The 230,686-nt window shown below is 37.1% G+C and carries 193 protein-coding genes, 7 tRNA genes and 1 pseudogene (2 of these 201 only partly in view); 72 read left to right on the forward strand and 129 right to left on the reverse strand.

The genetic code is table 11. From position 1 onward, the window contains the following. A protein-coding gene (fadE, locus tag AC27G3_RS08160) for an acyl-CoA dehydrogenase FadE (RefSeq protein ID WP_487120516.1) crosses the window boundary here: on the forward strand, nucleotides 1-1,599 show its 3' portion. 831 nt of this gene lie to the left of the window's left edge; the window shows 1,599 of its 2,430 coding nt (coding positions 832-2,430); its start codon lies off the left edge, out of view; the stop codon is at nucleotides 1,597-1,599. Nucleotides 1,600-1,730: 131 nt separating this feature from the next. After that, nucleotides 1,731-2,399 (forward strand): TetR/AcrR family transcriptional regulator, encoded by a 669-nt coding sequence (locus AC27G3_RS08165; protein WP_487120518.1) that lies wholly within the window; start codon nucleotides 1,731-1,733, stop codon nucleotides 2,397-2,399. A gap of 169 nt (nucleotides 2,400-2,568) precedes the next feature. Here AC27G3_RS08165 and AC27G3_RS08170 read toward each other — a convergent pair whose 3' ends face one another. Next, entirely contained in the window at nucleotides 2,569-3,918 is a 1,350-nt protein-coding gene (locus AC27G3_RS08170; protein ID WP_487120520.1) for a DEAD/DEAH box helicase, read from the reverse strand. A 188-nt stretch (nucleotides 3,919-4,106) separates the two neighbouring features. Continuing rightward, nucleotides 4,107-5,519: a glutamate--tRNA ligase gene (gltX, locus tag AC27G3_RS08175; protein WP_487120522.1), complete on the reverse strand. Its 1,413-nt coding sequence runs from the start codon at nucleotides 5,517-5,519 to the stop codon at nucleotides 4,107-4,109. A gap of 300 nt (nucleotides 5,520-5,819) precedes the next feature. Here gltX and AC27G3_RS08180 point away from each other — a divergent pair. The 3 genes from AC27G3_RS08180 to AC27G3_RS08190 all read left to right on the forward strand — a co-directional run bounded on the left by AC27G3_RS08180 (nucleotide 5,820) and on the right by AC27G3_RS08190 (nucleotide 6,110). Next, nucleotides 5,820-5,895 (forward strand) — tRNA-Val (locus AC27G3_RS08180). A 23-nt stretch (nucleotides 5,896-5,918) separates the two neighbouring features. Further along, a tRNA-Val gene (locus tag AC27G3_RS08185) sits at nucleotides 5,919-5,994 on the forward strand. A 40-nt stretch (nucleotides 5,995-6,034) separates the two neighbouring features. After that, nucleotides 6,035-6,110 (forward strand) — tRNA-Val (locus AC27G3_RS08190). 828 nt (nucleotides 6,111-6,938) lie between these two features. Here the strand turns inward: AC27G3_RS08190 and AC27G3_RS08195 are convergent. Genes AC27G3_RS08195 through AC27G3_RS08205 form a run of 3 tightly spaced genes read right to left on the reverse strand, consistent with a single transcriptional unit; the run spans nucleotide 6,939 to nucleotide 9,741 of the window. Continuing rightward, a complete protein-coding gene (locus AC27G3_RS08195; protein WP_487120524.1) occupies nucleotides 6,939-8,219 on the reverse strand; it encodes a TRAP transporter large permease in 1,281 nt (426 codons plus the stop codon). Nucleotides 8,220-8,228: 9 nt separating this feature from the next. Next, complete coding sequence (locus tag AC27G3_RS08200; protein WP_487120526.1) at nucleotides 8,229-8,780, reverse strand: TRAP transporter small permease; 552 nt, start codon at nucleotides 8,778-8,780, stop codon at nucleotides 8,229-8,231. After that, a complete protein-coding gene (locus AC27G3_RS08205) occupies nucleotides 8,755-9,741 on the reverse strand; it encodes a sialic acid TRAP transporter substrate-binding protein SiaP (protein ID WP_487120528.1) in 987 nt (328 codons plus the stop codon). The genes AC27G3_RS08200 and AC27G3_RS08205 overlap by 26 nt, the downstream gene beginning before the upstream one ends. A 254-nt stretch (nucleotides 9,742-9,995) precedes the next feature. Here AC27G3_RS08205 and AC27G3_RS08210 point away from each other — a divergent pair, with 254 nt between their 5' ends. The 3 genes from AC27G3_RS08210 to AC27G3_RS08220 are packed head-to-tail and all read left to right on the forward strand — an operon-like array spanning nucleotide 9,996 to nucleotide 14,306. Continuing rightward, the gene (locus AC27G3_RS08210; RefSeq protein WP_487120876.1) at nucleotides 9,996-10,472 is read left to right on the forward strand and encodes a (2Fe-2S)-binding protein; all 477 of its coding nucleotides are present in this window, start codon (nucleotides 9,996-9,998) and stop codon (nucleotides 10,470-10,472) included. Further along, nucleotides 10,469-12,724, forward strand: a complete 2,256-nt coding sequence (locus tag AC27G3_RS08215) for a xanthine dehydrogenase family protein molybdopterin-binding subunit (RefSeq protein ID WP_487120529.1) — start codon at nucleotides 10,469-10,471, stop codon at nucleotides 12,722-12,724. Before AC27G3_RS08210 ends, AC27G3_RS08215 begins: the two co-directional genes overlap by 4 nt. A gap of 22 nt (nucleotides 12,725-12,746) precedes the next feature. Further along, on the forward strand, nucleotides 12,747-14,306 hold the full coding sequence (locus tag AC27G3_RS08220; RefSeq protein ID WP_487120531.1) for a sodium/sugar symporter: 1,560 nt from the start codon (nucleotides 12,747-12,749) through the stop codon (nucleotides 14,304-14,306). A gap of 202 nt (nucleotides 14,307-14,508) precedes the next feature. Here AC27G3_RS08220 and AC27G3_RS08225 read toward each other — a convergent pair whose 3' ends face one another. Continuing rightward, nucleotides 14,509-16,458: a CRTAC1 family protein gene (locus AC27G3_RS08225; RefSeq protein ID WP_487120532.1), complete on the reverse strand. Its 1,950-nt coding sequence runs from the start codon at nucleotides 16,456-16,458 to the stop codon at nucleotides 14,509-14,511. Between the two features lie 418 nt (nucleotides 16,459-16,876). On the opposite strand from AC27G3_RS08225, the gene AC27G3_RS08230 reads away from it, so the two are divergent. Next, nucleotides 16,877-17,296 (forward strand): hypothetical protein, encoded by a 420-nt coding sequence (locus tag AC27G3_RS08230; RefSeq protein WP_487120534.1) that lies wholly within the window; start codon nucleotides 16,877-16,879, stop codon nucleotides 17,294-17,296. A gap of 4 nt (nucleotides 17,297-17,300) precedes the next feature. Then, complete coding sequence (locus tag AC27G3_RS08235) at nucleotides 17,301-17,903, forward strand: DUF938 domain-containing protein (protein ID WP_487120536.1); 603 nt, start codon at nucleotides 17,301-17,303, stop codon at nucleotides 17,901-17,903. 103 nt (nucleotides 17,904-18,006) lie between these two features. Here the strand turns inward: AC27G3_RS08235 and AC27G3_RS08240 are convergent. The 8 genes from AC27G3_RS08240 to AC27G3_RS08275 all read right to left on the reverse strand — a co-directional run bounded on the left by AC27G3_RS08240 (nucleotide 18,007) and on the right by AC27G3_RS08275 (nucleotide 22,015). Beyond that, nucleotides 18,007-18,083 (reverse strand) — tRNA-Asp (locus AC27G3_RS08240). A 57-nt stretch (nucleotides 18,084-18,140) separates the two neighbouring features. Next, nucleotides 18,141-18,217 (reverse strand) — tRNA-Asp (locus AC27G3_RS08245). A 60-nt stretch (nucleotides 18,218-18,277) separates the two neighbouring features. Further along, nucleotides 18,278-18,354: transfer RNA gene (locus AC27G3_RS08250), tRNA-Asp, on the reverse strand. Nucleotides 18,355-18,415: 61 nt separating this feature from the next. Continuing rightward, nucleotides 18,416-18,492, reverse strand: a tRNA-Asp gene (locus AC27G3_RS08255). A 168-nt stretch (nucleotides 18,493-18,660) separates the two neighbouring features. Further along, nucleotides 18,661-19,992 (reverse strand): TIGR03503 family protein, encoded by a 1,332-nt coding sequence (locus AC27G3_RS08260; protein WP_487120538.1) that lies wholly within the window; start codon nucleotides 19,990-19,992, stop codon nucleotides 18,661-18,663. After that, a complete protein-coding gene (gene dnaQ / locus AC27G3_RS08265; protein ID WP_487120540.1) occupies nucleotides 19,980-20,720 on the reverse strand; it encodes a DNA polymerase III subunit epsilon in 741 nt (246 codons plus the stop codon). Before dnaQ ends, AC27G3_RS08260 begins: the two co-directional genes overlap by 13 nt. Further along, nucleotides 20,713-21,300, reverse strand: coding sequence for a DUF2919 family protein (locus AC27G3_RS08270; RefSeq protein WP_487120542.1), 588 nt, complete (start codon nucleotides 21,298-21,300; stop codon nucleotides 20,713-20,715). Before AC27G3_RS08270 ends, dnaQ begins: the two co-directional genes overlap by 8 nt. Further along, complete coding sequence (locus AC27G3_RS08275; RefSeq protein WP_487120544.1) at nucleotides 21,290-22,015, reverse strand: DUF599 domain-containing protein; 726 nt, start codon at nucleotides 22,013-22,015, stop codon at nucleotides 21,290-21,292. The genes AC27G3_RS08270 and AC27G3_RS08275 overlap by 11 nt, the downstream gene beginning before the upstream one ends. Nucleotides 22,016-22,250: 235 nt before the next feature. Between AC27G3_RS08275 and AC27G3_RS08280 the strand changes: the two genes are divergently transcribed. Next, nucleotides 22,251-24,518, forward strand: coding sequence for a carbohydrate binding family 9 domain-containing protein (locus AC27G3_RS08280; protein WP_487120545.1), 2,268 nt, complete (start codon nucleotides 22,251-22,253; stop codon nucleotides 24,516-24,518). Nucleotides 24,519-24,575: 57 nt separating this feature from the next. On the opposite strand, the gene AC27G3_RS08285 is transcribed toward AC27G3_RS08280, so the two are convergent. Continuing rightward, a complete protein-coding gene (locus tag AC27G3_RS08285) occupies nucleotides 24,576-25,109 on the reverse strand; it encodes a hypothetical protein (RefSeq protein WP_487120547.1) in 534 nt (177 codons plus the stop codon). 275 nt (nucleotides 25,110-25,384) lie between these two features. Between AC27G3_RS08285 and ccoN the strand changes: the two genes are divergently transcribed. From ccoN to ccoP, 4 genes are read left to right on the forward strand one after another with little or no spacing between them, the layout of a single operon-like run. Next, on the forward strand, nucleotides 25,385-26,809 hold the full coding sequence (gene ccoN / locus AC27G3_RS08290) for a cytochrome-c oxidase, cbb3-type subunit I (protein ID WP_487120549.1): 1,425 nt from the start codon (nucleotides 25,385-25,387) through the stop codon (nucleotides 26,807-26,809). Nucleotides 26,810-26,819: 10 nt separating this feature from the next. Then, entirely contained in the window at nucleotides 26,820-27,464 is a 645-nt protein-coding gene (ccoO, locus tag AC27G3_RS08295) for a cytochrome-c oxidase, cbb3-type subunit II (RefSeq protein ID WP_487120551.1), read from the forward strand. Nucleotides 27,465-27,469: 5 nt separating this feature from the next. Further along, nucleotides 27,470-27,661 carry a cbb3-type cytochrome oxidase subunit 3 gene (locus AC27G3_RS08300; protein WP_487120553.1) on the forward strand — a complete coding sequence of 64 codons (192 nt, stop codon included), beginning with the start codon at nucleotides 27,470-27,472 and terminating at the stop codon, nucleotides 27,659-27,661. Then, the gene (gene ccoP / locus AC27G3_RS08305) at nucleotides 27,654-28,628 is read left to right on the forward strand and encodes a cytochrome-c oxidase, cbb3-type subunit III (protein WP_487120555.1); all 975 of its coding nucleotides are present in this window, start codon (nucleotides 27,654-27,656) and stop codon (nucleotides 28,626-28,628) included. Before AC27G3_RS08300 ends, ccoP begins: the two co-directional genes overlap by 8 nt. A gap of 120 nt (nucleotides 28,629-28,748) precedes the next feature. Here the strand turns inward: ccoP and ydiJ are convergent, their stop codons facing one another. Next, nucleotides 28,749-31,847 (reverse strand): D-2-hydroxyglutarate dehydrogenase YdiJ, encoded by a 3,099-nt coding sequence (gene ydiJ / locus AC27G3_RS08310; protein WP_487120557.1) that lies wholly within the window; start codon nucleotides 31,845-31,847, stop codon nucleotides 28,749-28,751. 197 nt (nucleotides 31,848-32,044) lie between these two features. Beyond that, nucleotides 32,045-34,417, reverse strand: coding sequence for a phosphoenolpyruvate synthase (ppsA, locus tag AC27G3_RS08315; RefSeq protein ID WP_487120559.1), 2,373 nt, complete (start codon nucleotides 34,415-34,417; stop codon nucleotides 32,045-32,047). Between the two features lie 218 nt (nucleotides 34,418-34,635). Between ppsA and ppsR the strand changes: the two genes are divergently transcribed. Continuing rightward, the gene (ppsR, locus tag AC27G3_RS08320; RefSeq protein ID WP_487120561.1) at nucleotides 34,636-35,445 is read left to right on the forward strand and encodes a posphoenolpyruvate synthetase regulatory kinase/phosphorylase PpsR; all 810 of its coding nucleotides are present in this window, start codon (nucleotides 34,636-34,638) and stop codon (nucleotides 35,443-35,445) included. 177 nt (nucleotides 35,446-35,622) lie between these two features. Continuing rightward, a complete protein-coding gene (locus AC27G3_RS08325; RefSeq protein ID WP_487120563.1) occupies nucleotides 35,623-36,675 on the forward strand; it encodes a 3-deoxy-7-phosphoheptulonate synthase in 1,053 nt (350 codons plus the stop codon). Between the two features lie 303 nt (nucleotides 36,676-36,978). Here AC27G3_RS08325 and AC27G3_RS08330 read toward each other — a convergent pair whose 3' ends face one another. Further along, a complete protein-coding gene (locus tag AC27G3_RS08330; RefSeq protein ID WP_487120565.1) occupies nucleotides 36,979-37,449 on the reverse strand; it encodes a low molecular weight protein-tyrosine-phosphatase in 471 nt (156 codons plus the stop codon). Between the two features lie 311 nt (nucleotides 37,450-37,760). Between AC27G3_RS08330 and AC27G3_RS08335 the strand changes: the two genes are divergently transcribed. Further along, on the forward strand, nucleotides 37,761-40,361 hold the full coding sequence (locus AC27G3_RS08335; protein WP_487120567.1) for a bifunctional diguanylate cyclase/phosphodiesterase: 2,601 nt from the start codon (nucleotides 37,761-37,763) through the stop codon (nucleotides 40,359-40,361). Nucleotides 40,362-40,464: 103 nt separating this feature from the next. On the opposite strand, the gene AC27G3_RS08340 is transcribed toward AC27G3_RS08335, so the two are convergent. The 3 genes from AC27G3_RS08340 to AC27G3_RS08350 form a co-directional block, all read right to left on the reverse strand. Further along, nucleotides 40,465-44,592, reverse strand: a complete 4,128-nt coding sequence (locus AC27G3_RS08340) for a thrombospondin type 3 repeat-containing protein (protein WP_487120569.1) — start codon at nucleotides 44,590-44,592, stop codon at nucleotides 40,465-40,467. Nucleotides 44,593-44,739: 147 nt separating this feature from the next. Beyond that, complete coding sequence (locus tag AC27G3_RS08345) at nucleotides 44,740-45,375, reverse strand: hypothetical protein (protein ID WP_487120571.1); 636 nt, start codon at nucleotides 45,373-45,375, stop codon at nucleotides 44,740-44,742. A gap of 122 nt (nucleotides 45,376-45,497) precedes the next feature. Beyond that, entirely contained in the window at nucleotides 45,498-47,270 is a 1,773-nt protein-coding gene (locus AC27G3_RS08350; protein WP_487120572.1) for an endonuclease/exonuclease/phosphatase family protein, read from the reverse strand. A 654-nt stretch (nucleotides 47,271-47,924) separates the two neighbouring features. On the opposite strand from AC27G3_RS08350, the gene AC27G3_RS08355 reads away from it, so the two are divergent. Next, the gene (locus AC27G3_RS08355; protein WP_487120574.1) at nucleotides 47,925-51,125 is read left to right on the forward strand and encodes a TonB-dependent receptor; all 3,201 of its coding nucleotides are present in this window, start codon (nucleotides 47,925-47,927) and stop codon (nucleotides 51,123-51,125) included. Nucleotides 51,126-51,594: 469 nt separating this feature from the next. Here AC27G3_RS08355 and AC27G3_RS08360 read toward each other — a convergent pair whose 3' ends face one another. From AC27G3_RS08360 to add, 3 genes are all read right to left on the reverse strand, one after another. Further along, entirely contained in the window at nucleotides 51,595-53,973 is a 2,379-nt protein-coding gene (locus tag AC27G3_RS08360) for an aldehyde dehydrogenase family protein (protein ID WP_487120576.1), read from the reverse strand. Between the two features lie 26 nt (nucleotides 53,974-53,999). After that, nucleotides 54,000-54,998 carry a deoxyribose-phosphate aldolase gene (deoC, locus tag AC27G3_RS08365; protein ID WP_487120578.1) on the reverse strand — a complete coding sequence of 333 codons (999 nt, stop codon included), beginning with the start codon at nucleotides 54,996-54,998 and terminating at the stop codon, nucleotides 54,000-54,002. 182 nt (nucleotides 54,999-55,180) lie between these two features. Then, nucleotides 55,181-56,179 (reverse strand): adenosine deaminase, encoded by a 999-nt coding sequence (add, locus tag AC27G3_RS08370; protein ID WP_487120580.1) that lies wholly within the window; start codon nucleotides 56,177-56,179, stop codon nucleotides 55,181-55,183. Nucleotides 56,180-56,482: 303 nt separating this feature from the next. On the opposite strand from add, the gene AC27G3_RS08375 reads away from it, so the two are divergent. Together AC27G3_RS08375 and AC27G3_RS08380 are read left to right on the forward strand one after the other, a co-directional pair. Then, the gene (locus tag AC27G3_RS08375) at nucleotides 56,483-57,772 is read left to right on the forward strand and encodes an endonuclease/exonuclease/phosphatase family protein (protein ID WP_487120582.1); all 1,290 of its coding nucleotides are present in this window, start codon (nucleotides 56,483-56,485) and stop codon (nucleotides 57,770-57,772) included. Between the two features lie 92 nt (nucleotides 57,773-57,864). After that, entirely contained in the window at nucleotides 57,865-59,202 is a 1,338-nt protein-coding gene (locus tag AC27G3_RS08380) for an alkaline phosphatase (RefSeq protein ID WP_487120583.1), read from the forward strand. 152 nt (nucleotides 59,203-59,354) lie between these two features. Here AC27G3_RS08380 and AC27G3_RS08385 read toward each other — a convergent pair whose 3' ends face one another. The 4 genes from AC27G3_RS08385 to AC27G3_RS08400 all read right to left on the reverse strand — a co-directional run bounded on the left by AC27G3_RS08385 (nucleotide 59,355) and on the right by AC27G3_RS08400 (nucleotide 61,801). After that, complete coding sequence (locus AC27G3_RS08385) at nucleotides 59,355-60,194, reverse strand: outer membrane protein OmpK (RefSeq protein WP_487120585.1); 840 nt, start codon at nucleotides 60,192-60,194, stop codon at nucleotides 59,355-59,357. 138 nt (nucleotides 60,195-60,332) lie between these two features. Continuing rightward, the gene (sugE, locus tag AC27G3_RS08390; protein WP_487120587.1) at nucleotides 60,333-60,650 is read right to left on the reverse strand and encodes a quaternary ammonium compound efflux SMR transporter SugE; all 318 of its coding nucleotides are present in this window, start codon (nucleotides 60,648-60,650) and stop codon (nucleotides 60,333-60,335) included. 93 nt (nucleotides 60,651-60,743) lie between these two features. Next, a complete protein-coding gene (locus AC27G3_RS08395; protein WP_487120588.1) occupies nucleotides 60,744-61,106 on the reverse strand; it encodes an MGMT family protein in 363 nt (120 codons plus the stop codon). A 29-nt stretch (nucleotides 61,107-61,135) separates the two neighbouring features. Further along, nucleotides 61,136-61,801, reverse strand: a complete 666-nt coding sequence (locus AC27G3_RS08400) for an SDR family oxidoreductase (protein WP_487120590.1) — start codon at nucleotides 61,799-61,801, stop codon at nucleotides 61,136-61,138. Between the two features lie 124 nt (nucleotides 61,802-61,925). On the opposite strand from AC27G3_RS08400, the gene AC27G3_RS08405 reads away from it, so the two are divergent. Then, entirely contained in the window at nucleotides 61,926-62,534 is a 609-nt protein-coding gene (locus AC27G3_RS08405) for an SMI1/KNR4 family protein (protein WP_487120591.1), read from the forward strand. A 128-nt stretch (nucleotides 62,535-62,662) separates the two neighbouring features. Further along, nucleotides 62,663-63,046, forward strand: coding sequence for a hypothetical protein (locus AC27G3_RS08410; RefSeq protein ID WP_487120593.1), 384 nt, complete (start codon nucleotides 62,663-62,665; stop codon nucleotides 63,044-63,046). A gap of 74 nt (nucleotides 63,047-63,120) precedes the next feature. Here AC27G3_RS08410 and AC27G3_RS08415 read toward each other — a convergent pair whose 3' ends face one another. Then, entirely contained in the window at nucleotides 63,121-65,910 is a 2,790-nt protein-coding gene (locus AC27G3_RS08415; RefSeq protein WP_487120595.1) for a M16 family metallopeptidase, read from the reverse strand. Nucleotides 65,911-66,089: 179 nt separating this feature from the next. On the opposite strand from AC27G3_RS08415, the gene AC27G3_RS08420 reads away from it, so the two are divergent. After that, a complete protein-coding gene (locus tag AC27G3_RS08420) occupies nucleotides 66,090-66,707 on the forward strand; it encodes a dienelactone hydrolase family protein (RefSeq protein ID WP_487120597.1) in 618 nt (205 codons plus the stop codon). Next, nucleotides 66,700-67,131: a GNAT family N-acetyltransferase gene (locus AC27G3_RS08425; protein ID WP_487120599.1), complete on the forward strand. Its 432-nt coding sequence runs from the start codon at nucleotides 66,700-66,702 to the stop codon at nucleotides 67,129-67,131. The genes AC27G3_RS08420 and AC27G3_RS08425 overlap by 8 nt, the downstream gene beginning before the upstream one ends. A 174-nt stretch (nucleotides 67,132-67,305) precedes the next feature. Here the strand turns inward: AC27G3_RS08425 and AC27G3_RS08430 are convergent, their stop codons facing one another. Continuing rightward, nucleotides 67,306-68,202 carry a hypothetical protein gene (locus AC27G3_RS08430; RefSeq protein ID WP_487120601.1) on the reverse strand — a complete coding sequence of 299 codons (897 nt, stop codon included), beginning with the start codon at nucleotides 68,200-68,202 and terminating at the stop codon, nucleotides 67,306-67,308. A gap of 143 nt (nucleotides 68,203-68,345) precedes the next feature. Between AC27G3_RS08430 and AC27G3_RS08435 the strand changes: the two genes are divergently transcribed. Further along, nucleotides 68,346-68,801: a YaiI/YqxD family protein gene (locus tag AC27G3_RS08435; RefSeq protein ID WP_487120603.1), complete on the forward strand. Its 456-nt coding sequence runs from the start codon at nucleotides 68,346-68,348 to the stop codon at nucleotides 68,799-68,801. 13 nt (nucleotides 68,802-68,814) lie between these two features. On the opposite strand, the gene kdsB is transcribed toward AC27G3_RS08435, so the two are convergent. The 5 genes from kdsB to AC27G3_RS08460 form a co-directional block, all read right to left on the reverse strand. Further along, nucleotides 68,815-69,591 (reverse strand): 3-deoxy-manno-octulosonate cytidylyltransferase, encoded by a 777-nt coding sequence (gene kdsB, locus AC27G3_RS08440; RefSeq protein WP_487120604.1) that lies wholly within the window; start codon nucleotides 69,589-69,591, stop codon nucleotides 68,815-68,817. 19 nt (nucleotides 69,592-69,610) lie between these two features. After that, complete coding sequence (locus AC27G3_RS08445; protein ID WP_487120606.1) at nucleotides 69,611-69,802, reverse strand: Trm112 family protein; 192 nt, start codon at nucleotides 69,800-69,802, stop codon at nucleotides 69,611-69,613. 72 nt (nucleotides 69,803-69,874) lie between these two features. Continuing rightward, on the reverse strand, nucleotides 69,875-70,882 hold the full coding sequence (lpxK, locus tag AC27G3_RS08450; RefSeq protein WP_487120608.1) for a tetraacyldisaccharide 4'-kinase: 1,008 nt from the start codon (nucleotides 70,880-70,882) through the stop codon (nucleotides 69,875-69,877). Nucleotides 70,883-70,902: 20 nt separating this feature from the next. Then, entirely contained in the window at nucleotides 70,903-72,699 is a 1,797-nt protein-coding gene (gene msbA, locus AC27G3_RS08455; protein WP_487120610.1) for a lipid A export permease/ATP-binding protein MsbA, read from the reverse strand. 84 nt (nucleotides 72,700-72,783) lie between these two features. Next, the gene (locus AC27G3_RS08460) at nucleotides 72,784-75,309 is read right to left on the reverse strand and encodes a ComEC/Rec2 family competence protein (RefSeq protein ID WP_487120612.1); all 2,526 of its coding nucleotides are present in this window, start codon (nucleotides 75,307-75,309) and stop codon (nucleotides 72,784-72,786) included. A 70-nt stretch (nucleotides 75,310-75,379) separates the two neighbouring features. On the opposite strand from AC27G3_RS08460, the gene AC27G3_RS08465 reads away from it, so the two are divergent. Then, nucleotides 75,380-75,895, forward strand: coding sequence for a DUF2062 domain-containing protein (locus AC27G3_RS08465; RefSeq protein ID WP_487120614.1), 516 nt, complete (start codon nucleotides 75,380-75,382; stop codon nucleotides 75,893-75,895). A gap of 7 nt (nucleotides 75,896-75,902) precedes the next feature. Here the strand turns inward: AC27G3_RS08465 and lolE are convergent, their stop codons facing one another. The 3 genes from lolE to AC27G3_RS08480 are packed head-to-tail and all read right to left on the reverse strand — an operon-like array spanning nucleotide 75,903 to nucleotide 79,176. After that, the gene (gene lolE / locus AC27G3_RS08470; RefSeq protein ID WP_487120616.1) at nucleotides 75,903-77,174 is read right to left on the reverse strand and encodes a lipoprotein-releasing ABC transporter permease subunit LolE; all 1,272 of its coding nucleotides are present in this window, start codon (nucleotides 77,172-77,174) and stop codon (nucleotides 75,903-75,905) included. Beyond that, a complete protein-coding gene (gene lolD, locus AC27G3_RS08475; protein ID WP_487120618.1) occupies nucleotides 77,167-77,892 on the reverse strand; it encodes a lipoprotein-releasing ABC transporter ATP-binding protein LolD in 726 nt (241 codons plus the stop codon). The genes lolE and lolD overlap by 8 nt, the downstream gene beginning before the upstream one ends. A 39-nt stretch (nucleotides 77,893-77,931) precedes the next feature. Then, nucleotides 77,932-79,176 carry a lipoprotein-releasing ABC transporter permease subunit gene (locus AC27G3_RS08480; RefSeq protein ID WP_487120620.1) on the reverse strand — a complete coding sequence of 415 codons (1,245 nt, stop codon included), beginning with the start codon at nucleotides 79,174-79,176 and terminating at the stop codon, nucleotides 77,932-77,934. Between the two features lie 196 nt (nucleotides 79,177-79,372). Here AC27G3_RS08480 and AC27G3_RS08485 point away from each other — a divergent pair, with 196 nt between their 5' ends. After that, nucleotides 79,373-79,984, forward strand: coding sequence for a PilZ domain-containing protein (locus AC27G3_RS08485; RefSeq protein ID WP_487120622.1), 612 nt, complete (start codon nucleotides 79,373-79,375; stop codon nucleotides 79,982-79,984). Between the two features lie 71 nt (nucleotides 79,985-80,055). On the opposite strand, the gene AC27G3_RS08490 is transcribed toward AC27G3_RS08485, so the two are convergent. Then, nucleotides 80,056-81,225: a methyl-accepting chemotaxis protein gene (locus AC27G3_RS08490; protein WP_487120624.1), complete on the reverse strand. Its 1,170-nt coding sequence runs from the start codon at nucleotides 81,223-81,225 to the stop codon at nucleotides 80,056-80,058. A gap of 277 nt (nucleotides 81,226-81,502) precedes the next feature. On the opposite strand from AC27G3_RS08490, the gene AC27G3_RS08495 reads away from it, so the two are divergent. After that, on the forward strand, nucleotides 81,503-81,670 hold the full coding sequence (locus AC27G3_RS08495; RefSeq protein WP_487120626.1) for a DUF2897 family protein: 168 nt from the start codon (nucleotides 81,503-81,505) through the stop codon (nucleotides 81,668-81,670). 38 nt (nucleotides 81,671-81,708) lie between these two features. Here AC27G3_RS08495 and ppiC read toward each other — a convergent pair whose 3' ends face one another. Next, nucleotides 81,709-81,987, reverse strand: coding sequence for a peptidylprolyl isomerase PpiC (ppiC, locus tag AC27G3_RS08500; protein WP_487120628.1), 279 nt, complete (start codon nucleotides 81,985-81,987; stop codon nucleotides 81,709-81,711). A 133-nt stretch (nucleotides 81,988-82,120) separates the two neighbouring features. Here ppiC and can point away from each other — a divergent pair, with 133 nt between their 5' ends. Continuing rightward, nucleotides 82,121-82,720, forward strand: a complete 600-nt coding sequence (gene can / locus AC27G3_RS08505) for a carbonate dehydratase (RefSeq protein ID WP_487120630.1) — start codon at nucleotides 82,121-82,123, stop codon at nucleotides 82,718-82,720. Nucleotides 82,721-82,840: 120 nt separating this feature from the next. On the opposite strand, the gene hppD is transcribed toward can, so the two are convergent. Continuing rightward, nucleotides 82,841-83,896, reverse strand: coding sequence for a 4-hydroxyphenylpyruvate dioxygenase (gene hppD, locus AC27G3_RS08510; protein WP_487120632.1), 1,056 nt, complete (start codon nucleotides 83,894-83,896; stop codon nucleotides 82,841-82,843). Between the two features lie 358 nt (nucleotides 83,897-84,254). On the opposite strand from hppD, the pseudogene AC27G3_RS08515 reads away from it, so the two are divergent. Further along, nucleotides 84,255-84,437 (forward strand): annotated as a pseudogene (locus AC27G3_RS08515) (SMP-30/gluconolactonase/LRE family protein); the annotation flags it as partial. Between the two features lie 184 nt (nucleotides 84,438-84,621). On the opposite strand, the gene AC27G3_RS08520 reads toward AC27G3_RS08515, so the two are convergent. After that, the gene (locus AC27G3_RS08520; protein ID WP_487120634.1) at nucleotides 84,622-86,406 is read right to left on the reverse strand and encodes a DEAD/DEAH box helicase; all 1,785 of its coding nucleotides are present in this window, start codon (nucleotides 86,404-86,406) and stop codon (nucleotides 84,622-84,624) included. Nucleotides 86,407-86,808: 402 nt separating this feature from the next. Next, a complete protein-coding gene (locus AC27G3_RS08525) occupies nucleotides 86,809-87,636 on the reverse strand; it encodes a DUF4097 family beta strand repeat-containing protein (protein ID WP_487120636.1) in 828 nt (275 codons plus the stop codon). 336 nt (nucleotides 87,637-87,972) lie between these two features. Here AC27G3_RS08525 and AC27G3_RS08530 point away from each other — a divergent pair, with 336 nt between their 5' ends. Next, complete coding sequence (locus AC27G3_RS08530; RefSeq protein WP_487120637.1) at nucleotides 87,973-88,560, forward strand: type II secretion system protein; 588 nt, start codon at nucleotides 87,973-87,975, stop codon at nucleotides 88,558-88,560. Between the two features lie 36 nt (nucleotides 88,561-88,596). Here AC27G3_RS08530 and AC27G3_RS08535 read toward each other — a convergent pair whose 3' ends face one another. Continuing rightward, nucleotides 88,597-90,981 carry a Lon protease family protein gene (locus tag AC27G3_RS08535; RefSeq protein WP_487120638.1) on the reverse strand — a complete coding sequence of 795 codons (2,385 nt, stop codon included), beginning with the start codon at nucleotides 90,979-90,981 and terminating at the stop codon, nucleotides 88,597-88,599. 113 nt (nucleotides 90,982-91,094) lie between these two features. Beyond that, the gene (locus tag AC27G3_RS08540) at nucleotides 91,095-91,577 is read right to left on the reverse strand and encodes a zinc ribbon-containing protein (RefSeq protein WP_487120640.1); all 483 of its coding nucleotides are present in this window, start codon (nucleotides 91,575-91,577) and stop codon (nucleotides 91,095-91,097) included. A gap of 227 nt (nucleotides 91,578-91,804) precedes the next feature. Here AC27G3_RS08540 and leuS point away from each other — a divergent pair, with 227 nt between their 5' ends. The 13 genes from leuS (at nucleotide 91,805) to lipA (ending at nucleotide 105,231) form a co-directional block, all read left to right on the forward strand. Beyond that, nucleotides 91,805-94,396 carry a leucine--tRNA ligase gene (gene leuS, locus AC27G3_RS08545; protein ID WP_487120642.1) on the forward strand — a complete coding sequence of 864 codons (2,592 nt, stop codon included), beginning with the start codon at nucleotides 91,805-91,807 and terminating at the stop codon, nucleotides 94,394-94,396. A gap of 92 nt (nucleotides 94,397-94,488) precedes the next feature. Beyond that, entirely contained in the window at nucleotides 94,489-95,049 is a 561-nt protein-coding gene (locus tag AC27G3_RS08550; RefSeq protein WP_487120644.1) for an LPS-assembly lipoprotein LptE, read from the forward strand. Nucleotides 95,050-95,082: 33 nt separating this feature from the next. Then, nucleotides 95,083-96,126 carry a DNA polymerase III subunit delta gene (gene holA / locus AC27G3_RS08555; RefSeq protein ID WP_487120646.1) on the forward strand — a complete coding sequence of 348 codons (1,044 nt, stop codon included), beginning with the start codon at nucleotides 95,083-95,085 and terminating at the stop codon, nucleotides 96,124-96,126. Beyond that, complete coding sequence (gene nadD, locus AC27G3_RS08560) at nucleotides 96,113-96,772, forward strand: nicotinate-nucleotide adenylyltransferase (RefSeq protein WP_487120648.1); 660 nt, start codon at nucleotides 96,113-96,115, stop codon at nucleotides 96,770-96,772. Before holA ends, nadD begins: the two co-directional genes overlap by 14 nt. 82 nt (nucleotides 96,773-96,854) lie before the next feature. Further along, a complete protein-coding gene (gene rsfS, locus AC27G3_RS08565; protein WP_487120650.1) occupies nucleotides 96,855-97,172 on the forward strand; it encodes a ribosome silencing factor in 318 nt (105 codons plus the stop codon). 30 nt (nucleotides 97,173-97,202) lie between these two features. Further along, nucleotides 97,203-97,673, forward strand: a complete 471-nt coding sequence (rlmH, locus tag AC27G3_RS08570; protein ID WP_487120652.1) for a 23S rRNA (pseudouridine(1915)-N(3))-methyltransferase RlmH — start codon at nucleotides 97,203-97,205, stop codon at nucleotides 97,671-97,673. A gap of 2 nt (nucleotides 97,674-97,675) precedes the next feature. Next, nucleotides 97,676-99,646, forward strand: a complete 1,971-nt coding sequence (gene mrdA / locus AC27G3_RS08575) for a penicillin-binding protein 2 (protein ID WP_487120654.1) — start codon at nucleotides 97,676-97,678, stop codon at nucleotides 99,644-99,646. Between the two features lie 32 nt (nucleotides 99,647-99,678). After that, a complete protein-coding gene (gene rodA, locus AC27G3_RS08580; protein WP_487120656.1) occupies nucleotides 99,679-100,791 on the forward strand; it encodes a rod shape-determining protein RodA in 1,113 nt (370 codons plus the stop codon). A gap of 72 nt (nucleotides 100,792-100,863) precedes the next feature. Then, entirely contained in the window at nucleotides 100,864-101,652 is a 789-nt protein-coding gene (locus AC27G3_RS08585) for a septal ring lytic transglycosylase RlpA family protein (protein ID WP_487120658.1), read from the forward strand. A 132-nt stretch (nucleotides 101,653-101,784) separates the two neighbouring features. After that, on the forward strand, nucleotides 101,785-102,960 hold the full coding sequence (locus tag AC27G3_RS08590; RefSeq protein WP_487120660.1) for a serine hydrolase: 1,176 nt from the start codon (nucleotides 101,785-101,787) through the stop codon (nucleotides 102,958-102,960). A 294-nt stretch (nucleotides 102,961-103,254) separates the two neighbouring features. After that, nucleotides 103,255-103,518 (forward strand): DUF493 family protein YbeD, encoded by a 264-nt coding sequence (ybeD, locus tag AC27G3_RS08595; protein ID WP_487120662.1) that lies wholly within the window; start codon nucleotides 103,255-103,257, stop codon nucleotides 103,516-103,518. Nucleotides 103,519-103,615: 97 nt separating this feature from the next. Continuing rightward, nucleotides 103,616-104,263: a lipoyl(octanoyl) transferase LipB gene (gene lipB, locus AC27G3_RS08600; RefSeq protein ID WP_487120664.1), complete on the forward strand. Its 648-nt coding sequence runs from the start codon at nucleotides 103,616-103,618 to the stop codon at nucleotides 104,261-104,263. Then, nucleotides 104,263-105,231, forward strand: coding sequence for a lipoyl synthase (gene lipA, locus AC27G3_RS08605; RefSeq protein ID WP_487120666.1), 969 nt, complete (start codon nucleotides 104,263-104,265; stop codon nucleotides 105,229-105,231). Before lipB ends, lipA begins: the two co-directional genes overlap by 1 nt. A 94-nt stretch (nucleotides 105,232-105,325) precedes the next feature. On the opposite strand, the gene putP is transcribed toward lipA, so the two are convergent. Next, complete coding sequence (gene putP / locus AC27G3_RS08610) at nucleotides 105,326-106,813, reverse strand: sodium/proline symporter PutP (RefSeq protein ID WP_487120668.1); 1,488 nt, start codon at nucleotides 106,811-106,813, stop codon at nucleotides 105,326-105,328. A gap of 293 nt (nucleotides 106,814-107,106) precedes the next feature. Here putP and AC27G3_RS08615 point away from each other — a divergent pair, with 293 nt between their 5' ends. Continuing rightward, a complete protein-coding gene (locus AC27G3_RS08615; protein ID WP_487120670.1) occupies nucleotides 107,107-108,333 on the forward strand; it encodes an EAL and HDOD domain-containing protein in 1,227 nt (408 codons plus the stop codon). A 329-nt stretch (nucleotides 108,334-108,662) separates the two neighbouring features. On the opposite strand, the gene AC27G3_RS08620 is transcribed toward AC27G3_RS08615, so the two are convergent. The 6 genes from AC27G3_RS08620 to AC27G3_RS08645 form a co-directional block, all read right to left on the reverse strand. Next, the gene (locus tag AC27G3_RS08620; RefSeq protein ID WP_487120672.1) at nucleotides 108,663-110,303 is read right to left on the reverse strand and encodes a diacylglycerol kinase family protein; all 1,641 of its coding nucleotides are present in this window, start codon (nucleotides 110,301-110,303) and stop codon (nucleotides 108,663-108,665) included. Between the two features lie 192 nt (nucleotides 110,304-110,495). Beyond that, nucleotides 110,496-111,815, reverse strand: a complete 1,320-nt coding sequence (locus AC27G3_RS08625; RefSeq protein ID WP_487120673.1) for a GAF domain-containing sensor histidine kinase — start codon at nucleotides 111,813-111,815, stop codon at nucleotides 110,496-110,498. Nucleotides 111,816-111,828: 13 nt separating this feature from the next. Further along, the gene (locus tag AC27G3_RS08630; protein WP_487120675.1) at nucleotides 111,829-113,370 is read right to left on the reverse strand and encodes an HD domain-containing phosphohydrolase; all 1,542 of its coding nucleotides are present in this window, start codon (nucleotides 113,368-113,370) and stop codon (nucleotides 111,829-111,831) included. 173 nt (nucleotides 113,371-113,543) lie between these two features. Beyond that, on the reverse strand, nucleotides 113,544-114,947 hold the full coding sequence (locus tag AC27G3_RS08635; RefSeq protein ID WP_487120677.1) for a DUF1254 domain-containing protein: 1,404 nt from the start codon (nucleotides 114,945-114,947) through the stop codon (nucleotides 113,544-113,546). Between the two features lie 176 nt (nucleotides 114,948-115,123). Continuing rightward, a complete protein-coding gene (locus AC27G3_RS08640; RefSeq protein ID WP_487120679.1) occupies nucleotides 115,124-116,716 on the reverse strand; it encodes a DUF1254 domain-containing protein in 1,593 nt (530 codons plus the stop codon). A 332-nt stretch (nucleotides 116,717-117,048) separates the two neighbouring features. Further along, nucleotides 117,049-117,633, reverse strand: a complete 585-nt coding sequence (locus tag AC27G3_RS08645; protein ID WP_487120681.1) for a DUF4136 domain-containing protein — start codon at nucleotides 117,631-117,633, stop codon at nucleotides 117,049-117,051. A 495-nt stretch (nucleotides 117,634-118,128) separates the two neighbouring features. Between AC27G3_RS08645 and AC27G3_RS08650 the strand changes: the two genes are divergently transcribed. The 3 genes from AC27G3_RS08650 (at nucleotide 118,129) to AC27G3_RS08660 (ending at nucleotide 120,941) form a co-directional block, all read left to right on the forward strand. Next, nucleotides 118,129-119,853: an acetolactate synthase 3 large subunit gene (locus AC27G3_RS08650; protein WP_487120683.1), complete on the forward strand. Its 1,725-nt coding sequence runs from the start codon at nucleotides 118,129-118,131 to the stop codon at nucleotides 119,851-119,853. Beyond that, the gene (gene ilvN / locus AC27G3_RS08655) at nucleotides 119,853-120,350 is read left to right on the forward strand and encodes an acetolactate synthase small subunit (RefSeq protein WP_487120685.1); all 498 of its coding nucleotides are present in this window, start codon (nucleotides 119,853-119,855) and stop codon (nucleotides 120,348-120,350) included. The genes AC27G3_RS08650 and ilvN overlap by 1 nt, the downstream gene beginning before the upstream one ends. Before the next feature lie 153 nt (nucleotides 120,351-120,503). Further along, nucleotides 120,504-120,941, forward strand: coding sequence for a GNAT family N-acetyltransferase (locus AC27G3_RS08660; RefSeq protein ID WP_487120686.1), 438 nt, complete (start codon nucleotides 120,504-120,506; stop codon nucleotides 120,939-120,941). 23 nt (nucleotides 120,942-120,964) lie between these two features. On the opposite strand, the gene AC27G3_RS08665 is transcribed toward AC27G3_RS08660, so the two are convergent. The 20 genes from AC27G3_RS08665 to rpsB all read right to left on the reverse strand — a co-directional run bounded on the left by AC27G3_RS08665 (nucleotide 120,965) and on the right by rpsB (nucleotide 145,687). Continuing rightward, nucleotides 120,965-122,533 carry an FG-GAP-like repeat-containing protein gene (locus AC27G3_RS08665; protein WP_487120688.1) on the reverse strand — a complete coding sequence of 523 codons (1,569 nt, stop codon included), beginning with the start codon at nucleotides 122,531-122,533 and terminating at the stop codon, nucleotides 120,965-120,967. Between the two features lie 167 nt (nucleotides 122,534-122,700). Then, on the reverse strand, nucleotides 122,701-123,921 hold the full coding sequence (gene sstT / locus AC27G3_RS08670; protein WP_487120690.1) for a serine/threonine transporter SstT: 1,221 nt from the start codon (nucleotides 123,919-123,921) through the stop codon (nucleotides 122,701-122,703). A gap of 68 nt (nucleotides 123,922-123,989) precedes the next feature. Continuing rightward, nucleotides 123,990-125,474: a tRNA lysidine(34) synthetase TilS gene (tilS, locus tag AC27G3_RS08675; RefSeq protein WP_487120692.1), complete on the reverse strand. Its 1,485-nt coding sequence runs from the start codon at nucleotides 125,472-125,474 to the stop codon at nucleotides 123,990-123,992. Between the two features lie 59 nt (nucleotides 125,475-125,533). After that, the gene (gene accA / locus AC27G3_RS08680; RefSeq protein ID WP_487120694.1) at nucleotides 125,534-126,490 is read right to left on the reverse strand and encodes an acetyl-CoA carboxylase carboxyl transferase subunit alpha; all 957 of its coding nucleotides are present in this window, start codon (nucleotides 126,488-126,490) and stop codon (nucleotides 125,534-125,536) included. Between the two features lie 156 nt (nucleotides 126,491-126,646). Then, nucleotides 126,647-130,144: a DNA polymerase III subunit alpha gene (gene dnaE, locus AC27G3_RS08685; RefSeq protein ID WP_487120878.1), complete on the reverse strand. Its 3,498-nt coding sequence runs from the start codon at nucleotides 130,142-130,144 to the stop codon at nucleotides 126,647-126,649. Between the two features lie 53 nt (nucleotides 130,145-130,197). Then, entirely contained in the window at nucleotides 130,198-130,908 is a 711-nt protein-coding gene (gene rnhB, locus AC27G3_RS08690) for a ribonuclease HII (RefSeq protein ID WP_487120696.1), read from the reverse strand. Then, complete coding sequence (gene lpxB / locus AC27G3_RS08695) at nucleotides 130,905-132,077, reverse strand: lipid-A-disaccharide synthase (protein ID WP_487120698.1); 1,173 nt, start codon at nucleotides 132,075-132,077, stop codon at nucleotides 130,905-130,907. The genes rnhB and lpxB overlap by 4 nt, the downstream gene beginning before the upstream one ends. A gap of 96 nt (nucleotides 132,078-132,173) precedes the next feature. Continuing rightward, a complete protein-coding gene (gene lpxA / locus AC27G3_RS08700; RefSeq protein ID WP_487120700.1) occupies nucleotides 132,174-132,944 on the reverse strand; it encodes an acyl-ACP--UDP-N-acetylglucosamine O-acyltransferase in 771 nt (256 codons plus the stop codon). A gap of 47 nt (nucleotides 132,945-132,991) precedes the next feature. After that, nucleotides 132,992-133,444, reverse strand: coding sequence for a 3-hydroxyacyl-ACP dehydratase FabZ (gene fabZ, locus AC27G3_RS08705; protein WP_487120701.1), 453 nt, complete (start codon nucleotides 133,442-133,444; stop codon nucleotides 132,992-132,994). 64 nt (nucleotides 133,445-133,508) lie between these two features. After that, complete coding sequence (gene lpxD / locus AC27G3_RS08710) at nucleotides 133,509-134,552, reverse strand: UDP-3-O-(3-hydroxymyristoyl)glucosamine N-acyltransferase (RefSeq protein WP_487120880.1); 1,044 nt, start codon at nucleotides 134,550-134,552, stop codon at nucleotides 133,509-133,511. Between the two features lie 174 nt (nucleotides 134,553-134,726). Next, a complete protein-coding gene (locus AC27G3_RS08715) occupies nucleotides 134,727-135,245 on the reverse strand; it encodes an OmpH/Skp family outer membrane protein (RefSeq protein ID WP_487120703.1) in 519 nt (172 codons plus the stop codon). An 86-nt stretch (nucleotides 135,246-135,331) separates the two neighbouring features. Continuing rightward, complete coding sequence (gene bamA / locus AC27G3_RS08720) at nucleotides 135,332-137,803, reverse strand: outer membrane protein assembly factor BamA (RefSeq protein ID WP_487120704.1); 2,472 nt, start codon at nucleotides 137,801-137,803, stop codon at nucleotides 135,332-135,334. 143 nt (nucleotides 137,804-137,946) lie between these two features. Then, nucleotides 137,947-139,302, reverse strand: a complete 1,356-nt coding sequence (gene rseP / locus AC27G3_RS08725; RefSeq protein WP_487120706.1) for a sigma E protease regulator RseP — start codon at nucleotides 139,300-139,302, stop codon at nucleotides 137,947-137,949. A gap of 1 nt (nucleotide 139,303) precedes the next feature. After that, on the reverse strand, nucleotides 139,304-140,545 hold the full coding sequence (gene ispC / locus AC27G3_RS08730; protein WP_487120708.1) for a 1-deoxy-D-xylulose-5-phosphate reductoisomerase: 1,242 nt from the start codon (nucleotides 140,543-140,545) through the stop codon (nucleotides 139,304-139,306). Between the two features lie 16 nt (nucleotides 140,546-140,561). Then, nucleotides 140,562-141,452, reverse strand: coding sequence for a phosphatidate cytidylyltransferase (locus AC27G3_RS08735; RefSeq protein ID WP_487120710.1), 891 nt, complete (start codon nucleotides 141,450-141,452; stop codon nucleotides 140,562-140,564). Between the two features lie 35 nt (nucleotides 141,453-141,487). Then, entirely contained in the window at nucleotides 141,488-142,240 is a 753-nt protein-coding gene (uppS, locus tag AC27G3_RS08740; RefSeq protein WP_487120712.1) for a polyprenyl diphosphate synthase, read from the reverse strand. Between the two features lie 148 nt (nucleotides 142,241-142,388). Further along, the gene (gene frr, locus AC27G3_RS08745) at nucleotides 142,389-142,946 is read right to left on the reverse strand and encodes a ribosome recycling factor (protein WP_487120714.1); all 558 of its coding nucleotides are present in this window, start codon (nucleotides 142,944-142,946) and stop codon (nucleotides 142,389-142,391) included. Nucleotides 142,947-143,065: 119 nt separating this feature from the next. Next, nucleotides 143,066-143,806 carry a UMP kinase gene (gene pyrH / locus AC27G3_RS08750; RefSeq protein WP_487120716.1) on the reverse strand — a complete coding sequence of 247 codons (741 nt, stop codon included), beginning with the start codon at nucleotides 143,804-143,806 and terminating at the stop codon, nucleotides 143,066-143,068. Between the two features lie 186 nt (nucleotides 143,807-143,992). Then, nucleotides 143,993-144,841, reverse strand: coding sequence for a translation elongation factor Ts (gene tsf / locus AC27G3_RS08755; protein ID WP_487120718.1), 849 nt, complete (start codon nucleotides 144,839-144,841; stop codon nucleotides 143,993-143,995). A 117-nt stretch (nucleotides 144,842-144,958) separates the two neighbouring features. Further along, nucleotides 144,959-145,687 (reverse strand): 30S ribosomal protein S2, encoded by a 729-nt coding sequence (rpsB, locus tag AC27G3_RS08760; RefSeq protein ID WP_487120720.1) that lies wholly within the window; start codon nucleotides 145,685-145,687, stop codon nucleotides 144,959-144,961. A 429-nt stretch (nucleotides 145,688-146,116) separates the two neighbouring features. On the opposite strand from rpsB, the gene AC27G3_RS08765 reads away from it, so the two are divergent. The 5 genes from AC27G3_RS08765 to AC27G3_RS08785 all read left to right on the forward strand — a co-directional run bounded on the left by AC27G3_RS08765 (nucleotide 146,117) and on the right by AC27G3_RS08785 (nucleotide 151,924). Then, entirely contained in the window at nucleotides 146,117-146,722 is a 606-nt protein-coding gene (locus tag AC27G3_RS08765; protein ID WP_487120721.1) for a hypothetical protein, read from the forward strand. Between the two features lie 72 nt (nucleotides 146,723-146,794). Next, nucleotides 146,795-147,619: a type I methionyl aminopeptidase gene (gene map, locus AC27G3_RS08770; RefSeq protein ID WP_487120882.1), complete on the forward strand. Its 825-nt coding sequence runs from the start codon at nucleotides 146,795-146,797 to the stop codon at nucleotides 147,617-147,619. Nucleotides 147,620-147,699: 80 nt separating this feature from the next. Beyond that, on the forward strand, nucleotides 147,700-150,324 hold the full coding sequence (glnD, locus tag AC27G3_RS08775) for a [protein-PII] uridylyltransferase (protein WP_487120722.1): 2,625 nt from the start codon (nucleotides 147,700-147,702) through the stop codon (nucleotides 150,322-150,324). Nucleotides 150,325-150,370: 46 nt separating this feature from the next. Continuing rightward, nucleotides 150,371-151,201: a 2,3,4,5-tetrahydropyridine-2,6-dicarboxylate N-succinyltransferase gene (gene dapD, locus AC27G3_RS08780; RefSeq protein WP_487120724.1), complete on the forward strand. Its 831-nt coding sequence runs from the start codon at nucleotides 150,371-150,373 to the stop codon at nucleotides 151,199-151,201. Between the two features lie 324 nt (nucleotides 151,202-151,525). After that, nucleotides 151,526-151,924: a hypothetical protein gene (locus tag AC27G3_RS08785; protein WP_487120725.1), complete on the forward strand. Its 399-nt coding sequence runs from the start codon at nucleotides 151,526-151,528 to the stop codon at nucleotides 151,922-151,924. Between the two features lie 225 nt (nucleotides 151,925-152,149). Here AC27G3_RS08785 and truC read toward each other — a convergent pair whose 3' ends face one another. After that, complete coding sequence (truC, locus tag AC27G3_RS08790) at nucleotides 152,150-152,956, reverse strand: tRNA pseudouridine(65) synthase TruC (protein ID WP_487120726.1); 807 nt, start codon at nucleotides 152,954-152,956, stop codon at nucleotides 152,150-152,152. A gap of 16 nt (nucleotides 152,957-152,972) precedes the next feature. Here truC and AC27G3_RS08795 point away from each other — a divergent pair, with 16 nt between their 5' ends. Next, nucleotides 152,973-154,148 (forward strand): DUF3549 family protein, encoded by a 1,176-nt coding sequence (locus AC27G3_RS08795; RefSeq protein ID WP_487120727.1) that lies wholly within the window; start codon nucleotides 152,973-152,975, stop codon nucleotides 154,146-154,148. Between the two features lie 43 nt (nucleotides 154,149-154,191). After that, nucleotides 154,192-154,494, forward strand: a complete 303-nt coding sequence (locus AC27G3_RS08800; RefSeq protein ID WP_487120729.1) for a DUF3301 domain-containing protein — start codon at nucleotides 154,192-154,194, stop codon at nucleotides 154,492-154,494. 44 nt (nucleotides 154,495-154,538) lie between these two features. Here the strand turns inward: AC27G3_RS08800 and AC27G3_RS08805 are convergent, their stop codons facing one another. From AC27G3_RS08805 to AC27G3_RS08930, 26 genes are all read right to left on the reverse strand, one after another. Further along, nucleotides 154,539-154,763: a DUF3955 domain-containing protein gene (locus tag AC27G3_RS08805; RefSeq protein ID WP_487120731.1), complete on the reverse strand. Its 225-nt coding sequence runs from the start codon at nucleotides 154,761-154,763 to the stop codon at nucleotides 154,539-154,541. 88 nt (nucleotides 154,764-154,851) lie between these two features. Then, on the reverse strand, nucleotides 154,852-155,205 hold the full coding sequence (locus AC27G3_RS08810; protein WP_487120733.1) for a DUF1428 domain-containing protein: 354 nt from the start codon (nucleotides 155,203-155,205) through the stop codon (nucleotides 154,852-154,854). 146 nt (nucleotides 155,206-155,351) lie between these two features. Further along, complete coding sequence (locus tag AC27G3_RS08815; protein WP_487120735.1) at nucleotides 155,352-155,840, reverse strand: P-loop NTPase family protein; 489 nt, start codon at nucleotides 155,838-155,840, stop codon at nucleotides 155,352-155,354. Nucleotides 155,841-155,853: 13 nt separating this feature from the next. After that, on the reverse strand, nucleotides 155,854-156,501 hold the full coding sequence (locus AC27G3_RS08820; protein ID WP_487120737.1) for a hypothetical protein: 648 nt from the start codon (nucleotides 156,499-156,501) through the stop codon (nucleotides 155,854-155,856). Nucleotides 156,502-156,566: 65 nt separating this feature from the next. Beyond that, nucleotides 156,567-156,902 (reverse strand): hypothetical protein, encoded by a 336-nt coding sequence (locus AC27G3_RS08825; RefSeq protein WP_487120738.1) that lies wholly within the window; start codon nucleotides 156,900-156,902, stop codon nucleotides 156,567-156,569. A gap of 68 nt (nucleotides 156,903-156,970) precedes the next feature. Next, a complete protein-coding gene (galE, locus tag AC27G3_RS08830; protein WP_487120740.1) occupies nucleotides 156,971-157,987 on the reverse strand; it encodes a UDP-glucose 4-epimerase GalE in 1,017 nt (338 codons plus the stop codon). A gap of 36 nt (nucleotides 157,988-158,023) precedes the next feature. Continuing rightward, entirely contained in the window at nucleotides 158,024-159,001 is a 978-nt protein-coding gene (locus AC27G3_RS08835) for a DHH family phosphoesterase (RefSeq protein ID WP_487120741.1), read from the reverse strand. Between the two features lie 47 nt (nucleotides 159,002-159,048). Then, nucleotides 159,049-159,675 carry an adenylyl-sulfate kinase gene (cysC, locus tag AC27G3_RS08840; RefSeq protein WP_487120743.1) on the reverse strand — a complete coding sequence of 209 codons (627 nt, stop codon included), beginning with the start codon at nucleotides 159,673-159,675 and terminating at the stop codon, nucleotides 159,049-159,051. A 53-nt stretch (nucleotides 159,676-159,728) separates the two neighbouring features. Then, nucleotides 159,729-161,456: an SLC13 family permease gene (locus AC27G3_RS08845; RefSeq protein WP_487120745.1), complete on the reverse strand. Its 1,728-nt coding sequence runs from the start codon at nucleotides 161,454-161,456 to the stop codon at nucleotides 159,729-159,731. A gap of 69 nt (nucleotides 161,457-161,525) precedes the next feature. Then, a complete protein-coding gene (gene cysN / locus AC27G3_RS08850) occupies nucleotides 161,526-162,929 on the reverse strand; it encodes a sulfate adenylyltransferase subunit CysN (RefSeq protein WP_487120747.1) in 1,404 nt (467 codons plus the stop codon). Between the two features lie 120 nt (nucleotides 162,930-163,049). Then, nucleotides 163,050-163,949, reverse strand: coding sequence for a sulfate adenylyltransferase subunit CysD (gene cysD, locus AC27G3_RS08855; protein ID WP_487120749.1), 900 nt, complete (start codon nucleotides 163,947-163,949; stop codon nucleotides 163,050-163,052). A gap of 146 nt (nucleotides 163,950-164,095) precedes the next feature. Further along, the gene (locus AC27G3_RS08860; RefSeq protein ID WP_487120751.1) at nucleotides 164,096-165,091 is read right to left on the reverse strand and encodes an AgmX/PglI C-terminal domain-containing protein; all 996 of its coding nucleotides are present in this window, start codon (nucleotides 165,089-165,091) and stop codon (nucleotides 164,096-164,098) included. 2 nt (nucleotides 165,092-165,093) lie between these two features. Beyond that, nucleotides 165,094-165,651, reverse strand: a complete 558-nt coding sequence (locus AC27G3_RS08865; RefSeq protein WP_487120753.1) for an ExbD/TolR family protein — start codon at nucleotides 165,649-165,651, stop codon at nucleotides 165,094-165,096. Then, nucleotides 165,648-166,190: an ExbD/TolR family protein gene (locus AC27G3_RS08870; RefSeq protein WP_487120755.1), complete on the reverse strand. Its 543-nt coding sequence runs from the start codon at nucleotides 166,188-166,190 to the stop codon at nucleotides 165,648-165,650. The genes AC27G3_RS08865 and AC27G3_RS08870 overlap by 4 nt, the downstream gene beginning before the upstream one ends. 2 nt (nucleotides 166,191-166,192) lie before the next feature. Beyond that, entirely contained in the window at nucleotides 166,193-166,846 is a 654-nt protein-coding gene (locus AC27G3_RS08875; protein ID WP_487120757.1) for a MotA/TolQ/ExbB proton channel family protein, read from the reverse strand. Nucleotides 166,847-166,870: 24 nt separating this feature from the next. After that, nucleotides 166,871-167,257 carry a hypothetical protein gene (locus AC27G3_RS08880; protein WP_487120759.1) on the reverse strand — a complete coding sequence of 129 codons (387 nt, stop codon included), beginning with the start codon at nucleotides 167,255-167,257 and terminating at the stop codon, nucleotides 166,871-166,873. A 3-nt stretch (nucleotides 167,258-167,260) separates the two neighbouring features. After that, complete coding sequence (locus AC27G3_RS08885; protein ID WP_487120761.1) at nucleotides 167,261-168,067, reverse strand: tetratricopeptide repeat protein; 807 nt, start codon at nucleotides 168,065-168,067, stop codon at nucleotides 167,261-167,263. Continuing rightward, complete coding sequence (locus AC27G3_RS08890) at nucleotides 168,045-171,347, reverse strand: tetratricopeptide repeat protein (protein ID WP_487120763.1); 3,303 nt, start codon at nucleotides 171,345-171,347, stop codon at nucleotides 168,045-168,047. The genes AC27G3_RS08885 and AC27G3_RS08890 overlap by 23 nt, the downstream gene beginning before the upstream one ends. Continuing rightward, a complete protein-coding gene (locus AC27G3_RS08895) occupies nucleotides 171,344-173,572 on the reverse strand; it encodes a tetratricopeptide repeat protein (RefSeq protein ID WP_487120765.1) in 2,229 nt (742 codons plus the stop codon). Before AC27G3_RS08895 ends, AC27G3_RS08890 begins: the two co-directional genes overlap by 4 nt. A gap of 6 nt (nucleotides 173,573-173,578) precedes the next feature. Beyond that, on the reverse strand, nucleotides 173,579-174,148 hold the full coding sequence (locus AC27G3_RS08900) for an AraC family transcriptional regulator (protein WP_487120767.1): 570 nt from the start codon (nucleotides 174,146-174,148) through the stop codon (nucleotides 173,579-173,581). Between the two features lie 46 nt (nucleotides 174,149-174,194). Beyond that, nucleotides 174,195-175,352, reverse strand: coding sequence for a DUF3570 domain-containing protein (locus AC27G3_RS08905; RefSeq protein WP_487120769.1), 1,158 nt, complete (start codon nucleotides 175,350-175,352; stop codon nucleotides 174,195-174,197). Nucleotide 175,353: 1 nt separating this feature from the next. Next, entirely contained in the window at nucleotides 175,354-175,599 is a 246-nt protein-coding gene (locus AC27G3_RS08910; protein WP_487120771.1) for a DUF4266 domain-containing protein, read from the reverse strand. Between the two features lie 3 nt (nucleotides 175,600-175,602). Further along, nucleotides 175,603-176,181: a TlpA family protein disulfide reductase gene (locus AC27G3_RS08915; protein WP_487120773.1), complete on the reverse strand. Its 579-nt coding sequence runs from the start codon at nucleotides 176,179-176,181 to the stop codon at nucleotides 175,603-175,605. A 43-nt stretch (nucleotides 176,182-176,224) separates the two neighbouring features. Next, complete coding sequence (locus tag AC27G3_RS08920) at nucleotides 176,225-176,893, reverse strand: outer membrane beta-barrel domain-containing protein (protein ID WP_487120775.1); 669 nt, start codon at nucleotides 176,891-176,893, stop codon at nucleotides 176,225-176,227. Further along, complete coding sequence (locus AC27G3_RS08925; protein ID WP_487120777.1) at nucleotides 176,863-177,672, reverse strand: SH3 domain-containing protein; 810 nt, start codon at nucleotides 177,670-177,672, stop codon at nucleotides 176,863-176,865. Before AC27G3_RS08925 ends, AC27G3_RS08920 begins: the two co-directional genes overlap by 31 nt. A gap of 47 nt (nucleotides 177,673-177,719) precedes the next feature. Beyond that, entirely contained in the window at nucleotides 177,720-180,413 is a 2,694-nt protein-coding gene (locus AC27G3_RS08930) for an HzsA-related protein (RefSeq protein ID WP_487120779.1), read from the reverse strand. Between the two features lie 264 nt (nucleotides 180,414-180,677). On the opposite strand from AC27G3_RS08930, the gene AC27G3_RS08935 reads away from it, so the two are divergent. The 3 genes from AC27G3_RS08935 to AC27G3_RS08945 are packed head-to-tail and all read left to right on the forward strand — an operon-like array spanning nucleotide 180,678 to nucleotide 186,043. Next, complete coding sequence (locus AC27G3_RS08935) at nucleotides 180,678-181,949, forward strand: hypothetical protein (RefSeq protein WP_487120781.1); 1,272 nt, start codon at nucleotides 180,678-180,680, stop codon at nucleotides 181,947-181,949. Continuing rightward, nucleotides 181,949-184,450 carry a LamG domain-containing protein gene (locus AC27G3_RS08940; RefSeq protein WP_487120783.1) on the forward strand — a complete coding sequence of 834 codons (2,502 nt, stop codon included), beginning with the start codon at nucleotides 181,949-181,951 and terminating at the stop codon, nucleotides 184,448-184,450. Before AC27G3_RS08935 ends, AC27G3_RS08940 begins: the two co-directional genes overlap by 1 nt. Before the next feature lie 15 nt (nucleotides 184,451-184,465). Next, nucleotides 184,466-186,043, forward strand: coding sequence for a hypothetical protein (locus AC27G3_RS08945; RefSeq protein ID WP_487120785.1), 1,578 nt, complete (start codon nucleotides 184,466-184,468; stop codon nucleotides 186,041-186,043). A gap of 74 nt (nucleotides 186,044-186,117) precedes the next feature. On the opposite strand, the gene AC27G3_RS08950 is transcribed toward AC27G3_RS08945, so the two are convergent. From AC27G3_RS08950 to AC27G3_RS09035, 18 genes are all read right to left on the reverse strand, one after another. After that, complete coding sequence (locus tag AC27G3_RS08950) at nucleotides 186,118-187,140, reverse strand: FAD:protein FMN transferase (RefSeq protein ID WP_487120787.1); 1,023 nt, start codon at nucleotides 187,138-187,140, stop codon at nucleotides 186,118-186,120. Between the two features lie 55 nt (nucleotides 187,141-187,195). After that, nucleotides 187,196-187,627, reverse strand: coding sequence for a hypothetical protein (locus AC27G3_RS08955; RefSeq protein WP_487120789.1), 432 nt, complete (start codon nucleotides 187,625-187,627; stop codon nucleotides 187,196-187,198). 78 nt (nucleotides 187,628-187,705) lie between these two features. Beyond that, entirely contained in the window at nucleotides 187,706-188,362 is a 657-nt protein-coding gene (locus AC27G3_RS08960; protein WP_487120791.1) for a YehS family protein, read from the reverse strand. Between the two features lie 183 nt (nucleotides 188,363-188,545). After that, nucleotides 188,546-189,094: a DUF2780 domain-containing protein gene (locus AC27G3_RS08965; protein ID WP_487120793.1), complete on the reverse strand. Its 549-nt coding sequence runs from the start codon at nucleotides 189,092-189,094 to the stop codon at nucleotides 188,546-188,548. A 160-nt stretch (nucleotides 189,095-189,254) separates the two neighbouring features. Beyond that, nucleotides 189,255-190,751 (reverse strand): glycerol kinase GlpK, encoded by a 1,497-nt coding sequence (gene glpK, locus AC27G3_RS08970; RefSeq protein ID WP_487120795.1) that lies wholly within the window; start codon nucleotides 190,749-190,751, stop codon nucleotides 189,255-189,257. Nucleotides 190,752-190,870: 119 nt separating this feature from the next. Then, nucleotides 190,871-191,482, reverse strand: a complete 612-nt coding sequence (locus tag AC27G3_RS08975; protein ID WP_487120797.1) for an HvfX family Cu-binding RiPP maturation protein — start codon at nucleotides 191,480-191,482, stop codon at nucleotides 190,871-190,873. 249 nt (nucleotides 191,483-191,731) lie between these two features. Beyond that, entirely contained in the window at nucleotides 191,732-192,184 is a 453-nt protein-coding gene (locus tag AC27G3_RS08980; RefSeq protein ID WP_487120799.1) for a hypothetical protein, read from the reverse strand. A gap of 101 nt (nucleotides 192,185-192,285) precedes the next feature. Then, a complete protein-coding gene (locus AC27G3_RS08985) occupies nucleotides 192,286-192,465 on the reverse strand; it encodes a transposase (RefSeq protein WP_487120801.1) in 180 nt (59 codons plus the stop codon). 494 nt (nucleotides 192,466-192,959) lie between these two features. Further along, a complete protein-coding gene (locus AC27G3_RS08990; protein ID WP_487120803.1) occupies nucleotides 192,960-193,274 on the reverse strand; it encodes a hypothetical protein in 315 nt (104 codons plus the stop codon). Nucleotides 193,275-193,341: 67 nt separating this feature from the next. Next, nucleotides 193,342-194,262: a hypothetical protein gene (locus AC27G3_RS08995; RefSeq protein ID WP_487120805.1), complete on the reverse strand. Its 921-nt coding sequence runs from the start codon at nucleotides 194,260-194,262 to the stop codon at nucleotides 193,342-193,344. Then, entirely contained in the window at nucleotides 194,262-194,573 is a 312-nt protein-coding gene (locus AC27G3_RS09000) for a hypothetical protein (RefSeq protein ID WP_487120807.1), read from the reverse strand. Before AC27G3_RS09000 ends, AC27G3_RS08995 begins: the two co-directional genes overlap by 1 nt. A gap of 310 nt (nucleotides 194,574-194,883) precedes the next feature. Further along, entirely contained in the window at nucleotides 194,884-195,063 is a 180-nt protein-coding gene (locus AC27G3_RS09005) for a transposase (RefSeq protein ID WP_487120809.1), read from the reverse strand. Between the two features lie 68 nt (nucleotides 195,064-195,131). Next, nucleotides 195,132-195,641, reverse strand: coding sequence for a hypothetical protein (locus tag AC27G3_RS09010; RefSeq protein WP_487120811.1), 510 nt, complete (start codon nucleotides 195,639-195,641; stop codon nucleotides 195,132-195,134). 226 nt (nucleotides 195,642-195,867) lie between these two features. Continuing rightward, on the reverse strand, nucleotides 195,868-196,113 hold the full coding sequence (locus tag AC27G3_RS09015; RefSeq protein WP_487120884.1) for a beta-barrel domain-containing protein: 246 nt from the start codon (nucleotides 196,111-196,113) through the stop codon (nucleotides 195,868-195,870). A 9-nt stretch (nucleotides 196,114-196,122) separates the two neighbouring features. Then, the gene (locus AC27G3_RS09020) at nucleotides 196,123-196,611 is read right to left on the reverse strand and encodes a cysteine peptidase family C39 domain-containing protein (RefSeq protein ID WP_487120813.1); all 489 of its coding nucleotides are present in this window, start codon (nucleotides 196,609-196,611) and stop codon (nucleotides 196,123-196,125) included. A 298-nt stretch (nucleotides 196,612-196,909) separates the two neighbouring features. Continuing rightward, entirely contained in the window at nucleotides 196,910-197,503 is a 594-nt protein-coding gene (locus AC27G3_RS09025) for a hypothetical protein (protein WP_487120815.1), read from the reverse strand. 92 nt (nucleotides 197,504-197,595) lie between these two features. Then, nucleotides 197,596-198,435, reverse strand: coding sequence for a sterol desaturase family protein (locus tag AC27G3_RS09030; RefSeq protein ID WP_487120816.1), 840 nt, complete (start codon nucleotides 198,433-198,435; stop codon nucleotides 197,596-197,598). Beyond that, nucleotides 198,432-198,863: an SRPBCC family protein gene (locus AC27G3_RS09035; protein WP_487120818.1), complete on the reverse strand. Its 432-nt coding sequence runs from the start codon at nucleotides 198,861-198,863 to the stop codon at nucleotides 198,432-198,434. The genes AC27G3_RS09030 and AC27G3_RS09035 overlap by 4 nt, the downstream gene beginning before the upstream one ends. 186 nt (nucleotides 198,864-199,049) lie before the next feature. Here AC27G3_RS09035 and mfd point away from each other — a divergent pair, with 186 nt between their 5' ends. The 3 genes from mfd to AC27G3_RS09050 all read left to right on the forward strand — a co-directional run bounded on the left by mfd (nucleotide 199,050) and on the right by AC27G3_RS09050 (nucleotide 204,624). After that, nucleotides 199,050-202,607: a transcription-repair coupling factor gene (gene mfd / locus AC27G3_RS09040; protein ID WP_487120820.1), complete on the forward strand. Its 3,558-nt coding sequence runs from the start codon at nucleotides 199,050-199,052 to the stop codon at nucleotides 202,605-202,607. 160 nt (nucleotides 202,608-202,767) lie between these two features. Beyond that, nucleotides 202,768-204,255 carry a CsiV family protein gene (locus AC27G3_RS09045; RefSeq protein ID WP_487120822.1) on the forward strand — a complete coding sequence of 496 codons (1,488 nt, stop codon included), beginning with the start codon at nucleotides 202,768-202,770 and terminating at the stop codon, nucleotides 204,253-204,255. A gap of 63 nt (nucleotides 204,256-204,318) precedes the next feature. Then, a complete protein-coding gene (locus AC27G3_RS09050; RefSeq protein WP_487120824.1) occupies nucleotides 204,319-204,624 on the forward strand; it encodes a DUF1244 domain-containing protein in 306 nt (101 codons plus the stop codon). Between the two features lie 37 nt (nucleotides 204,625-204,661). On the opposite strand, the gene recQ is transcribed toward AC27G3_RS09050, so the two are convergent. The 5 genes from recQ to ubiU form a co-directional block, all read right to left on the reverse strand. Continuing rightward, a complete protein-coding gene (gene recQ, locus AC27G3_RS09055; RefSeq protein WP_487120825.1) occupies nucleotides 204,662-206,488 on the reverse strand; it encodes a DNA helicase RecQ in 1,827 nt (608 codons plus the stop codon). A 35-nt stretch (nucleotides 206,489-206,523) separates the two neighbouring features. Then, nucleotides 206,524-207,225, reverse strand: a complete 702-nt coding sequence (rsuA, locus tag AC27G3_RS09060) for a 16S rRNA pseudouridine(516) synthase RsuA (protein ID WP_487120827.1) — start codon at nucleotides 207,223-207,225, stop codon at nucleotides 206,524-206,526. Nucleotides 207,226-207,424: 199 nt separating this feature from the next. Beyond that, nucleotides 207,425-208,027, reverse strand: a complete 603-nt coding sequence (locus tag AC27G3_RS09065; RefSeq protein WP_487120829.1) for a CCXG family PEP-CTERM protein — start codon at nucleotides 208,025-208,027, stop codon at nucleotides 207,425-207,427. A gap of 179 nt (nucleotides 208,028-208,206) precedes the next feature. After that, on the reverse strand, nucleotides 208,207-209,109 hold the full coding sequence (locus tag AC27G3_RS09070; RefSeq protein ID WP_487120831.1) for a U32 family peptidase: 903 nt from the start codon (nucleotides 209,107-209,109) through the stop codon (nucleotides 208,207-208,209). 27 nt (nucleotides 209,110-209,136) lie between these two features. Next, nucleotides 209,137-210,132 carry a ubiquinone anaerobic biosynthesis protein UbiU gene (gene ubiU, locus AC27G3_RS09075; protein WP_487120833.1) on the reverse strand — a complete coding sequence of 332 codons (996 nt, stop codon included), beginning with the start codon at nucleotides 210,130-210,132 and terminating at the stop codon, nucleotides 209,137-209,139. Nucleotides 210,133-210,369: 237 nt separating this feature from the next. Here ubiU and ubiT point away from each other — a divergent pair, with 237 nt between their 5' ends. From ubiT to AC27G3_RS09090, 3 genes are all read left to right on the forward strand, one after another. After that, nucleotides 210,370-210,921: a ubiquinone anaerobic biosynthesis accessory factor UbiT gene (gene ubiT, locus AC27G3_RS09080; RefSeq protein WP_487120835.1), complete on the forward strand. Its 552-nt coding sequence runs from the start codon at nucleotides 210,370-210,372 to the stop codon at nucleotides 210,919-210,921. Nucleotides 210,922-211,220: 299 nt separating this feature from the next. Continuing rightward, complete coding sequence (locus AC27G3_RS09085; protein WP_487120837.1) at nucleotides 211,221-211,679, forward strand: hypothetical protein; 459 nt, start codon at nucleotides 211,221-211,223, stop codon at nucleotides 211,677-211,679. Between the two features lies 1 nt (nucleotide 211,680). Then, entirely contained in the window at nucleotides 211,681-211,905 is a 225-nt protein-coding gene (locus tag AC27G3_RS09090) for a helix-turn-helix transcriptional regulator (protein ID WP_487120839.1), read from the forward strand. A gap of 102 nt (nucleotides 211,906-212,007) precedes the next feature. Here AC27G3_RS09090 and AC27G3_RS09095 read toward each other — a convergent pair whose 3' ends face one another. Together AC27G3_RS09095 and AC27G3_RS09100 are read right to left on the reverse strand one after the other, a co-directional pair. After that, nucleotides 212,008-212,859, reverse strand: a complete 852-nt coding sequence (locus tag AC27G3_RS09095; protein WP_487120841.1) for an ion transporter — start codon at nucleotides 212,857-212,859, stop codon at nucleotides 212,008-212,010. A gap of 2 nt (nucleotides 212,860-212,861) precedes the next feature. Further along, entirely contained in the window at nucleotides 212,862-213,503 is a 642-nt protein-coding gene (locus AC27G3_RS09100; RefSeq protein ID WP_487120886.1) for an MBL fold metallo-hydrolase, read from the reverse strand. A gap of 231 nt (nucleotides 213,504-213,734) precedes the next feature. Between AC27G3_RS09100 and AC27G3_RS09105 the strand changes: the two genes are divergently transcribed. Together AC27G3_RS09105 and AC27G3_RS09110 are read left to right on the forward strand one after the other, a co-directional pair. After that, nucleotides 213,735-215,072 carry a sodium-dependent transporter gene (locus tag AC27G3_RS09105; RefSeq protein ID WP_487120842.1) on the forward strand — a complete coding sequence of 446 codons (1,338 nt, stop codon included), beginning with the start codon at nucleotides 213,735-213,737 and terminating at the stop codon, nucleotides 215,070-215,072. 309 nt (nucleotides 215,073-215,381) lie between these two features. Continuing rightward, nucleotides 215,382-216,464 (forward strand): GGDEF domain-containing protein, encoded by a 1,083-nt coding sequence (locus AC27G3_RS09110; protein WP_487120844.1) that lies wholly within the window; start codon nucleotides 215,382-215,384, stop codon nucleotides 216,462-216,464. A 170-nt stretch (nucleotides 216,465-216,634) separates the two neighbouring features. Here AC27G3_RS09110 and AC27G3_RS09115 read toward each other — a convergent pair whose 3' ends face one another. The 3 genes from AC27G3_RS09115 to AC27G3_RS09125 form a co-directional block, all read right to left on the reverse strand. Then, nucleotides 216,635-218,029: a DNA recombination protein RmuC gene (locus tag AC27G3_RS09115; protein WP_487120846.1), complete on the reverse strand. Its 1,395-nt coding sequence runs from the start codon at nucleotides 218,027-218,029 to the stop codon at nucleotides 216,635-216,637. A gap of 237 nt (nucleotides 218,030-218,266) precedes the next feature. Further along, entirely contained in the window at nucleotides 218,267-220,321 is a 2,055-nt protein-coding gene (locus AC27G3_RS09120) for a dipeptidyl-peptidase 5 (protein ID WP_487120848.1), read from the reverse strand. A 100-nt stretch (nucleotides 220,322-220,421) separates the two neighbouring features. Beyond that, the gene (locus AC27G3_RS09125) at nucleotides 220,422-221,951 is read right to left on the reverse strand and encodes a fumarate hydratase (protein WP_487120850.1); all 1,530 of its coding nucleotides are present in this window, start codon (nucleotides 221,949-221,951) and stop codon (nucleotides 220,422-220,424) included. Nucleotides 221,952-222,176: 225 nt separating this feature from the next. On the opposite strand from AC27G3_RS09125, the gene pabB reads away from it, so the two are divergent. The 3 genes from pabB to AC27G3_RS09140 all read left to right on the forward strand — a co-directional run bounded on the left by pabB (nucleotide 222,177) and on the right by AC27G3_RS09140 (nucleotide 225,902). Continuing rightward, nucleotides 222,177-223,616: an aminodeoxychorismate synthase component I gene (gene pabB / locus AC27G3_RS09130; RefSeq protein ID WP_487120851.1), complete on the forward strand. Its 1,440-nt coding sequence runs from the start codon at nucleotides 222,177-222,179 to the stop codon at nucleotides 223,614-223,616. Between the two features lie 13 nt (nucleotides 223,617-223,629). Next, nucleotides 223,630-224,214 (forward strand): CoA pyrophosphatase, encoded by a 585-nt coding sequence (locus tag AC27G3_RS09135; protein ID WP_487120853.1) that lies wholly within the window; start codon nucleotides 223,630-223,632, stop codon nucleotides 224,212-224,214. A 311-nt stretch (nucleotides 224,215-224,525) separates the two neighbouring features. Continuing rightward, nucleotides 224,526-225,902 carry an L-serine ammonia-lyase gene (locus AC27G3_RS09140; protein WP_487120854.1) on the forward strand — a complete coding sequence of 459 codons (1,377 nt, stop codon included), beginning with the start codon at nucleotides 224,526-224,528 and terminating at the stop codon, nucleotides 225,900-225,902. Nucleotides 225,903-225,988: 86 nt separating this feature from the next. On the opposite strand, the gene cysB is transcribed toward AC27G3_RS09140, so the two are convergent. Continuing rightward, nucleotides 225,989-226,966 carry an HTH-type transcriptional regulator CysB gene (gene cysB, locus AC27G3_RS09145; protein WP_487120856.1) on the reverse strand — a complete coding sequence of 326 codons (978 nt, stop codon included), beginning with the start codon at nucleotides 226,964-226,966 and terminating at the stop codon, nucleotides 225,989-225,991. Between the two features lie 274 nt (nucleotides 226,967-227,240). On the opposite strand from cysB, the gene AC27G3_RS09150 reads away from it, so the two are divergent. Together AC27G3_RS09150 and AC27G3_RS09155 are read left to right on the forward strand one after the other, a co-directional pair. Next, on the forward strand, nucleotides 227,241-228,011 hold the full coding sequence (locus tag AC27G3_RS09150; RefSeq protein ID WP_487120858.1) for a hypothetical protein: 771 nt from the start codon (nucleotides 227,241-227,243) through the stop codon (nucleotides 228,009-228,011). Nucleotides 228,012-228,085: 74 nt separating this feature from the next. Further along, on the forward strand, nucleotides 228,086-228,451 hold the full coding sequence (locus tag AC27G3_RS09155; RefSeq protein WP_487120859.1) for a ribosome recycling factor family protein: 366 nt from the start codon (nucleotides 228,086-228,088) through the stop codon (nucleotides 228,449-228,451). Nucleotides 228,452-228,531: 80 nt separating this feature from the next. Here the strand turns inward: AC27G3_RS09155 and topA are convergent, their stop codons facing one another. Then, on the reverse strand, nucleotides 228,532-230,686 hold the 3' portion of the coding sequence (gene topA / locus AC27G3_RS09160; RefSeq protein WP_487120860.1) for a type I DNA topoisomerase. 539 nt of this gene lie beyond the right edge of the window; only the last 2,155 of its 2,694 coding nucleotides appear in the window; its start codon lies off the right edge, out of view; it ends in the stop codon at nucleotides 228,532-228,534.

Below are 230,686 nucleotides of genomic sequence, written 5' to 3' on the forward strand. Positions count from 1 at the left end.
AAACGCTATATCACATTAGCGCCCATCGCTACGGTGCTAGGGTTAGCGTTTAAACTACATGATCCTGATAAATTATTAGGTGATAAAAGTGATTTAGGCATTACTTGTGCCCTTATACCTACTACCCTCGAAGGTATTGCCATAGGTCGACGCCATTTTCCGTTAAACATAGCTTTTCAAAATGGTCCAACCCAAGGTAAAGATGTATTCGTTCCACTATCGTTCATTATTGGCGGCGCTGAAATGGCAGGCCAAGGCTGGCGTATGTTGGTTGAGTGCTTGTCTGTCGGTCGTGCTATAACACTTCCTTCAAACAGTGCAGGAGGTGTTAAATCACTTGCATTAGCGACAGGTGCATACAGTAGAATTCGTAGGCAGTTTAAGTTGCCCATTGGTAAAATGGAAGGTATTGAAGAGCCTTTAGCGCGAATCGGCGGTAATGCCTACTTAATGGATGCCGTGACAACCATGTCTACAGGTGCAATCGATTTAGGCGAAAAACCATCTGTCATTTCTGCAATAGCTAAATACCATTTAACCGAAAAAATGCGCTCATCTGTAATAGATGCTATGGATATTCATGGCGGAAAAGGGGTTTGCATGGGGCCGAGTAATTATTTAGCCCGGTCCTATCAAGGGGCGCCTATTGCGATTACCGTTGAAGGCGCTAATATTTTAACCCGCAGTATGATTATTTATGGTCAAGGTGCGATAAGATGCCACCCTTATGTGCTAGCTGAATTACAAGCAGGAAACAATGAAGATGAAAAAAAAGGGCTTATTGACTTTGATCATGCACTTTTTGGCCATATTGGATTTGCTACCAGTAATATTATGCGTTCATTATGGTTTTCTTTAACTGGTGCTAAATTATTATCAACTCCTTTTAATGATGCTAGTCGTAAATACTATCAACAATTAACACGTTTTAGCTCTAATTTAGCCATGTTGTCCGATGTTGCAATGTTGACCCTAGGTGGTGATTTAAAACGTAAAGAGCGCTTGTCAGCCCGGTTAGGTGATGTGCTCAGCTATTTGTATTTAAGCGCCGCAACCTTAAAGCGATACAATGACGATGGCAGACCCGTTGAAGATTTGCCATTAATGCAATGGGCGCTTGAGGACTCTTTATACAAAGCACAACAAGCAATAGATGAGCTAATTAGTAACTTCCCTAATAAGTTTGTTGCCGCTAGTCTCAGGTTAATTATTTTACCTTTTGGCTGCCAATTGAATAAACCTGCAGACTCACTTGATCAACAAGTCGCTAAACTATTACAAAAGCCTAATAATGCGCGTACTCGTTTAGGTGAAGGTCAATATTTAACCGCTAATAAAAATAATCCGCTAGGCATATTAGAGCAAACGTTACTTGATGTAATTGCTAGCGAGCCCATCTATGAAAAAGTCTGCCGCGCTGTTGGTACTAAACTGCCATTTTATCATTTAGATAAAGTGGCAGAAGCTGGCTTAGTCGCAGGCGCTATCACCGATGATGAAGCTGATTTATTAAGAAAAGCAGAAGTTGGTCGCAAAGCCGCTATTGATGTTGATGACTTTGACCCAAGTGCACTACCGACTAAGGCAGTCGCCAAATAGTCATTAACTTTTCGATATTTGCCCTTATTGCTAAAGGGCAAATATCCTCAAGGTATTTGCTTTAAATTATTGAAAATATGTTATAAAAAAGTTAAATTGCACTGAATAATTTAAAGGATTAAACAATTCTAATGTCTACCTCTGAGAAAAAAAGTACAATCAAACATGGCTCTAAGGGCGAAAAAACAAAGCAGCATATCTTAAACTCCGCCATTAGTGTTTTAGCAACACATGGTATCAAAGGTACAACTCACCGCTCTATTGCAAAAGAAGCCAATATTCAGCTGTCGTTAACTACTTATTACTTTAAAGATATTCAAGCACTTATTCATCAAGCATTTCAATTAAACTCTGAAAAAACAATCGCACTTGCTTCAGTAACTTGGCAAAACGCGTTTAATATTTTAGATAAGTTTAGTGCCGCCGATTTAAAAAAATCGACGATTAAACAACAGTTATGTGATGACTTCTCAGCAATGGCAAGTGAATATATTTTCCAAAAAATAACTACTCAAGCTCATTCTTTGGCTGTTGAACAATTACTTTTTACTGAAATTCAAATCGCGCCAGAGCTTAGAGAGCTAGCTAAGCAACACAAAGCTGCATTGATGGCTCCCTTTTTACGTTTAAGCCAGCACTTTAATAAAAATAGTCCCCATATTGATGCAGATATCATGTTAACTATTTTAACTCAGTTAGAATACCGTCATTTATCAACACCCGTTGATCTAATTGATAAAGAAGAACTCGCATTAATGACTCATCGTATAATTGCTTGGGTGATAGGAGTAAAAACCTAGCTTATTAATATCTGGTAAGTGGTATAAATTCTAGTTAGCACTCGTTAAGCTTTATAACTATAACCATACAAGATGCGCCCAAAACTAAAAAAGGAGATGTTTACCATCTCCTTTCTTGTTTTCTTTTTCTTTTTAAATAAGACAACCTATATTATCTAAATACAGATCGTTACCCCTCTTCGCCATCATCTCGTTCAATTTCAGATGCTGACATTGGCTTTTTCTTACGTAAGATAGGTAAATCACCAGCATCTGCAGCCAAATGAAACGTTTTGTTTTTAACTTTTTTACTTGCAGGCACCCTGCTTTTACTATTGCTATTATCGGCTTTAGTCACAACTTTTGTCTTTTTCACTTTTTTAGGTTTTAAGCCTTTAAACTTAGCTTTTAAACCTTCAACAAAATCAAATTGAATAGTTTGTTGTAATAAACCTTCGACATTTTTAAAACTTAACCAATCTTTAGGCCCAACAAAAGACAAGGCATCTCCTTTACTTCCTGCTCTACCAGTTCGACCAATGCGATGAACAAATTCTTCAGTATGTTTAGGCATGTCAAAATTAATAACATGAGAAACATTCACTAGATCTAATCCTCGAGAAGCTAAATCGGTTGTCACTAATATTTTATTTTGGCCTTTACTAAAACTGTCCATAATTTGGTTACGTTGACTTTGTATTAACTCGCCACTTAATGCTGTGGCAGATAAACCTTGTTCAATTAATTTATTAGCCAATCGTTCGGTATCACTGCGTGTTGCAGTAAAAATTATTACTTGTTGATAGTTCTCGGTAGATAAAAAGTGTTCGAGTAATGACTCTTTGTGATCTAAGTTATCGCATAAATAAAAGCGCTTGGTGATATCTTGATGTTCAGTATAAGCACTGCCAATTGCAACTCGTTTTGGTTTTTTCAGTAAAGCTAGCGCAAAATCATTTACCTGCGCATGATCAAGCGTAGCAGAGAACATTAAGGTTTGACGTTTACGATGATCAGCAGCGGCATTAATTTGTGTTAATTGTTTGGCAAAACCTAAATCTAACATGCGATCGGCTTCATCAAGAATAAGTAACTCTAGGCCATTTAAATAAAAGTGTCCTTGAGTTAAGTGATCTGCCAAACGACCAGGGGTCGCAACAATAAAATGCGGATCTTTTTCTAAGACTTTAACTTGGTCATTAAAGTTCTCGCCTCCTAAAATCAAAACAGCTTTAAACTGTGAAGCAGAAGTAAACATTCTTAGCTGACTAAAGACTTGTTTAGCTAACTCGCGAGTTGGCATTAAAATAAGTACTCGTGGGTCTTTTTTGCTAAGCGCTCTGTTTTTCATTAAGCGTTGCATGGCAGGAATAATAAAAGCTAAGGTTTTTCCTGAGCCTGTTTTAGAAGAAGCAATAAGATCGTGACCAGCCATAGCCGCAGGTATAGCTTGTTGTTGGATCTGTGTTGGCTCAGTAAAACCTAAATGCTCAACAGTTGCCATTAAACTATTATCTAACCCAAAATCACTAAACTGCAAACTCTTCTCCTAATTAAAAACATAATAAATATTAGCGCTATTATACCTTGTAAAAATAAATTTTCGTCTAAACAATTTACTCTCAGTGAAAATAACTCACAAAAGGTAACGAATAGTCATAAAAAAAGGTTTCGACAATATCAAAACCTTTAATCAACAAACAATTAGCTCTACTTAAAACTATAAAGTTAACTGTTCGCTATTCTTTCTTCCACAACCTGTAAAGCAAAATCGATACGGGATAACACTTTATCTTTATCTAGTAATGCTAAAGTTACATCTAAAGAAGGCGAGTTACCATCACCTGTAGCTGCAACACGTAGCGGCATACCAACTTTTCCCATACCAACTTCTAACTCTTGCGCTGTGTCGTTTATAGCTGCATGAATAAGCCCAGCTTCCCATTTAGGTAATGCAGCAAGTTTAGCTTTCACTAAAATTAATGGCTCTTTCACAACAGGACGTAAATGTTTTTTCACCGCTTTCGCATCTAACTCATCAAAGTCTTCATAGAAGTAACGACTAATTTCAGCCATTTCTTTTAATGTTTTAACGCGATCAGCTTGAATTTTGACTAACTCTGCAAGTGCAGGGCCATTTTCAACATTAATTCCCTGCTCTTTCATATGCCATGCAAGATGTGTTGCGACATATTCAGGGTCTAAGGTTTTCATGTAGTGCTGGTTAACCCAAATAAGTTTATCGGTATTAAATCCTGATGGTGCACGATTACAGTCTTTTAAATCGAATAACTCAATCATTTCTTCACGAGAAAATATCTCTTTATCGCCATGTGACCAACCTAAACGCACTAAATAATTTAATAGCGCCTCTGGTAAGTAACCATCATCGCGGTATTGCATAACCCCAACCGCGCCATGACGTTTAGATAAACGTTTACCATCATCTCCTAAAATCATCGGAATATGTGCGTAGATAGGTAATTCTGCGCCAAGCGCTTTAAGAATATTAATTTGTTTAGGCGTATTACTTACATGATCATCGCCACGAACAACATGGGTAACTTTCATGTCCCAATCATCAACAACAACCGTTAAGTTATATGTAGGTGTACCATCGGTACGCGCAATAATTAAATCATCAAGCTGTTGGTTACTAATAGTGATATCACCTTTAACCATATCATTGATAACTACGTCACCTTCTAACGGGTTCTTAAAGCGAATAACATAAGGCTTGTCTGCAGGATAATCTGTGCGATCACGCCATAAACCATTATATTTCTCTATTTCACCTTTTAATTTAGCTTCTTCACGCATTGCTTCCACTTCGTCGCTCGTACTATAACAACGATAGGCATGACCACTCTCAAGTAACTGGGCAATAACTTCTTTATAACGGTCAAATCGTTTAGTTTGATAAAAAGGTCCTTGTGTCCACTCTAGGTTCAACCAATTCATACCATCCATAATAGCGTCGACAGATTCTTGTGTAGAACGCTCTAAGTCAGTATCTTCGATACGAAGAATAAATTCACCACCATTTTTTTGGGCATATAACCAACTATATAAAGCAGTACGAGCACCGCCAACGTGCAAATAACCAGTTGGGCTTGGAGCAAAACGAGTTGTTAAAGTCATAAAAGTCTCATTATTGAATAATAAATTTAATCGTAGATAAGCTAAAAGCGCGATTAAGAATTTATTAAATTGAATCACTAAAAAATTGACGTTATTTTATCAGGCATATTCGATTGATACACCCCTTGATTTGATAGTTATCAGAAAATCTTTATGGGGATGAAGTGAAAAAAGATGATAAAACCATCAAGATGTAGAAATTTAAAGCAGTTAAACACTTAAGATAACTTTTTTATCAAAAAGTGCTTAGTTTTGGTTGACAGGTTTTTCGATCTCCCTATAATACGCCCCCATAGAGACGGACGATTAGCTCAGTTGGGAGAGCACCGCCCTTACAAGGCGGGGGTCACTGGTTCAAGCCCAGTATCGTCCACCATCTATCTCTATAATAAAATGACTGGACGATTAGCTCAGTTGGGAGAGCACCGCCCTTACAAGGCGGGGGTCACTGGTTCAAGCCCAGTATCGTCCACCAATCATTTTACCTTAGATTCATATTATATCTTACTATATATGGACGATTAGCTCAGTTGGGAGAGCACCGCCCTTACAAGGCGGGGGTCACTGGTTCAAGCCCAGTATCGTCCACCATCTACTCTTGTTAAAACTAAAATCTAAGAACATATAAAGTTAAAGCACCTACTGCTCTTTACAACCCTCGCCGAATCACTGATTCAAGCCCAGTATCGTCCACCATCTACTCTTGTTAAATCTAAAAACTAAAATCTAAGAACATATTAAGTTAAAGCACCTACTGCTCTTTACAACCCGCGCCGAATCACTGATTCAAGCCCAGTATCGTCCACCATCTACTCTTGTTAAATCTAAAAACTAAAATCTAAGAACATATAAAGTTAAAGCACCTACTGCTCTTTACAACCCTCGCCGAATCACTGATTCAAGCCCAGTATCGTCCACCATCTACTCTTGTAAAATCTAAAAACTAAAAACTAAATACTAAATACTAAGAACATATAAAGTTAAAGCACCTACTGCTCTTTATAACCCGCGCCGAATCACTGGTTCAAGCCCAGTATCGTCCACCATCTACTTTTGTTAAATCTAAAAACTAAGAACTAAGAACTAAGAACATATAAAGTTAAAGCACCTACTGCTCTTTACAACCCGCGCCGAATCACTGGTTCAAGCCCAGTATCGTCCACCATCTACTTTTGTTAAATCTAAAAACTAAGAACTAAGAACTAAGAACATATAAAGTTAAAGTACCTACAGCTCTTTACAACCCACGCCGAATCACTGGTTCAAGCCCAGTATCGTCCACCATCTACTTTTGTTAAATCTAAAAACTAAATACTAAGAACATATAAAGTTAAAGCTCCGTCCTTCTTTATATCACCAATTAAACGAGCTCAAAAATAATACCCTCCCAATTATTCAACTAAACATTTCAAACAAAAATCATCGGTAAAGTAAGGTAGGTAACCACATCGATAATTGCGGAATAAAAATAACTAGCATCAACACGACAACTAAAGGGATTAAAAAAGGAAAGGTGGCCTTGGCACACTCTTCAAAAGGCACGTTAGTGACTCTGGATAAAACATAAAGCACCATACCTACAGGAGGCGTTAATAAACCAATCATTAAGTTAAGCACCATCACTACACCAAAATGTACTGGGTCAATCCCTAAACCGACAGCAATAGGTAATAAAACTGGTGTTAATATAGTGATTGCGGCAATGGTTTCCATAAAACATCCCACTACAAATAATATTAAGGTCATTAACAACAAAATCACTATTTTATTATCCGTTACTGTTAACATCCATGTCGTAAAGTCTTCAGTAACTCGCTGACTTGTTAATACCCATGAAAATATAGCCGCGCCAGCAATAATCATTAAAATGATACTACTGGTTTCAATTGTTTCCATCGTTACTTTAACCAGTTTTTGCCAATTAAGTGTGCGATATACAACCGCCCCAAGAATTAAGGCGTATACGGTGGCTGCTATTGCAGCTTCAGTTGCAGTAAATACACCGAATAAGATCCCTCCAATAATAATGACAGGAGTCATTAATGATAAAAATGCCTTTTGAAAACTTGTCCCTAAACGGATAATACAAAAGCCAGCATCTTTAGGGTAATTTCGTTTTTTCGAGTAATAAGCCACCATCACCATTAAAGCAATAGCCATCAATAAGCCTGGAATAAAACCTGCTGCAAATAACTGCCCAATAGAAGCGGAAGCCATAACACCATAAATAATCATAGGTAAGCTAGGCGGAATTATCGGACCAATTGTTGAAGAAGCAGCGGTAACTCCCACAGAAAACCCTGCATCGTAACCCCTTTTTCTCATTGCTTTCACTTCAATTGCTCCTAAGCCACCGGCGTCAGCAACCGCAGCACCCGACATACCCGAGAACATAATAGAAGCGCAAACGTTAACATGGCCTAAGCCTCCACGCATCCAGCCAACTAAAGCGTTAGCAAAATCAAAAATACGATGCGTGATCCCAGAAGAATTCATTAATGCACCAGCCAAAACAAAAAATGGTATTGATAACAAAGGAAAACTATCCATTCCTCCTACCATTCGATGCAGAACCACTAATTCAGGAACTTGACCACCTACCATAATTGCGAGTAATGACGCTCCAGCTAGTGAGAATGCCACGGGAAAACCTAAAATAATAAATAACAACAAGGAGACAAACAGTACTGTAATAACCATAAATTTTTCCTAGATATTTGTCGACGATGTTGTCGAGGGTTGCTGCCAATAAGTGACAAGGTATTGGTAACTACGTAATAACATAATCAGTAAACTACCTAAAACCATACCGTACAAAAAGCTGATTGACAGAGGCAATGAAGCCATTTGATGGATGTGTAACAGCGGAATAGTTTGGTAGCAAAAAAAGACTAAACAAGCGATAAAAATTACATTAACGCACGCAATTATTTTAAAAATCGTATTTGAAATTTTTTCACAAAACCAACGGTGAAATAAGCTAACAAAAATGTGACTATTTCTACGAATACCAATACAACTGCCTAAAAAACCTAAGGTAACCAGTTGATAACGAGCAACCTCCTCAGTCCAACCTAATGGCGCAGAAAAAACATAACGACTGGTAAATTGTGAGAAAACGGTTAAGGCTAATAACCAAAATAAAATAAAGCTTAACCAGTCTTCAAATTTATAATCTGCATAACTAAAAGTGTCTTCATCTTCAAAGTTGAAATCTTCCTCACAGAACACGTCGTTATTGGATGTTTTGCAGTCGCTCATAAAATTCAGCTCCTATTGTTGCCTTTACTTGTTGATGAGAATCGAGCACTTTCGCTCTAAATTCCCGTCGGTCAACCGAAAGAACAGTGACTCCTTGTGCTTCAAACCATTGCTGTAGATCTAATTCTGCTTGTCGGGTATCTCGGGAAACACCTAATGCGGCTTGTTTAAAAACGTCAGTAAAAATAATGCGATCAGCAGGCGTTAAAGAGGACCATAAGTTGTTATTGGTTACCGTTAATACAGAACCTTGCAAGTGCCCTGTTAAGCTAATATATTTTTGAACTTCAAAAAACTTTTTCGCCTTTATCGTTGGTAATGGATTCTCTTGTGCGTCAACGACTCCTTGTTGCAACGCAAGATACACTTCAGAGAAAGCTATCGGGCTAGGGTTAGCACCAACAGCTAATGGAAACATTTTATAAATAGAGGCATTGGGTACACGAAGTTTTAAATCAATCATGTCATCTGGGGTATAAATTGGTTTATTGGCAGTAACATGTCGTTGACCATAATAATTATTGCCAACGATTTGATTGCCCTTTGAAGCTGCTTTGTAACCTAAGATTAAATCGTTAAAGAGTGAACTGTCATTGAAATGTTGCCAATGTTGATAATCTCGAAACATATAGGGCAATTCAGATAATGCCATTGGCGGATAGGTTTGCCCTGCAAAACTTGTCCCAGTGTAAATGATATCAACTATACCTAAACTTAAACTCTGATTTATTTCTGCTTCTTTCCCCATAACTGAAGAAGGAAACACATTAATAACGTACCGACCATCTGTTTTTACTTCTATTTCTTTTGCTGCCCACACAGCCCATAAGTGAAGCGGCTCAGAATTCTCATAAACATGTGCCCAAGTTAGTTGCGTGACATTATTATCGTTAGCTAAAGGTTGACGGGCATAAATCAGTAATGAAAGTAAAAGCACAAGTTTAATAAACAAGTCAATCATACCTTTGCTACCTACCTTTGAAAGTGTACGTTTTGTTAAAAAGACCATATTAAGATAATGAAATTAAATTGATTATTTATGTTTATATATTGTTACCTACAAACAAATAAATCAACAATTAATAATTAATAGTTAACAATTGTTCGAATTTGATGCAGTATTGTAATATGTTTTTTGACTATTTCGAGAGGCTGTTAGAGCCAATTTATTTTCTATCAGTACTTAATTAATACTTACAAAAGAGTGAGTCGATGATGCTAAATTTAAATATTAACAACGAGAGACATCAAGTTGATGCGCCTGAAGGTATGCCGTTACTGTGGGTACTTCGTGATATTTTAAAAAAAACAGGGACAAAATACGGTTGCGGTATAGGGCAATGCGGAGCATGTACTGTTCACATTAATGGTCAAGCCATGCGTGCCTGTATTACGCCAGCTGCATTGGCAAACAATGCATTAGTGACCACAATTGAAGGTATTGATAAAAGTGGTCAACACCCTATTCAAGTTGCTTGGAAAGAAAATAACGTTCCCCAATGTGGTTATTGCCAGTCAGGACAAATAATGAGTGCGCTCACCTTGTTATCAACCAATACCACTCCAACAGATGATGAGATAAATGTACACATGGCAGGAAATATTTGTCGCTGTGGTACCTACCCTAGAATTAAGCAAGCCATAAAGCAAGCTGGTGTGGTGTTGGCTAAAGAAAAAGGGAATAAATCATGAAGACCTATAAACTCTCCCGCCGTGAATTTTTAACTTATGCAGGCGTTTCGAGCAGTGGTTTATTGCTTGGTTGTAGCGCTTCTTCATCAAAATCATCAGCCATTAAATTTTCTCCTCAACAAAACATTGAGAGTCAAAAGCTTAATATATTTGTAGCAATAAAAACCGATAACACCGTTGAAATAGTAAGCCATCGCGTTGAAATGGGACAAGGTTCTAAAACGGGGATTCCGCAAATTATTGCCGATGAACTAGAAGCTAGCTGGTCTAATGTTCAAGTCATACAAGGTGAAGGAAATAAAGAGTATGGTAATCAAAATACAGATGGCTCTAGCAGTATTCGAAAGTTCTACGATAAATTAAGAGAAATGGGAGCCTCTGCACGCACCATGCTCGAACAAGCAGCCGCCGATTATTGGAAAATTCCAGTTAACGATGTTTATGCAAAAGAAAATAAAATAATTAATAAGAAAACAGGTAATTCCTTTACTTACGGTGAGTTAGCAGAGCTAGCTAGTCATCAAAATATTCCTGATATTAATGCTCTACAATATAAAACAGCCAAACATTTTAACTACATTGGTAAGTCCGTACCCATTGTCGACTTAAACGATATTATTACAGGTAACACAGTTTATGGGATTGATGTCGACTTACCGCAAATGTTAATCGCATCAATCGAACGCTGCCCTGTACTGCATGGACAAGTTAAAAGTTTTAATGCAACTGCCGCGCTCAAAATTCCGGGAGTGGTTGATGTAATTCAAATGCCACCTACACCAACAACTGTTGTATATAATCCTTTAGCGGGTGTTGCTGTTTTAGCAAAAAATACTTGGGCAGCTCAACAAGGCAGAAAAGCTTTGATTATCGAATGGGAACTTGGTGAAAATAAAAGCCATGACTCTGCTATCGCATTTGATACATTTAAAGATAATTTAGTGAACTCTACACATCATGTTGCAGGGCGTGGCAATGTAGTCAATGGATTTTCACAGGCAAATAAGATTATTGAAGCGCAATACAAAACCCCTTATTTAGTACATCTACCAATGGAGCCTCCTATGGCTACAGCGTGGTTTCATGATGGCATTTGCGATGTTTGGGCATGCGTACAAGATCCACAAGCTGTAATGGCTAACGCAGCGGCATTAACTCAATTGCCAGAAGCTACGTTTATTGTGCAACCGACATTACTCGGTGGTGGTTTTGGCCGTAAATCTAAAACCGACTTCACAAATGAAGCGATATATCTGGCTAATATCACTAAAAAACCCGTAAAAGTGGTGTGGTCAAGAGAAGATGATATACGTTCAGGATATTACCATGCAGGAGCAATACAACACTTTAAAGCGGGATTAGATAATAACAACACGCTTACCACTTGGGCTCAAAAAGCGGTTTACCCCTCTATTGCTTCAACCTTTGATCACAAAGCTAATACCCCACAAGATTTTGAATTAAGCTTAGGGTTTGGTGATTTACCTTACAATATTGAAAATATATTAATGGAAAAGGGTCAAGCAAAAGCACCGGTAAGAATTGGTTGGATGCGATCTGTTTGTAATATTCAACATGCCTTTGCTTTAAACTGCTTTATTGATGAAGTCGCACATGCCGCCAATATGTCCACCGTTCAAATGATAGTGAAGTCACTTGGTAAAACGAACAAACTTGATCCTAAAGAAGCGTTTGATTTTAACTTTACAAACTATGACGAAAGCCTAGATAAACACCCCTATTCAGTGACTCGATATCGTGAGGTATTAGAAGCATTAGTCGCTAAAACACCTATTCATGAACCATTACCTTCTGGCCAAGGATGGGGAGTTGCTGTACACCGCAGCTTTGTCAGCTATGTTGCTGTGGCATCAAAGGTAGCGGTTATTAATAAAAAGCTAACGGTTAAAGAAATTCACGTTTGCATAGATTGTGGGTTAGCAATTAACCCAGACCGTATTAAGTCACAAATGGAAGGAGCAATGATTTTTGGTATGTCGATAGCCTTAATGGGCAAAATAGATATTAAAGAAGGTGCTGTGGTCCAATCGAATTTTCACGATTACCCGGTAACTCGAATGAGCCAAGCACCTGAAATATTTGTGCACTTGGTTAACCCAGAGGAAAATGCCCCCGGCGGTGTGGGTGAACCTGGCGTTCCACCAGTAGCACCGAGTATTGTAAATGCGGTGTTTGCAGCCACAGGTATTCGTTACCGAGAACTGCCCTTAAATCAATTTTTGACTATTTAATCATCACAAAGGGACTTTCTAAATGTTAGATAATTTAGACTTCACTGTATTTATCGCTTACGTTATATGCTTACTGGGTATAGCTTTATGGATTTCACGTAACGATCACAAAGGGGAAAGAAATACCGAGGATTATTTCCTCGCCGGAAAGTCACTTCCATGGTGGGCAATTGGGACTTCATTGATTGCCGCAAACATTTCTGCTGAGCAAATAATCGGCATGTCTGGTTCTGGTTATGCCATCGGACTCGCCATCGCTTCATATGAATGGATGGCAGCAATTACTTTGGTATTAGTAGGTAAGTACCTTTTACCTATATTTTTAGAAAACAAAATATTTACCATGCCACAATACCTTGAACAGCGCTTTGATAGTCGAGTTAAAACAACCTTGGCATTATTTTGGTTAGTGGTATTTATCTTCGTCAACCTAACCTCTGTTTTATGGTTAGGTGGTTTAGCAATACAAACAGTTGCCGGGGTAGACTGGCTATTTGGCATGATTTTCCTTGCTGTTTTTTCTATTGCTTACTCACTTTATGGTGGTTTAAAAGCCGTGGCTTTTACCGATATTATTCAAGTGGTTCTATTAGTTTTTGGCGGATTATTTTTAAGCTACCTTGCTCTTATACAAGTCTCAGATGGTCAAGGTGTTATGGCAGGCTTTAATATATTAACGGACAAAGCACCAAATCATTTTGATATGATTTTAAGCGCCGAAAGTCCTAATTATATGAGTTTACCCGGTATATCGGTGTTAATTGGTGGTTTATGGATAATGAATATTGGGTATTGGGGCTTTAATCAATATATTATTCAACGTGCCTTAGCCGCTAAAAATATACAAGAAGCACAAAAAGGTATTGTATTTGCTGCTTATTTAAAGTTACTTATGCCTTTTATTGTGGTGCTGCCAGGAATAGCCGCGTTTGTACTTTTTCCAACACTTACCTCACCAGATCAAGCTTATCCATCCATGATGGGGTTGATGCCATCAGGAATTAAGGGATTAGTTTTTGCTGCTTTAGTTGCTGCAATCGTATCTTCTCTTGCCTCTATGACCAATAGTATATCGACTATTTTTACTATGGATATTTATAAAAATATCAAGCCGAATAAAAGCCAGCAACACTATGTTTATATCGGAAGGTTAACAACCTTGATCTCATTGATATTAGCACTTATTACTGCGGAACCACTTTTAGGTAAGTTTGATCAAGCTTTTCAATATATTCAAGAGTTTACTGGTTTATTCTCTCCAGGTATTACCGCAATATTCATCATGGGCATGTTTTGGAAAAGAACCACATCAAGCGGTGCACTATCAGCAGCTATTGGATCTGCGGTATTTTCTATCGCATTTAAATTTTTATGGCCTGAACTGCCCTTTATGGACCGTATCGGTATTGTCTTTCTTTTATGTATTGTAATGTCGTCACTTGTGTCACTCATTGATAAACCTAGCTCACATGACACCTCCGTTAATATCGATACTATTAACTTTTCTACCACGCGAACATTCAACATTGCTTCTATGGGATGCGTAATAATTTTGGTCATTATTTATTGTACTTGGTGGTAAAACGTTACGAATTATAATTTGCGCAGATCCATTTTATTTTTTTGGCCATTGAAAGTTATTTTTTCACATGCCGATCTGTTTTATTTTCAATTTTTACTATTACGCTTATTTAAACCAAGCAAATGAAAACGACAACAATGACTTAGTTAATCAACGAAATGCGTAACTAAGTCATTAACAAAAAAAGTGAGTTTAAAGATAACTACTTATTGGGTTTAACCATACCAACAAGTTGAATACTATCGCTTTTAACATTTTTAAGCGTAGCCTCACTACCATCACGCCAACGTACTTTTATTTCGTTAACTTGCTTGTCTTTAGCTAAACCAAAGTGGGCAATATTTAGTACACTTTGTGAGTGCGATGCACTTGTAGAGCCAATGAGTTTGGTTTGGCTGCCAGAGTCTGTAGTAATAGTAACTCTTGCGTTAATAGCATCAACGCCTGTTGAGGAATAGCCAATACGTGTCAGTAAATAATGATTTCCTACCATATCGGTATTATTTTGATACATATGCCACAAACCGTTATCGTCGTCGCCATTTAACAAGTCAATTTTTCCATCTAAATTATAGTCAAATGCCGTTCCCATATCGCCATGAGAGTCTTGACCTATTTCGGTTGTAGCACTTGGCATGACTTTAGTTGTAAAGGTTTGATCACCATTATTAATCAACATAACATCTGCAATACGCTCTTTAAGCTCACCAAACCGATAAACAAAAAAGTCGTTAAACCCATCATTATTAAAATCGCCAGGCGTTACCCCCCAATTATTGTGATCTGTTTCTTGAGGTAATGTATATGAAATATCGGTGAACTTATTACCATCATTACGTAACAATACATCTTGTACGTTTCTATTTTGTGGAACCCAATCAGGCGTATATCCAGAAATGCCTTTAATAGATGCCCGAACATCCCATGCAAGGTTATCAGATAGCATCCACTCTAAACGCCAAGTACCTTTTCCTAAATACCCTAAATACCACCCCGTCTCATTAATTTTTTCAGGAAAACCAATCGCTTGCTCTTGACTAACCTCCACAGAAGACACTGGTGTCGTGATTGCCTTTTTTTTCGCTCCTAAAAAAACCGGCATGTTATCTAATAGTTTTGCTCGTGGAAAATGATAAAAGTCAGACAATTCAATACTGTTTTTGGCCTGTAACGTTATGCCATCATGGCTTTTATTGCCTTCGTCTCGAATATCTAACCGCCCTGCTTTTTCATTAAAAGAAACACTATTATTAGCAATCGTGTAGTGCAACTTGCCCCGAGCAAAGTAATAATCTAAATCGCCATCGTTATCTATGTCTGCATGTGCAACCGAAACAACACTTTTGTAGTTATCAGAGCCTGCTGGAAAGTATGTTTGGCTAACATCTGTAAAGGTAAAGTCGTTATTTCCCAACCAAACACCCGCCTGAGAGTAAGTGTTAAAGGCGATCATATCTACAATATGATCATTATTAATATCTGTTATTAATACCCGTTCGGCATCAATGTTTTCAAAATCTGGACTTTTACGATAGGTAAATGTGCTATCTCCGTTATTCTCAAAAAGAATGTTACGAGGCGCGTCTTCATTGACCATTTTTTCAGCATTAATTTGCAAAAAATCTAGTTCGCCATCATTGTCTAAGTCAACCCAACGTACAGAACGCCCCCTCGCTCCCATTTCTGAGATACCTGCTTCTTGGGTAATATCAACAAAGTGTCCGTTATCATTTCGCAACAAACGCTGAGGCTGCGGTTTTTTCCCGTTGCCGCCACCAAGGGAAAGTAGAATGTCGTTATCACCGTCTAAATCAAAGTCTCCTGCGGATATACCGTGTAAATCAGCCTTTTTAAAAATATCTTGGCTGCGTGAATAAGTGTTATCACCATTTGCCATAAATAAACGTATCGGTGTGGAATCATGATTAGTTAATAAGAAATCATAATGTCCGTCATTATTAATATCTGAAACAGAAGGTCCACCATACTTCCATGCAGGTTGTGAAATAAGGCCAATTTGCTCAGATACATCGGTAAAAACAATAGCAGTATTAATATGCCCCGTTGAATTTTTTTGTGGAATATTAGACTGACAACCTGCCAACATAGACAGAGTAACTGCAGAGAAAATAAGATTTACTTTTGCTTTCATTATTTAGACCTTTAACCAGTAAGTAGAGACATTAACTCGATTCTCATCATGATATTCAACATAACACAAAACAAAATTGTTAACAATTAACCATTTAAATTAATGGAATATAGCAAAACAATATCAACAACAATATTAAAAGTGATTAACTAAGAAAAATAGAAACCTTGGGACGAGGCTTATCTAAATATTAACGGGCAAACAGTAATCTGGTGATGTACAGTGTATTAAACTCATCATTAAAAAAGCGCATGAATGACTTAATTATCTCTATCTACCTCCTTGAGATCCATTTTATTTTAAAGTTAAAAAAGAATGATTAATCTTTCTTAAGTCATATCAAAAAAAAGGAATTTATGCGATATTACGCAAAAATTGATTCGATATTTATATATACCAATTAAAGGCAGAATAACTAATGAAAGCTCCCTTATTTAATGACATTCTTGCGATTTCACAAAGTATAGCCAGCGCATCTGCAGCAGATAATGAAGTGTTAAGAACCGAAGCATGTAAAGAATTACAAAAGCTTTGTGCAACCAATCAAAATTCATCTAAAGATCACCCTTTACAATGGGAAGCCTTAGCTGACTTTACTGAAGATGGCGATCAAGCGTTAGATATTTACCAGGTGGGTTTGGCAATAGCTGAAAAACTCAACCTTAACGAGTACCGTGCATCGATTTATTTAGCAATTGCACAACGTTATGAAGAGTTTGAAGAAATAAATAAAAGTTTAGAATACGCCGAACAAGCATGTCTTTGCGCGCAAGACATAAAAAGTGAAGAGCTAAAAATTGAAATCGAAGACTTTTTATCTCACCTAAAAAGCCTCTAACATAATGAATAAACCTTTTTCTCAAGCCTGTGAAAATAACAAAGCACCTATTTTATCTATTTTAAAAGAGGTGCTTGTGCATAAACGTCATTTATTAGAAATTGGCTCAGGTACAGGGCAGCATGCGAGTTTTTTCGCGCCTCACCTTCCTTTTATAAAATGGCAAACTAGTGATTTACCCATTAATCATGCAGGTATCAATCAATGGATTGATACCTGCCCTGCTAACAACCTTCTTAAACCTCTAACCGTCGATTTAAATCTTGAATGGCCAACAGCCTCTATAGGAGCAATAGATAGTATATTTACTGCGAATACCTTACATATCGTCAGTTGGGATTTAGTTGAAAAGTTTTTCGAAGCGACTCGATTAAATTTAGCTGCCAAAGGCATTCTCTGTATTTATGGACCTTTTAAATATAATCATCAGTTTACCAGTGAGAGTAATGCGCGCTTTGATCTTTGGTTGAAAGATAGAGATAGTCAAAGTGGTGTGCGAGACATTGAAGCCATTTTGGCATTAGCAGAAGCTGCAGGTTTATCGTTAAGAAGTGATGTTGAAATGCCAGCGAATAATCGTTTACTTGTTTTTGACAAAGCCAGCTAGCCTGAGCTCGGCTTAACAAATATTTCTCTAGGAGCTATTTTTCTTAATTATTCGTAAAATTTAATTGGATATGCATTTACATGTGATGGGGTTTAGAAAAATGTGGCGGAGTGGACGGGACTCGAACCCGCGACCCCCGGCGTGACAGGCCGGTATTCTAACCAACTGAACTACCACTCCGCGATATTTTTCTGAACTTTACTCTGTGAGTACGGTGTTCAAACCGTTGAAAATAAGTGGCGGAGTGGACGGGACTCGAACCCGCGACCCCCGGCGTGACAGGCCGGTATTCTAACCAACTGAACTACCACTCCGCGATATTATTTCCTTGAACTTCACTCGATGAGTACGGCGTTCAAACCGTTGAAAATAAGTGGCGGAGTGGACGGGACTCGAACCCGCGACCCCCGGCGTGACAGGCCGGTATTCTAACCAACTGAACTACCACTCCGCGATATTATTTTCTTGAACTTCACTCGATGAGTACGGTGTTCAAACCGTTGAAAGTAAATTGGCGGAGTGGACGGGACTCGAACCCGCGACCCCCGGCGTGACAGGCCGGTATTCTAACCAACTGAACTACCACTCCGCACTTCACTTTCTTGCTTTCAACAACAACTCGTTGAATGCGGCGGAGATAATACGGTTATGTAGTTGTTCAGTCAACCACTTTTTTAATATAATTTTCTGTCTGCACATTTGATGTACAATGCGCTGCAAATCCAAGCATATTCTTTGAATAAAACCGTGTAGCTGGCTATTTATTCACCTTGGACTTACGCCATCGAATAAAAACAAAGCCTAAAAATACAAAGCCGATAATACTAATGTTAGCCACAACAATCGCAATGATGGTCTCTTTTTGCTTTAATGCTTCTTGCTCTTTGAGCTCTTGTAGTGATTCTGCTAACTCTAAGGCAAACAGCTCCCCTTCTTTTTCTTCATTTATTTCGTCATTAACTAGTTCACCTTCTTTGAGAACTTCACCACTTTCATCAAGAAGAACAATCACATCATTTGCGCTAACATTAAAGCTAAAATCATCAACAACTAATCTAAACTCTCTACCATTTGTTGTTTGTCCAAAAGCCCTAACACTTACTCGGTATATACCCGGCTCAGTATATTCAACCTCAATAGTTCGCGAGTCCCCTTTTTCCTCCATAATTGAGAAAGGTTTCGATTGTTTATCTGGATATCGTATATTTCCTTGAAATATAAGGCTGTCAACATCCACAAATTCACCATCAATATGAAAATGAACTTGATGAAACTCTCCTTCTATATTAGCTAAGTCGACAGACAGAGAAACGGGCGTTGGATGTAAGACGATGGTTTTTTGTTTAACCTCACGGGTAGCCATTGGCAATTTGATAATATAAACCGGTTGCCACTCTCCAGCAGCAAAATCTAAATTAAACTCCCCCGTGAAGATATTATCACCAGAATGTTCGTCGAGCTCGTGTCCATCATCTCTAAAAGAGCTAATTTTAATCGCATCAGCCCCAAAGTTTACAAAAGAAGAGTTATTCGTACTGTAAAAATCAATATCAAGCTGGATAACATCACGAAACATTGGGTTATCAATCGCTTTTTCACCATTAAAGAGTTGACCAGTAACTTTGATTGTTTCTCCCGATAATACAATTTCAGGCAACGGCTCTACTTCAAGACGTACATCTGACATAACCATAATTTTACTATTTGGTTGAATATCTCCTACCGCTTGCCAAGGACCTGGCATAGGCTTTTTAATGCGGATCATGTCAAACGTAGCATCATCAAACCACTCAACACGTTCTTTATCGACATTATCAATTCTTAATTTACTGCCATCAGGACGAATAAGAATGACAGGTTTAGAACCCGATTTTCGGTAAAAAAGTAAAGTAAGTTCGTCTATGAGAGCATCAATGCGAAAACGATTGTCAAAATAAGGAATTTGGTTAGTTACGTTATCATCTTTATAATATTCAACGTTGGGTACTTTTTTTGTTATCGCCTGCTGAGCGCTTGCGTTAAAAGACAAAACAATCAAACCAAGAACACTCTTGATAAATAACAACCGAAAATAACTTATTTTAACCATAAAGGTGCTGCTCCTTTTTGTTCGACAACCGATAACCTTTCTTTGTGGGCTATTAGTTCATCGGCCGAAGCATGAATAACCTTTAATTTTGTTCGTTCACTTGAAACTCTTCTTATTGCAGTCGCACTTTCAGAATCATCGCTATCACCAGCCGTTAAATTTAAAGCGGCTTGTTTTCGAGTCATCTCTATATAAACGTAGGCAAGCAATTGGGCATCAATTAATGCACCATGATAAGTACGATCTACCAAACCATCTACTTTATAAAACCGTGCTAAGTAATCGAGGGTTTTCGGGGAGCCAAATTCATCTTTCGATACTTTCAATGTATCGGTAACCGTACAGATATCATAGGTCATTGGAATGTTTTTTCTCAACATCGCAAACTCGTGATCCATAAAACCAACATCAAATTTAGCATTATGAATAACAAGCTCAGCACCTGATATAAACTCGATAAATTCGTCAACCACTTGAGAAAATACCGGCTTGTCCATTAAAAATTCATTCGACAAACCATGAATATCAATAACTTCTTGGTCCATGTGCATAAGCGGATTTATATAAACGTGATATGTTCGCCCTGTTAATTGACGGTTAATCATCTCAACACAACCAATTTCAACGATACGATGACCTTCTTTAGGGTTAATCCCCGTCGTTTCAGTATCTAAAATGATAAGCCGTTTGTTTTTATCTGAATTATCAATGTTATTTGCTTCATTCATCTGGTTGACTCTTTAAGTTTTTGGTTTTGTCTATTTTTTTTTGTCTGTCTTTCTTTCGCTTTTCGTCATCTTCGAGTATTTCAGGAAACTCTTGAAGATTGATCGTTAACGACTTACTTCGAACACATAATACGATAAGTGCTACAACAATAGTGGTTTGTATTAATAACCATTGCATACTCATTAATTGCCAGTAGGCAAACGCAACAATATTAATCAATAAGTCAAACAATAAAGCTGTAATTAAAATAAGTCGACAATAAGGCCATAGCGATTTAACCCAATCGTTTGCGTTAGGCCGCCGTAAACTGATTAATATCACGACAATAAGTCCTAATGAGCCTGAAATTAAACTCAGAAAGAACATCGAGGTATCAGGGTAAACAAATTGAATAATAGAGACACGATCACGCATATTAGTGACCGACATAATCCATGTCAGATAACCGCGTAATACAAATAATAGTATAAGGTAAACACTTACCGATAGTTTTAAGCAATTGTATTTATCAAAATCATTAAAACTGTAATTTTTATAATCGTTGTTCTTATTGTTCAGGTTTTTATTATTATTCTTCACCGAAACGACTCTTTCTTTCTTCTACAAGTAGCGCTTGCCCTGCCGTTATTGCTTTCACTGTTTTGGAATTAAATTCACGAGTATGTAGAGTATAAACAACCCAAATACTCATTAAAATTAAGAGTATAGGGTGAAAAAACCAACACATAGCAGCAAGTGCAAAATAGTATGAGCGCAAACCATAATTGTACGAGTGTGCTGCTTGGTCTTGAACAACAGCCATTTGCAAAGCGTAGCTGCGTAAACGCTTATTGAGTCCAGATAAATCAATCGGCGAGGCGCCTACCATAACATTTAAAAAACCGTATTGACGCATAGACCAAGTAAATTGAAAAAATGAAACGACAAAAATAAACGCTAACAAACTTAACTTAATTTGTATTAAAAAATGGTCGGGGGCCGAGGTATAAGGCAATGATGCAATGACACTCTCAAGTGTTTCAACTTTCGCGAATAAAGCAAGTATACCTGCAATAATCAGCAAGGTACTTGATGCAAAGAATGCAATATTTCTTTCAAGATTAGCCATAAGAGCGGCCTCTCCAACTCTAATATCCCGTGTCATTACTTCATACATCCAATTAATTCTAAATTGATGCATGCTTCGTGCAATGCAGTCGGTTGTTTTCGCTTTTTTACGGGCAAACCAAGTATAACCAGTCCAAGAAAGGAAAAACACAGCGACTGCTATCATATCAATAAGAGAAAATGGCATAATTTAAAAAGCTTATTGCAGACCTAAAAGTTATGACTATTATGCATAACTTCATCGCGATATTCTTCCTTTTATTGCTCAATTTTTCGAATAATTTATGTCTACTCATTTTGACTATTCTAGAAAAAAATACTTGTAGATATTGTGTTAAGTGATTAATTTTGTAACAATTTGTTTAATAAAGAGTCTAGAGAGGTCATCCCCCTTTAGCTAATAATAAATAAATGGACATTTTATGCGAAAGCTAAGCCGTTGCAATTTTTTAACGATTGCACTAGTTTTCTCCCTCAATCTTAGTTCGGTTTCTGCCGAAGAAAGCTTGAAGCTCAACTCTCTTGATATTCCTTACACCTCGTTATCAGCTGATATTGATGGCGATTTAACTGATGCGCTTTGGCAAGAGTCTTTAACCATTGATCTGAATATTGTTAACTCCCCTTGGAATAATTTACCTAGCCCAATTGAAACCAAAGCAAAAATAATTGAAAACGGTGAATATATTTATATTGCTTTTATTGCTTCGGATCCTGAGCCTGAGAATATTAAAGGCTTTTTAGCCGACCGAGACAGTAGATGGGGTGATGATTTAGTTGGAATAAAATTAGATACCCAGAATAACCGTCGCTTAAATTACGAATTTATCGTTAACCCATTAGGCGTTCAACATGACGGTATTTATAACGAAATGACGGGTGAGGCTAACGATTTATGGGACGCAATTTGGCAATCGTTTGGTAAAATGACCGATGACGGGTATCAAGTTGAAATAGCCATTCCTTACCGCGTGTTAAATTTTGAAGAAGATCACAAAAGTAAAACCTGGGCAATGGAATTATTTAGAATTTACCCTAGAAATACTAGTTTGCGAATTTCACATGTCGCGTTAGATAGAGATAACGCTTGTTGGTTGTGTCAATACCCTGAAATTACAGGCTTTAAAAATGCAACAACAGGCAAGAACCTTCAACTAACACCCGCTATTGTTGCAACGAGTGATCAACATAAAGATATTTACAACGATCAGGCTGACTGGCAAACCGAAAATGACATTGAAGCCGGACTTGATTTACGCTGGGGAATTAACCCAAACACGTCTTTAAACTTAACAGTAAACCCTGATTTTTCGACTGTTGAAGCAGACGCAGGACAATTAAATATTAATAAAACTTTCTCACTTTTTTATGATGAAAAGCGGGCATTTTTTCTTGATAACGCAGAGTATTTCTCAAGTAATTATAATCTTGTTTATACCCGAAATATTGCAGATCCTGATTACGGCGCAAAGTTAACCGGCAAAGAAGGCAAACACAGTTATGGTTTCTTTAGTGCAAATGATACACAAACCACTTTTATCAACCCTGGAAATTTAGGTTCAGACCTAGTGAGCTTAGATGAAAAGAGTTTATCAACTGCTTTAAGATATCGTTACGATTACAATGATGATTTATCAGTTGCAGCTATATCCACATTACGAAATGCTGATAGTTATCATAACTATGTGTACGGGGTCGATACTAAATACCGAATAGATGATTCTAATTCAATGTTATTTCAAGCACTTGGTAGTGACTCTTCTTACCAAGAAAATAACTTGATTTCCCCGGAAACCTTATCAGATCAAGCCTACAAATTTGATTTTTCTCATCAATCTGAGTATTGGGAGTTAGCTGCCGAGCAGCAATATATAGGTAAAGATTTCAGAGCTGATTTAGGTTATATGCCAAAAGCTGATTTTACTCAAAGCGATATAACAGCTGATAGATTATTTTATGGGGATGATAGTAGTTTTTGGTCTCAAGCCACTATTTCTGGCCAATGGCAAATACAACACAATACCAATAATGAATTAATTGCTAGAAGCCTAAGTTCCAGCTTTAGCATTGATGGTCCTTTATTGTCAGCGTTTACTTTACAATTAACACATGCCGAAAAAGTAGGCTTGCGACATAATAAAACGATTGACGCTATTGATGGCAACACGACTCGTTTTACAGAGAATCAATTGAATTTCTTTGGTGAGTTTGATCCCCTCATTAGCACTTATGCTTCAATTGAGGTTATTTTAGGTGATGAAATTGATTATCAAAATGACCGTTTAGGTAATATTACAGAAATTATAGGTAATATCACATGGAATGCCTCTAAGCATTTAGAAATAGATTTGTATCACACATTTAGCCAACTAGATGCCGATGGCAGTTATGTTTATAAAGCGAATTTAACAGACCTTCGCGTTTCTTATCAGTTTAACGTCAATAGTTATTTAAAATTAACGTTAGTGTATAGCGATGTTGATGAGAATGTTAACAATAACCCAATGGTTAATGTTTCAAATATAGAAAAACACTTATCTTCACAGCTGATTTACGCCTACAAGCTTAATCCTCAAACGGTATTTTTCTTAGGTTATTCTGACAGTAATTATCGTGATGACTTCCTGACACAACTAGAGAAAGAACAAAAAACATTTTTCACAAAAATTAGTTATGCTTGGATGCCATAACTTGTGGGTAAATATTAATCAACTAAAATCCCCCATAAGTACTCGGTTTTTCATACATTAAAACCGAGTACTGGTAAAATCAATAAAAAACGTTTCTTGTACTGTTTCACTGCTGGTGCCCGTTGATTTTTTTATTGTTAATTTTAACCATAGGCGCCACACCATTTGCTCTTGAGAGCAACTTCCTAACATAGTTTCAGCAACCATGTCAGTCTGAGTTAATTGATTGTTATTCTCTTTATTAACGGGTGAAAAAAACACTGGGACTTTCCCCATAAACATTTCTTTACCTTCCATATAGGCATCTACCTTGGCAATTTCAGTTAATGTCTTTTCTTCATTATCTAAACTGGTATTGTTTATTGAGTCAGAAGTAGCTTTAAGCGTTAAAAAAATAGAAAAAGGGACTTCTGTTAAAATTTTTCCTTGATCAAAAGCGACTGCAACTCTGCCAAACTGAGTATCAATAAAGCAATTACTCTGACTTTCTAAGCACTGGGCAGTTTTCAAAGTGGGTACATTATTGGTATCTGGTTTACAGGCAATAAGGAAGAAGAAAGTAAATAATAATGTCGTATAAAATTTAGGCATAATGATAACAGTAAGTACTTAAATTAAGTAAAAAAAATAATTTAGTTGATGTAAAGCAAGTTTCAGTCATTTTTTTATTGTAATACATCAAGTTTTCACTAATTGACTAATGACTTTATCGCATTAAGCCCTTATTATACGCATGGTTTATTATCAAGCTAGGTAATTAAGACAATTATGGTCTATAAATATTACTGTTCTTTAATATTTTATATTAAAGATTGGCTTTAATTTAAACCAACCACGTTAATAATTATAATTGCGGAATCCATAACATGACTCAAAGTAATACGTCAGCAGTAGAGTACAACTATAAAGTTGTACGTCAATTTACTGTTATGACGGTAATCTGGGGATTCGTTGGTACACTTATAGGTGTTATTATTGCTGCTCAACTCGTTTGGCCAGCATTAAACTTTGAAACACCTTGGTTAACCTACTCCCGTCTAAGACCTCTTCATACTAATGCAGTAATTTTTGCATTTGGTACTAGCGCTTTATTTGCAACTTCTTATTATGTAGTGCAGCGAACATGTAAAACAGCACTGTATGGTGGCAAGCTCGTCGCATTCACTTTTTGGGGATGGCAAGCTATTATTCTTGCTGCTATTATCTCGCTACCGCTTGGATACACTAGCACAAAAGAATACGCAGAATTAGAATGGCCAATTGATATTTTAATTGCTGTTGTTTGGGTATCTTATGCAACAGTATTTTTTGGCACATTGTTCAAGCGTAAAACGTCTCACATATACGTGGCTAACTGGTTCTTCGGTGGTTTTATTTTAACCGTTGCTGTTTTACATATTGGTAACAGCATGGCTGTGCCTGTTTCTATGATGAAATCTTACTCTATTTACTCTGGTGCTGTAGATGCCATGATGCAATGGTGGTACGGACATAATGCCGTAGGTTTCTTATTAACAGCAGGTTTCTTAGGTATGATGTACTACTTCGTCCCTAAACAAGCGGAACGTCCTGTATACTCTTACCGCTTATCTATCGTGCATTTTTGGGCTTTAATCTCTTTATATATTTGGGCGGGTCCTCATCACCTTCATTACTCTGCTTTGCCTGATTGGGCACAGACTGTTGGTATGGTAATGTCTATTGTATTATTCCTTCCTTCTTGGGGTGGTATGATCAACGGTATTATGACCTTATCTGGTGCTTGGCATAAACTTCGTCACGATCCTATTTTACGCTTCTTAATTGTTTCTTTGTCTTTCTATGGTATGTCGACATTTGAAGGCCCAATGATGGCAATTAAATCGGTAAACGCGCTTTCTCATTATACAGATTGGACGGTAGGTCATGTTCATTCAGGTGCTCTTGGTTGGGTTGCTATGGTATCAATTGGTGCGATGTACCATTTAATTCCTGTTTTGTTTAATCAAGGTCGTATGTACAGTATTCGTTTAATTAACATTCATTTTTGGATGCACACTGCTGGTATCGTTTTATATATCGTAGCTATGTGGATTTCAGGTGTTATGCAAGGATTAATGTGGCGTGCTGTAAATACTGATGGTACGTTAACTTATAGCTTTGTGGAAAGTTTAACGGCTTCGTACCCATTCTACATTATCCGTTTCTTAGGTGGTGTTTTAGTAGTTGCTGGCTTCGGTATCATGATTTACAACATGATGAAAACAATCAATGCGAAAGACGGAAGTCTTGAAGCAGTTGAAGCAACTTAAGGAGCAAACTATGAAAAATAATCATGAAAAAGTCGAAAAAAATATTGGTTTGTTTGTTATTTTTTCCATTATGGCGATCAGTATTGGTGGCTTAGTAGAAATTACTCCTTTGTTTTTCCAAAAAGAAACACAAACCCCTGTCGATAACTTAAAACCTTATACGGCACTGCAGATGGAAGGACGCGATATTTATATTCGTGAAGGTTGTCACGTATGTCACAGCCAGATGATTCGTCCATTTAGAGCTGAAACTGAACGCTATGGTCATTATAGTGTTGCGGGTGAACATGTATGGGAGCATCCATTTTTATGGGGTTCTAAACGTACAGGCCCAGACTTAGCTCGTGTTGGTGGTCGTTATAGTGACGATTGGCATCGTGTACATTTAATTGACCCTCGTGCAGTTGTACCAGAGTCAAATATGCCTTCGTTTAAATGGCTTGAAGATACCATGCTTGATGGCGAGATTACCGGTAAGAAATTGGAAACATTTAATTTTCTTACTAGAAACCGCGGTCATAAAGATGAAAATGGTGAAAATATTCCACTATATTCTGCTGAAGAAATAGCGGGTGCCAAAGATGCGGTTGCAGGCAAATCAGAAATGGATGCTCTTATCGCTTATTTACAATCTCTTGGCCACGCACTTAAGTAATGGCTATGGATTACGGTACGCTTCGAGGGGTTTTTGCCCTACTAATATTGGCACTTTTTATTATTATTGTTGCTTGGTCATATAATAAGAAACGCAAATCAGATTTTGATGATGCTGCGAACTCTATTTTTGATGAAAGTGATGTAAAAAATAATAAAAAAGAAATTAACAAGCAGGAGACTAATAACAATGTCTAGCTTCTGGAATATATGGATTTGGGTTCTTACCCTTGGCACATTAGTGGGTTGTTTTTTACTACTACGCATGTGTTTAAAGAATTTTGCTGGTGTTGAAGAAGGTGAGTCTATGGGCCACACCTTTGACGGCATTGAAGAGTTAAACAACCCACTACCAAAATGGTGGAGTACGTTTTTCTTGTTAACCATCATTTGGGCATTCGGTTATTTAGCACTATACGGTTTAGGCAGTTGGGATGGCTTACTAGGTTGGAAAAGCTCTAACCAAGGCATCTTAAATCTTGAAGAGTCAAAAGCTAAAACAGCTGAGAATTTGAAAGAAGGTTCTCATATCTTAGTACAATATGACCGTGAAGTAAGAGATGCAGATGAAAAGTATGCACCTATTTTTAACGCTTACGCTGCTCGTAGTATTGAAGACTTAGCAGCAGACGAAGAAGCAATAAAAGTAGGTCAACGCTTATTTTTACATAACTGTTCACAGTGTCACGGCTCTGATGCTCGAGGCACAACTGGCTTCCCTAACCTAGCAGATAAAGATTGGTTATATGGCGGTTCACCTGAAGCGATTAAAGAAACCATCTTAAATGGTCGTAAGGCCACAGGCATGATGGCTTGGGGCCCTTCAATTGGCGGTGAACAAGGCATTAAGGAAGTAGCCGCATATGTAATTAGTTTAAGTGGTCGCTCTGTAAACCCAGATCTTGCCGAAGCTGGTAAAGCTAAGTTTGCCATTTGTGCTGGTTGTCATGGTCCTGACGGACAAGGTAGCCTAGCAATGGGAACACCTATGGGTGCACCAAACTTAACCGATAACATTTGGTTATATGGTGGTTCACAAAAAGCAATTGAAGCTTCTATTCGCAATGGTCGAGCTGGTGTAATGCCACCATGGAAAGACATTCTTGGCGAAGAAAAAGTGCATGTTATTAGCGCTTATGTTTATAGTCTTTCTCAAGATAAATAATGCTTCATCATTAGCGTTAAGTTAACGTAAAAATAAAGGGCTTGTTAATTACTTAACAAGCCCTTTTTCTTTCTTAGTTTTTAATTTAAGTGCTTTGATAGATAAGCGTTTATACAATCCCTAGCCCAGTACTTCAAGTAAGGCTTCTACAGGGTGGCGTGGCTTCATACCTGCTAATCGTTTTACTTGGCTTCGACATGAAAAACCTGTAGCCAACACTTGTTCATCTGCTAAATCGTTAAGCTTACCCTGCCAACTCATGGTAAATAAGTCTTTAGAGTTTTCTAGATTAGATTTTTCATGACCATAAGTCCCCGCCATGCCGCAACAACCTAGAGGAACTTTGTCTAATGATAAACCAAAAGCGGTAAAAATATTCAGCCATTGATCTTCACTTTTAACTAGCGCTGTTTTCTCAGTGCAATGGGCAAATAATTTGTATCGAATATCATTAGCTTTCAGCTTTTGCTCTGTGACACGCTCATTTTGTTGAATTTCATTGATTAACCATTCATGAGCAAGAATAACCTCAAAATCGCCACGTTCACTGCCCAAAATTTGTTTATATTCATCTCGATAACAAAGTACTAAAGAAGCGTCCATGCCAATCATAGGGATACCTAATTGTTGCAGTTGATTTAAAAACTGCGCTGACGATTTGGCTGTTTTAGCAAAACGCGATAAAAAGCCTTTTACGTGTTGTGCTTTACCATTAGGTTTGAAGGGCAATAAAATAGGAATTAAACCAAGCTTATCTACTAACTTCATCATAGCTTGTACGGTTTTCGCATCATAAAAAGAGGTAAACGGATCTTGTACAATAAGTACATAATCTTTACGCTGTTTTTCAGTCAACGCTTGTAATTTAGCTAAATCAAATGAGCAAAAGCCCGCTGTTTTAACTCGTTCTTTTAATGTAGGAACAGAAAGCAAAGGGGTATCAACATAACCAATAGTTGCGCTAGAAAACTTATCGTAGAGTTTAGTCTTTAAGACGCTATTCACTACTGTGGGCGCTTTGGCTAATATAGGCGCTAACACTTCAACATTAGCAACTAAATGATCTTTTAGAGGTCTAGAGTAACGAGAATGATATAAGTTAATAAAGCGCGCTCTAAAGTCAGGCACATCAACTTTAATAGGACATTGGCTAGCGCAAGCTTTACATGCTAAACATCCCGACATCGCTTCCATAACTTCATGAGAGAAATCATCTTGATTAGTTTTATCAAATTTATGTTTAACTTTATTGATACTACGTTCTAATAACGCTTTTACTGACCAACCATTAATATTCTCTTCTAATGCTAAAACATCAACGCCCTGCTTTTCTAACAACCTTAACCATTCGCGCATCAGACCGGCTCTGCCTTTCGGTGAATGCCTTCTATCTCGTGTTACCTTACTCGATGGACACATTGGACTGTCAGCATCATAGTTAAAGCACAAACCGTTACCGTTACAGTCTAGTGCTGAGCTAAAAGAGTCTTTAACAACGACAGAAATTTGTTTGTCGAAATGTCCGCGTTTTTGATCATCAACAGACACTAAAGACTCTGTCGATTCGATCGGCGTGCAAATTTTTCCGGGATTCATCTTATTAAGCGGATCAAAGACACTCTTAATTTTTCTTAGTTCGGTAAAAAGCTGTTGACCAAAAAACTCAGGACCGTATTCAGAGCGATATCCTTTGCCGTGTTCACCCCACATTAAACCACCATATTTAGCGGTTAATGCAACAACCTGATCGGATATTTCTCTTAGTAGTTTCTCTTGGTTTTCATCACACATATCCAGTGCCGGACGTACATGTAACACACCAGCATCAACGTGACCGAACATGCCATAATGTAAACCGTGACTATCGAGTAATTGGCGAAACTCTGCAATAAAGTCCGCTAATTTTTCAGGAGGAACCGCGGTGTCTTCAGCAAATGCTAACGGTTTAGGGTTGCCATTTTTTTCACCTTCAAAGCCTGCACCTAATAAACCAACCGCCTTTTTACGCATACCATACAGTTTACCAATACTGGTAAGGTCTGAGGTTACTTGATAACCAATGACACCTTTATCGCTAGTTTCACTGTCGATAATATCCTGGTCAAGTTGTTGAGTCAGTTGAGCGACCTGCTCAGCCAAAGCTTCTACGCTTTCACCGTTGTATTCAACAATATTAATGCCATCCATCACTTTATTGGGTACATCTGTTATTAAATCACTCACAGAGTGCCAAACAATATCTTGTTTCGCGAGTGATAATACTTTTGAATCAATCGTTTCTACAGATGTGGCTTTCGCTTTAACTAACGCAGGAGAGTGACGCAGCGCTGAATCAAAACTATTATACTTAATATTAATTAATGTTTTTGCTGTAGCTATTTTGGTTAGGTTTAACTTTGCTTCACAGACAAAAGCTAATGAGCCTTCAGAGCCAGTGATTAATCGGCTTAAATCAAAAGTGGTTAGCTCGTCATTAAAAACATTTTCTAAATCATAGCCCGTTAAAAATCGATTTAAACGAGGAAATTTGTCTAAAATAAGTGCACGATTGTCTCGACAAGCATTAAGAGCTTGTTTAACAATTTTTCCATGGCTACTGTCGGTTTTTGCTAATTGTTCAGCTTCTTCAATAGAAAGTGGAGACGTTGATAGGTAATCACCATTAATCAATACCGACTCTAACCCTAAAACATGATCAGATGTTTTACCATACACTAATGACCCTTGACCTGAAGCATCGGTGTTGATCATGCCCCCAATAGTTGCTCGGTTACTAGTTGATAAATCTGGTGAAAAGAAAAAACCATACGGGCGTAAATAGTCATTGAGTTGATCCTTTACCACACCTGCTTCAACCCTTACCCAGTTTTCTTCAACGTTAATTTCTAAAATACGATTCATGTATTTTGATAAATCAACAACAACGCCTGGAGTTAAGCTTTGACCATTAGTTCCCGTGCCTCCGCCTCTAGCACTAAACTTAATGTCATTAAACTTAGCACTTGAAGCGAGTAAGCAAATAATTTGAATATCTTTTTGTGTTCTAGGGTGCAAGACCAACTGAGGTAGCTGCTGGTAAATACTGTTATCGGTTGCCACACTTAACCGCGCACCATAACTGGTATTAATATCGCCAGAAAATTGTTGAGAGATTAGCGATTGAGAAAATTCTTGATATAACTCAGAAACAAGGCTTTGAGGGTCTAACCGAGGTAGCATAATGATTAATTTTTAACAGCTTTTTGATGGCTAGCAGTATATCAGAGCTTTTCTTAAAAGTGAGTAAAATAATAAGGGCCAATAAAAAAGCCTAAGAACATTTGCATATAGTTAATGCATTACTCTTAGACTTAATTAGTAAGCTTTACCGCTGTATTAGTTAAAATTGCATTTAAAATGCAAAATTTAAATAGTGGCTATTTATGCTGTTCAGCTAAATATAACCAAGTTGGCAAAACTGTATCAGGGTTTAATGACACACTATCAATGCCTTTTTCAACCAACCATGCAGCGAAGTCTGCATGATCTGATGGACCCTGACCACAAATACCAACATATTTACCGCGCGCTTTACAGGCTTTTATCGCCATTTCTAATAGCACTTTAATGGCAGGATCTCGCTCATCAAATAAATGCGCGATTAAACCAGAATCTCTATCTAAACCTAAGGTTAACTGTGTTAAATCGTTAGAACCAATAGAGAATCCATCAAAATAATCTAAAAATTGATCGGCTAGTAAAGCATTAGACGGCAGTTCACACATCATAATAATGCGTAAACCGTTTTCACCACGCTTCAAGCCATGCTCAGCTAAAATATTAATAACAGCTTCTGCTTCGCCTAATGTACGAACGAATGGGATCATGACTTCTACATTGGTTAATCCCATGTCATTACGCACGCGTTTTATTGCTTCGCATTCTAAAGCAAAACACTCTCTGAAATCTTTTGAGATATAACGTGCAGCACCACGATAACCAATCATAGGATTTTCTTCTTCAGGCTCAAATTCTTCTCCGCCCACAAGGTTGGCATATTCATTAGATTTGAAATCAGACATACGCACAATCACTTTTTCAGGAGCAAATGCAGCAGCAAGTGTTGAAATACCTTCGGTAAGTTTGGCAATATAAAACTCTACAGGACTGTCGTAACCCGCAATTATATCATTAATTTCTTCTTTCAAATCGGCAGGTTGCTCATCAAAATTAAGTAATGCTTTGGGATGAACACCAATCATTTTATTAATAATAAATTCAAGTCGCGCTAAACCAATACCAGAATGAGGCAAACGAGCAAAAGAGAAAGCACGATCAGGGTTACCGACATTCATCATTATTTTAAGCGGCAGTTCAGGCATGGCATCAATTTCAGATTTAGTGACAGTAAAATCAAGCTCTCCGTCATAAATAAAACCGGTATCACCTTCTGCACACGAAACTGTTATTTTATCGCCTGTTTTAATTTTACTGGTGGCATCACCACAACCAACAACAGCAGGGATCCCCATTTCACGTGCAATAATTGCTGCATGACATGTGCGTCCGCCACGATTAGTAACGATAGCAGAAGCACGTTTCATGATTGGTTCCCAGTCAGGATCGGTCATATCGGTCACCAGTACATCGCCCGGTTGAATTTTATCCATTTCATCTAGTGAGGCTAAAACTTTTGCTTCACCAGAGCCTATTTTTTGCCCAATAGAGCGTCCTTCACAAACAATATTCGCACTGCTTTGTAGTTGATATTGTTCCATTACATTACCGGTTTCACGACTTTTTACTGTTTCAGGGCGTGCTTGAACAATGTAAAGTTTACCGTCTAAGCCATCTTTTGCCCACTCAATATCCATTGGACATTTGTAATGCTCAGCAATAATAACCGCTTGTTTAGCAAGCTCTTGCACTTCAGCATCGGTCAATGAAAATCGGTTTGAATCCTTCTCATCAATATCAACAATTTCAACTTGTTTACCGTGTTCGCCACTATCTGAATAAACCATTTTAATGGCTTTGCTACCAATATTACGGCGAACAACAGCAGGTTTACCTTTGGCTAATGTTGGTTTGTGTACATAAAACTCATCTGGGTTAACCGCCCCTTGTACAACCATTTCGCCAAGACCAAATGAAGAAGTAATAAAGACCACATCTTCAAAGCCAGACTCTGTATCAATTGAGAACATAACACCAGAAGCTGCAATATCGCTGCGCACCATGCGCTGAATGCCTGCAGAAAGTGCAACACCACGATGATCGTAACCTTGGTGAACACGATAAGAAATAGCCCTATCGTTAAAGAGAGATGCAAAAACATGTTTAATGGCTAAAAATACCGCGTCCATGCCTCGCACATTTAAAAAGGTTTCTTGTTGACCAGCAAACGAGGCATCAGGCATATCTTCCGCTGTTGCTGATGAGCGAACGGCAAAAGAAGCATCATCAACAAAACCCGCTGCAAGTTGCTGATACGCTTGTTCAATGGCTTTTTGCATGTCAGGTAAAAATGGTGTGTCGATAATCCATTGACGAATCGACTCTCCAGCTTTTGCCAGCGCAGATAAATCGTCCACATTTAAATCATCAAGCAATTTATAAATTTTATCGTTAAGACCGCTTTGCTCAAGAAACTCATTAAAGGCAAAAGAAGTAGTCGCAAAGCCACCAGGAACTTGTACCCCCACGTTTGCTAAATTTGAAATCATCTCACCAAGTGATGCATTTTTACCGCCTACACGATCCACATCACCCATGCCTAAGTTTTCATACCAAAGTACATAATCTTGCACAACAAAATCTCCAAAAAAGATAAAAAAGTGTGAGTCTTACTCTTTTAGTTCACTAAAAATAGAGTAAGCTAATACCAATAAAATTATTTGTATTAACTGATATTCTACACTGGCAAATAGTGAAACAAAAATAGTTATTCGGTATAAATGTGACATTAATTAGTGCCTAGCTATAACAAAAAGATCTTATCCGTTAAACTTTTCATATAGGACAACACATGCGCGCTGCTTTTTATATATCTGACGGTACAGCAATAACCTCTGAAGTTTTTGGTCACGCCTTACTTTCTTTATTTCCTACTGAATTTGAACACTTCACTATTCCTTTTGTTGAAAGTGTTGAAAAAGCAAAAGAAGTAAAAGATAAAATTAATAAAAAAACAAAACACACTGGTGAACCGGCTTTAGTCTTTCATACCTTCGTTAACCCTGAAATTCGTGAAGTTATTGATAGCTGTGATGGCGTCATTTATAATTTTTTAGAACAGTTCGTTTCTCCACTTGAAGAAAAACTTGGTATTAAAGCAAAACCAAAAGCCCATCGTACCCATAGTATTCATGAAAATAGTTATGACTATCGAATAGATGCAGTTAATTTTGCTTTGGCTAACGATGATGGTTCAAATATTACAAACTTTGAACATGCCGATGTAATTTTAGTAGGAGTTTCTCGTTCTGGCAAAACGCCAAGCGCATTATATCTTGCCTTACAATATGGCATAAAAGCAGCAAACTACCCCTTTACTGACGACGACATGGATGAACTAAAACTGCCAAGTTTTTTGAAAAAACATAAAAAGAAACTCTTTGGTTTAACTATAGATGCTCAACGGTTAATGGACATTAGAGATGGTAGAATGGCAAACAGTAAGTATGCCTCTGCACGGCAGTGTCGAATGGAAGTTCGAGAAGTAGAAAAACTTTACAAACAAGAAAAAATCCCTTATTTAAATACAACTAAATTTTCGGTTGAAGAAATAACCGCAAAAATCCTTTCTCAGACAGGCTTACAGCGATATAAATACTAATTTTTAATGTTCTATGTCAGCATTTATTGCCAACTCGCTCGTCTATAGAACAAATTAGTTGGTAAAAAATCAATAAAGCGGTTCACAATACCGCTTATATTCGCTATGTTAGCGCCATATTTAATAGTGGCAAAAGCAGTTATATAGCGAAGTTGCCATACACTTAGTTGAAAAATCATGACGATTAAAACAGATGAATTTCGCACAACGTTGATTGAGAATCTCGTTTCTCCTGCCGAGCTTGCGAATAAAATTCCTTTAAAAGAAGAAACTGCTGACTTTATTATTTCCAGCAGAAAAGAAATTGAAGCGATTATCAGTGGTGAAGACGATCGCTTATTAGTGATTATCGGCCCTTGTTCGATTCATGACACCGATGCTGCTATTGATTACGCAAAGCAGCTTAAAGTGCTCCATGAAAAATATCGTGACCAGTTATTAATTGTAATGCGAGTATACTTTGAAAAACCTCGTACTACTGTGGGTTGGAAAGGTCTGATTAGCGATCCTGATTTAGATAAATCATTCCGTGTTGCCAAAGGTTTAAATTTAGCACGGCAATTACTCGTTGATATAAATGAAATGGGCTTACCCGCCGGCACCGAATTTTTAGACATGGTTACCGGTCAATATATTTCAGATCTTATTAGCTGGGGAGCTATTGGTGCAAGAACAACAGAGAGCCAAGTCCATCGCGAACTCGCTTCAGCATTGTCTTGCCCTGTTGGTTTTAAAAACGGTACTGATGGCAATGTAAAAATAGCCATTGATGCCATTAAAGCATCAAGTGTGCCTCATGTTCTTTATTCTCCTGATAAAAGTGGCCAAATGTGTATTTATCAAACCCACGGTAACCCATTTGCCCATGTAATTTTGCGAGGAGGTAAAGCGCCCAATTATCACGAAGAAGATATACAACAAACTGAAAAAGTTCTGGAAAGTGGCGCTCTAAAACCACGAATTATGGTAGATTGTAGCCATGGTAATAGTTATAAAGATCACAACAAACAAATTGATGTAGCACGATCCATTGCCGAACAAATTGAACAAGGCAACAAGTCGATATTTGGCGTAATGATTGAAAGCTTTATCGTTGCAGGTAATCAAGCAGTAAAAGCCGACACACCACTAACCTACGGGCAAAGTATAACAGATGCCTGCGTAGATTTAGATGCCAGTGTGGATATTCTAGCGTTATTATCCAATGCAGTTAAAGGCCGTCAACAGTAACATTATCAATAAGTTTAAGTAAGTTTATACGAAAAAGACGAGCGTTTTATACGCTCGTCTTTTATTTTTGTCTAATGAGTCGCCAAACACTTAGATACACATTAGTGATATTAAATAACTTGAGTTCTGCTTAACAAATATTTCTCTAGTAGCTATTTTTCCTTACTTCTTCGTTCAATTTCTTACAATAGGCCAACCATTAACGCGAAATTTTCCTTGAATTAAGCATCCCTATCAAGCTAGAGAGGTAAAAATAGTTATTTATTTTTCAAATTATTAACTATATCTTAAACCGAATTCAGGTTAAATAAGTTGTTCAATTAAGCCATCGCTGGCATCTTCAACTAAATCTAGCACAAAACGAAAGCCATTAGCTCCACCATAATAAGGATCTGGCACTTCTGCTTCTTCATAATTGAGTGCAAAATCTAAAAATAACACTATTTTATAACGCAGTTCAGGCGGAGCTATTTTTTTCAATTCGTCGACATTATGCTGATCCATTGCGAGTATTAAATCAAAATCATTAAAATCATCAATCGTGACTTTACGTGCTTTTATACCGTTAAATGAATAGCCTCGCTCAGCACCCATTTTTTGTGCACGATGATCAGGTTTCTCACGCACATGTGCTCCTACTGTGCCTGCAGAGTCTATAAGTAAAGATAAACCTTGCTCTTGTGATTTCTTCCTAAATACAGCTTCTGCACTTGGTGAGCGACAAATATTGCCCATGCAGACAAATAAGACACTTTTAATGTTTTTAATAGTCATATAACTAGCCTGATATTCCCTGATATTTCTTTTGTGAGAGTAACACTACTACAAGAATAAAATAACTGATTATTTAATAAAATTAGTGAAAAACACAATAAAACTGTTTTTTTCCAGTTACTTGACACACTTAAAAGTCCTTCCTATATTTAGTTATGGCTTAAATTTATATGAAAATCACCTGCCACATGATGATGATAAAGATTCAACATTAGAGTGATATATAAACCTTATTAATAATAGTAAGCCAATTTAGAATATACACTAGTAGATTTGAATTACATGAAGTCTTCATAAGGAATTTCCGTACTGTGATATCCAAACAAAGGAATGAACAAGCATTAACTCAATACGATGATATTGAGACTTACCTTAATGTAATATTCAACAATACTGGCGAGCCAATATTCGTAAAAGATAAAGACTGCAAGCTGCTCTTAGTTAACGATGCATTTTGTAAAGTTTTTGGATTAAATAGAAACATTATTATAGGCACCACTCTTGCTGAAAAAGTGTCTAAAGATGAAATGGAGCATTTTCTTGCCGTTGATAAACAAGTGCTCAAAGACGGTAATGAAATTATTTGCGAAGAAACCCTCACAATTAGCGGTGAAGATAGTAGAACAATTTTAACCAAAAAGAATCGGTTTACAGACTCTCACGGAAACTATTTTATTGTCGGGATTATTCACGATATTACTGAGCGTAAACAAGCAGAAGAACGTGAAAAATCACGAGCACATGTATTAGAGCTAATCACCAGCGGTAATGCCTTAACTGTTATTTTAGAAGCTATTATTCAGGTTGTTGAACAAAAAAAACCTAACATGTTATGCAGCATTTTATTATTAGATGACACAGGGGAGCACCTATTAAGTGGCGCTGCATCGAGTCTGCCAAAGTTTTATAACGAGGCAATAGATGGAATAACAATTGGTATAGGTGTTGGTTCCTGCGGCACCGCGGCTTTTACTAATGAACGAGTTATAGTAGAAGATATTCAAACACACCCTTACTGGCAACCTTATAAGGAACTAGCGAAAGAAGCGAAATTAGCCGCTTGTTGGTCAGAACCCATTCGTTCAACAAAAGGTGATGTTTTAGGTACTTTTGCTATATATCACCGCGAAAAAAATTATCCAACACCACTCGATCTTACTGTAATAGAGCAAACTGCTAATTTAGCGAGTATTGCAATCGAAAAGAAACAAGCTGAAGATAAAATAAAACTTGCTGCTACAGTTTTTTCTCATGCCCGTGAAGGAATAATTATTACTGACGCGACAGGAAAAATTTTAAAAGTTAATGATCGCTTTACCGAAATATCTGGTTACAGCAGAAAAGAAGCTATCGGCCAAAATCCGCGAATTTTACAATCAGGTAAACACTCGCCAAGCTTTTACCGAACTATGTGGCATGAAATCATTACCAAGCATTATTGGACAGGTGAAATTTGTAATCGCCATAAAAATGGTCAAATTTATACCGAACTGCAAACCATAAATACAGTTAGAGATGTGCATGGCATTATTACCCATTTTGTGGCTCTGGGTAATGACATAACAATAATGAAAGAGCATCAAAACCAGTTAGAGCATATCGCTCATTACGATTTACTAACTAATCTCCCAAATAGAGTTTTATTAACAGATAGGCTATCTCAAGCTATATTGCAATGTAACCGACAGAACCAATCACTTGCTGTTGTTTTTTTAGACTTAGACGGATTTAAACAGGTTAATGATGCATACGGCCATGATGTAGGTGATAAATTTCTAGTTTCTTTATCTCTATTAATGAAAGATGCCTTACGAGAAAGCGATAGCTTAGCAAGAATTGGCGGAGATGAATTTGTTGCTGTTTTAACAGATATAAAAAGTCTGGCTCACTGTGAACAAGTAATAGAGCGTTTATTAATCGCGACATCCACTCCAGTTACAGTTAACAACATCATGTTAAATGTTTCTGCAAGTATAGGTGTTACCTTATACCCTAAAGATAATGTAGGTACTGATCAGCTTATACGTCATGCAGATCAAGCAATGTATATAGCTAAAGATCTAGGGAAGAATCAATTTCACTTATTTGACACAGTTCAAGATAACGTCGTAAAAATGCAACAAGAGGTTTTAGAGTCGATAAGAGTCGCATTAGACTCTCACCAATTTGTTCTATATTATCAACCTAAAGTGAATATGCGAACAGGACAGGTCATAGGAGTAGAGGCTTTAATTCGTTGGCAACATCCAAAGCGCGGTCTTCTCAGTCCTATTGAATTCTTACCCGCTATAGAAAACAATCCAATGATAATCGAAGTTGGTGAATGGGTTATTGCCGAAGCCTTAAAGCAAATCAATCAATGGCAACAATCTACTTCCTCATTGTCATTAAGCATTAGTGTTAATATTGCAGCAGTTCAATTACAACAACCTAACTTTAATCAGAGACTAAAGTCTCTTCTATCGGCTCACACAGATGTAGATTCGAGTAAATTAGAGTTAGAAGTACTTGAAACCAGTGCCTTAGAAGATGTAAATCACGTTTCTACTGTTATGAATTCCTGTATTGATTTAGGTGTAAAATTTTCACTCGACGATTTCGGAACAGGTTATTCTTCTTTAACTTATCTCAGAAGATTGCCTGTAGACTTAATAAAAATCGATCAGAGTTTTGTTAGAGACATGCTATCTGATCCAGAAGACTTAGCTATTGTTGAAGGTGTAATTGCCTTAGGAAATTTATTTAAGCGACGGGTCATTGCAGAAGGTGTTGAAACCATTGAGCATGGCACAGCCCTTTTGAAAATGGGCTGTGATTTAGCTCAAGGCTATGGAATTGCTCGTCCTATGCCAGCCGATGATATTCCTCAATGGGCGCTCAACTGGCAAGCCGACAAGTCTTGGTCAATTTAGATTAGAATAATTAAAACACTATATGTTAATAATTTTACAACCCCTAAATCATTCACGAGCTGTTACTAATCTTTTATAATAAATATTATTACTTTTATAAATATCATTGATTTATTCGATAATTTTGAAGTTCTCTAGCGCTTAGTAAAAGCACAAGTAAAAACCATGAAAGAGACAACGCTCCCCCGCTACTGGTGCTTTCTGGATCTGTTTGTTTTGCAATCGTTTCATTAGCAATAATCGCGATACCACCTGGATCGTCAACACTGCCGTTTGCTATACCATCGGCATCATTCGAACCACCATCTTCAATTAGCAAGCGCAAGCATAAATGACCTTGTGTTAATCCTTCTGTATATAAATTGCTGTGAGGCGCAGGACAAACACCATTAACATCACTGCTACTGGCAACAGCATTATTAGCATCGACAACAAAGTCTTGCCATTCATTGTCAGGGGTAAACTTGCGATAAACACCGTATTTAGGAATTTCATTTTGTAATGGGATAACGACATAAACAGAACGACCAAAGGGGTGGATATTATTAATTTCAAAATCAAAGTATTCATTTTGATGTTGTAAGCTATCATTTGGTATTAATAAGGTATCAAGGAGTTCTTGCTCTGAAAGTTGCACACCATCAGAAAATCGTAGGCGAGCATATTTCCCTAAGGTTAATTGTAAACCAGGCTCAGTTTCCATCAATTTAACCACAGCAGCGTTAACGTGTAACGGCTGTAAATAAGGTATCTTGGAATTATCAATAAAAGCAGGTAAACCATCAAGATCATCATCTAGATAACCTTCTGTAATATCATTCACGCCATCTCGATCCGTATCAGAAACAGTTAACCTTGGTTGACTGGCTAACAACGGAATTGATAAATACTTAGTTTGAGACAAGTTATTATTAACATTGTCACTTCCATCATCAGTAATTGTCACCGACAAACTAAATAAGTTATGTAATTCCGCTGGTAATTCAATTGATGAGGGCTGAATAAAAACTGACCTTTGGTTAGCGCTAATGTCCACAGTTAAATATTCTGGGATGTGCCAATCAATAATGTGTGTATCAGCCAGATTTGAGTCGTTAATTAATAATTTAATTTCTACTTCTCCATCATCTTTAGCGATTGATGAAACTGAAACACCTTGTTGGACGATAGTTAATTGCGCTGTTGGCATCACGTTATTTTCAGTAACGGTAATAACATGTCGATTATTGACACCAGCATTAACACTTTGCTTAAATTTAACAATAAGCTCTTCATCTTCCTCGTAAAAAAGATCCGCTGATAATTCAATATCAACATAGCCTTGCACACCAGAGGTGATCACTATTTTATTAGCGCTGATTCGATAATCAGAGCCATCAACACTGCCACTTATCGATAGGGGTATTGCTAAAGGATAATTAGGTGCAGGCCCAGAAAGTACAACAGACACGCGTGCAGTCCCCCCTTCAGCAACTATTTGAGAAGATGAAAAGTTCACTAAGGGGTGAACATTAATCACTTGTTCATGATCTGCAATGTTGCCCGCCTCATCAACAGCTCTCCAAGTGATAGGAATTAAGCCTGATGCTACATTTTTTACTCCTAACTCAAAACCAATTGCAGATAAATCACAACAGTTTTCGCCATCATGACCATCAGAAACACTCACTCTGGTTGATGCTAATAACTCATTTAAAGTCAGCTCAGTAAAGGTATGTTTAGCAAACACGTGTATTGCTTGTGGCGGCTCAATAACTGGTGGATAATCGTCAAGTAAAGGGTTGGTATTAGCAAAAGCTTCATCTGAGTTATTCACGCCATCTGCGTCAGTATCTAATAAGCCATCATCTGCATTTAACGGATCAAAGCCATTAACTAATTCAAAGCTATCACTCATGCCATCATTATCATCATCCAAATCGGCATTATTACCAATAAGATCGCCATCAGTATCGGTGGTTTCATTGGGATCTAAGGGCATTTGATCCGCATGATCTAATACGCCGTCATTATCATCATCATTGTCTAACACATTACCTTGACCGTCATTATCGGTATCTAACGTTTCAATAGGATCTAAAGGAAAGGCATCATCGACATCAGCAACACCATCATTATCGTCATCACTGTCTTCATTATCGCCTAAGCCATCAACATCATTATCAAAGGCTTCATTTGGGTTTAAAGGAAATAAGTCAAATGCATCGAGCACGCCATCGTTATCATCATCGCTGTCTAATACATTGCCTTGACCATCTTTATCAGTATCAAGGGTTTCAGTACTATCGAGTGGCAGATCATCTAAATCATCTGTTACGCCATCACCGTCGTCATCACTATCACGATGATTACCAATACCATCACCGTCGGTATCAACACTCTCATTTGGATCTAAACTAAAGGCGTCAACTTCATCTAATACGCCATCGTTATCATCATCGGTGTCGGCATTGTTACCTATGCCATCGCCATCAGTATCAAACCATTCTAGAGGATTGGTTTCAAAGGCATCTTCAACATCAATGTAGCCATCGTTATCGTCATCACTGTCGGCATTATTGCCCACACCATCACCATCGGTGTCAAATTGTTCAAACTCATCTAAACGAAATGCGTCGGTTGCATCTAGCTCACCATCGTTATCGTCATCAAGATCAATATTATCGCTTATACCATCATCATCAGTATCTATGTATTGCGTTGGGTTAAGTGGAAACTCATCTTCAATATCAATGATACCGTCATTATCATCATCGCTATCAGCATTATTACCAATGCCATCACCATCAGTGTCTAGTGTTTCATTAGGATTTAAAGGAAATGCATCAATACCATCATTTACGCCATCTCCGTCATCATCAAGATCGGCATTATTGGCAATGCCATCATTGTCTGTATCGGTAGTTTCTAGCATATCTAATGGCTCAGCATCATCACTATCTACTATTCCATCACCATCATCATCGCTATCAGTATTATTACCAATACCATCGCCGTCTGTATCTAGAGTTTCTGTTGCATCAAGAGGAAAAGCATCAAGGTTATCTAAAACACCGTCTCCATCATCGTCTGTATCGGTGTTATCAGGAATACCATCTGAATCTGTATCAACCCATTCGGTAGGATCTAATGGCGCGAAATCATCACCATTAACAATTCCATCACCGTCTATATCTGCATCGGCATTATTGCCAATACCATCTGAATCAGTATCTAAACTTTCAGTGTTGTCTAAAGGGAACGCGTCAAGAAAATCATCAACACCATCGCCATCAGCATCTGGATCAGGACCATCACAAAGCCCATCACCGTCAGTATCTAAGCGCTCTAGTGCATCGTCAGGACAGGCATCTTGGTTTGGTGAGTTTGGAAAACCATCGCCATCTCTGTCGGGATCAGCATTGTCGCCAATACCATCGCCATCTAGATCTAAATGTTCCGTAGCATCAAAAGGTAGCGCATCATTAATATCTAAATAGCCATCATTATCATCATCTGTATCAGTATTATTGCCGACTCCGTCTCCATCATTGTCATACCACTCACTAGGATCATCAGGCCAAATATCCACGACATTGACGACACCATCCCCATCTCTGTCACCATCAGATGCATCGCCCACACCATCGCCGTCTAAATCAGCAAATTCAAATGGGTTAAGTGGAAATAAATCAGAAGCATCGGGCACACCATCACCATCATCATCAAGATCAGCATTATTGCCTATACCGTCAAGATCGGTGTCAATAGTTTCGCTTGGATCTAAAGGAAACGTATCATAAAAATCAATAATTCCATCATTATCGTCATCACTGTCTGCATTGTTACCTATGCTATCACCGTCAGTGTCTAACCATTCGTCGGGATTAATGGGGAATACATCCATTAAATCAGGGTAAGAGTCATTATCGTCATCAGTATCTTCGTTATTACCTAATCCATCGTTATCTGTGTCTAACCACTCATAATGGTTGATTGGGAAAGGATCATAGATGTCAATTACAAGATCACCATCATCATTGTTATCAACGTTATTATCTAAACCGTCACCATCGATATCTGGATCTGTGTTATTACCAATGCCATCAAGGTCGGTATCAAACCATTCAGTAGGATCTGCGGGAAATTTATCAATGGTATCATCGTAACCATCGCCATCGGTATCAACAGCAAATACAGAGGTACTTACAAGAAAAAAGACTAAAAAATAGAATTGATAAACGCGTCTCATATAAAACCTCTGGAAAATGGTCTACACCAATTTTCAATGAATATTTAGCTAGCAAAGATTAACAAATTACATTTGTACAATCTGTTACATATTTGTATCGGCTAATGTAATTGTTACTTTAATAGTAGAAAGGATATTTGTTTATTGCTAATAAGCAGTTTGACGACCAAAATGATAATCAAACCCTAAAAATAGCGAACTAACATCGCCATATTCAGAATAACTAGGGTAGTATTTTACACCAACATGTACCGAGGTTGATTGTGATATTTTATAGTAAGTAAGAAAAGACAGCACCGCATTAACATCGCCTTTTTCAGACAATATTTCATCTTCTAATGTTTCTTCGATAGGGAATATCAAGCGGCCTTCGGTTAAAGAAACAGATGCACCCGCCTGAACTTCAAAAGTAAGGTTTTTAATAACTTTGTTGTAACTTCTTGGAAAATATCGATACGTTAGAGCAATATCCACAGTATCAAGAGACATATCATAATCTTTGTTATTCCAATTAACATTAACATTGTCGAGTGTGTTATAAGAAACCTTCCAATTCAATGCTTTTTGTTTAAAAAAGTTATCGGTAACTCCTAAACTATAACCATAAGTACCAGCATCTAACACTTTGTGTGCTTCTACATTAACTTCTAATGCCGACGCATTAAAAGTGAAGCAAGTTAATATAAGTGCCCCAACAATTAACGCTTTAGTGTACACCTCTTTTTGATACTGGGCAGATACTTGTTTTAAACTAGGTTTGTTATTTTTTTTAATCGTTGTCATCAGTTCACCATTGTCAAAATTTCGTCGACTTATTAAATTTATTATTTGGATAAATCGACGATGCAAATATCAAACCATTATCATTTATTGTTTACATTACAGATCAAAAATTCAAACAATACTCACTTAAGCTTAATAAACATAACAATACCGTCATGATCTGATGATCGCATCGCATTATTGCCATCATTAACTAATGCAGCAGGTGCATCAGCATTACCTCGAGCGTAAACAACATGATTAACAAAAGGCGTAAGATGCTGGCTTGTAAGGATATGATCAAGTACTTGTGCGCTGCCTTGATAAACAAATGAGTACTGCTCTTTTTTATTAAGTAAGCTAACTTGGTTAGTTAATTGAGGACTTACTGGGCTTGGTTGCCAAAGTAAATTATCACTTTTAACTGCTGTGCCAGTGATTTGTCCTAACACATCGACATAGCCATCGCTAAATTGGTAAGCGTTGAAGTCCCCTGTAACCGCTAAATTCACGTTAGCTTCTTTACTTTGTATAGCTTGAATAGCATTTGCAACAAATTGGGCCTGTGCTAGCCGCTTTTCTCTAACACGCTCACTTGTATCAACTTTATTCAAACTTCGATTATGGACTACTAACACTTGTATGGGGAAGTCGTTGCTAGCGTTTTTCATGCGACCTTTAAATAATAGAGGTGGTCGATCATTTAGCCATTTTGATTTGCCTGCATATGTAAATTGAGTATTTTTCCCCAACTGAACAATTTCATCCGTTTCTACTGTATCACGGACCAAAAAACCCACATCAATTCCGCCATAATCATTACCTTCAACAAGATAAGGCCTATAATTAACCTCATTGTCTTCTTTATTAATTTTGTCAGCTATTTTCTTTAAAACAATCAAGTTATCTACTTCGCTAACCGCTAATATGTCAGGTGAATTCATTATTGTTCTGACAAATTGAGAAAGCTTCGCTAACCTCACTTCATATTTATCTACAACTTGAGAAGGACGATACATATTAAGTGAACCTACTGTCATTTCGTTTTCATTTTTATCACGAATACGATTCAAAATAATTGGCTGTTCACCAACGGTTAAAGTTGTAGGCCAAACTTGGTAGTCACCAAACGAATATGCAAGCGGCCCTGAAGCGGAAACCTGTTGCCCAACAAAAAGCTCAACACTTGTGCCTGACAATGCTTCTGGCGCAATTTCAAATATTTCTGGATTGCCATCAAATATCGGGAAACCATTTTTACCTGGGTACAAGATACCTGGCTCTCGAAATGCACGATTGTTGCCAATAATAACTGCGGCATCACCGTATTTATCTGTAGGCCCAGTGACAATCCCTTTAAAAGAGACCAACATAGACTCAAACCTTTCTAATGCATTAATTGCTACAGGCTGAGTTTTTAAAATAGTATTTTCATCTAAAGTACTAACTATGGGTAACGAGTTATTCGAACTTTTTACCGTCACTAATGCGCCAAAAGCAAACTGAGTAAAACCTTTAAACTCGACGACTTTACCAACAACTGTCACCATATCGCCAATCACCACTGAAGGTTTATTTCGTGTAAATACATAAACCCCGTCAGAAGTTTCAATATCACCATCACTTCGTTGTGTCGGCGTTTGCATAAAAAAACCTGATTGAGTCAATGCAGTAACAACATTGTCTTGTGTCGTTATTTTTTGATTATTATAAGGAGAGCTTAACCCCTGCCCTTGAATTTCAAATATTTCAACAATAAGTTGTTTATCGTTTTTATTTTCAAGGGGAAATTGTACATCCAGCTCTTTTTCTTGACTATTAGCTATAGGTGACAATAATGTTGAAACGAGTAAAACTTTCAACCAAAGCCCCATTTTTAATAGATTATATTCTTTATTATTTACTTTATTTTTCATCAACACTCTCTCAACTTGAGCTACTTGGTGGATGTTCATATATGAACATCGAATTCTTTGATCTTTTAACTGATAAAAATGACTTAATTTAGTATTTATAACTGCTTAATTATTTAACACTTCAAACAACGAACCTACATTTAAAGTAAATACTCTTAAATTACAATAAATTACAAAAACAAAAAACAAATAAAACCCAGTAACCAACCTTTTAGTCAAGAATTAATCTTTCGGCAATTTATTAGGTTTTAGTTAATAAAACTTTAACATTAAAGCTGTACCATCTCTTTAACTTAATTAACCCTATTTAAAAAAAGAGGAATAAACACACTAAATACAAGAACTTACAAATTAAGTTATTTTTATAAGCAATTAATTAACAATTGCAATATAATGTAACCGAACAAAAAACAGACTTAAATATTAATGGCTATAACAAAGAAAGAGAGCCAAAGATAAAAGCTTGACTGAACCGTCAGGAAGTGAAAGTCTTGTAAAAGCCAAAAGGATTTATATGATTAAATCTGTAATTACATTCATATAAATGAGCTACTTTTGGATAAACAGAGTTAGTTATAATTTTTGCTTACAACTAAAAAGACAGTGCAATAATTGACTAATTCCTTTAACACATTATTTGGGAAATACTTCAACATGAGAACTGCAAAACTCACTCAAGTTGCTAGCGCTATTGTAATGGCAATTGGCCTTTCTACATCAGCTATGGCAGCAGACACCTCTTCATCAATGCGTGGTAAAATTTTAAACCCTGACGGCAATGCGGCAGCTAATGTTAAAATTACCGTATTGCATCAACCTTCAGGCACAACGCGTGAATTCGTCACGAATGACTCTGGTTCATTTGTGGCCAATGGTTTACGTGTTGGCGGTCCTTATACGGTAGTTATCGACTCTGATACCTACAGTGATGCTAGCTTAGAAAATATATTTTTAAACCTTGGTGATACTTTTCGTGTTAACCAGCAATTAGAAAGTCTTAATATAGAGCGAATTGAAGTAACAGGAAATCGTTACTTACAAACTGCAGGTGGTTCAAACAGCGTGTTTGGTGGAGAAGCAATTAATAATGCACCAAGCTTTAATCGCGATATTAAAGATGTTGCCCGAATGAACCCATTAGCTACTATTAATGGCAGCGGTGAATTAGTTTTTGCTGGTGGTAACCCTCGCTCTAACAGCCTAACAGTTGATGGTATCAGTCAAAATGATGATTTCGGACTAAACTATGGTGGTTACCCTACTCAACAACCACCAGTAGCTTTAGATGCTATTGATCAAATATCTGTTGATGTATCTCCTTTTTCAGCTAAAAAAGGCAATTTTGGTGGTGGTACTGTTAATGCTGTAACTAAATCAGGTTCAAACGACTTTAAATTTTCAGGCTTTGCTGAAACATCAACCCCAAGCATGGCTGGTGATGTACAAAAGATAGATGCTATTACTGAAGATGGACGTGACGTTTTAGATGATAAAGGTAATAAAACATTCGAAACGTCAATGGTTTCTCCGATTGTCACCGTTGAACGTTTTGGTTTTAACCTTGGCGGACCAATTATTAAAGATGAGTTGTTTTTCTTCGTAAACTACGCTAACTGGTCAAGTAAACTAGATTTAGATTACGGTTTTGAAAATTCTGGCGCTACGCATGAATATGATATTTCTCAAGAACAGTTTGACGATTTCAACCGTATCCTTAATGATGTTTATGGTTTACAAGACTCTTTAGGTGGAGATCCTACTGATACCAACGAAACGTTATTAGCTAAACTAAGTTGGAATATTAGTGACGCACATCGTTTTGATTTAACTTATCAATGGCAAGACGATCAAGACGAGCGTAACTTCGGTACGGGCGGCGATACGGTAACGATGGCGTCAAACCGCTATACTTACGCAACAGATATGAGTAACATCGCGGCGAAATTATACTCTGATTGGACGGGTGAATTTAGTACTGAAATTGGTGTAAGCTATAAAGATGTTAAATCTGACAGTGTTACCAATTCAAACTTAGGTGCAGTAGAAGCAACAACGTTCTATCGTGGTCCTTCTTTCGTTTTTGGTACCGACAGGTATCGCCATGCTAACGTATCTCAAACTAAAAACTTAATTCTTTCATTCGATGGTACTTACTTATTCGATGATCATGAAATTCAGTTTGGTTTACAATATGAAGATTTAAATTTATATAATTTGTTTGGTGATAATGCTAAAGGCTCTTGGGAGTTCTCTAGTTTTCAAGAGTTTGAAAGCCAAACAATTGGACAGTATAGCCAATTTAGTTACGGTAATGCCTATACTAATGATGTAAACGACTTAGCTTATGATGTATCTCGCAGTCAATTGTCTTTGTATGTTGAAGACACCTACTACCTTACTGATGACGTAGTCCTTACGGCAGGTATCCGATACGAGCGTTTATCATCTGATGATACTCCTACACTCAATACTGCGTTTGAAAATACCTATGGTTATAACAACCAAGAAAACCTAGATGGTTTAGATATTATTTTACCTCGTGTAAATGTTGAATGGACAGCAACTGATGACCTTACCCTTGCATTCGGTATTGGTCGTTTCCAAGGTGGCATTCCAAATGTTTGGTATAACAATCCATTTCAAAACGACGGCTTAACTTATGTGGCAGCGCCAGAAAATGCGATTGATGCTTATTATAATGTTAATCCAGTGACTTCATTTGATGGAGTACCACAAGACATTCAGAACTCTTTAGTACAGGGTGCTGGTAGTACTAACTACACTGATCCTAACTTTAAACTTCCTTCAAGCTGGCGCTCTCGTATTTCAGCTGATTATGATTTTGATCTAGGTAGCTTTGGTGATGGTTATAAATGGTCGACTGAATTAATGTATCACGTAAAAGAAAATGAAGCTGTATGGACCAACACAGCAATGGTTGAATCAGGACTTGCTGCTGATGGTGAACGTATTATTTACGGAAGCCGCTATAGTGGTGACTTAGCTGATAACTTTGATATTCAAATGACCAATGCTCCAGATGATGGTCGTTCTATTATATTTTCAACAGCACTTGCTAAACAATGGGATAATGGCATTAGCATGACCATGTCTTATGCGCACCAAGATGTAACTGAAAACCAAGCAGGTAGTTCTTCTCGTGCACAAAGTAACTACAAGCATAATAATATTAAAAATAGAAATGTTGACTTTGTTTCTCGTGGCTATTATGAAGTAGAACACAGTTTCAAATTTAACTTTAATTATGTTACTCAATTATTCGAAGGTTATGATACTAATGTAAATATCTTCTTTGAACGTCGTTCTGGTCGCCCATTCAGTTGGACCATGGGAATGTATCAAGATGATGATTTTGGTGATACTCGTGATTTTTACTCAAACTCAGCTTATTTAGCTTATATTCCATCAGGACCTGATGATACTAATGTCAACTGGACAGACTCAAGAATTACTTGGAGTGAATTAGAAGGATTCCTAAATCAAGCAGGTATTAGCGAACGAGGTCAAATTCTTGATCGTAACACTGCAACTCAGCCTTGGGTAACGACTATGGATATTAGTGTTAAACAAGAATTTGCTGGCTTTGCTGCAGGCCATAAAGGTCAAATTTACTTCATGATAGACAACTTTGCTAATTTACTAAATGACGACTGGGGTATTGAGAAAACACTTCAGTATACTAGTAAAGCAATTTATGACCTTCGTGGTTTAGATGATGACGGTAAATATGTGATTGAAAATGTATACGGTGGTGCTGACACTCGTAACTATTCAGGCACTGTATTAGGTTCATCAGGCTGGCAAATGAAAATTGGTGTGAACTACAAGTTCTAATGCTAATTTAATTTACTCAATTAAAAGTTCAAAAGCTCGATTCGAAGACTCCCCCCTTTGAGTCGAGTTTTTTTTATACGTAGATGTCCTTATTTCACTAACATTCCCTTTCATTTCAACACCGCTATTTACTACCTATTTCAATAATTAACTCGGTTTAAGATATAATTAATATATTGAAAAACAAGCAAATAACAACCTTTACACTCTAGCTTGATAATTTTTATAATGATTGATAAATAACGCAGTAGTTGGTTATTTTACCCATCAGGAATGCTCACATAGTGAGTAAGATTGGTATAATATATAATATATAATATATAATATAAAATCTTAAATTAAGACATAAAAAAGCACTATTAAAACTAATAGTGCTTTAAGTATTATATGGTTATAAATCGAGTATTTGGTTAACGAGTCGATTCGCTAGTCAGAACATAACGATTTAGCCAACGAGGCATTACGAACGTTAAGCGCCATAAGGCAGCCAAATATTTTTTATTTCTACCGTCTTACGATAAAACAAATCACTTTCTATGTGTGTACAATCAAACCAATCATATTGCTTACCATAGTTTACCCATGTTCGCTTCATTGACGCTGCCGCTTCAAACTCAACTAACTGACTCCCATGGCTCGATCCCCAATACCAAAATGCTTCTATATCGTAATGCTTAGCAAGGGTTTGGGTTAATTCATTTCTGTCTCCAGTAATGATATTAATAACTCCTGCAGGTAAATCAGACGTAGCAAGTACCTGATAAAAGTCTAATGCGATAAGTGAGGTTTGCTCACTTGGCACAACAACTACTCTATTACCCATCGCAATTGCCGGCATTATCGTTGAAATGAAACCTAAGAAACCAGCCTCTTCAGGCGCGACAATCGCAATATTACCAATTGCCTCTCTCATCGCTAAAGAAACAACACGTTGCGGCGGTGAATGAATTTTACCATCATATTTATCTGCCCATGCAGCACTGGTGAATATACGCTTTATTGTCAAATCAAACTCGGTCTGCGCTTGTGCTAAAGACTTTCCAGTTAATTGAGTTATGCGTTTAACAAACTCTTCACTTCGTGCAGTTAAATTTTCTGCAATAAAGTATAAAACTTGCGCTCGGTTATGTGCACTGGTGTTTGTCCAACTTATTGCTTTATTGGCAGCTTCAACTGCATTCCTAATGTCTTTACGACTCCCTTCTGGAATTTCTGCAATTTGAACACCTTTATGATCAAATACAGGTAAACTGTAACCACTATCAGGCCTAACTTGTTTACCACCAATATAAAGCTTCGCCGTGCGATCAATTCCCTGACTTTTTAGAGGCAATGACTTTTCTATCGATTTTTTAAGCTCTGGTGCTGCTTTTAGCTTTGTCTGCCAATTTTCCTGAATATATTCATATAGTCCTTCTTTTCCGCCTTCTCGACCAAAACCTGATTCTTTATAACCACCAAAACCTGCAGCGGCATCAAACATATTCATACAGTTAATTTGCACAACACCCGCTTTAATTTTAGGCGCAACATCTAATGCGAGATTAACATTTTCAGACCAGATACTAGCCGCCAATCCGTAACGGCTATTATTAGCTAACTGTACTGCTTCTGCTGGCGTTCTAAAGCTCATTGCCACTAACACTGGACCAAATATTTCTTGTTGAGCAATTAATGAAGCTGGCTCTACATCGGTTAACAATGTCGGTGGATAATAACAGCCATTATCTGGAATATGGCAATTGGCTTGATGCAGTTGAGCCCCCTCAGAAACACCTAAATCGACCATTTCTTTAATTTTATCTAATTGCTGAGGGTCAATTAACGATCCCATATCAACACTTTTATCTAATGGGTTACCTACAACAAGTTTAGCCATGCGCGCTTTAACTTTGGCAATTAATTTTTCACTAATCGATTCTTGTATTAATAAACGAGAGCCTGCACAACAGACTTGCCCTTGGTTAAACCATATTGCATCAACAATTCCCTCTACTACACTGTCTAGATCAGCGTCATCAAACACAATAAATGCTGATTTTCCGCCTAACTCTAGAGAGAGTTTTTTGCCCGTTCCTGCCGTTGCTTTGCGAATAACACGGCCAACCTCAGTCGAGCCAGTAAAGGCTATTTTTGCCACATCTTGGTGCTCAACAATGGCTTGTCCAGCTTTACCATCACCTAACACAAGGTTGAAAACACCTTTAGGTAAACCTATTTCTTCACAAATTTGAGCAAATAACACCGCAGTTGCTGAGGTTGATTCAGCAGGTTTAAGCACGACAGTATTTCCCATAGCAAGGGCTGGGGCAACTTTCCACGCCAACATAAGTAAGGGGAAATTCCACGGAATAATCTGGCCGACCACGCCCAAAGGTTGATAATTAGGTAATTCACTTTCCATTAGTTGCGCCCAACCGGCATGATAATAAAAGTGCCTAGCAACAAGGGGGATATCAATATCTCGCGATTCACGGATGGGTTTACCATTATCTAGAGTTTCAAGCACTGCAAACAAACGACTATGTTTTTGAATTTGACGAGCAAAAGCATACAAATATTTCGCTCTTTGATGCCCACCTAAATCAAACCATGCTTTTTGTGCTTTGCTTGCAGCTGCAACAGCAATATTCACATCGTCTACTTCACCGTCTGCCACTTTCGCTAATACTTCCATATTAGCTGGATTAACAGTATTAAAGTAATGTTGATTTGTTGGTGTTTGCCATTGGCCATTTATAAAATGATTAAAAGTTTTATTATGCTCCTCTAACCATTGTTGACAAGCTTTTGTGCTTTCTAATGCAGGGCCGTATTCCATACTTGAAAATATCTCTTTAATTGACATATAACTCTCTTTATTAACAGTCTTCATTAGCTCATAGCGTGACGATGGTGGGCAGAATAACTTCCAGTAACAAAATGCTCTAATTGCCGCTCAATATCTCCTAATAAGCTACTTGCTCCAAAACGAAATAGCTCAGGAGTTAACCATTCATTACCTAATTCTTCTTTCATCAAGATCATATATTCAATCGCTTGCTTGGCTGTCTGTACTCCTCCAGCAGGTTTATAGCCCACTTTAACACCCGTTAATTGATAATAATCTCTAATAGCACGCACCATTACTAAACTTACTGGCAAAGTTGCATTAATTGGCTCTTTCCCTGTACTAGTTTTTATAAAGTCCGCCCCTGCCATCATACAAGCCCAGCTTGCTTTGGCGACATTAGTTAATGTTGCAAGTTCACCTGTTGCTAATATTGCTTTAATGTGGGCATCACCGCAGGCCTGTCTGAAAGATTTCACCTCTTCATATATACCTTGCCAGTCGCCTGTGAGAACTTTTTCTCGACTGATAACAATATCAATTTCTTTGGCGCCATCGTTAACTGAAGCCCTTATTTCTGCCAATTTTATTTCATGTAATGATTGTCCAGCAGGAAATCCTGTAGACACGGCAGCAACGGGTATATTGCTCCCTTTCAAGCTAGTAACCGCAGTGTTAATCATATTATGATAAACACAAATAGCCCCAGTGGTGATGTTTAATTCAGTGGCATCTAACGCGGTTAAAATATCTTTTCTGACGGGGTATTTTGCTTTTTGACAAAGTCGGCGAACTTTACCTGGTGTGTCGTCACCAGACAAGGTAGTTAAATCGATAAAGGTAATCGCTTTAAGTAACCAAGCGGCCTGATGCGCCTTTTTAACCGTTCGACGCTTAGCTATAGTTGAGGCTCTACGCTCAATCGCACTACGATTAATATTGATACTACTGAGCCTAGCAAGATCAAATTCAATGCCAGGGTTTCTCTGATCATGCGCTTTTTGTGCGTCTGTTTTCGTATCTTTCACATTTCTACCTGTCATAAAGCACCAAGATAATTGATCACATAAAGTGAGTTCGCTAATGATTATAAATAAGTTATTGACCTATAATTATGTTACAAAAATACCAAAACCTGACCAAAAGGTCAATTAATGAAAAATCAATTCACTTAATATTAAAGCGCTAATATTCAATCGTTTTCAGGTTATAGATAACACATCGATTAGGTCTTACATAATTGTTGTAGTCTTGCTTTTTCATTATCAGATAAGAAAGCGGCTTTTAAAGCATTTTCTTGTAAAACTCGGCATTGACTATCCGTTAGCCCAACTTCTTTTGCAGCAAGCGTATATTCATTTTTCATATCCACTCCCTGAACTGCAGGATCGTCACTATTTAGGCAAACCAATAAACCTTTTTCCAAAAACTGTTTAATTGGATGATTTGCCATATCAACAATAGAGCCTGTTTGATAATTTGATGTTAAACATGACTCAACCGCAATATTATGTTCGATCATATAATCCATCAGTTTCTCATCATGAATGGCATTGACTGCATGCCCTATCCGTGTCGCTTTTAACTCATTAATAGCTTGCCATATACTTGATGCTCCATCAGCTTCGCCAGCATGTATAGTGACTTGCAAACCTGCTTGTTGAACCTTTTTAAAATGATCGACAAATAATTCACCAGGCTTGCCTAATTCATCACCCGCTAGATCAATTGCGACTAACTCATTTTGATGGGCCAGTAATCCTGCTAATTCTTGATGGCATTGTTGTGTACCAAACGTACGGCTTAATATACCAATTAAATTAATTTTTACTGGAAAGTCTTTTTGACCGAGTTTTATGCCATCAACAACGGCTGCGACAACATCATCAATAGCAAGATTATGTTTCATTGCCATATAATAAGGTGAAAAACGTAATTCAGCATAATGTAGTCCTTGCAAATAAGCATCTTGAACATTCTCATATGCAACTCTTTTACAAGCATCTAGATCAGCTAACACCGCTACTCCATAATCAAGCTTTTGTAAAAAAGACATAAGATTAGACTCTTTGCCTTGAATTTGTACATGGGGTAATAGTTGCTCTAAGTTATCTGCAGGCAATGAAATATTGTGTTGTTGTGCTAGTGCAAGAATGGTTTGTGGACGAATATTACCGTCTAAGTGACGATGTAAATCAATAAAGGGGATATCTAGATGGATCATTACTTTTCCTATAGGCAGACAGCGCTTAGTTTTCAATAACAAAGCAATACGTAGAAGTTATTGACCAAGTCGCTAATATAATTTACATTCTAGCAATAACCTGACCTTTTAGACAAGTTTATGACATTACTAAGTGCTTTTACAGCATACACTTATTTGTGTTAATTTATTGCTAATCAGCTTATGCTAATTTTTATCAGTTAATAATTATTTCATATACAGTTAGTACATTATTTTAATATTAGCCATAGTACTAATATTAGTATTAATCTTATCAACATTCAGCCAAAACGGTACATACCAATGAGTATAGACATTTCTTTTTGTTTTACACAAAACGTTAAAAAAAGCACGACAAATTCATACAGGAAAAAACCAACAAAAACCTTTTTTAGCAAAGGTGTATTTAGTCTTATTTACTTACTCAGTTTGCCTGCTTTTTTCTCCCCTACTTTCGCCCAAGCACCTGCTAATGATTCAACAACTCCTGTTGTTAAAGTGGCTACTTTTAATGTCAGTATGGACGCTACTAATTATTTGAAGCGTGGGGAAGTTGGCAAAGGTGATGAATTAATTAATTCCTTAAACAATAATCATCAGCAAATTAAAAACATTGCCGAAATTATTCAACGTGTACGCCCTGATATCTTATTGTTGAATGAGTTCGATTATATACAGGATCCTAACCAAGGCATTGAAAAGTTTATCAGCAATTATCTCAATGTTTCTCAACAAGGTGCTCAAGCAATAGATTATCCTTACTACTACTATGCTCCAGTAAATACAGGGGTAAGCACAAATTTTGATTTAGATAATAATGGCGAAAAATCAGGCAATATGGCAGATGCCTATGGCTTTGGCCATTTCCCTGGTCATTTTGGTATGGTGTTAGTGTCCCGCTATCCTATTGATACTAAAAATATCCGTACCTTCCAAAATTTTCTTTGGAAAGATATGCCCAATGCAATGAAACCTACAGATCCATCAACAGGTAAACATTGGTACAGCGAACAAGAGTGGCAAGCATTGCGCTTATCTTCAAAATCTCATTGGGATATCCCTGTTAACGTTAACGGTAAAGTTGTTCATGTATTAACAAGTCATCCTACACCTCCAGTATTTGACGGACCTGAAGATAGAAACGGTGCCCGTAATCACGATGAAATCCGATTTTGGAATGATTACATTACTGCTAACAAGGCGAGTTATATTTACGATGACAATGGCAAAAAAGGCGGTATTATAACCGGTGCTTCTTTTGTTATTATGGGCGATCAAAATGCATCGCCTGATGAAGGTAGTGCGATAAAGTCAGGAATTGCAAATTTATTGGCTAACCCTTTAACCAATAATACTTTTACACCAGAAAGTATTGGGGGGGAGAAAAATAGTGAAAGTATTTTTGCTAAAAGCCATACAGCGGCTTGGAAAATGCGTGCTGATTATGTAATTCCTTCAACACATGGAATTAAAGTAAAAGCTGCAGGTGTATTTTGGCCAAAGCAAGACGAACCATTATACCGACTGATTGAAACACGCGCTTCATCTTCTGACCACCGTCTTGTATGGGTGGCGTTAATGTTAAATGAGTAGCTGCTATATAAGTAAATTAGTCAGTTAAAATGAGCGAATTTATTATCGCAATTTCATCAAATATAAAATTACCACATAAATAGGAACAGTAAATGAAACGCATACTTTTGTTAACCAGTATAACGATTGGCTTGTTAACTAGCTGCACATCAAGCACGACAGAAAAAACTACAAATGTTTTAGCTGAGAATTCGCCTAAAAATATTATCATGATCGTTGGCGATGGCATGGGCCCAGCATATACGACGGCTTACCGTTATTATAAAGATGATTTATCGACACCTTTAGTTGATTTAACTATTTTTGATGAACTTTTAGTGGGTATGGCAAGTACTTATCCTGTTCAAAGCCAAGGCTACGTAACAGATTCAGCTGCCGCAGCGACCTCTTTAGCCACAGGTCATAAAACCTATAACGGAGCAATTTCAGTTAATACTGAAAAAGAAAATTTGCTTACCATAATGGAGCAAGCAAAACAGTTAGGTAAAAAAACAGGTTTGGCGGTAACCTCTCAAATTAATCATGCAACCCCTGCTGCTTATTTTTCTCATAATGAAAGCCGTAGAAACTATAATGAAATTGCCGACAGTTATTTTGACAAGCGAATAGATGGTCAATTTAAAGCAGACGTTATGTTAGGTGGTGGTACAAATTACTTTATTCGTGATGATAGAAATTTAGTCGAAGAATTTAAACAAGAAGGCTATCAATACATTGATACATTCTCTGATCTGAACACTCTTAATTTCCAGCAACCTGTTTTAGGTTTATTTGCTGAGATAGGATTACCTTGGGCCCTTGATAGCCAGCAGCCCAATAGACTATTAACACTTTCAAAAACAGCGATTAAACATTTAGAAAATGATAATGGTTACGTTTTATTAATTGAAGCAAGTCAAATTGATTGGGCTGGTCACAGCAATGATATTGCTGCGGCAATGGGTGAAATGGAAGATCTGGCTATTACGCTTGAATGGCTCAAAGGTTATGTTGATACTAAAGAAGATACCTTATTAGTGGTAACCGCCGATCATAGTACAGGTGGTTTAACTATCGCTGCTGATGGCGATTATCGTTGGAGCCCTGACATTTTAAAAACGATTCCATCATCACCACACGCAATTGCTAAACAATTGTTGAACTATAAAAGCAAAGAAAACAAACTTGACGGCGCTTTACTATCAAAATTATTTGGCTTTGACCTAACACAAGAAGAGCAAAAATCTCTGGTTAGTTTAACCGACGACAAAGCACTTTATCTTCAAATAAAAAGCATACTAAGTAAAAGAACAAACTCCGGTTGGACAACTAGTGGACACACAGGGGTTGATGTTCAAGTATTTGCTAGAGGTGTTGGCTCACAAGCCTTTAATGGTCATCAAACCAATACGGATATTGCTAAAAAGATATTTTCACTTTTATCTCAATAATGAGTTAAACAGCATAAAGTATTAAGAGAATTGTAAAATACACAGCCTTCTATGCGTAATAAGTCATTAAAATTTACGCATAGAAGGCTTAATACCTTATACCTAACGTGAATATATATTCGATTAGGAGAAGTATTAAAAAAATCCTTTAATTAAAATCGCCATACAGCAAGAAGCTGAACTGTATTATCTGTTGTGCCTTTTTCACCTAACTTGTTTTTCCAATATTGATACTCTATGCCGACAAACAGTTGTTCAGCATTTATATTCATCGCCTCGCCAATGTCAAATCGTAACTGTGGTTGGAATAAAATCCAGGATTCAAGAGATGTGGTGCCAAAATTATTAGTTTGCTCACGGCCATCAATATATTCTAAATGCCCTTCAATACTCCAACTGGTTGAACCTATTTTAAACGGATACGCCCAAGAAAAGTCAACCATATAACTAGTAGTTTCATCAACGACGGTGAAAACAGGAGACGTTTCGCTACCCCCACCTTGATGTATATAAGCCGTAACATCAAGTTGAGCAAAAGCAAAACCAGGTAAGTCTAATGACAGTCTCACTCCTGGCAATAACCAACTGCTGTCAACATTAGGAGCAAAGTTAAAGCCTGCCACCACCCCAATATCTTTAACCATAGCAAAAGATAAATCGCTTGATGTGATCGCACCTAAGCTAAAAGTAGAATACCACTCACCATAAAACTCACTACTGTCTGAAACAGGAAAATTAGCATTGTTATTGACATTGTATCGACTGTAATCAACAAAGAAAAAGTTATCACCGTATCCCCAGCCTCCCGCATATTGAAACGTTAGTATGGTTGTTTCTGCTGTTCCGCCAGTGCCTACTTGTTCTAACTCGCCAAATGCTTGAAGTTGTACTTCAGTGTTTCCCCAAATTTCAGCCTGTGCGTTCAAAGTAAATAATGCTGAATAAGTTACAACGGTGATGGCAATTGTTTGGAGTACTTTATTACGCTTCATTCTTTACCCTTATTTATTGTTATTCATGCTTATTTCTTAGATTCACTCTATTGATTAAAAGATAGCACAAATTAAAATACATAATGAAACATTGAGCTTGTCATCATTGAAAGGCTTGAGAATTACAAGCAAGTAATCTTAAGAATGTGCTAGTTTAAGACCAAGAATACCTAAACAGATCAAGCCAATACTCGCCATTTTAAGGATTGACGTCGACTCACCAAATAAAAAGATCCCCAGTATTGCCGTACCGACCGCTCCAATACCTACCCAGATCCCATAAGCAGTTCCTACAGGTAAAGATTTAAGGGCAATGCCAAGTAAAATAAAACTTAAAACGAGTGATGTCAGTGTAAATACCGTTGGCCATAACTTGGTAAAACCATCGGTGTATTTCAAGCCTATCGCCCAACTAATTTCGAGTAAGCCTGCAAGTAATAAAATAATCCAGTTCATTGTTAACCTATGTTTTCGAGGTCGTCCCCGTTAAAGTTTAGAACGGTGTGGTCGTCCACACGTCAATATTTATATAGTTATACGGCTGAATAATTAATAAGCCAACTTAAACAACAATTCGGTAATATCAGGTTGCCATTGAAATTCTTTTAACTTAATTCTAGCCCCCAGAATAACGACTTCTTCCTCTTGCAATAAATCACGTTGTTTACAAAAATATTCGCTGCCAACAGGAAAAGAAATTTTACCTTGAGCGTTAATCACTCGATACCAAGGCACTAACTTACCTTGCCATCCTGCCTTAGGTACACTACCTAAGGCTTTACCGACCATTCTAGCTCTACCAGGCAAACCGGCTAAATCTGCAATTTGCCCATAGCAGGCTACTTTTCCTGCAGGAATTAACTGCACCGTTTGCCAAATTTGTCTATGCAAAGGGTTTATTACAGTCTTCACCGTTTTACCACTATTATCGTCGTGTTTAACTACCACGGCAGAACTTGACCATTTGAGTGTCTAAATACACCTGAGTCTTCTAAAGTTAAGGTGTTAATTAAGCCAACTAGACGACCTGCTGCATCGTCTGCACTAATATCGCCGCTGTGATTAACCATATCAGTTTGTACATAACCTGGATGATAAATACCCACGCTAATTTTTTTCCCTAATAAATCTTTACTTAACGACATTGCTGCAGCATTCAGCGCCGCTTTTGACATTCTGTAGCCATAACGACCACCAGAGCCATTATCACTAATAGATCCCATTCTAGAAGTTATCATTGCCACTTTAGCTGAGTTAACTAAATGGTTTTGCAATGCGTGTACCACTCTCAAAGGCGCTAATGCATTAACTTCGAACTGTTCTCTGATAGTCTCGCAATTTAATTGAGATAAATTTTCATCACGTAAAATACCGGCATTACACACTAAAACGTCAACTGGAATCCCAGACAGTGCACTAACCATATGCTTAATGCCTTTATCAGAAGTTACATCAACCTGTTCAATAACTTTTACTGAGAGCTTATTAAGTGCTTCAGATGATTGACGACATAACGCATAAACTGTATCCCCCTGCGCTTTAAAATGTTGGACCATAGCTAATCCAATGCCGCGGTTTGCACCTGTAATAACAACTGTTTTACTCATACATCATTCCTTTTTTGGGTTTATACTTATACATTAATGAAAGTTTTCTTAAGCTTACTAGTGTAACCATATAAACTAGTAAGCCAAAATATTAATCATCAACATTTTAATAATCGAGCACATTATGAATTGTATTCAGTCTGTAGAACTGATCAACAACTTTAGCCTTTTCCCATTAACGACATCTTCTGGAAAAAACGAGATAATCCGAGAAAAACTCGAGCAACAAAAAAATATCACTTTCCCCCAAGAACTCACTTTGTATATTGAGTCAGCGTGCCCAGATAGCAACATCAATATTATTGGCGTGGGGCACCCTATCGAGTTATTAGGTGTAGAGCAGCTTTCGTGGCAAATGAACGGCTATAATTTTGACGAATCGAGTCAACAACCGATAGGTGGTTGGCAAGATAATTGGTTTTTAATTGCCACAGAGGGTAGAGAGCCAATTATTGTAGACTTGAATAACGATAATGCCTTATCACCTGTTTATAGTGCAATGCAAACAACTGACGGCTGGGATTTTGCTCCTGTTGCCGACTCAATCGGTCAGTTTTTATTATCAGCCAAGGCTATTGAACATGCGATGAACTTTCCTGGCGTTGATGAAGCACTTGATGAAGATTTTAATTTAGCTCCCCCTGCAGCAAATTGGTTATTTCCTTTATTAAAAACTCATGCTGCCGGCCATTTTGACGAATGGGCGAGTGTTTTTGAAAATTATCTAGATTAATTCTTATTTGATTTTAATACTATCAGGGTCTGTGCTTTATCCAGTATAAAAAGTGAATTACTGACAATAAATTAATTCAACTTTATCAGACTCTAATTCGTTATCTCAATTAATTACGCGAGGTACACATGAAAAGTTCTACTAAAGCATTGTTGCTATCTGCATTAGTATTTCCTGGCGCTGGCCACTATAGTTTAAAGCATTACCGTCATTTTGCTGTAATTGCCACATTAGCACTAGGTAGCCTTTATTTTGTTTTTAGCAAACTCATGGAACAAGCAGAAATTATAGCCAATAAAATTCAAAGTGGGGAGATTCCTTTAGAGATACAGGCTATTTCAACCGCACTTCATAGCCAAACATTCTCAGGTGAAGTTCAACAAATTAATATGGCTTTCTATGCGTTAATCTTTATTTGGCTTTATAGCATATTCGATAGTTATCGACTCGGGTTAAAACTTGACAAAATAAAGGAAAATGAAGGAACAATAAAAGAGATAGTTAAGGAGTAAACGCTATATAAAAAAACACCCATGACCTTAACAGCCATGGGTGTTTTTATTTATCTTAAATAACGAAGTATTGACTATCGTAGTTTGTGACCTGTTTCATCCCAAATTTCAACATCGCCTAAATTAAGTGCTCGCACATTCGCTTCAATTTTACTTAAATCACCAATAACGACCCATATCATGGCATCAGGATTAAAGGCAGATTTAGCTAAGTCAGCCATCATTTTAGGTGTCATATTGTCATACTTACCTTTTAATGTTTCAGCAGACTTTTGAGCACGACCTAGATTATCATTGGTCATCATGTGCCCTAAAACTGCATTCGCTTTTTCAAAGCGCCCTGGTAGTGTTAGTGTTTTACTCTTCACAAATAAGTCTAACTCAGCTTGCGTTGCAGGTTTATCACTTCTGTAGTGGTTAATTTCGCCAATCACCTCTTTCATTGCTGCAGCCGTTTTATCGGTTTGAACTGGTGCATAGTTATACCAAACACGTTGACCACGCGCATTCATAATGCCGGTATACGCACCGTAAGCCCAACCTTTATCTTCACGTAAATTCATATTCATACGTGCTGTAAAAGTACCACCTAAAATGCCATTCATGGTTTCAACTTCAAGATAATTTTCGGAGCCAGAAGATGGCATTAAATGCCCTGCAATTATCATACTTTGTGGTGACTTCGCTCTATCAACTAAAATAACCTTGGTTTTAGTACCCAAAGGAACATCTTTAAATGACTTAGTTCCTTTAGCTGTAGTAGGCTTTTCCCATGACCCAAAAGACTTCTCTAGCTGAGCGGTAATTTGAGTTAAGTCAGTATCCCCTGCGACAAATATTTTAGCATTATCAGGTCGGATCCACGCTTGATGAAAACTCTCTAAATCGTCTGTTGTAATCGCCATCACCGATGCTTGGGTTCCTGAATTAGGAAAACCATAAGCATGCTCCTGACCATATAAAGCAGGCTTTAAAATATTAAATGCAACCGCTTGCGGATTATTATGACTGCGTTTGATACTTTCAACAGTTAATGCTTTATCTCGCTCCATGTCAGCTTGATTAAAAGCGGGATTCATTACAACATCTGCCCATAAATCGGTTGATTCTGCTAAATTAGCTTTTAGTACTGATGCGCTAACATTAAATGTATCTAATGAAGAGCTCGCGCCAATATTAGCACCTAAACGTTCTTGCATATCTGCTAGCTCTAATGAAGATAAACTTTTAGTGCCTTCATTCATCATACCCATGGTAAATGATGCTAAACCTTGTTTATCTTTAACATTTGCAGCATTACCGCCATCAAAGACCATACTCATTTCAATAACAGGTACGCTATGACGTTCAGATAAAAATACTTGAATGCCATTTGATAACGTTGCCGTTTGAACATCAGGTAATGACAAATTTTTAGCTGCGCCGGCTTTAGGTAATTGACTACGATCGACACCTTCTTTTGCCACTTTATGTTTACCAAAAGGTTTTACCGTCAGTTTATAATGCCCATCAGATAACCATTGTTGTGACGTTGCTTGGATATCTTCTTTGCTTGCATTAGCAATCCACGCTAAACGAGTATTAACAAAGTTTGGATCGTTTGCATATAAAGCTCCCTGAGCTAAGGTACTTGCTTTACCACTTACCGACTCTAAAGAGCGAATAACACTCCCATTAACAACAGTTTTCAAACGAGAAAGTTCTTCATTCGTCGGACCTTCGTTTAAATAATCATTTAAAAGACCGTTCACCAAATTTTCCATTTGATCTACATTACCGCCAGTATTGAGGGTTACTGAAATTGAAAAAATACTGGTAAGCTCATGCATTTCAAGCGAAGCATTAACTTGCGTAGCTAATTGATTTTCATGAATTAATGCTTTATATAAGCGCGAGTTTTTACCCCCACCTAAAATTTCAGCTGCAATCGATAACTCTGTCGCTTGTTGTGTGGTACGTCCCGGTACAGCCCAATTCCAAGTAATACGAGTTTGAGAAACATTATCAAACATCTCTTCTTCCGTATTAATTGAGCGCTCTGGGATCATAGATTTAATATGATGAAGAGGATCACCTGCCGCAATATCACCAAAATAAGACTGCATTTTAGTTTTTGCCGTTTCAACATCAATATCACCGGCAAGTACAATAACAGTATTAGCTGCACCATAATATTTGGCAAACCACTCTTTTACATCATCAAGAGAAGCTGCATCAAGATCAGCCATTGAACCAATAGTAGAGTGTCTATACGGGTGTCCTGCTGGGAAAAGTCCTTCTAACACTCGATATTCTGACATACCGTAAGGAGCAGAGTCGCCTTGACGCTTTTCATTTTGAACAACTTTACGTTGCTCATCTAATTTGTCTTGAGAAATAGCGCCCTTAAGGTGCCCCATTCGGTCAGACTCCATCCAAAGTGCAACATCGAGCGCAGAAGTAGGCACTGTTTCATAATAATTGGTACGATCAAACCATGTGGTTCCGTTTAACCCCGTTGCGCCTATTTCTTGAAGTGGTTGAAAGTAATCATAATTCGCATTTTCAGAACCATTAAACATTAAATGCTCAAATAAATGGGCAAAACCAGTACGTCCTGCAGGCTCATTTTTAGAACCAACATGATACCAAACACCGATGGAGACAATAGGTGCTTTGCGATCTTCATGAACAATCACGCGTAAACCATTATCGAGGGTGAATTGATCATATTGTAAATTAACACGATCTGTTGAAACCGCTTGAGTTGTCGCTGTATTCGTTGAGGTTATCGGCTGATTAACATCAGAGGTTGATTTACAAGACACGCCCATTAAAGAAAGTGCGATGGCTGCAGCAATAGCTGTATAATTATTTTTGTTCATTTTGTCCCTTATTTTCAATCAACATAAATTTTGATGACAAAACTATATATGAATTCAGTTAAAATAAATACAAAGGAAATAAATTGATACAAGTTATATTAATATTGCGTTAACACCTACTTATAAAAGATAATAGCTTCCAATCACTTAAAACATAAGTACTCAGGACTGTAAAGCATATGAATAGCATTCTCATAGCCACAGATATTTTTGGAGTAACTCCACATATCAATGAATTGGCTGTGCGTTACACCAAGCAATTTAATCAGCCAATAGTGGTAGTTGATCCCTTCGATGGCGCTGTTCAACAATTTGAAAATGAAGCACAAGCTTACCAACAATACTTAACTGCTGGAGGCCTAGAGCAATATGCATTAAAGGTTGATAATGCTCTTAAAACAATGACGGGGGATATTTTAATTATTGGCTTTAGTGCTGGCGCTTCTGCTACATATAGTTGCACTCACCTTAATGATAATTCGCAGCAACTCAAACATTTTATCGGTTTTTATCCTAGCCAAATTAGAAACCAGCTTGATATTACCCCTGATCATAAAGTGTCGTTAATATTTCCAATATCAGAACCTCATTTTGATTTATCGGCGTGTATAGACACCTTAAATAAGAAAAAAAATGTACGTTGTTACCAAACACATTACTATCATGGTTTTATTAACCCATTATCGAAAAATTATTCACCAACAGCCGCCACTTATTTTTGTCAGCAACTTGTGGACATAGTAGGTTTAAACGATGTAACAACGTTAATCGCACAGGAGCAACAACACTTTGTCTGAACCATCACTAAAAATAGAATTAATTGAATCACCTCAACAATCGGTTATTGATTTTCTTGGCAATCAAATAGTTGAATTTAATCACTCTCAGAGGGAGTTAAATAAACGAGAACCTATTGCTGTAACGGTTAAAAATGATAATGATGAAATAATTGCAGGTGCAACAGGTGTTACTTTTGGATATTGGCTTCAGCTGAACATCTTATGGGTCAGTGAAGCATTAAGGAGACAAGATTATGGCAGTCAACTATTAACCCAAATAGAAACTGCCGCCAAAGCGCGAGGTTGCCATTATTGCTTACTTGATACTTTAAATTTTCAAGCGATGCCATTTTACCAAAAGCATGGCTATAAAATTGAATGGACACAGGAAAACTATCCGTTAACCGGTTGTAAGTATTTTATGACTAAAACCTTGAGTTAATATAAACACATACTCGGATAAAGATTGAAATGTCATTATCGCTAAGAGTGTACAATTGAAGTAACTAATTGAAGTTAACTAATTGAATGTAATCTATACAGATAACTGGCTGGCTCTCGATATACAAGAAGCATTTATCAATCATTCACTAGCAGTAAAAAAAGTGACGCTGACTCATTTACGCTCATGATATTGATTAACAATTGAAGTGAAGTACTGGGTAAAGGAACGTTTAAAGTCAGGTAAATCATTCTCATTTATATAACGAGCATGAGCCTGATAAAACTCAGGTGTTTGATATAAATTTATTAGTACTTTATTAACTTCTGCTATAAATTTCCTTCCTACTTCCGTATCTGTACAGGCAATACGTCCAGCAATCAATTTAGGACTATTAGCAATTGGTAATGAATGGATATCTACTTTCTGACTATAACTGTTAATAGCGCCATTAATTTCTATCGGAAATTCTATGACATAATCAACCCTTTTTTTAAATAGCATATAGTTGATTGCATAAGCGTTACCACTGCCAGAAAGTAATAACAAATTACGAGGGGAAAGTTCGTCAATTTCACTGTCTAAAAAACTGTCAAATGAACGACCTTTAGTTTTACCTAATATCCGCTCAGGAAATTCTTGAAAAAGCGATGTTAATGAAAGTAATTCTGATTGTTTGTTTAATAGACTTTTAGGTATATCATCTCTACTTTTAAGAAAATATAACCTAATGCCTGGATATATATTTAACGGTAAACTAAAAACACTTGTTTCCAAACGCTCAGCCGTTTTTATACGATTTCCTACACACATACTTTCTGTGGACTTTAATAAAATATCAATACGAGGCATTGGCACCACTTGAAAAGTGAATTGATAGTTTTTCATTGAGTTTAATACAAGGTTATTCGTATCTGTTGCAATTGAAACAGGTAACTCAATGGTTAAATCGTCTAAATCTTTAAAATCACCCGTTAACCATAAAATTGGTGTTTTGTCTGTCACTTCAAAAGCAGACACAGGTAAAACAGCCGAAATTATAAATAGCATAAGAGCAAAAAAGTATTTCAATATAAATTACCTAAACGACATAATTTAAAAACATTATAAGAATAAGTGTAGAATAAATAAGAATACTTGTACACGTGTATAATAAAGCACTGAAATATTCTGAGATTTAGTACAAGAGTCATTAAAAAACCAAAGGTAGTTGAATGAAAATTTGGGTAGACGCAGACGCATGTCCTGTCGTGATAAAAGATATATTATTTAAAGCGGCAGATCGTACAAAAATAACAACAACTTTAGTGGCTAATCATTATGTTAAAACGCCACCTTCTCCATTTATTAACTTTATGCAAGTTAGTGCTGGGTTCGATATTGCAGATGATGAAATAGTTAAACGAGTTAATGAGGGTGATTTAGTGATCACAAGTGATATCCCTTTAGCTGATGAAGTCATCACTAAAAACGCTCATGCTCTTAGCCCAAGAGGCGAGCTATACACCGCGAGCAATATTAAATCTCGCCTTAATATTAGGGATTTTATGGATACCATGCGCGCCAGCGGCGTAAATACAGGTGGCCCTGCCGCGCTAAGCCAAAGCGATCGACAAGCATTTGCCAACCACCTCGACGCAATTTTAACTCAATACATTAAAAGCAATTAGTGCAAGATATCGCTTACAAACTAGCCGCGTAAGCACGTGCTTTAATTAAGTCTTCTGGGGTGTCAACACCTTCAACGGGTACATGAGTTGATGCGACATCCACATGTATTTTTTCACCATGCCATAAAACTCTTAACTGCTCTAATGCTTCAATTTGCTCTAATTCACTAGCCGACCAATTAACGTAATCTTTAATAAAGCTCGCACGGTATGCGTAAATTCCCACATGTCTAAGATAAAAGTCACCAATATTCTTAATACTATCTTCATTTAAAAAGCGTGCGCGATCATATGGGATGGTTGCCCGACTAAAATACAAGGCATAACCATTTTTATCACAAAGTACTTTAACCGCATTAGGGTTTAAAGCTTCTTCAACAGTGGCAATATTTATTGATAAGGTTGCCATTCTAGCCTGCTGAACCGCTTTATCTTGTGACATTAAATTGCGAGCTACTTGAGCAATATTTTCTGGTGGAATAAAAGGTTCATCACCTTGAACGTTAACAATCACTTCGTCATCACTAAAATTATATAACTGCATAACTTCAGCTAATCGTTCGGTGCCCGACTGATGATCTGCACGGGTTTTGCAAACTTCAGCACCAAAGCCTTGCACAACATTTGCCACTTCATCGTTATCAGTAGCAACAATAACTTGTTTAGCACCACTGAGTTTTGCCTTTTCTACAACCCATTCAATCATCGGCTTACCATGAATATCGGCAAGCACTTTCCCTGGAAGACGAGATGACTCAAATCGAGCAGGAATAACAACAACAAATGACATATTTTTATCCTTAGTCTGATTAAGCGGGTTTATCTTCATTTAATGTTGTTCTACGTGCTTCACTTTCTAGTAGTACGGGAATATCTTTTTCTATTGGGTATGCAAGACGATCAAAGTGACACACCAACTCTTGTTGCTCTTTATGATAATCAAGTTTGCCTTTACATACTGGGCAGGCCAAAATTTCGATTAACTTAGTATCAAATGCCATTATATTTTCTCTTTATTTTTTGTTTGTTTGTTTGTTTGTTTGTTTGTTTGTTTGTTTGTTAATGATGCTAGCTTAAATAAGCTGCGATATTTTTTCAGTTAACTGTGCTCGCTCTTTTGCTGAAATTACCGCATCTACCGATAAATACCACCAATTATCTTTTGCAAACCCTTGGCACTTAACCGCATCTTTTTCAGTCATAATCAGCGGAAGTTCCTTGTCAAAACAGTCAAAGTCGTCAGCTTCAAAATAATGATGATCAACAAAACCTTTATCTGAAGCTAGCGTAAAATTTAAATCGATTAACGTATTAAAAAAACGCTCTGGTGAACCAATACCCGCTATTGCATTAACTAAGCTGTTTTTTTCAATAAAATTAGACACAGATATCTTCTCGCCAGATGTAATATGACAAAGGTGAGTGGCGATTAGCTGCATTGACATACTGTTAGCCGTCAATTGATGAGATTGACCACCATTACTGATAACAACGTCAGCTGTTTTTAATCGCCCAACACCTTCTCTTAAAGGTCCAGCGGGTAACAATAATCCATTACCAAATAACCTTTTCCCATCAACAACAATAATTTCTAAATCTCTTTGAAGTCGATAATGCTGCAAACCGTCATCGGCTAAAATAATATCGCACCCTTGTTCAACTAACAATTTTGCACTGGCTATTCGGTCTGCTCCAACAGCAACAGGTACTTTACTTCGTTGATAAATTAAATAAGGTTCATCGCCCGTTTCAATTGTCGTACTTAAGGGATTAAGCAAATAAGGATATTCAGCTGCTTTACCGCCATATCCACGACTAATAACCCCGGGAGTTAACCCTTTTGCTTGACACATATCAATTAACAACAAAACAAGCGGCGTTTTACCATTGCCACCCACACCAATATTACCAATAATAACTACAGGCTTTTCAACGCGGTAAGAAGCAAACAGCCCAAGTTTATAACATAACCTGCGCAATGCACTAATTGCGGCAAACAAAATAGTTAATGGCAGTAATATAGGGACGATGATCCATTTAGCTTTATGTGATTTAAACCAAACTTTTTCTATTAAACGCATAAATACTCTATCATTAGCTTTTAACTAAATTGAAAACTGTGTAATTGAGCATACGCGCCTTTTTGGGCTAATAAAGAGTGATGATCCCCCTGCTCGATAATTTTTCCTTGTTCCATTACTGCGATTTTATCAGCATTTTCAATCGTTGATAATCGATGTGCAATAACTATACAAGTTCTATTTTGTTGCAAGACTTGAAGTGCTTCTTGAATATGGCGCTCTGACTCTGTATCGAGTGCGCTCGTTGCTTCGTCTAATATTAAAAATGGAGCGTCACATAGCAATGCACGAGCTATCGCAATCCGCTGACGTTGTCCACCAGAAAGCATAGCACCATTTTCACCGATAACAGTGTCTAACCCTTGTGGCATATTTTCAATAAACTCCATAACATGGGCACTTTTTGCTGCCGCAATTATTTCATCACGACTTGCATCAGGTTTACCGTAAGCAATATTATTGGCGACAGTATCGTTAAAAAGCATGACTTGTTGCGATACATAAGCAAACTGCTTTCGTAAACTTTCTAGGGTGTATTGCCCTATTTCTACACCATCAACTTGTACTTCACCCTTTTGAGCATTATAAAACCTTAAAAACAAAGCACTAGCGGTAGATTTACCACTGCCAGAGCGCCCAACTAAAGCTAGTGTTTCGCCTGGTGACACATTAAAAGAAACATCATCTAGTGCCAATTTTTCCTTACCGGCGTAACTAAAAGTAACCCCTTTAAAGGCCAATTCACCTTTAGGGTGTTCAAGCACTAGGGTGCCCTCATCTTTTTCTACTTTTTGATCGAGCACTTCAAAAATACTGACAGCCGCCGCCATTCCCGTTTGAAATTCACCATTCACCGTTGTTAATAATTTCAAGGGCCTTAGTAAAAATGCCATCATGGTTAATACCGTGGTAAAACTGCCTGGTGTTAGGCTCTCTCGCATACTTTCCAAATTGGCAACATATAAAACAACAGCTAAAGCAAATGAAGCTATAACTTGAATAAGTGGAACACTGAATGCTTTAGTGCCAACCATTTTCATACGTTGTTGGCGATTATGTTTATTTATTTTTCTAAACCGCTCAAATTCACCTTGTTGACCACCAAAAGTTACCACGACTTTGTGGGCATTAAATACTTGCTCAGCTGCACTGTTAACTTGCCCCATCGCACCTTGAATATTCTTACTAATTTTTCTAAAGCGACTAGAAACAAAGACAACAATAACGGCAATGATTGGGGTGATCACTAAAAAGATTAATGACAATTGCCAGCTGTGGTAAAACATAAAGATTAACAAGCCAAGCACAAATGCGCCCTGTTGCACCAAAGTGATTAGTGCTTTACTGGTGGCTTGTAATACTTGCTCACTGTCATAAGTTAACTTAGCAATTAAACTGCCTGTAGACTCTTTGTCATGAAAAGACACTGACATGCTCATAATGTGTTGAAAAAGTTTTTGCCTTAAATCTGCAACGACATTATTACCCACCCAAGCCAAACAGTAATTACCGACAAAATGTGCAGTACCACGTAGAATAAACATAACAATAATAAACAGAGGTGCCCACTTCATAAAGTTAGGATTTGCGCCTGTTAGCCCTTCATCAATAAGGCCTTGGAGTTTAGAAATAACGTAAGCATCGATACCAGCATAAGCAAGCATACCGATAATAGCAGCAAAAAAACCTGCTTTATAAGGCTTAGCGTAAGTCATTAATCGCTTAAAAGTATCCCATGTTCTTACAGGTACAACAGGGACTGAAGGCAATTCTTTTGAATCAGTCGGTAAATGACTCTCAGGTGAAGCGTCGGACATAGCGTCTCTCAATGGCTTATAAATTAATAACTTGGCTATTTTAGCGTTATTTATTCAATCAACCAACTAATTAAGCCGCCTTTTTCAATTAGAAAACCAATAAGGCGATAAGTCATGGCGATATTTAAAGATATTAGCGCTGTTGTTGTTAAAATCAATCTTTATCATACCAACTTCACTTGTTGTGTACGTTGGAATATTGGCTTGAATAAATCGCTGTATCACGGCTTTGTTCGGCATTTTCCAGCGATTAAGAAAACCTGCGCTAAAAATAACAGCACTAGGTGACACCGCATCAATAAAGTCAGTGGTTGATGATGTTTTTGAGCCATGATGTGCTGCAATCAAAATAGTAGAGTCGAGCGTAATGGCCTCTGTTGAAGCAATATTGGAGATTGGGCTAGTTAACACTAAACGTCTTTCTATTTTATCAGAAATATCCCCTGTCAAAAGTACACTTTGTTGGCCGTCAGAAATACGTATAACACAAGAGTCATCGTTATCATTTCCCTTAACCTCATCAAGTGGCCAAAGTTGATTAAATTGCAGTCCTTGCCAGTCAAAACTTTGCCCTGCCAAACAATAACCATCCCCTTTATGTCGAATGGTAGAGTCATTAACTAATACTTCATTAATCATGATCCCTGCTCGTAATATCGACAAACCACCAGCATGATCATTATCGCTATGACTAATAATAACTTTATCGAGTTTGTGAATTCCCTGATACTTTAAATAAGGTAAAACAACAGCGTCTACTATATTAAAACCACTGGGGTAAGATCCCCCCGTATCATATAAAATGGCATGTTTATCACGCTGCACAATGATGGCTAATCCGTGTCCAACATCAAATACAATCACTTGCCAGTTAACTGTCGGAGTAACAAGGCTATGATTAACGTGCGAATCGCTATCATCACTTCCTTTTACATAAAAACAGTAAGGTATGAGTAAACAAGCAAAAAATACACTTCCTTTCATAACTGTGGCTGTGGCTGTGTGGTTATTATTTTCTTTAAACCTTTTTACTGATAGTAACGCCAAATAAGTTTTTATTTTAGGTAAGCTCAACTTAGTAATTTTATTAAATCCGTTAAAACACTTAGACGAACAGAAACAATAAATAGCAATCACACCTATAATAACACTCATCATTTGTGCATTAGTTACAGATATTGGGATTAGTGCTAAAGGTTGTTCTGCAAGAAAAGCTAAGTAAGCCCAAAGCCCTTGCAAAACTTCTAATGCTAAGTTCATCACAGTAGTAGATAGATAACTACTCATTGGCAGAACCAATAATGAAAGTAGACATAAAGGAATTATGAATAAACTCATCACTGGTACAGCAACTAAATTAGCAAACAATGAAACAAGGGATATTTGTTGATAAAACAATGCGGTTAATGGCAATAAAAATATCGTTAAGGAGAGCTGTATGATCAATAGCCCTTTTAAAAAACGAATACTTGTCGACGAATGACTAAGCACAGAAGAAAAGCGCCACAAGGTTAAAAAGATAATCGATACCGCATAAAAAGATAACCAAAAACTAGCACTAAACAAACTAAAAGGCTCAAACAGTACCAATAAAAATAACGTGATAAGTAACCAGCGTGCTAACGAAAACTTAATCCCCATTACACGCATTAGCCAATAGAGCATAAGCATGGTTAATGCACGCGAAGTTGGAATGCTAAAATCGGCAAGGTAGCCATAAAACAAGGTAATAACTAAACTGAAAAAAATAACGAAATATCTTAAATTCAATTGCATTAACCGTTGCTGATGCGGCTTAGACAAGAAATAACTCAAAGGAAGATAGCGAAAAAGCAATAACAATAAGACAAAACTCCCTGTGGCCACTAAGCCTAAATGTAATCCCGAAATAGCAATTAAATGTTGGGTTCCTGTCGCTTGTAATACTTGCCATATCTTAGGTGATATTTCATTTCGTTGGGCAAAAGATAAAGCTAACAGTAACGGAGATAACGGGTTTTGGGGTAATTGCTGTAAATATTGTTGATATAAAGTGTGTCTAATGTTGGCATTTGAATCAATTAGTACATTATCATTTGAAGGTTTAACATACCCAGTGCCGACAATATGTTTTTCTCGTAACCACTTTTGGTAGTTAAAACCTCCTTCATTAGCAAAACCATGAGCAGGTTTGAATTTAACGGTTAATTGATATATTTGACCTTGTTCAAGATTAAAGTCAGGCGTATTTTTATTAATTTTCCACCTCAACCTTAAAATAAAAGGTTGAATAATTTTTTGGTGGTTTAACTTACTGACTTTAAAATTAAACTTAAAATTGCTATCCTTCTCGCTAGGTATGGAAATAACTTCACCTTCAATATTTTGAGCTTGTTGAGCAAACTCAATGATATTTATTCCGTTTTCCTGCCATATGTTTTCGTATTGAAAACCATTATATAACAGCCACACGATGCCGAAAAATAAACCACTCGTTATTCTGAGTTTTTTATAAAGACATGAAGCTATACCTAAAATAATAAATAATATTAGCGTAAAAATCTCTGGCACTATTGGTAAGAACAATGACAAAATAGCCCCAACAAAGAAGCTTAATAACCACCAATCCATAGTGATCCTCATATTTGATGAGTGTACTTGTTAGAAAAGCACTTTCCGTAATATTACAATTGTAGAAGTTATGCCTAAAAAAATCATTAAACGATGGATGCCAGATCATCACACCATAAAAAATAATAAGCATTTACAAATTTTTGGTGACCTGCTCCATAATGCCAACTTATGGCATTTGAACCGCCGTTCAGTATCAAAGGCTTTTGCTGTAGGTCTGTTTTTCGCCTTTATTCCTGTACCATTTCAAATGATACTAGCTGCAGGCGCTGCTATCTTATTCCATGCAAATTTACCGTTATCAGTAGCACTTGTCTGGATCACAAACCCCATTACCATGCCGGCAATATTTTACTTTTGTTATTTAGTAGGCACTTGGGTTTTAGGAGCAAATGAGAAGAACTTTAATTTTGAAGCAAGTTGGCAGTGGGTTATTGACAGCTTATCAACCATAGGGCCAGCATTTTTAACTGGCTGTGGAATTTTAGCTATAGCATTTTCTATTTTGGGCTACTTTTTGATCCAAGGTGCTTGGCGAATTTCTGTGATCAATCAATGGAATAAACGTCAAAACAATCGAAAATAAATTCACTTTATAATTGTCCAAGTATCTGAGCGGGTTCTACTTTTGTTGCTCGCCATGCAGGATAAACGGTAGCAACTAAGCTCATAATCAATGCAGTAATCACTGTAAAATATACGTCAGATAAGTTCACTTGTGACGGAATATAATCAATAAAGTAAACATCTGCGGATAAAAAATTAACGCTGAAAGTTGATTCTATACCTTTTATAATAGCCGTAAGGTTAGAAGCGGTATAAATCCCAACTAGTGCACCAATTAAACAGCCTAGAACACCATTAATTAACCCTTGAATAACGAAGGTTGTCATAATAACAGCCGATCTAGCTCCCATTGTTTTCAATATCGCAATATCACCTTTCTTATCATTAACCGCCATAATAAGTGTTGAAACAATATTAAAGCTTGCCACTGCAATCACTAAAACCAAAACAATAAACATAATCATACGAACAAGCTGAATGTCGTTATATACATGCCCTTGGCTTCGCGTCCAATCATAAATATACACGTAACTATCAAAGTCGTACGCCACTTCTCTAACAATCGCCTGTGCATCAAACACATCGGTTACCTTCAACCTAAAACCTTGGGTTTGATGATCTTGATAAGACATTATTTGATTCGCATTTTTTAATGACATATATGCTAATGTATCGTCGATAGTGCCACCAAACTTAAAGATTCCAACAATAGTTACATTGCGTTTTATTGGCGCTGCAAAAGTTTTTTGACTCGATTGCTTCTTATCAATTGATGGCTGAGGTAGTAGTATTTGGGCGCTATCTCCTATCGTTACCTTTAATTTTTTAGCAATCCCAGCACCAATTACCACTCCTAAAGCGTCATCACGTTCAAGATCTTGCCATTTACCTTTCACCATAATCTGAGTAATGCTTGAAACTTGTTGCTCTAAGTTAACATCTACCCCTCTAATTTCTCCTAATCCTTTGAGTTGTGCGTTTTTTTGCATCATTCCTGTCATTTTAACTACAGGCGCTGCTGCAAGCACACGTGGATTTTTCAATACGCTGTTAATGCTTTTAGGCCAGTTTTTAATTGGCTCGTTGACCGCAATAATTTCAGCATGAGGCACCACAGACAACAATTTTTGTGATAGCTCTCGCTCAAAGCCATTCATTGCCGATAGAACCACAATTAATACCATCACCCCTAATGCAATACCAATAGTCGATGAGGCAGATATAAATGAAGAAAAACCATTACCATGGCGACTACGAACATACCGCAGTCCTAAAAAGAGCCCTAAAGGTTTAAACATTAACGGTTTCCTGATCTGCCATCATTACAGGTTGATCCAAAGGCATGTCAGCAAGTTTTCCTTGCACTAATTTCAATTGACGCCCCATTTTTGAAGCAAGCGCTAAATCATGGGTAACAATAATAAAAGCAGTATTTTGAGCAGCATTTAGCGATTTAAGCAATTGAAAAATTTGCTCAGCGGTTTCTACATCTAAATTACCTGTAGGCTCATCAGCTAAGACTAAAGAAGGTTTAGTTACCACAGCTCTAGCAATAGCAACGCGTTGGCGCTCTCCTCCAGAAAGTTGAGATGGCCTATGATGGCTCCGATGGCTTAGTCCTACTTTATCAAGCATTTCTTTAGCGGCAATTGTTGCTCGCTCAGGACTTTCACCTCGAATTAAAAGTGGCATAGCAACGTTTTCTAATGCCGTAAACTCCATCATTAAATGATGGAACTGATAAATAAATCCGATATGTTGATTCCTAAAATTTGCCTGTTCTTTGTTAGACAGTTGGTGGATGTCAACGGCATTAATTAAGACTTGACCTGAGGTCGGTTTATCAAGTGCACCTGCTAAATGTAAAAAGGTGCTTTTTCCGCAGCCAGAACTGCCAACAACTGCAAGTAACTCTCCTTTGCTAACCGTTAAATTCAGATCATTAATGACTTGAGTTTCAACATTTCCTTGAAGATATGACTTATTAAGATTTAGACACTTTAAAACACTACTCATTAGTCATACTCCATTGTTTTTTTCGTTATTTTAAAATAACTATTCATAACTTAATACTTCTACAGGTTGAGTTTTAGAAGCACGGTAAGCCGGATATAAAGTGGCAAGAAAGCTCATACTCAGGGCTGATATTAAAATAACCATAACATCAGTACTTACCAGTTTAATTGGCAACTGTTGAGCCGTATAGCCAGCGCCAAAAAGGTTAACACCTAAACTGGCAATAACATCATTTAAATTTAATGTTAAAGTGATCCCTAAAATTGAGCCTAAAACAACTCCCCATAGCCCGTTTACCATGCCTTGAACTATAAAAATTTTCACAACGCCACCTTGAGACAAGCCTAACGTTTGTAATATGGCAATTTCACCTTGCTTATCGATAACGACCATGACCAAAGCAGATATAATATTAAAGGTCGCCACAGAAATAATTAAACTCAGCATTATCCACATCATATTCTTTTCCATTTTTACCGACGAAAATAACACGCCTTGGCTAGTTATCCAGGTGGTAAAATCGAACGGCTGCCCCTGTAACTTTTCATTTAATTGAATTAATTGCTCTACCACCTGTTCAGCATTAAAAGCATCATCTAGATAAAGGCGTAATTGTTTTACACCATCACCTTTGACTCTTAATAATTTAGCCGCATATTTACTATGAACATACACCATAGAGTCATCAACTTGTGAACCAACATTAAATATTCCGCTGATGGTAAAAGTTCGTTGAACCGGCACCCTGCCCATAGGTGTAAAAACTGTTTTATTAAGTAAAACTAATCGGATTTTATCACCATAAGCCACATTCAATTGCCTTGCTAAAGAACGACCTAAAACAACATTGTACTTACCTTGCGATAAACTTTCTAAACTACCTGCAACCATATTACGATTCACTATATTATGGCTTTCAAACTCAGGAATAATTCCCTGAAGTAAAACTCCTTGTAATGAAGTGCTTGACTGTATTAAGGCTTCTGTTTCTATAAAAGGACTAACTTGTTGCACATGGAGGTGGGATAAAAACTCAGCTCTTTGTTGTTGCCATTGAGGGAATGATGGTGCTTGAGTACTAACGACCACATGAGGAACTAACCCTAAAATACGTTTTTTTAAATCGTCTTCAAAGCCATTCATAACGGAAACGACAGTAATAAGAGCTGCGACACCTAACAAGATTCCCGCTATTGAAAAAAAGGTAATAAAAGAGACAAATCCAGAAGGCTTTTGGCTGCGGCTATAACGTAAGCCAATAAAAAAACTAACAGGTTGAAACATGAATTTTATGGTAATTTAAGTAGTTGATTAATAATTGATTTAAAAAGCTAACATATGAATAATAAGCATTTTGCGCGCTAACAGCATAACACAATGATTATCATGGTTAATGAACATTATGTAAATAAAGATGTTTTATTAAGATATTCGTTTTAAACTGTTAGAGTCTGTCGAATAATAATTAAAGGAAAGTGTGATGGAAACATTGAATCAAGAAGCTAAACTCGCCCAATTTAGCGAGTTTTTTTCAATTAAGCACAATTTTAATATTAATGTTGTAGCGATTAAACAGACACCATTTCCTTCTTTTGATCAATTTATACAGCAAATGCCTTTACCTTTTAAAATTGCTAGCGATATTGTGCATATTGACCAAGCAGCTTTAAAACCACTGCAAGGAATTAATAACAGCGCTGCCAATCAATTAGTCGAATATTTACATCATCAAACACAAAAAATAGATCTACTTGTTGGGTATATAATTAGCCAACAAGATGAAGAAAAAGATCGCTTTCAAGGAACACAATTTGGTGGGGGTGGTTTAATTTTTTCTGCTCCATCGCTTTTCAAGTTGGGCCAGCATATTGAGTTGAAAATATTCTTAGACCAAGATAACACAGCCATTTACTGTATTGGCGAAATTATTGAAGTTTTTCCATTAAATAATGAATCAGATAAACACCATTACACTGTCGTTTTTCAGCATATCCGTGAAGCCGATCGTGAGGTATTAGTCAGAGCAAGTTTGCACGAGCAATCAAAACAACTTCAAGCGCTGGCCAAAGAGCGTAATCAGGAAGCGACTTAAAATCGACTACCATTTGGCTAACTATGCATTAATCTTGTTTAGCCCTGATTAGCTCTAAATAGCGAAGAAAACTACACACAAATTCGGTTTAAAGTAATGTCCATTGATGAAGTTGTGTCTTGCTGCTCGCTAGCATGTTTAGCGACTGAAGTTAGCCCTTGATTTATCTCTTGGCTTAATGAAACAACAGCCATCATATTGTCGTTTATCGACGCGGTTGATATTTGTTGTTCATTAGTACCACTAGCCATTTGCGAGGTTAAATTATCAACATCGGTAAAAACTTCTCCCATTTTACCAAATGCTGCAACAACTTCTTCTGAATAAGTTAAGCTTTCTTGTGTTAAAGATTGACCACGCGCAATAGCATTAACTGCATTGGTCGACTTTTCTTGTAAACCTTCAACCATAGAATGAATCTCTACAGTAGATTCTTGTGTTCTGTGGGCTAAGGCACGTACTTCATCAGCAACAACAGCAAAGCCTCTCCCTTGCTCACCTGCACGAGCCGCTTCAATGGCGGCATTTAGCGCTAGTAAATTTGTTTGATCTGCAATCCCACGTATAACATCAAGTACCAAGCCAATTCGAGCGCATTCCTCTTGAAGTAGCGCTAATTCGTCTGCGGTTTCATTAACCTCTTTTGTACAAGACTCTAATGTTTGCTGGCTTGTGGTTGATGAATGAGTACCTTGAGATAAAATATTAATGATCTCACTGGTTGTTTCACTCACTTGATTAGCGCTATTAGATAAAGTTTGAGAAGTGGAAGCAACTTGTTCTATAGATTGGGCCATTTGTTCAATTTGATTCGCTGACTCATCAACAGCAATAACCGACTCAGACATTTTTTCAGTCAACAAAACAGAGCCTGCATTAAGTGCTTCAGATTCGCTACGTATTTCTTCAATTACATCAGATAAGCTGGCAATAAAATCGCTTAAATCATTAATAACCTTTGCTAAATCGTCATTATGATTATCTTTTAAAGGAGATTCTGGTGCTTCATTAACACTAACAACTTTGTTCACATACCCTTGAAGGTTTTCAATACGCTTAAAAAGCTGTTGGTTGGAATATAAAAAGCTTAAAAATAGTTGTACGACAGTCATAACAAACAGTATGCCAATAGTGGCAGTTTTACTGATATTCTCTTCTAAAAAAAATAATACTACTAAGATGAAAAAGACACTAACGACTGCGCTCGGTAAAAGAAGCTTAATGTTTAAGCGATTGAACATAACATGACCTATATTTTAATATTGATAAGCTAAGCGGCTCATTAATTACCACTCGTTTAAACACTAATTTTTTACATTAACATATGCAAAAAAGTACCCACAAAGGTATTAACTTGCTATTACTATTTGTTGTTAACTGTTTAAAAATAACCGTGAGCTGAGTGCAAATCAAGAAATTTAATCATTATCAGGAATCAATTGACTAAAAACTTTGACTTAACCTAATATAATGTACAACAATTAAGCTAACTATTTTGCATACTTCTAAGAAATACTTATGGTTGCTTTTCTCCTTATCATTCTATGTTTAGCAATGCTGATCTCTGGCATTTATCTACTCAAACAGACCGCTAATAAATTTAATCTATCTGAAGAAAAATTAGCACGAATAAAAAAAAGAAATGCCGCACTTGAAAAAGAAGAGCAAGAAGATGAAAACAATTAATAGATTAGCACCAATAATATCATCATAAAATTAACTCATTAATGACGATATAACGTTTTAATTAAATGATAACCAAACTTAGTTTTTACAGGGCCATGAACTTTTAAAATTGGCTTTTTAAAAACAACATTATCGAACGCTTTTACCATTTGCCCTGGACGAAACTCACCAAGGTCTCCTCCCTTCTTCCCTGACGGACAAAGAGAAAATTGTCGAGCAAGTTTTGCAAAATCACCACCTTTAGCTAGTTGCTCTTTAATTTCGTTTGCTTGTTTTTCTGTTTTAACTAAAATATGTACTGCACTGGCTAAAGCCATGATTAGGTTCCTTTAAAAATACATTCAGTGTTATTATTACTAATCGAACTTGTCCGATGACATTTTATGTCATCTTAAGATACAATATTGAAAATTAAATTGTAATTCCTATTCTTTAAAGCTTGAGGTCATCATGTCGTCGATTCAAAACCTTTTTAATAATAACCAAAAATGGGCAGAAAGTGTTAAAAAAGACAGTCCGGATTTTTTTTCTAATCTGTCAGAGCAGCAAGCACCAAAGTTTTTATGGATAGGTTGTTCAGACTCTAGAGTACCTGCTAATAGCTTAATGGGCTTAGCACCGGGCGAAGTGTTTGTTCACAGAAATATTGCCAATGTTGTGGTTCATACCGATTTAAATTGTTTATCAGTGATTCAATACGCGGTCGATATTTTAAAAGTAGAACATATCATTGTTTGTGGTCATTATGGTTGTGGTGGCATTAATGCAGCCATGACAGATGAAAGCTTTGGCTTAATCGATAATTGGCTCAAGCATATTAAAGATGTTTATCGTTTTCATAAAGAAAAAGTAGACAGTGTTGAAGATGCGACTGAAAAATCAAACTTAATGTGTGAGCTGAATGTTATCGAACAAGTCGCGAATATTTCCAGTTGTAGTATATTAAAAAAAGCGTGGGCTAAAGAACAGAAAGTGACCGTGCATGGTTTTATCTATAAATTGCATGACGGCATATTACAAGATTTAGAAGTATCCGTGAACGGCAAATAATTGAATTACCTAAAAATTGAATGCCTTATTTCAAGGTAATTAAAAACTAAAAAACAGCACAAGAAGTGCTGTTTTTTTTGGGGTAAATAAAAGTAGTTAACTTACCTGAACTCAGCTTGGTTAAACAACACCACGTTCCATTTGGTTTAATTCAATCGATTTAAACAGAGCGGTAAAGTTTCCTTCGCCAAAACCTTGATCATCTACACGCTGAATCATTTCAATAAAAATGGGCCCAAAAATATTTTTAGTGAAAATTTGCAATAAATATGAATTCTCTTTTTGGCTATCAACCAATATTTGATGATCTTGAATACGTTTATGATCTTCTTTTACCCAAGGAATACGCTTAAAAACATCATCATAATATTCAGGAACAATATCTAAAGTATCAATTATGTTTTTATCTAGTTGATCTAAAGAACCAACTAAATCATCCGTAATAAACGCTAAATGTTGTACTCCTGGACCATTGTATTCTTCTAAATACTCATCAATTTGATTGTTACTTGTTCCCTTACCTTCATTAATAGGAATACTAAATAATCCACAAGGCGACTGCAGAGCATATGACACCAATGCTGTTTTTTCACCTTTAATGTCAAAGTAACGAACTTCAGTAAAACCGAACACTTCTTTATAAAAATCAGCCCATTTTTGCATGGTGCCTTGGTAAACATTATTCGTGAGGTGATCAACACGCAAGAAACCTTTATCATCAACTAGCACAGGTGAGTCTATTGCCTCAAAATCATCTTCGTATATCGAGCCAGGATTAGCGCTCGAAGTTGAAAATTTATCTATAAAGTAAATTAAACTATCACCAATACCAAAAATAGCCGGATAAGGTAATTTATTCTCCACCTGTTGTGCCGATTTAGCGCCGCGTTTTAAAGCTTCATCAAAAGCAAAATCAGCATCTTCCACTCGCCAGCCCATGGAACAAATTGCTGGACCATGACTTTTTGCAAACTCTTTTGAAAAGCCTGATTGTTCATTATTGAGTAAAAAATGAATATCATTTTGATTAAAATAATCTATATCGCGCCCTTTAAACTTTTTTGTTTTTGAAAAGCCAAAACCATAAAAGGCATTTTCCATAAAGTCGCTGTCTGGCGTTGCATATTCGGTAAATTCAATTCCACACAAGTTTAATGGATTTTTAACATCAGTCATTTCTTATTACTCTTATTTGTTACCCACCTTAGTAAAAATATCAAGGTGGTTATGCGTTAATAAAATCATTATCTAGGTCTTTATCTATTAGGAAAAGCCTGCATCGACTTGTGCTTAAAAATGCAATGTAAAAGAAAATGTACGAGAATAAATAGGTCAAAAATGAAGATGCTGATCTAGGCTATACTAGCTCAACCAGGTAGATGTACCAATAAGTTTACACCATTTAATTTAAGTGACTAAAAGCGAGGGTTGGCCATAAAATAATGTCGATGGGTAATTTTACTAGAAGATGAAATGGCCACCACTAATGGCATTGCCGTTGGTTCGAGCAATAAAAAATTACTGATCCATTTTCCTGATCCATTTTCCTGATCATGGTGTAGACGGAATGAGAACCGATGACCAAGGAAACTTATACATAGCGCGTTATGGTAAAGGCGTTGTTACTGTTGTTTTTCCCCTAGGTGAACTACTGAAAGAAATTGAACTAAAAGGCAACTTTCCTACCAATGTAGCATTTGGCGGCACTGACAAATAACAAGTTTTTGTCACGATGCAAAAACGCGGAGCGGTAGAGTCGTTTTACAATGAGTAGCTATGATTAGATTTCGCAGATAGATTTCACAAAATAATAAGGAGCCACATTCATAAAAAAAGACGCTAAAAAGCGTCTTTTATCATCACATTGATTTCATACTAGCTACACAGCTAGATTGATACCATTAATTTTGGCGTTGTGGACGCTCAGAGCGTTTATTTCCACTCGCTGCCGGCGCATCAGAAACCGAAATGGCTAATGGTTGACGACGAACTCGAACACCTTTCAACTGGTTAAATGAAGCAGTAGGAATACCTTTAGGTAACTGAACAAAACTATGCTTTTCATGTAAGTTAATCGCACCAATGTAGCTGCTATCAAGTGAGATTTCATTAGCGATAGCACCAACAATATCTCCAGGACGTGCACCGTGGTCTTTACCAACTTCTAAGCGGAAAGTTTGCCAATCAATATCATTTCTCACTGACTTAGGTTTGCGAGCAGGTCTTTCAGAACGATTGTCTCTATTGCCACGGTTGTCTGAACGTGCATCACGACGATTATCCCTGCCGCCACGGTCATTACGACTTCCGCGATCATTTCTGTCATTACGGTCACGTGTCTCACGACGTGGTTTAGGATCTTCTTTTGGCTGTAAAGGTTGATTTAATTGCTTTTGATACAACAAAGCTGCGGCTAAATCAGTCATCGACATTTCAGATTCATTAGCCATAGCTTCAACAATTTCTTTCATTGCAGTTAAATCTTTATCGCTAGCAAGTGCTGCCATTTCAGTGCGTGTACGTTCAATACGTTTCTTACCAATTTCTTGAATATTAGGTAATTCGTATGATTTAACAGTGCCAGAAGTTAAACGTTCGTAATGACGTAATGAATACATTTCACGAGGACGAACAAAAGATATTGCTATACCTTCTCGTCCTGCACGACCTGTACGACCAATTCGATGTACATAAGCTTCGTTGTCGCCAGGTAAGTCATAGTTAACCACTAATGAAATACGAGGAATATCTAAACCACGAGCAACAACATCTGTTGCAACAAGGATTGATGATTTACCTGATTTCATTTGATCAATACAACGTTCACGCTGTGCTTGGTTCATGTCACCATTCAACGCCAACGCAGGGTAACCTGCTTTTTCAAGTTGCTCAGATACTTCAACAGTGTCGTTACGAGTGCGCACAAACACAATCATGGCATCATAATCAACGATTTCAGCAATACGTTCTAATGCGGTAATTTTTCTAATACCACTTACTTTCCATGCGAATTGAGTAATATTGGCTTTTTCTTTCTTAACAGCAGCCACTTTGATGTGCTCTGGACTTTTTAAGAAACGGTTAGCAATTTTACGGATACCAGCAGGCATAGTTGCCGAAAACAAACACATTTGTGTCGTATCTGGCACATGATCGAGTGTCCAAGTAATGTCTTCTAAAAAGCCCATATTAAGCATTTCATCAGCTTCATCAAGCACACACACTTTTAAGTCGTCTAATTTAAGGCTTTTACGACGTAAATGATCCATTAAACGACCAGGAGTACCAACAACAACCTGTGCGCCACGCTCTAATTGTTGAAACTGAGGGCCGTAAGATTGACCGCCATATAAAGTGGCTACGCGTAAACCTTTCATATTTTTACCGAAAGATTCTATAGCCTCAGCAACTTGCATTGCTAATTCACGTGTTGGTGCCAATACCATTAATTGAGGTTTTCTAATATTAGTATCTATTTTTGATAAGGCAGGTAAGCCAAATGCAGCTGTTTTACCAGTACCTGTTTGTGCTTCACCTAAAACATCTTTACCTTCAAGAAGGTGAGGAATTGTTTTTGCTTGGATAGGCGTTGAGGCAGTAAAACCTAATGTAGTTACTGCAGATAATAAGTTTTCAGGCAAGCCTAAAGCGTCAAAGCCGATAGCGGCATTGGTTTGATCAGTCATATTAATTTCATCTTCTCAAGGCAGGTGTCAGCGACAATACTAGAGAACTTCATTTCTTATTAGAAATAAATAATTTAGAAAAGCCAACCTGTAACCCGCGTACAAATACGAGGAAACCACCAGGAAGACTCAAAGCGTATTCTTACGCTACATTCTGCTAATACATAGGAATATTAGCTTGGGAAAGTCTATTGGGCGGTATATACCCCACTCATAAAGTAAGACTCATCTGATGAGCTCCTTACTAAAGCGCGCATTATACAGACTCTACTTGTATATGCAAGATAAAGCGCAAAATGAAGCTCATATTAATTAATTTCGCGCATTATTATCCAATAAACGAAACCTGAGTTATATAATTCAGTTTCGTTTATTGGGAGTTATATCGTTTATGCAAATTAACTAACTGTCAATTTCAAATTCGCCTTTAACATTTTTAATGCTTAAGCCACCAGAGCCTGACTCTACAACTTTTAAACCACCAATATCATTAACATCAATATCCCCAGAGCCATCTTCAATAATAACCATACCACTTGTATTAGAAACAATTAAATCACCTGAACCATCGTCCAAGTGAATATTACCTTCGACATGATTAACACTAATAGCACCAGAGCCATCTTCTATTTCAATATGCCCTTTAATTTCAGTTAAGCTCATTTCTCCAGAACCGTCATCAACACCAACATTACCTACCACTTTAGTCACTTCTATTCGTCCAGAGCCATCATCTATCGTTAAGTTACCTTTGATTTCACTAACAACTAATTCCCCTGAACCATCTTTAACAGAAACATCGGCATTTATTCCTTTAATTAAGATACCACCAGAGCCATCATCTACCTCAAGGAGTAAATGTTGAGGGACGATGATTTCAATATCTATATGAGCATTACTTGAAGAAACAGACCAATAATCAGAATGGCGTTTATTTTTGGCAACTAAATAAGCCGTTGAACCAGAATTGTCCAAACTAAGATCATAGTATTCACCGTCTTTAGAGGTAGTATAAATATCGGCTTTAACCATTATTTCAGTTAAGCCCGCTTCGCCAATTATTGTTAATGACCCAGCACCTGTTTCAACATCTAATGCCGTTAACGACTGTGTATCAAGCGTTAATTCTTTTTTTATATGCACAGTAGCTTGTGGAGTAGCTGCAATTACAATACAGCCATTAAGCATAAAGACAGTTGCGATAGTCAGCAGAGTTTTAGTCAAATTCATTGTTTTATCTCGATAATTTAAAAAAGTGTTAACAACTATTATCAATTATCACGCCAACATTAACCCCTTTATTAACAATAACTTAAAAAACACAAAAATAATAAAGTGTAATAAAACACATACTATTTAGCCTTTTAAACTAATAAGTAGCAAAATATTTAATGAATGCCAATGTCGCATATCCTAAGGTGGATTTAGTAAATGATGGCTAAAAATTAAGATTATGGTTTAAGTGCAAATGTTAACCATAGAGAAGTAAAATACTTAGAAAGTTGAAATGTATTGTAAAAAAAACCTACTCGCTATAAATTATTATTAAGTGGTGTTAAATCAATAATGAAAATAATGAAAATAAAGAAAATAAAGAAAACCAATGGTTTTACACTAATAGAGTTAGTGGTTGTAATAGTTATCTTAGGTATTTTAGCAGCAACGGTAGCACCAAAATTTATTAATATACAAGATGACGCACTTCAAGCGACCATGTTAACTATGAAAGGCGCAATAAAATCTGCAGAGTCGATGGTTGCATTAAAGATTATCACTCGCCCTGAAAATTTGAATGCCAGACAAAATAGGTACTCATTAGCCAACGGACAAAATATTGGAGTACGTGGCAAGCTACCTGATGGCCGTTGGAACCTCACCTTTACTCACCTAGTAAATTTTGAGGATATTTCGCAAGTTAACACCAATAATTGTAATGATGCGACATTAAAATGGTGTGTTAGACAACGAGGCCAAAACTGGTTTAACAGCAGAGGTTACGCCAACCTTGGTACAGGTCGAGGTTTTGTTATTTTTCCTTTTAGCAAAAACCTCAATCAAGACAACTGTTACGTTTACTACCTCAACCAAAACAATAATGCCACTCCAACCACCATTGCTCCCTCAATTGTTGGATCTGATTTTAGTGGTTGCTAATAGTGGCTATTCGGCGCGTTAATGTACGACGATAAATTATTCTTCACTTAATATTTCTGAGAAATTGGCCAATTTATCTAACACTAAACCATGAATCGATTTTTTAGGGTAACGCCCTGTTCGACTTAATTTTCCTGCATTATTATCCATTAATATTTCTAACGCTTGATCAATGTCTTCAACTGGGTAGATTGAAAAATCTCCCTGTTCAACGGCATTAATAACTTCTTGAGAAAGCATTAAATTAATCATATTAGTCATAGGGACAATAACGCCTTGATTTCCCGTTAATCCGGTATCTTTACAAAGACGATAAAAACCTTCTATTTTCTCATTAACCCCACCAATTGATTGCACTTCACCGTGTTGATTAATAGATCCTGTAATTGCGATGCCTTGATCAATGGGGAGTAGAGTAATTGCCGAAATTAACGCACAAAGCTCAGCCATAGAAGCACTATCACCATCAATATGTCCGTAAGATTGCTCTATGGCAATATTGGCCGAAATCGTCACAGGCAACCCTTGACCGTATTTGTGTCCTAAATACCCGGTTAGCAGCAGTACACCTTTTGAGTGAATAGATTTACCTAAATCTACCTCGCGTTCGATATCGGTAACTCCGTCGGTACCTGCATAAACTGTAGCAGTGATTCTTGCTGGAGTACCAAAAACACTATCACCAATTTCTAATACTGTTAAACCGTTAACTTTACCAACTTGTCCACCTTGAGTATTGATCAACACTTGGCGCTCTTTAATTTCACTCAGCCAAGTTTCACTCATTCGTCCTGTACGGCGTTGTTTAGCAGACAATGCTAAGTTGATATGTTCAGCGGTTATCTCAAAGTCCCCTTTTTGTTTCGACCAAATATAATTAGCTTCGTCGAGTAAATCATTTACTTGTACGATATTTGATGAAATCTTTTCTTGATGTTCAGACTTTCTTAAAGCGTATCTAACTAGCTCAACTACCGCATCATCTGAAATAAGTGGGTAGTTATATTTATGTGCACGCTGTCTAATTAAGTTCGCATAAGCAACTAAATTTTCATCTGTTTTTTCTAAATGTCGGTCAAAATCTGCTAACACTCTGAATAATTCAGTAAACTCTTGATCGTATTCTTGCAAGGTGTAATAAATCTCAGGATCCCCTAGCAATACAATTTTAACTTTTAACGGTATCTTTTCTGGTTGTAAACTGTAAGAGCCTGGCTGACTAAATTCTGAATAGGGATTTTCAATGCTAATTTGTTGTGTTTTTAGCGCTAATTTTAACTTGGCCCATACCAAGGGCTGGTTCAATAATTTTTCAGCATCTAATAATAAATAGCCGCCATTTGCTTTATGCAATGCCCCTGCCCTAATTAAGCGGTAACTGGTGTAAGTAGCGCCTTGAAAACTTGCAAAGTCGACATGACCAAATAAATTTTGATAGGTTGGATTTTGTTCATAAACAACAGGAGTACCCTCATCTGGCGTTCGAGGCACTAACAGATTAGGCAAAAACTGTTCAACCATTAATTTACGGTTGTCTTTATCATTAGGGTTTTCGTTACTTTCATCAGCTAGTATTTCTAAAACGGCATCAACTACATGTTCTTTAACCTTTGATAAATATTTTAACACACCAATATTACTAGCAAATTCATGCTCAAGCTCTTTCAGTAGTGGTTGAATGCCCTTTTCAGCAGTTTCATAGCGAAGTTTACGCAACTTATCAGACGAGACACGCTTCCATAAAGGTAATTCAATTAATTGCTCTGAAAGCAAATCTTCTAAAACAGCCAAGCGCTTATAAAATTCTGCGCGTTGTTCGTCTTCTAAACTCGCAAATTCTTTGTCATTTAATGGCTTACCATCAACTAACATTGAAAAACCGATTTCCCCAGCTTCTTCAAATAAAACAACACTTTGCTTTAACGCTGATTCCTCAACAATTGAAATCGCTTCATCATACTTTTGATTAAACTCTCTATCAACAGCTGCTTTTTTTCGTTGATAACCGGGGTTATCAAAAATCTCTGGAAACAAGTCAATCAGTTCATCAATAAACGTATTCATTCGCGCAAGCAATTGCTTACCGTCACCGGGACTGACATAGAGCTTATAAGGAGTATGAGTATCATCAAAATTATTAATGTAACACCACTCATCAGGTGTTTTTTCACTGACAGCTAAACGGGTTAACATTTGCTTAATTAACGTTAAACGCCCTGTGCCATGTTCGCCCATAGCAAACACGTTAAAGCCTATAGCCTTCATAGACAAACCAAAGTCCAAGGCTTCCTTTGCGCGCTCATGGCCAATAAAACTTTGCTTAGTAACGGTATTTTTAGGTGATTGACCAAATAATTTTTCAGTTAAATTAGCGGTTAATTGATGTGGCGCAAGGCGCAAATTGTCAGCCGTTTTACTCATGTAGAGTCTCAGTGTGAATAACCACAATTAACTGCTTATTAATTAAACAGTTAGTGGTAGATTTTAATGTTAAGGCTAAGTGTACTCTAGCCGTATCTATTAGAAAAGGATCTTTACGGCATCATTCCTTGGCGAATAAATGTTTCACCATGGCAATGCAAACAAGCCGTAACTTTGGTTAAATGGGTAATAGTAATTTTTTCTTGGCAATGTTCACAGCATAGTTCACCAAAACCTATATAATCTCCTAATCGATAAATACCATCATGTTCAAAATCATCCATCAGCTCAGACCATTCAACTTGCGACTTGTCTGTCATCGTAGCGAGCGATTGCCATAACCTTTCATTCATTAATGTTAAATAAACAGAATTTTTGACTTGTTTTTGATTTTGCTGATAAAAATCGTGTAGATCATAAATAAAGCTATCAATAAACTGTTCTATTTTTTGCTGAGGGATGCTTTCTGCTGCACTTATATAAGCTTTAGCTTGTTCAACAACTTCAACGATTTTAGTAATTTCGTGGCTTTTAGTCTGCTCAATCCATTCATTAATATTTTGATAAAAATCACTTAATGCTGTTTTTTTATTCATACTATTTTCCCTTCTATTTTTCGCAATTCGTTAACCATTTTGAGTAGCAGGTATTGTTATCGTAAAGTATAGACAATATTTTGTGAGCTTTAGAGGCAATATCCGCTATTAAGCTCAGTTAAGATCAGGTATTCTATGGGACAAATTTTAATAGCCTCATGAGTGCTCAGTACAATTACTAGTATAATCTCATGTAGCACCCATCTACAGTGTTTGAGAAATAGTTAATGGAATCCACTTACAATCCCCAATCAATCGAAAAAAACGTTCAACAATTTTGGGTTGATAACAACACCTTTGCTGCCACAGAACAGCCAGAAAAAGAAAAGTTTTATTGTCTTGCAATGTTTCCATATCCTAGCGGTCGCTTGCATATGGGTCATGTACGCAATTATAGTCTAGGTGATGTAATTTCTCGTTATCAGCGTATGCAAGGCAAAAATGTCATGCAACCAATGGGTTGGGATGCATTTGGTTTACCTGCTGAAAATGCTGCCATTAAAAATAATTCTGCACCAGCCAAATGGACGTATGAAAATATTGATTATATGCGTGAGCAACTAAAATCATTAGGTTTTGGTTACGATTGGGGACGCGAATTAGCAACGTGTAAAAAAGATTATTACCGTTGGGAACAGTGGTTTTTCACTCAGCTTTATGAAAAAGGCTTAGTGTATAAAAAAAATGCCACCGTTAATTGGGATCCTGTTGATCAAACTGTTTTAGCAAACGAGCAAGTTATTGATGGCCGAGGCTGGCGCTCTGGTGCCATAGTTGAACGCAAAGAAATTCCGCAATGGTTTATTAAAATTACCGATTATGCCGAAGAGTTATTAAACGATCTTGATCAACTCACCGAATGGCCTGAACAAGTTAAAACCATGCAACGTAATTGGATTGGCCGTTCTGAAGGTGTTGAGATGACCTTTAAACTAGCCGATTCAAATGAAGAGTTCGACATTTACACGACGCGTCCTGACACATTGTTAGGGGTAACTTATGTTGCTTTAGCTGCTCAGCATCCACTCGCTTTAGCAGCAGCAAAAAACAATACGCAATTGAGCGACTTTATTGCTGAATGCAAAAATAGCAAAACCACTGAAGCTGATATGGCAGCAATGGATAAAAAAGGCGTTGATACAGGCTTAAAAGCGATTCACCCTATCAGCGGAAAACTTGTTCCTGTTTGGGCAGCTAATTTTGTATTAATGGATTATGGCTCAGGTGCAGTTATGTCTGTTCCTGGACACGATCAACGTGACTGGGAATTTGCAACAAAATATGGTTTAGAAATTAGCCAAGTTATAGCAGGTCAAGATGGCGACGACATTACTAAAGCTGCCATTACCGAAAAAGGCACATTGATAAATTCTGGCGAATTTGACGGATTAGGTTTTGAGGATGCATTTAAAGCAATCTCAGATAAATTAATTAGCGATGGCAGCGGTAAAATTACGGTGAATTATCGTTTACGCGACTGGGGTGTTTCTCGTCAACGTTATTGGGGAACACCTATCCCAATGATTAATTTAGCCAATGGAGAGTCTGTTGCGGTTCCTGCTGACCAACTACCGGTTGAATTACCAGAAGACGTAGTAATGGACGGTGTAAACTCACCAATAAAAAGCGATCTAGAGTGGGCTAAAACCACATACAATGGTGAAGAAGCATTACGTGAAACAGATACTTTCGACACCTTTATGGAGTCTTCTTGGTATTACGCGCGTTACTGTTCGCCGAACGACGATACGCAAATGCTTGATCCTGCCAAAGCCAATTACTGGCTACCGGTAGATCAATACATTGGTGGTATTGAACATGCCATTTTACATCTTCTTTATGCACGATTTTTTCATAAACTATTACGCGATGTTGGTTTAGTAAAAAGTGACGAACCGTTTAAAAGCTTGTTATGTCAAGGCATGGTATTGGCTGATACTTTTTACCGCGAAGCTGACAATGGCGCACAAGACTGGATCGCACCTAACGATGTTGAAGTAGAGCGAAATGAAAAAGGCCAAGTGGTTAACGCACTAAGCAAACTCGACGGGCAACCTGTTATTTCTGCTGGCATGAGCAAAATGTCAAAGTCTAAAAATAATGGCATTAACCCACAAGAAGTCATTGAAAAATATGGCGCAGACACTGTGCGTTTATTTATTATGTTTACTTCTCCGCCAGAGCAAACACTTGAATGGTCTGACAGTGGTGTTGAAGGTGCTCATCGTTTCTTAAAACGTGTTTGGAAATTAGTAGCTGACTTTGATGCGAATGAACAACCTATTGTTGCATTAAACGGCCTAACACTTAATAGCGCTCAAAAAGTATTACGTCGTGAGTTACACAAGACTATTACTAAAGTTACAGACGACATAGGTCGCCGAAATACGTTTAATACCGCGATTGCTGCTATTATGGAATTAATGAACCATTTAGCAAAAGCGCCAATGGATAACGTTGAAGATAAAGCGGTCATGAATGAAGCAGTACAAGCTGTAATTTTAATGTTAACGCCTATTGTTCCTCATTTAACTCATCATTTATGGTCACTTGTCGGCGATAAAACTCAAGGCGCTACAGTGGAAGATGCATTATGGCCAGTGGTTGATGAAAACGCTTTGGTTGAAGACGAAAAACTTATTATCGTTCAAGTCAACGGCAAAGTAAGAGCAAAAATTACCATTGCCGCTGATGCAGAACAAGCGACTGTTGAAAAAACAGCCTTAGCAGATGAAGTTGTCAGTCGATTTACTGAAGATAAAACTGTACGTAAAGTGATATACATACCAGGTAAGTTGTTAAACATTGTAGCGAACTAGCGTTATAATCATTTAACAGGAAAAATAAGTGGGTTAACTTAATGCTGGCCCACTTCCTGAAATTAACATCAAAGAAAAACAAAAGGTTTGCCGTGACAACCCATAAATCACTATTGATAACTCCTTCACTAATTAGCGCTGTTCGAGCTCGGTTTACTATCAAACTGAAATTTCAACGTTTTGTTATAGGGTTACTTATTGTTTCAGTTATTAGTTCATGTGGCTTTAGGTTGCGTGGCGACTATCTACTTGCTCCAGAGCTTCAAACCTTGTACGTGAGTTCAGTAGATACTCATGGTGAACTCACGCGTGTTTTAAAAAGGCATTTAGAGCTCAACCAAGTCACTATTGTAAAATCTTTTACAGTTGCTCATCCAGAATTACATGTATTAAAAGATAATTTAACTCGACGTACATTGTCTGTTTTCCCTAATGGTCAGGTCGCAGAGTATGAACTTATATATGCCGTTAATTATCAATTACGCTTTCCAAATCAAGATCCAAGAAATTATAGTTTTGAGTTAAATAGAGATTATCAAGACGATCCTGACATTGCCCTTGCAAAGTCTCGAGAACTGACATTATTGTTAAGCGAGATGCGTAAACAAGCCGCCGACAGAATATTAAGAAATATGGCGAGCATTAAAATTTAAGTGGATTTAATTCCCCAATAACTGTGCGACATTATGCGAATTTATCATAACCAATTAAAATCAACGCTCAACCAAGGTTTTCAACCTATTTGGTTAGTGTTTGGTGATGAACCTTGGCAAAAAAATGATAGTTTACACACCATAAAATCACACGCGCAACAACAGGGTTTTAGTGAACTAATACGCTTTAGTGTTGATGACAAATTTGATTGGCAGCTTTTACTCGGCGAATATCAAGCCATGAGTTTATTTGCTAGCCAACGAATTATCGAAGTAGAACTTGTCACAGGTAAAATTGGCGATGCTGGCGGTAAAGCACTACTGACTTTAATTGAGCATCTACACTCAGATGTACAGCTCATTTTTCATGGCCCTAAATTAGACGGGCCTACAGCCAATAGGAAATGGTTTAAAGCCTTATCCCAACAAGGTTGCTACTTGCCTTTATACGATATAGAGGTAAAAGCTTTAGGTGGTTGGCTACAACGCCAAGCTAGAGCGCTAAATGTTAACTTATCTTCTCAGGTCGTTTCTTTATTAATAGAACTCTTTGAGGGGAATTTACTCGCTTTAGAGCAAGAATTACAAAAACTCTCTATATTATTTGGCAGTCAATTGATAAACATGGAAGATGCCGAACAATTAGTGATTAACCAAGCTAAGTTTAATCCATTTCAACTCATTGATGCATTGTTGTTAGGGCAATTAGATAAATGCATTTCAATTTTAGGACAACTACAACAAGAAGGTACACCGGTTGCTCAACTTATTTGGTTTGTCCATAAAGAAATGAGTCAATTATTCGAGATGCTTGAACAAAAAGCGCAAGGCGCAAACATTAACGAAATATTTAAAAAATATCGTATTTGGGATAAACGAAAACCACTTTATCAGCATGCTCTCAACCAAATCACTTTAACTAACCTTAAGCGAAGTATGTCTCGTTTAGCTCAAGTTGACTTACTGAGTAAATCGAGTAGTGAATTTAATCACTACCTTTTACTCAGTGATATTTGCTTAAGCCTTTACCACGGCGAAACCATGGTAAATTATCCCCTCGATTATGAATACAGCTAATAAAATAGCAATATTAGGGGGAACTTTTGACCCTATTCATAATGGTCATATACTGCCAGCTAAACATGCTGCACAGTGGCTAGGACTCGCCCAAGTTCATTTAATGCCCGCTAATATTCCTCCTCATAAAAGCTCAGTTTCTGCTTCAGCAAAACAACGTGTCGACATGGTTAAACTAGTGTGTGATGACGATAAGCTTTTTACTTGTGATGAACGCGAACTCAACAGAACGACCCTTTCTTACACCGTTGACACCTTAAAAGAGATCAAACAGGCACACCCTGATCAAATTATATTTTTTATCATCGGTATGGATTCCTTACTCACATTTTTGCAATGGCATCAATGGCAAGTCATATTAACCTTGTGCCATTTAGTGGTAAATTGTCGTCCAGATTACCCGTTAGAAGAGCTAAGTCCTTGTCATCAGGCGTTATTAAAAAAGCATCAACTTGAAGGTGAAACTACACCCCAATCAATAACTCAGCAAGCCGGTTATATTCTATTCCCTCCTGAAATCGCTTGTGATATTTCTTCAACGCTTATTCGAAAAAATATTCAAGCGCAAAAAAATTGTCAGCATTTATTACCAAGTAAGGTAGAAAACTACATCAGAGATAACCAGCTTTATCGCCAATCACTATAATCTTTATTATATATTCCAAGTAGCCTGCCTATTTAAATAATGATATTATGCGCCAACAGTAGAACAAACTAGGAATAACCCCTTGCAAAGCAAAGCATTAACAGAATTTGTTATTGACAAAATCGAAGACATTAAAGGTAGAGATATCATTACGTTAGATATCACAGGCAAAGCCAATTTTGCTGATTATATGATTATCTGTTCAGGTAATTCTAATCGACATGTAAAATCAATCGCCCAGTCGATTGGCGCAGAATGTCGAGCGCAAGATGTTAAGCCACTAGGCATTGAAGGAAACGATGTTGGAGAGTGGGCATTAGTTGATTTAGGCGATGTTATTGTTCATGTGATGACCGATGAACAACGTGATAAATATCAGCTTGAAGAACTTTGGTCGTAATTACTTCTCTCTGGCTAAAAGAACAATAATATGCGCATTACCCTATACGCTGTTGGTAACAAAATGCCGTCTTGGGTTACTCAAGGCTTTCAAGAATACACTAGACGCTTCCCTCGTGATATGTCATTTCATCTCGTTGAAATTTCGCCAGGTAAGCGTGGTAAAAATGCTGATATCGCGCGTATTTTAGAAAAAGAAGGGGAACTATTACTCGCTGCAATTCCTAAAGGCAGTCGTATAGTAACCTTAGAGGTGGAAGGTAAGCCTTGGACGACCCCACAACTTGCAACGCAGTTAGAACGATGGCAACTTGACGGCAGAGACATTGCGTTATTAGTTGGTGGCCCTGAAGGTTTAGCTCCTGCGTGTATTAAAGCATCAGAGCAAAAATGGTCTTTATCTCCTCTTACCTTACCTCACCCTATGGTTAGAGTATTACTTGCTGAAAGCCTTTATCGTGCTTGGAGCATTAATAATAACCACCCTTATCATAGAGAGTAGCCATGGCAGCACCACGCCGCGTCATTATTAGAAATAAATCCGCTGAAGCAAATCTTTTTGCTCGAAGAACTTTTATTACTTTTATCGGCGTTATTGTTATGGTGCTAATTCTCTTTAGTAACGTTTATAATTTAGAAGTTAATTCTTTCGACAAATATCAAACTCGCTCAAACAGCAACCGTATTAAATTAGTACCAGTCGCACCAAATCGAGGCTTAATTTTTGATAGAAATGGAGTACTACTTGCTGATAACAAAGCTATTTATAGCTTAGAAATTATTCCTGAAGATGTAACTGACATTAAAAAAACAGTCGCTGAAGTTAGCGAGTTGCTTGATATTAATATTGAACTTCAAAATAAATTTTTTAAACATATTCGTGGGAATCGCCGCTTTAAACCTGTCGAGTTAAAGTCACGGTTAAGCGATCAACAAGTTGCTTTATTCTCTGTTAATCAACATAAATACCCTGGGGTATTTATTGATGCACGCCCAAAACGCTATTACCCATTTGCAGAATTAACCACGCATAACATCGGTTATGTGGCACGCATTAATCAAAAAAATCTACAGACCTTAGCCAGAGAAGGAAAATCTGACAATTACGCAGCAACACGTGAAATAGGTAAGTTAGGCATAGAGCGATATTATGAAGATATGCTACATGGCACCATTGGTCATCAAAATGTTGAAATAAATAATCAAGGTCGAGTCATTCGAACCCTCGATTTTACACCGCCTATTCCCGGTAAAGATTTAACCCTTACTCTCGATATAGAGCTACAGATGGTCGCAAAACGTGCGCTTTCTGGCAAACGTGGAGCCATAGTCGTTTTAGATCCTCGTGACGGTGGCGTGTTGGCAATGTATTCAAACCCTAGTTACGACGGCAACTTATTTGTTCATGGTATTAGTAATAAAAATTACAATAAACTATTAAAATCTAAAGACTTGCCTCTTATTAATCGCAGCGTTCAAGGGTATCCTCCTGCATCGACAGTTAAACCTATTTTCGCCTTGTTAGGGTTAGAAGAAGAAGTAGTAACTCCTGAAAGTAAAATTTGGGATCCGGGCTGGTATCAGCTCAAGGGGATAAAAAATAAATCAAGAGATTGGAAACCTTGGGGACATGGTTGGGTAAATTTAACCAAAGCGATTGAAGAGTCTTGTAACGTTTACTTCTACGATTTGGCTTTTAAACTAGGTATTACCAAAATGAGTCAAATGTTAGAAAAATTTGGCTTTGGTGATCACACGGGCATCGATATTCACGAAGAAAGTCGTGCTATTTTACCGAGCGTTGGTTGGAAACGCGCGCGCTATAATAAGTCTTGGTATACGGGTGAAACACTTTCTGTTGGTATTGGCCAAAGTTACTTAACCGCAACACCATTACAACTTGCTCAAGCAACTTCTATATTAGTAAATAAAGGACAAATAAAAATCCCTCATTTACTTAAAGGAACTTCGCAAACTCAACTTATTCCAGTAGATACTAAAGAGAAATTTAAACGAGAAGTCACAACAGAAGAAGCAATAATAGACGAGAAACCTCCTATTGTTCTTAAAGACGATTCTCACTGGGATATCGTACTTGATGCCATGCACAGAACGGCACAACGTTTAGGTGCTACGGCTTATACGCCTTTTAAAGGGACTAAATATGATGTCGCGGGAAAAACAGGCTCAGCCCAAGTTGCAGGCATCAAACAAGATGAAAAGTATGATGCGAAAACTACCAAAGAAAATAACAGAGACAACGCGATGTTTATCTCTTTCGCCCCTTATGAAAATCCAGAAATCGTTGTGGTTGTTGCTATTGAAAACGTTGCTAAAGGTGGTGGTGCGAGTAATGCAGCTCCCGTTGCACGTCAAATAATGGATCAATATTTTGGTGACAGAGTTATTGAGAGTACTCACCCAGAGCGACATCCTAATCACGACAAACCTTATATTCAAAAAGATAGACGTTAATTCATGAGTTTTTTAGTCCGTAGGGAGCAATAATGCGAAGCACAGGTCAAGATCAACAACACCGCTCTGTTTGGCAAGCATTACATTTAGATATGCCTTTGTTCATTGGTTTATTAGTACTAATGACATTGGGGTTATTCATTGTTTATAGTGCCGGCGGTCAAGAGATGGGAGTAGTCTATCGGCAAGCTATCCATTCAGGTGTTGCGTTAGTTGTTATGTTTGTTGTTGCTCAAATTCAACCAACAGTATACGAAAAACTAGCAGTCCCTATGTTTATTATTGGCTTACTAATGCTTATAGCTGTTTTATTATTTGGCCATGTTGGAAAAGGAGCTCAGCGCTGGCTTGATTTAGGTATAACCAAATTTCAACCCTCTGAAATTATGAAGCTTATTGTCCCAATAATGATCGCATGGTATATCAGTACTAACGAACTTCCCGCTAAAATCTCCAATATTATTATCGCCTTTATTTTGGTGTTAATTCCGACTTTACTCATTGCAAAGCAGCCAGATTTAGGTACTTCATTGCTTATTGCTAGTTCAGGTATTTTTGTATTATTTCTTGCCGGTGCCAACTGGAAGTTAATAATGACTTGTGTTGGTTTAGCATCAGCTTTTGCACCAATTTTATGGATGTTTTTGATGAAAGATTACCAAAAACAACGAGTTTTAACTTTTTTAAACCCCGAGCAAGATCCCCTAGGCTCTGGTTATCATATTATTCAATCTAAAATAGCGATTGGCTCTGGTGGGCTACATGGTAAAGGTTACTTACAAGGCACTCAATCTCAGCTAGAGTTTTTACCAGAGCGTCATACTGATTTTATTTTTGCCGTTTTTAGTGAAGAGTTCGGTTTAATTGGTGTAACAGTGTTGTTACTGGTTTATTTAGGTATTGTTGCCCGTGGCTTATGGATTGCTGTTAACGCTCAACAAGCTTTTACTAAATTATTAGCCGGTAGTATTACTTTGACATTTTTTGTTTATGTTTTTGTCAATATTGGTATGGTATCTGGGTTATTGCCAGTGGTAGGTGTACCACTGCCGTTAGTCAGTTATGGCGGAACATCTAAAGTCACATTACTAGCAGGTTTTGGTATATTAATGGCGATAAGTACACACAAACGCTTTCATGCTTAGCGCAAATCTGGCAGTGTAACCTGGTTAACAGTCTTAGTAATTTATACCGTTTAAAAAATATAAGAGGATCGTGTGAAAAAAATTCTTACCATCATATCCCTACTTCTTATTACTAGTGCTTGCAGTTCACCTACAAGCCGTTACCAACACGAAAACGATAGCAAACCCACTCGTTTACCCAGTGGCGCAGAGCTAACCAATGCGGTTCCAAGAGAGGAAGCATATAGCAGAGGCGGCAATAAACATTACAAAGTAAGAGGCAAGTATTACAAAGTAATGTCAAGTGCAGAAGGCTTTAAGGAAGTTGGTATCGCTTCTTGGTATGGCAAGAAATTTCATGGCCATTTAACTTCTAACGGTGAAATTTATGACATGTATGGCATGAGCGCAGCCCATAAAAATCTCCCTTTGCCGACTTATTTAAAAGTGACCAATTTACAAAATAAACGCTCGGTAATAGTTAGAGTTAATGATCGAGGACCATTTCATCAAGACCGAATTATCGATCTTTCTTACAATGCTGCATATCAACTTGATATGCTAAAAACAGGCACAGCTACGGTTGAAATAGAGGCTATCACCCAATTTAGCAATGCTTTGCTTGCCCCGCCTACAACAGCAATAACACCAGAAAACAAACCGTACATTCAAGTATTTGCTACCCGAAATCCTGAGCTTGCCAAAAGCACCGCAAATGCCTTAGCCGAAAAATACAAAGAAAATGTCGTATGGCCAATAAAAGACGGTATATATCGCATTAAACTAGGCCCCTTTAAGGATGAAAATACGCTTAAAAAAACCTTAGCGATGTTAAGAAGTACTGGTTATCCGAAAGCTTATCGTCGTAAGTTGTTACAATAATTAATTAATAAACTGAGTATTAACGCTCACCTCCCATGGAATATAGCGATAAAAGTGATATACTCGTTGAAATTATTACCCTTTTTATTTTTCTACGAACGTAGTATTACGTTTTATTTTTCAAGGAAAAACATGCCAATTACAAAAGCCACTACGAGATCAAAATTAATTTCACTAGTCGGTACACTAGCGATTAGTTTCTCATCATTTACTCAAGCCATTTCTATCACCCCTGATGCGCCTGAAATTAATGCAAAAGGTTTTATTTTAATCGATTACACCACAGGCACTGTAATAGCCGAGGGCAATGCAGATATGCAATTAGCACCAGCCTCTTTAACCAAAATGATGACGAGTTACATCATAGGTAAAGAGATACAAAACGGTGACTTAAGTAATGACGATAAAGTAATGATCAGTGAAAATGCTTGGGCCAAGAAGTTTCCTGATTCGTCAAAAATGTTTATTGAAGTGGGTACAGAAGTTACGGTATCAGACTTAAACCAAGGTATTATAGTTGCTTCGGGTAACGATGCATGTGTTGCTATGGCTGAGCATATTGCTGGTAGCGAAGGCGCTTTTGCTGATTTAATGAATGCTCACGCTGAACAACTAGGGATGAGCAGCAGTTACTTTGAAAACAGCCATGGTTTAGATAGCAGTGAACACGTAACAACACCAAGAGATATGGCAACACTTGCGGTAGCACTTATTAGAGATGTACCAGAAGAATATAAAATATATAAGCAAAAATCTTTTACGTATAACGACATTAAACAATATAACCGTAATAGCTTATTATGGGATAAAAGTTTAAATGTTGATGGTATGAAAACCGGACACACTTCACAAGCGGGTTATAGTTTAGTCACTTCAGCAACAAAAGGTGGTATGCGCCTTGTTACCGTTGTTATGGGTACTGAAAGTGAGCGCGCACGTAAAGTAGAAAGCAAAAAATTACTTAATTATGGTTTTAGATTTTTTGAAACAATTACCCCATACCAAGCTGGCGAAAAATTTGTTAGTAATCGTGTATGGATGGGTGATAAAGAACAAGTTAATTTAGGCATCTTAATGGACACGCCTATTACGATACCTAGAGGCCAAAAGAAAAACTTAAAAGCCAACTTTGAACTAGACCGCCAATTAGAAGCACCATTAACCAAAGGTGAAGTGGTAGGTAAATTATTTTTACAACTTGAGGGCGAAGACATTGCTCAATACCCTTTAGTCACTTTAGAAGAAGTAAATGAAGGTGGTATGTTTAGTCGCTTAGTCGATTATGTAAAATTACAATTTGCAAACTAATTCGTTATACCCCTAACTCAGATAATCAATCTAGGCAGTTAACCTAGATAATTGACCTAGACAAATAATAGAACACGTAAAAACTCGATCTTTGATCGAGTTTTTTTAATATTAACTAGGCGAATATATTTCATCTATTGCTTTATTTACCCCCTACCACTTGAAAACTCACTGTTCAACTCCATTATAAAAGCTAACTAGATGATATTAGCCCTAAGCGTCAATTTAATGATAAAATACTTTTCGTATAAAGTTATCAGCCTAAATTCAAACACGCGTAAATAGAGAGACTCAATGAAAACCCATTTTGATGAATTATTAGATTTCCCCACTGTATTAAACTTTAAAATAATGGGAGTCGCTTGTGTTGAGCTACCCGATCTAATTATTGCCGAACTGCAAAAACATACGCCGGGCGATTACTCACCAAAAATCAAAGCAAGCTCTAAAGGAAATTATCATTCTGTCTCAGTTGCCGTAAGAGTTACTAGTAAGGATCATATTGAAACTATTTATAAAACACTTAATGCTATTGAAGAAGTTAGGTATGTTTTATAGCAAGTAATTATTGCGTTAATAACCGTAGTTTCTATAGGGTGTAAATCAATTTATAATTGTTATAATACAAATTAATCAAATTAAATAAGACTTAACATTGAAAAATTCGTTAATAATTCGACAACTAAATAAATCGAGCTATGTTGATGTATGGCATGCCATGCAAGAATTTACCGATAATCGCGATGATGAGACTATTGACGAATTATGGTTAGTTGAGCACCCTCCTGTTTTTACTCAGGGCCAGGCAGGTAAAGAGGAACACTTACTTATGCCAGGTGATATTGAGGTTGTAAAAGTTGATCGTGGTGGCCAAGTTACTTACCACGGTCCAGGTCAGCAAGTGATCTACTTTATGATTAATCTTCGCCGAAAAAAAATAGGGGTAAGACAGCTGGTAACTTTGATCGAAAACAGCATTGTCGCAGCGCTTAAAGATTACAATATAACAGCTTACCCTAAAGCCGATGCACCTGGGGTTTATGTTGATGAAAAAAAAGTTGCATCATTAGGCTTACGCGTAAGAAAAGGTTGTTCATTTCATGGTTTAGCCCTCAATGTGAATATGGACTTATCACCATTTCTACGAATTAACCCGTGCGGTTATGCCGGTTTAGAAATGGTACAAACGGCTGATATGAATGGCCCAAAAGATACTGAAAGCGCAGGTAATGCGCTAGTAAAACACTTAATACCATTATTAGAAGCGTCAGACGTACGCTTTCACACAGGATTCGATAGCTAATGACTACAAAAACCACACGTGTTGCTCCCGGAACTAAAATGCGTGACGCCGATAAAATGGCTCATATACCAATTAAAGTCGTCGAATCGACTCGTGAGAGTATGTTGCGCAAACCTAAATGGTTAAGAATAAAATTACCACGTACTACTGAAAAAATTGACGAAATAAAATCGGCACTACGTAAACATGATCTGCATTCAGTTTGTGAAGAGGCTTCCTGCCCTAACCTCTCTGAATGTTTTAACCATGGCACAGCTACATTTATGATTTTAGGTGATATTTGCACTCGTCGTTGTCCATTTTGTGATGTTGGTCATGGTCGTCCATTAGCAACAAATCCTGAGGAGCCTAAAAAACTAGCTCTGACGTTAAAAGATATGGCACTTAAATATGTGGTTATCACTTCAGTTGATCGCGATGATTTACGTGACGGTGGCGCACAACAGTTTGCCGACTGTATTAAAGAAATCGCAGAGCATGCGCCCCACACTAAAGTTGAAATATTAGTACCAGACTTTAGGGGCCGCATGGACAGAGCTTTAGATATTTTAAATTTAAACCCTCCTCATGTTTTAAATCATAATTTAGAAACCGCGCCACGCTTATATACAAAAGCGAGACCAGGTGCTAATTACCAATGGTCATTAGATTTATTAAAGAAATTTGGTGAAGCGAACCCAACGGTACCAACTAAGTCAGGATTAATGGTTGGTTTAGGTGAAACCGATGAAGAAATATTGGAAGTTATGCGCGATTTGCGTGCCCACGGCGTAACTATGTTAACCATTGGACAATATTTACAACCGAGTAAGCATCATTTACCAGTTGAACGTTATGTGCACCCCGACGTATTTGACATGTACCAAAGAGAAGCAATGAAAATGGGGTTTGAGCATGCGGCTTGTGGCCCACTAGTTCGTTCATCTTATCATGCTGACAAACAAGCCGCTGGTGAAGAAGTTAAATAATATAAGATTGATACCAACACAAATATCCCACTAAAAAAGCCGCTTAAGCGGCTTTTTTATATTTACAATTTGACCTATAGTTAATCGCACTCAATTAACTGTGAACCTTTTCTACTGCTTCAAAGTCTTTTAATATTTCAGGATCAGCACCGCCCGTTAAGCGGCTAACAATGACGATGGCTAAAGTACAAACAATAAAGCCTGGAACAATCTCATACATCAACGAACTTAATGATTGTCCGTTAATTGTAATCGGTGCATATACCCAAATTAACACGGTTATAGCGCCACTAATTACTCCTGCTAACGCGCCATTTTTATTCATATCTTTCCAATACAAGCCTAAAATAACCACAGGGCCAAATGCTGCGCCAAATCCCGCCCAAGCATTACTCACTAAGCTTAAAATAGAACTGTTTCTATCGTATGCTAAATATATAGCCACTAAAGCAACCAGTAATACCGAAATTCTTCCCACTAATACTAAGTTTTTTTCACTGGCGGTCTTATTTAAGAAAGCTTGGTAGAAATCACCTGTTAATGAGCTTGAAGTTACCAGTAGTTGAGACGATATTGTGCTCATAATAGCGGCTAAAATAGCAGCTAATAAAAAGCCAGCAATAAGTGGGTGAAATAACACTTGTGAAAGTAAAATAAAGATTGTTTCAGGGTCCGTTAAATGCACCCCTGTTTTTGCAACATAAGCAATACCAGCAAAACCAGTACCCATTGCACCTATAATTGCCACTATCATCCATGTCATACCAATACGACGTGCTTTAGGCACATCTTTAACACTTCTTATTGCCATAAAACGAACAATAATATGAGGTTGACCAAAATACCCTAGTCCCCATGCCATGGCTGAAATAATACCTAACGCACCAACTCCACTGAATAAATTAAATAATTCAGGGTTAATTGCATTAATACTGTTATTCATCTCAGAAACGCCACCAATACTATCTATAGCAACGATAGGAACTAGCACTAAAGCAACAAACATAATACAGCCTTGTACAAAGTCAGTTAAACTAACAGCTAAAAATCCACCGAATAAGGTGTACATGACAACAACACCTGCAGTGACATATAAACCCACTCGATAATCTAATCCGAATGAGCTTTCAAACAGTTTTCCTCCGGCAACAATACCCGATGAAGTGTATAAGGTGAAAAATACGATGATAACAATTGATGAGACTAAGCGTAGTATTTTGGTTTTGTCGTTGAAACGGTTTTCAAAAAAATCTGGAAGGGTAATTGAATCATTCGCGACCTCAGTATAAGTTCGCAAACGTGGTGCTACAATTAAATAGTTTAAAAACGCACCAATAACCAAGCCTATTGCAATCCAGATGCTGCTCAAACCGGTAATATACATAGCGCCGGGTAACCCCATTAACATCCAACCACTCATATCAGATGCGCCTGCTGATAGTGCAGTAACCGATGGACTTAAACTGCGCCCGCCTAACATATAACCAGATACATCGCTGGTTGATTTTCGATAGGCATATATACCAATGCCTAACATCACCATAAAATATACTGCTAACGAAATAATAGTACCTACTTCCAAAGTTGACTCCCAATAGACTTGTTTTAATTATGCTTTGCGCATATCTTTATATGTATTAAATAAATACTTGATCGCAACAAAACAGTTAATTAAATAGAGCACAAAAACAATGATGTAAGAGATAAACTAAACTTTCACCCTATATATAAAAAGCAACTAACGAAGCATTCAAGATTTACGTAGCCACAATGATGCAATAAATAAGCAATAACATCAAATAAAACAAATAAATAATGAAATACTGCCTCGTTTACCATATATTCAAAGTAATGATACTCTTCTCAGGATAACTTATGTATTTTTATGCGGCTAGACAGCCTATTTTAGACAGAGAAAAAAAACTTTTTGCTTATGAATTACTATTCAGAGATAGCATTAATAACGTATTTCCAGATATTGATGGCGATGAAGCCACAAGTAAAATGGTGGAAGCCAGTAAATTCAATATGGGTATTACTGAATTTACCGGTAACAAACCTGCGTTTATCAACTTTACATTAGAAACCCTTGAACAAGGGTATCCACAAATGCTGACAACCGAAGAGATTATTGTTGAGATTTTAGAGGCGGTAAAGCCTGGTAAAAAACTCCTTTCATTGGTGACAGAATTACACGAAAAAGGTTATACCCTCTCATTAGATGATTATCACCATCAAAAGGTTTGGCAGCACTTCTACCCGTTTATTAATATTATTAAAATAAATGTTCAACGGGTAGATATTGAAGAAGTTCAAACCGTAAAAGAGGCTATTGCTCAATTCCCTCATATAAAACTCTTAGCAGAAAAAGTTGAGACTCATGAACAATATCAGCAAGCATTTGATCTAGGATTTGAGTATTTTCAAGGCTTTTTCTTTTCAAAACCTGAAATGGTTAAAAGCAAAAATTTATCACCATCTCAAATGGCCATGGCAGAGTTATTGTACGAAACTTCCAAACCTGAGTTAGACTTAGCTGCGATTACCTCGGTGTTTGAACGTGACGTTACTTTATCATACAAGTTATTGCGCTACGCCAACTCTCCTATTTTTAGACGCAGAAGTGAAATAGCCACTATTAAGCAGGCGCTTGTTATTTTAGGCTCTGGTGAGTTGAAGCGTTTTATTGGCTTAATGTTTGCTACTAACGTTAACCCAGACAAGCCTACAGAGTTAATTAAGGTCGCGATGGCTCGTGCTAAGTTCTGTGAGTTAGTTGCTGGCGAAGTCAAATCCCCCATCGATATTTCAATTGCGTTTTTAACAGGCTTGTTATCAATGATCGATGCCATTTTAGATGAAGATATTGAATCTATTTTGGCTAAACTGCCATTAGCGCAAGAAATAAAAGATACCTTATTAACGAAAAAAGGCACCTTGGCAGCTATTATTAAACTTCTAGAACTAATTGAACATGCTGACTGGGACAAAACAGCGTTTGTTATAGATAAACTGGCATTGAACAAAGAACAAGTTTTAGCTCACTATAACGAAGCATTAGCTTGGGCTGACGAACAAGACAAACATTCACATGGTGAATAATTCACTTAAACTAGTAACCTAAACTCGTTATTTGAATTAGATACCTTTCAAAATTTAACATCATTAGCAAAATAGGATTCAATCTACTGAGTTCTTTAAAAAAGGCTGTTCACTCAAGTGAACAGCCTTTTTGGTAATTTTAGCTCAGTAACAAAGGTTAAAAATACCAATTTCACTAATTAGGTATTCAACTTTACGCACAGGGAAAATGACCAAGTACAATATATTTATTTTAATAACTAGTCGTTCCAATGATTAATTAAATAACGCAGTAGTTTATTATATTAACCAGTAGATATGATCACATAGTTAGCGAGATTGGTATAAAGCTATAACTGTGACTTATCCTTAAAGATATTAAGCGATTGAGGATTAGACTCTATACAAACAACATCATCCTCAAACACTTCACCATCGATGACATAACTTATTTTTTGATCGCTTTTAATGTTAATTTTTTTCGCTAAAGCAACTTGAATATTACTGTCGGTATCTTGCTTTTCACTCCCTTGACGAAAGTTAACACTAGCTGTTATTAACTCAACAAAATCAATAAGCTTAGATGTAACTTTACTCGATGGTTTAAGCCAAGTTACATCAAGTAAACCATCTTTAATATCTGGTGCGCCGTTCCCCTGTGCTAATAAACTTGTAAAAGGTGCAGCATTGGCAACAACAAAACTGGTACATGGAATTTCTTGTTCAGCCTGTTGATCAAACTCAACATGTAGCGTATGTTTTTTACCTTCAGCAAAGCCACGAAAAAAGCCTTCTAAATAAGCAAATTGACCTGAATCGTTTTTAGTTTCTCGGTCTGCATAATTTATCATCTCATGCTCTAGTCCAATTCCCACTAACAACAACACTGTTTTTTGGTTACACGTAGCAGTATCTATTTTTTCACACCGTTTACTCGTTATATGGGCTAGCGTAACGCCTACAGGATCTAATTTAGATATATTTCCGTATAAATGATGTGAAAGTGCATTCGTTGTTCCCAATGGGATTACGCCACACTGAATATCCGTGTTAACCAATTGCTGTGCAACTTCCCTTAAAGTGCCATCACCACCAGCAGCAATAATTGTTTGTGTATTATTTTCAATAGCTTGTTTTGCAATTTCTGTTGCAGATCTCTTTATTGTTGTCTCTTCGACTGACAATTTAAATGATTTAAATAACTGTTGTATAATATCATTTTTTGAGTCTTCCCACTTGCCACCGCCTGATACTGGGTTAGCAATTAAACACGCTTTATCATGGATCTTAATTTGATTGTTGCGATGATATTCAACCAAACATTTTAATTGTGCTTGATTTAAATTGGCAAAATGGCGAATTTTAGTGATGCTTTCTAGCACCTCTCGTACAGAGAGTTCCGGGGACTTAGCCAATAAATAGGCGGCAACGACAAAAACAGAGCGCCCACGACCGAGAGCACAGTGCACAACAACCGGACGTTTTAATTCTACTTGATTATCGATCCAAGTGATTGCTTGTCTTAACTCATTTAAATCTGGGCTTTGATGATCCAAAATAGGAATATTTAAATAATCCAAGTCCATCACCGAGGTACTCCAGTCGAGAGCACTAAACTCAGCGGTCATGTCCATAACAGCTTTAATATTTAAATTTTCTAATGTAAGTAAATCACCAGCATTAAGACGCCTGCCGACATAAACACCATCTTTAATATGATGAACACGATCTGTTTTATCTAATCTGATTGCAATTATATTATAAAGTTGGACCCCAAGAATAAAGGGTAAGAGTAATATACTGATAAAAAAAGGAATACTACCATCTGATTGTTTTCTAAATACTGTAGGCTTTTTAAAAATATAAGCACTAGATATAATGGTTAGTGCAACTCCTGTCCATATTAATAAAAAAGCAGGTATAGCTGAATTGAATGGTGCTAAAGTAAAAAAAATTATCGCTAAAAATATATAATAAAAATGAATCCGCATTAAGCAACTCGTGTTTTAGTCAATGAATAATAGTTAATTAGCAACTTCTACACCAGCTAGTTAATCAGTTGATTTTTAAGCAATAAAAGACATTTAACATTCATATCCTCGTCACCATGTATGTAAAAATTACATAAACCATTGTTAATAATTCATAACGACCTTATTGGTAAATGTCATTAAGTGTTTCAATTAAACAATAGGTAACTGATACCTAAAGTGTACCCCTTGAGCACATGGAACAAGCTCAAAACTACCATTTAACATTGTAGTAACTAGGTTAAAAGAAATAGGTAATCCAAGCCCCGCATTACCTTTTCGTCTTGTTGTTGTATAAAAGGGTTCAAAAATCTTTTTTTCATTTTCTTTCGCTATGCCAACACCGTTATCATAATAATCAACCACAAAACCTTGTCGATTCTTTTTAATAACAACATTAATATCGTTTTCACCGCATGTTAAAAAGCCATGTTGGACACTGTTGTTCACCAAGTTAGTCAGTATTTGTGCATGACATCCTGGATAAGTCATTAAATAATCGTTGTCACAGCCGGTAAAATTTAACTGTGCTTTTTTTCTTTTTAACAAAGGAGATAACGTTTTAATTAACCGCTGATAGTACTCACTCAACGAAATATCTTCTTGTTTAAAATCACTTTGTTCAGTAGCCATGCGCTTAAAGTTATCAATTATTTCTTTTGAGCGTTGTAAATTTCGCTCCATCATAGGCAAGCACTGTTGATGTTGCGAAACAAATTGACTCATGTCTTTTACACTTAACTTCTCGGCTATTAATTTTGCATTAAAGGCTTCAAATTCTTCTGCTAGATGGCTTTGTGCTGTTATTGCCACACCTAAAGGCGTGTTGACTTCATGTGCGACACCTGCAACTAAATCGCCAAGTACAGCCATTTTGTCCGCTTCAACAAGTTGTTCGTGGGCTTGCTTTAATTGCTCAACCGTTAACTCTAATTCAGCAGTACGAGCTTTGATCTTATGATCAAGACTGTTATTCAACTGTGTTAATTCAAGCTCTTTATCCTCACGTTCTAGCTCTACAGCTATACGGCCTGAAAAAAGTTGAAATAAGGTTTGAGTTAGCTCTTGGTCTTGTATCGGAGTTTTATATAAAGCAACAATAAGACCTAACACTTCGCCTTTAGAGCTATTTAACGGAGCACCAAGATAGCCTTCAATATTCATATCTGCTAATAAAAAATCATTTGGAAATAATTTAGTTATTTCACTAGGGTAAAAGCAAATTTTATTGTCTGTAACTTCCTGGCAAGGAGTACCACGTAAATCATAGGTAAAATTATTAGATAATTGCCCGTGACTAACGAGTGTAATAACTTCACATTGTTGGCTTTTAGGGTGAAGCCGAGCTAAAAAGGTAAAGTCAGACTGGATCACTTTATCTAATTGTTGAGTAATAACCGAAAAGAACTCATCACCACAGGTATTTGATACCCCTTCGATAATTTCTTTGAGAATATTCTCCATTGTTTGCATATTAAACCCTTAGTTATTGATCTGGAAATTGTTGTCTAAACGCATGGAACTGATCAATATTCTCTATCAATAAATCAATTAACTTAGGTTCAAATTTTTTGCCTTTCTCAGCAACTAAGTAGTTTGTAATATCTTCTGCCCGCCACGCCTCTTTATAACTACGACTAGATCCTAAAGAATCAAAAACATCTGCAACTGCCATAATACGAGCTTCAATTGGAATATCATCTCCAGATAACCCTTTAGGGTAACCCGTACCATCCCAATTTTCATGGTGGTACAAAGCTAATTTAGCTGCTAATTTTGAGACACCAACAGATGACTTTTTCAATAACTCACTGCCAATAGTGGTATGGCTTTTCATTATCTCCCACTCTTCATCCGTTAGCTTTCCTTCTTTTTTAATGATTTTTTCAGGGATGCCTAACTTACCTAAATCGTGCAATGGCGCAGCTAAACGAATAGCCTCTACAAAACTATCACTCAGTTCAAGTTTTTGTGCAAGGAGCTCGCAAATTAAGGCAACACGCCTAACATGGGCACTTGTATTTTCACTTCTGGCTTCTATCGCTTCACCAACGATATACAAAAGCTCTTTTTGGGTACGTTCAACTTCTTGTTGGTGAGCCAAGCTTTCTAAAATTAAAGCAACATTTGTGGCAAACAACTCCGCTAAATTTGACTTAAAGTGCTCTCCATCATCTTCAAATTCAATATAGAGCACAGATGAGGCATTTTCTGATGTTTGATAATAACCAACAAAGTAGTCATCACTTGTGATATGTGTTTTCTTCTCAAACGCTTGTTGAATTAACACTTTAACGTCGCTATCAATACTTGATGTTTCAAAATCATCTGTTTGGCAAACATATTTACCAGTACAAGCAATTATAAAATTCGAACTTTGCTCGTCAAAATCTACTTTTGTTCGAGCAATATATAATGCCGAACTTTCAACATCCATCAAAGTTAATAGGTGGTTCAAAGCTGCCGAGCCAAACTGTCTAAACTGATGAATTTTAAGAAGGTCATGGGTTGCTTTAATCAGTTGCTTGAACGCATCTAAACTACGTTTGATGGTCATAATGTCTCGGTAAGCTCGAATTGCCGCATAAACCGTTGTGATCATTTTTCCAGAGGTAAAGTCTGTTTTTTCTTTATAATCGTTTATATCAAAATTTTTAATAACCTTAGCTTCAGGTGCCGAGCCTGCCTGCCCTGTTCTTAATACCAGTCGAATATCTTGATTTTTTAAATCATTTCTTATCCACTCAACAAGCTCTAAACCAGCATGATCAGTCTCCATGACAACATCAACAAAAGCCATACAAAATGTTTGGTCTTTTAAAAGTAACTCTTTGGCTTCACATGAGGAATAAACTGATACGATATCAAGTTTACGGTTTTCTATTTCAGCATCAGCTAATACTAATCGTGATACTTGGTGAACAGATTCATCGTCATCAACCACAAGAACTCGCCAAAACTTTTCTTTATTATGCTGTTTAGCCGTTACTGATGGTTGCTCTTCATCCTTAAAAATAAATTTATTCATTCAATACAAATTTCATTAAAGTTGTTGTATTTTAAGTGTAATGCAAGATAAGTACTTTGCTAATAAAATCAGTAAAATAATTCATGTTAATTTAAATTAGCTTCATGAAGTTATTGAATAAAAGAGTGCAGTTTGACCTAATAAAATAGGTCAAACTGCATAATTACAAAATATTAATTTTTTTGAAGAAGAGGAGCTTTCCAAGAACCATCAATCGCAGACTCTTTAGGCCAGTAAAGACGCATATACATTGCAAATGCTCCCTTAGCTGCTGGCAACCAATTAGACTCTAATGCTTTACCAGGAGACTCATGCTGAATATAAAGTGTTAATGAGCCATCACTTGATTTTTTCATGTTTGGCAACATAGGTGAATTGATCAAATAACGGTTGAGTGGATTTTCTACCAACAAGCTTTTCGGCAAACCATACATAGTTAAAGACCAAAAAGCATGAACTGGAGGTAACTCTCCTTTTGCAAAGGTTAATGTGTACTTGCTTGCACCAGATAGACTATTACCATCACTATCGAAAGTATAAACAGGATACATAGCAGCTTGTTTAGAATTACCATAAATACCGATGGTTCCTAACCAACGATTTAAGTAGTTGTTGTTCATGTATTTGCGAGTCCCAAACAGATCACCCGCAGTTATCTTACCTTCACCAAGATCTTTAGTTCCTGCTGCAAAATCTGCCAAAGCATCACTTCGGCCTAGCTCAATTGCCTTTTTAATTTTAGGTGAAAGTTTAGCGACGTTTAAGGTTAAACCACGACCAACGCCTATCTTAGCAAAACGTTTCATAAGCTCCGCCTCTGATGGAGCTGTTGAACTGTAATTCAACACAAAGTTAACAATATTGAAAAACTCAAGAGATGTCTTTTGAGCCTCCTTTGTGAGTGGCTTGATCCAACTTACCGCTGGGGCGGCAGCTGGAGCATCCATTCCAAGGTAACTTGATAAAGTTTGCACCTTATAGCCATCCTGAACTTTTATAACGTTATCAATATCAGCTGGATTTAATAACTGAGTACGATAAATAGCTGAAATAAAATCGGTCTCAGAACGCACGACTTTCTTGATGCCTTTTGGAGTATCACCCTTCCAGTCGGGACCTACAACCATAAAGTTAGCAGCCTCATTACCCGTAGTTCTAGTTCCAGCGTAATCAAAGTTAAAAGTGTAAGTGTCGGTGAACATAATAGAATACCAACGCTTTGCTTCAACTCTAGGTACAGAAAGTATTATGGGTTCAGCACGCAAATCTAGGCCTGCCCATGAATAAGGAGTGTCTGAATTAGGTGTTTGCACAGCAATATCTTTCGGTGTGTAAACGTTGTGAATATTCGTCACTTGATTCCAGGTTGCTTTGTAATCTGAATCAGTTTTGTCTATGTAGTAAGAATACATTACGCGATAATTATCTACTAATGGGTAGCCGTAAGTATAAGCTTCCTTAGCTATAACACGTGCTTGTTCTGGTGTAACCGTTGCGTTTACCGTAAATGTAATGGCTCCCAAAGTTAAAGCAGTAAATGCTGCTCTTCCTAGGGATTTTAATTTTGTAATTTTCATCAATAATATCCTTTTACTATAGTTGTTATCTCACTAGACATTAACGGTAGCAAATTATTGTTCCCTAAAAACGTAACTTCTGATTTCAGACAAACAGCATCATTTTGCATTTCACATTGATTCAGCTGACAAACACCCCCTAACCTAATACATAGCGGTGTTTGAACAACGAAAACTTATTTTACTTCTATCACTTCACTAGGTCTCCAAGATTTATTTAACCATGGTTCTAATGGTCCATACATTCTTAAGATGGGAAACCAACTTTTACCAGGGATAGTTTGTAACCAGTTCCCTTCATAACCTTCAGGCGCTTTAGGTGCAAAGTAAACAGTCATAGAACCATCTTTATTTGCTTTAAACCCCTCTGTTTGACTACCAACACTTGGTTTTGGTTGATCAGTTTGTAGCATAGATCTTGTTTGGGTATCGTAAAGAGTAAATGCCCAGAAATTATTCACTGGTACATTGGGTGGTAAAGTCACTTTATAAGTTTTAGAGCCGTCCATCGCCTTTTTGTTCGAATCGACAAATGACATCGCATAATCTGAACCTTTACCTGGGAAAGAAACCGCCATTGCTGGAGTTACTACGGTATAGGAATAATGGAAGAAAACTCTGGCATCCGAATTGGTGGTGTGTCCATCCTTACCATTAAAGAACACGTTTTTATCTAAGAAAGCCATCACCCAAGAGCTATTGGTGTCAGGGTAAATTTGAATTTCTTTCATATTATCAACGCTGCCACCTACTCGTGGATACCACACAATAGAACGAGCGGTAGCATTACCAATAGCGACTGCATCGGTTAGAATTTTTTTCATTCTAGCGTCTGGGGCAAACGGTTTACCTTTTTCAATACCAATCGAGGCAAATAACCCTCTTGTTTCAGGGTTTAACAATTCCAAAGGCTCTTCCTGAATAATTTCATTTATCTCTTCATAGAAAGAAAAGTCGTTATGATGAACGGTGTTAAATGCTTTACCAGAGGTACTGACAAAATTCATTTCGGGAATATTGTGCGCCATAGACAATGGATAAACCTTTACCTTTTCTTTTGCTAAGTTTACTGCTTTTTCTAAACCATCAGCAATTGATAGGCGCATAAAGTTCCAAACTTTATAACTAGGTGATTTTACGACGTAATAACCTGAAGGCACTTCACCTTCATAACCTGGAGGCAATACTAGAAACTTTCCGCCTTTACCTTTATCTGGACCAAATACACCAATATCACCAATATATTCAAACCATGCGCTATTAAAACCACCCAATAAACCCGGCGGTGCTTCAACAACCATTGGGCCATTAGCTTTTAGATCCAAAGTTGGAATAACATATAGCGTGGAAGTGTTCCCTGTCAAAAATATCCCCTTGGAGTCCAATAGGTTATCCATAATTAAAATATCATTGAATTTTACATTAGCACCAACTTCTTTAGGGCCTTCCATTAATCCTCTAACGGAAGCTCCTGGTATTCCTTTTAAGAAAGCCTCCACACCGCGAGAGCGGTCAAGGTTGTCGTAAACTAACTGCACTGTTTCGGCTGTTGGCGTGCCATCAAAAAAGTTCAATTCGCCAATAGATGTATCCACTTTACTTGGTGTTAAAATTCCTTCAGGAATATTTGTAGTCTGCGTGTAAGTACCAATGGCGGGTTCTTCTTCGATATCTTTAGATGTTTCTGCTGTTAGTTGGCAACCTGAATTTAGGGCTGTAAAAGCAAGTATTAATGACACATTTACCTTATTCCATATTTTAAATTTCATTTTATTTCCTTTTTGTTTATCTGAATTTCAGCAATTTAATTGCTCCGGTAAAATACGAACCTTAAATCTACAGCATTAACAGCAAACTTAATATGATTAATATATATACATTTGATCAAACTCAAAGTATTTCTAACTTTTTAATTTTTCGCTTTTTTATAGAACTAAATAGAGTAATAATTTCTAGGCTTAATTATATTGAATCCAATCATATTGAACGACTAAATAATCATGATTACCTGTTAGAGTAGTTAAAAATTTTATCGCAGAATTAAAAAACGCGGCAAGGAAGCCGCGTTTAGAACAAGTTATCGAGAAGTAGAAACCTTAAATTAAAAGTTTGAAACTACTTGCTCTGCAAGAGACTTAATTAACGCTTCTGGCGCTTCTTTATCGTCAGAAGTAATACGTTTTACTGCCCAACCGTGCCATGCTGGCTGATGTGATGCTACATCATACACATCAACAGCTAAGTTTCCTTCTGTATAGTTTTGAACACGAGTTTCAGTACCCATATTCATACCACCGTACATACCACCATAGTAACCACGTCCCCACATAAACCCGGAATTATAAGTGGCAGGATATGAGCTTACTTTAATTTTGTCGCGATTACCTACTGTGTAAGAAATAGCAAAATCAGCATCTTCTGCTGAAGCAATTAATTTATAACCTTTAGCAATGAATGCATTTTCAACAGCATCGTCAATACGAAGTTTCATTACCGGATTAATATCTTCGCTTACCGCAAGAATTTTACTTTCTTTTAGCCAAGCAAATGTTTTGTATTGGCTGGTATTTACTTCAGCATTTTTATCAAATTTAACTACGGCATTATGTTGATTAGCACAACCAACACCAATTACAGCGATTGCTGCAATAATTAATATTTTCATTTTCGATTTTACATTTAACATAATGTCATCCTTTTTAAAGGTTCATTTGATTTAATGGACCAATTATACATTTATTGCGTTTTGTCATTGTTACTAATTGTTGCTCAAGTTACAACAAAAACAATAGCTTTGCTGAGCTTCCCGTATAATAAAATTGGTAACTTCTCTAAATTATAGGTATTACCACTATTTATGCTTTATTTATATTCTCTATATTTAAAAGTTATTATTAAAACCTGCAATATAGTAACTTTTTATTGACAGTTAAAAGAAAACCCATTAAAAATACACCATTAAATTTTTTTATTATTAAACACTGTATATTTATCTTATGAACCAAGTAATGCAACTCAACGTCCTCGTCTCTGTCGTAGTGATTTTCCAATCATTGCGAGGTTCATCTTGTGTTTAAAAAAAGTAAATAAATAACCAATTTGATAAACCCTCGCTCTGAACAGACCGGGGGTTTTTTATTATTACAATTTAGCAATTATCGTTTAACAAAAAGGAAATAATATGACAACTCAATTATTTACCGGTGCTCAAATGGTGGTAAAAGCACTATCAGCACTTAAGGTAAAATATATATTTGGTTACCCCGGGGGTTCTGTATTAGATATATATGATGCGATATTTCAACAGGATGAAATAGAACACGTTTTAGTGCGTCATGAACAAGCCGCAACTCACATGGCCGACGGCTATACGCGCTCTACCGGTGAAGTGGGTGTTGTGTTAGCAACGTCAGGACCTGGAGCGACTAATTGTGTAACAGGAATCGCTACCGCCTATATGGATTCAATTCCTATGGTAGTTCTAGCAGGACAAGTAGCCAGCACCTTAATTGGTGATGATGCTTTTCAAGAAACCGATATTGTAGGGTGTTCACGCCCAATTGTTAAACACAGCTTTAACTGTCGTAATGTTGAAGATATCCCAAACATAATCGCTAAAGCTTTCTATATTGCAAATACTGGTAGACCTGGACCTGTAGTAGTAGAGTTGCCAAAAGATATTCTAATTCCTGAAAATACTGGCGCTTTTCATATTGATACTGATATAAAAATGCGCTCTTATAATCCAACAACAACAGGGCACCCTAAACAAATTAAAAAAGCAGTACAAGCTATCAGTAATGCTAAAAAATTAGTGGTTTATTCTGGCGGTGGTGTTGTTATCGCCAATGCATCAGAATTGTTAACTCGCTTAGTAGAGACCTTAAAAGCTCCTGTTACTAACACATTAATGGGCTTAGGTGGTATTTCTGGTACGCACGATAACTTTATTGGCATGTTAGGTATGCATGGTAGTTTAGAAGCAAACAAAGCTATGGCAAATGCAGATGTAATTTTAGCTCTTGGTGCTCGCTTTGATGATCGTGTTACCAATAATGTAAAAAAATTCTGTCCAAACGCTACTATTATTCATGTTGATATCGATCCAACATCAATTTCGAAAACAATCAATTCTCACATTCCTATCGTCGGCTTGATTGATAATGTTATGCAACAATTACTAGATGAGTTAGCTAATAGCAACTTTACTCCTAATCAAGAAGATTTAGACACATGGTGGCAACAAATAGAAGAGTGGCGAAGTGTCAACAGCGTAAGCTATGTTCAAGAGGGAGAAAAAATTAAGCCTCAACGCGTTATTGAGTCTATGTATAAAATCACTAAAGGTGAAGCTTATGTTTGCTCTGATGTAGGTCAACATCAAATGTTTGCAGCACAGTACTACCCGTTCGCTAAACCTCGTCAATGGATAAACTCTGGTGGCTTGGGTACTATGGGCTTTGGCTTACCTGCAGCTATGGGCGTTAAATTAGCTTTCCCCGACAGTCATGTTATTTGTATTACCGGTGACGGCTCAATTCAAATGAACATTCAAGAGTTATCTACTTGCCTACAATACAATTTACCTGTGGTTATTGTTACTTTAAATAACCGTTCTTTAGGTATGGTGCGTCAGTGGCAAGATATGGTTTATGGTGGCCGTCACTCGTCATCTTATATGGAGTCTATCCCTGACTTCGTTAAAGTTGCCGAAGCTTATGGTCATGTTGGTATTCAAATCGATCATTTAGACGAGTTAGACGAAAAAATGGCTCAAGCATTCGCAATTAAAAATCGTTTAGTGTTTGTTGATGTCGCTGTGGATGAATTAGAGCATGTTTACCCAATGCAAATTAAAACAGGTGCTGTAGATGATATGTGGATTAAAAAAGGAGTAAAAGCATAATGCGTCGTATTTTAGCTATTTTATTGGAAAATGAACCCGGATCACTATCACGTATTGTCGGCTTGTTTTCTCAGCGTGCTTATAACATTGAAAGTTTAACTGTTGCTCCTACCGAAGACAGCAGTTTATCTCGTATTACAATAGCCACTAAAGGTGATGATAAAGTTTTAGAGCAAATTGTTAAGCAGGTTAATAAACTAATTGATGTACTTAAAATATCAGATATCACTGATAGAAAGCACATTGAGCGTGAATTATTGTTAATTAAAGTTTTAGCGATGAGCGATAAATCTCGAACTGAAGTAAAGCGTATCACCGATATATTTAGGGGCTCGATCATAGATATTGGCAAACAAATTTATACGATTCAACTAACAGGGGATTCTGACAAGCTCAATGCTTTTATTGAAGTACTTGCCAATGAAACAGAAATTATTGAATCTGTTCGTTCAGGTTGTGTTGGCATTGCTCGTGGTGAAAAGGCGCTGAGAGTTTAAGCTAAGAGTTTGGTTATATGAGAGAACAGCTCGCCTTAGCGTTGTTGTTCTCTCATAGTTGTTGTTATACCAATCTCACTAACTATGAGATTATTTCTACTGGTTAAAATAATCAGCGACTGCATTATTGGATTGGTCTTTTGACGTTAATATATGAAACTCCCTACACATTTTAGTTTACATACTGCAGAAAAATCAGATAAAAAAGCGATCAAACGTTTTTATAAGAAGCAAAATTATTCAGCGAGCTTTATTGGTTTTGATCATTGTTATTTCATTAAACATCACAACCAAATAGTTGCTTGCGTAATCATCTCTTTTATTCGCGAAAACCATCTACAGGCTTTACTTCACGCCTTAGTAGTTGATAAAAACTACCAAGGGGTAGGCTTAGCTAAACAATTAATATTCAATATAGACTGCCACTACAAATCATTAGTGTGTATAGCTGATAAAACATTAACACTCTTTTATCAAAAGCTAGGATTTAAACACTCAACTCCTAATCAGATAAATGAAGATATTGAACAACGCTATTTACAATACGTACAAAAAAATAAAACTTTATTGCGGTTTATTAAATTTACCTAACTCAGTTAACCATTAATTTACTACTAATTAGCGATAATAACAGTAAAGGTGTTTATCAACTTAGGCTCATCTAATCGCGTATACGACATAATAAAGTCTTGTTTGCCATCTCGATTAATATCGTAATGCTGAATGAATTGGCCATCTTTAGCTAAACGCAATTCTTGTTTTAATGCTTTTTTAGCGAACTGTCGCTTACCTTCTTGTCCTAAATACACATTAATAGTATCGTCATCATCTGAAAGTACGAGGTCTTTTAACCCATCGCCATTAACATCGGCAAGCTGCACTATAGGTTGACCACTGCGTCCTTTTGTTAAACTAAAGCTTAACTCTACTTCTTTACTGATTATTGGCTCAGCGGAAAACTGGCTATCTTCATTAATTGCAAAAAGTAATACGTTTTGATCGATACCGCCAGATATTAAGGCGCCAATAATATTGGTTACACTTAATTCAAATGATGACACCATGACTTCAAATTTATTATCATTATTAATATCGACAATGTTTAAGCCTGTTAAAGTGCCTTCTGCCTTAACAACGGTATCAGCTTGCTCCGAGAAGCTCACTACTTGGCTACTTTTTACCTGACTATGTTGAGTTTTTCCAAAGTAGAACTCATAATCATTTACTCTATCTAGTACACCTGAACTTTGGGTAAAACGCACCACTAAATCGGCAATACCATCGCCATTAACATCGCTAATCTTTTCTACATTTCGGTGAGATAACTGACTTTGATCTAAGCTGTCTCCATCAGCTTCTCGGATGTCCCACCAATTTAACCCATGAATACTTTCACTTATGGCAATCGACTGACTCGTTGTTAAAAACAAGCCATCATGACTTTGAGCAAAGTACTCTATACTTCCTTGCTTTATCCATGCGATATCTTTTTTACGATCTAAGTTGTAATCTGCAAAAAACAAAGCTCTTTGGTTAAATGTCACTTTTTTGTTGTTATGCTCAACAAAGGAAGACAAAGGTAACGCTTGGTGATGATAATGGCCACAACACTGAGATAACCATAAGTTAAGCGTCTCAAAATGTGATAAATAAATATCATCAATACCGTCTTCATTAATATCTTTAATAAAGTCTATTTGGTTAATAAAGTCGGCTGAATTAACTAAATACATTGATGTGATTTCTTGCTCAACCACAAAAGAAGTGTTTCTTGAGGCGGTATCATCATTTGAGGGAGTGATTGATAATCTGGCAACGTCATCTTTTGATAAAAAATACAACCTACGAACTTTAGTAATATCTGTTTCATCAAACTCGCTAACATCATAAGCAAAGTACTTTTTGGGGATTGATAATTTTTTAATTAGTTGGTAACGATTAGATTCCTGATTAATGCCATAAATCGCTACCCAAGTTTGTTTATTCTCATCAACGCCAATCGCAATAAGCTCTTCATTGTCATTGTCATTGTGAATAAGATTAGCCGAAATTATTGGTTGGCTTAATACGAATGGCGTTACAATATCATAAGTAGTAAACAACGCTTTATTGGAAGCAGCGTTAACAGTAAAAGTAAAAAATACCAGTGAGGTTATAAATATAAAAGTGAAACGATTTACCATAATTAATCCTTTAAATGTTTCCGTCATCATTTTAAAAACAACGCTCGCTCAGGCTTAATAAAAATAATTCAATCAAATGTCTATAAACAAGGCACTTGATTGAATTAACACTTTTAACTTACCTTTACTAATCTTGTTTTAAAATACAATAAACCTTGAACAACTCATTACAGGTTTTTGGTGATATGGTGAGAGGCTGCAGCAGTAAAAACAACATCGGTTGAACTATTCAGCGCAGTTTCAGCTGAGTCTTGAATAACACCAATAATAAAACCAATAGCAACAACTTGCATAGCAATATCACTATTTATACCAAATAAACCACAAGCAAGTGGGATAAGTAACAAAGAGCCACCAGCAACGCCAGATGCACCACAAGCTGAAATAGAAGCAACAACACTTAATAAAATTGCAGTAGCAAAATCAACGTCAATATTTAATGTATTCGCTGCAGCTAATGTCAGTACTGTAATCGTAATTGCCGCACCTGCCATATTAATGGTTGCGCCTAATGGAATAGAGACAGAATATGTGTCTTCGTGTAAATTTAGCTTTTTACACAACTCCATATTCACTGGAATATTAGCTGCCGAGCTTCGAGTAAAGAATGCCGTTAGTCCTGACTCTTTCAAACACGTTAAAACCAGCGGGTATGGATTTTTTTTAGTGATTAAATAAACAATTAGTGGATTAACAAACAAAGCAATAATTAACATTGCTCCAAGTAACATTAACACTAAGTGACTAAATTCGCTTAATGATTCAAAACCTGTGGTGGCAATAGTGTTTGCTACTAAGCCCATGATCCCTAAAGGTGCAAAACGAATAACAATTTTAACAATACTTGAAACAGCATCAGCTAAGTCGTGAACCATGGTTTTGCTCGAATTATTCGCCTTTTTAAGAGCAAAACCTATACCTAACCCCCAAGCCAAAATACCAATAAAGTTACCTGTCGCGATCGCATTAATCGGATTATCAACAATTTTAAATGCTAAAGTCGTTAATACCTCTTTCAGGCCTTGTGGAGGTGTTGCTTGTGCTCCAGCAAGATCTAGTGTTAATTGAACAGGAAAAAGAAAACTTAAAGTAACAGCTACCAGTGCAGCACTTAATGTGCCGATAAAATAAAGGCCGACAATTGGTTTTAAATTGGCATCGCTATTATCTTTTTGATTAGCTATTGAAGAGGCAACAAGTATAAACACCAGTACTGGTGCCACCGCTTTAAGCGCGTTGACAAACAAACTACCGAGTATTGAAAATGACAGTGCCACATCTGGCGCGATCACCGCGATTAAGCCTCCCAATAAAATGGCTATAATTATTTGGTTAACAATATTTATCGATTGAAGTTTTTTAAACACAGAAGGGTTTGCAGCAGTCATCACAACTCTTATTTTTTATTAAAACGTATAAAGGATTTTTACCACCTTATCGCCTATAAAGTCTAGTGTTAATCGGAATTGTCTGAGTTAGATAACGAGATAACTATTGAACTTTCTCCAGCTTCTGCCAGATATTCTTTACAAATAAAATAACCAACAGCACCAACTAAGGCATTTCCATCATAAATAAAAGGAATTCTCTTGCGCTGCCAAGGTGGAATACTAAGCTCTTGTAGAACTTTCTTTAACTCTCTGGAGCGTTGACGAAACTCGGGTAAACATTTAGGGTTTTGATGAGTAAACCGAATAGTAAAGCTTTCAGCCTGACAAGGTACTTTAATAACATGATAAGCAGCTGCCCTTTCAATGTTCGCTTCAATGTTCACATAAGGTTCATTGCTAATAGGCGCTAAATTATCAACAGTTAACTGCCCTAAACCATCAGGTAATTCAATAACTTGTTTTTGTAAATCAGAGTCCATTGCACCACAAGGATATTGTTTAAGTGATATTTGCGCCTGCCAAGCAGTAAGCGATAAATAATCAGACGTTAAATAGAGCGCATCACGATAACGTCTAAACCAATAATTAGCGACTTTAACAGCTGGTGTTTTATCGTTCGCCGCAAATACTTGTTGATGAATTTGTTTAAGTTGTCCTGTGCTAGGCATTAAACCTTGATGGGTTTTAATAAAGTAACGCAATAAATTATTAAACCTTGCAATAGAAAGCTCACTTAATACTTTTATTGATAACTGGTGACGAGTTAATTGGCAACTTTGTAAATCTTGTGCGGCCAATTCGTCCAATAAAAGCTGCCCTTCTTGGCAATGTTCACTACTGCGCTTAATAGTTGTTTGAATGCTCGGCCATCTTTTAACTAATAAAGGCATAATTTGATGGCGAATAAAGTTTCGATCAAACCTAAGGTTTTTATTCGACTCATCTTCCACCCATGTTAACTGATGATGAAGCGCATAGTCATGAATCTCTTGTCGAGAAATACTCAATAAAGGTCTAACTAAACGATGTTGTTTTTTAGTTAAACCATTATTATTAATTACCATCTCGTTATCTAACTGGGTTGTTTGCTCTACCTCTATACTTTCAGACATTGCAGATAAGCCCTTTAATCCTGCACCTCGTTTTAATGCTAATAAAAACGTTTCACTTTGATCGTCTAAATGATGACCTGTTACGATCAGTGCATTATTAGGCGCATAATTTTTAAGTGCTTGATATCTTGCAGTACGTGCTAATGCTTCTAAACTTTCGCCTGCTACCTCTTTAACATTCACTTGAAAAACAGCCAGTGGTAAACCAAGTTGTTGGCAAAATTTTTCAGCTGACTTTTGCCAAGACAACGCATGCTCACTTAGCCCATGATTAACATGGCAAACAAAGAGTTCATTCGTTATTTTATTTTGTTTTTTAAGTAAAGATAAGGCATGTAATAAAACTTGGGAGTCTATGCCGCCGCTGTATGCAACAACAATAGGTTGTTCTGAGAAAGGTTGAAAAAAGCGACTTAGTTGCGCTTGAATTGCAGACATATGTTAACTGTATCAAAAAGCTATCAGTTTACTTAACATAAACTGATAGCTTAGTTATTTTAGCAATAACCAAAAGACATTAAACGATCGTAACGTTTATCAATTAACTCATCTTTTGACAAACCAGATAAATCATTTAAATCAGTTTTTAAGCGTTGTTTTAATTGTGCCGCCATCAGGTCCATATCACGATGCGCACCACCTAAAGGCTCTTCAACGATATTATCAATTAAATCTAACTCTTTAATACGTTGTGCTGTAATCCCCATTGCCTCGGCTGCAAGTGATGCTTTTTCTGCTGTTTTCCACAATATAGATGCACAACCTTCTGGAGAGATAACCGCATAAGTTGAATATTGAAGCATATTCACTCTATCACCAACACCAATAGCTAATGCGCCACCAGAACCACCTTCACCAATAACCGTACAAACAATAGGAACCGTTAATCGAGCCATAACTTTTAAGTTACGAGCAATAGCTTCACTTTGACCACGCTCTTCAGCACCAATACCTGGATAAGCACCTGGAGTATCAATAAAAGTTATAATAGGCATATTAAAACGCTCAGCCATTTCCATTAAGCGTAATGCTTTACGGTAACCTTCAGGGCGTGGCATGGCAAAATTACGTTTAACTTTCTCTGTTGTTGAACGACCTTTTTGATGACCAATAATCATCACAGGCTGGCCATCTAAACGAGCCGTACCACCAACAATAGCTTTATCATCAGCATAAGCACGATCGCCTGCCAACTCGTCAAATTCAGTAAAAATTCTCGGAATAAAATCTAAAGTAAATGGCCGTTGAGGATGACGAGCGACACGTGCGGTTTGCCACGGATCTAGATTAGAAAAAATCTTTTTAGTTTGTTCTTTATTCTTTTCGCGCAGTTGAGCTATTTGCTCTTCAAGATCTAAATCAAGCTCTTGACCTGTGTTAACTAACTCCAACTCTTCAATTTTTGCATCAAGCTCTGCAATTGGTTGCTCAAAATCTAAAAAATTTAATGACATTTAATATTTACCTAATTCTTATATAAATGATGTTAACCACTGATTTAAATTCACTACTCGCTCATTTAACAATCAATGCTCTTTATTTGTTTAGTTAACAACTTACTCGTTGCTGACCTACTCGTTTAAATACATAGTGTTTAAACCAATAGTTTATTAAAACTGTAACGCAATATTATCATCACCGAGTAAAACTTTTAACTCATTTAATAATGAATCTGCCGGTGTTACTCGCCACTGCACGCCTAATTCAAGCATGCCGTGTGCTTCTTCTCGTTGATAAAAAACACGTATCGGACATGTTCCATCTTTAAAAGGTGATAATACCTGAGTAAAGTCATCAATAAAAGCTTCGTTTATCAATGATTTATCAACTCTAATATCGAGTGACTTTACATAAGTCTCTCGAGCGTCTGCAATTGTCATAATATCTCGGGCGGTCATTGTAATACCTCCCGAGTAATCATCAAAGCTGACCTGTCCTTTACAGACTAAAATTGCATCAGTCGTCAGAATATCAGCAAAAGTATCATAGTCGTCTGGGAATAATCGAATATCCATACGAGCACTTTTATCATCAAGGGTCACTAAAGCCCAGCGTCTTCCACGCTTATTAACAAGCACCCGCACGCCTATCACTAAACCAATTGCCACAGAAAGGTTATCTTTGCCTTTAGGCTGTAAGCTCACTAAACGCCCTGAGCCATAATGCTTTATTTCAGTTAAATAGCGATTAATTGGGTGACCCGTTAAATATAGACCTAAGGTCTCCTTTTCACCATCTAACCAAACTTCTTCCGGCCAATAAGGACAAACCTTAAAAGCTTGGCGCGTGTCATCAGGCTCTTCATTAATTAAACCAAATAAATCATCTTGCCCTAACGCTTGAGCTTTAGCATGTTGATCTGCTGCTCGAATGGCATCGGGTAATGTTTCAAATAAGGCCGCTCGGTGAGGTGATTTACCATTTTTAGGACCTAAGTTGTCCATAGCACCTGATTTAATGAGTTTTTCTAATACTCGTTTATTGGTTTTCTTCAGATCTAAGCGTGCGCAAAAATCGAATAAATCTAAGAAAGGACCGCCGGTGTTGCGAGCTTCAATTATCGCTTCAATTGGGCCTTCACCTACTCCTTTAACCGCACCAATACCGTAGACAATTTGATTATCATCATTAACAGTAAACTTATATTGGCCAGCATTCACGTCGGGTGGAAGTAAATCAATCCCCATATTCGAGCATTCGTCCACCAAAGTTACAATTTTTTCCGTGTTATCCATATCCGCCGACATAACCGCTGCCATAAAAGGCGCAGGAAAGTGCGTTTTCATCCATAACGTTTGATATGAAACTAAAGCGTATGCCGCTGAGTGAGATTTGTTAAAACCATAACCGGCAAACTTTTCCACTAAATCGAAGATTTTCATGGCTAACTCACCATCTACTCCGCGATTTACAGCTCCTTCTTCAAAACCAGCACGTTGTTTTGCCATCTCCTCTGGTTTTTTCTTACCCATAGCACGACGTAGCATATCGGCACCACCAAGTGAGTAGCCAGCAAGTACCTGTGCTATTTGCATAACTTGCTCTTGGTATAAAATAATGCCGTAGGTGGGTTCGAGTATGGGTTTTAAATCAATATGTTGCCAAGTTTCGTCTGGATAACTGATCGCTTCACGGCCATGTTTACGTTCGATAAAGTTATCAACCATACCTGATTGAAGCGGACCAGGTCGAAACAGCGCCACTAATGCAATAATATCTTCAAAGCAATCAGGTTTTAATTTTGCGATAAGCGACTTCATGCCACTAGATTCTAATTGGAAAACTGCAGTTGTTTCAGATTTTAATAAAACTTTATAACTGGCAGGATCTTCAAGTGGAATAGACGTTATATCTATAGGTGCTTCACCAGCTTTAATTAACTTTTCGTCAGCCATTTCAATGGCCCACTGTAATATCGTTAGCGTTCTTAGTCCTAAGAAATCAAATTTAACTAATCCAGCATCTTCAACGTCATTTTTATCAAATTGGGTTACAGGGTTTTGACCTTCGTCATCACAATAAAGCGGCGCGAAATCGGTGATAGTCGTTGGTGAAATTACAACACCACCGGCATGTTTACCAGCATTACGAGTTGTGCCTTCGAGAATCCGACACATATCAATAAGATCTTTTACTTCACTGTCTTGAGCATATACTTCGGGGAGTTTTGGCTCTTCCTCAAACGCTTTTGCTAAGGTCATACCCGGTGTTGGCGGAATTAATTTGGAAATTCTATCAACAAACCCGTAAGGATGACCTAATACCCGTCCTACATCTCGAATTACCGCTTTCGCGGCCATTGTCCCAAAAGTAATAATTTGTGACACAGCATCACGACCATAAAGCTCAGCAACATGATCAATAACTTCATCACGTCTATCCATACAAAAATCAATATCGAAATCTGGCATAGATACCCGTTCAGGGTTTAAGAATCGTTCAAATAATAAGTCAAATTCAAGAGGATCAAGATCGGTAATATCCAACGCATAAGCAATTAATGACCCAGCACCAGAACCACGCCCCGGACCTACAGGAATATTATTATCCTTACTCCATTGAATAAACTCCATAACAATCAAGAAATAGCCTGGAAATCCCATGTTATTAACAACTTTAAGCTCAACAGCTAAACGTTCGTCATAAGGCTTTCTAATTTCAGCAAAGTCATCGGCTGTGGTGTCAAATAATTGTTTTAACCGTTTTTCTAGTCCCTCTTCTGACACCTTAATGAAATAATCATTAATTTCTAAACCTTCAGTTGGGAAGTCTGGTAAAACATACTCACCTAAAGTCACTGTCACATTACAACGTTTGGCTATTTCAACGGTATTCTCTAAAGCCTCAGGAATATCAGAGAAAAGCTCACACATTTCTTCGCTAGAGCGCAAATATTGCTCTTTGCTGTAGAGCTTAGGCCGTCGTTTATCATCTAACGTATAACCATCATGTATCGCAACCCGTATTTCATGAGCATCAAAATCCTCAGGAGCTAAAAATACCACTTCATTCGTAGCAACAACAGGCAATTGAGTCTTGCTAGCCAGTTCAACGGCGAGGTGTAAATAGTTCTCCTCGTTTTCTCTGCCGGTACGAATTAACTCTAAATAAAAACAATCAGGAAAGTGAGTTTGATAAAAATTAACGGATTGCTCAACTAGATCACGGTTCCCCTTAATTAAGGCTTTACCAATATCGCCTTCTCTGCCGCCAGAAAGCAAAATTAATCCTGCTTTGTATTCAACCAACCATTGCTTATCAAGGACCGGTTTGCCTTGAATATGCCCACGCATATAAGCTTTAGAAATTAATTCAGTGAGATTTTTGTAGCCAACATTATCAGTAGCGATAACGACTAAACGAAATAATTCATCACCAAACTCTTCACTTTTCAGCCAAAAATCACAACCTACAATAGGTTTAATACCAGCGCCATGTGCAGCATGATAATATTTAACCAACCCACATAAATTGGTTTGATCCGTTAGCGCTAATGCTGGCATATTAAGCTCAGCTGCTTTAGCGACAATAGGTTTAACTTTCTTTAAACCGTCGCACATAGAGTAGTCACTATGTACTCTTAAATGGATAAACTTAGGATCAGCAATATCGCTTTCTAATGGTTCATTTATCACTTCACTTGGTTCCATGACATCTGACATTACTCTTTCTCGCTGTTATTATTTTGAATACTTTCGTTAAACGCTTTAGAACTAGCAAGTACTTTAGCCACAGGTTTAAAGCTTTGACGATAACAGTCTAAGACACCATGAATAATAATATTTTCAAGATGTGCTTTCGTTGGATAACCTTTGTGCTTAGCAAAACCATATTCAGGATGGAGGGCATCAAGCGCTATCATCTCTTCATCGCGCACCACTTTTGCTAAAATAGAAGCTGCACTAATTTCACTCACCCTATCATCACCTTTTACAACTGCTTGGCTGGGTATATCACCTTGTGCTCCAAATGACGGACAACGATTACCATCAACGAGCACAAAATCAGGAGTTACTGCTAAACCATCTACAGCGCGTTGCATAGCAAGCATAGTGGCATGTAGAATATTTAACGTATCAATTTCTTCAGGAGTTGCTCTGCCAATGGCGTAAGCAATTGCATTTTGCTTAATTTTTTCAGCAAGTAATTGCCGTTTTTTCTCTGACAGTTTTTTAGAGTCCATTAACCCTTCAATGGGGTTATCGGGATCTAAAATAACCGCTGCCGTAACAACATCTCCAACAAGTGGACCTCTGCCGACTTCATCGACCCCAGCAATACAATAAGCAATTGGGTATTCAAATGCTGGCAACGGTTTTTTCGCATTTTTTTTTGTCTTTTTTGATCGGCTCTCAACTTTATTTTCACTCATGAGACAAGCTCGGCTATAGCCTGTGCCGCTTTTTCGCTAGCATTTTGCTTCAGTGTTTGGTGAATTTTAATAAACTCATCGTTAAGCGCTGATTGGTCTTGATACAAACGTTCATCAACTAATGGGATGATATTCTCTGGAGTTACTTGGCTTTGAAGTAACTCAGGCACTAATAATTTATTTGACAATAAATTGGGCAGTGAGAACCATTGTAACTTAACAAAGCCTTTAAAAAGGTGATAGGTCAATGGATTAAATTTATAACAAACAACCATAGGACGCTTCACTAATGCTGCCTCTAAGGCAACAGTACCCGACGCCATTAATAAACAATCACTTGCAGCCATTACCGTTTGTGTATCGTTAACTATAATTTTAACAGCTAAACTAGGTGCAAATTTTTGATGTAATTCCCTAAATTGTTCAGCCCTTTTTTCACTGATCATAGGCACAACAAAACACAATGACTGATTTTTTTTCTGAGCATCTTTAAATAATCGTGTGGCAGATTCGAGAAAAGGCGCCACTAATCGAGATAATTCACCGCCGCGGCTACCAGGCATTAGTGCTAAAACCTTAGCATCTTGTGGTAAATTTAACTTCAATCGAGCAGCATTTTTATCAGAGGACATTGGGATATCATCTGCTAGAGAATGGCCTACAAAAGTACAAGGGATGTGGTGTTTATCATAAAAGGCTTTTTCAAAAGGCAGTAGAGACAACACCATATTGGTGGCTTTTTCGATAGTAAATACCCGTTTCTCGCGCCACGCCCAAACTGATGGGCTAACGTAATGTACTGTGGTTACCCCTTGTTCTTTAAGTTTACCTTCCAAAGGAATATTAAAGTCAGGTGCGTCTATACCAATGAAAACATCAGGTTTATTTTCAATAAAATATTTTTTCAGTGTTTTTCTAATATGTAACAGTCGTCTTAGTCGACCTAAAACTTCAAACACCCCCATTACAGATAACTCATCCATAGCAAATAGACTTTTAAAACCCAAAGCAGCCATCTTTGGGCCACCAATGCCAATAAACGAAGCATTAGGATAGCGTTTTTTTAACGCGACAATTAATCCTTCACCTAAAGTGTCTCCGGAATGTTCGCCAACAACAATTGCAAATACTGGGTAATTTTTATCTTCAGGGCTAGTTAAATGGGTCATTATAGGTGTATTCGTCTTAAGAATTAGAGAAAAGGTTAGCTTAATTGAAGTAGATAAAGCTAACTAGATAGCTAACTTTATCATCAAACAACACAATTAACGTATAATGCCACGTGTCGAGTTTTTAACAATATCTGTAAAAATATTCACTTCAGGCGTTACTTCTGCTAATGGTTTAACAGATGCTAAAGCTTCTTCTATGGTTAACCCTTTACGGTAAACCTGTTTATACGCACGTTTTATATTAGCAATGGTTTCTTTTTCAAAACCTCTACGCTTAAGTCCTTCAGAGTTTAAACCGAAAGGCTTGGCAGGATGCCCTGAAGCCATTACAAAGGCTGGAACATCTTTTAACACTAAAGCATTAGCGGCAATAAAGCTGTGAGCACCAACAAGACAAAATTGGTGAACACCTGACATACCACCAATTATTACATGATCTCCAAGTTGTACATGACCAGCAATTGATGCATTATTAGCCATAATACAATGGTTACCTACGATACAATCATGCGCAACATGCGTATAAGCCATAAACAAATTATTACTGCCAATTTGAGTTAAGCTATTATCTTGAATAGTTCCACGATGAATAGTACAACTCTCACGGAAGGTATTATTGTCACCAATGATCAGTTCTGTAGGCTCACCATCATATTTTAAATCTTGGCATTCTTCGCCAATACTGGCAAATTGAAAAAAGCGGTTTCCCTTACCAATACGTGTCGGTCCTTTAATCACAACATGTGAATTAATTTCACAGTTATCACCTATGACAACGTTTGCTCCAATATAAGACCAAGGTCCAATCGTGACATTTTCTCCCACTTTGGCGCCCGGCTCTATAATAGCTTGAGGATGTATCATTGTATTAACTCAATAGTTTATCAAAAAATATTTTTTAAATAATGGGGTTATATTGCTCGTCTTGCACACATCAAATCTGCAGAACATACTACTTTACCGTCAACTCTGGCCTCACCATAAAACTTCCACATACCGCGGCGTTCTTTGATAAATTCAACATGTAAGTGCATTGTATCACCGGGTACTACTGGCTTTTTAAATCGAGCTTTATCAATAGATGCAAATAAATACATCTCTTTTTCTTCTCGATCTTCTGTACTTCTAAAGCCTAAAATACCTGTTGCTTGAGCTAAAGCTTCAAGGATCATTACGCCAGGAAAAATGGATAACTCCGGAAAGTGACCATTAAATACTTGCTCATTAATTGAGACGTTTTTAATTGCGTGTAACCATTTACCCGGTTGGTAATCAAGTACGCGGTCAACAAGCAACATCGGGTAACGATGTGGGATTATTGATTGAATTTCTTGTATTTCAATAACATTTTTTGGCGTATCCAAATTTTTATTCCTTTTAAAATAGGTTTGCTTTTTTACAATAAATTTTATTTGTACATATTAAAAATCAATCATTTTTTAACGACGATATTTGATTTTCTAATACTTTAATTTTGGCAGCTAACGAACCGACTTTTTTAAAGTAAGCGTTATTTTTATTCCATTGATGATTAAGCACAGCTGGCATACCAGACGAGTATACCCCAGGCTTAGTAATGGCTTTTGTTACCATTGCCATACCAGTAATAACGCTACCATCAATTACAGAAATATGCCCATTGATAGCGACCATTCCTGCGATTGTACAATTTTTTCCGATGACGGTGCTACCTGCAACAACAGAGCAACCAGCAATGGCGGTGTTTTCACCCACAACAACATTATGAGCAATTTGCACTTGGTTATCTATAATAACTCCATCTTCGATAACGGTATTATCAAGTGCGCCTCTATCAATTGTTGTGCTTGCACCAATTTCAACTCTATCACCAATAATAACGCGTCCCAATTGCGGTATTTTGACCCATTGTCCTTCGTGCTTAGCGTAACCAAAACCATCACTGCCAATAACAGTATTTGCTTGAATTAAGCATTGCTGACCAATTTCGATATCGTGGTAGACACTGACATTGGACCATAAAGCAGTACTATTGCCAATTACAGTATCTTTACCGATAAAACAGCCAGCACCAATAGAAACATTATCGCCGAGTGATACACCCGACTCAATAACTGCATTAGCACCAACAGCAACATTTTTCCCTATGTTCGCACTAGGATCAATTACCGCACTGGCATGAATGTTAACGGCAGTTGCAGGGGTAGAATTAAGTAATTGAGCCACTAAAGCATACCCCACATAAGGGTTAGCCATTACCAGCGCACTAGTTTTGCAATCAGTCAAACATTCTTCATTAATAATAACAGCTGTAGCATTAGTTCCTTTAAGCTGATCACGATATTTACTGTTCGCTAAAAAAGCAATTTGTCCAGCGCTCGCATTTTCAAGAGTCGCCAAACTATGAACACTCGTTTCACATTTATTTGCCGTTGGCGAGTAAACGACTTTAGCGCCAATTTTTTCTGCTATTTCTTCTAAACTGTAGTTCATTATATTGATATCACTCAAAATAAAACTTCTATATTGGGTATTCTACAAGGTTTAAAACTAAAAAGACGAAAATATTTAAATAATAAATATTTTCGTCTATTTAATGCGTTAATTTTTCAAACCAATTCGTTGAATTAGTTCATTACGCACTAGTAGTGTTCAAGTTAAACTCTATTAGTTTAATTTACTTACTTGCTCTACTACTTCATCAGTAATTGCATGCTCAGGTTTAAAGTAAACCACAGCTTTTTGTTCAAGTACTAAGTCGTATTTGCCTTTAACAGCAACATTGTCAACTGCTTGACGGATTAAGGCAATAATTTTATTTTGCTCTTCGCCTTGGCGTTTACCCGCTTTTTGCTGTAATTCTTTACCCTTTACTTGATACTCTTGATATAAAGCGCCTACTTTCTTTTCTAACTCTTCTTTTTCCTTCGCGGCCATTAACGAACCATCACGCTTTAGTTTTTCTTGATAGTATTTAATATCTTTTTCTAATTGCGCAATTAATGCTTGGTCATCTTTAAACTCAGCTTCTAACGCTGTCATAACAGCAGCTGATTGTGGAATTTTACCCATAACTTCTTGAAAGTTAATTACCGCAATTTTTTGATCAGCAGCCATAACTGAACTTGCAAGTAGAAAACCCGATGCCGCAGTAGTTACTACCATAGATTTAATAAATTTTTTCAATTTTATCTCCTAGTTATTTCTCTGAAATATATTCTGTTATTTAATTGTAATTTTATTAAAAAATGCCTTAGGCATAATTATTCGAACTAAAATGTTTTACCAATATTAAAGCTAAAGAAGCTAGTATCATCACCATCTTCATGTCGTAACGCTTTTGCAAAACTAAAAATCATTGGCCCCATAGGTGACAACCATTGAATAGAAAGACCTGCTGAACTTCGGTAAGTGTGTGGTGTACCGTAGTCACCAATTTTATTGTACTCATCTTCTGGTAAATCGCTGTAATCGTCAAGGTTAAATTCGCTGTCCCAAACGTTACCGGCATCAATAAATAAACTTGTTCTTACGCTATTAGCAAAACCTTCATCTAAAAATGGGGTTGGAAAGATAAGCTCTAAGCCAGCAAGTGCCATAACATTACCACCAACAGAGCGGGTAGATACTTGAATTCGATCGTGATCCGGACCTAAACAACAACCGCCACCACCAATACCGTCAGGGCTACCATCAATGGGGGTTGGATAACGGTAAATCGCTCGCGGGCCTACAATATTGGTTTCAAAACCACGTAATGTGTCAGGACCACCTACTCTAAAGTTTTCCCAAAATGGTAATATTTGATCATTCTCGTTTACTGTTCCATAACCATTACCGTAACCAGCATCAAAACGAGCTAACACTGTCCAGCGTTGATTTCTGGTTAGTGGGAAGTACCACTTAGAGTTTAAATTTGCTTTAAAGTATTGTACATCTGAATTAGGCGTAGTTGCTTTCATCGAGATACTTTGCTGAGAACCTGCCGATGGAAAAGTACCACGGTTAAGGGTTGAACGTGAAATACCGATACTTAAATCAATTGTTTCAAATTCTAACGCTTCATCAGGGTGCTGTGGATTTGAGTAAATATCATAAAAGTTCTGTATTTGCTCATACGCTTCTAAACGTGTAATACCATTATGCTTGTAGCCTATCCCCAAGTTTAATCGTAAATATTCATCTACCCTAAACCCTAAATTAGCTCCAATACCGTATGTTCGGTTGTTATAGTCAACCAAGTTAGCTTGACCGGCATCAAATTCAGAAAAATAAATTTGGCCGCCTAAAGAAGTGGCATCCACAGTAAAATATGGATCAGTATAAGAAATAGTTACATTTTTAGAATAAGTATTAGTGCCAACATTAAATGCTAACTGATTACCGGTTCCTAAAAAGTTATTTTGTTGAACACCGGCGTTTAAACTTAATTTAGTAGTTGAACCATAACCGACACCAGCGGTAAAAGATCCTGAAGGCTGTTCTTTAACATCGAAATTTACGTTAACCAAATCTTCTTCTTTTGGTGATTGATCAATTTCAAATTCTACGTTTTCTAAATAAGGTAATCGCGAAAGCCATGCTTTTGAGCTTTCTAATAAATTATTAGAGAGCCATGCACCTTCCATTTGACGTAACTCTCGTCTTAGCACATGATCCGCAGTAACAGAATGCCCACTGAAACTAATTTGATTCACATAAATACGCTTGCCTGGATCAACTGAAATAGACAACTTAACGGTTTTATCTTCGTCGTTAATTTCTGGAATGGTAACGACTTTAGGATACGCATAGCCATAACGACCTAAAAATTTACCAATAACTTCTTCAGTATATGTTACCTCAGCACCATTATATAAACGTCCTGCAGATAAAGGATTAATGGCACGAATCGTATGCTCAAAGCCTGCCATATCACCAATAAAGTCAACTTCGTTTACTGTGTATGTTTCACCTTCGGTGACATTTAATGCAATATAAACCGCTTCTCGGTTTGGCGTCATCGAGACTTGTGTGCTGTCAATTTTAAAGCGCAAATAACCTCTATCTAGGTAGAAACTATTAATGGTTTCCATATCACCTTGTAAGGTTTGCTTTTGATATCTATCTTGCGCCATAAAATCCCACCATGGAGAACCATAGGTTAATTCTATTCGTTCAAGTACTTCATCATCAGAGAAGATTTCATTACCAACAATATTAATTTGTTCTATTGCCGCGGCATCACCTTCAACAAAAGTAAAGTTCAGTGTCACGCGATTTCTTGGTAAATGAACAATTTCAGCGGTTACTTTCGCATTGTATTTACCTACACTATGATAAAAATCTTCAAGACCTAATTCAATCCCCGAAATAACGGTTTTATCTAGTGTCTCGCCCACTCTGATATTACTACCATCAAGGCTTTCAATTAATTGCTCATCTTTTAAGTCGCTATTACCGTCGAAGGTAATTTCACTGATGGTTTCTCGCTCTCTAACACGGAAAATCAAACGTTCATCTTCTTGATACACTCGAATATCATTAAAGTGACCCGATTTATAAAGGGACTTTACCGCTTGAGAAATACGAAAGTCATTCAACGTATCACCAACATTAAAAGGGATATGCGTTAGTGCTGCACCTAAAGCAACACGTTGAAGCCCTTTAACTTCAATATCTTCAACTTGAAAGTCTTCTGCGGCCTGCACAGCACTAGCTAAAGAACCAAATAAAATGGCTAAGGCAATTTTTTTAATTATCATAAATACTTACTTTACTACTTCTTTTAATTGTTTCTTATTCATTAACTTCAATTGCAAGCTGAGTTGATAATGAAACGATGTATTTGAACCAACATACTCATGCCTAAACCATGAGTTAAAATAGACTTAAACTAAAGTCAAAACTATAAACGAGAAAAATCATTAAATAATGCAATACTCATTAATCCTAATAAAGCTATCGCACCAAACTTAAAACCTATCTCTTGAATATTTTCAGGCACTGCCTTTCCAGTAACTAGCTCGATAAGATAATAGAGTAGATGCCCGCCATCAAGTACTGGTAGCGGTAAAAGGTTAATTATTCCTAAATTAATGCTAATTAAAGCTAAAAAGCCTAAAAAATAAACAAAACCATACCCTGCACTACTACCGGCACCTTGCGCAATAGCAATGGGACCGCTTAAATTTTTAACTGAGATATCTCCAGTCACTAATTTACCGATCATATCAAAACTTAAAATGACTAAATTCCAAGTTCGCGCCATACTTTCGCCAATAGCATCAATAGGTCCGTAAGCCAATTGAATTTGATACTCTTTTGGCCAAGGCTCAAATTTAGGCGCGACTCCTAAATACCCCTGAAGTTGTCCGTGACGTTTAACCCCTTTTGGAGTTACTGATAACTCAATAAGCTGGCCATCTCGCTCTACCGTAACGAGCACTTGAGTATCAGGAAATAGTTTAATTTGCTCTGAGAAGTAATCCCAAGAATCATTCACCTGATTATCATTAAGCTTGATTAACTTATCGCCGACTTCAAATCCAGCAACTTGAGCTGGACTACCTTCTTCTACATGCACGAGTTCACTATGAACAGCAGGACGATAAGGTATTATACCTAAGCTGGCAAGCGCAGACGTTTTTTCAGGTGCAAACTTCCAATTTTTTGTATCTAATACAGTAGTCGTCACATACTGACTTTCTGACGATTTCGTCTTTACTTCAATACTTTGATCGCCTATTGCACCAACTAAAGCTAAATTGACATCTTGCCAATTCGATGTTTGCACACCCGCAACTTCAACTATTTCGACATTTCGGGGCAAATTTACATCACTGGCAAAAGAATTAGGCTCAATTTCACCCATAACAGGTTTTAAACTAGGTACACCAATTAAAAACATTATGTAAAAAGCTACAATTGCAAAAGCAAAATTTGCTAAAGGCCCTGCGGCAATAATGGCAATTCGTTGATAAACAGATTTGACATTAAATGTGTTATTTTTATCAACCTCGCTAACTTCGTCGACGCGATCATCTAGCATTTTCACGTAACCGCCAAGAGGGATTAACGCAACGACAAACTCTGTGCCAAATTTATCAGTTCTGCGAAACAATGCAGGACCAAAGCCGATAGAAAATCGAAGTACCTTAACACCGTTTTTACGAGCAACCCAAAAGTGTCCGTATTCATGTACGGTTATCAATATTCCTAAGGCCACAACAAAGGAAGCAAAATTCCAAAAAAAATCAATCATACTAATGTTTAACCTCAGTACTTAAAAACTCATCAGAGATTAATAATGATCGAGCAAAGTCTCTTGCTTTTTGATCCAAGCTAACAACACCATCAATATCTTTCACCTCTTCTGAGACAAATTTATTAACAGAAGTTTCATTTATTTTAAAAATATCAGTAAATTTAATTTTTTCGTTTAAAAATGCATCAACAGCAATTTCATTCGCCGCATTTAAAACAGTGCAAGCACCTTGACCTTTTTTACATGCATCGATAGCCAGCTTTAAGTTAGGATAACGATTAAAATCAACTGCTTGAAATTCAAAAGCAGCCACATTAAAAAAATCTAACGGTTCAACACCTGACGCAATTCTCTCAGGAAAAGCCAAAGCGTGAGCAATTGGCGTTCTCATATCAGGATTACCCATTTGAGCAATCACCGATCCATCTTTGTATTGAACCATTGAATGAATGGTACTTTGCGGATGCAGTACAACTTGAATATCATCAGGATCTAAATTGAAAAGCCATTTAGCTTCAATAAATTCTAAGCCTTTATTCATCATAGTGGCTGAATCAACGGATATTTTTCGGCCCATTTCCCAATTAGGATGAGCGCAAGCCTGATCCGGTGTAACGGTTTTAAGAGTTTCTTGTTCTACGGTTCTAAATGGACCACCAGACCCTGTAAGCAAGACTTTGCTAACCCCATGATCAATTAAATTATTGGCACTTGATTGCTGCTGTAAAGGTAGAGGAAGGCATTGGAAAATAGCATTATGCTCGCTATCAATAGGCAATAGCTCTGCGCCAGACTCAGCTACTGCATCAATAAAAATTTGACCAGAGGTGACTAAAGCTTCTTTGTTTGCTAACAGAACACGTTTTCCAGCTTTAACAGCAGCTAAGGTTGGTAGTAAACCACATGAGCCAACAATCGCGGCCATAACAGTGTCAGTTGCTGGAGACTGTGCAATTTCGATAAGATTATGTCGACCACTCAGTACTTCAATAGGAAGTGACTCAGCCTTTAATTTTGCTTGCAATTCAATGGCATGAGTCGCTGAGACCATAACTACCTTTTCAGGTAAAAACTCAATGCATTGGGCAAACAACAAGTCGACATTGGTGTTTGCCGACAAACTGACGACTTTGTACTTGTCTCGATGTAAACGAATGACATCAAGGGTATTTTGGCCAATAGATCCTGTTGAACCTAAAATACATAACTTTTTTTCTATTGGACTTTTAGATGACTTCATGGTCTTTAACACTTAATTACCAACCTATCATGACATAACATAAGGCATAAATAGGTGCGGTCGCTGTTAAGCTATCAATTCTGTCGAGTATGCCACCATGACCTGGCAGTATCGAGCCACTGTCTTTTATTCCGGCTTGGCGCTTAAACATACTTTCATTTAAATCGCCCAATACAGATACCGTAGAAATAAGCACAGCGACAAGTAAAATAGTAGTAACTTGATCGCTATTCCAACCAATAATATATCCTGCAATACCAACACAAAGGCAGGCTGAAATAACTCCACCAATAAATCCTTCAATGGTTTTTCCTGGACTAACATTGGGCAGAAGTTTACGTTTACCTAATGACTTACCAACAAAATAAGCACCAACATCAGCGCTCCAGACCATCAGAAACAAAAACATTATCAATTGAGCACCATGATAGGTATCTGTAGAATAATCGCTGGTACGCAATATCATAAATGCCATCCAAGTAGGCACTAAGGTTAACCAACCAAAAACACCTCTTATGGAACGATGGCTTGACCAAAACTTACTAAATTTCGGGTATAAAAGCGTTAATGTTGCCGATAACAGCCACCATAAAACAGCAAGCCAAAGTAAATATATTGCAGACTGTTGTGCTTGATATAATGTGGCATCCACTACACTAATCTTCAGTGCCCAAATTTCATTTAACGGAATAAAATACCAAATAATGGAGATTAATAACGAAGTGACTAATGCAAAAATTACGCGACGACCTGTACTTGCAAACCCCATTAAAGGGCCCCACTCCCATGCACCTATAGCCATAACAGCTAATAAAAAACCAGCAAAGTAGTTGAGTGGCAAATAAAAAATTGCCGCTATTACTGCTGGCGCCAAAATAAGTGCGGTTAATATTCTTTGTTTTAACAAGCTATATCCTATTTTTATCTATTATTATTGGTTTTTTAAACAGCGTTGACTTGTTCGCCTGTTTGACCGAATCGACGTTCACGTTGCTCAAAAACGGCTAAAGCTTTATTAAATTCTGAAGAGTCAAAATCTGGCCAGAGCACGTCTGTAAAATATAATTCTGCGTAGGCAGCTTGCCAAAGTAAAAAGTTACTAATCCGACAATCCCCACCTGTTCTGATCAGTAAATCTAATTCAGGTACTTCAGCTAAGCATGTTTGTTCAGATAATGACTGTTCTGTAATGCTTTGTAGCTCAATTTCATTAGCTGCAACTTTGCTCGCTAACTTTTTAGCTGCTTGCATGATATCCCAGCGACCGCCATAATTTGCGGCTACCGACAATACCATACCCGTATTGTCTTGAGTTAACTTTTCTGATGCTGCGATTTTTTCTTGTAGTTTTTCAGAAAATCGACTGACATCTCCTATTACTTTAAAACGAATATCATTGTTATGTAGGCGCTTAACTTCTTTGGTTAAAACGTACATAAACAAATCCATTAACACACTAACTTCAGCTTTAGGTCGTTGCCAGTTTTCACTACTAAATGCGAAAAGAGTTAATGCCTTTATTCCAAGTTCTCGTGCATCAGAAACAATTGCTCTAACAGACGAAACACCTGCTTTATGGCCAGAAACACGTGTTTTTCCCTGTAATTGGGCCCATCTTCCATTGCCATCCATAATAATAGCAACATGTTTCGGGAGTTCTTTTTTGGTTTTTTCACCCAATGTAGTGTTACTCATTTAAAGTTCTGTGTTGTTAAATACTTTTGTTCATATATTCGATATATGCATTAAACATACGAAAAGCGCCGTAGTCTTTTATTTATAACCCTCGGCAAAGCAAGGACTAGCATTGAACTACGGCGCTCTCAAATTTTCAATGAAAATATTAAATTTCCATTAATTCAGCTTCTTTTATGGCTAATAATTCATCAACCTGCTTAATAAATGAATCGGTAATTTTTTGAATCTGATCTTCAGCTTGATGTTGTTCATCTTCGCTAATTTCTTTTTCTTTCTCTAATGCTTTAATATCTGAGTTGGCATCACGACGAATATTACGGATAGCAACTTTGCCATTCTCTGCTTCACCGCGAACAACTTTTACTAAGTCTTTACGACGCTCTTCTGTTAATGGCGGTAAAGGAATACGAATTAACGTGCCGTTTGATTGTGGATTTAAACCTAAATCTGATTTTAAAATAGCTTTTTCAACAGCTGCAATCATGCCTTTGTCAAAAACAGTAATCGCTAGACTACGCGCATCAGGCACAGAAATATTACCGACTTGATTTAACGGTGTTTCCATTCCGTAGTAATCAACAGAAATATTATCAAGTAAAGAAGCGTGTGCACGACCAGTTCTTACTTTATTAAGACTAAGTTTATAAGATTCAATACTCTTGCCCATACGTTCTTGAGCATCTTCTTTAATTTCATTTATCAAAATTTTATTCCTTAAAGCATTATATAAACACGAATTTTTGTTATTTTTCTCTTCTAAAACTCGTGTATTAAATAGGGTTAATGATACTAAATATATCGGTAATTAGCTTAGTTAATAAACTAGGTCAAGTTTTTAGCGTGATCTATGGTTGTGCCTTCGTCATTCCCCATAATAACAGACTTTAAAGCACCTGTTTTATTCATATTGAAAACACGAATCGGCATATTATGATCTCGTGCTAAAGTAAAAGCAGCTAAATCCATTACCTGTAATTCTTTTTCTAATACTTCATCATAAGTTAAATGTTTATAAAGTACAGCTTCAGGGTTTTTCACTGGATCTTCAGAGTAAATACCGTCAACTTTTGTCGCTTTAAACACCGCATCCGCTTCAATTTCAATTCCACGAAGACATGCTGCAGAGTCTGTAGTAAAAAATGGGTTACCTGTTCCTGCTGAAAATATAACAACGCGGCCAGACTTTAATAAACTGATGGCTTGCGCCCAGTTATAAGTATCGCAAACACCAGCTAAATCTATCGCAGACATTAAACGGGTATTAACGAAAGCTCTGTGAAGTGCATCACGCATAGCTAAGCCATTCATTACAGTAGCTAACATCCCCATTTGGTCACCAACTACACGGTTCATGCCTGCATCTGCTAAGCCTTTACCACGGAATAAATTACCACCACCAATCACTAAGCCAACTTGAATCCCCATTTCAATGAGTTCTTTGATTTCTTGTGCCATGCGATCAAGAATTTTAGGATCGATACCAAAGCCTTCTTCTCCCATTAGTGCTTCACCACTAAGTTTAAGAAGAATACGACGATAACAAGGTTTGGGATTGGTGCTCATAGTATAAAATTCCTAGCGTGTTAGAGAAAGAGTTCTGTATTAATGTCTGAATGTTAGATTCGAGACAAAAAAATAGCCGCGATCAAATTTGACCGCGGCTATTTTAATACGTTTAGCTGACTATCGAAAGTCTTATACTCAATTAATCATGACTATATGCTAAAAATATTTCAAATTAAAGAAAGATTAAGCTTTAGTTGCTGCAATAGTTGCTTCAACTTCAGCAGCGAAATCTTCTTCTTTTTTCTCAATACCTTCACCCACTTCTAAACGGATAAAGTTAGAAACAGTAACACCTTTTTCTTTTAATACAGCGCCAACAGTTTTCTTAGGCTCCATGATAAAAGCTTGACCTGTTAAAGAAACTTCACCTGTAAATTTCTTCATGCGGCCGTTTACCATTTTCTCAGCGATTTCTTGAGGCTTGCCTTCATTCATCGCGATATCGATTTGGATATTTTTTTCTTTTTCAACAACTTCAGCAGGAACGTCTTCTGGGTTGATGAATTCAGGTTTACTAGCAGCAACGTGCATAGCAATGTGCTTTAACGACTCTGCATCGCCTTCACCAGCAACAACAACACCAATGCTTTCGCCATGGCGGTAAGAAGCTAATGCAGCACCTTCAATGTATTCAACGCGACGTACATTGATGTTTTCACCAATTTTTGTCACTAATGCAATACGTTGGTCTTCAAATTTAGCTTGAAGCTCTTCAACTGTAGCTTTTGACGCAAGAGCAGTATCAGCAACTTCGTTAGCAAATGCTAAAAAGCTTGCATCTTTAGCAACGAAATCTGTTTGACAGTTAACTTCAACTAAAGCAGCAGTACCCGCAGCTTCTTTAATTAAAATAGTACCTTCAGCAGCAATATTACCCGCTTTTTTAGCGGCTTTTGCTTGACCTGATTTACGCATGTTGTCGATTGCTAATTCCATATCGCCATTAGCTTCAACAAGTGCTTTTTTACAATCCATCATGCCCGCAGCAGTGCGATCACGAAGTTCTTTAACCATAGCAGCAGTAACTGACATTGGATAATTCCTCAAATTTTGATACCAATTAAATGGTAAGTAATTCAAACAGTAAAGCAGAAGCTACTTGCCTCTGCTTTACTACGATAGTTCTCAGTAAAAAAGGGGTTCAGCTAATTACTCAGCTTCAACAAAACCGTCTTTTTCAGCTTGAACTGCAATGTTTTGCTCACGACCTTCAAGTACTGCATTTGCTGCAGAATCAAGATATAAAGTAATTGAGCGAATTGCATCATCGTTACCTGGAATGATGTAATCAATGTTGTCAGGATTTGAGTTTGTATCAACAACAGAAATTACTGGAATACCTAGGTTGTTAGCTTCTTTGATAGCAATGTGTTCGTGATCAGCATCAATGATAAATAAAACGTCAGGTAAACCACCCATGTTTTTAATACCACCTAAACTTTTATCAAGTTTTTCCATTTCACGAGTACGCATTAACGCTTCTTTCTTAGTAAGCGCTTCAAAAGTACCATCAGAGCTTTGAGACTCAAGATCTTTTAAACGTTTGATTGATTGACGTACTGTTTTCCAGTTAGTCAACATGCCACCTAACCAACGGTGATTCACGAAGAATTGGTCAGATTTTTCAGCAGCATTTTTAACAGCATCACTTGCAGCACGTTTAGTACCAACAAATAATACTTTACCTTTCTTAGACGATACGTTGTTTAAAACAGCTAAAGCTTCATTAAACATCGGAACAGTCTGTTCTAAGTTAATGATATGAACTTTATCACGAGCACCAAAAATGAACGGCTTCATTTTTGGATTCCAGTAACGAGTTTTGTGTCCGAAGTGAACACCGGCTTTAAGCATATCGCGCATTGAAACGTTTGGCATTTTATTTTCCTTTATGGGGTTAAGCGTTCATACACCCAATATGCACGACTCCTGTGGCTGTTTTACATAAAGTAAATCCAGCTGAGCACCCCGGCATATCTTTATAAGATGTATGTGAGTTTATGTTTAATACCGCCTTTGGCAGCATCTAGTTATTGACTAAATTAACCAACCAAAAATTAAATTTTTAGTAGCAATTAATTTAGCGCGGCACTTTATAACACAAAACCTAACCATTAACCATAAAAACCATCAATTCGTCAGCATTAATTTAAATCGGTATTAAAAAATTTATTAGAACAAGAAATAAGCGAGCGAATGATAAGGACTTCAGTTTCTATGACACTAAAACAATGTCATACTATTTAATTAACGCGTTAAGTTTAATCTATTATTTTTGTACCACATGCAATAGCGAGTCTTTTTTACATGAATACCGAATTATTTTTTATCTATGATAGTCATTGTCCTTGGAGTTATGCTGCTTCTTCACTAGTTAATGTTATTTCAGAAAATTATCCTGACATTAAACTTAACCTTTGGCATTGTGCTCGATATGAGGGTGATGAGTTAGTCAGTAAACAAACCATTGATGATGTGGTTAATTTTAGTGAGTGTAAGTTTTCTTCTCACTACCTCGACAAATTATCGTTAGAAAAAGATTCAACAATTAGTGCGAACCTTCTTGCTTGGACACAAACTAAGGTACCTCATTTAACTCTGCCTTTATTAAATGCTCTTCAAGAAAAGCATTTTCAACAAGGCACTGCACTAACGAGTGAAAGCGACTTTAGCGATATTATTAATGAACTAAAGATTTCACCGCCGAATAAAATATTTAACAATGACAAGTTAACTAAAGAAGCTGAGATGACACTCCATGCTATTTTTGAATTACAAGAAGTTATTCAAACATCTGCTATTCCTGCGGTATTGTTAGCAGTCGGTGATAATTTAACTTTGCTTAATCATAACTTGTATCTACAAGAGCCTTCATCAATAGTTGAAGCGATTAAATTAGAGCTAAACAAATAACGTTCAAAATTTCATTTAGTTGCGCTAAAATATAGAAAATTGCAATGATTAAGCAACTTACTACCTACATTAATAGGTAAACTTACAGACAAAGGGTACGAAAAATCAATGACTATAACTATTAAGAGTCAGGAAGAAATAGAAAAAATGCGTGTTGCTGGCAAACTTGCCGCAGAAGTATTGGAAATGATAGCGCCACATGTAAAAGCAGGGGTAACTACTGATGAGTTGAATACTCTTTGTGCTGATTATACTGAAAAAGTTCAACATGCTATTTCAGCACCACTGAATTATCACAATTTTCCAAAATCTATTTGTACATCTGTAAACCACGTTGTTTGTCATGGTATACCTAACGATGTGCCTTTAGAAGACGGCGATATTATCAATATTGATATTACAGTAATTAAAGATAAGTATCATGGCGACACCAGTAAAATGTTTATTGTAGGCGAAGGTTCACCTGAAGATAATCGTTTATGTCGTATTACCCAAGAAGCCTTATATGTTGGCTTAAAAAAAGTAAAACCGGGTGTTGCTTTTGGTGAAATTGGTACCGCTATTCAAAAATTCATTAAAAAGTCAGGTCGTTATTCAATTGTAAAAGAATATTGCGGGCACGGTATTGGCGTAGAATTTCATGAAGAACCACAAATTGTTCATTATAAAAATAATGACAAAGTAAAAATGGTTGAAGGTATGTGCTTCACTATTGAACCTATGATTAACTTAGGTCGTGCTCAAACCGTTCTTGATAAAGAGGATAACTGGACTGTTACTACAATTGACGGCAAACGTTCTGCACAATGGGAACATACTATTGTTGTTACTAAAACGGGTTGCGAAATTTTAACATTAAGAAAAGAAGAAACACTTCCTCGACTTTTACATAATTAATTTTGCTCGTTTGACTAAACTCATTAACCATGTGATGAACACAACTGTCATCACGTGGTTAACATTAAAGAGACATTACTTTGCAACTCAACTCTATTTTACCTGCGCAATTTCGCGATCCATTCGCTATTTCAACTGAAACACTTTCCGCACTTGATATTTGTCAGTTAAGTCAAAATTTTAATTTGTGGTTAAAAGAACAGTTTTCATTAATAGAAACTGGTGATTTATTAGCTTCAAGAGCTGACTTTGTTGATCACATTCTAGCTAAATTATGGTCTCAACATAAACTTGATGAGTATCAAATTAGCTTACTTGCCGTTGGCGGTTACGGCAGAGGTGAGTTGCACCCACATTCAGATGTTGATTTGTTATTATTAACTCAAGAAAAAATAGATAAAGATTTAGAAGAAAAAATAGCCAGCTTTATTACTCAGCTTTGGGATGTAAAACTTGATATTGGTCATAGTGTTAGAAGTATCAGGGAATGTTTAAAGCAAGCAAGAAAAGACGTTACTGTAGCAACCAATTTAATGGAAATGCGCAGAGTATGTGGAAACGAAGCTCTTACCCAACAACTTCAGCCTTTGCTTAATGATGATGTATTTTGGACATCAAAAAAATTCTTTATTGCTAAAAGAAACGAGCAAGATAAACGACACAAACAATTTCATGGCGCAGCCTACACACTTGAGCCCAATTTAAAAGCCAATCCTGGTAGTCTTAGAGATATTCAAACCATTGCTTGGGTTGCTAAACGTCACTTTGTTGCTGACTCTCTTGAAGAACTCGTTGAACATGATTATTTAACCGAAAATGAATTTTTTGAATTATTAGAGTGTCAAGATTACTTATGGCGTATGCGTTTTGCTCTGCATTTTGTTGCAGGACGAAATGAAAATCGCCTTTTATTTGATTATCAAGCAGACGTTGCTACCTTTCTAGGCTTTGGCGATCAAGGGAAAAATGCCGTTGAACGTATGATGAAACGTTTTTTCCGAATTATTGGCCGTGTGGCCGAGTTGAACACTATTTTATTACAGCATTTTCAACAAGCCATTTTAATCCAAAATGACAACGCAAGAATTACCACCATAGATAATGATTTTTATTATTCCAAAGGATTAATTCAAACGACAAGTTCTCGGGTATTTATGAACCCAGGTAAATTAATGAGAATGTTTTTGTATGTCGCAGAGTACGATCAAATAAAAGGCATACACTCTCAAACCTTACGGTTAATGAGAAATGCTCGACGACGCTTAATTTCAGGCTTAAGTGACTATGCAATTAGTCGACAAGTGTTTATGAAAATCATACGTCACCCTAGAGGATTAGGTTTAGCATTTACCCTAATGCATCGTCATAGTATTTTGTCTGCTTACTTACCTGAATGGCGTAACATTGTTGGACAAATGCAATTTGATTTATTCCATGCATACTCGGTTGATGAGCACAGTTACCGTTTAATTAAAAACCTGTATCAATTTACACAACCTGAGTTTAACCATCAGTTTCCTTTGTGTTCAAAAATCGTTCAACGTAATCGCAAGCCTGAAATACTCTTTTTAGCAGGAATTTTTCATGATATAGCCAAAGGTAGAGGCGGCAGTCACGCTGATTTAGGCGCTGTAGATGCCCTTAACTTTAGTAAGTCTCATAAATTAAATGATCATGATGGACGGATGATTTCATGGTTAGTTAAACACCATTTACTGATGTCGGTAACCGCACAACGTCGTGATATTTCTGATGAAAATGTTATTCGTAAATTTGGTGAAATTGTTCGCGACGAAGCCCACTTAGACTTTCTATATTGTTTAACAGTCGCTGACATGCGAGCAACTAATGAAAGCTTATGGAACAACTGGAAAGCCAACTTACTAGAAGAACTGTACTTTAACACTAAACGCGCTTTTAGACGCGGTTTAGAAAAACCCGTAGATTTACGCTTTAAAATACGAGAAAACCAACGCCAAGCAATTGAGTTACTTTCTCAGGCGAATATAGAAAAAGCAGCCTATGCGCCTTTATGGGAAGAATATAATGCCGATTATTTTTTACGTTACACACCAGAGCAAATTTCATGGCATTGTCAGAATATTTTAGCCCACGATCGCAACAAACCATTAGTATTAATCAGTCCAGTCCCCTACAGAGGGGGGACACAGGTCTTTATTTACACTAAAGAACATTACAACTTGTTTTCTGCAACCGTGTCTTTATTAGCCATAAGAAAGCTATCCATTCATGACGCCAAGATTATTACCAGTAAATCGGGTTACACCATGAATACCTTTGTAGTGTTAGATCAAAGAGGTAAAGCAATTGATGATAAAGGTCGTACTTCTGAAATTGCCAATGCATTAACAAATACTTTAACTAAGCAAAACTTTAATGATATCGAGATGCCGCCACTTTCTAAACGGTTTAAGCATTTTGCTATTCCAACCCGTGTAAGTTTTATTAAAACAAATAATAAACGTGGTTCATTATTGGAAATTTTAACTACCGACATTCCCGGATTGTTAGCGATTATTGCTCGTATATTTAGAGATAACCAAATAAATATACATTCAGCTAAAATAACAACTTTTGGCGAAAAAGCGGAAGACGTATTTACTATTTCAAATATCGATAATCAAGCATTAACTGAACAAGAGAAAGCTGACCTAACCACCAAATTATGTGAAGAGCTGAACTAACCGCTCCCATAAAGAGTTTAACTTTATAATTAAGGATTAAAAGAAAATGAGTGCATTACAAAATATCATTGAAGCTGCTTTTGAAGATCGCAATAACATCTCCCCTTCAACAGTATCAAGTGAAGTAAAAAATGCGGTAGTAGATTCATTAGCTGCTTTAAACGATGGCTCTGCACGTGTTGCTGAAAAAATTGCAGGAGAGTGGGTTGTTCATCAATGGTTAAAAAAGGCCGTGTTATTGTCTTTTCGTATCTGGGATAACACTGTAATTGACGGCGCAGAAAGCACCTTCTTTGATAAAGTGCCAATGAAATATACAAACTATACACAGGCTATGTTTGAAGCAGATGGTGTTCGCGTTGTTCCTGGCGCATCGGTTCGTACTGGTAGCTTTATCGGTAAAAATGTTGTGGTAATGCCAAGCTTTGTCAACATAGGCGCGTATGTTGATGAAGGTTGTATGGTTGATGGTTGGGCAACTGTTGGCTCGTGTGCACAAATAGGTAAAAACGTACATTTATCTGGCGGTGTTGGCATTGGCGGTGTTTTAGAACCTTTACAAGCAGGCCCCACAATCATTGAAGATAACTGTTTCATTGGTGCACGTTCTGAAATTGTAGAAGGTGTAGTCATTGAAGAAGGTGCGGTTATTTCAATGGGCGTATACATTGGTCAAAGCACTCGTATTTTTGATCGTGAAACTGGCGAAGTACATTATGGTAGAGTTCCTGCGGGTTCGGTAGTCGTACCTGGGAACTTGCCTTCTAAATGCGGAACATACAGCTTATATGCCGCGATCATCGTTAAAAAAGTTGATGCTAAAACGCGCGCAAAAGTAGGAATTAATGCGCTACTTCGCTCGGTATCAGAAGAATAATAGCGGAGTTATTAAAAACGCCCTATCTAGCTACACTAAATATAGGGCGTTTTTATGCTGATTTTTATATTTATGACCTGCAGCTACTGCACTGTTAAAATTTTGACACTTCTATAAAGAGCCGTTAATTTCTGCTAAAAGCCTACCAAACGTACAATAATGAAAAAATACAAAATTGTGGACGACTTCATTTTTAATCATATTTTTCAAATAGTTAAGGTGCATTATTTTTCACTTTATCTGTCTATACCAATGTCAAAACTCTAGTTGGCATAACACTTGCGATTCATGAATTAATTACATTAAATATGTTGTAAAAAATTTATGAAGTCATTTAAAATTATTGCCCTACTTTCAATCGTATTATCTGTTGCTGCATGCAGCAATACAGCGCAGTTAACCCAAGATAAAACATTAAGCTACCCTGCTTCGGCTTTCGAGAAATCAATATTTACACCGGCGACTAATCAAACAGAAAAAAAATCGTTTGCCTCTGATCATCATTTAATGATGTCTTTATTAAATAGACCGATGACAGCTGATCAAAAAATGATGTTAGCGTTTGCAAAGCTTAATCAAGATAACAGCCAATCGGTAAGTTTTAATAACTATGTCAGTATACGAGGCGAGAAAGAAAATCATCAACAAGTAAAATTAATCACCCGTTATACAAAGCTTATCGACAATGATATTAACGCTGTAAAAATCAGTGGCTCTCTATAGTAAGATAACCTGAGCTCGGTTTAACAAATAGTTCTCTAGCAGCTATTTTTCCTTACTTCTTCGTTAAATTTCTTGCAATAGGCCAGCTATTGACGCGAAATTTGCCTTGAATTAAGAAAAACTATCAAGCTAAAGTGGAGTAAAATAATTATTTACCTATTTTTCAAACTGTTAACCATCTCTTAAACCGAGTTCAGGTTAAGATAAATTAAGCAAAACGGTGTCTTATAAATTTTCACTCATTTCACACCAATTTAAAGTGTTAAAGACATGCAACCAGTGTGCATCGAACTCAGCTGTGATGGTCATCTTTTTTTGAGTTACCGGATGGATAAACGCTAACTCTTTAGCAATTAACATTAATCGTTTAAAACCAAAGTGTTGGATAAAAAATGGATTTTGCTTATTATCCCCATAATTTATATCACCAATAATTGGATGACGTAAATGAGCAAGGTGGCGACGCAATTGATGTCTTCGCCCTGTTTGTGGGCAACATCTAATTAAAGAATACCTAACACTGTCATATTTTCCTAAGGGGATCGGTAATGATGCTGTCGCCATTGACTTAAAATGTGTAAGTGCTTCTTGAGGCGGTTTATCTCGACTAACTCCTTTATCACCCAACTTATCGAGCTTTTCCTTTAATGGATGGTCAATGGCTCCTTCATCTAACAAATGCCCTCTTGTTAGCGCATAATATGTTTTTTGAATACTTTTACTGCCTTCGTTATGGCTAAAAGCTTCCCCCATTTTTTGAGCAACTTCTTTTGATAATGCAAAAAGTAACACCCCTGATGTTGGCCTATCTAAACGATGAACAGGATAAACATACTGCCCAACTAAATCTCGAACCAACTGCAATGCAAAATACACTTCATCTTTATCCATAAAACTGCGATGCACAAATAGCCCCGCAGGTTTATCTACAGCCACTAAGTAATCATCTTGATACAATATAGTCAGCTGTGGTTTATGCTGTTCATATTCAATTTCAGCTTCGGTTAAAGGGGGGATTTCTTTCTCTGTCATTCTTTGCTCATTTAAATTGACAAATATTTCGCACAAGACAATTATTGCTCGTAGTAAAACGATATTTACCGTGGTGTTAAGAGTTAATTATCTCTATAATATTGGCCAGATTCAATATCAACAACTTATTAAATTTACTATGTCTGAAACGCCTCACTCTCCTGCGAATATTGCAACAATTAGCGAATTACTCGCACTGTCTAACAGCCAGTATCGTATCTATGATTTAGGGCGAAAAATTGACAAAATATCTAAGGAAGAGTTTAACAAAATAGAGTTAAACCAATTACCTTACCCTTATCCTTCTCAAGGGCACGCATTTATTGCTATTGCTTTTTGGCAAAAACAAAATACACAACCTTTTTTGTGGTTTGTAAAACTTCCACTTGATGAGAGAGGTTTACTAAATCAAGGGGCAAGAGATCACTTTATTGCGATTATTATTGACGCTTTAGGATCAGACTTAACCGTTGACCCGACTGAAAAACAGGAAGAGCTGTTAAAAAGTAATCCGTATAACTTTACCCCAGCACAATATAAACTTGCATCGCTTAACAGTAAAATTAAGCGTGAATTAAAACAAGTAAGTAGTGAATATTTACCTTTATTTCAACAATATATTACAGGTGACTTAGGGTGGGATAACTGGCAAAAAATTGCAATTCAAGGCATTAGCGATTTTGCAGTGCATCTTGACAATAGCCAAAATAGCGCGGCATTAGTCGAGGCATTTCCGCATATTGCATCTGAAGTATTAATGCCTTTGTGTGGAGCGCTAGAAAATGAGACATTACCCGTAACACTTATCGATGCAATAGTTGATGCCTATCATCAAACAGCTACGGAACAACTCCAAGTTCAGCAAAGTTTACTTCGTTCGTTAGCTTCTAGTTGCCAACACCCGCATGTAATTGAATTTGCCAAAGAGTTACTCAATAATGACAAGCTAAGTACCGACTTACTAATAATCTTGGCTGGTCGCTGCTGGTTATTATGGCAAAGCCCTGATATGTTAATGTTATATTTAGAACGCTTAATACAATCTAAAGACAATGAGCTTTTTACTGCCATATTTAAAGATTTAGTTGCTATTCCTGTCATTAGACCCAATATATTTCAATGTATGAGAGATCCTAATCGCAGTAATGAACTTGCTCAAGCTATCGGTTTGCTATTTAACAGAGCAGGTTAGTTTTTACTTTATTTACATCTACAAAAGAGAATAACTCAGTAATATGGAAAATATTTATTACTTGCTAGGTTTTTGTTTAATTGGTTGGTACTTCGTTTACATTCGTCAAGTTTCTGAAGCAGCCCTTAAACATTGCAAACACTATTGCGATAACGAGCAATTACAATTTATCGCAATTGCTCGACGCTCAAGTCGGTTTAAGTTTAGTCGGCAAGGCGGCTTACACCTGTTCAGTATTTTTGATTTTGAATTTAGTGGTGATGGTGATTCGTGTTATCAGGGTGTAGTAACTTTGAAAGCGCTGAAATTGTACCGAGTAGAGTTACCCGCTTACCGAGTTCATTAGTTTAAATATTTTTAAGCGAATTTAAAATGCAAAATCCTAAAAAATTACGCTTTAACTAATGAACACCAAACTCGTTGAATAATAAAAAAGCACAAAAATATTCCCCCTAACGCAATACTAATTATACCTAGAGGTAGAAACATGCTTTCATGAAGTACCCCTTCACTATCAACGTATTGGTAAAAATTATTTTCAGCGAAAAGTAGCAACATTCCAAAAACAATTAAAGCTACTGACAAAAAGCTATATTTACTATTTAAAACATTCATATAACACCTAAAAACATCGCTTAAAAATTAGTATAAAACCCAAAAAAAATATCAAGAAAACCAAGTAATATTATTTCTTTTTTATCAATTACTTTTCTACGATAACGTTAAAACCGCCAAAGATCATCCTTTTGCCATCAAAAGGCATTGGGTTGTTTTCTGGCTGCATTCGAGGATCTTCCATAATTTTCATCATATTATCGTCTCTAACTTTCTTTGATGGCCATGTTAGCCAAGAAAAACAAACCGTCTCATCAGCTTTACATTGAACGGCCATAGGGAATGAAGTTAACTCACCTTCTGGCACATCATCTCCCCAACATTCAACGAGAGACAACACACCATATTCTTTAAAAACAGTTGCAGCTTCTGTAGCATGTTTTATGTAAGCTTCTTTTTTATTATTAGGTACCGCTAGAACAAAACCATCAACATAATTCATATTTAATTCCTCATGAGTTGCCAATATACCTTATTGATTAACTGGCGTTAAACTTGACATTAAAGCAAGCTTATTTTAATTGTAGCAGGTCCCATTTCGTACCGTATAAATCTTTAAATACAACAATGCATATTAGGAAAGGTTAACTAAATGATTGATAAATTATTGGTAATCATCTTTTTGTTACCAGTAAAATTGGTATAGAAATTTTGATGAGCTTTAATTGAGCAAGTATCATCTCTTTTTGCATATTGGGAAATCCAATCGATTAACATGGATAAGTTTTCATCTTGAGCTTGTTTAGATGGATATTTATGAGGCTCCCAAGGACGAGATTTAGCATTAGAAATACAATGTTCAATGGGTAAATTCATAAATATGGCATCAGTTGCATAAGGCTTTGCTAACAGTAACAAATCGCTATAACAGCCCTCTATAACCCAAGAGTCATTAGCTGTTATAAATGCAATAATCTCGGCTTTAGAATCCAACAAGTTTTTTCTTGTTGGTGGGGTTGTAGCTTCCCATGCAAGTACGTCTAAATCTAAATGTGCTAATCCAAACTCATTACACATTTGTTTGGCAAGTGTTGATTTCCCAGAAGCTGAATTACCAAAAATTAATACTTTTTTCAAAATTACAATCGCCTTATTTAAACTGACTATTTTTTATCAAGCTGAGGCCTAACCAGCTGAACCATACAATTTGGCTAACGCCAAAAATTTCGGTAAGCACTTGCGCAGGGTAAATAGTGAGAATACCAACACTACCGACAAAAAGACCAAAGTAGCTAAGCAGTTTAGATAACTTATCTGCTTTTAAGGCCGCTAAGCTTATTAAAAACACCCATAAGCCTCCCACTACTTCATTTCCGCCACCTAGCCCCTCAACTATTGCGTTGATTGTATGCCAAACAGTCATCGCTCGTTCTGGATCCTTCACAGACAGTTCCAATACGCTAACTAAACCTATATTGGCAATCATCCCACTAGCAATAACTAATCCCACCCATATAATTCCAAAGACAGAAGCAATTTGTGAAAGAATGGGACTACTTGCTTTTAAGCGCTCATAAAGTGCTAAAACTAAAACAGCCAATAATATGCCAAAAAGGACATACATAGTGAGATTTACAACCGACAATATCGTTTTATTTTCAGCTAAAAATGCAAACTGTTGTATGGTATTAACATCAACAGGAAAGCTCCAAAACACGCCGAAAAAAATAAAAGCTAATACGTATATAAGAGATTCTAGAAGCGCTGAAACGCCTCCTAACTTTTGTAGGTTTTTCACACTACACACTCCAGATTAATAGTCACTTCAAACAAGTAAACGAAAGCTTTGGTTAGCGTTATGCTTTAAAGATTCTTTGATAGTTTTGAGGGATAATACGACTGAAACCTTAAATCATCACTGCTTTTTATAAGCAAATGCACTTCCTCTGGTTTATCCCATTGCACCTTTGAAAACTCTTCAATAAACTCATCTAAATCCAAATAATCAATTGCGGCGGCAAAAATATCACAACTAATGGTCTTGTGGCCACCTACACTACCCTCTATAGAATAAAGCCTCGTACCTTGATATTTCTTAGATAAATACTCATTGAGTTGATCTACACTACCATAATCGCTATTAATCCATGCTCCGTCATGTATAGCGGTAGTTAGAATAACATTAGTAATACAAGTCATTTATGCGGCATACCTCAACAGAAATTAACATCTTAATCAGAAACAACGTTTTAATAAAAGTATATAACTTAGCTGTCTTCAAAACCATTCGGGTTATTAGACTGCCAACGCCAAGTGTCTGCAATCATGGTGTGTAAGTCACGAGTTGCCTGCCAATTTAAAAGCTCGCTAGCAATACTCGCATCGGCAAACACCGTTGCTATATCTCCTGCACGTCGCGGTACAATTTTATATGCGATTTCTCGCTCGCTTACTTGTTTGAAAGTATTTACTATATCTAATACCGATGTGCCTTTACCTGTACCTAAATTAATAGGTTGGCAACCGCTAATACTATCAAGACTTTCTAATGCTTTAACATGACCTAACGCTAAATCAACCACATGAATGTAGTCTCTAACGCCTGTGCCGTCATGGGTGTCATAATCGTCACCAAAAATTTGCAGTTGTGCTAAACGGCCAACCGCCACTTGAGCAACATAAGGTAGTAAATTGTTGGGAATACCGTTAGGGTTTTCACCGATTAATCCTGAGTCATGAGCACCAATTGGATTAAAGTAACGTAAACAAGCAATAGACCAATCACTGTCACTTTTGGCGAGATCGAATAAAATATTTTCAATCATCAACTTGGTTTGACCATAAGGGTTAGTTGCAGACGTGGGCATACTTTCATCTAGAGGTGAAGGATTAGTCTCACCATAAACCGTCGCTGACGAGCTAAAAACGAGTTGTTTCACCTGATACTTTGCCATTGTTTCTAACAAAGTAATCGTACCAGATACGTTATTATGGTAATAACTTAAAGGCAGTTCATTAGACTCACCTACGGCCTTTAAGCCCGCAAAATGAATAACCGCCTTTATAGAATGCTGCTGGAATACTTGCTCCATCGCCTTTTTGTCACAGATATCCGCCTGAATAAAGGTCACGGTTTTACCTGTGATCTTTTTAATTCGCTCAAGTACTTTAATGGAAGAATTTACTAAATTATCAACAATAACAATATCTTTGTTCAATTTTAGTAATTCAACCACCGTATGGCTGCCAATATATCCTGTGCCACCCGTAATTAATAAACTCATGCTATTCCCTTTCTATTTGGCTTATTCGTCTGTGACTTATTTAAGTGATGAAGAATTGTCTGCATAATATTGTGTCATTGTATTAATAAAACCTTCAAGCATTTCTTGAGGTAAATTATTAATTCCTGCGGCTCCAGCCCTACCGCCCCCTGTTGGGAACTGAATACAAATTTCATCCGCCCCTTGTTTGTTATCAAGAGGGGCTCTTACACTGACCGTATAAGTAGCATCGGTATTTAAGGTTAACACGGCATGTGCTTTATTTGGCGACTGATTCGCTAATTCATTACCAAACACGCCACTAACTCGTCTTGCCCAAGCTTCATCGTCGAGTAATACGGCTTTACAAATTGAATTATCAGCGAGTACGGTGGCTGATTGTGCTTTTGCCATATCTTGATGATAAGCTGATGCGAGTGTCGTAAAAACAGAGTCTTCTTCATTCACTAAAGTTAACGGATCTGTGTATTGACGCAACAAACTGTACAACTCATCGGGTTTAAAGTGCAAATCGTCAACAGTTCTACCGTATCCGTTATAATTAACATAAACACCTAACTGAGCAAGTTTCTCTTCTTCAATAGCCGTTAAACCTTGTTGTTGTGATAACTTTTTAGCTGCTTGTTTCATATTATCACCAAAGGCGGCAACAATAGCCCAATTCACAAATTGCCCCTTTAATAACTCATTCACTAATAAGCTAGTACAAGTGTTAGCATCGGTATTAATTAACGTAGTTAAATGGGTTGATTGTGGAATTTCACCTGTGCGGTGATGGTCGACATATAAAACATCAACTTTATTCGCTAATAAAGTTTTTAGTGGCTGCACATTTTTTTCTAAAGAAATATCTAACACGGTAACAGAATCAACCGCTTTGCCTTCAAGTTGTTTCAGCAAACTAATATCGCGTTTAACACCAGTAATTAGTACTGACTCTTTAGGTTGGGCTAAGCGCAGCTGAACAAGCGCAATAATGCCGTCGGCATCTCCGTTAAAAACATCGTAATGCATGAGTTATCCTATAACTGTAATTTTTACTTTAAATGCCAATTTTGGTACTAGTGCTTATCTTCAATAGAGATAAAGCCTTGTTTGATCAAATGCTCGACTATTTGCTGGGCACATTCTTTAATTGAATTTTCAGCGGTTTTTACATGAATCGCCGGCGATTGAGGTACATCGTATGTAGAATCAATACCGGTAAAGTCTTTAATCTCACCTTGGCGTGCTTTTTTATAAAGTCCTTTGGGATCGCGTTGCTCACACACTTCAATTGGTGTATCGATATACACTTCTATAAACTCTCCTTGCTCCAACAAGTTCGCAGCCATAGCGCGATCACCAGCAAAAGGAGAGATAAATGCTGTAGATACAATTAATCCAGCATCAAGAAAAAGTTTCGCGACTTCGCTAATACGGCGTATATTCTCGATACGATCAGTATCGCTAAAACCTAAATCACCATTAAGGCCATGACGAACATTATCGCCATCTAATAAGTAACTATGGCAACCTAGTTCAAATAATAAAGCATCTACTGCATTAGCAACGGTCGACTTACCTGAGCCACTTAAACCGGTATACCACAATAGACAAGGTTTTTGCTTTTTAAGTGCCGAGCGTTGAGCTTTATTGATGTGTTGCTCATGCCATACGGTATTTTCTGTTTTCATCGTTGTGCTCATTTTATTCTCTTAGGGTCAAATTTATTGAGTAATACCAATTGTGTTTAATCTTATCAAAATGGAAAAATGATGGGGATCATTATTAACACAATCACACTGTAGGTTAACGATACAGGCCAACCAAACTTAACAAAGTCAGACAATTTATAGTTGCCCGCGTTGTACACCATAATATTGGTTTGGTAACCATAGGGGCTGATAAAACTACCACTTGCCCCAAAAGCAACAGCCATAACAAAAGGTAATGGATTAACACCAAGTCCAATAGCTAAGCTATAAGCAATAGGAAATATAAGTGCTGCTGCTGCACTATTGGTTACTAGCTCGGTTAAAACTAATGTCACAATAAAGATGCTAATCAGAGCAATATAAGCACTTTGATCATTTAACAAGAATTCTAATTGTTCTGCAAAAATTTGTGCGACACCACTTAACTCTAATGCTTTAGCCAAAGTGAGAGCGCCAAGTACAATCATCCATATTTCTAATGGAAAACGCCTTTTAACTTCATTGACGGTTAAACAGCCTGTAAATAATAATGTTGCTACATAAAACATTAGGCATTTAAGTAAACTAATTGAAGTAAAAACAGACACAGCAATAGCGCTAATAAAGCCAATAACAGCTAAATGGTCACGCCAACCGACCAACATATTAACAGGTTGATGACCCGATAAAATAAAGAAATTTTTCGATAAGTTAGTACGCGAGCTAAAATCTTTACCAACCGCTAACACTAATAAGTCGCCCGATTGGATAACTATCTCACCAAGTTTTCCAGATAAAGCGCCGCCATCACGCCTAATAGCAACGACTGCGGCATCAAACCTTGCTCTAAAACCTGCTGTTTTTAAGCTTTTTCCAATAACAGCAGAATCAGGTTTAATCAACACTTCGGTTAAATTATCTCTAAGTAAGCCATCTTGCTCAGCGAAAAGTGTTAAGCCATCAAATTGTTGTAAAGTAAGTACTTTTGAGACATCACCGTTAAAAATGAGCTTATCGCCACTTTGAATACCTTCATCTGGCGCAACGGGCGAAATAAGTCGACCTGCTCTGATAATTTCTACTAAAAAGAGTGAATCTAAATTACGTAAACCATTTTCTTCAACGGTTAATCCAATAAGTTTAGAAGCTAGGCCAACCTCTGCTTCAACAAAATAATCGTTACTGTCAATTGTTGACAATGTCATATTCGGCAATGAATTAGCTCGAATAAATATCAAGGTAATACAAGCAATTAATGCAGTTATCCCTATCAAGGTAAAATCAAAAAAGCCGAACGACTGTTCACCGTGATCAATCCACATACTGTTCACGATCAAGTTAGTTGAAGTACCAACTAAAGTTAATGTACCACCAAGAATAGCCGCGAATGACAACGGAATTAACAATTTTCCAGGATTAATTAAGGTGTTTTTTTTAACGGTAGCAATCAGCGTAGCAACAACCGCAGTATTGCTCATTAATGCGGATGCAAAAGAAGCGTAAATTAGCGTTTTAAAAGTAGATTTAAACTTGGAGCCATTAATCATACGTGCTGAAATTCGTCGTAGCACGCTGGTGCGCTCAAATGTAAAGGAACAAAGCACCAATAGAATTAAAGTCACTAAGCCCGGATTGACTGCATTAAGTAAGATATCGTCAGCACTAACAAACGAACAAGCTAAACAAGCAATCGTAGCTGCACCAAATACACGTTCGGGGGCTCGTTGGTAGGTTAACAGGCCAACAAAAGTTGCTAAAAATATAGCCAACATAAGGTACTGCATTGCTGCCATTGACCTAAACCTCAATAAAAAAGCAAATAGCGATAAACAAGGGTTTACCGCTATTTGCTTAAAGTAGCATTAACCTTTTAACAGATCTCTAGCACCCCAATGAGGGTAATGCTTGCGAACCAATGCATTAAATTCTAGCTCAAAAGGTGAAAACGCTTGGCTTTCTTCTTTCTCAATTACATTGTTGATCATCCCTGCACCAACTGTAATATTGCTAAGTCGATCGATGATAATAAATGCGCCAGTTGATTTATTTTGAGCATACTCGTCAAAATGTAGAGTTTCAGATACCTCAAAATCAACAAAGCCAATTTCATTCAATGCTAATTGAGACGCATCAATTTTTTCCATGGTATTAACATCAACTCGATGATCAACTTTAAGCGCGTGTCCCGTAGTCACCTTGCTGCCGTGCTTAATATAATATTCACGACCTGCACCTAATTCATCTTCATGCATCCAAACAACGGTAGCATTAAATTCTTTTGCGGACGTAGGTAAACCACCTTTTTTAACAATGGTTTCGCCACGACTGATATCAATTTCGTCGGTGAGTGCTAACGTTACCGCCATGCCTTTATCGGCACGTTCTAATTCCCCTTCAAAAGTAACAATCGATTTAACCGTGCTTTCTTTGCCAGAAGGTAGTGCAACAATAGTATCGCCAACACGAATATGACCAGAAGCAACAGTACCTGCAAAGCCTCTAAAATCAAGATTAGGACGGTTTACATACTGCACTTGGAATCTAAAGTCAGTAAAAGACTCATCAGCATTAACATTGATGGTGTTTAGTAACTTCATTAACGTGGCACCAGGGTACCAAGGCATATTAGGGCTTTCTTCTACAACGTTGTCGCCTTTTAATGCGGATAACGGAATAAATCTTACATCGGTAAAGTTTAAATCATCAGCAAACTCGCGATATTCTTTTTTAATTTCTTGGTAACGTTCTTGACTATAATCGACTAAGTCCATTTTATTCACCGCGACCAGTACATGTTTAATGCCTAATAACGAACAAATAAATGAATGACGACGTGTTTGTACTTGAACGCCGTAACGCGCATCAATCAAGATAATAGCTAAATCACAAGTCGAGGCGCCTGTTGCCATATTACGAGTATATTGTTCATGACCAGGGGTGTCGGCAATAATAAATTTACGTGTGTCTGTTGCAAAATAACGATAAGCGACATCAATAGTAATGCCTTGCTCTCGCTCAGATTGCAAGCCATCGACCAGTAATGCAAGATCAACTTCTTCACCTGTGGTTCCCGACTTTTTACTGTCTTGGGTAATTGAAGCAAGTTGATCTTCAAAAATCATTTTCGAGTCGTGTAGTAAGCGTCCTATTAGGGTACTTTTACCATCATCAACACTGCCACAAGTAAAGAAACGGATCATTTCTTTATTTTCGTGTTGCTTTAAATACGCTTGAATATCGTTTTCAATTAAGTCGTTCTGACTCATCTTCTTTCCTTCTGATAAAGCTCAACGTTTATTTCTGATAAAGTTAAACTTTAGCTAACTATTTTTGACTAAAACCCACACATTATATGTGCGAATCGAGATGCTATTGTAAAAATGGGCTTAGAAGTAACCTTCCATTTTTTTCTTCTCCATTGAGCCTGTCGAATCATTATCAATGACTCGACCTTGCCGCTCAGAGGTTTTAGTTAATAACATCTCTTGAATAATTTCGGGCAATGTTGTCGCAGTAGACTCTACTGCGCCAGTTAATGGGTAACAACCTAATGTGCGAAAACGCACACTTTTCATCATCACTTCTTCACCATCTTCAATTGGCATACGGTCATCATCTACCATGATCATTACACCATCACGCTCTACAACTGGGCGCTCTTTGGCTAAATAAAGTGGAACAATATCAATATCTTCAAGGTAAATATATTGCCAAATATCAAGTTCTGTCCAATTTGATAAAGGGAAAACTCGAATACTTTCGCCTTTATTTACTTTACCGTTATAAATATTCCAAAGTTCTGGACGTTGTGATTTAGGATCCCAACGATGGTTTTTATCACGGAAAGAATAGACACGCTCTTTAGCTCGCGACTTTTCTTCATCACGACGTGCGCCGCCAAATGCAGCATCAAAACCGTATTGGTCAAGTGCTTGTTTCAGCCCTTGAGTTTTCATAATGTCGGTATGTTTTGCACTACCATGAACAAAAGGACTAATCCCCATTGCCATGCCTTCAGGGTTTTTATGAACTAATAACTCAAAACCATACTTTTCAGCCATTTGATCGCGAAAAGCGATCATCTCTTTAAACTTCCAGTCAGTATCAACATGAAGTAAAGGAAATGGAATTTTTCCGGGTGCAAAGGCTTTACGAGCAAGGTGTAACAATACTGCAGAGTCTTTACCTACAGAGTAAAGCATTGCCGGATTATCAAATTCGGCAGCTACTTCGCGAATGATATGAATAGATTCAGCTTCTAGCTTTTGTAGATGAGTTAAGTTCATTGAATTTTATACTAACTTTGATAAAAATTTATTGACGCTATAATGCCATAGACTTTAAAAGCTCGCTAGTTAACAAACCTATTTTATATAACTAAAAGTTATACAAAAACTAGCAATCCAACAAAAAAGCTATGAAATAACCAGTATTAACTAGGTAAAAAATCAACCGCCCAGACAGTTGTCATTACAGAAACTTCTTCTTCGGTAAATCTAATTGACTTTAAAACTAAGGTTAACTGTCGCTCTAGTTTTTTATTGTTCAATTTGCTTGAGGTAATAACTACTTTACTTACCACGCCATTAGGTTGAATTTCAATATCGAAGAGTACTTTACCTTTTAAGAAAGGATCTTTTCTTAATGCTCTGTTATATAACGCGTATAGTCTCGACTTGCTTGACTCTAGCGTGCGACGCAAAGCCACCTCAGAGCGAGTATTGCCACTACCGTCTAGATTATTACCTTGTGCTAGTTCATTGGCTTCACTCGCTTCACGGGCTAAGACCTCTTCCTCTGCTAATCGAATGGTTTGCGTGTTTCGGCTACTCAACTCATCACTTTGCACTGTATTAGTGACGCTTGCTGCCGCTAATGTTGTACTTTGTTTATTTGTTTGGCTTGCGAGTAATTTACGCTGAACGTTAACCGCTTCGTTATTACCTTTTATTAAGGTCGTTTTTTTCTCTGGGGTGATATATGCATCTCTCATTGAGAATAAATCATCTTTCATTGCCGCAAGTCCTGAAGACGCGGCTTTTTGTTTAGCTATGGCTCGCTTTGTTGGTTCAACTGGCTTGGGCTCTGGTTTTAGTTCAGGTTTAAGCTCTGGCTTCTCTTCTGGCTTAATTTCTGGAATAACTTCTTCAATAGGTTCAACTTTACGAACCTCTGGTGGTGGCAACTGCTTTTCTTTTAAAATAATTTTTGCTAACTGCGGTGGCATTTTCTCTTGCACTTCTCGGGTCACCACAACTCGCTCTAAAAAAGGAACCGCAACACCAAAAATTAAATAGATAACGAGTAAGGCGATCAGTACTTTAGAGAATATTTTATCCTGTGAATCAATACCTAAATCCGCGCTAAAGCGTTCACTATCTGGTGATAAGTCAGTATAAGAATGAGCGTTTAAGGTAGCTGAAGTCATAATTACCTCATACCTTTTGACTGTATTACTTGGTTTGACTGGTTTGGCTGCGCAGATAGTTGCTCAACCGCTAATGACATATTTCTATAATCACTCTCAGCACAAGCTTGCATAATTTGTTTCAATAAAGAGTAAGGAATACTCGCATCACCAATAATAGTAACGGCTTTGCCTTTTTCTTCTTCTTGTTTTGTTAATTTAAGGCGTTTACTTGCTTGATAGTTTAATTCTTTGGTAATTGCCTCAATTAACGCGACTTGTTCTTCCTCTTTCATTGCCGAAATAATTTTACCCGATGATAATACGGCTCTTTCTTGTACTAATACGTTATTTGGCAAAACAGTTATTACTAAGTTTTCAGCAGGAAGTTCTTGTGCTAAAGAGACGGGTAACTTGATCTCTTTAGACGTTTGTAACACGCGTACTTCTGATTGATTAACCATTAAAAAGAACACCAAAATGGTAAAAATATCCATCAAAGCAACCAAGTTCAATTGGTTGGTTGGACCAAAACGCTTATGATGTTTAGCTAATCGTTTTGCTTTGGCTGATTGTTTCATTGATTAGCTCCTGTAGAGGAGTCAGTGTTATTTTCTGTAGTAGGCGCATCTCCTAAAGAAATTAAGGGGAATAATTCTGCATCCACTAAATTAGCCGCAACAACTGCTTTAAACGAACGCACCGTATCCATTGCCGAGACTAATGTTTGATAATCTACTGTAGGCGACAATAAAATAACAATGTCATTTTTATCTATTTTCTGTTGTTGAAAAGTTAGTTTTAAATCTTGTAAATAAATCGACAACGCTGAAAAATCATAGCCCTGCTCTTGTTTAGCAAAGTTTTTTAATAACACGCCTTCGGGGTAATTAAGCGAAAACCCTTGTTCGTTAATCACCAATTCTAATGACTTTTTGGCCTCTTCATCTTGAGAATCAGTTTGCTGGGCATTAATGGGGAGTTGTAAGTTTAAAATTCTTACTTGAGAAAACACCATACCCAGTAATAATACAGGCACAAGAATAACCATCAAATTCATAAATGATGTAATGTCTAACTCAACCTCTTTCCCGCGATTACGGCGGCGGCGATTAATCATGGTTAACGGCGACTTTCTTCTGATTGTGAACCAAATGACAATGAATTGAGCAGTTTAATACCTGCCATTTCCAATGAGTCTACAATGGCAGCAGTTTTCCCTTGCAAGTTCGCGTGCATCAAAATTAATGGAATTGCGGTAATCAAACCAAATGCGGTGGTATTCATCGCGACCGAAATACTGGCAGAAAGTAAGGTAGCTTTATCAGCAGGATCCGCCGTTGCAACAGCAGAGAAAGCGGCAATTAAACCCATTATCGTGCCTAATAGTCCAAGTAAAGTCGCAATGTTAGCGAGTACGGCTAAAAATGGCGTGCGTTTTTCAAGGCGTAACATATACTCCATCATGGTTTCTTCCATGGCATATTCCACATCTTCTCTGCGTTTTACTTGAGAAAGACGCGCAATACCCGATTGCAGTACATCAAATACCGGGGCTTTATTGGTTTTTGCTAACTGGCTTATTTTGTCAGTGTCACCTTGTTTCAGTGCGGTTTTAACTAAAGCGAACGCTTTTTTATTTGTGCTTAGTACTGCACTTAAATACCACCATCGTTCGATAGCTATCGCTAAACCCACCACTAAAACTAGCGCAATAGGGTAAATAAATGAACCGCCATCTTGTAAAAAAGCGATCATAGAATCGATAAAACTCATTGTTATTCCTTATAAATTAATTTATTACTTACTATCCAAGTCTTGATGATAATCTAGCACTTGCTGTTTAAATTTTTTCGGGTGTATCGGCTCAAAAGTTGGCATAACTACTGTGCGCTTAGTGCCTTTTATTGTTATTGGCTTTTTAATACCTTGCCAAGGCATTATATATAAGACTTTCGGCTGCTCTTGTGAGCCTTTAACTTGAGAGTTTATAATAATTTTCGTTTTATCTACTGTTGTTTGTTGAGTAACTCTCTCTTTAGCCGGTTCTTCGGCTTGTACTTGCGAGGAAAGCAAAACTACAGCAACAAAAGTGCAAGCGACTATACCTCCAAGTAAGTTGTCAAACAAGCAGCCTAATAAACAAGTATGAATACGTTTTAACTGAACATTGTTGAATGTTGTCATCTATTACTTCCCTGCTCTGGCAATTTTTATATTAAGCCCGGCAATTGAGCGCTTCACTTGTTTATCGTCAGGTGATAATTGCTGGAATGATAGATAATACCTTTTAGCGTCCAATAAACGTCCACGATATAACTCTAATAACACGGCATAGTTCCAATGTACTTCAGCATAGCCTGGCCATATTTCAAGTGCTGTTAAATAACTTTGTTCCGCTTTAGTAAAATCCCCATTCAGTCTTGATAGCTGCCCTTGCACGTTATGCGCATACGGGTTTATTGGATTAACGGTTAATGCTTTATCAATTTGAAACTGTGCAATAAATTTTTTACTTTGCGCCATCGCAATAAGCGCTTTATTAACATAAACACCAGAAAGCTGAGGGTGAGAAACAATAATTTGATCTAATAGTATATTCGCCTCATCCCACTGCTTTTTATCCATTGCAGTTAAAGCTTTCTGATAATCCTTAATGATGTTGTCAGGTAAATTTGTTACTCGCTTTGCTTGTTGCTCTAAGTACAAGTTTTTCTTAGCTAAGTGCTTTGTTGAGTCAGTGACGTCAGTTAAACTGGTAGTTTCTTTGCTTGACGACTCTTGAGTATCTACCATCGCAATTAAATCATCTGAAATGGTTTTTAATTCCGTTGAATCTTGCCCCGTTTGTTTTTCATTACTGTTCACGTAGTCATTCGTTGAAGATGAACACCCAATAAATAAGGTCAGTGTAAATAATGCGAGTCCTTTCCAAAGTAGCTTTTTAATGCTTCCTTTACAGCGAGAAAATGATTTAATGAATTGATGATACAGCATGTATTACTCGCTCCTTTTTATTGTATTGAACGGGATCTAATGTCGCTAAAACAGCAAAACTTTTTGCTACCCAAGTATTAAAAACATTTTGCCAAGCGCGCTCTGCATTACTGGCATGCACTTCAATAGCTTTTTCTTCAAATGGATAGGCAATTTCTTCGAGTAAAAATTCATATTCTTCTAACGCTAATTCATCTAAATCTGTGGGTCGCTCTGATGCCATTACATCTACCGCAAGTTGACGATACATTTCGGCTAAATTAAACGTGGCGTGAGGTACAAATTCAGCTAATTGATAAGATAATAATTTTTTATAATACTGCACCGCCATTTGCATTGCTTTTTGTTTGGCTTTTAAACTATTGTTCAAAGGAATGTTAAGCTTTGTCCATTTAAACGTTTGTTGATGTGCTTTCCCAAGACCTAAGGCTGAAACAGATGCTAAATAAACAGAACGAGATAAATCATTGGCTGAAACATCCAAAGACTTTTTACCAAGTTGTGTATCGTGCGAACTAACAATTTTTCGATACCAATAGTATTGTTTATTTGCTTGATTGGTTTCTTGATAAAACTCACTTAGCTTAAACCTTACTTCTTGAGCAATAATAAAAGGTTTAGGATATTTATGTGCATAGGCTCTAAAAGTATTAATAGCTTTAGGTAGATTACCAGCTTTTACATAAAATTGTCCTGCGGTGTATTGCGCTTCTCTTCTTAGTTCTGTAGTTAACTCTGACGTTAGTTCGGTTTTTTTATTAACACGATTTTTATCAATAACATCCGATTGATTAGCTATCAGTAATAATTGTTCAGCCGCTAACTCCCATTGTTCTGTTGCTTCATAAGATTTTGCCAACTTCGCCGGTATTGATGCAGTATATTCATGATTAGGGTAGCGCTTTTTAAAAACAATTAAAGCAGAAGCTGCACGCTGCCATAGCTGTAAATCTAATAATAAATTGGCCGCATCAAACTGCCCAGTTAATGCATACGAAGATTGATTAGCGACTGAAAATATTCGTAAATATTGTTGAACTGCTTGCTCTGCGGCTTCTGTTGCGGCTTTAGCTTTAGTATCTATACTCGCTTTAGTTTGGTTTTTACTAGCAGTTGCTAATGTAAGTCCTCGTGTTAGACGCTTATATTGCTGTTGAAAACCTTGCCCTTGAAAATAAATACAAGAAGCCAATAACTCATTCATTTGGCTCCAAATTTCAGCATTTTTGTTAACATAACTTAACGCTAAAACGTAACTTGACTCTGCTGCTTGGTAGTTAGTCAATTTATAAAGTGAATTAGCTTGAAGTTGACTAACAATTTTCACTTGTTTTAATTGGGTCGCGGTTAATTTAGGTCGTTGTTTTTTTAACGCTATCGATTGAGCATCTGCGTCATAATGCGTTAAAACAAAATCACTATAATACCCAACATCATGAAAGTCTGAACGATTATAAGCATATTGCGCCCCGTGAGTTGCTAAAACGAATGCTCGCTTATCCTTTGGATAGGTCTTAATAAATAAATCATCTAAACGCGTGCGCTCTATTAATAGCGATTGGTAAGTTTTTTCATTTTCGATGCTTGGGTTGTTTTTACGACTTTGTTTGGTACTTGTTACTGATAACTGATTCACTTCTTGTTGTGACAATATTTCTCGAATCGTTAGCGTAGTTGCATAAGCAGCTTCACGTTGCAGGTTCAACTCTTTCTCAATGTTAGCTTTGTTTGTTGCTCTATCTGCACTGCTATTTGAGCCTTTACTATCTAAGCCATTAACTCTTTGTTGATAAGCAATACGTTGATAACTAATTAGCGCTTTTTCATAAGCTTGTGCTTCAAAACTCGCATCCGCATATAAGAATTCATCCGCCAATAATGACTGACTCACATTACTAATAAACACCTGAGAGCGAGGCAATTGTGCAAGTGATAAATAACGTTCTAGCCAACTTGCTGTTTCAGCAAAAGCGTCCACCCTTGGTTGACCTTTTTTGAGCGTTTGTGCGTTTGCATAAAGTCGCCTTGCGTGTTGGTAACTAAATGAAAGTAATTGCGGTAATAGTTCATCTTTTTCGGCATTACTGGCCTGTTTAAAAAACTTACTTGTTAAACCGAAGTCCATTATATAACGTTTTTTAAGGGCGATACTCTCTTGGTATTTACCTTGTTTTTTATAAAGTTCGAGTAATGCTAAAGAAAATCGAGCAGACCACAAAGTCGTTGCTGAGGCTGAATAAGACGTACCAACACTAAGCTTTTCTCTGGCGTTTATATAGGTTAAATAGGTTTTTTCTGCGTCTAGGTTTAGCGCTTTTTCAACTAAAAAGTTCGCCAAATTTTGAAATAGAATATGCTGATATAAATAAACCTGACTTGTTTTATTTGGTATTTCTTTACCAACTAACGCAAGTAATGAGGAGGACTGTTGCTGTTGGCTCAACGAAATCGTTAGAATACGTTGCGCATCAACCACTAAGTTATAATGCGGACTATTGAGTTTTTCAAAACTAAAGTCGGTAGGAGAATACTGTCTTTTACTTTCACTAACGACAGTTTCAAGCACCTGAATAAATTGACTATCTGCGTGAGTTAATTGATCTAATTTAAAATATGACCATCCTGACATATAAAGGCTATTTAAATAATATTTCTGACTGTTTTTATCACTTTTGTTTATGCTAATAACTTGTTGGTAGGCCGCTAATGCGGACGAATAATTAGCTAAATTATAATAAATTTCACCGCGCCTAAAATTCAACTCGGCAAAATATTCTGACTGAGGATATTGTGCTAATAGCGCCTCCATTACCTGCAAACTTTCATCGAGTTTACCTTGTAAGTCTAATGCTTTAGCTAGCTGATATTGAATGAGCTCATTATCAGTTCGGTTTGGATAACGAGTTAAAAGCTCTTGATACTTAACAACTAAGTTATCTACCGCCTTATCCATTTGCTCAGGCGTTACCTTATCAAAATCTATTTGTTCATAGCTTTGAGAGTCTAACTGCACTAATCGGTATTCAACATTCACACGTACTTCAGGATCAGGCGACATCACTAATATTGATTGATAAATAGCGGCAAGTTTTTCAGCGCGTTGTTGTTTTGACCATTGCGTTTCAGAGTGTTTATTTTCAGATAAGAGGACGTTAGATTGAGCATTAGCCAAATCTAATAAGGTTGAACGCTTAGGGGAATTTTGTGTCGCCTCTTCATTGTCTGTTAGCTGACAGCCTGATAAAAGCAGTAAAGTAAACAGCGTTGCTAACCTTCTCAAAGTATTGCTCCCTTAATTAGGGCTTGATCAGGAATAAGTTGTTGCTCAATTTTTTTATCTTGAATCGCCATTTGCTCTAATACTTCAGCCATCGATTTTTTCGTCTCAAGCAAGTACTCTTTTAAAAGCGCCTGTTTAATTGTAATAAACGATTGAACGTTTTTACGAATATTAATGCTAGTTTGCTTGCGCAGCTGCTTAATTGACGTCAGTGCTTTTAACAATTTATCACTTGATAATTGCTGACGCCTAGTGAACCCAGGTAAGTTACCGTTAGATTGCGCTAACACATTAAAATTGGTGAGATTTTCATTGGATTTTAACAGTAATTGGTCAAGAGTATTAAGTTGTTTTTGATGTGACCAGCTGCGTTCTGGGTATTGTTGTGCTAATTGCCATGCTAAAACACCCTTGACTCTTTTTAATCGAATTTGATAATCATCAGTGCTTTTATGCTTATTAAGAAAATCAAGACTCTTTTGGCTATTGCTAATACGCGTTAACAGTAATTGCTCTATTTCATTGGCAAACGCCTGTCCGTCATTCGCTTCTTTTGCAAGTAAAAGTGTTTGGTGTAAGTTATTTTTTCGTTCAGATAACACCTCGACCACTTGGGTATAATTTTTTTGCGCTTGAATTGATGCGATATTTTGCTTTCTTATTTGATTTAACGTTAGAGTTTGCGCTACCCAGTTATTTTTTTTCTGCAATACTTTTATATGTTCTGCTAATAAATCTAATTCAATTAAGTCGTGATACATGCCTTTAAGTTCAACACTTTGCAGAGCCTGTTGTAACCACTTATTTTGCTGAGGATTTGGTGGAGAGCTTGATGGAGAATACTGTTTGTTCGTTGATAATACCATTGAGGTATTTGTAGATTTATTGCTCTCTTTTTCACTTACGCTTGCTATATCACTATCTAATGAAAAAAGTAATAAATCGCCACTGGCGTTAAAGTTATGTTCGAACAGGGCTAATTCTTTTAATTTATTTTGAAAAAAATCGTCAGCTTTTTGATATAAAGCTAAACCTTCATCTAAACTATTTTGAGTAGTAATTTGCTCTGCCATTAACAAGCTTGATTGCCAAGCAAGATGTGAATATGAATAATTTTGTGTTAACAATTTTAGTAAACTTAACGCAACCGTATACTCTTTAATGCGTTGAGCTGAAAAAGCAAATAAAAATAAAGCCGATTCGGCATAAGGGCTATGCTCAGGAAATTCTTTTAATTCATTATATGCTGCTTGATATTTTTCTTGTTGAGCAAACATTTGAGCCAGTAACAAACGCGCGTAGTCATTTACCGCTTGATGCTGAAGCTGTGCTTGAGCATTAGTGGAGTGTCTTTCATTTTGTGGAGTGTCATTAAAAAGCGTTTGCCAAAAATTTGGCTCTTCATTTTTCCAGTGTTGGTTTTTAAGTGTCTTTAATAGCGGCTCTGCCAAAAGATATCCGTCAGACTCTCCTGATTCAATATGGCGTAATGCTTGATTCATTTGCACGTATGGCGACATTGTTTCTTCATTTTGTACAAGCGCATTACTCCCATTCTCACCACTAGCTTTGGCAAAAGGCAATAACTCAGGTTTTTCAGGCCAATAAGCAAGCTGACTAAGGCTATGATATTGCTCGTAATATATGTTAGGCACAGATTTAATTTGTTTTAAGGTCTGCTTAGCCTGTGCTTGTAAACCTTGTTCAATATATTGCTCTGAAAGTTGTAAAAGTGCGATTAACAATAACTGCTCTTGTGTTGCAATAAATGTTGCAGTAAATGCATGCTGTTTATCACCACTTTGATGCTTATTTATTGGCTGTGCATCAACTGTAAATGCTAATAGTGTTTCTCTGGCTTGTTGTTGTAAACCAACGGAAAGCTGTAAACCTGCAGAAAATAGTTGGCTTGTTGAACTAAGTGAGTTTTGTAAATTAAGTGATGAAAGCTCAGACAAACGTATTTTATTGACTTCCATTTGGCTCAACGCTTGAGCATTGTCTCCTTGAAAATAAAAGTACAATGCTTGGCGATAAAATTTATTTTCTATATTGGTTTTAATTTCAGCTGCTGAAGATGTCTCAGACAAGTTTTCTGAAGCAGAAGCAAAGACACTAAAAAGGTAAATAAATAAACAGAAAATAGCGAGCGAAGTTGTGCATACACCTTTCATTGTCTGCTTAAAATGGCACTGTTGACGTTCATCGCAATATGCTAACAACATAATGAACTATAAAACCCACTGTTCAACAGCAACATCTGCGCGATAATTCGAGGTACTGTCTTCAAGTTTCAATTCAATCATAACCGTTTCATCATCTTTTTCAAATTGATGAGTTATCGCGCGCTTAGTCGTACGTCCCTCACCATCTAAACCGGTAAATATAGCGGTCAGTTGATGCGTTCCTGTTTTAATATTACCTATATATAATCGTTGTATGCCGCCTTGCTCTAGTGCTTTACGTTGACGTTGTGTATATAAAACGCCAGCAACTTCTTTCTCATTAATTTTTAATTCAACGCTATCTAAAGTAAAAAATCGTCCGATATCAACAGATACAAAAACAGCCACTTGGGTACTGGCTGGAAACAATAAGTCTTCTTCTAAAATAAACAGTTCACGGTTTAACGCTAACACTTCACTTTTAATTTGTTCAAGTTCAGTAGCTAATGCTACATCTGACTGTGTATTATCAATATCGGCACCGTCCGCTTTATTTTCAGCATAAGTGAGCACGCTAAAGACTAAGGCAAAAAATAATATGCTCTTTATCAATGTTGAAAAAATATATGCCTTCATGGCCAAATCCTAATTACAGTTGTTATTGTTATGAAATTTACGTTTGTTAAAAGTACACACTAAAAAAAGCTCTAAAGACATTAGCAGAAAAGCCATAAAAAGGTTCAGCCCCTACGCCACCTTCTGCGGTGGGATCTCTAAAGTTGTCATAATCAAACGTAAGGTGATCCCACTGAACAGACACTTCTGAATCCCAATCGCCAATGGCGAATTGTTTAGGGAGCACATAAGTAACCCCCACCCCGAAAGTTATATCGTTATAAGCGCTGAGCTCTTTATCTCTGGCTAAGTAGTTTTGTGCATCTTGATAAGGAAATAAATCGCTATAAAAACTCGCCTGAGATTGTTGGTAATATCGCACTTTAAACTCAAGCTCCAAGGTATTCCCTAATGGATGGCGATAAGCAATTTCAACATCATTTGAGTCAATTTCCCAACTGTCGCTGAAGTGTCTCACTTGTAAAAATAGCGCTGCGCGGTACGGCAAGTAATAGCTTAGTGAGACTTTACTGGCAAAAGAGTTGCGGGTTTGTGGATAAACTTCACTTTGATAACCTACACCAGACGGTACTGAATTATCAATATAGCGCACTGTTCTGTATGGGTTATTTAAATACCCTTCATCAGCAACTGCTTCAAAGTTAATACCTAATACTAAATTTCTGGTTAGTATTTGATTAATACCTGCTTTAATTCGATATTGTTGGCTTTGCTCAGCAAAAAAATCATCGCCATTGCGACTAATTTCATTATCACTAAAGGCAACCCCTAAACTTAAATTGGTTAAATCACCAAAAGTGTCATGAGAGATATTAAAATTAAATGATTGAGCAAGAAAATCACTTTCATCACTTTGGCGAATACCTAATGAGATAACACTTTTATCGTGCAAATATTCAACACCTAACTGCCCTTCTAAGCGTTCTTCCGAATAAGGGCTTGCAGTACTTAATACATCAACAGAAGCCGAAGAAATAGTATCAACATAATAATAAGCACTGAAGGCGACAGACTCACTGGCTTTTTTACGAAGTAATATTGCTGGACCGTCAATTTTCATGCCGCCACCATCATAACTATGATAAAGCACATCAGCGCGATCGTCGTCTAGTACAGCGGCAAACGTTTGTGCAGTTAAAGATAAGCACACAAACAAAAGCACAGTATTTATATTAAAGTTTAAAGTGCTATAAATGTATTTCATGCTAGTTACAACCACAACCACCACCACCGCTATTATCTGCACCTCTGGCAGACTCTCTCGCTTCATAAACATGTGATACATGCATATTAGCAATAGGATGGCGATTAGTGCGCATAATAGGATCTGCTAGATTTTGTCGTTCATAAGGTTTTACCCAAGGCTCTACACCTAGTTGTGCGCAGCCTGTCAAAGATAAACTTAATAACAGTAAACAACATTGACTAAAAAGAGCGAATAAGCGTTTCATGAATTACTCTCTGATCAAGGCTTTTATTGCCTTAGCATATTTTTTTTCGTAACCGTCTTTAAAACCACGAAAAACATAACGAACTTTACCATCGCGATCAATAATAACGGTAGTTGGCATCGCCTCTACTTGGTAGTTAGCTGAAATGGTATTAGATTCATCAAAAAATATTGGAAACGTTAGGTCTAAGTCGGCTAAAAAATCTCGCCCTGCTTGGTTTTCTTGCTCAACATTTACGCCCCAAACAGCAGCACCTAATGGAGAGTATTTCTCATGTATGGTCTGTAAGTAAGGCATTTCTTTTCGACACGGTCCACACCAAGATGCCCAAAAATTGATAACAATAATTTGGCCTCTTTGCTCTGTTAAATTCAAATTATTACCTTGTAAATCTTTCAAAGTAAAATCTGGTGCCGTATCTCCAATACTTAATGCATTGGCATTAAAGGTAGAAAACAGCGAACTTACAACTAACAAGCTCAACAGTAGTGGTAAAAATGCAGCGTTAATACGTGTTTTTACTTTGTTCATGTTACTCACATTAATTATATTGGTGATATTAGTTATATGCGTTTTACTCATTTATCAATTCCTTTATTCATCATTACTCGATTAAGTCACACTTTTAAAAGTAAAATGAAATACCCGTGGTAAAATTCAAATTATGGGTTGTTTTTGTTTCACCGGTAATCGAAGTGTCAAATATATAATCACTCATACCAATATCCCATGCGAGATAGTCATTAATAAATACCCGATAATTAGCGCCAATATTAACGGTAAAATTATCATCGCCAGCAAATTCCGTACTACCTGCGCCAAGTTCTACTGAAAACAAACTATTAAAGGCTAAATCTCGGCCTAAAAACACTTCGCCTGGCATCAAGTTATAACCAATATTCAAACCATAAGAATTAAATTTTCTTTGTTCGTCGGTCAGTAATGGCGCGGCATTTACCAGTTTTTCAAAGCTTGTTTCTCCGCCCTTTGCATAAGCGTAAATGGCTTTTACATAAAAAAACTCAGTAATGTGATAAGCAAAATGGGCACGAACTAAACCACTACTTTCAAAGTCTTCAATTGAGATAACGCCCGCTTGTACACCAAACTCAAAATTCTCATTATCGAGTACATCGTCAAGTACGGTACGTCTTTCAACATCCGCTTTAATAACAAGTTCATTCTTGCTATTAGAATTTTCTGCCGCCCAAGTATTGATTGAACAAATACTCAATAACAAAACACCACTTAATAGCCTGAACGCTAAAAGAATACGCTGAAACCTACTTTCCATACTTTAATCTCTTCATTGTCATCTCTGTCTGTTAACGCCAGTGAATATTTATACTCAGCCCTTACTAAAAAATTACGCGCCAAATGATATTTAAAACCAATAGCAGCACTCATTAAAGTGCTCTGTCTATTTTTAGCGTCTGCTAATACACTATGAGGGGTCGTTTTTATCAATCCCCCTCCAATACCAACATACGGTATAATGAGTAATTCGGGTAAAGGTTGAGCCACCAACATTGCTTCATATAAGGTACTGTCTGAAATATCTCCCAATGCTTTACCTATACTTATTTGGGTATTAAAAACTTCAGATAAGTTATAAGCTAACGATACATCGTAATAATTAGCCCCAGAAAGATCGCCATGCATCACACCTGCTTCATAGTTTCTTGAGGCAAAATCATTCGTTGTGACCTCACTTTGCGCTATGTTATTACCTGCTTGGCTTAAACCAAATAAAGACTGCTCAGGCAACCAGCCTTCATTACCTCTTTTATCTTTCACTTTAAGCCATGACGTTCTTTTAATAACAACGCTGACTGACTCGCCTTTTTCAACAATATGTAAAACTGGATAACCAATGCCGGGCCCCGAAAAAAGTTCAACATAAGGGACTTCTATTCTTAAAGAAACAGCTTTTAATGAGGCAGTTTCGTCATCTGCAGCAATAACAGAGAAGTTAAAAATAAGACCACAGAACACCATCAATGCATACAGTAAAGTGGTGAGTGCATTGCATTGATAACAACCTTTATTTTTTGATAAAATTTTTGTCTTCAACTTATTTAGTCAACTTTTTAGTTTTCAATTTAGTCAGTTATCTTCAACTAATCTTGTTCATAAAATGGCGTATTATAATATTGTGCGCCAATATCTAGCCACTCGCTGAGTAACTTTAATTCGTCATTAGTCAGCATATTTTGGTGGTTTACGCTGCCATTATTCACTTGATAAAACAAATCAAAAAATCGCGCACTAGCACGAGCACCATTAGTCGATAAAATATTTCTGACATTCACTGTCGTTAATACTGCAATAGGCAAACCTTCAGCATCTAGAATTAATTCACCTTCGCTATCTACTTCATAAACAACATTGCCATTTTCATCGGTGACTTCGATTAACTTATTCACTAAAATACCGTTAATAATTTCTTGTTCCACATCATTAAAAAACAATTCTCTATAACTAGTGAAGTGAGCCGCTTGATCTGCTGAAGTACTTGGGGATAAACTTAATTGCCCCGCAGGTACTTGTGCAAGCCCGTCAATATCGAGTGGTTGATGACAATTAACGCAAGTATTGTCTTGTAATAACGCCTCGGTTTCAACGTCAAATACTTGCCTTGTTAATTCCCATAATGGTTGAATATGTTCTTGGTAGTTAATTTGAATTCGGCAATACGCGTTCCAATTATTAAAACATTCGCTACCATTAGGTGCTTTACTATTAAGCGCTGCATAGCTGAAATTAACATCTGGGTTAACTTGAGATACCTCAGAGTTCGTCCAAATATCTTTATAATTAATATCCGCACTCAGTTGCGGTAAACCATTCACCATTTCATCTGCTTGCGCCATGGTTTGCCCTTGTTCAGGGATAATCAGCGCACTTGTATTAGGATAAGGTGATCCGCCTATGGTAGCGCCTGAATTAATACTAAGCGCTTGTGCCGCTAGTCTGCCATGAGGCAGTTCGCTATTTGAAGTATGACAACCTGTACATTCAAGGGTTTCACCTGCTTGTAAGGTTATCCATTGACGATGTCGACCACCAATTCTTTGTCCCTTTTCATCTAAGACACTGAGTGCAAATGGCACATTGGCTGGCACTTTAACTTTCACTGAACCGTCTGGTTGAATAGGCGTATAACCAAGAATTTCACGCATTAATTGATTATTACTGCGACCAAAATCAGTATTGGGAACTTGTCTTACTGAACGTGGCGGCATTGGTACGCCACGTATTATACGAAGAAATCGTGCAGGTAATGCATTAGCAGGTGTTATTAGCGGATCTCTTAATTGCTCGATTCCTTGTGCGTTACCGTTGTTAATTGAACTGTCAACCCCATCAAAATCATAAACACTGCGAATATGTATCGCGGCAGATTGCTGATTAACAAGTTCTGCATCTAATGCATTACCCACCGTTTTATCGGCAACAAACTCACTCGGTACTAACGCAGGCTGCATTACAATAGCTTCGGTCAGCATTTTTCCTTGCAAAGTTTTAGCAACAAGCTGCTGCGTATTACTTTGTTTATTTAACAACCATAATTCAAATAACGGAGGTGCAGCCACCAAATCCTCATTAGAAAACTCCTCATCCGTTAATTGACCACAAGCTCTGATCAAATCATCAATCACTACGCGGCATAAGTCCCAACTAATTAAATAACGTTCGCTGGTGTCAGGTAAAGGAAATACATGACTTAATCGCCCAGATAATGAGAGTTTGTCAGAAAAATTAAAGTCAAATTCAGTATCAGCAAATAAACTAGACATTGCAGTAGCACTTGTTTCGCCTTCAATTATAGACTGGTTCTCATCAATAAAGTCGTCAATATTAATAATCACAGGGCTTTTTTGATATGAAGGTGTTTGTGATGAGGAGAGCAGTAATAAAATATCGCCATTTGGTAATTGTTGCGGTTTAATTAACTCAATATTTTCTGTTTCATCGTTTATCGTCGTTTGATGAGAATGCCAGCCATAAACAAGTTCATTATCGGTGCCATCTGGATTCATACGGTATAAGTTAATTTGTTGATTACCGCCCATCGCATCCCAGCGACTATATAAAATACGACCATCTTGAAGAACTAAAGGGTAAAAATCATGGCTTAAATTAAAGGTTAGCTGTTTAATATTACTACCGTCGGCGTTCATTATATGAAGATTAAATACGCTGTCTTGGTTTCTTTCATTTACGGTTGAATACTGAGGTTTACCTTCATCAAGTAATATAGCTCTGGAAAGGCGTTGTCTTGTAGAAGCAAAAATAATACGACCATCAGGTAGAAAAGACGCCATAAGATCATCACCTTGCTCGGCAATAAGATCACTGGTAATAATGCGGTTAAATTGTTGACTTGCTAATTGATAATGCCAAATATTCCACTTAGGCTGTTCATCATCGTTGGCATTTTCAATTTCGGGGGCGCGAATAGACACTAAAAATTGTTGGCCGTCATCAGAGACTTTTAAATCTCGAATATCAATTTTTTCATCATCAGAAAAATATAATGACGTTAAATTAGTTTGAGGAGAATCGGCGAATGCGTTTTTTTTGACAATCAGTGACGCACCTGGATTAAAAATAATCGGTTCGTAAGCTGAAAACTCTACAGGAGTTACCTCATCGTCAATCCCTGTGTTAATTTCCCTTTCTATGTAGACAACTGGGAATTCAACTAATACAGGATCAACTTTCTCAACACTTTGTAATGACTCTGTTTTACATCCGGTTAACAGAAGTATAACAAGAGCAAACCCGCTACAACATAACTTCGGATCCATGCCACCATTTCCTCGACGTTTATTGATTACAACAAAAGCAAGTTCGCTTAACTGTATAATTATTGAACAAGTACAATATTTTAGTGATTGACATTATTATCGTCGAGTCGCAGAATTGCAAGACTTAAAAGTAAGCGCTTAATTTTTAATTGTATAATTTTTTAATTATTACTCCATTAAAACAAAACAGCTAAAAAACAGCAGTAATTTGATTTAATTAACTTATTTTTACAAATTCAAACTAACCATCTTCAAGGAGATTGTATGAGGATGTTTTCAGCGATGTGTCAAATAATAACATTATGGGGCAATACCCTCAGGTTCTTTCTGCCAATTAAACATATAAGAGCTGCGCTACTTTTTCCTTTATTTTTCGTTATTTCATTTTCCAGTTATGGCTCAACACTTGAACAAGCGAAGCAGTTACACGATCGTATTGCGGGTGTACCAGCATCAAGCACTATGTTAACAGAAATGAAAACACTACTCGATAATGGGCAAGCCATTGAAGCAGCTTATAAAGCCATGGAATCTCCTGCTTTTTACTCTACAACATTAAAGATATTTGCAACGCCTTGGACAAATAAAGAGCAAGACATATTCTTTGAATTAAACGATTACAGCGCAACTGTTATTGGCATGGTACGAGACGACATCGATTTTAGACAGTTGCTGCAAGCAAACATTACTTATTTAGGCAGTGACGATTTAGGACTACCAGCTTATAGCAACAATAATAATGCGCATTATTTAGCGCTAGAATCACAATTTATTAATTTAGCAGACCATTTAGTTTCGCAAAGCCAGTCGAGTTTAAATGGACTCCCAGCTACTGCCACCGCAGGCGTTTTAACCAGTAGAGCCGCGGCAAAAGCTTTTTTCTATTTAGGCACCAACAGAGCCATGTTGCGATTTACCTTAATGAATCATTTATGTACAGATTTAGAGCCTTTAAAAGATACCACGCTATCGCCTGATAGAATAAGGCAAGATGTAAGTCGAAGTCCTGGTGGTGATAGTCGATTATTTATCAATAACTGTTTGGGCTGTCATACCGGCATGGACCCACTTGCTCAAGCCTTTGCTTATTATGATTATGACTTTGATCAAGATAATGATCCCTCAGGAGAGTCTGGTGCGATCGGCTACAATCAACAAGGCATAATAGATTCTGTAACAGGTACGCGCGTTCAAGCTAAATATCACAATAACTCAACCACATTCCCCTACGGTTTTGTTACTCCTGACGATCAATGGCAAAATTATTGGCGTGAAGGCGCTAACCAAAGATTAGGATGGGATCCTTCCATTAGTGGTAAAGGCGCAGGAGCAAAATCTTTAGGGCAAGAGCTCGCTAACAGCCAAGCATTTGCGCAATGCCAAGTGAAAAAAGTATTTAATACCGTTTGCCTTCGTGATGCTGAAACAGCCGAAGATTTAACGCAAATTGCCAATTCCACAGAATCTTTTAAACAACATTCTTATCAACTCAAGCGTGTATTTGCTGAAGTTGGTAACTATTGTATGAGCGAATAATGATGATTTTATTTAATCGCTTTATCGATAACACTATCAGTAAAATATTGGCGACCAACTTTTCAACACCACAGGTTAATCTTGCATTCTTCTTGTTAGTGCTTTTGTTAGTGCTTGCAGGTTGTGGAGGCGCTGAAGTAGAGTCAAAACCGCCAAGCCAACAAGATAATCAATCAACCACTTATACTGGCCCAGCTCCTTTAACCCAAGATATTCAAAAATATAAAACAGCGCTTTGGGATAATATTTCAACCAGTGACAAATGCGGAACTTGTCATACTGAAGGCGAGCAATCGCCCTATTTCGCCAGTAGAAATGATGTGAATGACGCTTATGCTGCCACCAACCCTTTAGTCAATTTAGCTAATCCTGAGCAATCGCGCCTTGTAGAAAAAGTTGCTAACGGCCATAACTGTTGGCTAGACAGTGACTCTGCTTGTGGAGAAACTATGCAGCAGTGGATAAAACTCTGGTCAGACGAAAGAGTCAGCACTGCCAATACGATAGATTTATCACCACCGGTTATAAGAACGCCCGGCAGCAGTAAGAATTTTCCCGACGATGTAAACGCTTATTCCACTCATGTTTACCCATTGGTAACGACTTATTGTGCCGCTTGTCATAATGAAACATCTACCTTTGCGCAATCCCCTTTTTTTGCAAGCGCTGATATCGATAAAGCCTATCAAGCAGCCAAACAGGTTATTAACCTCGATGATCCTGAAAAATCTCGACTTGTGGTGCGGTTAGGCAGTGAATTTCATAATTGTTGGAGCAACTGTCAAGACAACAGTAATGAAATGCAAACAGCAATCACCGCCCTGAGTGAAGAGATCCCCCTTGATGAAATTTCTCCTCAAATGGTGGTGTCAAAATCATTATTACTCACCGACGGCATTGTTGCTTCTAGCGGCGGTCGTTACGAAACTGATGTTATTGCGCTGTATCAATTTAAAACAGGTGAAGGCAATATCGCCTATGATACTTCGGGCATCTCCCCTGCCGCTAATTTAAGCTTAACCGGAGATATAGACTGGTTAGGCAGTTGGGGACTCTCTTTTACTAACGGTAAAGCGCAAGCAAGTACCGCGAACAGTAAAAAACTTCATGATTTGATCACCTCTACTGGCGAATTTTCTATCGAAGCTTGGCTTACTCCTAATAATGTAGTGCAAGAAGGCCCTGCAAGAATTATTACCTATTCAGCCGGAGATACAGAGCGCAACTTTACCTTAGGGCAAACTCAGTACAATTATAACTTTTTATTGCGCAATGAAAGCAGTAGCATTAATGGTGAACCTGCGTTATCTACGCCTGATGCTGAAGAAGTGCTACAAGCAACGCTTCAACATGTGGTACTCACTTACGATCCAACCAATGGGCGACAACTTTATGTTAATTCAAAGCTTATTGAGGTCAATGATGATGAAATATCGCCACTTGCTTCATGGGACGACAGTTTTGCGTTAATTTTGGGGAAAGAAGCCTCAAACAATCATACTTGGCAAGGAAACATTCAATTACTCGCCGTTTATAATCGAGCGTTAGCGCAAAACCACATTGTGCAAAATTTTGAGGTAGGTGTGGGTGAAAAATTCTTTTTATTGTTTTCAATCGGCGAACTTATCGATTTGGCTAACACTTATGTTTTATTTGAAGTAAGCCAATTCGACAATTACAGTTATTTATTCACCAACCCAAATGTGGTTAATTTAGACGGATTAACACCTTCTGCAAACGTCTCAATAAAAGGCTTACGCATAGGGTTAAATGGTAAAGAAAGCATTCAAGGGCAAGCATATAGCCACTTAGAACAATCAATCGCGAGTGGCCAAAATTTAACAGAAATGTTACCGCTCTCTCCTTTAGGCACCATTATTGGATTAGAAAAAGGCGCTAATTTAGATGAGTTTTTCTTATCATTTGAGCAATTAGGCCAACATCTCAATGCAAGAATCTCTGGCGATATTATTATCACCGATGAAGTGCCTGCAAGTACGCAAAGCGCCAAAATTGGCTTACGAAATTTTTCAGAAATTAACGCCAGCATGAGCGTATTAACAAGAGTGCCGCAAGCGTCAGTAAAAGTGGCGCAAACCTATCAATTAGTTCAAAGGCAATTGCCAAGTAATGAAGATATTGAAACCTTTATTTCAGCACAACAAATGGGCATTACCCAACTTGCCATAGCCTATTGCGATAGCGCCCTTGAAAACAGCGAATTACGTACTGAATGGTTTCCTAATGTTGATTTTACTCAGCAACCTAACGTTGCACTAAACACTGAAGGCAGAAGCCAATTACTTAATCCCCTGTTAGCACAATTAATGCCGTTAAATTTAACTAACCAACCTAACAAAACAGTGGTTTATAACGAACTCGACAACTTAATCACTCGGTTATCGGCTTGCGGCGATACTTGTGGAGTTGAACGCACAGCCACCATTGCAAAAGCAAGTTGTGCGTCGGTATTAGCCAGTGCAGTGATGTTAATTCAATAAGCTTAGGAGAATAATATGAGAAAAAACAAACATTTTGATCTAAACAGCCCTTTGCTTTTTGGCGATCATCCTAAATTAATGACCCGTCGAGATTTTATCGCCTCAGGGCTTAAAACAGGCGGACATGCAGTGGCTGGCTTGTCATTACTGAATATGTTTGCAAATCCGAATAAAGCCCATGCCACGCTTTCTCCAGACTTAGAAGCTCTGCGAGACTCTTGCGGTATTAGCGTACAAGGCGCAGGTAAAATTCCATTTATCAGTTTTGATTTAGCCGGTGGCGCTAATATTTCTGGTTCAAATGTATTGGTGGGCGGCGCAGGTGGACAACTAGATTTTTTATCGACTGCAGGTTATAACAAACTTGGTTTACCTGGCGATATGACCCCTTCTATTGCCAATCCCGTTAGCGGACTGTCCGACTTTATTAATACAGATATTGGTTTGGCTTTTCATTCTGATTCTGCTTTTTTACGCGGTATTTTAGAAAAAGTATCACCTGAAACTGCGAGTAAAATAAATGGTGCGGTAATACCTAATCGCTCTGACAATGACACCAGTAATAATCCACACAATCCTATGTATGCGATTGCTGCAGCAGGTGCTGACGGCTCTTTAATGCCCCTTATAGGTTCGAGAAATACCCACTCTGGCGGTAACTCAATGGCGCCAACAAGTTTTATTGATTTAAGTAAACGTCCCACCAAAATAGATAGAGCTACCGATGTAACAGGTTTAGTGGATGTTGGCGATTTATTTAACTTACTATCGCAAAGTGATGCGGTTGCGGTAATGGAGAGTATTCAACGGGTAAGCGCTCAAAAAATGGCGACCGTAAATACCCAAGTAACTCGCGACGATGTCATTAAAGATCTAATCAATTGTGGTTATGTTAAAAGTGCTGATATCGCTGACAGATTTGGCGATCCTTCTACGCTTAATCCGGTATTAGATCCTGACATTGTTGGCCCTGGTGGCATTTTTACCTTAAATGAATTTGACGGTGAAAGAGAATTCCAAAAAACCGCTTCGATTATGAAGCTTGTCGTTAACGGATTCTCAGGTGCAGGTACTGTTACTATGGGCGGTTTCGACTATCATACTGGCGATCGCGGTACAGGAGAATTAAGAGATTTACGTGCTGGGCGCTGTATGGGCGCTTGTCTTGAATATGCCGCTCGAAAAAATATGCCGCTAATGATGTACGTTTTTAGTGATGGCTCTGTGGCTAGTAATGGCCGAATTGATGACTCTGCTGAAGGTCGAGGAAAAGGCGAATGGACAGGGGATAATTCATCCACTGGCGCTTCATTTTTCTTAGTGTTTAATCCTACAGGAAAACCTCAACTAATGGGTAGCAATGACGACCAAATGGCTATGAACCAACAAATAGGCTTTATGCGCCCTGATGCCTCGGTAGAAACAGCGTCGGCGCCATCAGCTAATAACGTTAACTTATTAGTAGAAACGGTATTACTTAACTATATGGCACTACATGGTGAGCAAAACCAGTTTACTAACATAGTGCCCGGACAAGGTTTAGGTAATTCAGTAATGTTAGACTCATTAACGGCTTTTCAACCGATTGTATAGCTGATTGATTAACTGATTAGTTTACTGATGAGTTTAACCGCTATTTGAAGCTAATAGACTGGCGATACTGAAAATTAGTTCTGTTGTAAACCACTAGAGAAGTGCATGGTTTGTTGGCTATCAATAATCACTGCCTCATAGTCAGGCAGTTGATTAATGAATGTCATGCCTGATGATAACCCCATAACAAAAATGGTTGTGGATAATGCGTCAACAACCGTTGCATCTTTACCAATAATGGAAACACTCACAACTTTACGTGCTGAATCTCCTGTTTTAGGGTTAATAATATGATGATAACGCACACCATCTTCCATAAAATATCGCTCATAATCTCCAGACGTTGATATCGCTTCATTAATTAACGGTAGGTGAACCGCAGATTTATGCTCTGCTCTTGGGTGTTTAATTCCTACTAGCCAAGGTCTTCCTAGGCGATCACCAATCAAACCTGTATCACCACCAGCACTTACTAAAGCGTGTTCAACACCTGCATTAGCTAAAATATTAAGGCATTGTTTAACGGCATAACCTTTGGCAATACCGCCCAAATCAATTTTAATATCACTATGATTAAAACTTACGGTATTATTGGCTTTATCTAAAATTACCCCAGAATAGTCAATAGCCGTTAATGATTGTGCAATATGTTTTTGATCGGGTCTTTTATTCGCTCGATAATCGTATTGATAACCAACAGAGGCGTAGGTAATATCGAAAGCCCCTTCACTTAACACTGAAATTTTATGAGCGGTGGATAACAACTCAAAAAGCTCGGGAGATATTTTCACGGGAGTTTTACTGGCTTGATTATTAATAGCACTTAATAAACTTTGCGGTTTATAGGGGCTCATCTCTTTATCAATACGGTGCATTTCATCTTTAACTGCTTGAATTAGCCGTTGAGCTTTGGCGTTTTGATGTGCTCTATCTCTATCGTTCTCTTTTTTGCTTTCGCTTTGAGTACTTAACCAGAACTCAACATTTGCTTGAGTACCCATGACCTTATAACTTTCTTGATACCACTGAGAAAAGGCTGATGTTGAAAAAAGTAAAAGCGATAAAAGAGCACTGATTATTTTAAGATTAATTTTCATTTAACTCACAAAGCTAAAGCAACTAGCTACAACAACTTACAACGACCGACACAAACTAACTTATCCACTGATTAATTTGTGACTTCTTCGCTATTAATAATAAAGCAACCGCCCAAGTAGCAACCATAATAGGCATAACTAAACCCCCTAGACCATACACATCAAATGAAGGAATAATAAAAAAAGCGTGGAACATTTGAATACCTAAGCCTACTAATGAAACAGTAAACAATAACACCGCCATTGATTTTTTCATTAGCAACGCCACACAACCTAAACTGCCACCGAATACGGCACAAGCAAAAGCAATAGTTGCCCATAAAGGGGTGTTTGCATATAAATTTTGTTCCGCTGGAGGCATTAACGCTATCGTTTCTGCTGACATGGTTGTTCGAGCAACAAAAGCCATCACCCCTAATAAATTCCAAATGAGTGAAACAATAGCAAACGTTTTAAACCATGACGGTAACTTAGATTGTTCAGACATAAACACCTCTTTTTTCTTATTAGTTAAATTATTTTTAATAATCTAACTATTTATATGCGTGTTAATCAGTTATAGCGCTTATTTCTTTTTTCCCCAAATTTGTTCAGGCTTTAATTTTAATACTTTACGTTCCGACTTAGGTTTTTCTTCAATGGTTCGATTAGGGTTAACATAAATTTTGCTGGCATTAGGTTTAGCTGAACCGTAGGTTTTTTTAGGGCTGTCTTTTTGTTCGTAATCGGCTGAGTCTTTAGGTGGAGCTGTTTTTGCTCTGCGTTTTACATGATATAGATGATCTAAACCTTGTAAAAAATTCCGTAAAAACTGATCTTTACATTCACGATAATGTTGATGATTAGGTTTACGTGAAAAAGCACTTAACTCAGGTTTACTCACGGTTAAATTTTCTTTAGCAAATAACTCAATAATATCTTCAGACTTTAAGTTAAAGGCAATTTTTAACTTAGTTAGAATAATATTATTGTTTAGGCGCGTTTCAGGAGGATGCTGTGGACCTGGTTTTTTGCCGCGTTTTTCATTAATTAAACCATTTAAAAACACCGCTAACTGTTTATCAAAACATTTCACATAATCAGCATCGTCATCTTTTTTTAACCAGTTACTTACCTGCTCTCTGGTTACTTCAAGTTCAGCTGAAGCAAAAATAGCGATCATTTTTTGATCGTTATAATTAAAGATGTAGCGTATACGGCGTAAAATGTCGTTGTTAGTCAAAGGGATGTCCTAATGTGTAAATAAAAGTAATTTGAAGCTTGTGGTATTTTAACAGAGATTTACCTGAGTTATCGCTAGTATTCGCATCTATGAATAAATTAGATACAAAAAAACCAAAGCTTTCACTACTTTGGTTTTGTTTTTTTATTAATACCTGTCGTACTAATGTTTATATTGTCTAATTTATAAAAACTTTAAGCCTTGCTTTAATAAGCCTGCCGCTTCACCGTAACCGTTATTTTCTAAATAGCCGGTTACCGTATTCATCATTGCTGGAATTTGATCTTTTGATATGCCTAACTTATCAAATGCTGAGTTTAAATAATCGAGACCTGCCGCAGCTTTTCCTGAATCGCCTGCTTTGCCTAACATAGACGTTAATGAAGAGCTTGAAACGCTAGGAGCTTTCGAGATATAGCTCCCCATATCTGGAACGGCTTTACTGATAATATCAAAATTGTCTTGGCTTAAATTATCTTTTGCTACTTTAAACAAAGAGCCTAGGCCAGCGCTTACCGTACTTTCAGACATGCCTAATTGCTCGGCAGCAAAACTTGTCAGCGCATTGCTTTGCATATCTTTGCTTGCATTGGCTTCGCTTTTTGTTGTTAAACTATTTAAAGACTTCGTAAAATCGTTCGCGTAAACAGGCGTAGTGCTAGCCACTAGAACTGACGCGGCTACGATTGAAGGCACTAGAATTGAAGGCGTAAATAAAAAAGATAATTTCATTTGGGTATTTTCCTTAATTAAAAATTGAAGTATGCAAAGTAATGCTGAGTTAGTAAGAGTTTACAATGTTCCCTCACCAGTGTAACTACTAATTTTATGCTGCACCTAGCTAAACTTAAACCTAAACTAAACCAAATCTAAAACTAAAACTAGTTTGATCTTAATCTGAGCTTATTTTTGTAACAGCATCTAGCCAACCTGCGTATAATTTTTCACGAGTATTTTCGTTCATTTCCACCCTAAATTGGCTCTGTTGTTGCCATAACGCTGAAATTTGATCTAAATCTTTAAAAACACCGCATTGCAGGCCCGCAAGATAAGCTGCACCTAAGGCGGTTGTTTCTGTATTTTTAGGGCGTTCAACAGGCATAGCTAGCATATCGCTTAAAAACTGCATCAGCCAATCATTACTCACCATACCGCCATCAACGCGTAAACTTGTTGGCGCGATACCATCTTTTTCCATTGCTTCAATTAAATCTCGACTTTGATAACAAACCGCCTGCAAACCAGCCGTTACTATTTCTTTAATACCTGTGTCGCGATTTAAACCAATAATCGCACCTCTGGCGTTAGGATCCCAATATGGCGCGCCTAATCCAGTAAATGCAGGCACTAAATACACAGAATTATCGCTGCCTGTACTTAAGGCAATGTGCTCTGATTCACTGGCTTGGTTGATCATCTTCAAGCCATCGCGTAACCATTGAATGGTCGCTCCCGCCATAAAAATACTTCCCTCCAAAGCATAGGTGGTTTTACCTTTTAACCGATAAGCAATAGTAGTTAACAAGCGATTATTCGACTTTAACGCCTTATCCCCTGTATTCATGATCATAAAACAACCGGTGCCGTAAGTGCTTTTAATCATGCCTGTGGTAAAACACGCTTGTCCAATTAACGCCGCTTGTTGATCGCCCGCTATTGCGCCGATAGCAATTTCGCCGCCGAATAACGAATGCGTTGTTTTTCCAAAGTCATCAGCGCTGTTTTTAACCTCTGGTAACATTGCTTTAGGAATATCAAACAAGGTTAACAGTTCATCATCCCATTCGTTGGAATGTATGTTAAACAATAAGGTTCTACTGGCGTTGGTGGCATCTGTTGCGTGTTGCCTTTTATTGGTGAGTCGCCACAGCAAATACGTATCAACCGTGCCAAAAAGTAGCTCTCCTGCCTCTGCCTTGGCTCTTGCGCCTGCGACATTATTTAACAACCAACCCAGTTTTGTTGCCGAAAAATAAGGGTCTAACAATAAACCTGTTTTACTGGAGATAAGCTCAACAACCGATGGCTTTTCAGATAGTTGCTGACAAAACTCAGTAGTACGTCTGTCTTGCCAAACAATGGCATTGTAAATACATTCGCCCGTCTTTTTATCCCATACTAAAGTGGTTTCACGTTGATTAGTAATACCGATGGAGAGAATATCACCCACCGACAAATTAACCTTCTGCTTGGCGGTATTTATTGCCTGTTGGCAAGTTTCGAGCACAGATTGCCATATAACGTTAGGATCATGCTCAACCCAAGCATCTTCAAGAAATATTTGCTCAAACTCTTGCTGTGCACAAGCGATAACATTACCGCTCAAATCAAAAATAACCGCACGGCTACTGGTAGTGCCTTGATCAATAGATAAAAGATAAGCGGGCATAAATAAAAAAACCTTTGATAAAGCTGACAAAATTAAGGTTATCTTGTCATATTCATCAAAGGCTTAATAGAATATTTACCGCTTTATTTTAAAACGGGTTTTTTAGCGTATAGGCTAAATCATGCTTTTGCTAAAGGCGCTTTGTAAAGTTGGCGGGCTACCCAATAATCCACGCTAACATAACGACCAGCCCCCATAAATAATAAAGCGAGTAGCATAATAAAATATGTCACCGAAAACTCAATACCGTTATTAAGCATAACCACACTACCGCTAGAGGTAATGTAATCGTAATTGGTATACTCTTGCAGCACATCTTTTACAATCACCAATTTATTCGATGCTTCAACCACGCGTTCATTCGCAAACGGCGCGCTCGGATCGGTTATCGCCTGCCAACCGTTATCCCAATGCACCGCACCTGCGGCAACAACCATAGTGATCATCAAAGGAATAGAAAACCATCGAACAGCAACGCCAAAAAATAACGCGATGGCACCAAAAAACTCAGTCGCTGTTGCCAGTATCGCCATTAGAAAAGGAAATGGTAAACCCAACCCCCAATCTGCATTACCGAACCACTCAACAATACCGTCAAAGCCTTCTATCTTTTTAGTGCCTGCCATCCAAAAGACTGGCACTAAATACATTCTTAGCATTAAAGGCGCTAAAAAATCGAAATGTTGGCTTTTATTGAGCAATGCATGTAATTTTATTAATAATGATTTCAATGTGTATATCCTGTGCTGTTTAACAAAAATTTTATTTATTATTTATTTAAGAGACTCGTATAAGTGACTATAAACAGTAGACCTTAGCATTTGGGTATTTATTTCATTTGATGTTTTAAGAGGTGAAATACGCGCTTAAATAACGTGTTCGATCTTGATTTTTTTTAAATTGATAGAGAACCTTGAGAGCTATTAACCAACGCATCTTAACTTCCACTGCAATTGTAATACGACTTTGAGCATTTTATTTTATGCAGAAATAGTTTCGAGCTTTCTACCTAACAGGTTTAACAAGGTAGCTGTAAGTGTAATTATCTGAGTTTCAAGCATTTTACGTTGTTGTTCAGCTTTTTCTGAATTATCGTTACTTAATGAGCGAACTTCTTGTTGAATATCTTTAATTTGTTGTTGAGTTTTCTCGATCATTTCATCAAGGAATTCTTCTTTAGAATCGTTTTTATTACTATCAACATCTTTAGTAGCATTCTGCTTAAATTGTTCAGTTAGCATATCGCCAATAGCACTTTGTTCTTTAGCTAATTTCTCGCGAGCTTCACTAGAAATGCTGATTTGCAAATTTTCTGAGGTATGTGACTGAACATGATGAGGCGCATTAGTTTTTTCAGTAGATGTAGCAGAATACTCTGCCCTATAATTTACAGGAGTATCTAAGTGAATTCTAAAAGCGTTTATACCCGTCATAAGATTTTTTGTTAATTAACTTAATAAGAGTATCGGCAGTATATGGTTAACCTTTAGTCAATCATATATAAAAGTATAAAAGGGGTCAGAGCCGTTTTAAATTAATTGGTCATCAAGACCCAAACATGAATAGCGACTTTATACTTTTTGCTGTATTGCTTTAACCAAGCTACATAAGCTTTCATGTCATCTTCACAGGCAAAAATAGCTTGGCGATTATTACCCCGTTGAATAACATGTTCCGCCACACCCGATAATGAAACTCTTGGCTTTCTTGGCATAATTAAAACCTACTGAAGATACAATTTACCTCAGTATAGGTTAATTAAAACGGCTCTGCCCCCTTTTATTACAGGCAAAAATAGCTTGGCCATTATTACCCCGTTGGATAACATGTTCCGCCACACCCGCTAATGAAACTCTTGGCTTTCTTGGCATAATTAAAACCTACTGAAGATACAATTTACCTCAGTATTGGTTACTTAAAACGGCTGTGACCCCTTTTATTCTGCTGCCTTTTATTCTGACCCCTTTTATTCTTCGAAAGTTCAGTATTCTTCGCAGTATTCTTCGAAAGGTCAGGATGGTTCACCAAAAACTGAATGAGGTTAGGTTTAGTAAGTTATAAACAGTTGTTAATGAAGTTGAAACTTTAGTCGGTATAAGCCGTAAGTGATTATTTGTTCACAGTAAAAATCTTTTCATTGAAATACGATAAAATCAAAAGCATTAGAGTGTTGCACTCTAATGCTAGACTATCTCAAAAAAAGAATACTTAAAGTAAAGCATTATAATTCATTTTCTCTAGCTCCTCAATGAAAGGAGATAAAAGAGAAGCATCTTTGTTATTTAAAAACTTTAGCGTATCTATTCGCTCATCTATAGCCTTATTCGTCATACTAGTTGCGTTTTTAATATCATTAGAATCCAATGCTTCTTTTATTGCTAAAAAAGTTACTACATTTTTTAAATTAGTATTTAAAAATGAAGCTTGGGACAAAAACAAGCTACAATAAAAACCCAAAATTAATGTAGTAGAAAATCCAGCTAAAAAAACTATAGTTACTTTAAGTTTATATAATTTATTCATACTCAACCTCACAGTTTTTCTATATAAAATTAGCCACAATTAAAAATAATTGTGGCTCTATAGGAAATTAAAAATAAGCAAACCAACAAACTCTCTGAGCTGCACTTCCACCGCCTGAATCCGTATATACAGTAGTACATACTTGTTGTAATTGTTGACCGTTTCTAACCGCTGCATTGTAAAAGTTATTATAACTACCAGGGCCTCCTCCTGACTGTGATACGCTACTTAACTTTTGTCCTGATGAGTTTTTGGCAGTTTCATGTAATGGTAGAAAAGGAACTGAACAAAAGCAGTCAAAAAAGAAAGATACTGTATCGCCATTTTCAAATCGAACTGTATACTGTAGCGGAAGTTGCAATACAAGCTCAGCAAAAGCTTGTTTCCCTATAGTTGATAACATTCCACTAAGAGCGTCAAGAGAGAACATTACAGATAAAGCTTCAGTGACTTGAAGTTGATTGCTCGTACTATTTTTCATCCATGAATATGAAGGAAAATCAACATTATAAATAGCTTGCCCTCTGATTAGGTTATACAACCAGCCGTTTACATCTACTTTTGCATATGGTGATGAATTAGTATTTGAAGTTGGGGAATTATAAAGTTCTATTTTAGCTGTTGGCTCTATTATAGCATTTAACTGATTGTAAAATGATACAAGGGCATTATTGTATGCATTTACAGCATCAACAAATTCTTCTTTATTATTCGTTAATCCAACATTTTCGATCACATTTCTACCTAATTCAGGTTCGAAATGTATTACTGCATTGTAAGTTCTCGTCAAATTAGCTACGGGATCAAATACAACAAATCTTTCTTTGTACCGTAAAACACCATTTGCTCTATTCCTTGCTTCAAATAAAACTTTAGTTTCGGCTTGAATATCACTACACTCAAGACAATGCAGTGGTATATCTGCTTTAGACCCCGAGCTAAAAAGAACTGAAAAAAATACGACACAGATAAATATTACTAATTTCATTACTTACTTCCTTGTTTATTAATCTTGTTAACTAAATAATTAAGTTCCGCTTGCTGTTTTTTAGAAAGTAAATATTGATTACTTTTTATTAATGAAAGCAGCTCAACTTGTTTATTGGCGGCATCTAGTGATACTTTTGAGGCTTCTTCTAAATTATTGTTCGATAAATTTTCTTTTATAGCTATTAATCTAATAGTATTCCCATATAAATTGGAAGAGAGCGATACATTTGAACTATTATTCGCAAAATAAAACCCCATAGAGAACCCTATAATTAAGACAAGAGCTAAAAAAAAATATATTTTTTGCATACTACCCCCTTTATACAATCTAAAATTAGACAACTTGTATGGAATTTAAAAAGGACATAATTAATAATGAGGCTGGAATACACTGAGAAATGTAAGTCCATCTACAGTTATATTTTGAGTCCTTTCAAGATATTTTAAATTATATTAAAGCTAACTATTTGTCAAATATATAGATGTTTAGTTCGAATTTTGAGTATAGCTTACCTTAAATGGAGATAGATCATTTAACGCTTTAGCGTGGGAATCATTAATAGAGGCAGCGCGGTAGTAAGGAACTGTTGAAGGTAAAAGGGGTCAGAGCCGTTTTAAATTAATTGGTCATCAAGACCCAAGCATGAATAGCGACTTTATACTTTTTGCTATATTGCTTTAACCAAGCTACATAAGCTTTCATGTCATCTTCACAGGCAAAAATAGCTTGGCGATTATTACCCCGTTGAATAACATGTTCCGCCACACTCGCTAATGAAACTCTTGGCTTTCTTGGCATAATTAAAACCTACTGAAGATACAATTTACCTCAGTATAGGTTACTTAAAACGGCTCTGACCCCTTTTATTACTCGTATTCAATTTTTGCTTGCCTAGTGTGCAATAAATACATAATTTCTCTTGAATTCCCACACACGTTACTAAATAGCAGTGGATTTTTACTGCCATTAAAAGCAATCGCCCTGCTTAACCAGCCTCCTTGCGAATAATAAGCATATCCGTTCACCACTATTTCTTGAGTTTCGACATCTACGTAAGTATCGATGCTTTTTTCAATTTCCAGCACTGTATTTTCTATTACATGAAAATCAGTGCTAGGATGAATCCTGCGATCTTTAAGATCATCAACTAAAACTTCTATTTCTGGCTCTGCTGAACAAAAGTAAGCCATTTGTGCGCCGCCAATAATTTCATCACCGAAAAGCACTAGAATACAAAAACCTATAGACCCCCAATACAAGCGATTATTTAGTTTAGGCTTGTCATCACCAGAGAAATCATCGGCAAAACGTTTAGCAATGCGATGAACCCCGTAAAACAATATAAAAATAAAAAATAAAACGATAAGACCTATCATTATTTAGTCCTCTTTATCAGAAGTAGTGCAAATATTTTGTTATTGTTCATTTTTAATTCCCATTAAAGTTAACTCTATTTTGTTAAAATAATTTAACAAGTAACATTTAGCGCTCACGCGCCCCTTCACTAACCCCACGCATTAATGGTGCTAATAAAAATTCCATTAACCGCCGCGTGCCAGTTTTAATTTCGACAGTAACCGACATACCAGGCTTTAGCTGTACTCACTTGCCATCAACATTTATACGCTCTGTTTGTAATGAAGCTTTAAGTGGGAATAACAAACCGAATTGTTCATGCTCTATGGCGTCAGATGAGATATCGATAACTTCACCGTCTATCACCCCGTATTTGGTGAATTGAAAACTGTCTATTTTTATTTCAGCGATTTGCCCTGTATGCACAAAACCTATGTCCTTGTTGAGTAAACCTGCATCAATTTCTAATTGCTGTGTTACTCCATCAAGCAGCGGTAGAACCTAAGAAAAACCAAATTTAGCGCTGTCGGTTAATACACCAGTGATAAGCGAGGTACGCTTAGACAGTAGTAATAAATCACTTGTCCAAAACGCTGAAAGTTCTGTAAATGAATAGGTTGTTGGTCCGCTGTTAGGTTCGGTGTCAACTTTGTTGCCTGACTCAATATTATCACTAACATCAGTCAAGTCTTGAATAAGCACTTTGTCATTAGCAACTTTGGCAATGATAAAAAAGTGACCGTCAACATGACGCGCTATAGCCGGCAATACATGGTCGGTAAGTTTATCGGCGGTATCTGATATTATTTTGGCTTTAAAACCAAGACTTTTAGCGGCACGAATTAAATTAATATCCGCTAATAATGCTTTATTCTCATCAGCATCATTATATTGAAATTCACGAAGTAGCGAGCTTGGCTCTGCGGGGATTTGGTGAAAGCGGGCGATCAATGATAAACATTGAATACCTGAGTTGAAATGGCTCGACATCTTATTCCTGAGTCATGTGTTCGTCCTTGAGTGTGCATATAGTAGAAGAACTCATTCCTAAAGTAAATATAATATACAGTATATTATGCTTACTTGGGAATTTTAGATGAAGTCATTGGTTTTTTTATTTTGTATTTTTTATTTTAAACGAAAACGCCAGAATACTTGTAAAATTCTAACTAAATTCACAAATACTCTGGCAATCATGTTCACATGATCTAAGTCATCGAACTCAATAGGCTAGTTTAATGGTTAGGTTAACGATGAACTAAATAACTCACTTTGCTAACGCGATATGCTAGTTCTTATAACCCCAAGGTGTTACAGGTAAATTAATAGGCTTAGTTAAATCAAAATCGACTTTAAATTCACGACCTTGGCGAATTAACCGATAGGTAAATACTTCAGGGTAAATATACATTTGCCACGTATTACCTGCCGATTGAGCAATACCTTGATTAACAAATAATTCTTTTGAGTATTGATCTGCTGGGAATGATTGCATTTGGGCAAAGCCTGCATCAACTGTGTGTCCGCCATACATGGTTGACGCATCGTCAGTTCCGTCTTTATGACGATGATCGTGCTTTAAACTTAGACCACTGCCTGTTTTGGTAATAATCCAAGTACGTGAGGCATCGTCACCGACATGAAACGGCACTTGAAGCTCATTCTCACTGCATTTTCTAACATGCATAACCAATTTTTTATCAGCAAACGAACTTGGTCCTGTTGCATTATCTATAGTTACTTTACCTTCAAATGCCTTGCCACAATAGGCTGCAATGTTATTAAAAAATGCGTCATGCGTGGGAATAGACACAACAGGTGCAGAGCGTGCAAATACTGTCGAAGTGCTAAGTAATAAGGTTGCGGTGATTAATATTTTCATAAGTTACCCAGTAATTTAATTTTCAATACCTTAGCGCTTTACCCTGTTGAATGAAAGCCAATTAATTGTACTCATTAGTTAACACCGATTAGTTACCGCTGATTAGGTTCCACTTTAACCGAGCTAGTAGGATAAGCAAAAAGTGCCTGCCATTTAGCTTTAAAACCTTGTGCGTTATAGGCCGTTTTAAACATATAGATCCATTGGTGAAAACTGATAACAAACGGATTTTTTGATTCAATTTGACCAATAATACCAAATCGACAAGGACCATGTTCTTCAGGGTTCTCTTCAACATAAGTGCCAAACAATTTATCCCAAATAATAAGTACGCCAGCAAAGTTTCTGTCTACATACGCTTTATTGGTTGAATGATGCACGCGGTGGTGCGAAGGCGTATTGAATATTTTCTCAAACCAGCCGAGTTTATAAACGATTTGAGTATGAACAAAAAATTGATAAGCCAGATTTAACGCAACCACGGTAAATACCGTATTAGGATCAAAACCAACTAAGATCATAGGGAGCCAAAAAAGCCACATACCAGCCAAGGGATACATTAACGATTGTCTAAATGCCGTTGAAAAATTCATTTTCGTAGAGCTGTGATGCACCACATGTGCTGCCCACAACCAATGAATATGATGCGAGGCTTTGTGAAACCAATAATAAAGAAAGTCTTGCAGCAAAAAGGCGATAAACACTGTGCCGACACTTAACGTGATATCGAACACCGCAAATTGATGTAACCAATAAAAGAAAGGCATTAATAATAACAACGCGATTGCGTCTGAGCCTTGATGTAAAAGCGCTAAAGCGGTATTGGCTAAACTGTCTTTAATGTCGTAAAGCTTGCGATGCTTTACAAATTCATAAACAACAAACACTAAAAAAATGGGGCTTAATGCCAAGAGAATAATTTCTATACTCATGAAAAATGCTCCGCTAGTTTTTGCATGGCTTTGTTAATATCGCGCCCTACAATAAACTTTAATATAAAAGACGGTAACCATTTTGGCGCACAAAATTTAATCATATAATCGAGTTGTGTCGTATTATTTTGAACGCCCACAGGTGTTAATTGAATATCACCTTGATGGTTAGTTACTGGCCCTTTACCGATAATTCTATAGCAAATGTGTTCATAGCTTGCGTTAATAATTTGCTCTTTAAAGACAATTTTTCCAATAGAAATTTGACGTACCGCTCCTTTACCGCCCGGTAATTCACCTTCATATTGTGCTTTAACCTGTTTAATTTTAGCATTAAAAAACCTGTCAAGCTGTTGATGGTTTAATAGCGTTTCGCATACTTGAGCAGCAGGTGCTTGCACTAACTGGGACACTTCTATGGTAATCATAATCTCACAACAAATTGTACAAATGTTTAATTTTATCAATTCAACCAGAGTTACTCTCAAACAACAAGTGTTTATTTTTACTTCAACTTAAATAAACATGATAAATAACATGCAGAGCTAGCACTTTGATTAGGTCTTAATTAGAATACAGGCAATAAAAAAATAGCACAGCAAAAAAGAGTATAAATGAGTAAGTTAATTAACCTTTTTGATCCTGTTTTGGCAAAAAGGCGTGGTAAAAATGCAGATAAAAAAACATGGACTAATTTTAGTGGCAGCAGTGCGACACTGGCCATTTACCATGGTGCGAAAAAAGCCGATGGTCCTGTCCTGTTAATTACCCATGATACTCCCTCTGCTATTCGTTTAGAGCAAGAGTTACATAGTCTTAATAAAAATGACGACATTTCAGTTTTCCTTTTTCCTGATTGGGAAACTCTTCCTTATGATAACTTTTCACCGCACCAAGATATTATTTCGCAACGTCTTGCTACGCTTTATCAGCTGTCAAGAATGGATAAAGGGATTATTATTGTTCCTGTTACCACATTGTTACAACGATTAGCGCCTAAAGAATACCTTGAAGCCAATTCGCTTATTATTAAAAAAGGCGACAAGAAAGATTTACATCAATTACGACAAGCGCTAGAAGCTAGTGGTTATCGCTGTGTTGATCAAGTCATGGAGCATGGCGAATTTTCTGCTCGGGGTGCGATTCTTGATTTATTTCCTATGGGTAGTAACCACCCTTTTCGACTCGATTTTTTTGATGATGAAATTGATGAAATTCGCGTATTTGATCCAGAAAATCAACGTTCGAGCACGATAATTTCAAGTATTGACTTACTGCCAGCGCATGAATTTCCTACTGATAAAGAGGGCATTAACTTATTTCGTCAACAATACCGTGACTTATTTAACAGCGTTATTGATAAAGAATCGGTTTATCATCAAGTTAGCAACAATATTTTACCGGCAGGTATTGAGTATTACTTGCCGTTGTTTTTTGAACAAACCAATACCTTATGCGATTACTTGTCTGAACAAACCTTAATTATAGTATCGGGTGATATTGATAAGGCACTTACTCATCACTGGACCGATATTGACTACCGTTATGAAGACCGACGTTACGATCCTACTCGACCATTACTGCCGCCTAAGCATTTATTTTTAGATTCACAAGAGCTATACAGTGCACTTAAGCCGTTTGATCGTATTACGCTAGTGCCAACAACGCCTAGCGTTTCAAACACAGAAAACACTGATCAAACTACTGTGCTATCAGAGCAAGTACAACCCAAAGCGAGTAAGTCGAGTCAAATACAGTTTAATGTTGATAGCCTACCTAACTTAACGGTTGATCATAAGCTCAAGCAGCCATTTGAATTACTTAATGTGTTTATTAAAGATAAACAAACGCCAAACAAAGTATTATTTGTTGCAGAAAGCCAAGGCCGTCGTGAAAGTGTTTTAGAGTTATTAGTTCGCGATAATATTAAGCCACAACACTTTGATAATATTGATGAATTTATTAACAGTGATGCACCGCTAGGTATAACTGTAAACGCCTTAACTACAGGTTTTATTTTTCAAAGTAGTGGCAGCGCCAAGAAAAACAGTGTCGCGCTCATTACCGAATCTGAGCTTCTAGGCGATCGCATAAGACAAACACGCCGCCGTAATAAACAACAAGACATTCAATCTGACGCAATATTTAAAAATCTTGCGGAGCTTTCAATTGGCCAACCCGTGGTGCATATTGATCATGGTATTGGTCGATACATGGGTCTTCAAACTATCGAAAACTCAGGCATTATTACCGAATTTTTAGTTTTAAATTACGCCAATGAATCAAAACTTTACGTGCCTGTTTCAGCGTTACATTTAATTAGCCGATATTCAGGCAGCGATGCCGATCATGCGCCTTTACATAAGCTTGGTAACGACACCTGGAGTAAAGCCAAACAAAAAGCGGCAGAAAAAGTTAGAGATGTTGCCGCAGAATTGCTAGATATTTATGCTCAGCGCGCTAACAATACTGGTTACTCGTTTAAAGTAGACGCCAAAGATTATCAACATTTTAGCGATAGTTTCGGTTTTGAAGAAACCTACGATCAAGAAAAAGCAATAAAAGCCGTAATTAACGACATGAAAGCACCTACTTCTATGGATCGGTTAGTATGTGGCGATGTTGGCTTTGGTAAAACCGAGGTGGCAATGCGCGCAGCTTTTGTCGCGGTAAACGCTGGTAAGCAAGTCGCTATTTTAGTGCCCACGACTTTATTAGCGCAGCAACATTACGAAAACTTTAGAGACAGATTTGCTCATTGGCCAGTAACCATTGAAGTATTATCGCGCTTTAAAACAACTAAAGAGCAAAACCAAGTCATTGAAAAAGTAGAGTCTGGCCATGTTGATATTTTAATTGGCACTCATAAGCTATTACAAAACTCTATTAAATATAAAGATTTAGGCTTATTAATTGTTGATGAAGAACATCGATTTGGCGTTAAACAAAAAGAAAAAATTAAACAACTGCGCAGCAATGTGGATATTTTAACGCTAACTGCCACTCCTATTCCTAGAACCTTGAATATGGCGATGGGCGGTATGCGTGATTTATCGATTATTGCCACTGCGCCGGCCAAGCGTTTAGCGGTTAAAACTTTTGTTCGGCAACGTGACGATGCATTAATTAAAGAGTCTATTTTGCGTGAAATACTGCGTGGCGGTCAGGTTTACTTCCTACACAACAATGTTGACACTATCGATAAAATAGCCGAAGAACTGCAACTGCTGCTACCTGAGGCTCGTATTGTAACGGCTCATGGGCAAATGCGAGAACGCGAACTTGAGCGTATAATGAATGATTTTTACCATCAACGCTTTAACGTACTTGTTTGTACCACCATTATTGAAACAGGTATCGATTTACCCAGTGCCAACACCATTATTATGGACCGAGCTGATCGCCTTGGATTAGCGCAACTGCATCAACTTCGTGGTCGTGTTGGTCGCTCGCATCATCAAGCCTATGCGTATTTATTAACGCCTCACGAAAAAGCTATGAGTAAAGATGCGAAAAAGCGTTTAGACGCTATCGCCTCGTTAGAAGATTTAGGCGCAGGGTTTACCCTAGCTAGTCACGATTTAGAAATTCGTGGTGCGGGTGAATTATTAGGCGAAGAGCAAAGCGGCTCTATGAGTCAAATAGGGTTTACGCTGTACATGGAAATGCTAGATCAAGCTGTTATCGCACTAAAAGAAGGTAAACAACCTTCCCTTGAGCACATGATGTCGACGCAAACTGAAATCGATTTGCGTATGCCATCGCTTATTCCTGACGATTATATTTTTGATGTTAACACCCGTTTAAGCCTTTATAAACGCATTGCTAGCTGTAAAAATAAAAATCAGTTAGACGAGATCCAAGTTGAACTTATTGATCGCTTTGGCTTATTACCTGAAGCGACTAAAAACCTTATTCATATTACGAAACTTCGTCTGCTCTCTCAAGGTATTGGCATTGCCCGTATTGATGCAGGACCTGACGGTGGCATGATAGAATTTAGTAACAGCACTAAAGTTGATCCAATGTTTATTATTGGTTTAATTCAACAACAACCTAAAATTTATCAAATGGTTGGCGCAAATAAACTTAAATTTAAGATTGAAACAAATAATAACCAAGCGCGATTTACTTTAATAACAAATATGCTAAAAGAGTTAGCTAAGCGTTAACTGTTAGCATAAAATTGATGGCATTAAGCGCTTATTCTTGAGATATTCGTATAGGAATATTGATATCAAGCTAACCACATGAAATGTGCGCATTGAGAAATGAATAGAGCGCGTTTAGAATTACATCGCGCATAAATAAGATGACAGGTAATTATATTTAATGAAATATAAGCAAACAAAAACAACTACTTTTTCTTTTTCCCCCTCAAAGATTTGTGCGCTATTTATTGCACCTGTATTGTTTTCTATTCAAGCGCTTTCCACTGCGCAAGCAGCTGAACGTTGGTTTGAAGTAGAAGTGATTCTTTTTAGCCAATTGGGCGACAAATCATTACTTACCGAAAGCTTTCCCGACTTAGCTGTGCAACCGGCATCTTTGCCTAAATATCGTCGTACTGTCGACTTACTGACACCCTATGTTTACCCAGATACTTCCGCGCTAAAATTACAACTGCCACAGTGTGGCGATTATTCAACCCCTAAAACATTCGTTGAACTTGCTAGCGTGTTGCCAACTTTTCATAAAGAGAAGTCATTAAAACAAATTAGCCAAGCGCAACCGCTTATAGGCGTTGAAGAAACTGAGTTGCATGAGCAAAACCTTGAAACACCAACAGCTCAAAGTACTGAAACACAAACGTCGCCTTCTCTAAATAACGCTTTTACTGTTGATACTATTACTGAAGAAGCGCCAATAACTGCGGCTCAACTTGCCTTAGTTGCTCAAGCAGATGAAGCGTTTAACGGTTTAACTTTTCAATACAGCAATAATATCCCTTTCAAACAAATTTGCGCGTTACCGACGGTACTTGATGATAAATTTGCTTATAATTTAACAGGCACTATTGATGCTAACGAGAATGTTTATAGTGATAAACCTTATTTAATCAGTAAAGACTCTTTACAGCTCACCGATATGTACCGTCAATTAAAACGCAGTAGAAACTTTAAACCATTATTACATTTAGGCTGGCGTTTAGCGCCAAAACCACGAAACAAAGCCGCTGGATTTAGAATAATTGGCGGTGAGAATTTAGCTTTTAACTATGAAAAAGCTCAACTTGATTATCAAGCAGCTCTTGAACAAGAAAATCAAGCGAAAAGGTTAACCCACACACTTGCTGACTCTGAGCTAGTCAATGAGTTGAACGACGAACAGTTAATTGATTCAAGCAAAACACAAGTCACGGCTCTTTCAGCACAAGAGCAGTTAATTCAAACTAGAATTAACGATATTTTAGCTTCGGTTGACGATATTTCTACTAGTGATGAACTCCATATTATTGACCAACTTGATGCTAAAAGCTTAGCGATTCATACAAACGATGAACCGTTATTACCAGTACTTGTAGATCCTGTAAAACCGGCACAACCATGGACATTAGACGGGTTATTTAGAGTACACCTTAATCATTATTTATACATTACCGCTGATTTTAATATGTTAGAGACAAGCGCTGCGAATGAAACACTTGATACAACACATAAGTTGCCAATAATGAAAAGTATTCGTTTTAAACAAAACAGACGCGTTATTAGTGGCGAAATACATTATTTTGATCACCCATACATGGGGATGATTGTGCAAATTCGCAAACACGCTCGCCCTAAACCAGAAAATGATTCTGAAAGCGCGAATCAAAATTAGCAGCACATTTATTAAATTCTTTATTTAACTTTTCAAATCACCAGAACGAACATTGAGACCAATATGAGTAATATCAGCCAAGCCGAACAAGATAAAATACAAGCTGCGGTATTTCGCCGTTTACTAGCACATTTAGACAGCCGAAAAGACGTGCAAAACATTGAATTAATGAACTTAGCTGGTTTTTGCCGCAACTGTTTTTCTAAATGGACGGTAAAAGAAGCTGAGGCTTTAGGTGTAACATTAGACATTGATAGCGCCAGAGAGCAAGTGTACGGCATGCCATATAGCGAATGGAAAGAAAAACATCAGTTACCCGCAACTGAAGAGCAAATGGCCACCTTTAATGCGTTAAACCCAAAAAAGTAGTTTGTTAGTAATTAGCCTGAATTCATCAGGTTAATTCCTAATGAAATTCAGTTAATATCGCTAAAAACGCATCACCAAAACGTTCAAATTTGGTGATGCCAATTCCCGAAATCGCAAGCATTTGCGCTTGATTACTCGGCTGATTAATTAACATCTCTTGTAATGTAGCATCACTAAACACTACAAATGCTGGCACGTTATGCTCATCGGCTAAACGTTTACGACACGCTTTTAATTTTAACCATAGCGGCATATCAACTTCTTCAATAGCAATTTTTTGTTTTTTAGCGCGTTGATTACCTGATGAACCACTAGCAATTGACTCGGCAACATCACGACGAAGTTGTAATGCTTGTTGCCCATTAAGTAGCGGCCGACAACTTTCTGTTAACTTAACCGCACCATAGTTGTCGGCATCAACAGATAAAAATCCGCGTACCACTAACTGTCTAAACACACTACGCCAAGCATTAGCATCCAACTCTTTACCAATACCATAGGTTGACAGCTTTTGATGGGAAAACTGTTTAATTTTTAGATTGCTTGCACCAAGTAAAATATCAATTAAGTGCACCACACCAAAGCGTTGTTCACTGCGATAAACTGTCGACAACGCCTTTTGTGCTGCCGTGCTCGCATCCCAAGTCTCAACTGGCGTGAGACAATTATCGCAATTACCACAGTGATCATTGGCTTGTTCATTAAAATAATTTAATAGTACTTTTCGGCGACAACTGGTGACTTCACATAAACCTAACATGGCATCTAGTTTACTACGCTCTGCTTGTTTAAATTGCTCATTGCCTTGAGATTCTTGCATCATTTGTTTAAGAAATACCACATCTTGCAAGCCATAAATCATCCAAGCAGTTGATGGTAAGCCATCTCGCCCTGCTCGTCCTGTTTCTTGATAATAGGCTTCAATGGATTTAGGTAAATCAATATGAGCAACAAATCGAACATCGGGTTTATCAATGCCCATACCAAAAGCAATAGTCGCTACAATAATAACATTGTCTTCGCGTAAAAATCGTTGTTGATGCAAAGCTCTTAACTCGCTCGATAATCCCGCATGATAAGGTAATGCGGTAAAACCTTGTTGCGATAAATACAACGCAAAGCTCTCAACACGTTTTCTTGATAAACAATAAACAATGCCGCTGTCTTTGGCATGGCTTTGTTTAATAAAATTTACCAATTGCTTTTTAACATTGTCTTTGTGGGTAATGCGGTATTGAATATTAGGACGATCGAACCCTGAGACATACTTTTGAGCATTTTCTAGTTGTAAACGGGTAATAATTTCTTGTTTAGTTCGCGCATCGGCTGTTGCTGTTAACGCCATTCTAGGCACTTGAGGAAACTTTTGTGCAAGCATACTCAGCTGCAAGTAATCGCTTCTAAAATCATGGCCCCACTGAGACACACAGTGAGCTTCATCAATGGCAAACAATGAGATAGTGAGTTGTGATAATAATGCTAAGGTACGTGACTGAATCAGCCTTTCTGGTGCTATATAAAGGATATCGATATTGCCACTTATTAACTGGCTTTCAATATCACTAACTTGCAAAGCTGATAAAGTTGAATTTAAAAAGCAAGCATTTACACCAACTTGGGCCAATGCATCCACTTGATCTTGCATTAAAGCAATAAGCGGTGAAATAACAACACCCACGCCTTTTCGCACTAACGCAGGTATTTGATAGCACAAAGATTTACCGCCGCCTGTTGGCATTAGCACTAAAACATCTTTACCGTCGATGGCTTGACTTACAATATCAGCTTGTTGTCCCCGAAATTCTGAATAACCAAAAGTATTTCTTAACAAGGATAACGCATGATTATTCGCTGTATTTGACATAAACAATTCCATTTAGGGGGAAGTTAGCAGTGCAGTTATTTAACAGAATTCACTTCGTCTGCTGTTAAATATCGCCATTGTCCAGGCTCAAGATCATCAGGTAAAACAATGTCTCCAATTTGCTCTCTGTGCAACCCTACCACTTTATTATAAACCGCAGCAAACATTCGTTTAACTTGATGGTACTTACCTTCAGTAATAGTAAGTAGTACTTCTTTATTCTGACCGTCTTCAATTATAACTAGCTCTGCTGGACGTGTTAGTGAAGCCTCCCCTTGTAATTGTACTCCGTTTTTAAATTGTTCGATGATCGATTCATCGAGTGGGTCTCTTAGCCATACACGATAAGTTTTTTTACACTGTTTTTTAGGTGAAATTATATTATGAGACCATCGTCCATCATCGGTAATTAATACCAAACCTGTCGTGTCGACATCTAATCGCCCTGCTATATGGAGATCAAACGCCTTATCAACATCAACAAAGTGTAAAAGCGAGGGGTGTACTTCATCAACATTTGAGCAAATAGTATCGAGTGGCTTATTCATCATAATGTAACGAGAAGTACGAGCAGTTAGCGTTTGACCATCAACACTTATATGATTATTTTCGTGAACTTGGGTGGCTGGATTTTTAACAACTTCGTTGTTAACTCTTACTTCCCCACTTTTTAATAATGATTTCGCCTCATTTCGGCTTAGTTCGGTGCTTTTACAAATAAATTTATCAAGGCGCATAATAATTAATAATAACGAGTAAAGAGAAGCTTTACGCTATTATCCTTGCTGATAGGAAAAACTGTCAATGAAATTTATAACGGTTATGAAAAAGAAAAGTGTCTAGGCATAAAAAAATCCCTAACAATTATATTGCTAGGGATTTTTAACACTGGAAAATGAAATAAGCACTCAATATTTGGTGCTTTAGCTGAGCTATTTACACCATGCGACGACGAGCAGCAATGCCCATTACAGCTAAACCAAATAATGCAATTGTTGTTGGCTCTGGAATGCTTGCAGCATCTAAGTTAGCAACAGATAAAGTGTTAGTTTGTTTATTGTCGTTAGTAAAACGAATTGAGCTGTTACCGTTACAACAGTCTTCTGCCCAATAAACATCAATTACTTGGCTGTCACGAGCAAGATCTGATAACGAAACAGTGAAAACATCTGAGTTACTCCAGTTGTTGCTCCACCATAAATTATCAGTACGGCTATCAACTAATAAACCGTCAACGTAAATAGCAGCGCCGTAACCCGCGTCTAAACCAAAATCAAATACCCAATTTGTAGTATATCTTTCTAAAGATAAATCAATTTGTAAATGACCAAAGGTGTTGTTACCTAAACGAAAACTATCAAGGTTATCAACAACATTACTAGTAATTGCTGAGCCTTGTGAAAGCCATGAGCTAGTAAAATCAGATGAGTCAACACCGTTATCGATAACGCGTGTTTCAAGGGTAATTAGTGTTGCGCTAGCATTTGCACAAGTAAAAGCTAATGCTAAGCAAAAAAGTTTGATGTTTTGTAAATTCATTACTGCTATCTCTTAGTAGATTAAAAAAATAAATTCACTCAACTAAGAGCAATAAACAAGCCAACTTGCAACACACTGTATTTATTAGATAAATTTTAAGCTAAAATACTTTATGTAAATTATATTGACACAATTGTACAATAAAATATATCGTCGTTTGTACTAACCGTATTTTTTAATTAAGCGACTGACATACCTGCTATTTGATGCCAATAACCATTACACTCCTTAACCGAATTAAGTTTTTGCTTAACAGGGTGTTCTAACTGTTTTCTAAATAGTGTTAATTGCCTGAACGCTTTTTCACTGTCAGCGCTCACTCTGGCAATATCTACACCTAAATTATTGAGCTCAGGTATTTCATTTATTAGGTTGTATTGATAGCCTGACATTGTTTGTATACCATTGAGTATAAATACTTTTTCATGCTCACGACTTCTCATCTCTCTACCTTGAGGGTACTTAATACAACAATATTGGCAATCATCTTTTGCGCGGTTTTCAGAGCGCGCGGTAAAACAACGAGCAGAATAAGCTAGCGGTAAATATCCCCAAGAAAAAACTTCACACTCGAATTGTTCTCTTATATTTTCATCTTCGGCTTGCTCTAGGATCTGTTTAAGCCAGTCACCTGATAATTCAACCGGCATTGTCCAACGAATCATCCCTTGTTTTAACAAAACTTTAAGCGTAGATAAATTATAACAATTAATTGCAGGGCCAGCGACAAAGGGCATCTTTAACTCATGCATCAGTTGCACAGCGCTAAGATCATTAGCTTCAACTAATAATTCACCGTTATCGCATAATCGTTTCATTACTTGTAACTCAGAAGGAGATTCGAGCAATGCCATGGTGGAAATAACAATTTGTTTATCTTGAAACTGAGTATCATTTATCAGTGTTTTCGCCATATTATTGGCAAGTTTAAGCCAATCTTTTGCTCTCAATTCTCTTCGTTTTGAGCAAACGGTTTCTCCTAAATAAATAATATCTGCTTGGCTACTGAGAGCCTTATGGTAAAAGTTTTCCACTTGTTGTTTAGGCCAAAAAAATAAACTAGGTCCGAGAGAAAATTTCATATTATTACCTTGATGATTAAATAGAGCTTATTGCCATTTACGGTGATAGGCACCAAGTGTGGTTTGCGATCCTTCAGATAAATTAGCCAGTGCTTGCATCCATCGTTCTGCCAGTTCAAATTTATTAGGGAAATGCTTAAAATGATCTAAAGCTTGTCGCCAAGTTTTGGTAACTTGCTCGACATAAGCAGGACTTCGCTGACGGCCTTCAATTTTCACTGATACTATACCCATTGAGGCAAGCTCTGGAATTAATGCTAAGGTATTTAAACTCGTGGGTTCTTCTAAGGCGTGATAAACCTTGCTGTCGACTTCAAACCTCCCTTTGCATAAAGTCGGATAACCTGCCTGCTCACCAGTTTGATAGCGATCAATTAATACATTATTTAAACGGCTTTCTAAACCTTGCTCTGTTTCTTGCCAACGCACATGCTTTGCTGGCGAACACGCACCAGCGGTGTTCGGTGACTCTCCTGTCATATAGGAAGATAAATAACATCGCCCCTCGGCCATAATGCATAAACTACCGAACGCAAACACTTCTAACTTAACAGGACTAGATTTTGCTAACTGCCTAACTTGCTGAACAGATAACACCCTAGGTAATACGATTCTTTGTACATCAAAATTATTTTTAAAAAACTTTATCGTTTCTAAGTTTGTACTAGAAGCTTGAACCGATACATGCCGCTCAATTTCCGGATACTTATGAGCCGCATAATCCAACACCCCTAAATCGGCAATAATTAATGCATCACAGCCTATTTCAACTGCATTATCTATCGCTTTCCTCCAACGCAATTCATTATTAGGATGGGCAAAAGTATTGATTGCAACATGTAGTTTTTTACCATGCAAATGAACATAGTCGGCCGCTTTAACTAATTTATCACCATTAAAGTTTAACCCAGCAAAGTGACGAGCATTAGTATCATCTTTCATACCAATATAAACTGCATCAGCACCATTATTTATTGCCGATTTAAGCGCAGGAAGATTCCCCGCAGGACATAATAGCTCCACTCATTTTCTCCAAAAACCACCTTACCAAAATACGGGTAATGACCTATTTGATAAGGTATTGATTAACATAAGAAGGCTGCATCCTAACGTGACTTTAACGGCCATTTATTGATTTAAAATAACTTATTTTGTATCACAGATAAAAATCACTAATTGTCCAATTTTGTTGATCTAGTTCACAGTTAAAATAAACACGTTTGCTACTATTAGAATCATTTTATTTCTCGGATTAACATTGTGTCTAAGCTTTATTTATTAACTAAAATACCATTACCAATACGTGAAAAAACAATTTCTATTGTCCCAAAAATGTTGAAGCCATTACTGCCAATTATTCCCATCAACGTTAAAGAGAAATTACTATTAAAGATACTCAATACTATTTTCAACGAAGCTATTTCAGAGGGTGACTTTAACTGTTTAGAAAATAAATGGTTAAAGATATCGGTTACAGATCTAGAGCTAAATTGGTGGTTAAGTGTTAAAAACAAGCAATTAATAGTGTCTACTAAACAAAAATCACACAAAGAGGATGTCAGTTTTAGCGCCAAAGGTGATGATTTATTGCTTATAGCAGGGAGAAAACAAGATCCAGACACCTTATTTTTTCAACGTCGATTGAGTATTGAAGGTGATACTGAACTAGGCCTAGAAGTGAAAAATTTAATTGATGCAATAGAACTTGAACAACTTCCCTGTTCTCTTCATAAAATCGTAACTAATTTCGCTAATTTGTTACAGCAAACATATGATGATATTGGATATTATCAGCAGGTTAATAGCCGCTAATTAAATAAACTGAGCTCGGCTTAACAAATATTTCTCTAGCAGCTATTTTTCCTTACTTCTTCGTTAAATTAAGAAAAACTATCAAGCTAGAGTGGAGTAAAATAATTATTTGCCTATTTTTCAAACTGTTAACCATCCCTTAAACTGAGTTCAGGTTAAATAGCTAACTATATTGGTTTATTTTAACAAAGCATAAAATACCATACATAAAGTTAAAAATATTTGACACCACACAAGAGTCAAGGTATCTTAACATCAAGTCAAATATTTTTAACATCAAATAATGTAAGTGAGGATTTATGTCATACAAAGAACAAGGTTTATGGGTTTCGCTTTCGCTAACCCTCTATTTAATATATTTTTATTATTCAAAGATGCTGTTATTACAAAGCAGTATGAAGCTAAACGAGGCAAGTTATTTTGGCTTACTAATCACTACCGTTATTTGGTTAACAATAATTTCAGTTATTTCTCACATCGTTTTAGCCATCATTAATTACAAAGAGGCGGATAATGTAGATGATGAGCGAGATAAATTAATAAACTTATATGGTTGTCGTGCAGGCTATTATTTTTTATCGATAGGTGTCGTCGTTTCAATTGTTCATGTGCAAATTAATAATGTAATTGGTACGCATTTGGGTATTAGCACTGAATTAGATCTAGTCAATTTCATGCATATTATTGTAATGAGTTTCTTAATTGCCGACGCTATTAAGTACGCTACTCAAGTATTTTATTACCGCAGAGACAGCTAACATGAGTAAACCTAAACCTAAGTCCATAACAAATGAAATTAGAAAGTTGCGTTTTAACCAGAATGAGATGACACAACAGGCGCTTGCTGATTTAGTAGGTGTGTCTCGACAAACGATTGTTGCAATTGAAAAAGGGAAATACTCACCCTCTCTAGAGGTGGCTTTCAAAATTACTGATGTATTTGAAGTGCCCTTTACCGAGGTGTTTAATTATCAAGTTGTATAAAACAACGTTAGCATAAAATCACGCCGCGTTATGTTTGCAAAATTTTTATTAATTAAACGAAACTTTATAATAAACGCGGCGCCTTTAACTGAACGTTACTTGCTATTTTTTCACTACTTGTTGCTCGAAAGAATTCTGTTTTAATAACAGGCGTTTTATTTCAGCCAGTTCAACTTCTAATTTATCTATTTGCGCTCGGCTTGCATGTTCGCCACCATCTCCCGTTTCGCCATGTAATGCGGCGCGATAGCTTTCGTGCTCTTGCCCCATCACTTCTAAAACGGTACCTACCATCATATTTAAAAAGATAAATGCTGTTAAGAAAATAAAACTAAGATAAAAGATCCAACTAAAGGGGTACACCGCCATAGTCTCGTACATCACATCTGTCCAATCTTCAAACGTGGCAACGCGAAATAAAGTCAACATAGAGATAGAAACATCTCCCCATAAAACTTCATTTATTTGGTTAAACAACATACTACCAATGGCGGCATATATATAAAAAATAACAAACATTAGAAGTACAATGTAACCCATACGAGGTATTGCTTTAAGCAAAGCATTAATTAAAATACGAAGCTCTGGCACCATAGACACCAAACGTAAAACTCTAAACACCCTTAATAATCGAGCAAGTAGAACGCCTGTTCCTCCTGTTGGGATTAAACTACCAATAACAATCACTAGGTCAAAAATATTCCAACCACTTTTAAAAAAAGCTTTTTTATCCTGATACGCTAAAAATCGAATGGTAATCTCAATCACAAAAAAAACAGTAATACCGCTGTCGAGTAACGTGAGAATGTACACCACATCATCAGGTAAATTGTGTGTTTTAGCGCCAATAAGTAAGGCTGAAAGGATAATGACGGTGATCACTATTCCTTGGAAAATTTTACTGCTATCAATTTTTTTCAACTGTCGTTGAGCACTATAAACCAAAGACGCCATAATTAATTTGCTCCAACACCAACAAAAGGATTATTGATACGCTCTTCGCCAAATGTTCCCATAGGACCATGACCTGGAATAAAGTGAACATCATCACCCAGAGGGAATAAATTTTCTTGAATAGATTCGATTAATTGCTTTTGGTCACCACGTGGAAAGTCAGTACGTCCTACCGAACCACAAAATAATACATCACCTACTTGTGCTAATTTTGAAGCACGATGAAAAAAGACAATATGTCCTGGCGTATGACCAGGGCAAAAGTACACTTCAAGTTCAATATTGCCAAATTGTACTAGATCACCTTGTTCTAACCAGCGATCAGGCGTAAATTTTTCAGCGCCAGCAAAACCAAAACGTTCTATTTGTTGAGGGATAAGATCAATCCAAAACTGATCTTCCTTATGAGGGCCTTCAATAGGAACTGAAAAATGATCAACAATAGCTTGTGTTGCGCCTGCATGATCAATATGAGCGTGGGTGAGTAACACCTTAGTTAACATTAAATTATTCGCTGAAATTGCATTAATAATTTTATCAGCATCACCACCAGGATCGACCACTGCGGCCTCTAGTGTTTCATCACACCAAAATAACGTGCAGTTTTGTTGAAACGGTGTAACAGGAATTATTTGGTACTGCAACATAACGAGGATCTCTTAAAATATGGAATAACGGCTTAACAAATTACTTCACTAATATCGCGCCGTATAATAATAAGTAAAAGATAATGTGCCAATGGTTAATTGATAAGATTGTGCCTAAAAAGCTAAATTTAAAGACACAATCGTTAGATAATAGCTAAAAATACTTTCTAAAAAGCAGCGAACTAGGTAAGCTCCAACGCAAATAAAAATGTTAACCCTATAAGAACTATGTCGATTCAAAGAGATTCTTTTCATTCCCGTATTGGTTTTGTCTTAGCCGCCGCTGGCTCTGCCATTGGTTTAGGCAATATCTGGGGCTTCCCGACCCAAGCAGCCAATAATGGTGGTGGCGCATTTTTAGTTGTTTATTTATTAGTTACCTTACTTCTAGCGCTTCCTGCACTGTATGCAGAGATATATTTGGGTAACCAAGCCCAAAAAAACCCTGTTGGTGCGCTTGAACAGGCATGTAAAGAGAAAATGCCTAAAGTGGGACGTTCTGCCGGTGTTATTGGCTTAGTAGGCGCAATGATGATGCTAAGCTTTTACACTATTGTTGCTGGTTGGATGTTAGCCCATGCACTTTCAGCGCTATCTGAGTTATTAGGCTTTGTAGAGGTTGCTCATTGGTTGTCAACACCAAGTACTTTAAGAAACATTGTGTTTACCCCAATTTTTATCGTACTTGGTGCATTCATTATTCATCAAGGCGTTCATGCCGGCATTGAAAAATGGTCGGCTAGATTAATGCCTGTTTTATTGATGATGCTATTGGGCTTAATTGTATATATTTTACAACAAGCTGGAGCCTCTGAAGGTTTAGCGCTTTATCTTATACCTGATTTTAGCCAAATAACCGATCCTAAATTGATTATTTCTGCCATGGGCCAAGCTTTTTTCTCGTTGTCAATTGGTGTTGGCGGCATGATGGTATACGGATCGTACATGAAAAAAGATAAAGATATTGGCAAATTAGTTTTGTCGATTGCAGCCCTAGATACTTTTATTGCATTTATGGCGGGCTTATTAATTATCCCTGCACTTTTTGTCGCTCAACATGCCGGACAAGAAGTGTTTCTTAATGATAAGTTGATTGGTGAAGGTGAACTAATCTTTCAAATACTTCCTTCTTTATTTAACACCATGGGCAATGTCGGTTTAATTGTTTCGTTTGCCTTTTTCTCTTTGCTTTCAATTGCAGCGCTAACATCGACTATTTCATCAACCGAAGTCCCTGTTGCATATTTAGTTGAAGATAAGAAAATGGAACGTTATCGCGCTACATGGTTAATATCTGCACTTGTCTTACTATCAAGCATGACATTAGTTGCTTACTTTGATGAGTTATTTGGCTTAGTGATTATGTTATTAACCACTATTTTACAGCCATTAATGTGCTTATTTTACTTTCTCGTTATTGGTTGGATTTGGAAAAGAGGCAATAAATTAAGTGTTAATGCTCAGCAAGCCGGCAACAAACGACTAATGTTCTTTGCTAATTATTTACGTTATATCTGCCCTATTTTATTAACGATTGTCTTTATCAATATTGTTTTCTTAGCATAAACTTTCCGCTCATGTTTAAAACTTCATTAAACATGGGCTGTTTTAATTAACGCTTGTAAAAAAATGTGAAGGGCTATTACTACGGGTTGATTTACAACTAAAAATAACAAGCTAGTCGTCCTTAAATTTTACTTAAACAATTAATAGCACTTTATATAGACGATTTAAATAATCATATCTATATGAAAAACAAAACAATAGTCAAAAATTTACGCAATAGCGTTATTTTATTACAACTATCGGATATTTTCGTTTAAAATCGTCTTATTGGATGTTCTTCATTACTGACTAAAAATATAAAATAATAATATGATACTTGAAAAATTAACTAACCTTGGCACCAGTCACCAAACTTTCTCTATTGCCAGTAAGTCTCGTATGACGAACATTATTTCCTTGTTTACCATTTTCATTTCCGGATTTTACACTTTCAATTATATTTTTATTTTAAATGAACCAATAGTTGCATTTCTTAATGCTTGTTTCACCTTGGCATATTGCTTAACACTAGCGTTTACTTATTTTAATGAACATAAAAAAGCGAAACTCTGGTTTTTTAGTATTGTTATGCTGCACTTATATGTTTGTACCAATGTTTATGTTACCAATAAAACAGGTTTTCATTTATATTACTTTTTAGTGCCTACCGGCGCTTTTCTGTTATTTGAATTAAAAGAAAAAGTTGAAAAAGTCACGTTAAGTTTAATTGCCATTGTGTTGTTTTTTTACTGTGAAAATACTTTTAATACCTCACCGATTATCGAATTAACTGATGAGATTAACCACTTAATTTATCAATCAGTATTTTTCTTTAACATGCTTGAGGTTATTTTTGTATTAACTTTATTTGCCAATCAAATTGAAACCAATGAACTCAAACTGACTAAACAAGCGACAACAGATGCGCTTACTGGTATTGCAAACAGACACTACTTTTTTGAACAAGGTAATGCACTACTAAGCAGTGCCAATCATGACGATAGACCTTTTAGTCTCATTTTATTAGATTTTGATAATTTTAAGGGTATTAATGATGTACATGGTCACTTTATTGGTGACCTTTGTTTAGTTGAAATTACGAAAACGATTCAAAAACATTGTCGTGAACAGGATATATTCTCACGTATTGGGGGCGAGGAATTCGTTATCGCCCTACCAGATACGACTTTGCAAGAAACTAATAATATAGCCGAGTCCATTAGATTAGCTATTAGCAAACAAGTTATAACAACTGAAAAAAATACTAGCATTACTTGTACCGCAAGTTTTGGTATCACAAGCCGTACTAAAGCGAATGAGCAAATAAGAAATTTAATGATGCAAGCGGATAAAGCACTATACTCTGCAAAAAATCAAGGAAGGAACCGCGTACAAATTTTCACTCACGGTTAGGCTTTGTTGATCTTTCGAGCTTGTTTTTGCTTCGACTTATTGGGGATTTATACATGGGAGAGCCTTTGACATGTGCTTTTTCCACATTTAAAGGCAATTACGCAGTAAAAATCCCCAAGACTTACTTTTTAAAGCACGATTTAACTTAGTTTAACTTATCTAAACAGCACTTATTTTATCAAATTTAGCTCATCATTTGTTTCGAACTCTTCTTTGCTCGTAGACAATTTAGACGATTTTTCTGTTAATTCAACCTGTTCTATTTTTTCAAAACGATTGGTTATTTTATTCGCTGATGTATGAATTTGCTTAACATCTGTTGCTGCTTGGTCGATATGCTTCGCAAGGTTAGCAAATCGGGTTTTGAACCGATTAAAGTCTTGACCAAGATCAGATAAATGCGCTTGAATAATGTGGATCTGCTGCCTTGTTGCCTCATCTTTCAATACTGAACGAGCTGTAGTTAAAATTGCCATTAGAGTAGTCGGAGATGTCAACCAAACTCGTTTCTTATTAGCGTAATCAACTAAATCACTTTGATGCGCATGAATTTCAGCGAATATCGCTTCTGCAGGAATAAACATAACAGCGCCATCTGCTGTTTCATTGTTAATTAAGTATTTATCGCTAATATCATTAATGTGCTTTTTTATATCAAGCTTAAATTGGCGCTCTGCTGATTTTCTATCGTGATCGCCAAGGGTGTTATCCGCCATTTTTCGATAACTTTCAAGAGGAAACTTAGAATCAATTACAACATTACCTGTGGGTGCTGGCAAAAACAACATGCAGTCAGCCACCTTCCCATTAGACAAAGTATGTTGTAAAGAAAAACTTTGCTCAGGCAATACATTGCGAATAAGGGAATTTAATTGTACCTCCCCAAATGCACCACGGGAGCGCTTATCCGCTAAAACCTCTTGTAAGCTAACAACATTAGAAGAGAGCTCGGTTATTTTCTTTTGTGCATCATCAATTAACGCTAAGCGTTTTAAAATATCAGTAAAAGTTTTAGTGGTTTTATCAAAGCCATCACTTAAACGTTGTTCTACTTGTTTACTAATGTCAGTTAATTCTTGCTTGGTGGTCGAGGTCAGTTCATTCATTCGCTTAGAAAGTTGCTCTGAGTTTGCCAGTAAAGATTTACTAAGCTCTTCCCGGTTTGCTTGTGTTGCTTTATTTAAATGTGTGGTTAATTGCTCTAAAGAGCTTAACTGTAGTTGATTAAATTGATCTTTTTGTTCGCCTAATTGTCTTAACAGCTTTATTCTAAGATCTGCTATTTGCTGTTCAAAATAAGTTTTCAACTCCGTTTGTTGCTGTGCTAAATGTTGATGGTTTAAGGTAAGTTGTTGCTGTTGATGACGTTGGGTACTTTCATTTAACTCCGTGGTAGAAGCCAGCTTTATTACCGCCTCTTGCTGCAGTGCTAAAAGCTGTTGCTGGTTTTTAATCACGCGATTTGTTTTTACCCATAAAACAACGCTTGTTAACCAAGAGAGTACAATCACTGCGCCTATTGCACAAAATGCTATAAAGGTATTATCTGCAAAAGAAAATGTCATAATTTTTTATCTTAGTCACGTATAAGTTTCACTATAGATAATGGTGACATTTATTAAAACTCTTGTCTACAAATACTGTATATAACATCAGTTAATATAGATATTCATACCGTCAATAACATTGCGGTAAATAAACATTAATAAACATTAATAAACATTAATAAACTAAGACACATAAAAAAACACGCGTTTAATTTGCGTGTTTTTAATAAGGTCGGTTAAAGTTTTAACTGAAGATTATTTAGCGAGGTGTTTATTCATCCAACTAAATACTTCTTGATACCAAACCACTAAATTATCAGGTTTTCTTATATGATGATCTTCTGTTGGAAACATCACTAATCGACTATCAATACCTTTACGCTGTAGTGCGGTAAATGCCCCTAAAGATTGAGCATAAGGGACACGATAATCAAGTTCTCCTTGAATCACTAACATAGGCGTTTGCCAATTATCTACCAATGCCGATGGATTAAACTTGCTGTAATCGCTACTCACTTCAGCTGAGAAGTCAGTTTTAAATGGTGCGCCACCTAAATCATGCTCAGGAAACCATAACTCCTCTGTAGACTGATAAAAACTAGGCATATCAAATAATCCAGCATGATTAATAATACATTTAAAGCGCTCAGGCCAATTACCTGCAAACCAGTTCATCATGTAACCACCGTATGATGCGCCTAGTGCACAAGCATTATCACCATCTAGCCAAGGTTGGCTTTTTACCGCGTACGCTAAACCTTTCTGTAAATCTTCAAAAGGTTTACCGCCCCAATCTCTGGCAATAGAGTCTGTAAATTCTTGACCGTAACCTGTCGAGCCATGAAAATCGACCATAACTACCCCATAGCCTTGAGCTGCCCATAACTGTGCATTCCAACGGTAGTGAAACATATTACCAAAGCTGCCTTGTGGACCGCCATGAACTAAATAAGCAATTGGGTAAGTTTTTCCTTGTTGAAAGTTCGCAGGCTTTAGCCAATAACCATACACTTGTTCGTTGTTCCAACCTTTAAAGCTAAATTGCTCGAATTCACTAAAAGTAATGTCTGTCAGTTTTTCTTTATTAATTTGAGTCAGTTGCTTTAACCCATAACCGTCTTTAGAAATTGAAAAGATATCTTTAGGGCTATTCAAGCTATGACGAGTAAAATAAAGAGTATCCTTTGATATTGCAATATCACCTGCTGTACCCGAATCATAAACCGTACGTACATCCCCAAACTCAGGGTTGATCTCAAATATACTCACCTGACCAACATCTTGTGCAGTTACAAATAAGCTCCGGTTATCATCTGAGAAAATTAATGATTTAACAGAACGATCCCATTGATGGGCAATATCCATCACCTTGCCATTGGCATTATCGCGAAGTTTTATTGAATATTTATCTGATTCATAACCTGGTATAGCCATAGCCTTGTAAGCAAGAAAACGCCCATTAGATGAGAATACAGGGCTTGCATCCCACGCTTTATTCGCTTGGGTTATATTGTTGACTTGGTAAGTAGAATTAGCGGTTAAATCCACTTCGAATAAATCAAAGTTAGTGCTCCACGCCTGATCTTTTGCTGGTGCTTTCGCAGAAAATACAACCGACTTACCTTCTGGGTGCATGGCAACTTGATCAATTCCTGCAATATCAGTTTTCCAGTCTGGAATTAAATCTGTCGCTTTCGTTATCATGCCTTCATTTAATGCCTGAGCAATAAAGATATGATCGTTATATTCAGTCGTCCATACATCCCAATGACGCACCATTAATTGATCATAAACACGAACTTGATGCTTCTTTTTCTCATCAGCGTCTTTTGCATCAATTGTGCATTGTAAGGTTTTACAACCTGGCTTAACGTTAAGAGATAATGTAAAAACTTTACCATTGTCGCTTACCTTAAAGCCGTTTACGTCAATGGGTAAATCAGTAATTTGCTTTGACTCACCACCTGCGAGAGGGAGCTGCCAAATTTGGGATAAGCCACTACGTGACGATAAAAAATATAAACTAGCCCCATCGGCTGCAAATATGACATTACTTTCAGCGTTTTTATGACTGGTTAGTTGCTGGACTTTTCCGGTTGTAAGCTCTTGAAGGTATAGGTGATTACTTTTAGATAATGCGCCTTTTTTCAAGCCATATACTAAAAAATCTCCTTGGGGAGATAATTGCACGTTATGAAGTTGATTAAGATTGTTGAGTGTTTCAACAGTAAATTGTTCTGCGTTAATATTCACAGACAATAAAGAAGGGAGTGCTATTAAAGCAATGCTTTTAAGTATTTTTTTTATCATGTTTACTTCTTCTTAAGTGAGGAGCTTCTTTAGATAAGGAATGGGTAACCACTCCTTATCTAAATACCTTTTTTAGCAATAACTATACAAAGTCCGTAAGCTATTGTTTTAATTTTGCGTCTAGTTCTTCAATTTTTGCCTGCCAAATAGCAGGACCTGTTACATGTGCAGATTCGCCATTACTGTCAACAGCAACAGTTACTGGCATATCTTCAACTTCAAATTCGTAAATAGCTTCCATACCCATGTCTTCAAAAGCTATAACTCGTGCTTTTTTAATTGCTTTTGACACTAAATATGCCGCTCCGCCCACAGCCATTAAATAGACCGACTGATGATCTTTAATGGTTTGAACAGTTTGAGCACCACGCTCAGCTTTACCAATAGTACCTAACAAGCCAGTTTCAGCTAACATCATTTTAGTGAATTTATCCATACGAGTAGCTGTGGTAGGTCCTGCAGGACCAACAGCTTCATTACCTACAGCATCAACTGGGCCGACGTAATAAATAAATTTATTTTTAAAGTCCACCCCTTTTGGCAAACCTTCACCAGAGGCTAATAATTGCTCTATACGCTTGTGAGCAGCATCTCGCCCCGTTAATATTTTACCGCTTAATAAAACGGTTTCGCCTGTTTTCCACTCGCTAATATCAGCTTTAGTTAAACCATCTACATTTACGCGACGAACATTTTCACCAACTTCCCAAGTGATTTCCGGCCACTCTTCTAATTTAGGCGGCGTTAAATCGGCAGGTCCAGAGCCATTTAAATGAAAGTGTACATGACGAGTAGCCGCACAATTTGGGATCATTACAACAGGCTTTGATGCTGCATGAGTCGGACAGCTATTAATTTTAACATCGACTACCGTCGTTAATCCGCCTAAACCTTGAGCACCAATACCTAATTTATTCACACGCTCGTATATTTCTAGACGCAACTCTTCTTCAGCATTTTGTGGACCACGGTCAATAAGCTCTTGAATGTTTACAGGATCCATTAAACTTTCTTTTGCTAATACTCCTGCTTTTTCAGCCGTACCACCAACACCTATACCTAACATGCCAGGAGGACACCAGCCCGCCCCCATTGTTGGTAAGGTTTTTACTACCCAGTCAGCAATCGAGTCGCTCGGGTTTAGCATAACCATTTTAGTTTTATTTTCACTGCCACCACCTTTAGCAGCAATCATAACTTCAACTTCATTACCTTCAACTAAATCAATATGCACCACTGCTGGTGTGTTATCTTTAGTATTGACTCGTTTGCCTGTTGGATCTGCAACAATAGAAGCACGCAACGGGTTGTCAGGGTTTAAATAAGCACGTCGTGTACCTTCATCAACCATTTGTTGCACTGTCATGTCAGTTTTATCCCACTGAACCGCCATACCAACTTTAACAAAACAAGTAACGATACCAGTATCTTGGCAAATAGGACGTTTGCCTTCAGCTGACATTCGAGAGTTAATTAAAATTTGAGCAATAGCATCTTTTGCTGCTGTGCTTTGTTCCTTGTTATACGCTTTTTCTAATGCTTGAATAAAATCAATTGGGTGGTAATAAGAAATGTATTGCAATGCATCTTCAATACTTTCTATTAAATCTTGCTGTTTAATGATCGCCATGGTTGCCCTCTAATTTTCGTAAACTGAAATTTTTCTATAGTTAACAGTATCGAACTATACCAAACTATAATGGAAAGTTGTAAAATTGCCGATATCATACCTTGCTTGATATATCGCTACCAGATTATATCGTTCTATCGATAGTAAAATAGTGCGATTAATACGGTTTCAAACAGATCAACATGATTAAATGCAGATAAAGCAACTAAAACGTTGAATACATAAGTGAATACATTGCCAAACGAAAATACTATTAAGCTTACGATTGATCATTTATCGATAATCGATCCAGAAAGTAACACCAAGGTTTTACCTTTAACTTTGTTTACCCCTTTATCATCAATGTCTTGGTCAATATGGTTAGACTCTTGTCAAAGTGAGCATATAGATAGTCGCTTTGATATTTTAGTTTGGCAACCAGAAACAACACTTTGTACTTTTGGTTTAGAAACACATATTAAAAACGCTCAAGATGAATTACATATTAGCGAAGACGATCCGCTACTCTTAGTTGAGCAATACAAAGCTCAATTGTTCAGCCAATCATCTATTGAAAATTTAACAAATGATCCTGAATTATCTCTACCATTTGTAGGTGGTGCTTTAGGTTATCTTTCTTACGATCTTGGCAGAAGATTTGAACAACTGCCTGAAAAAACTGAACACGACTTATCTTTACCTGACATGGCAATCGGAATTTATAATCAAGCGATTGTTTTTGACAAAAAAAAACAGTGTGCTTATTTAATTTGCCCTGACAATAAAAGACATGAAATAACCGCTTTTTTACAGCAGCAATTAGCAAGCAGCCCAACGGAAGAACTTGAAGCTTTTAAGTTAACGAATTCTTGGCAGTCAAATATTGATAAACAACAATATCAGCAAAAATTTGAGCAAGTAAAAGACTATCTTTACAGTGGTGATTGTTATCAAATAAATTTAGCACAACGCTTTAGTGCCTCTTATACTGGTGACGAATTTCAAGCTTACCAAGCACTTAGATTAAGCAATAACGCACCATTTTCAGCTTTTATGCGTTTTGATAATGCTGCTATTTTAAGTATTTCGCCAGAGCGTTTTCTTAGCGTTGAACATAAAAATGTACAAAGTAAACCGATCAAAGGCACTATCCCCCGAAGTGATAACGAACAAATTGATCGACAAAATGCCCAAACTCTAAAGAACTCGCTCAAAGACAGAGCAGAAAACGTAATGATTGTTGATTTGCTTAGAAATGATATCAGCAAAGTGTGTCAACCAGGCAGTGTTATTGTGCCTGAGTTATTTAGTATTGAAAGCTTTCCAGCTGTTCACCATTTAGTTAGTACGGTTGAAGGTAAACTATCAAACGAATTTAATAATACTGATTTACTTCGAGCTGCTTTTCCTGGAGGGTCAATTACTGGAGCGCCTAAAATTAGAGCAATGGAGATTATTGAAGAGCTTGAGCCTAATCGACGTAGCGTTTATTGTGGCTCTATTGGCTATATTTCCGCTTGTGGTAATATGGATACAAGCATTACTATTCGTACCCTTATATGTGAGAAAAACTCAATACATTGTTGGGCTGGTGGTGGTTTAGTGGCTGATTCGACACTCGAAAGTGAATATCAAGAAACCTTTGATAAAGTAGAAAAAATACTGCCCGTTTTAAGTAAGCTGTAAAGGGAACTTATGTATGACTAAAAATGAATTTTTACATCGTTTTCAGCTACGCTCCTTAACTGATTCTATTCATAGTTTTCAATATCAACGCACTTTAAAAAGTGCGGCAGTGCTTATTCCTATCGTAGAGACAACCTTATCCGATAATACTCAACAGCTTGATATTATTTTAACTAAACGCGCTGAACACCTAAAACACCACGGTGGACAAATTAGTTTTCCAGGTGGAAAAGCCGAGCCTTACGACAAAAACTTAATTAGTACCGCCATTCGCGAATCACAAGAAGAGATTGGTTTAAAACCTAATAATGTAGAAATTGTTGGCCAATTACACCCCTACCAAACAATTAGTGGTTATATTGTTACTCCCATTATTGCTTTTATCCCTTGCGAGCAAAGCTTCATTTTAGATGACAATGAAGTAGCTGAAATTTTTCAAGTTCCTTTGCATCACTTCTTAAATAATAAAAATCATCATTTCGTTAATGTACTACAAAAAGAAATTCAGCATAAAGTGCACTTTATGCCTTACCAACACTATAATATTTGGGGAGCTACGGCGGCTATGCTCAAAGATTTAATTGCGCACTTAGACTAAGGCTCAAATAAGCAACTGTAATAGCTTAAAATCTCAATCAAATGAGTTTATACAAAAACAATGAGCTCACATTACTATTAATTATTGTTCAAACTTTATCGAAAAAAGTAACATCTTTAGCAACAAAGATAAAATGCAACCCCCTTCGCATATCCTTAGCGAATCAATTTAATTGTTCTACACTTATTTATTGTTATTCAACCATTTTATGGAATATTTAACTTGATGCAATTTTAATAACTTTAAGTTAACATTACCGAAGATTATTTTATTTTTTGACAATTTAAGCAAAATTTATTCAGGTTTTAATTATGATTAGTGTATTTGATATGTTTTCCATTGGTATTGGACCCTCTAGTTCTCATACTGTTGGGCCGATGAAAGCAGCCAAGTTATTTACTGACTTGTTAGTGTCGCAAAATTTATTAAATGATGTTGACCGAGTTAAAACAGAGTTATTTGGCTCGTTAGGTCAAACAGGTATAGGTCATGGCACAGGTAAAGCCGTTATTTTAGGTTTATCGGGAGAAACCCCTGAAAATATTCCTGTTGACTCAATTGAGTCAATTTTAGCTGATGTCGTTGCAAGCCAAAAAATATCTTTAGCTGGAACTCATATTGTTAATTTCCCAAAAGATAATGCCATTATTTACCATCGTAGGAAAACACTACCCGCTCATGCCAATGGTATGACGATTTATGCTTATAAAAACGATCAGCTACTACTAGAACGTACTTATTACTCAATAGGTGGCGGATTTATTGTTGAAGCAAGTGACTTTGAAAAAGAAAAAGATAAGGCACTTTCTTTGCATAGCAGTATTGAGCGCCCTCACCTATTCTCCACTGCAGATGAGTTACTAAAAGAAGCCGAACATCACGGTTTAAGTATTAGCACCATTATGATGAATAATGAAAAATGCTTAAATGATGAAGCGACCATTAGGGAAAAACTGGTGAAAATTTGGCAAGCAATGCGAGCAAGTGTTGACCGAGGTATCGCAACGGAAGGTATTTTGCCAGGAGGTTTGAAAGTTATGCGTCGAGCGCCTGCACTTCATCGTTCGTTGAGTGTTAAAAATGATAACGACCCGTTAACTGCTATGGATTGGGTAAACTTATTTGCTATGGCTGTTAACGAAGAAAATGCAGCAGGTAGCCGAGTTGTTACGGCCCCGACCAATGGTGCTGCGGGAATACTTCCTGCCGTTTTATGTTATTACGATAAGTTTGTTAAACCAGTATCAGACGAAGACTGTATTCGCTATTTATTAACGGCCGCTGCTATTGGCATTTTATATAAAACCAATGCATCAATCTCTGGCGCAGAAGTGGGCTGCCAAGGTGAAGTGGGGGTTGCCTGTTCAATGGCTGCTGGTGCATTAACTGAAATAATGGGAGGTAGCCCTAAACAAGTAGAAAATGCAGCAGAAATTGGTATGGAGCATAACTTAGGGTTAACATGTGACCCAGTTGGTGGTTTAGTTCAAGTACCTTGTATTGAGCGAAATGCAATGGGGTCAGTTAAAGCCATTAACGCATCAAGACTTGCACTGCGTGGTACTGGTACTCAAAAGGTTTCTCTAGATAAAGTGATTAAAACCATGTGGGAAACAGGCAACGATATGAAAACTAAATACAAAGAAACATCGCGTGGTGGTTTAGCTGTAAATATTATTGAATGTTAATCTGATTAACTAGATAAATAGCAGGTAATAAAAAAGCTGACAGTTAATTGTCAGCTTCATCCCATCATGAAAATTGAGAATCATGATTATCGCGTCGGTAATTTAATATCCGCTAAGAATGCATCTATTTCAGTATTATTTTTTAATAACATCGCTTTAGTAACTACATCTTTATTTAAATGTGGCGCAAAACGTTCTATAAAATCAAACATATAACCACGTAAAAATGTGCCTCGTCTAAAGCCTATTTTTGTGGTGCTCGACTTAAATAAATGACTAGCGTCTAATACGACTAAATCACTATCAATTTTTTGATCCACTGCCATTGTAGCAATCACACCAATGCCGACACCTAATCGTACATAGGTTTTTATTACATCAGCATCTGTAGCAGTAAAGGCAATTTTAGGCTCTAAACCGGCACTATCGAATGCCCGATCAAGCTCAGAACGTCCAGTAAAACCAAAAACGTAAGTCACTAATGAATATTTAGCAATATCCTCAATTGTTAAACTATCACGCTTTTTCGCTAACGGATGATCTGGACGAACAATAATACTACGATTCCAATGATAGCAAGGCAGCATAATTAAATCGTTATACAAATGGAGTGATTCTGTCGCAATAGCAAAGTCTGCATCACCTTTAGAGGCTGCCGCACTAATTTGTGCTGGCGTACCTTGAGACATGTGTAAGGAGACCTTCGAATACTTTTTAATAAAGCCTTGAATAACCTCTGGCAGTGCATAACGAGCCTGTGTATGCGTGGTCGCAATGCGTAACTTACCTTCATCAGGTTGAGTGTGCTCTCTGGCAACCGCTTTAACGGCTTCGACTTTCGATAATATCTGCGTCGCGATATTAATCACTTCATTACCTGCAGAAGTTACGTGGGTAAGATGTTTGCCGCTTCGGCCAAAGATTTGAATTCCCAGTTCATCTTCAAGCATTCTAACCTGCTTGCTAATTCCTGGTTGAGAAGTAAATAAGCTTTCTGCCGTAGCAGAGACATTTAAATTATTGTTGAGGACCTCAACAATATAACGAAGTTGTTGCAGTTTCATAGTTTAATTTCTAATATTTTCTTATTCCAAAAATATATACTTAATTGAACATTTATTCCATATAATTTTTTACTTTTGTAAATAAAAGTCAACAATTAACGATTTTTTTACAAAAAAAATTCAAGTTTACAACTTTATTTTTATCAAAATATGTGAACAGGTCTTTTTTCAGTTATATTTATTAAGATTAGAGAGTTTATCACTATGCTTAGCAGAGCATTTTTTGTAGACTGCTAACAGTCGTTTGATTTATTTAAAATAATGAGTATTAAACATGATCGCTATTATAGTTGGTTTAATCATTGCCCTAATTGTTTTTGTTGTCGTTGTAAATGTGATGCAGCAACATAAAGAAAAATTAGAAGCTGAAAAGCGTGTACAAGTTGCAAAACAGAAAGCGATAATTGATGAAACTGAAGAAATCATCTTAAATTTAACGCACTTACCACCTAACCCCGGTATTATCGAAGTATTAAACCGTCGCAGTTTAAATGCCGCTAAAACAATGCAAAAGTTAATGCCCGAGGCTAAGAACATTAAAAAGCGTGTTCAAGAGCTAGACGCTCGTTTAAAAGCTTCAGTTGAACTAGCTCAAAATCAAAGTGTTTCTGAAGAGGTTTTTATTCTTCCTGATAACGAACAGCAATTAATTGCAATTCTTCAGTGTATAAAAAAATTAAGAGCAATTTTAAAATCAGAACAATCTAAAGGCATTTTAGATGCAGCTACCTTTATGAAGCAAGATCAACGTCTTGATGCGATGCAATTAAGAATCAATATTGAAAGTTTAGCCAAGCGTGGTATGCAAGCATATAACAAAGAAATGCTAGGCTCTGCTCGCCAATATTTTGAAAAAGCTTTACAAACCTTGTCGAGTCATCCGATTAAAAGCGAATATATCACGATGAAACAAGAAGAGCTCAGTAATAAACTTGAAGAGATAACCGATGCGTTAAAAAACACCAATGCTAAAGATGCCGCTAAAAAAGCGAAAGACGCTGAAGATGATTTAGATTTGTTATTTCAACCTAAGAAAAAATGGTAAATTAAATTTGCTTTTATTTAACGTCAGCCAGCACTAAGCTGGCTGTTTTATTTAAACTTTAAACTACAATTATTGTGTCTAAACTCGCTATTATTAACCTTCCTTCCTTTTTACGCCGTGTAATGAAAGCTTACGCAATTAAAGCGCATATCCGAAGCCAAGGAGGAGACTTACATCGAATTGGTCGCTCAAGGAATTGGCAGCTTAAAATTGAACGCCATAAGATAATTGACGTTGTACAATTAATAGAAAGTGCTGACGAGCCAAGTTGGTTATGGGTTTCAAAGTTACTTCGTCAGCAAAATGAACATTTGAGTTATGAAGAAATTATGGATATAGCAAAAAGAAACTCAGGTATAACCATAAATGAATTAGTAATCAAAACTGACTGTACCATAGCAGAAGCGCGAAAAGTTATTGATGAATTAGAAGGTTTATAACACTCAAGTTAACTCAAATTAAAGACATAAAAAAACGTTCATCATGAACGTTTTTTGTTTTAAGCATACCAAGCAGAAGATTACGCTTCTTTAGTGGTCTTTTTAGGTTTAGTGGCCTTTTTTGCTTTTGGCTTTGCTTTCGCTTTAGCCTTTGCTTTTTTTACCGGAATTTCTTCTACCCATTTATTATCAATAAATTTGGCATTCCAACCCGTTGCTTTACCTTCAACTTCAGACATTACATATTGTTCTTTAGTTTTACGGCTATAGCGAACTACTGCTAAGTTACCGTCAGGATCTTGCACAGGTGCATCAGCTAAATAGTAGAACTTAGATGAAATTCGATCTCTAAATTGTTGCAGTTCTGCAACTTTAGGCGCACGTGTTTCTCTGGAGCGAGGGAAAGTGTTGGCGGCTAAAAAGATACCCGCAGCGCCATCTCTTAAAACAAAATGGGCATCGGATTTTTCACAAGGTAATTCAGGTAACTGAACAGGATCTTCTTTTGGCGGCGCAGCTTCACCATTGGCCAAGAGCTTACGAGTATTTTTACACTCGTCATTAGTACAATCAAAGTATTTGCCAAAACGACCTGACTTTAATTCCATTTCTGACTGACAACGATCACACTCTAAAATAGGGCCGTCATAGCCTTTAATTTTAAAAGTGCCTTTCTCTAACTCTATGCCATCACAAACTGGGTTATTGCCACAAACGTGCAACTTGCGTGTTTCGTCTATTAAGTAACTGTCCATTGCTGTGCCACATTTATCACAACGGTGCATTGCTCTTAATGCTTCTGTTTCGGCATCTTCAGCTAATACACTTACCGCTTCTTCACCAGGAGTTAAGTTCATCGTTGTTGTACAACGCTCCTTAGGCGGTAAAGAGTAGCCTGAACAACCTAAGAACACACCGGTAGAAGCCGTTCTAATGCCCATTTTACGACTACATGTTGGGCAATCAATGTCTGTTAGGATAGGTTCATTATTACGCATACCACCGTCTTCAACTGGCTTGTCTGCTATAGTGAGTTGTTCAATAAAATTCGTATAAAACTCGTCTAATACAGCTTTCCAATCAGCTGTTCCGCCAGCAATCTCATCAAGCTCTTGCTCCATGTTGGCAGTAAAATCAAAACTCATTAGCTTTTTGAAGCTCATTGACAACGAGTCTGTCACTATTTCACCCATTTTTTCAGCATAAAAACGCTTCTTCTCTAAACGGGCATAACCTCGATCTTGAATAGTTGAAATAATAGAGGCATAGGTTGAAGGACGACCGATACCACGTTTTTCTAATTCTTTTACTAACGAAGCTTCACCAAAACGTGCTGGTGGCTTGGTAAAATGTTGAGTCGGTGTTAGTAAGTCTAGCGTTAATTTATCGCCAACAGCTAAATCAGGCAGATGTTTATCATCGCCTTTAGCTAATTGAGGGTGTACTTTTGTCCAACCATCAAACTGCATAACACGGCCTTTGGCTTTTAAATCAAAGTCTGAAGCACCGACGGTTAAAGTACTTACGGTGTATCGTGCTGCTGTCATTTGACAAGCAACAAATTGACGCCAAATTAGGTCATATAGCTTTTTACAATCAGCGTCCATATCTGTCATCAATGCTGATTCTAACTTAACGTTCGAAGGTCTTATGGCTTCATGCGCCTCTTGAGCCCCAGCTTTAGAGCCATAAGTCTTTGCTTTTTCAGGCAAGTAATTTTCACCATAGGTGTCAGCAACATAACTGCGACACATTTCAATTGCATCTTTACTTAAGTTCGTTGAATCGGTACGCATATAAGTGATATGACCCGCTTCATATAAACGTTGCGCAAGCCCCATGGTGCGTTTAACACCATAACCTAGCTTAGTACTTGCTGCTTGTTGTAAAGTTGAAGTAATAAAAGGAGCTGATGGTGTACTTTTAGAAGGTCTGTCTTCTCGTTTTTTTACGGCAAAATCAGCTTTCTCTAAAACAATTAACGCTTTATTGGTGTCTGTTTCATTGGTTGGTTTAAACGCCTTACCACTTTGATGCGTTACGTCTAACTGTAACGCTTGCTTATTTTCAGCAGTGGTATCAGCCACCACTTCCCAAAATTCTTGTGGGTCAAACGCTTTAATTTCTCGTTCACGTTCAACAACAAGCTTTACCGCAACTGACTGAACCCGCCCTGCTGATAATCCTCTGGCAACCTTCTTCCATAATAATGGACTCACCATAAAGCCAACAACA

Source organism: Colwellia sp. SU-HH01217 (genome assembly GCF_057543495.1).

Coding starts and splice junctions, on each gene's coding strand:
- AC27G3_RS08165 (WP_487120518.1), top strand. CDS start 1,731: ATGTCTACCTCTGAGAAAAAAAGTACAATCAAACATGGCTCTAAGGGC.
- truC (WP_487120726.1), bottom strand. CDS start 152,956: ATGACAGAGAAAGAAATCCCCCCTTTAACCGAAGCTGAAATTGAATAT.
- AC27G3_RS09070 (WP_487120831.1), bottom strand. CDS start 209,109: ATGAAATTTTCTCTCGGACCTAGTTTATTTTTTTGGCCTAAACAACAA.
- AC27G3_RS08910 (WP_487120771.1), bottom strand. CDS start 175,599: ATGAAACGCTTATTCGCTCTTTTTAGTCAATGTTGTTTACTGTTATTA.
- ppsR (WP_487120561.1), top strand. CDS start 34,636: ATGCGCGCTGCTTTTTATATATCTGACGGTACAGCAATAACCTCTGAA.
- AC27G3_RS08935 (WP_487120781.1), top strand. CDS start 180,678: ATGAGGATGTTTTCAGCGATGTGTCAAATAATAACATTATGGGGCAAT.
- AC27G3_RS08995 (WP_487120805.1), bottom strand. CDS start 194,262: ATGAAATTAGTAATATTTATCTGTGTCGTATTTTTTTCAGTTCTTTTT.
- AC27G3_RS08210 (WP_487120876.1), top strand. CDS start 9,996: ATGCTAAATTTAAATATTAACAACGAGAGACATCAAGTTGATGCGCCT.
- AC27G3_RS08360 (WP_487120576.1), bottom strand. CDS start 53,973: ATGTCAATTAAAGAGATATTTTCAAGTATGGAATACGGCCCTGCATTA.
- lpxA (WP_487120700.1), bottom strand. CDS start 132,944: ATGATACATCCTCAAGCTATTATAGAGCCGGGCGCCAAAGTGGGAGAA.
- msbA (WP_487120610.1), bottom strand. CDS start 72,699: ATGTCCGACGCTTCACCTGAGAGTCATTTACCGACTGATTCAAAAGAA.
- AC27G3_RS09030 (WP_487120816.1), bottom strand. CDS start 198,435: ATGAGTATAGAAATTATTCTCTTGGCATTAAGCCCCATTTTTTTAGTG.
- AC27G3_RS08300 (WP_487120553.1), top strand. CDS start 27,470: ATGGATTACGGTACGCTTCGAGGGGTTTTTGCCCTACTAATATTGGCA.
- AC27G3_RS08805 (WP_487120731.1), bottom strand. CDS start 154,763: ATGAATGTTTTAAATAGTAAATATAGCTTTTTGTCAGTAGCTTTAATT.
- AC27G3_RS09000 (WP_487120807.1), bottom strand. CDS start 194,573: ATGCAAAAAATATATTTTTTTTTAGCTCTTGTCTTAATTATAGGGTTC.
- rnhB (WP_487120696.1), bottom strand. CDS start 130,908: ATGAGTGAAAATAAAGTTGAGAGCCGATCAAAAAAGACAAAAAAAAAT.
- AC27G3_RS08640 (WP_487120679.1), bottom strand. CDS start 116,716: ATGAAATTTAAAATATGGAATAAGGTAAATGTGTCATTAATACTTGCT.
- dapD (WP_487120724.1), top strand. CDS start 150,371: ATGAGTGCATTACAAAATATCATTGAAGCTGCTTTTGAAGATCGCAAT.
- AC27G3_RS08325 (WP_487120563.1), top strand. CDS start 35,623: ATGACGATTAAAACAGATGAATTTCGCACAACGTTGATTGAGAATCTC.
- AC27G3_RS08460 (WP_487120612.1), bottom strand. CDS start 75,309: ATGGATTGGTGGTTATTAAGCTTCTTTGTTGGGGCTATTTTGTCATTG.
- AC27G3_RS08445 (WP_487120606.1), bottom strand. CDS start 69,802: ATGGCATTTGATACTAAGTTAATCGAAATTTTGGCCTGCCCAGTATGT.
- AC27G3_RS08405 (WP_487120591.1), top strand. CDS start 61,926: ATGAATTGTATTCAGTCTGTAGAACTGATCAACAACTTTAGCCTTTTC.
- hppD (WP_487120632.1), bottom strand. CDS start 83,896: ATGACTGATGTTAAAAATCCATTAAACTTGTGTGGAATTGAATTTACC.
- AC27G3_RS09140 (WP_487120854.1), top strand. CDS start 224,526: ATGATTAGTGTATTTGATATGTTTTCCATTGGTATTGGACCCTCTAGT.
- AC27G3_RS08410 (WP_487120593.1), top strand. CDS start 62,663: ATGAAAAGTTCTACTAAAGCATTGTTGCTATCTGCATTAGTATTTCCT.
- AC27G3_RS08230 (WP_487120534.1), top strand. CDS start 16,877: ATGAAAGCTCCCTTATTTAATGACATTCTTGCGATTTCACAAAGTATA.
- AC27G3_RS08355 (WP_487120574.1), top strand. CDS start 47,925: ATGAGAACTGCAAAACTCACTCAAGTTGCTAGCGCTATTGTAATGGCA.
- ilvN (WP_487120685.1), top strand. CDS start 119,853: ATGCGTCGTATTTTAGCTATTTTATTGGAAAATGAACCCGGATCACTA.
- AC27G3_RS09035 (WP_487120818.1), bottom strand. CDS start 198,863: ATGATTACCATAGAAGTGTCCCAGTTAGTGCAAGCACCTGCTGCTCAA.
- AC27G3_RS08765 (WP_487120721.1), top strand. CDS start 146,117: ATGAATACCGAATTATTTTTTATCTATGATAGTCATTGTCCTTGGAGT.
- pyrH (WP_487120716.1), bottom strand. CDS start 143,806: ATGAGCACCAATCCCAAACCTTGTTATCGTCGTATTCTTCTTAAACTT.
- AC27G3_RS09125 (WP_487120850.1), bottom strand. CDS start 221,951: ATGGCGATCATTAAACAGCAAGATTTAATAGAAAGTATTGAAGATGCA.
- AC27G3_RS08530 (WP_487120637.1), top strand. CDS start 87,973: ATGAAAATAATGAAAATAAAGAAAATAAAGAAAACCAATGGTTTTACA.
- nadD (WP_487120648.1), top strand. CDS start 96,113: ATGAATACAGCTAATAAAATAGCAATATTAGGGGGAACTTTTGACCCT.
- mrdA (WP_487120654.1), top strand. CDS start 97,676: ATGGCAGCACCACGCCGCGTCATTATTAGAAATAAATCCGCTGAAGCA.
- lolD (WP_487120618.1), bottom strand. CDS start 77,892: ATGAGTAGTGTTTTAAAGTGTCTAAATCTTAATAAGTCATATCTTCAA.
- accA (WP_487120694.1), bottom strand. CDS start 126,490: ATGTCATTAAATTTTTTAGATTTTGAGCAACCAATTGCAGAGCTTGAT.
- AC27G3_RS08985 (WP_487120801.1), bottom strand. CDS start 192,465: ATGCCAAGAAAGCCAAGAGTTTCATTATCGGGTGTGGCGGAACATGTT.
- AC27G3_RS09105 (WP_487120842.1), top strand. CDS start 213,735: ATGTCGATTCAAAGAGATTCTTTTCATTCCCGTATTGGTTTTGTCTTA.
- AC27G3_RS08645 (WP_487120681.1), bottom strand. CDS start 117,633: ATGTTAAATGTAAAATCGAAAATGAAAATATTAATTATTGCAGCAATC.
- AC27G3_RS09045 (WP_487120822.1), top strand. CDS start 202,768: ATGAAATATAAGCAAACAAAAACAACTACTTTTTCTTTTTCCCCCTCA.
- AC27G3_RS08485 (WP_487120622.1), top strand. CDS start 79,373: ATGGAAACATTGAATCAAGAAGCTAAACTCGCCCAATTTAGCGAGTTT.
- cysB (WP_487120856.1), bottom strand. CDS start 226,966: ATGAAACTGCAACAACTTCGTTATATTGTTGAGGTCCTCAACAATAAT.
- kdsB (WP_487120604.1), bottom strand. CDS start 69,591: ATGTCATTTGTTGTTGTTATTCCTGCTCGATTTGAGTCATCTCGTCTT.
- AC27G3_RS08215 (WP_487120529.1), top strand. CDS start 10,469: ATGAAGACCTATAAACTCTCCCGCCGTGAATTTTTAACTTATGCAGGC.
- ccoN (WP_487120549.1), top strand. CDS start 25,385: ATGACTCAAAGTAATACGTCAGCAGTAGAGTACAACTATAAAGTTGTA.
- AC27G3_RS08520 (WP_487120634.1), bottom strand. CDS start 86,406: ATGACTGATCAAACCAATGCCGCTATCGGCTTTGACGCTTTAGGCTTG.
- AC27G3_RS08340 (WP_487120569.1), bottom strand. CDS start 44,592: ATGAGACGCGTTTATCAATTCTATTTTTTAGTCTTTTTTCTTGTAAGT.
- ybeD (WP_487120662.1), top strand. CDS start 103,255: ATGAAAACCCATTTTGATGAATTATTAGATTTCCCCACTGTATTAAAC.
- AC27G3_RS08955 (WP_487120789.1), bottom strand. CDS start 187,627: ATGTCTGAACAATCTAAGTTACCGTCATGGTTTAAAACGTTTGCTATT.
- AC27G3_RS08990 (WP_487120803.1), bottom strand. CDS start 193,274: ATGAATAAATTATATAAACTTAAAGTAACTATAGTTTTTTTAGCTGGA.
- AC27G3_RS09110 (WP_487120844.1), top strand. CDS start 215,382: ATGATACTTGAAAAATTAACTAACCTTGGCACCAGTCACCAAACTTTC.
- AC27G3_RS08870 (WP_487120755.1), bottom strand. CDS start 166,190: ATGATTAATCGCCGCCGCCGTAATCGCGGGAAAGAGGTTGAGTTAGAC.
- rsuA (WP_487120827.1), bottom strand. CDS start 207,225: ATGCGCCTTGATAAATTTATTTGTAAAAGCACCGAACTAAGCCGAAAT.
- AC27G3_RS08535 (WP_487120638.1), bottom strand. CDS start 90,981: ATGAGTAAAACGGCTGACAATTTGCGCCTTGCGCCACATCAATTAACC.
- AC27G3_RS08385 (WP_487120585.1), bottom strand. CDS start 60,194: ATGAAGCGTAATAAAGTACTCCAAACAATTGCCATCACCGTTGTAACT.
- AC27G3_RS09150 (WP_487120858.1), top strand. CDS start 227,241: ATGATCGCTATTATAGTTGGTTTAATCATTGCCCTAATTGTTTTTGTT.
- AC27G3_RS08435 (WP_487120603.1), top strand. CDS start 68,346: ATGAAAATTTGGGTAGACGCAGACGCATGTCCTGTCGTGATAAAAGAT.
- AC27G3_RS09115 (WP_487120846.1), bottom strand. CDS start 218,029: ATGACATTTTCTTTTGCAGATAATACCTTTATAGCATTTTGTGCAATA.
- deoC (WP_487120578.1), bottom strand. CDS start 54,998: ATGACAGGTAGAAATGTGAAAGATACGAAAACAGACGCACAAAAAGCG.
- rseP (WP_487120706.1), bottom strand. CDS start 139,302: ATGATTGATTTTTTTTGGAATTTTGCTTCCTTTGTTGTGGCCTTAGGA.
- AC27G3_RS08980 (WP_487120799.1), bottom strand. CDS start 192,184: ATGACGGGTATAAACGCTTTTAGAATTCACTTAGATACTCCTGTAAAT.
- AC27G3_RS08880 (WP_487120759.1), bottom strand. CDS start 167,257: ATGACAACATTCAACAATGTTCAGTTAAAACGTATTCATACTTGTTTA.
- sstT (WP_487120690.1), bottom strand. CDS start 123,921: ATGACTGCTGCAAACCCTTCTGTGTTTAAAAAACTTCAATCGATAAAT.
- rpsB (WP_487120720.1), bottom strand. CDS start 145,687: ATGCCAAACGTTTCAATGCGCGATATGCTTAAAGCCGGTGTTCACTTC.
- AC27G3_RS08380 (WP_487120583.1), top strand. CDS start 57,865: ATGAAACGCATACTTTTGTTAACCAGTATAACGATTGGCTTGTTAACT.
- AC27G3_RS08940 (WP_487120783.1), top strand. CDS start 181,949: ATGATGATTTTATTTAATCGCTTTATCGATAACACTATCAGTAAAATA.
- add (WP_487120580.1), bottom strand. CDS start 56,179: ATGATCCATCTAGATATCCCCTTTATTGATTTACATCGTCACTTAGAC.
- rodA (WP_487120656.1), top strand. CDS start 99,679: ATGCGAAGCACAGGTCAAGATCAACAACACCGCTCTGTTTGGCAAGCA.
- AC27G3_RS09050 (WP_487120824.1), top strand. CDS start 204,319: ATGAGTAATATCAGCCAAGCCGAACAAGATAAAATACAAGCTGCGGTA.
- ydiJ (WP_487120557.1), bottom strand. CDS start 31,847: ATGCTACCTCGGTTAGACCCTCAAAGCCTTGTTTCTGAGTTATATCAA.
- AC27G3_RS09005 (WP_487120809.1), bottom strand. CDS start 195,063: ATGCCAAGAAAGCCAAGAGTTTCATTAGCGAGTGTGGCGGAACATGTT.
- AC27G3_RS08965 (WP_487120793.1), bottom strand. CDS start 189,094: ATGAAATTATCTTTTTTATTTACGCCTTCAATTCTAGTGCCTTCAATC.
- AC27G3_RS08465 (WP_487120614.1), top strand. CDS start 75,380: ATGCCTAAAAAAATCATTAAACGATGGATGCCAGATCATCACACCATA.
- AC27G3_RS08865 (WP_487120753.1), bottom strand. CDS start 165,651: ATGAAACAATCAGCCAAAGCAAAACGATTAGCTAAACATCATAAGCGT.
- cysN (WP_487120747.1), bottom strand. CDS start 162,929: ATGAGTCAGAACGACTTAATTGAAAACGATATTCAAGCGTATTTAAAG.
- leuS (WP_487120642.1), top strand. CDS start 91,805: ATGGAATCCACTTACAATCCCCAATCAATCGAAAAAAACGTTCAACAA.
- AC27G3_RS08235 (WP_487120536.1), top strand. CDS start 17,301: ATGAATAAACCTTTTTCTCAAGCCTGTGAAAATAACAAAGCACCTATT.
- AC27G3_RS08860 (WP_487120751.1), bottom strand. CDS start 165,091: ATGACTTCAGCTACCTTAAACGCTCATTCTTATACTGACTTATCACCA.
- AC27G3_RS08665 (WP_487120688.1), bottom strand. CDS start 122,533: ATGGTAAATCGTTTCACTTTTATATTTATAACCTCACTGGTATTTTTT.
- AC27G3_RS08950 (WP_487120787.1), bottom strand. CDS start 187,140: ATGAAAATTAATCTTAAAATAATCAGTGCTCTTTTATCGCTTTTACTT.
- AC27G3_RS08900 (WP_487120767.1), bottom strand. CDS start 174,148: ATGAAGGCATATATTTTTTCAACATTGATAAAGAGCATATTATTTTTT.
- AC27G3_RS08480 (WP_487120620.1), bottom strand. CDS start 79,176: ATGTTTCAACCTGTTAGTTTTTTTATTGGCTTACGTTATAGCCGCAGC.
- AC27G3_RS09095 (WP_487120841.1), bottom strand. CDS start 212,859: ATGGCGTCTTTGGTTTATAGTGCTCAACGACAGTTGAAAAAAATTGAT.
- AC27G3_RS08540 (WP_487120640.1), bottom strand. CDS start 91,577: ATGAATAAAAAAACAGCATTAAGTGATTTTTATCAAAATATTAATGAA.
- holA (WP_487120646.1), top strand. CDS start 95,083: ATGCGAATTTATCATAACCAATTAAAATCAACGCTCAACCAAGGTTTT.
- AC27G3_RS08220 (WP_487120531.1), top strand. CDS start 12,747: ATGTTAGATAATTTAGACTTCACTGTATTTATCGCTTACGTTATATGC.
- lpxB (WP_487120698.1), bottom strand. CDS start 132,077: ATGACCCATTTAACTAGCCCTGAAGATAAAAATTACCCAGTATTTGCA.
- AC27G3_RS08280 (WP_487120545.1), top strand. CDS start 22,251: ATGCGAAAGCTAAGCCGTTGCAATTTTTTAACGATTGCACTAGTTTTC.
- tilS (WP_487120692.1), bottom strand. CDS start 125,474: ATGTCTGCAATTCAAGCGCAACTAAGTCGCTTTTTTCAACCTTTCTCA.
- AC27G3_RS08400 (WP_487120590.1), bottom strand. CDS start 61,801: ATGAGTAAAACAGTTGTTATTACAGGTGCAAACCGCGGCATTGGATTA.
- AC27G3_RS08635 (WP_487120677.1), bottom strand. CDS start 114,947: ATGAAAATTACAAAATTAAAATCCCTAGGAAGAGCAGCATTTACTGCT.
- lpxD (WP_487120880.1), bottom strand. CDS start 134,552: ATGAACTACAGTTTAGAAGAAATAGCAGAAAAAATTGGCGCTAAAGTC.
- AC27G3_RS09025 (WP_487120815.1), bottom strand. CDS start 197,503: ATGAAAATATTAATCACCGCAACCTTATTACTTAGCACTTCGACAGTA.
- AC27G3_RS08225 (WP_487120532.1), bottom strand. CDS start 16,458: ATGAAAGCAAAAGTAAATCTTATTTTCTCTGCAGTTACTCTGTCTATG.
- AC27G3_RS08920 (WP_487120775.1), bottom strand. CDS start 176,893: ATGGAAAGTAGGTTTCAGCGTATTCTTTTAGCGTTCAGGCTATTAAGT.
- ppiC (WP_487120628.1), bottom strand. CDS start 81,987: ATGGCTTTAGCCAGTGCAGTACATATTTTAGTTAAAACAGAAAAACAA.
- ispC (WP_487120708.1), bottom strand. CDS start 140,545: ATGAAGTCATCTAAAAGTCCAATAGAAAAAAAGTTATGTATTTTAGGT.
- AC27G3_RS08785 (WP_487120725.1), top strand. CDS start 151,526: ATGAAGTCATTTAAAATTATTGCCCTACTTTCAATCGTATTATCTGTT.
- lipA (WP_487120666.1), top strand. CDS start 104,263: ATGACTACAAAAACCACACGTGTTGCTCCCGGAACTAAAATGCGTGAC.
- AC27G3_RS08945 (WP_487120785.1), top strand. CDS start 184,466: ATGAGAAAAAACAAACATTTTGATCTAAACAGCCCTTTGCTTTTTGGC.
- recQ (WP_487120825.1), bottom strand. CDS start 206,488: ATGTCAAATACAGCGAATAATCATGCGTTATCCTTGTTAAGAAATACT.
- AC27G3_RS09090 (WP_487120839.1), top strand. CDS start 211,681: ATGAGTAAACCTAAACCTAAGTCCATAACAAATGAAATTAGAAAGTTG.
- AC27G3_RS08420 (WP_487120597.1), top strand. CDS start 66,090: ATGAATAGCATTCTCATAGCCACAGATATTTTTGGAGTAACTCCACAT.
- AC27G3_RS09120 (WP_487120848.1), bottom strand. CDS start 220,321: ATGATAAAAAAAATACTTAAAAGCATTGCTTTAATAGCACTCCCTTCT.
- AC27G3_RS08825 (WP_487120738.1), bottom strand. CDS start 156,902: ATGACTTGTATTACTAATGTTATTCTAACTACCGCTATACATGACGGA.
- sugE (WP_487120587.1), bottom strand. CDS start 60,650: ATGAACTGGATTATTTTATTACTTGCAGGCTTACTCGAAATTAGTTGG.
- AC27G3_RS09085 (WP_487120837.1), top strand. CDS start 211,221: ATGTCATACAAAGAACAAGGTTTATGGGTTTCGCTTTCGCTAACCCTC.
- AC27G3_RS08660 (WP_487120686.1), top strand. CDS start 120,504: ATGAAACTCCCTACACATTTTAGTTTACATACTGCAGAAAAATCAGAT.
- tsf (WP_487120718.1), bottom strand. CDS start 144,841: ATGTCAGTTACTGCTGCTATGGTTAAAGAACTTCGTGATCGCACTGCT.
- AC27G3_RS08260 (WP_487120538.1), bottom strand. CDS start 19,992: ATGGTTAAAATAAGTTATTTTCGGTTGTTATTTATCAAGAGTGTTCTT.
- AC27G3_RS09020 (WP_487120813.1), bottom strand. CDS start 196,611: ATGTCGAGCCATTTCAACTCAGGTATTCAATGTTTATCATTGATCGCC.
- AC27G3_RS09135 (WP_487120853.1), top strand. CDS start 223,630: ATGACTAAAAATGAATTTTTACATCGTTTTCAGCTACGCTCCTTAACT.
- AC27G3_RS08875 (WP_487120757.1), bottom strand. CDS start 166,846: ATGAGTTTTATCGATTCTATGATCGCTTTTTTACAAGATGGCGGTTCA.
- AC27G3_RS09065 (WP_487120829.1), bottom strand. CDS start 208,027: ATGAATTTACAAAACATCAAACTTTTTTGCTTAGCATTAGCTTTTACT.
- ccoP (WP_487120555.1), top strand. CDS start 27,654: ATGTCTAGCTTCTGGAATATATGGATTTGGGTTCTTACCCTTGGCACA.
- AC27G3_RS08810 (WP_487120733.1), bottom strand. CDS start 155,205: ATGAATTATGTTGATGGTTTTGTTCTAGCGGTACCTAATAATAAAAAA.
- can (WP_487120630.1), top strand. CDS start 82,121: ATGTCGTCGATTCAAAACCTTTTTAATAATAACCAAAAATGGGCAGAA.
- AC27G3_RS08615 (WP_487120670.1), top strand. CDS start 107,107: ATGTATTTTTATGCGGCTAGACAGCCTATTTTAGACAGAGAAAAAAAA.
- AC27G3_RS08415 (WP_487120595.1), bottom strand. CDS start 65,910: ATGAACAAAAATAATTATACAGCTATTGCTGCAGCCATCGCACTTTCT.
- AC27G3_RS08915 (WP_487120773.1), bottom strand. CDS start 176,181: ATGAGTAAAACGCATATAACTAATATCACCAATATAATTAATGTGAGT.
- lpxK (WP_487120608.1), bottom strand. CDS start 70,882: ATGCGTTTAATAGAAAAAGTTTGGTTTAAATCACATAAAGCTAAATGG.
- AC27G3_RS08630 (WP_487120675.1), bottom strand. CDS start 113,370: ATGAATAAATTTATTTTTAAGGATGAAGAGCAACCATCAGTAACGGCT.
- bamA (WP_487120704.1), bottom strand. CDS start 137,803: ATGATAATTAAAAAAATTGCCTTAGCCATTTTATTTGGTTCTTTAGCT.
- AC27G3_RS08200 (WP_487120526.1), bottom strand. CDS start 8,780: ATGAGCGACTGCAAAACATCCAATAACGACGTGTTCTGTGAGGAAGAT.
- AC27G3_RS08845 (WP_487120745.1), bottom strand. CDS start 161,456: ATGGCAGCAATGCAGTACCTTATGTTGGCTATATTTTTAGCAACTTTT.
- AC27G3_RS08490 (WP_487120624.1), bottom strand. CDS start 81,225: ATGTTCAATCGCTTAAACATTAAGCTTCTTTTACCGAGCGCAGTCGTT.
- AC27G3_RS08590 (WP_487120660.1), top strand. CDS start 101,785: ATGCCAATTACAAAAGCCACTACGAGATCAAAATTAATTTCACTAGTC.
- galE (WP_487120740.1), bottom strand. CDS start 157,987: ATGAGTTTATTAATTACGGGTGGCACAGGATATATTGGCAGCCATACG.
- AC27G3_RS08205 (WP_487120528.1), bottom strand. CDS start 9,741: ATGATTGACTTGTTTATTAAACTTGTGCTTTTACTTTCATTACTGATT.
- cysD (WP_487120749.1), bottom strand. CDS start 163,949: ATGAACTTAACTCATCTACAAAAGCTAGAAGCTGAATCTATTCATATC.
- uppS (WP_487120712.1), bottom strand. CDS start 142,240: ATGAGTAACACTACATTGGGTGAAAAAACCAAAAAAGAACTCCCGAAA.
- AC27G3_RS08345 (WP_487120571.1), bottom strand. CDS start 45,375: ATGACAACGATTAAAAAAAATAACAAACCTAGTTTAAAACAAGTATCT.
- glpK (WP_487120795.1), bottom strand. CDS start 190,751: ATGCCCGCTTATCTTTTATCTATTGATCAAGGCACTACCAGTAGCCGT.
- rlmH (WP_487120652.1), top strand. CDS start 97,203: ATGCGCATTACCCTATACGCTGTTGGTAACAAAATGCCGTCTTGGGTT.
- AC27G3_RS08620 (WP_487120672.1), bottom strand. CDS start 110,303: ATGCGGATTCATTTTTATTATATATTTTTAGCGATAATTTTTTTTACT.
- AC27G3_RS08275 (WP_487120544.1), bottom strand. CDS start 22,015: ATGCCATTTTCTCTTATTGATATGATAGCAGTCGCTGTGTTTTTCCTT.
- lolE (WP_487120616.1), bottom strand. CDS start 77,174: ATGTTTAAACCTTTAGGGCTCTTTTTAGGACTGCGGTATGTTCGTAGT.
- mfd (WP_487120820.1), top strand. CDS start 199,050: ATGAGTAAGTTAATTAACCTTTTTGATCCTGTTTTGGCAAAAAGGCGT.
- dnaQ (WP_487120540.1), bottom strand. CDS start 20,720: ATGAATGAAGCAAATAACATTGATAATTCAGATAAAAACAAACGGCTT.
- AC27G3_RS08330 (WP_487120565.1), bottom strand. CDS start 37,449: ATGACTATTAAAAACATTAAAAGTGTCTTATTTGTCTGCATGGGCAAT.
- AC27G3_RS08930 (WP_487120779.1), bottom strand. CDS start 180,413: ATGGATCCGAAGTTATGTTGTAGCGGGTTTGCTCTTGTTATACTTCTG.
- AC27G3_RS08195 (WP_487120524.1), bottom strand. CDS start 8,219: ATGGTTATTACAGTACTGTTTGTCTCCTTGTTGTTATTTATTATTTTA.
- AC27G3_RS08625 (WP_487120673.1), bottom strand. CDS start 111,815: ATGCAAACAATGGAGAATATTCTCAAAGAAATTATCGAAGGGGTATCA.
- AC27G3_RS08525 (WP_487120636.1), bottom strand. CDS start 87,636: ATGAATTTGACTAAAACTCTGCTGACTATCGCAACTGTCTTTATGCTT.
- AC27G3_RS08375 (WP_487120582.1), top strand. CDS start 56,483: ATGAGTATAGACATTTCTTTTTGTTTTACACAAAACGTTAAAAAAAGC.
- ccoO (WP_487120551.1), top strand. CDS start 26,820: ATGAAAAATAATCATGAAAAAGTCGAAAAAAATATTGGTTTGTTTGTT.
- AC27G3_RS09010 (WP_487120811.1), bottom strand. CDS start 195,641: ATGATAGGTCTTATCGTTTTATTTTTTATTTTTATATTGTTTTACGGG.
- AC27G3_RS08495 (WP_487120626.1), top strand. CDS start 81,503: ATGGTTGCTTTTCTCCTTATCATTCTATGTTTAGCAATGCTGATCTCT.
- AC27G3_RS08350 (WP_487120572.1), bottom strand. CDS start 47,270: ATGAAAAATAAAGTAAATAATAAAGAATATAATCTATTAAAAATGGGG.
- AC27G3_RS08650 (WP_487120683.1), top strand. CDS start 118,129: ATGACAACTCAATTATTTACCGGTGCTCAAATGGTGGTAAAAGCACTA.
- gltX (WP_487120522.1), bottom strand. CDS start 5,519: ATGACTTTAACAACTCGTTTTGCTCCAAGCCCAACTGGTTATTTGCAC.
- cysC (WP_487120743.1), bottom strand. CDS start 159,675: ATGAGCACAACGATGAAAACAGAAAATACCGTATGGCATGAGCAACAC.
- AC27G3_RS08885 (WP_487120761.1), bottom strand. CDS start 168,067: ATGCTGTATCATCAATTCATTAAATCATTTTCTCGCTGTAAAGGAAGC.
- AC27G3_RS08835 (WP_487120741.1), bottom strand. CDS start 159,001: ATGCATTACGATGTTTTTAACGGAGATGCCGACGGCATTATTGCGCTT.
- AC27G3_RS08895 (WP_487120765.1), bottom strand. CDS start 173,572: ATGTTGTTAGCATATTGCGATGAACGTCAACAGTGCCATTTTAAGCAG.
- AC27G3_RS08285 (WP_487120547.1), bottom strand. CDS start 25,109: ATGCCTAAATTTTATACGACATTATTATTTACTTTCTTCTTCCTTATT.
- AC27G3_RS08905 (WP_487120769.1), bottom strand. CDS start 175,352: ATGAAATACATTTATAGCACTTTAAACTTTAATATAAATACTGTGCTT.
- AC27G3_RS08800 (WP_487120729.1), top strand. CDS start 154,192: ATGGAAAATATTTATTACTTGCTAGGTTTTTGTTTAATTGGTTGGTAC.